This is a genomic window from Chryseosolibacter histidinae, from assembly GCF_018598225.1.
In the GTDB taxonomy this organism is placed as follows: domain Bacteria; phylum Bacteroidota; class Bacteroidia; order Cytophagales; family Cyclobacteriaceae; genus Chryseosolibacter; species Chryseosolibacter histidini.
Genome location: NZ_JAHESF010000013.1, coordinates 1 through 222,580, shown reverse-complemented (window position 1 = coordinate 222,580; position 222,580 = coordinate 1). Strand labels below are relative to the sequence as shown.

General features: G+C 50.4%; 170 protein-coding genes, 2 tRNA genes and 1 pseudogene. 118 read left to right on the top strand and 55 right to left on the bottom strand.

Going from position 1 to position 222,580, the window contains the following annotated elements; all coding sequences use genetic code 11:
• The 3 genes from KK083_RS15205 to KK083_RS15195 form a co-directional block, all read left to right on the top strand.
• Positions 1–764, top strand: a 764-nt coding sequence (locus tag KK083_RS15205) for a PorV/PorQ family protein (RefSeq protein ID WP_254164197.1), incomplete at its 5' end; no start/stop codon positions are given.
• Positions 765–769: 5 nt separating this feature from the next.
• Positions 770–2,164, top strand: a complete 1,395-nt coding sequence (gene hslU / locus KK083_RS15200; RefSeq protein ID WP_254164195.1) for an ATP-dependent protease ATPase subunit HslU — start codon at positions 770–772, stop codon at positions 2,162–2,164.
• A complete protein-coding gene (locus KK083_RS15195; protein WP_254164193.1) occupies positions 2,164–3,210 on the top strand; it encodes a DUF4421 family protein in 1,047 nt (348 codons plus the stop codon). The genes hslU and KK083_RS15195 overlap by 1 nt, the downstream gene beginning before the upstream one ends.
• Positions 3,211–3,456: 246 nt before the next feature.
• Here the strand turns inward: KK083_RS15195 and KK083_RS15190 are convergent, their stop codons facing one another.
• Positions 3,457–3,957 carry a SixA phosphatase family protein gene (locus KK083_RS15190; protein ID WP_254164191.1) on the bottom strand — a complete coding sequence of 167 codons (501 nt, stop codon included), beginning with the start codon at positions 3,955–3,957 and terminating at the stop codon, positions 3,457–3,459.
• Between the two features lie 77 nt (positions 3,958–4,034).
• Here KK083_RS15190 and KK083_RS15185 point away from each other — a divergent pair, with 77 nt between their 5' ends.
• The 3 genes from KK083_RS15185 (at position 4,035) to KK083_RS15175 (ending at position 5,744) form a co-directional block, all read left to right on the top strand.
• The gene (locus KK083_RS15185; protein WP_254164189.1) at positions 4,035–4,949 is read left to right on the top strand and encodes a lysophospholipid acyltransferase family protein; all 915 of its coding nucleotides are present in this window, start codon (positions 4,035–4,037) and stop codon (positions 4,947–4,949) included.
• A 116-nt stretch (positions 4,950–5,065) separates the two neighbouring features.
• Complete coding sequence (locus KK083_RS15180) at positions 5,066–5,467, top strand: type II toxin-antitoxin system RelE/ParE family toxin (protein ID WP_254164187.1); 402 nt, start codon at positions 5,066–5,068, stop codon at positions 5,465–5,467.
• Entirely contained in the window at positions 5,433–5,744 is a 312-nt protein-coding gene (locus tag KK083_RS15175) for a helix-turn-helix transcriptional regulator (protein WP_254164185.1), read from the top strand. The genes KK083_RS15180 and KK083_RS15175 overlap by 35 nt, the downstream gene beginning before the upstream one ends.
• Here the strand turns inward: KK083_RS15175 and KK083_RS15170 are convergent, their stop codons facing one another.
• Together KK083_RS15170 and ettA are read right to left on the bottom strand one after the other, a co-directional pair.
• The gene (locus KK083_RS15170) at positions 5,745–6,113 is read right to left on the bottom strand and encodes a DMT family protein (protein WP_254164183.1); all 369 of its coding nucleotides are present in this window, start codon (positions 6,111–6,113) and stop codon (positions 5,745–5,747) included.
• Between the two features lie 152 nt (positions 6,114–6,265).
• Positions 6,266–7,948: an energy-dependent translational throttle protein EttA gene (gene ettA, locus KK083_RS15165; RefSeq protein WP_254164181.1), complete on the bottom strand. Its 1,683-nt coding sequence runs from the start codon at positions 7,946–7,948 to the stop codon at positions 6,266–6,268.
• A 274-nt stretch (positions 7,949–8,222) separates the two neighbouring features.
• Here ettA and KK083_RS15160 point away from each other — a divergent pair, with 274 nt between their 5' ends.
• Complete coding sequence (locus tag KK083_RS15160) at positions 8,223–8,444, top strand: DUF2795 domain-containing protein (RefSeq protein WP_039751840.1); 222 nt, start codon at positions 8,223–8,225, stop codon at positions 8,442–8,444.
• 87 nt (positions 8,445–8,531) lie between these two features.
• Here KK083_RS15160 and ppsA read toward each other — a convergent pair whose 3' ends face one another.
• From ppsA to KK083_RS15140, 4 genes are all read right to left on the bottom strand, one after another.
• The gene (gene ppsA, locus KK083_RS15155) at positions 8,532–10,964 is read right to left on the bottom strand and encodes a phosphoenolpyruvate synthase (protein WP_254164179.1); all 2,433 of its coding nucleotides are present in this window, start codon (positions 10,962–10,964) and stop codon (positions 8,532–8,534) included.
• Positions 10,965–11,095: 131 nt separating this feature from the next.
• Positions 11,096–11,779, bottom strand: a complete 684-nt coding sequence (locus KK083_RS15150) for a 2-C-methyl-D-erythritol 4-phosphate cytidylyltransferase (protein ID WP_254164176.1) — start codon at positions 11,777–11,779, stop codon at positions 11,096–11,098.
• Entirely contained in the window at positions 11,776–12,117 is a 342-nt protein-coding gene (locus KK083_RS15145; protein ID WP_254164174.1) for a HepT-like ribonuclease domain-containing protein, read from the bottom strand. The genes KK083_RS15150 and KK083_RS15145 overlap by 4 nt, the downstream gene beginning before the upstream one ends.
• A complete protein-coding gene (locus KK083_RS15140) occupies positions 12,110–12,400 on the bottom strand; it encodes a nucleotidyltransferase family protein (protein ID WP_254164172.1) in 291 nt (96 codons plus the stop codon). The genes KK083_RS15145 and KK083_RS15140 overlap by 8 nt, the downstream gene beginning before the upstream one ends.
• A 75-nt stretch (positions 12,401–12,475) precedes the next feature.
• Here KK083_RS15140 and KK083_RS15135 point away from each other — a divergent pair, with 75 nt between their 5' ends.
• Complete coding sequence (locus KK083_RS15135; RefSeq protein ID WP_254164170.1) at positions 12,476–12,718, top strand: hypothetical protein; 243 nt, start codon at positions 12,476–12,478, stop codon at positions 12,716–12,718.
• A 107-nt stretch (positions 12,719–12,825) separates the two neighbouring features.
• Here the strand turns inward: KK083_RS15135 and queA are convergent, their stop codons facing one another.
• Positions 12,826–13,872, bottom strand: coding sequence for a tRNA preQ1(34) S-adenosylmethionine ribosyltransferase-isomerase QueA (gene queA, locus KK083_RS15130; protein WP_254164168.1), 1,047 nt, complete (start codon positions 13,870–13,872; stop codon positions 12,826–12,828).
• Between the two features lie 199 nt (positions 13,873–14,071).
• Here queA and KK083_RS15125 point away from each other — a divergent pair, with 199 nt between their 5' ends.
• The gene (locus tag KK083_RS15125) at positions 14,072–15,337 is read left to right on the top strand and encodes an ABC transporter permease (RefSeq protein WP_254164166.1); all 1,266 of its coding nucleotides are present in this window, start codon (positions 14,072–14,074) and stop codon (positions 15,335–15,337) included.
• 141 nt (positions 15,338–15,478) lie between these two features.
• Here the strand turns inward: KK083_RS15125 and recA are convergent, their stop codons facing one another.
• Positions 15,479–16,507 (bottom strand): recombinase RecA, encoded by a 1,029-nt coding sequence (gene recA / locus KK083_RS15120; RefSeq protein WP_254164164.1) that lies wholly within the window; start codon positions 16,505–16,507, stop codon positions 15,479–15,481.
• 332 nt (positions 16,508–16,839) lie between these two features.
• Here recA and KK083_RS15115 point away from each other — a divergent pair, with 332 nt between their 5' ends.
• The 10 genes from KK083_RS15115 (at position 16,840) to KK083_RS15070 (ending at position 25,804) form a co-directional block, all read left to right on the top strand.
• Complete coding sequence (locus KK083_RS15115) at positions 16,840–17,889, top strand: aminopeptidase (protein ID WP_254164162.1); 1,050 nt, start codon at positions 16,840–16,842, stop codon at positions 17,887–17,889.
• 133 nt (positions 17,890–18,022) lie between these two features.
• A complete protein-coding gene (locus KK083_RS15110) occupies positions 18,023–18,712 on the top strand; it encodes a response regulator transcription factor (RefSeq protein ID WP_254164160.1) in 690 nt (229 codons plus the stop codon).
• Between the two features lie 162 nt (positions 18,713–18,874).
• Positions 18,875–19,933, top strand: coding sequence for a sensor histidine kinase (locus KK083_RS15105; protein WP_254164158.1), 1,059 nt, complete (start codon positions 18,875–18,877; stop codon positions 19,931–19,933).
• Between the two features lie 33 nt (positions 19,934–19,966).
• The gene (locus tag KK083_RS15100) at positions 19,967–20,710 is read left to right on the top strand and encodes an RluA family pseudouridine synthase (RefSeq protein WP_254164156.1); all 744 of its coding nucleotides are present in this window, start codon (positions 19,967–19,969) and stop codon (positions 20,708–20,710) included.
• A gap of 125 nt (positions 20,711–20,835) precedes the next feature.
• The gene (gene rplM, locus KK083_RS15095; RefSeq protein ID WP_254164154.1) at positions 20,836–21,279 is read left to right on the top strand and encodes a 50S ribosomal protein L13; all 444 of its coding nucleotides are present in this window, start codon (positions 20,836–20,838) and stop codon (positions 21,277–21,279) included.
• A gap of 3 nt (positions 21,280–21,282) precedes the next feature.
• The gene (gene rpsI, locus KK083_RS15090; protein ID WP_254164152.1) at positions 21,283–21,669 is read left to right on the top strand and encodes a 30S ribosomal protein S9; all 387 of its coding nucleotides are present in this window, start codon (positions 21,283–21,285) and stop codon (positions 21,667–21,669) included.
• A gap of 10 nt (positions 21,670–21,679) precedes the next feature.
• Positions 21,680–22,450 (top strand): 30S ribosomal protein S2, encoded by a 771-nt coding sequence (gene rpsB / locus KK083_RS15085; RefSeq protein WP_254164150.1) that lies wholly within the window; start codon positions 21,680–21,682, stop codon positions 22,448–22,450.
• A 130-nt stretch (positions 22,451–22,580) separates the two neighbouring features.
• On the top strand, positions 22,581–23,414 hold the full coding sequence (gene tsf, locus KK083_RS15080; protein WP_254164148.1) for a translation elongation factor Ts: 834 nt from the start codon (positions 22,581–22,583) through the stop codon (positions 23,412–23,414).
• 150 nt (positions 23,415–23,564) lie between these two features.
• Positions 23,565–24,284, top strand: a complete 720-nt coding sequence (locus KK083_RS15075) for a head GIN domain-containing protein (RefSeq protein ID WP_254164146.1) — start codon at positions 23,565–23,567, stop codon at positions 24,282–24,284.
• A gap of 167 nt (positions 24,285–24,451) precedes the next feature.
• On the top strand, positions 24,452–25,804 hold the full coding sequence (locus KK083_RS15070) for an NAD-dependent succinate-semialdehyde dehydrogenase (RefSeq protein ID WP_254164144.1): 1,353 nt from the start codon (positions 24,452–24,454) through the stop codon (positions 25,802–25,804).
• Between the two features lie 227 nt (positions 25,805–26,031).
• Here the strand turns inward: KK083_RS15070 and KK083_RS15065 are convergent, their stop codons facing one another.
• A complete protein-coding gene (locus KK083_RS15065) occupies positions 26,032–26,301 on the bottom strand; it encodes a hypothetical protein (protein ID WP_254164142.1) in 270 nt (89 codons plus the stop codon).
• Between the two features lie 60 nt (positions 26,302–26,361).
• Here KK083_RS15065 and KK083_RS15060 point away from each other — a divergent pair, with 60 nt between their 5' ends.
• From KK083_RS15060 to KK083_RS15050, 3 genes are all read left to right on the top strand, one after another.
• A complete protein-coding gene (locus tag KK083_RS15060) occupies positions 26,362–27,048 on the top strand; it encodes a hypothetical protein (protein ID WP_254164140.1) in 687 nt (228 codons plus the stop codon).
• A gap of 184 nt (positions 27,049–27,232) precedes the next feature.
• Positions 27,233–27,916, top strand: a complete 684-nt coding sequence (cmk, locus tag KK083_RS15055; RefSeq protein WP_254164203.1) for a (d)CMP kinase — start codon at positions 27,233–27,235, stop codon at positions 27,914–27,916.
• Positions 27,917–27,926: 10 nt separating this feature from the next.
• Positions 27,927–28,490, top strand: a complete 564-nt coding sequence (locus tag KK083_RS15050; protein WP_254164138.1) for a DUF502 domain-containing protein — start codon at positions 27,927–27,929, stop codon at positions 28,488–28,490.
• Positions 28,491–28,615: 125 nt separating this feature from the next.
• On the opposite strand, the gene mnmA is transcribed toward KK083_RS15050, so the two are convergent.
• Positions 28,616–29,788, bottom strand: coding sequence for a tRNA 2-thiouridine(34) synthase MnmA (gene mnmA / locus KK083_RS15045; RefSeq protein WP_254164136.1), 1,173 nt, complete (start codon positions 29,786–29,788; stop codon positions 28,616–28,618).
• 42 nt (positions 29,789–29,830) lie between these two features.
• The gene (locus tag KK083_RS15040; protein WP_254164134.1) at positions 29,831–31,078 is read right to left on the bottom strand and encodes a peroxiredoxin family protein; all 1,248 of its coding nucleotides are present in this window, start codon (positions 31,076–31,078) and stop codon (positions 29,831–29,833) included.
• A 95-nt stretch (positions 31,079–31,173) separates the two neighbouring features.
• On the opposite strand from KK083_RS15040, the gene KK083_RS15035 reads away from it, so the two are divergent.
• From KK083_RS15035 to KK083_RS14960, 16 genes are all read left to right on the top strand, one after another.
• Positions 31,174–32,310, top strand: coding sequence for a CaiB/BaiF CoA transferase family protein (locus tag KK083_RS15035; protein ID WP_254164132.1), 1,137 nt, complete (start codon positions 31,174–31,176; stop codon positions 32,308–32,310).
• Between the two features lie 283 nt (positions 32,311–32,593).
• On the top strand, positions 32,594–33,037 hold the full coding sequence (mraZ, locus tag KK083_RS15030) for a division/cell wall cluster transcriptional repressor MraZ (protein WP_254164130.1): 444 nt from the start codon (positions 32,594–32,596) through the stop codon (positions 33,035–33,037).
• Positions 33,038–33,079: 42 nt separating this feature from the next.
• Positions 33,080–33,436 carry a four helix bundle protein gene (locus KK083_RS15025; RefSeq protein WP_254164128.1) on the top strand — a complete coding sequence of 119 codons (357 nt, stop codon included), beginning with the start codon at positions 33,080–33,082 and terminating at the stop codon, positions 33,434–33,436.
• The gene (rsmH, locus tag KK083_RS15020; RefSeq protein ID WP_262899531.1) at positions 33,433–34,371 is read left to right on the top strand and encodes a 16S rRNA (cytosine(1402)-N(4))-methyltransferase RsmH; all 939 of its coding nucleotides are present in this window, start codon (positions 33,433–33,435) and stop codon (positions 34,369–34,371) included. Before KK083_RS15025 ends, rsmH begins: the two co-directional genes overlap by 4 nt.
• 57 nt (positions 34,372–34,428) lie before the next feature.
• A complete protein-coding gene (locus KK083_RS15015) occupies positions 34,429–34,824 on the top strand; it encodes an FtsL-like putative cell division protein (RefSeq protein WP_254164124.1) in 396 nt (131 codons plus the stop codon).
• Positions 34,814–36,904: a PASTA domain-containing penicillin-binding protein gene (locus tag KK083_RS15010; RefSeq protein WP_254164122.1), complete on the top strand. Its 2,091-nt coding sequence runs from the start codon at positions 34,814–34,816 to the stop codon at positions 36,902–36,904. The genes KK083_RS15015 and KK083_RS15010 overlap by 11 nt, the downstream gene beginning before the upstream one ends.
• A 10-nt stretch (positions 36,905–36,914) precedes the next feature.
• On the top strand, positions 36,915–38,378 hold the full coding sequence (locus tag KK083_RS15005) for a UDP-N-acetylmuramoyl-L-alanyl-D-glutamate--2,6-diaminopimelate ligase (RefSeq protein ID WP_254164120.1): 1,464 nt from the start codon (positions 36,915–36,917) through the stop codon (positions 38,376–38,378).
• A gap of 33 nt (positions 38,379–38,411) precedes the next feature.
• Positions 38,412–39,641 (top strand): phospho-N-acetylmuramoyl-pentapeptide-transferase, encoded by a 1,230-nt coding sequence (gene mraY, locus KK083_RS15000; protein WP_254164118.1) that lies wholly within the window; start codon positions 38,412–38,414, stop codon positions 39,639–39,641.
• Positions 39,638–40,999, top strand: a complete 1,362-nt coding sequence (gene murD / locus KK083_RS14995; protein ID WP_254164116.1) for a UDP-N-acetylmuramoyl-L-alanine--D-glutamate ligase — start codon at positions 39,638–39,640, stop codon at positions 40,997–40,999. The genes mraY and murD overlap by 4 nt, the downstream gene beginning before the upstream one ends.
• Positions 41,000–41,060: 61 nt before the next feature.
• Complete coding sequence (locus tag KK083_RS14990) at positions 41,061–42,275, top strand: FtsW/RodA/SpoVE family cell cycle protein (protein ID WP_254164114.1); 1,215 nt, start codon at positions 41,061–41,063, stop codon at positions 42,273–42,275.
• A complete protein-coding gene (gene murG / locus KK083_RS14985) occupies positions 42,272–43,393 on the top strand; it encodes an undecaprenyldiphospho-muramoylpentapeptide beta-N-acetylglucosaminyltransferase (protein WP_254164112.1) in 1,122 nt (373 codons plus the stop codon). Before KK083_RS14990 ends, murG begins: the two co-directional genes overlap by 4 nt.
• A gap of 3 nt (positions 43,394–43,396) precedes the next feature.
• Positions 43,397–44,791 carry a UDP-N-acetylmuramate--L-alanine ligase gene (gene murC / locus KK083_RS14980; protein ID WP_254164110.1) on the top strand — a complete coding sequence of 465 codons (1,395 nt, stop codon included), beginning with the start codon at positions 43,397–43,399 and terminating at the stop codon, positions 44,789–44,791.
• A complete protein-coding gene (locus tag KK083_RS14975; RefSeq protein WP_254164108.1) occupies positions 44,781–45,545 on the top strand; it encodes a cell division protein FtsQ/DivIB in 765 nt (254 codons plus the stop codon). Before murC ends, KK083_RS14975 begins: the two co-directional genes overlap by 11 nt.
• 147 nt (positions 45,546–45,692) lie before the next feature.
• Entirely contained in the window at positions 45,693–47,000 is a 1,308-nt protein-coding gene (gene ftsA, locus KK083_RS14970; RefSeq protein WP_254164106.1) for a cell division protein FtsA, read from the top strand.
• 23 nt (positions 47,001–47,023) lie between these two features.
• Positions 47,024–48,580 carry a cell division protein FtsZ gene (gene ftsZ / locus KK083_RS14965; protein ID WP_254164104.1) on the top strand — a complete coding sequence of 519 codons (1,557 nt, stop codon included), beginning with the start codon at positions 47,024–47,026 and terminating at the stop codon, positions 48,578–48,580.
• 302 nt (positions 48,581–48,882) lie between these two features.
• Complete coding sequence (locus KK083_RS14960; protein WP_254164102.1) at positions 48,883–49,287, top strand: hypothetical protein; 405 nt, start codon at positions 48,883–48,885, stop codon at positions 49,285–49,287.
• Between the two features lie 96 nt (positions 49,288–49,383).
• On the opposite strand, the gene KK083_RS14955 is transcribed toward KK083_RS14960, so the two are convergent.
• Positions 49,384–50,733, bottom strand: coding sequence for a sensor histidine kinase (locus KK083_RS14955; protein ID WP_254164100.1), 1,350 nt, complete (start codon positions 50,731–50,733; stop codon positions 49,384–49,386).
• Positions 50,734–51,188: 455 nt separating this feature from the next.
• On the opposite strand from KK083_RS14955, the gene KK083_RS14950 reads away from it, so the two are divergent.
• Positions 51,189–51,659 (top strand): nuclear transport factor 2 family protein, encoded by a 471-nt coding sequence (locus KK083_RS14950; protein ID WP_254164098.1) that lies wholly within the window; start codon positions 51,189–51,191, stop codon positions 51,657–51,659.
• A 732-nt stretch (positions 51,660–52,391) separates the two neighbouring features.
• Here the strand turns inward: KK083_RS14950 and KK083_RS14945 are convergent.
• Positions 52,392–53,399, bottom strand: a complete 1,008-nt coding sequence (locus tag KK083_RS14945; protein WP_254164096.1) for a helix-turn-helix transcriptional regulator — start codon at positions 53,397–53,399, stop codon at positions 52,392–52,394.
• A 614-nt stretch (positions 53,400–54,013) separates the two neighbouring features.
• On the opposite strand from KK083_RS14945, the gene KK083_RS14940 reads away from it, so the two are divergent.
• Positions 54,014–55,402 carry a TPR end-of-group domain-containing protein gene (locus KK083_RS14940; protein ID WP_254164094.1) on the top strand — a complete coding sequence of 463 codons (1,389 nt, stop codon included), beginning with the start codon at positions 54,014–54,016 and terminating at the stop codon, positions 55,400–55,402.
• A gap of 39 nt (positions 55,403–55,441) precedes the next feature.
• Here KK083_RS14940 and KK083_RS14935 read toward each other — a convergent pair whose 3' ends face one another.
• From KK083_RS14935 to rsfS, 8 genes are all read right to left on the bottom strand, one after another.
• Complete coding sequence (locus KK083_RS14935) at positions 55,442–55,828, bottom strand: hypothetical protein (protein WP_254164092.1); 387 nt, start codon at positions 55,826–55,828, stop codon at positions 55,442–55,444.
• Between the two features lie 118 nt (positions 55,829–55,946).
• Complete coding sequence (locus tag KK083_RS14930) at positions 55,947–56,396, bottom strand: lipocalin-like domain-containing protein (protein ID WP_254164090.1); 450 nt, start codon at positions 56,394–56,396, stop codon at positions 55,947–55,949.
• A gap of 19 nt (positions 56,397–56,415) precedes the next feature.
• Entirely contained in the window at positions 56,416–62,625 is a 6,210-nt protein-coding gene (locus KK083_RS14925; protein ID WP_254164088.1) for a type I polyketide synthase, read from the bottom strand.
• A 707-nt stretch (positions 62,626–63,332) separates the two neighbouring features.
• Positions 63,333–64,676, bottom strand: a complete 1,344-nt coding sequence (locus tag KK083_RS14920) for a sigma-54-dependent transcriptional regulator (protein ID WP_254164086.1) — start codon at positions 64,674–64,676, stop codon at positions 63,333–63,335.
• 178 nt (positions 64,677–64,854) lie between these two features.
• Positions 64,855–65,640 carry a hypothetical protein gene (locus tag KK083_RS14915; RefSeq protein WP_254164084.1) on the bottom strand — a complete coding sequence of 262 codons (786 nt, stop codon included), beginning with the start codon at positions 65,638–65,640 and terminating at the stop codon, positions 64,855–64,857.
• Positions 65,637–66,416, bottom strand: coding sequence for a UDP-2,3-diacylglucosamine diphosphatase (locus KK083_RS14910; protein WP_254164082.1), 780 nt, complete (start codon positions 66,414–66,416; stop codon positions 65,637–65,639). The genes KK083_RS14915 and KK083_RS14910 overlap by 4 nt, the downstream gene beginning before the upstream one ends.
• 156 nt (positions 66,417–66,572) lie before the next feature.
• Positions 66,573–68,624, bottom strand: coding sequence for an ATP-dependent zinc metalloprotease FtsH (gene ftsH, locus KK083_RS14905; protein WP_254164080.1), 2,052 nt, complete (start codon positions 68,622–68,624; stop codon positions 66,573–66,575).
• Between the two features lie 59 nt (positions 68,625–68,683).
• Positions 68,684–69,061, bottom strand: a complete 378-nt coding sequence (gene rsfS / locus KK083_RS14900; protein ID WP_254164078.1) for a ribosome silencing factor — start codon at positions 69,059–69,061, stop codon at positions 68,684–68,686.
• Between the two features lie 60 nt (positions 69,062–69,121).
• On the opposite strand from rsfS, the gene KK083_RS14895 reads away from it, so the two are divergent.
• Positions 69,122–69,880, top strand: a complete 759-nt coding sequence (locus KK083_RS14895; protein ID WP_254164076.1) for a biotin--[acetyl-CoA-carboxylase] ligase — start codon at positions 69,122–69,124, stop codon at positions 69,878–69,880.
• Between the two features lie 40 nt (positions 69,881–69,920).
• Entirely contained in the window at positions 69,921–71,117 is a 1,197-nt protein-coding gene (locus KK083_RS14890; protein ID WP_254164074.1) for a THUMP domain-containing class I SAM-dependent RNA methyltransferase, read from the top strand.
• A 78-nt stretch (positions 71,118–71,195) separates the two neighbouring features.
• Here KK083_RS14890 and KK083_RS14885 read toward each other — a convergent pair whose 3' ends face one another.
• On the bottom strand, positions 71,196–71,705 hold the full coding sequence (locus KK083_RS14885) for a superoxide dismutase family protein (protein WP_254164072.1): 510 nt from the start codon (positions 71,703–71,705) through the stop codon (positions 71,196–71,198).
• Positions 71,706–71,851: 146 nt separating this feature from the next.
• Here KK083_RS14885 and KK083_RS14880 point away from each other — a divergent pair, with 146 nt between their 5' ends.
• Both KK083_RS14880 and KK083_RS14875 read left to right on the top strand, forming a co-directional pair.
• Positions 71,852–73,216, top strand: a complete 1,365-nt coding sequence (locus tag KK083_RS14880; protein ID WP_254164070.1) for an LPP20 family lipoprotein — start codon at positions 71,852–71,854, stop codon at positions 73,214–73,216.
• 108 nt (positions 73,217–73,324) lie between these two features.
• A complete protein-coding gene (locus tag KK083_RS14875; protein WP_254164067.1) occupies positions 73,325–73,897 on the top strand; it encodes an LPP20 family lipoprotein in 573 nt (190 codons plus the stop codon).
• Positions 73,898–73,959: 62 nt separating this feature from the next.
• Here the strand turns inward: KK083_RS14875 and KK083_RS14870 are convergent, their stop codons facing one another.
• Entirely contained in the window at positions 73,960–74,655 is a 696-nt protein-coding gene (locus KK083_RS14870) for a hypothetical protein (protein WP_254164065.1), read from the bottom strand.
• A gap of 88 nt (positions 74,656–74,743) precedes the next feature.
• Between KK083_RS14870 and KK083_RS14865 the strand changes: the two genes are divergently transcribed.
• Positions 74,744–75,646 (top strand): helix-turn-helix transcriptional regulator, encoded by a 903-nt coding sequence (locus KK083_RS14865; protein WP_254164063.1) that lies wholly within the window; start codon positions 74,744–74,746, stop codon positions 75,644–75,646.
• A 66-nt stretch (positions 75,647–75,712) separates the two neighbouring features.
• On the top strand, positions 75,713–76,120 hold the full coding sequence (locus KK083_RS14860) for a DUF3052 domain-containing protein (protein ID WP_254164061.1): 408 nt from the start codon (positions 75,713–75,715) through the stop codon (positions 76,118–76,120).
• 169 nt (positions 76,121–76,289) lie between these two features.
• Here the strand turns inward: KK083_RS14860 and KK083_RS14855 are convergent, their stop codons facing one another.
• Positions 76,290–77,087, bottom strand: coding sequence for an outer membrane beta-barrel protein (locus tag KK083_RS14855; protein ID WP_254164059.1), 798 nt, complete (start codon positions 77,085–77,087; stop codon positions 76,290–76,292).
• 173 nt (positions 77,088–77,260) lie between these two features.
• Between KK083_RS14855 and KK083_RS14850 the strand changes: the two genes are divergently transcribed.
• Positions 77,261–77,334, top strand: a tRNA-Arg gene (locus tag KK083_RS14850).
• An 865-nt stretch (positions 77,335–78,199) separates the two neighbouring features.
• Here the strand turns inward: KK083_RS14850 and KK083_RS14845 are convergent.
• Positions 78,200–78,568, bottom strand: coding sequence for a recombinase family protein (locus KK083_RS14845; RefSeq protein ID WP_254164057.1), 369 nt, complete (start codon positions 78,566–78,568; stop codon positions 78,200–78,202).
• Positions 78,569–78,839: 271 nt separating this feature from the next.
• Positions 78,840–79,154 carry a hypothetical protein gene (locus tag KK083_RS14840; RefSeq protein WP_254164055.1) on the bottom strand — a complete coding sequence of 105 codons (315 nt, stop codon included), beginning with the start codon at positions 79,152–79,154 and terminating at the stop codon, positions 78,840–78,842.
• A 307-nt stretch (positions 79,155–79,461) separates the two neighbouring features.
• On the opposite strand from KK083_RS14840, the gene KK083_RS14835 reads away from it, so the two are divergent.
• The 8 genes and pseudogenes from KK083_RS14835 to KK083_RS14805 all read left to right on the top strand — a co-directional run bounded on the left by KK083_RS14835 (position 79,462) and on the right by KK083_RS14805 (position 90,352).
• Positions 79,462–81,774, top strand: coding sequence for a hypothetical protein (locus KK083_RS14835; protein ID WP_254164053.1), 2,313 nt, complete (start codon positions 79,462–79,464; stop codon positions 81,772–81,774).
• Between the two features lie 56 nt (positions 81,775–81,830).
• Entirely contained in the window at positions 81,831–82,877 is a 1,047-nt protein-coding gene (locus KK083_RS14830; RefSeq protein WP_254164051.1) for a Clp protease/crotonase-like domain-containing protein, read from the top strand.
• Between the two features lie 99 nt (positions 82,878–82,976).
• Positions 82,977–86,384, top strand: a complete 3,408-nt coding sequence (locus KK083_RS14825; RefSeq protein ID WP_254164049.1) for a hypothetical protein — start codon at positions 82,977–82,979, stop codon at positions 86,382–86,384.
• A 134-nt stretch (positions 86,385–86,518) separates the two neighbouring features.
• Entirely contained in the window at positions 86,519–86,890 is a 372-nt protein-coding gene (locus tag KK083_RS14820; RefSeq protein ID WP_254164047.1) for a hypothetical protein, read from the top strand.
• A gap of 447 nt (positions 86,891–87,337) precedes the next feature.
• Positions 87,338–88,444: a nickel-binding protein gene (locus KK083_RS14815; RefSeq protein WP_254164045.1), complete on the top strand. Its 1,107-nt coding sequence runs from the start codon at positions 87,338–87,340 to the stop codon at positions 88,442–88,444.
• Between the two features lie 166 nt (positions 88,445–88,610).
• Positions 88,611–89,204: pseudogene (locus KK083_RS32830) on the top strand (acyl-CoA dehydrogenase family protein); the annotation flags it as partial.
• A gap of 105 nt (positions 89,205–89,309) precedes the next feature.
• Positions 89,310–89,729 (top strand): acyl-CoA dehydrogenase family protein, encoded by a 420-nt coding sequence (locus KK083_RS32825; RefSeq protein WP_438834724.1) that lies wholly within the window; start codon positions 89,310–89,312, stop codon positions 89,727–89,729.
• Between the two features lie 272 nt (positions 89,730–90,001).
• Entirely contained in the window at positions 90,002–90,352 is a 351-nt protein-coding gene (locus KK083_RS14805) for a hypothetical protein (protein ID WP_254164041.1), read from the top strand.
• 62 nt (positions 90,353–90,414) lie between these two features.
• Here the strand turns inward: KK083_RS14805 and KK083_RS14800 are convergent, their stop codons facing one another.
• Complete coding sequence (locus tag KK083_RS14800; protein WP_254164039.1) at positions 90,415–90,963, bottom strand: dihydrofolate reductase family protein; 549 nt, start codon at positions 90,961–90,963, stop codon at positions 90,415–90,417.
• 271 nt (positions 90,964–91,234) lie between these two features.
• Between KK083_RS14800 and KK083_RS14795 the strand changes: the two genes are divergently transcribed.
• From KK083_RS14795 to KK083_RS14785, 3 genes are all read left to right on the top strand, one after another.
• Complete coding sequence (locus KK083_RS14795; protein ID WP_254164037.1) at positions 91,235–92,320, top strand: serine hydrolase domain-containing protein; 1,086 nt, start codon at positions 91,235–91,237, stop codon at positions 92,318–92,320.
• A gap of 97 nt (positions 92,321–92,417) precedes the next feature.
• A complete protein-coding gene (locus KK083_RS14790; protein ID WP_254164035.1) occupies positions 92,418–92,786 on the top strand; it encodes a hypothetical protein in 369 nt (122 codons plus the stop codon).
• Between the two features lie 193 nt (positions 92,787–92,979).
• Entirely contained in the window at positions 92,980–94,992 is a 2,013-nt protein-coding gene (locus KK083_RS14785; RefSeq protein WP_254164033.1) for a M13 family metallopeptidase, read from the top strand.
• Here the strand turns inward: KK083_RS14785 and KK083_RS14780 are convergent, their stop codons facing one another.
• Positions 94,993–95,217: a DUF6576 domain-containing protein gene (locus KK083_RS14780; protein WP_254164031.1), complete on the bottom strand. Its 225-nt coding sequence runs from the start codon at positions 95,215–95,217 to the stop codon at positions 94,993–94,995.
• 99 nt (positions 95,218–95,316) lie between these two features.
• Positions 95,317–97,023 (bottom strand): OmpL47-type beta-barrel domain-containing protein, encoded by a 1,707-nt coding sequence (locus tag KK083_RS14775; protein WP_254164029.1) that lies wholly within the window; start codon positions 97,021–97,023, stop codon positions 95,317–95,319.
• 391 nt (positions 97,024–97,414) lie between these two features.
• On the opposite strand from KK083_RS14775, the gene KK083_RS14770 reads away from it, so the two are divergent.
• Positions 97,415–98,266, top strand: a complete 852-nt coding sequence (locus tag KK083_RS14770; protein ID WP_254164027.1) for a nuclear transport factor 2 family protein — start codon at positions 97,415–97,417, stop codon at positions 98,264–98,266.
• A gap of 161 nt (positions 98,267–98,427) precedes the next feature.
• The gene (locus KK083_RS14765) at positions 98,428–98,808 is read left to right on the top strand and encodes a SnoaL-like domain-containing protein (protein ID WP_254164025.1); all 381 of its coding nucleotides are present in this window, start codon (positions 98,428–98,430) and stop codon (positions 98,806–98,808) included.
• A gap of 148 nt (positions 98,809–98,956) precedes the next feature.
• Here KK083_RS14765 and KK083_RS14760 read toward each other — a convergent pair whose 3' ends face one another.
• The gene (locus KK083_RS14760) at positions 98,957–99,580 is read right to left on the bottom strand and encodes a hypothetical protein (RefSeq protein WP_254164023.1); all 624 of its coding nucleotides are present in this window, start codon (positions 99,578–99,580) and stop codon (positions 98,957–98,959) included.
• Between the two features lie 12 nt (positions 99,581–99,592).
• Positions 99,593–100,207, bottom strand: a complete 615-nt coding sequence (locus KK083_RS14755) for a hypothetical protein (RefSeq protein ID WP_254164021.1) — start codon at positions 100,205–100,207, stop codon at positions 99,593–99,595.
• Positions 100,208–100,654: 447 nt separating this feature from the next.
• Between KK083_RS14755 and KK083_RS14750 the strand changes: the two genes are divergently transcribed.
• A complete protein-coding gene (locus KK083_RS14750; RefSeq protein ID WP_254164020.1) occupies positions 100,655–103,900 on the top strand; it encodes an AsmA-like C-terminal region-containing protein in 3,246 nt (1,081 codons plus the stop codon).
• Positions 103,901–103,999: 99 nt separating this feature from the next.
• Here the strand turns inward: KK083_RS14750 and KK083_RS14745 are convergent, their stop codons facing one another.
• On the bottom strand, positions 104,000–104,776 hold the full coding sequence (locus KK083_RS14745; RefSeq protein ID WP_254164019.1) for a DoxX-related protein: 777 nt from the start codon (positions 104,774–104,776) through the stop codon (positions 104,000–104,002).
• A gap of 237 nt (positions 104,777–105,013) precedes the next feature.
• On the opposite strand from KK083_RS14745, the gene KK083_RS14740 reads away from it, so the two are divergent.
• A complete protein-coding gene (locus tag KK083_RS14740) occupies positions 105,014–106,435 on the top strand; it encodes an LA_2272 family surface repeat-containing protein (protein WP_254164018.1) in 1,422 nt (473 codons plus the stop codon).
• Positions 106,436–106,466: 31 nt separating this feature from the next.
• Here KK083_RS14740 and KK083_RS14735 read toward each other — a convergent pair whose 3' ends face one another.
• Together KK083_RS14735 and KK083_RS14730 are read right to left on the bottom strand one after the other, a co-directional pair.
• Positions 106,467–107,531, bottom strand: coding sequence for a hypothetical protein (locus KK083_RS14735; protein WP_254164017.1), 1,065 nt, complete (start codon positions 107,529–107,531; stop codon positions 106,467–106,469).
• A gap of 226 nt (positions 107,532–107,757) precedes the next feature.
• Positions 107,758–107,831: transfer RNA gene (locus KK083_RS14730), tRNA-Asp, on the bottom strand.
• Positions 107,832–107,913: 82 nt separating this feature from the next.
• On the opposite strand from KK083_RS14730, the gene KK083_RS14725 reads away from it, so the two are divergent.
• Positions 107,914–108,813 (top strand): glutamate--tRNA ligase family protein, encoded by a 900-nt coding sequence (locus KK083_RS14725; protein ID WP_254164016.1) that lies wholly within the window; start codon positions 107,914–107,916, stop codon positions 108,811–108,813.
• Here KK083_RS14725 and KK083_RS14720 read toward each other — a convergent pair.
• Both KK083_RS14720 and KK083_RS14715 read right to left on the bottom strand, forming a co-directional pair.
• Positions 108,759–110,546, bottom strand: a complete 1,788-nt coding sequence (locus KK083_RS14720; RefSeq protein WP_254164015.1) for a Gfo/Idh/MocA family protein — start codon at positions 110,544–110,546, stop codon at positions 108,759–108,761. The genes KK083_RS14725 and KK083_RS14720 overlap by 55 nt on opposite strands.
• Positions 110,547–110,705: 159 nt before the next feature.
• Positions 110,706–111,350: an ankyrin repeat domain-containing protein gene (locus KK083_RS14715; RefSeq protein WP_254164014.1), complete on the bottom strand. Its 645-nt coding sequence runs from the start codon at positions 111,348–111,350 to the stop codon at positions 110,706–110,708.
• A gap of 317 nt (positions 111,351–111,667) precedes the next feature.
• On the opposite strand from KK083_RS14715, the gene KK083_RS14710 reads away from it, so the two are divergent.
• The 5 genes from KK083_RS14710 (at position 111,668) to KK083_RS14690 (ending at position 116,592) form a co-directional block, all read left to right on the top strand.
• On the top strand, positions 111,668–113,572 hold the full coding sequence (locus KK083_RS14710) for a sialate O-acetylesterase (protein WP_254164013.1): 1,905 nt from the start codon (positions 111,668–111,670) through the stop codon (positions 113,570–113,572).
• Between the two features lie 188 nt (positions 113,573–113,760).
• Positions 113,761–114,300 (top strand): RNA polymerase sigma factor, encoded by a 540-nt coding sequence (locus tag KK083_RS14705; RefSeq protein ID WP_254164012.1) that lies wholly within the window; start codon positions 113,761–113,763, stop codon positions 114,298–114,300.
• A gap of 3 nt (positions 114,301–114,303) precedes the next feature.
• Positions 114,304–114,903, top strand: coding sequence for a hypothetical protein (locus KK083_RS14700; RefSeq protein WP_254164011.1), 600 nt, complete (start codon positions 114,304–114,306; stop codon positions 114,901–114,903).
• A 37-nt stretch (positions 114,904–114,940) separates the two neighbouring features.
• Positions 114,941–115,837, top strand: a complete 897-nt coding sequence (locus KK083_RS14695; RefSeq protein ID WP_254164010.1) for a DUF4097 family beta strand repeat-containing protein — start codon at positions 114,941–114,943, stop codon at positions 115,835–115,837.
• An 8-nt stretch (positions 115,838–115,845) separates the two neighbouring features.
• Complete coding sequence (locus KK083_RS14690; protein WP_254164009.1) at positions 115,846–116,592, top strand: hypothetical protein; 747 nt, start codon at positions 115,846–115,848, stop codon at positions 116,590–116,592.
• Positions 116,593–116,912: 320 nt separating this feature from the next.
• Here KK083_RS14690 and KK083_RS14685 read toward each other — a convergent pair whose 3' ends face one another.
• Both KK083_RS14685 and KK083_RS14680 read right to left on the bottom strand, forming a co-directional pair.
• Positions 116,913–118,040: a M48 family metallopeptidase gene (locus tag KK083_RS14685; RefSeq protein ID WP_254164008.1), complete on the bottom strand. Its 1,128-nt coding sequence runs from the start codon at positions 118,038–118,040 to the stop codon at positions 116,913–116,915.
• 58 nt (positions 118,041–118,098) lie between these two features.
• Entirely contained in the window at positions 118,099–120,618 is a 2,520-nt protein-coding gene (locus tag KK083_RS14680) for a Kelch repeat-containing protein (protein ID WP_254164007.1), read from the bottom strand.
• A gap of 211 nt (positions 120,619–120,829) precedes the next feature.
• Here KK083_RS14680 and KK083_RS14675 point away from each other — a divergent pair, with 211 nt between their 5' ends.
• Positions 120,830–123,100: a GH92 family glycosyl hydrolase gene (locus tag KK083_RS14675; protein ID WP_254164006.1), complete on the top strand. Its 2,271-nt coding sequence runs from the start codon at positions 120,830–120,832 to the stop codon at positions 123,098–123,100.
• 97 nt (positions 123,101–123,197) lie between these two features.
• On the opposite strand, the gene KK083_RS14670 is transcribed toward KK083_RS14675, so the two are convergent.
• Positions 123,198–124,337, bottom strand: coding sequence for a hypothetical protein (locus KK083_RS14670; RefSeq protein WP_254164005.1), 1,140 nt, complete (start codon positions 124,335–124,337; stop codon positions 123,198–123,200).
• A gap of 636 nt (positions 124,338–124,973) precedes the next feature.
• On the opposite strand from KK083_RS14670, the gene KK083_RS14665 reads away from it, so the two are divergent.
• The 5 genes from KK083_RS14665 to KK083_RS14645 all read left to right on the top strand — a co-directional run bounded on the left by KK083_RS14665 (position 124,974) and on the right by KK083_RS14645 (position 136,827).
• A complete protein-coding gene (locus KK083_RS14665) occupies positions 124,974–128,177 on the top strand; it encodes a SusC/RagA family TonB-linked outer membrane protein (protein ID WP_254164004.1) in 3,204 nt (1,067 codons plus the stop codon).
• A 13-nt stretch (positions 128,178–128,190) separates the two neighbouring features.
• The gene (locus KK083_RS14660) at positions 128,191–130,131 is read left to right on the top strand and encodes a RagB/SusD family nutrient uptake outer membrane protein (protein ID WP_254164003.1); all 1,941 of its coding nucleotides are present in this window, start codon (positions 128,191–128,193) and stop codon (positions 130,129–130,131) included.
• Between the two features lie 24 nt (positions 130,132–130,155).
• On the top strand, positions 130,156–131,445 hold the full coding sequence (locus KK083_RS14655) for a DUF5013 domain-containing protein (RefSeq protein ID WP_254164002.1): 1,290 nt from the start codon (positions 130,156–130,158) through the stop codon (positions 131,443–131,445).
• Between the two features lie 147 nt (positions 131,446–131,592).
• A complete protein-coding gene (locus tag KK083_RS14650) occupies positions 131,593–135,159 on the top strand; it encodes a glycosyl hydrolase family 28-related protein (protein WP_254164001.1) in 3,567 nt (1,188 codons plus the stop codon).
• 3 nt (positions 135,160–135,162) lie between these two features.
• Positions 135,163–136,827, top strand: a complete 1,665-nt coding sequence (locus tag KK083_RS14645) for a family 43 glycosylhydrolase (protein WP_254164000.1) — start codon at positions 135,163–135,165, stop codon at positions 136,825–136,827.
• A 35-nt stretch (positions 136,828–136,862) separates the two neighbouring features.
• Here the strand turns inward: KK083_RS14645 and KK083_RS14640 are convergent, their stop codons facing one another.
• On the bottom strand, positions 136,863–137,750 hold the full coding sequence (locus tag KK083_RS14640; RefSeq protein WP_254163999.1) for an AraC family transcriptional regulator: 888 nt from the start codon (positions 137,748–137,750) through the stop codon (positions 136,863–136,865).
• Between the two features lie 167 nt (positions 137,751–137,917).
• Here KK083_RS14640 and KK083_RS14635 point away from each other — a divergent pair, with 167 nt between their 5' ends.
• The gene (locus KK083_RS14635) at positions 137,918–140,305 is read left to right on the top strand and encodes an ABC transporter permease (protein WP_254163998.1); all 2,388 of its coding nucleotides are present in this window, start codon (positions 137,918–137,920) and stop codon (positions 140,303–140,305) included.
• 98 nt (positions 140,306–140,403) lie between these two features.
• Here KK083_RS14635 and KK083_RS14630 read toward each other — a convergent pair whose 3' ends face one another.
• Positions 140,404–141,876 carry a sulfatase gene (locus KK083_RS14630; protein ID WP_254163997.1) on the bottom strand — a complete coding sequence of 491 codons (1,473 nt, stop codon included), beginning with the start codon at positions 141,874–141,876 and terminating at the stop codon, positions 140,404–140,406.
• A gap of 243 nt (positions 141,877–142,119) precedes the next feature.
• Here KK083_RS14630 and KK083_RS14625 point away from each other — a divergent pair, with 243 nt between their 5' ends.
• The 9 genes from KK083_RS14625 to KK083_RS14585 all read left to right on the top strand — a co-directional run bounded on the left by KK083_RS14625 (position 142,120) and on the right by KK083_RS14585 (position 157,524).
• Positions 142,120–142,815 carry a FadR/GntR family transcriptional regulator gene (locus tag KK083_RS14625; protein WP_254163996.1) on the top strand — a complete coding sequence of 232 codons (696 nt, stop codon included), beginning with the start codon at positions 142,120–142,122 and terminating at the stop codon, positions 142,813–142,815.
• A 466-nt stretch (positions 142,816–143,281) separates the two neighbouring features.
• Positions 143,282–146,554 carry a SusC/RagA family TonB-linked outer membrane protein gene (locus KK083_RS14620; protein WP_254163995.1) on the top strand — a complete coding sequence of 1,091 codons (3,273 nt, stop codon included), beginning with the start codon at positions 143,282–143,284 and terminating at the stop codon, positions 146,552–146,554.
• Between the two features lie 12 nt (positions 146,555–146,566).
• On the top strand, positions 146,567–148,003 hold the full coding sequence (locus KK083_RS14615; RefSeq protein ID WP_254163994.1) for a RagB/SusD family nutrient uptake outer membrane protein: 1,437 nt from the start codon (positions 146,567–146,569) through the stop codon (positions 148,001–148,003).
• A 40-nt stretch (positions 148,004–148,043) separates the two neighbouring features.
• A complete protein-coding gene (locus KK083_RS14610; protein ID WP_254163993.1) occupies positions 148,044–149,234 on the top strand; it encodes a sialidase family protein in 1,191 nt (396 codons plus the stop codon).
• A gap of 20 nt (positions 149,235–149,254) precedes the next feature.
• A complete protein-coding gene (locus KK083_RS14605; RefSeq protein WP_254163992.1) occupies positions 149,255–150,760 on the top strand; it encodes a PKD domain-containing protein in 1,506 nt (501 codons plus the stop codon).
• A 38-nt stretch (positions 150,761–150,798) separates the two neighbouring features.
• Entirely contained in the window at positions 150,799–152,484 is a 1,686-nt protein-coding gene (locus KK083_RS14600) for a sialidase family protein (protein WP_254163991.1), read from the top strand.
• A 268-nt stretch (positions 152,485–152,752) separates the two neighbouring features.
• Positions 152,753–153,700, top strand: coding sequence for a dihydrodipicolinate synthase family protein (locus KK083_RS14595; RefSeq protein ID WP_254163990.1), 948 nt, complete (start codon positions 152,753–152,755; stop codon positions 153,698–153,700).
• 110 nt (positions 153,701–153,810) lie between these two features.
• Positions 153,811–156,306, top strand: coding sequence for a sodium:solute symporter family protein (locus KK083_RS14590; protein WP_254163989.1), 2,496 nt, complete (start codon positions 153,811–153,813; stop codon positions 156,304–156,306).
• A 174-nt stretch (positions 156,307–156,480) separates the two neighbouring features.
• Positions 156,481–157,524, top strand: a complete 1,044-nt coding sequence (locus KK083_RS14585; protein WP_254163988.1) for a YbhB/YbcL family Raf kinase inhibitor-like protein — start codon at positions 156,481–156,483, stop codon at positions 157,522–157,524.
• 134 nt (positions 157,525–157,658) lie between these two features.
• Here KK083_RS14585 and KK083_RS14580 read toward each other — a convergent pair whose 3' ends face one another.
• Positions 157,659–158,288: an endonuclease III domain-containing protein gene (locus KK083_RS14580; RefSeq protein WP_254163987.1), complete on the bottom strand. Its 630-nt coding sequence runs from the start codon at positions 158,286–158,288 to the stop codon at positions 157,659–157,661.
• Positions 158,289–158,594: 306 nt separating this feature from the next.
• On the opposite strand from KK083_RS14580, the gene KK083_RS14575 reads away from it, so the two are divergent.
• The 10 genes from KK083_RS14575 (at position 158,595) to KK083_RS14530 (ending at position 177,976) form a co-directional block, all read left to right on the top strand.
• Positions 158,595–158,924 carry a hypothetical protein gene (locus KK083_RS14575; protein ID WP_254163986.1) on the top strand — a complete coding sequence of 110 codons (330 nt, stop codon included), beginning with the start codon at positions 158,595–158,597 and terminating at the stop codon, positions 158,922–158,924.
• A gap of 10 nt (positions 158,925–158,934) precedes the next feature.
• A complete protein-coding gene (locus KK083_RS14570) occupies positions 158,935–159,576 on the top strand; it encodes a hypothetical protein (protein WP_254163985.1) in 642 nt (213 codons plus the stop codon).
• A gap of 148 nt (positions 159,577–159,724) precedes the next feature.
• Positions 159,725–160,738, top strand: a complete 1,014-nt coding sequence (locus KK083_RS14565; RefSeq protein WP_254163984.1) for a zinc-binding alcohol dehydrogenase family protein — start codon at positions 159,725–159,727, stop codon at positions 160,736–160,738.
• 292 nt (positions 160,739–161,030) lie between these two features.
• The gene (locus tag KK083_RS14560; protein ID WP_254163983.1) at positions 161,031–161,813 is read left to right on the top strand and encodes a phytanoyl-CoA dioxygenase family protein; all 783 of its coding nucleotides are present in this window, start codon (positions 161,031–161,033) and stop codon (positions 161,811–161,813) included.
• A 201-nt stretch (positions 161,814–162,014) separates the two neighbouring features.
• On the top strand, positions 162,015–162,518 hold the full coding sequence (locus tag KK083_RS14555; protein ID WP_254163982.1) for a heavy-metal-associated domain-containing protein: 504 nt from the start codon (positions 162,015–162,017) through the stop codon (positions 162,516–162,518).
• Positions 162,502–163,488 carry a hypothetical protein gene (locus KK083_RS14550; RefSeq protein WP_254163981.1) on the top strand — a complete coding sequence of 329 codons (987 nt, stop codon included), beginning with the start codon at positions 162,502–162,504 and terminating at the stop codon, positions 163,486–163,488. The genes KK083_RS14555 and KK083_RS14550 overlap by 17 nt, the downstream gene beginning before the upstream one ends.
• A 500-nt stretch (positions 163,489–163,988) precedes the next feature.
• Entirely contained in the window at positions 163,989–173,291 is a 9,303-nt protein-coding gene (locus tag KK083_RS14545; protein ID WP_254163980.1) for an HYR domain-containing protein, read from the top strand.
• 1 nt (position 173,292) lies between these two features.
• On the top strand, positions 173,293–174,225 hold the full coding sequence (locus KK083_RS14540; RefSeq protein ID WP_254163979.1) for a PorP/SprF family type IX secretion system membrane protein: 933 nt from the start codon (positions 173,293–173,295) through the stop codon (positions 174,223–174,225).
• The gene (locus KK083_RS14535) at positions 174,222–175,865 is read left to right on the top strand and encodes a tetratricopeptide repeat protein (RefSeq protein WP_254163978.1); all 1,644 of its coding nucleotides are present in this window, start codon (positions 174,222–174,224) and stop codon (positions 175,863–175,865) included. The genes KK083_RS14540 and KK083_RS14535 overlap by 4 nt, the downstream gene beginning before the upstream one ends.
• Positions 175,862–177,976 (top strand): ATP-binding protein, encoded by a 2,115-nt coding sequence (locus KK083_RS14530; RefSeq protein ID WP_254163977.1) that lies wholly within the window; start codon positions 175,862–175,864, stop codon positions 177,974–177,976. Before KK083_RS14535 ends, KK083_RS14530 begins: the two co-directional genes overlap by 4 nt.
• A gap of 90 nt (positions 177,977–178,066) precedes the next feature.
• Here the strand turns inward: KK083_RS14530 and KK083_RS14525 are convergent, their stop codons facing one another.
• The 4 genes from KK083_RS14525 to KK083_RS14510 form a co-directional block, all read right to left on the bottom strand.
• A complete protein-coding gene (locus KK083_RS14525; RefSeq protein ID WP_254163976.1) occupies positions 178,067–178,819 on the bottom strand; it encodes an SDR family oxidoreductase in 753 nt (250 codons plus the stop codon).
• An 88-nt stretch (positions 178,820–178,907) separates the two neighbouring features.
• Positions 178,908–179,648 (bottom strand): SDR family oxidoreductase, encoded by a 741-nt coding sequence (locus KK083_RS14520; protein ID WP_254163975.1) that lies wholly within the window; start codon positions 179,646–179,648, stop codon positions 178,908–178,910.
• 224 nt (positions 179,649–179,872) lie between these two features.
• Positions 179,873–180,793: a helix-turn-helix domain-containing protein gene (locus KK083_RS14515; RefSeq protein ID WP_254163974.1), complete on the bottom strand. Its 921-nt coding sequence runs from the start codon at positions 180,791–180,793 to the stop codon at positions 179,873–179,875.
• A gap of 120 nt (positions 180,794–180,913) precedes the next feature.
• On the bottom strand, positions 180,914–181,786 hold the full coding sequence (locus tag KK083_RS14510; RefSeq protein WP_254163973.1) for a hypothetical protein: 873 nt from the start codon (positions 181,784–181,786) through the stop codon (positions 180,914–180,916).
• A 332-nt stretch (positions 181,787–182,118) separates the two neighbouring features.
• Here KK083_RS14510 and KK083_RS14505 point away from each other — a divergent pair, with 332 nt between their 5' ends.
• The 4 genes from KK083_RS14505 to KK083_RS14490 are packed head-to-tail and all read left to right on the top strand — an operon-like array spanning position 182,119 to position 186,583.
• The gene (locus KK083_RS14505; RefSeq protein WP_254164201.1) at positions 182,119–183,414 is read left to right on the top strand and encodes a glucarate dehydratase family protein; all 1,296 of its coding nucleotides are present in this window, start codon (positions 182,119–182,121) and stop codon (positions 183,412–183,414) included.
• A gap of 22 nt (positions 183,415–183,436) precedes the next feature.
• A complete protein-coding gene (locus tag KK083_RS14500) occupies positions 183,437–184,222 on the top strand; it encodes an HpcH/HpaI aldolase family protein (protein WP_254163972.1) in 786 nt (261 codons plus the stop codon).
• A complete protein-coding gene (locus KK083_RS14495) occupies positions 184,219–185,664 on the top strand; it encodes a GntP family permease (RefSeq protein ID WP_254163971.1) in 1,446 nt (481 codons plus the stop codon). Before KK083_RS14500 ends, KK083_RS14495 begins: the two co-directional genes overlap by 4 nt.
• Positions 185,665–185,713: 49 nt before the next feature.
• A complete protein-coding gene (locus KK083_RS14490; RefSeq protein ID WP_254163970.1) occupies positions 185,714–186,583 on the top strand; it encodes a 2-hydroxy-3-oxopropionate reductase in 870 nt (289 codons plus the stop codon).
• A 149-nt stretch (positions 186,584–186,732) separates the two neighbouring features.
• On the opposite strand, the gene KK083_RS14485 is transcribed toward KK083_RS14490, so the two are convergent.
• On the bottom strand, positions 186,733–187,107 hold the full coding sequence (locus tag KK083_RS14485; RefSeq protein WP_254163969.1) for a VOC family protein: 375 nt from the start codon (positions 187,105–187,107) through the stop codon (positions 186,733–186,735).
• Positions 187,108–187,585: 478 nt separating this feature from the next.
• On the opposite strand from KK083_RS14485, the gene KK083_RS14480 reads away from it, so the two are divergent.
• Positions 187,586–193,936: a S8 family serine peptidase gene (locus tag KK083_RS14480; RefSeq protein WP_254163968.1), complete on the top strand. Its 6,351-nt coding sequence runs from the start codon at positions 187,586–187,588 to the stop codon at positions 193,934–193,936.
• A 222-nt stretch (positions 193,937–194,158) separates the two neighbouring features.
• Positions 194,159–196,078 (top strand): ATP-binding protein, encoded by a 1,920-nt coding sequence (locus KK083_RS14475; RefSeq protein ID WP_254163967.1) that lies wholly within the window; start codon positions 194,159–194,161, stop codon positions 196,076–196,078.
• Here KK083_RS14475 and KK083_RS14470 read toward each other — a convergent pair.
• Positions 196,053–196,442, bottom strand: coding sequence for a response regulator (locus tag KK083_RS14470; protein ID WP_254163966.1), 390 nt, complete (start codon positions 196,440–196,442; stop codon positions 196,053–196,055). The genes KK083_RS14475 and KK083_RS14470 overlap by 26 nt on opposite strands.
• Positions 196,443–196,691: 249 nt before the next feature.
• Between KK083_RS14470 and KK083_RS14465 the strand changes: the two genes are divergently transcribed.
• A complete protein-coding gene (locus KK083_RS14465) occupies positions 196,692–197,369 on the top strand; it encodes a LuxR C-terminal-related transcriptional regulator (protein ID WP_254163965.1) in 678 nt (225 codons plus the stop codon).
• Between the two features lie 37 nt (positions 197,370–197,406).
• A complete protein-coding gene (locus KK083_RS14460; protein WP_254163964.1) occupies positions 197,407–198,546 on the top strand; it encodes a PAS domain-containing sensor histidine kinase in 1,140 nt (379 codons plus the stop codon).
• Between the two features lie 5 nt (positions 198,547–198,551).
• Here the strand turns inward: KK083_RS14460 and KK083_RS14455 are convergent, their stop codons facing one another.
• The 4 genes from KK083_RS14455 to KK083_RS14440 are packed head-to-tail and all read right to left on the bottom strand — an operon-like array spanning position 198,552 to position 202,643.
• Positions 198,552–199,487 carry a DUF4340 domain-containing protein gene (locus KK083_RS14455; protein WP_254163963.1) on the bottom strand — a complete coding sequence of 312 codons (936 nt, stop codon included), beginning with the start codon at positions 199,485–199,487 and terminating at the stop codon, positions 198,552–198,554.
• The gene (locus KK083_RS14450) at positions 199,474–200,973 is read right to left on the bottom strand and encodes a GldG family protein (RefSeq protein WP_254163962.1); all 1,500 of its coding nucleotides are present in this window, start codon (positions 200,971–200,973) and stop codon (positions 199,474–199,476) included. Before KK083_RS14450 ends, KK083_RS14455 begins: the two co-directional genes overlap by 14 nt.
• 15 nt (positions 200,974–200,988) lie before the next feature.
• Positions 200,989–201,711 (bottom strand): ABC transporter permease subunit, encoded by a 723-nt coding sequence (locus KK083_RS14445; RefSeq protein WP_254163961.1) that lies wholly within the window; start codon positions 201,709–201,711, stop codon positions 200,989–200,991.
• 2 nt (positions 201,712–201,713) lie between these two features.
• A complete protein-coding gene (locus tag KK083_RS14440; RefSeq protein WP_254163960.1) occupies positions 201,714–202,643 on the bottom strand; it encodes an ATP-binding cassette domain-containing protein in 930 nt (309 codons plus the stop codon).
• A 260-nt stretch (positions 202,644–202,903) separates the two neighbouring features.
• Here KK083_RS14440 and KK083_RS14435 point away from each other — a divergent pair, with 260 nt between their 5' ends.
• Entirely contained in the window at positions 202,904–203,722 is an 819-nt protein-coding gene (locus tag KK083_RS14435) for an alpha/beta hydrolase (RefSeq protein WP_254163959.1), read from the top strand.
• A gap of 177 nt (positions 203,723–203,899) precedes the next feature.
• Here the strand turns inward: KK083_RS14435 and KK083_RS14430 are convergent, their stop codons facing one another.
• Positions 203,900–205,255 (bottom strand): histidine kinase, encoded by a 1,356-nt coding sequence (locus tag KK083_RS14430; RefSeq protein WP_254163958.1) that lies wholly within the window; start codon positions 205,253–205,255, stop codon positions 203,900–203,902.
• Positions 205,256–205,690: 435 nt separating this feature from the next.
• Between KK083_RS14430 and KK083_RS14425 the strand changes: the two genes are divergently transcribed.
• From KK083_RS14425 to KK083_RS14390, 8 genes are all read left to right on the top strand, one after another.
• Positions 205,691–206,443, top strand: a complete 753-nt coding sequence (locus tag KK083_RS14425; RefSeq protein WP_254163957.1) for a LytR/AlgR family response regulator transcription factor — start codon at positions 205,691–205,693, stop codon at positions 206,441–206,443.
• Between the two features lie 231 nt (positions 206,444–206,674).
• Entirely contained in the window at positions 206,675–207,031 is a 357-nt protein-coding gene (locus KK083_RS14420) for a hypothetical protein (protein WP_254163956.1), read from the top strand.
• 411 nt (positions 207,032–207,442) lie between these two features.
• A complete protein-coding gene (locus KK083_RS14415) occupies positions 207,443–207,583 on the top strand; it encodes a hypothetical protein (RefSeq protein WP_254163955.1) in 141 nt (46 codons plus the stop codon).
• Positions 207,584–207,947: 364 nt separating this feature from the next.
• Positions 207,948–208,514, top strand: coding sequence for a Crp/Fnr family transcriptional regulator (locus KK083_RS14410; RefSeq protein WP_254163954.1), 567 nt, complete (start codon positions 207,948–207,950; stop codon positions 208,512–208,514).
• A gap of 218 nt (positions 208,515–208,732) precedes the next feature.
• Positions 208,733–209,059 carry a DMT family transporter gene (locus tag KK083_RS14405; RefSeq protein WP_254163953.1) on the top strand — a complete coding sequence of 109 codons (327 nt, stop codon included), beginning with the start codon at positions 208,733–208,735 and terminating at the stop codon, positions 209,057–209,059.
• 293 nt (positions 209,060–209,352) lie between these two features.
• Positions 209,353–212,805 carry a response regulator gene (locus tag KK083_RS14400; protein ID WP_254163952.1) on the top strand — a complete coding sequence of 1,151 codons (3,453 nt, stop codon included), beginning with the start codon at positions 209,353–209,355 and terminating at the stop codon, positions 212,803–212,805.
• Between the two features lie 8 nt (positions 212,806–212,813).
• Positions 212,814–213,635 carry a CheR family methyltransferase gene (locus KK083_RS14395; RefSeq protein ID WP_254163951.1) on the top strand — a complete coding sequence of 274 codons (822 nt, stop codon included), beginning with the start codon at positions 212,814–212,816 and terminating at the stop codon, positions 213,633–213,635.
• Between the two features lie 9 nt (positions 213,636–213,644).
• Positions 213,645–214,814 (top strand): sensor histidine kinase, encoded by a 1,170-nt coding sequence (locus KK083_RS14390; RefSeq protein WP_254163950.1) that lies wholly within the window; start codon positions 213,645–213,647, stop codon positions 214,812–214,814.
• A 74-nt stretch (positions 214,815–214,888) separates the two neighbouring features.
• On the opposite strand, the gene KK083_RS14385 is transcribed toward KK083_RS14390, so the two are convergent.
• Positions 214,889–215,788: an SMP-30/gluconolactonase/LRE family protein gene (locus tag KK083_RS14385; protein WP_317195229.1), complete on the bottom strand. Its 900-nt coding sequence runs from the start codon at positions 215,786–215,788 to the stop codon at positions 214,889–214,891.
• Between the two features lie 126 nt (positions 215,789–215,914).
• Here KK083_RS14385 and KK083_RS14380 point away from each other — a divergent pair, with 126 nt between their 5' ends.
• The 7 genes from KK083_RS14380 (at position 215,915) to KK083_RS14355 (ending at position 222,458) form a co-directional block, all read left to right on the top strand.
• Positions 215,915–216,163, top strand: a complete 249-nt coding sequence (locus KK083_RS14380; RefSeq protein WP_254163949.1) for a hypothetical protein — start codon at positions 215,915–215,917, stop codon at positions 216,161–216,163.
• A gap of 405 nt (positions 216,164–216,568) precedes the next feature.
• Positions 216,569–217,132: an RNA polymerase sigma-70 factor gene (locus KK083_RS14375; RefSeq protein WP_254163948.1), complete on the top strand. Its 564-nt coding sequence runs from the start codon at positions 216,569–216,571 to the stop codon at positions 217,130–217,132.
• 90 nt (positions 217,133–217,222) lie between these two features.
• Positions 217,223–217,345: a hypothetical protein gene (locus tag KK083_RS32530; protein WP_262899530.1), complete on the top strand. Its 123-nt coding sequence runs from the start codon at positions 217,223–217,225 to the stop codon at positions 217,343–217,345.
• 12 nt (positions 217,346–217,357) lie between these two features.
• On the top strand, positions 217,358–218,464 hold the full coding sequence (locus tag KK083_RS14370) for a FecR family protein (RefSeq protein WP_254163947.1): 1,107 nt from the start codon (positions 217,358–217,360) through the stop codon (positions 218,462–218,464).
• A gap of 9 nt (positions 218,465–218,473) precedes the next feature.
• Complete coding sequence (locus KK083_RS14365) at positions 218,474–218,767, top strand: hypothetical protein (protein WP_254163946.1); 294 nt, start codon at positions 218,474–218,476, stop codon at positions 218,765–218,767.
• 226 nt (positions 218,768–218,993) lie between these two features.
• Positions 218,994–220,166 (top strand): MFS transporter, encoded by a 1,173-nt coding sequence (locus KK083_RS14360; protein ID WP_254163945.1) that lies wholly within the window; start codon positions 218,994–218,996, stop codon positions 220,164–220,166.
• Positions 220,167–220,673: 507 nt separating this feature from the next.
• Complete coding sequence (locus tag KK083_RS14355) at positions 220,674–222,458, top strand: purple acid phosphatase family protein (RefSeq protein WP_254163944.1); 1,785 nt, start codon at positions 220,674–220,676, stop codon at positions 222,456–222,458.
• Positions 222,459–222,580: the final 122 nt, after the last annotated feature.

Genomic DNA, 222,580 nt, shown 5'->3' with positions numbered 1-222,580 from the left:
ATATAGGGCAGGCTTTTTTAGCATACGCACATGACTTCGGTAAAGCAGGAATGGTTATGTTGGGCGTTCAGCACATGAGTTATGGCACCATCCAGGGATACGACCTGAACGGCGTAGAGACCGGCGAGTTTAGCTCCGGAGAGACCGCCCTCATCATAGGAAAAAGTCACCGGCAGGGAAATTTCAGGTTTGGTATTAATCTCAAAGGTGTTTTTTCAAACATTGCCGGATACCGGGCCAGCGCGCTGATGTTCGATCTGGGAGGTGTCTTCATTCATCCCCACAAACCGTTCACGGCAGGACTTGTGATCCGGAATGCGGGTTTTGTGTTGAGTGATTATACGTCGACTTCGGGCAGCAGCGTACCTTTGGATGTGCGGGCGGGCATCACCTTTAAACCGGAGCACATGCCCTTGCGTTTTTCGCTGACGGCCTTTAACCTCACACAGGCAGACGTAAGCTATGATGACCCTGATGATGACGAAGAAAAACCAGGAGCATTGAAAAAAGTGCTCAGTCATCTGAGCCTGGGAACGGAGATCCTGATCCATAAAAATGTGACTCTGATGGCTGGCTACAATTACCTGGCGCACCAGGCCCTCAAACTGCCGGCTGGTGGGGGAGGAGCAGGTGTTTCACTCGGGGCAGCCGTTCATGTCAAAGCTTTTGAATTTGTTTTCAGCAGAAGCGCCTATGTAGCCGGAAGTGCCGGTTATTCCTTTACTTTGTCAGCCGATCTTAATAAATTATTAAAGAGACGATAAGTGTTATGATGGATCCAAAATACCTAACGCCACGACAGATAGTTGAAGAACTTGATAAATATATCATCGGGCAATATGAAGCCAAGCGGAATGTGGCGATAGCCCTCCGTAACCGCTGGCGGAGGATGAACGTGAAATCCGAGATCAGGAGCGAGATCATCCCCAACAATATTTTAATGATCGGCGCCACCGGCGTGGGAAAGACTGAGATCGCCCGCAGGCTGGCCAAGATCGCGGATGCACCTTTTGTGAAAGTAGAAGCTTCAAAGTTTACCGAAGTGGGTTACGTGGGCAGAGACGTTGAAAGTATGGTGCGCGACCTGGTTGAACAATCTGTAAACCTGGTGAAGGCGCGTAAAAAAGAAGAAGTGAAAGAGAAGGCAGCTGTGATCGTTGAAGATATCATTCTCGATGCGCTGATCCCTCCGCTCAAAGTGCAGGGCTCGAAGCCCACGGGATTCTCCACAGAATCGCAGGGCATGCCAACGTCAGATGAGGAGCTGAACGAGCGCACCCGTAACCTCTTCAGGGAAAAGATCAGGAACGGAGAGCTGGAAGAACGGAAGATCGACATCAGCATCAAGGGAAGCAGCGGACCCAATGTGGGCATGGTAGGCGCAGGCATGATGGATGAAGTTTCCATGATGAACCTGCAGGAGATGCTCAACGGCATGCTGCCGAAAAAAACACGGAAAAGAAAAGTGACGGTTGCCGAAGCCCGGCGTATCCTGCTGGAAGAAGAAGCTGCGAAGCTCATCGATATGGATGAAGTGAAGGAAGAAGCTATCCACAGGGCGGAAGATGCCGGCATCATCTTCATTGATGAGATCGATAAGATCGCTTCAGGCTCTAAAAAAGGAGGCGGTGGCCCTGATGTGAGTCGTGAAGGTGTGCAGCGCGACCTGCTGCCGATCGTGGAAGGAAGCACCGTGAATACAAAACACGGCGTGATCAAGACCGACCATATCCTGTTCGTTGCGGCCGGTGCTTTCCATATTTCGAAACCGTCTGACCTGATCCCCGAGCTGCAGGGACGTTTTCCTATTCGTGTAGAGCTGAACAACCTTACCAGGGAAGATTTTATCCGCATTCTGAAAGAGCCCAAGAACGCGCTCACCAAGCAGTACCAGGCGCTTTTCCAGGCCGAAGGTGTTGAAGTCACTTTCACTGACGGCGCCATGGACGAGATCGCCAACATGGCATTCACCATCAATGCAGAGGTGGAGAACATCGGTGCACGAAGGCTGCACACGGTTATGAGCAAGCTGCTCAACGAGCTGTTGTTTGATGTGCCTGATAAAATTGCTCCTGATTCTTCTATTGCCGTAGATGCTGACCTGGTGAAGGAAAAGCTCACTGGTTTTGTGAAGAACAAGGACCTAAGCGAATACATTCTCTGATGCGCCCGGCACTTGCCCTTTGTTGCCTGTGCCTTGCCTTGAGTGCGTTTGCGCAGGACGATGTTACCGTGGCACCTGCTGCCAGCAAGGACTCGATCAGGGATACTTTTATCAAACGGTTTCCCGATCATTTCTTCCTGTACCCGGTATTGAAGCAGCGCAGCCTCAGCTTTGAGCTGGAAAGAGAAGATCGCAGCGACCTGCTTACGTTTAAGCCCAATACCTCGTACAACTTTGGTGTGGGCATGTACCTGTTTGAGCTGGGTTTTGAGCTGACTTTCGCTTTGCCCGTGGACGAGCGGCGAAAATCGCTTTACGGAGAATCAGATGCGCGGGATATTCAGCTCAATGTGATGGGTAAAAAATTCGGAGTAGATGCCTTCTATCAAAAGTATAATGGCTTCTACATTACCGATAATGACAATGAACCTCCGGCAGACAGTCCATTTCCACAGCGGCCGGATATCGATTCGCGAAATCTCGGCGTCACAGCAAATTATGTGTTCAACAACCAGAAGTTCTCCTTCAGATCGGTATACAACTTCGCCGAACGGCAATTGTATAGCAAGGGCTCTTTCCTGTTGTTTGCCAGCCTGAGCAACTTTAAACTTTCGGCAGATTCTTCGATCCTGAACACACAACAGCGCGTTACCTTCGGCGATCAGGTATCATTTGAGAAACTGCATTACACCACGTTCAGTATAGCACCCGGCTATACGTACAGTGTCATCTTCAAGAACTTTTTCCTGAACGGAACACTGTCCATTGGCCCTGCCCATCACTGGATCGGTTATGAGCTTGAAGGCGGCCCTGATCGCAATGAGATCGCCATTAACTCTTTTGTTGCAGCCCGCATCGGCATCGGCTACAATGGAGACAGACTGTTTGGTGGCGTTTCTTTCCTGACCCAGGGAAGCAATGTGAAATTTGAAGACGTGCGGTTCTCCAACAACAACGGCTCATTCAAGATCCTGGTAGGCTACCGCTTCGGTGAGGTTGGTGTGCTGAAGAAACGTGTCTGGGACTTAATTCCTTTCAAAATATAGACGAGGCCAGCGATTGCACTTCATCTCTGAATGTTGCCGGTTGCCAGTTACCGGTTGCCAGTTTCGTGCCGTGTTAACTTCACCTGTGAATTTCAATCTCATGACCGTTAACTCAGTCAGTAATTTTGCACCGTTCAAAACCGGCAACTGGCAACCGGCAACCAAACTCATATCCCCCATACCCGACTCTGCACTCCTCCCTTACTCCTTAATTCTCACTCCTTACTCCTCCTGACTCCTGGCTTCTTATTCATTCTTCGGATAATCATAGAAAACCAGCTCCCCTTTTCCAAAGTCGATCTCCTGCCATGAGGTGATGTTGAAATGGAAAGCGGCAATACCACAGGTGGGCATATCGTCTATGGTAGCTGAGCTGATCCTGTTCATGCGGTGTACAAAATCCGTGAGACCGGGATTGTGGCCAAAGATCATGACCACGTTGTGCTTGTCATTAATGCCCCTTACTGCAGATAAGATCTCGTCTTCGTCAGCATGATAGAGCGAGCGGTCGGTTTTGATCCTGTCAGCGGCGTATCCAAGGGCTTCTGCGATACGCTTGCAGGTTGATAACGCACGTTTTGCCGGGCTCGAGAGCATGAGGTCAGGGTGAACGTTTCGGTCTTTCAGGCGCTTTCCCATGCGTGGTGCATCACGTTTGCCACGTTCGTTCAGGGGGCGGTCAAAGTCGGAGAGGCCCGGCTCATCCCAGCTTGATTTGGCGTGACGGACAACATACAGGGTTTTCATACAGGGAAGTTAAGGAGATACCGGCTCTGTGCCGCAGCAGGCGTAAAGAAAAGTCAAATTATTATATCTTCGCAGCCATGGCAGATCTTAAAAGTATCCGCAGGACTATTCAGTACACCACTGTTTACTGGCTCGTGCGGTTCATGATATGGGTGTCGATCAGCATTTCACGCAGCACATGGCTTTCCATCTGCGGCTGGCTTGGGGGCATGGGGTATTATTTCGCAGGTGAAACACGCCGGTTGGCATTGAAGCACCTCCGCCTGGCGTTTCCCACCAAAACACACCAGGAGATCAGAAAACTTGCCAGGAACAATTTCAGAATGCTTGGTAAAAATGCCGGCGATATTCTACGAAGTACCCGTACAGTGAAGTCGCTGGCCGATCTTGAAAAGATCCTGATCACTTACGGTCTTGAAAATTATGAAGCGGCACATGCCAAGCGCAAGGGCGTGATCTTCCTCACCTGTCACCTGGGCGCATTCGACCTGCAGGTGACCAACATGGCCATGCGGGGCCTCAATCCCAACATCATCGGAACACCACTCAAAGACAAAAGGCTGAACGACTTGCTTTGGGAATATCGTAACGCGCACGGCGCCATTGCGATCGAACGGGGTAAAGAAACCTTCCGGATGATCAAGGTTCTGAAGTCGGCGGGTTCAGTTGCGCTGCTTATCGATCAGGATACCAAAGTGAAAACTGTTTTTGTCGACTTCTTCGGCATGCCCGCCGCCACACCCGTAGGCGCAACGGTACTGGCATTGAAAACCGGCGCATCGGTTGTGCCCACCTATATCTATTTAGGCGATGACGGTATGCAACATATGCACATCCTGCCCGAGATCCCTATGCGCGTAACCGGCGACGAGGAGAGCGACCTTGTCTTTAATACGCAGATCCTTACCAACTTCATCGAAGAGCAGATCCGTAAGCATCCCGACCAATGGGTGTGGATGCATGAAAGGTGGAAAACCAAACCCTCGATTTAACACAGCTTCTGTAACGAATTACGGCTGATTGTCGAAAAAATGTATGTGTTTTGATTGTTTCCTTTTTAGGAAACATGTATTTTTGGTATGTAATAATAACGTAAGCCCTCTCTAAGGTGATACAAAAATTCAGAGTACTGTTTCTGGAAGAAGCAGCTGAGTTTCTTGATCAGGTAGATCAAAAAGCTCGCGAGAAGATCATTTACAACATTCGAAAGTCTCAGGTTGTGAATGATGACGAACTATTTAAAAAGCTCAATGCTGAGATCTGGGAATTTCGAACATTGTATAAAAAATTAAAGTACAGGCTTTTTGCTTTCTGGGATAAGTCTGATAACACCGATACAGTTGTTGTTGCAGCCCATGGATTGATCAAGAAGACAGACAAAACCCCGCAAACTGATTTAGGGAAGGCAGAAGCGCTGCGGAGAGAATATTTTGAAAATAAAAAGATCGAAGAATATGAATACAGGAAAGAAGAAGTTGAGAACATACTCTCTGGACGAAATTACCGATAAGTACATCGGTAAACCCGGCACCAAAAAGAGAGATGCATTCGAATACGAATTAAGACTTGATCTGCTGGGAGAAGCGATCAAGGAAGCGAGGCAGAAACGTAACCTTACACAGGAAGAGCTTGGGAAATTGGTAGGTGTTCAGCGTGCGCAGATCTCCAAGATCGAGAATAGCCTGACCGATGCGCGTTTCGAAACGATCATCAAAGTGTTCAAAGCACTGAATGCAAAGGTGAGTTTCAGCATCGAGTTGCTGAATCAGAAAGTAAATATAGCCTAGTTACTTCTTAAAGATAAAATACACTGCCAGCACCAGGAACACGAAGCCAATGAGGTGATTGATCCTGAACGTTTCGTTTTTAAAGAACAGCAGCGAGAACACTACGAAGACGGTAAGGGTGATCACTTCCTGGATCACCTTCAGTTGTACCAGTGAAAAAGGTCCGCCATATTCTTTAAATCCAATGCGGTTGGCCGGCACTTGCAACAGGTATTCGAACAGTGCAATACCCCAGCTGATCAGGATAATGCTGATCAATCCCAGGCTTTGGCTCCACTTCATCTCTTTGAACTTGAGATGGCCATACCACGCCAGGGTCATGAATGCGTTGGAGAGAATGAGGAGCCCGATGGTGATGAGGGATTTCATGATGCAAGTTCGTTTCTTAAGGAGGGTGGTCAGTCCACGGTCCAGAGTCGACAGGTGCTCAGTCGTCGGACCACTGACCAGTGCGTTTACCTGCGCGCAGTGGTCTGACGACTAAACCTCACTGCTATTGACTATGGACCATGGTCTACGGACTACTTTACCAATTTCTTATACTTAATCCTATGCGGCTGATCGTCGCCCAGGCGTTTCTTCTTGTTCTCTTCGTATTCACTGAAGCTTCCTTCGAACCAGAATACCTGTGAGTCGCCCTCGAAGGCGAGGATATGTGTACATACGCGATCGAGGAACCAGCGGTCGTGAGAGATGATCACAGCGCAGCCACCGAAGTTTTCCAGTGCTTCTTCCAGTGCACGCAGTGTGTTCACGTCAAGATCGTTGGTAGGTTCGTCGAGCAGCAGCAGGTTGCCGCCTTGTTTCAAAGCAATGGCAAGGTGTGCACGGTTGCGCATACCACCGGAGAGCTCTTTTACTTTCTTCTGTTGATCGTTGCCGTTGAAATTGAATTTGCCAACGTAAGCACGGGAATTGGTCTGCTTACCGCCGAGTTCTATGAGCTCGTTGCCGCCGGTGATCGCCTGCCACACGGTGTCTTCGGGCTTCAGGTCGTCGTGCTCCTGGTCAACGTAGGCGATCTGTACCGTTTCGCCAACCTCAAAGCTTCCGGCGTCCGGTTTCTCTTTACCCGTGATCATTTTAAACAACGTGGTCTTACCAGCCCCGTTAGGCCCAACAATACCCACAATGCCAGCGGGAGGCAGGCTGAAGGTAAGGTTTTCGTACAGCAGGCGGTCGCCATATCCTTTGGATACACCTTTGGCTTCGATCACCTTATTACCCAGGCGCGGCCCTGGCGGAATGAACAGCTCAAGTTTTTCTTCCTTCTCACGGGTCTCCTGGCTCATCAGCTTTTCGTAGGCGCTCAAACGTGCCTTGCCTTTAGCCTGGCGTCCTTTAGGATTCATGCGTACCCATTCAAGCTCGCGTTCCAGAGCCTTCTGGCGTTTCGACTCTGATTTCTCTTCCTGGGCCAGGCGTTTCTGCTTCTGATCCAGCCACGATGAATAATTGCCTTTCCAGGGAATGCCTTCGCCGCGATCAAGCTCGAGGATCCATCCGGCTACGTTATCGAGAAAATAACGGTCGTGCGTTACCGCAATCACTGTTCCTTTGTATTGCTTCAGGTGCTGTTCAAGCCAATGCACCGATTCGGCATCAAGGTGGTTGGTAGGTTCGTCCAACAGCAGCACGTCCGGTTCCTGCAGCAGCAGGCGGCAGAGTGCTACGCGTCTTTTTTCACCACCGGAGAGGTGCTCGATTTTGGCATCGGGCGGAGGGCAGCGGAGGGCATCCATAGCCCTTTCAAGTTTATGGTCAAGCTCCCAGGCACCGGCTGCATCCAGTTTCTCCTGGATCTCACCTTGCTTGGTGATCAGCTTATCCATGGCGTCAGGGTCATCCATCACGGCCGGATCGGCGAATTTTTCATTGATCGCTTCAAATTCCTTCAGCAGCGAAGAGATCTCCTGCACCCCTTCTTCCACTATTTCTTTTACGGTTTTGGTTTTATCGAGCTTGGGCTCCTGTTCCAGCAATCCTACGCTGAAGCTCAGGTCCGATACCACTTCACCCTGAAATTCCTTGTCAACACCGGCAATAATGCGAAGCAACGAAGATTTACCGGAGCCGTTAAGACCTAGTACGCCGATCTTTGCTCCGTAAAAAAAGGACAGATATATATTCTTGAGAACCTGTTTTTGTGGCGGATAAATTTTATTGACGCCCGCCATCGAGAAAATGATCTTTTCGTCGGCCATAGAAAATTTTAAGGTTGATTTAATGGAACAGAAGCATAAACCACAAAAACAATTTGTCGGTTCAACCGGCGTTTACACTTCAATTTCGAATTTGAGGCGCAATATGGCGAATAAGTTTGGTGGAGCTTAAAAGCATGGGTTACATTTTCAATGGAAATCGATATAAAATGAACTTTTTTGCCTGTTTTTTGCTCTTAGGAAATAAAGAAATACGGCTATTTGATTTATTCAATTAAAGTTTATTTTTGCGGAAAATTAAAGGAGGACTAAAACTATGTATTGGACCCTTGAACTAGCCTCATATCTGGAAGATGCCCCATGGCCAGCTACGAAAGATGAGTTAATAGATTATTCAATTCGTTCGGGTGCTCCTTTAGAAGTGGTCGAAAACCTTCAGGAACTTGAAGATGATGGTCAGCCCTATGAAAGCATTGAAGAAATATGGCCTGACTACCCCACCAAAGAGGATTTCTTCTTCAATGAAGATGAATATTGATGATTTTTAGACGGACAACGTTCCGGGCTACGGATATAAAAACGGACATTGAGATATCTCAATGTCCGTTGTTTTTTAGGGCTTCGCTCAGCTTAACAATGCTTCTTCTTTGACGGTTGACAGTGTACGGATGGTCTTCAGCACCGAATCAGGTGTAACCGAAATGCTGTCAATTCCTTCCGCCACCAGGAACTCCGCAAAGTCCGGAAGGTCAGACGGCCCCTGTCCGCAAATGCCAACCTTAACGCCATGGGCCTTGGCCGTTTTAATAAGGCTGGAAATAAATCGTTTTACGGCTGCGTTGCGCTCGTCATAAAGCTCGGCCACCAGCGCCGAATCGCGGTCCAGTCCCAGCGTAAGCTGTGTAAGGTCGTTCGAACCGATGGAGAACCCGTCGATGTGCCGGCAGAATTCATCCGCCAGCAGGATGTTGGAAGGGATCTCGGCCATCAGGTAAACCTCCAGGCCATTCTCTCCGCGTTCGAGCCCGTACATTTTCATAACCTCATAAACACGCTCAAGCTCTTTCACCGTACGGCAGAAAGGGATCATTACCACAACATTGGTCAGTCCCATCTTTTCGCGCACACGTTTTATGGCCAGGCACTCCAGCCCGAAAGCATGACGATATTTTTCGGAGTAGTAACGCGAGGCGCCGCGCCAGCCGATCATGGGATTCTCTTCTTTCGGCTCAAAGTACGATCCACCGAGCAGGTTCTCATACTCGTTGGTCTTGAAATCGGAGAACCTCACGATCACTTTGTTCGGATAGAACGCTGCAGCGATCTTGCCAATGCCGAAAGACAATTTCTGAATGAAGAACGATTCCTCCGTTTCATAACCGGTCATCAGCTTCTCTATTTTTTCAGTGAGTACCTTGTCGCCGATCTCGCGGTGGTGCAGCAACGCCAGGGGATGCGCCTGAATATAGTTGTTGATGATAAACTCTTCACGGGCCAGGCCTACACCCGAATTGGGAATGTGTGAGAATTTGAAAGCCAGCTCAGGCGAAGCAACATTGAGCATAATCGGTGTAGCTACTTCCGGAAGGCTGTTGAGGTCGGTCTCCGTTTTCTCAAAAGGTATCGAACCTTTATAAACAAAACCCACATCACCTTCACAGCAGGAGACTGTAACGGTTTCACCATCTTTCATCACATCCGTGCCCTGCCCGGTGCCCACAATAGCCGGAACACCCAGCTCGCGGGCTACGATGGCGGCATGGCAGGTGCGGCCTCCCTTGTTGGTAATGATGGCCGATGCTTTTTTCATGATCGGTTCCCAATCGGGGTCTGTCATTTCAGTGACAAGCACATCACCTTCGTGGAAGTCGATACCATCGTGAGAGCCATCACGGCCGTCCAGTGAATACATGATCACCACCTTGCCGGAAGCGATCTTGTTGCCCACGGCGATGCCACTGAGGATCCGCTTTTCAACGCTTGTTTCCTTGATGCTGTACTCTACGAGCTTTGTTTCATCCTTGCGGGAATGTATGGTCTCTGGCCGGGCCTGCACAATGAACAGTTGATTGGTAAGCCCGTCTACAGCCCACTCAATGTCCATCGGGCACCAGTGGCCTTTTTTGCCTGAATAGTATTTTTCGATGGCGCACACCCATTGCGCAAGCTCCAGCACCTGGGCATCTTCAAGGCAGAATTTTTTCTGGTGCTCGCGCTGAACGTTGACGACCTTGGTGAGCTGACCGGGATCATCGCCATAGATCATCTTGCGGTCTTTTTTGCCGAGGTTCTTTTCGATGATGGATTCGAAACCTTTCTCCAGCGTAGGTTTGAAAACGATGAACTCGTCGGGAGACACGGCTCCTTGCACGATCATTTCACCCAGGCCATAGGAGCCATTGATGATCACGGCATTCCTGAACCCGGACTCGGTATCGAGCGAGAACGCAACACCGGAGGAGGCGAGATCGGAGCGCACCATTTTCTGGATGCAGACTGAAAGCGCTACATCGAAGTGATCGAACTTGAAGTGCTCACGGTAGGAGATAGCCCTGTCTGTGAACAGGGAGGCGAAGCAGTTCCGCACGGCTTCCAGAATGCCTTCCGTGCCCCGAACGTTCAGGTACGTTTCCTGCTGACCGGCAAAAGAAGTGTCGGGAAGATCTTCTGCTGTGGCGCTCGACCTTACGGCCACATCGGTAGCATCCTGGTTATACCGGTTCGATAACGTTGTATAACTTTTGACGATCTCCTCTTGAAGCGCTTCCGGGAATTTTCCATTGCGGATCAGTTGCCGTACCTGCATGCCACCTTTGCGAAGGGAGATAAGGTTCCCCATGTCAATAGCGCCGATGATCTTCCGGATGGAGCCTTCGAGCTTATTGTACTTCAGGAATTCCCAATAGGCATCTACTGTAATGGCGAAGCCCAAAGGAATGCTGATGCCGAGTGCGGAAAGATTTCGCAGCATTTCCCCCAGGGAAGCATTTTTACCACCAACAAGGTTCAGATTCTCAAGCGTGACATTGTGAAGTTCAAGGGTGTACCGTGTATTCATAGGATAATGGGTTAAGGGTTAAAGTGTAGGGCAAATTAGTTGAAAAAACCGTTCCTAGACACCTTTTCAAACGTTTGCGGAAACGGATGGCGGTATTGACCCTTTTATTTGGTAAGAAGGTAGAAGTTTTTCTACAACCGGCTGTTGGCTTGTAGCATTGCCCCTGCAATCACCAGATCTTCTTCTGTGGTGATCTTGATATTTCGGTAGCTGCCTTCGAAAAGTGTGATGGCATGTCCTGCGCGTTCGGCTACGCTGGCATCATCCGTAAGGCTTGCGTCTTCCGGGATCTCATATGCCTTTTTGATCAGTTGCACCTCGAAGGTTTGGGGTGTCTGGATGAGACGGTATTGTGAGCGGTCAAGGGCACGGGTGCTGTTCCCTTCCTCAATACGGATAGATTCTTTTAACGGCACGGCAGCCACCGCTGATCTGCTTTGCGCCGCGAGCCGGAAAGATTCAGCAATGATGGCTTCGCTCACCAGGGGACGTACGCCGTCGTGAATGGCTACCAGTCCGTTGCCTGCAATTTTTTCAAGTCCTTTTTTCACGGATTGAAATCGGCTATCCCCGCCTTGCTGCAGTGTAATGGGATGGGTGAAGTTGTACTTTTTTACGATGGCGTGCCAGGTTTCAAAGTCCTGTTGCGGCAGCACAAGTACCACAGCGATATCGGACTTATAACGAAAGAAAGCATTGATGGTGTGCAGCAGCACAGGCAGGCCCTGCAGCTCAATGAACTGTTTAGGGATCTTGCTTTTCATGCGGGTTCCTTTTCCGCCGGCAACGATCAGGGCGTATTCTGGTCGATTCAAAGTGTTTGAAGTATTTTTTCCAACGATGATTTTAATGAAGGAATATGAACTGTGATGATCTTCCAGATAATAGAATGGTCAATGTCATCATATTCATGCGTAATGATGTGTCTCGAACGAATGATCTTGCTCCATTCAATCTCGGGGTTTTCACTTCTAAATGAATCTGGAACTCTGTTGGCAGCTTCTCCCAACACCTGAATATTGCGGATGACGGCGTCCTGCGTTTTGGAATCGGTTAAAAACGATTCATATGTCATTCCTGCTGTGTAGTCCAGTATTTTTTCCAAGCACTCCAGCATATCGATCACGAGGAGTTTGGGGACGCGCTTAGACATAGATGGCATCGTCTTCTATATAGGGCAGGTAATGGGATTTAACCCCCTTTTTGCTCACCAGATCGATTTTATGGTTGAAAAGCCTTTCAAGTTCTTCTATCAGATCAATGAACTCAAAACCTACCGGCTCGCTGAATTCCACCAAAACATCTATATCGCTGGTGTCGGTTTGTTCGTTCCGGGCATATGAACCAAACAGGGCGAGGCTCTTGAGGGGAAATTTCCGCTGAAGCTCGGTTTTATGCTCGCGCAGGCGTTTCAATATTTCCTCTTTGGTTAACATATCCTAAAAATAAGAAATTACGGGGAGACCTCCCATTAGTCTATAAACTCATAACTTTAAATAAAAGTTGAACCTATGCTGCGCTTTTTCCTGATCGCCTTCAATGTCGCCGTGATCGGCTTCCTCGTATATAAAATGGTGGATGTCTTCAACGCGCCCATAGAAAGATCAAAGAAAGTTGTGTTCTTCACCGGCGGCGTTCTACTGCTGCTCGCGCCGCTCGGCATCTTCCTGCGTTTCTTCGGCGCTTCACCTCAGTACTTTGTTATCTATCCAGTAGCGATCTTTCTGTTCCTGTATCTGACTAAGCAGTTGTAAAGTCCCAGGTATTAAGAATAGGTACGAGGTACGAAATACGAAGTACGGAAATACAGGAACTGGGTACGGTATTCACTTCGTACCTCGTACCTCTAACCTCGTACCTTCTAAATGATGAGCATGGCGTCGCCGTAGGTAAGGAACTTGTATTTTTCCTTCTTGGCAACTTTGTACGCTTCCATTACGATGTCATAACCTCCGAAAGCAGCGGCCATCATCAACAGCGTTGACTCAGGCATGTGGAAGTTAGTGACCATGGCGTTGCAGATCTTGAAATCGTATGGAGGAAAAATGAATTTATCGGTCCAGCCTTCGCGGGGTTTCAGCCTGTTGGTAGCCGATACCGCTGACTCCAGGGCACGCATGGTGGTGGTACCCACGGCGCATACACGGTTCTTGTTATCAAGGGCTTTGTTCACCGCTTCAACGGCTTCGTTGCCTACGATGAAGTTCTCTGAATCCATCTTGTGCTTGGTCAGGTCTTCTACATCAACCGGGCGGAATGTTCCCAGGCCGATGTGCAGGGTTACGTAGGTCATGTCCACACCTTTGATCTGCAGGCGTTTCAGCAGTTGCCTTGTGAAGTGCAAACCTGCTGTGGGAGCCGATACCGCACCTTTGTTCTTGGCGTAGATGGTCTGAAACCGGTCTTTGTCTTCGGGCTCTACCTTGCGCTTGATGTATTTGGGGAGAGGTGTTTCTCCCAGGGTTTCGATCACTTTGTCGAAGGCTACGGAGTCACCATCAAAAAGAAAACGGATGGTCCTTCCGCGCGAAGTGGTGTTATCGATGACTTCCGCCACGAGGTCGCCGTTGCCGAAGTAAAGTTTATTGCCTACACGGATCTTCCTGGCGGGATCAACCAGCACATCCCACAGGTGCATATCAGCATTGAGCTCACGCAGCAGGAACACTTCTATCTTGGCACCGGTCTTTTCCTTGCGGCCATACAGGCGGGCTGGAAAAACCATGGTATCGTTACCCACAAGAACATCCCCTTCGTTGAAGTACCCTACAATATCTTTGAAGATCTTGTGCTCGATTTTGCCGCTGTCTTTATGAACAACCATGAGGCGGGATTCGTCACGGTTCTCAGCCGGTCTGTTGGCTATCAGGTTATTGGGAAGGTCAAACTTAAATTCGGATAACTTCATAATTTTGTAAGCGGAATGAGCCCAATCAAGGGTATTTTAAATAAGGTTGCAAAAATAAAGCATTATTTAGGATTTACGAATATAGGGCCTGGATTTTCGCAACTGTAACAAAAAACGCTTTTTTTCAGTCTAAACCAGTAATTCGGGACGTTAAACCCCGACAAACCAGCATTACCTGTCTCCCGTATAAAACCTTGAAATGAAAACTTTAGGTCAGATCTTCGAAAGCTTCCGGTTCGCCTGGCGGGCATTAAAGTCAAACCTGCTGAGGACCATCCTCTCGCTACTGGGAGTTACCGTCGGGATCTTCGCCATTATTGCCGTACTTACCTTTGTCGATTCCCTGGAAAAAAACATTAAAGACAGCCTTAACTTTCTCGGAACAGGTGTGATCTATGTTGAAAAATGGCCTTTTCTGGCCGATAACAGCGGGGAATACAAGTGGTGGGAGTTCTGGAGACGTCCCAATGCCTCTTATAACGAGTTCAAATTCCTGCAGACCAATCTCAAGCACCAGAACGGTATTTCAATCTTTGCCAGCAAGGGCAACTTTACCCTGAAACGCAACAGCAACAGCATCGGCCAGGTGAGGCTGGTAGGCGGTGCACAGGGTTACAATATCATCTTTGAGGTGAATGTTGACCAGGGACGTTACTTTACCCCCGAAGAAGTAGAAGCGGGGCGTAATGTGGTGGTCATCGGCAGTGAGATCGCCCGCGTGCTGTTTCCGGATGGACAGAACGCAATCGGGGAGACCATCAAGATCAAAGGCCTTAAATATGTGGTGATCGGCGTGATCAAAAAAGAAGGCCAGAGCTTTATGGGTACACCCAGCAATGATTACGCGGCCATTATTCCCTACCAGGCATTCCGCAAGCTTTACCAGACCGGTACCGGAGCCTGGTTCGAGGTCACCTCGCGGATAGGCATCAAAGGGCACGACTATGACGTAGGCCTCGTGGAGCTGGAAAATGAGCTTCGTGGAATGTTGCGTGTGAGAAGAGGGTTGCGTCCTGCGGAGAAAGACAATTTTGCCATGAACCGCCCGGAGGCGCTCGCCAATGCCATCAGCGGGATCTTTGATATCATCGGATTGGCCGGCTGGATCATCGGTGGCTTCTCGATCCTGGTGGGCGGGTTCGGTATTGCCAACATCATGTTCGTTTCCGTGAAGGAGCGAACCAGCATCATCGGCCTGCAAAAATCGCTGGGGGCAAAGAATTACTTCATCCTGTTTCAATTCCTTTTCGAAGCCATCTTCCTCAGCCTGATCGGAGGATTGGCAGGATTGATGCTGGTATACCTGTTCACGTTCATTCCTTTTGGCGATCTGATCGTAACGCTCACCATTAAGAATATCGTTTTAGGATTGGGAGTTTCGTCAGTGATCGGATTGGTTTCTGGCATCGTGCCGGCGGCCATGGCTGCGAGACTTGATCCCGTGGTTGCCATTAGAGCCAACTAGAATTGTCGATGGTCAATTGATCAATGTGCCAATGGAATGTACTGCATGCTTTGCGGGAATACGTTGCACGAAAAAATAAAACGGTCAATGTGAAAATGCACGCCTTGGCACATCTGCACATTGACCGTTGAATATTAATATTTACTCTTTTTCTTCCAGCGCTTTTTTCGCTTCTACGGCGCCGAGCTTTTCCTTGATCTTCTTTTCGAGTTCGTCCATCAGCTCAGGGTTGTCTTCGATCAGTTGTTTTACGGCATCGCGGCCCTGACCGAGCTTGTTGCCGGAGTAAGAGAACCATGATCCGGATTTCTGGATCACTTCTACTTCCACGCCCAGATCAACGATCTCGCCTGACTTGGAGATCCCTTTTCCGTACATGATATCGAATTCCACCACTTTGAAAGGAGGCGCTACTTTGTTTTTCACAACCTTTACCTTGACGCGGTTTCCGGTGATGTCATCCGCGCCTTCTTTGATCTGGCCGATCCTGCGGATATCGAGACGAACCGAAGCGTAGAATTTCAAGGCATTACCACCTGTTGTGGTCTCAGGGTTACCGAACATAACGCCGATCTTTTCACGCAGCTGGTTGATGAAGATACAGGAGCAACCGGTTTTGCTGATGGTACCGGTAAGCTTCCTTAAGGCTTGCGACATGAGGCGGGCCTGGAGACCCATTTTGCTTTCACCCATTTCGCCTTCAAGTTCGCCCTTGGGAACCAGCGCCGCCACCGAGTCGATGACAATGATATCGATAGCGCCGGAGCGGATCAGGTGATCGGCGATCTCAAGTGCCTGCTCGCCGTTATCGGGTTGTGAGATCAGCAGGTTTTCAGTGTCTATTCCAAGCTTCTCTGCATAGTTCTTATCAAAAGCGTGTTCTGCATCAATGAACGCCGCAAGGCCGCCCCGCCGCTGTGCTTCGGCAATGCAGTGCATGGTGAGCGTTGTTTTACCGGAAGATTCAGGACCATAGATCTCGATCACCCGGCCGCGTGGAATTCCACCAATGCCCAAGGCAATGTCCAGACCCAATGACCCTGTAGGAATAGCCGGTATATCCTGTACTTTTTCATCACTCAGCTTCATCACGGTACCCTTTCCATAGGTCTTTTCCAGCTTATCGAGGGTCGACTGAAGAGCCTTCAGTTTTTCTTTTGCATCACTCATGGGATTTGTTCGTTATAGGTTATTGTTATTTTTTCTTTTTTGATTCTTGGCGTTTGTTTTTTGCCTACTGCAAATTGCCTACTGCCTACTGTTCAAGGCCTACTACTCAAAGAGGCTGAAAATTACCATTTCACGGCGAATTTAAAACGAAGTATTGTCAATTGCTGTCAGAGCCAGTCGAACCGGTTGCTTTTTTTGCTTTAACCGTTGCGAGGTAACAGAATTAGCCTCAAACAGTTGAAGCATGTCATAAATTTTTTAATGACCTCAAACCTTTATATTGCAGATCGTAAAGTGTTGATACTGGTGGCAAGATCGGTTCATTAATTCGGATGGCGATAAAAACTCGAAAGATCTTCAAGCGGATACTGCTGGCGCTGCTCATCATTGTCGGCGTACTCATCGTGGTCTACTGGGACCTGGTGATTTATGGCGTTCGCCAGGCAAGGGGCCAGATGAACATCATCTATAATGCCAGGCCGGTGGAGGAATTCCTCCATGACCCTGACTTCCCGGATTCGCTGCGGAGAAAGCTGGTGCTGATCAACGAAGTGAGACGGTATGCCATCGATTCACTGGGGTTGAAAGATACCCGCAACTACAAGACCTTATACGATCAGAAGGGAGAGGAGATCATGTGGGTGGTCACGGCCAGCGAACCGTTCAGACTTAAAGCGAAGGAGTGGACGTTCCCCGTGCTCGGATCAGTTCCCTACAAGGGCTTCTTCAACAAGGACCTTGCCGTGGCCTTGAGAGATGAGCTGAAAAAAGAAGGCTGGGACGTGAGCATCCGCAACCCCGGCGGCTGGTCTACGCTCGGATGGTTCACCGATCCGATACTGAGCAAGATGCTGGAAAGAAATGAAGGAGACCTCGCCAACCTTATCATCCACGAGATGTCGCATGCAACCATCTTTGTAAAAGACAGCATCGACTTCAATGAGAACCTCGCTACGTTCATCGGTGACCGTGGCGCCGAAAAATTTCTGATCCATAAATACGGCATTCACTCCGCGGAATATCAAACCTATCTTAATGAGGATACCGATTATCTGAAATTTTCAGACCACATGCTGCGCGGCACAGAGAAGCTCGATAGCTTGTACAAGACGATGTCAGAAAACGATCCGAAAGAAAAGAAGGCTGAACTGAAAAAAGAGATGATCGAAAAGATCGTGGCGTCGCTGGATACCCTCACGTTAAGCGAAGACAACAACCCATCTGAACGATACAGCAAGAACCTGCCTAACAACGCCTATTTTATGAACTTCAGAAGATACCAGGCCCGGCAGGAGATCTTCTGGGATGAGTACCGCAATCAATTTCGGAGCAACCTCAAGGCCTATGTCGAATATTTGAGTGAAAAATATCCGTTTTTATAACTCCCCCAACCCCCTCTACAGCGTAGAGGGGGCAAGGGGGAGTTACCGGCCGTTCATTAAGGAATTGTTAAGAAACATAATCTGTTTTTAATCCATGGATTTACGAGGTAATTTTGAGCAAAATGCGAACGCTATGGGAAACAAGCCAATGCACAAAGTGCTTGTCGTAGACGATGAGGAGCCGATCCTGGAACTGCTGAAGTATAATCTTGAAAAAGATGGTTATGAGGTGAAAACTGCTGCCGACGGCATGCGGGCCATCGAGATCGCCAGGAAATTCATTCCTGACCTGGTGCTGCTCGATATCATGATGCCGAAAATGGATGGCGTTGAAACCTGCAGGCTGATCCGCGAGATCCCGGAGATGCAAAAAGCCTTTGTGGTTTTTCTCACCGCACGCTCTGAAGAATACTCGGAGGTGGCGGCGTTCGATGTGGGTGCCGATGACTACATCACCAAGCCCATCAAACCCCGCGCGCTCATGAGCCGCATCACGGCCCTCTTCAGAAGAGAGACCAAAAAAGTATCTCCCGCAAGCCTGATCTCAATCGGAGACCTCACCATCGACAGGGTGAGCTACACCATCAAGGTCAGGAACAAAGAGATCAACCTTCCTAAAAAAGAATTCGAGCTGCTATACTTCCTGGCGCAGAACCCCAACAAGGTTTTCAGCCGTGAAGACCTCTTGCAGAATATCTGGGGCACCGATGTTTATGTTCTTGCCCGCACGGTAGACGTTCACATCCGTAAGGTGCGTGAAAAGATCGGGGAGGATTACATCACCACCGTGAAAGGAGTGGGGTACAAGTTCAGCTTGTCCTAGTCCATAGTCGATAGTCCATTGTCCATGGTTAATCGATGTGTTGGAATATGATATCACCGGATTCTAAATTCTCGGAGGCGGCGGTGGAATTTTTTATGCTGCTGTCACGTCCATGGACTATGGACCATCGACCATGGACAGCATTATTCCCTATCTTCGTGCATGGTTTATAGTTCACGGGTGTTGGCCCTGCTGCTGGCCTTATGCATCGCCATCATTACCACATTATTCCTTTCACTCTTTGAAAGCGTGGGCACGAGCGCCCTGGTGGTAGCGTTCTTCATTGGTTTCTCTGTTTCTTACCTGCTGATCTTCGTGGTGCTTGAGTTCCTGATCTTCCGCGAGATCAACAAGATCTACAAGCTCATCAGCAAACTGAAAAAGAAAGAGCTGCAGCACATCGACAAGCAGCAATCAGCCGCCCTCAATCCGCTGAAGACCATCAACGAAGAGATCTTTTCATTTGCTGACCTGAAGCAGAAAGAGATCGACGAGCTCAAGAAGCTCGAAGCTTTCCGGAAGGAGTTCATTGCCGATATCTCTCACGAGCTGAAAACGCCCATCTTCGCAGCACAGGGTTTTGTGCACACGTTGCTGGATGGGGCTGTCAATGATAAAACGGTACGCACCAAGTTCCTGAAAAAGGCAGCAAAAAGCCTCGACGGCCTCGACATGCTCGTGCAGGATCTGCTCACCCTTTCGCACATCGAGACGGGTCAGATCAAGATGCATTTCGAGAACATCGACCTGTACAAGCTGACCGAAGAGGTCTTTGAACAATTTGAGAATAAGGCCGATAAAAAAGATGTGCACCTGCGCATTGAAAGCCAGAACAGGCAGGTGATGGTCTGGGCAGACTGGCAGCGGATCAGCCAGGTGATGACCAACCTCATCTCAAACGCCATCAAACATTCTTTTGACGGAAGCGAAGTGGTTGTTGAATTCACCCAGGGCAAGAAGAATGTGACCACCCACGTTAGAGACTTTGGCGAAGGTATTGCGCCGGAACATATCCACCGCATCTTCGAACGCTTCTACCGGGTAGATAAAAGCCGCAGCCGCGAAAAAGGAGGGACCGGACTGGGATTAGCCATTGTCAAGCACATTCTCGAAAGTCATAATACAAAAACCACGGTTGACAGCACACAGGGGAAAGGTTCGGTTTTTAGTTTTAAATTGCCCCGCATGAAACAGTCCGGCACCGAAGCCGAGGCTGAATAAACACTAACCGGCAACGGGAAAGAATCAGCGGGCATGGAAGAATTCAATCAGCAACGGGTCAAGCGGCCCAAGGTCAGGTTTGAAGATATCATACGCTTTGAAGACCACGACTATGTGGTGGTGAGCAAGCCTGCGTTCCTTTCAACCCTGGAAGACCGGCACGAAAGGGTCAATCTGCTGGCCCTGGCCCGTGAATACACGCCCGATGCCCAGGCCTGTCACCGCCTGGACAAGGATACTTCAGGGGTGCTGGCCATTGCCAAACATCCGGAGGCGTACCGCCACCTGAGCATCCAGTTTGAAAAGCGGCAGGTGGAGAAGGTCTATCATGCGGTGGTAGACGGCATCCATAACTTTTCGAACCTGCTGGTGGATGCGCCCATTCTTAAACAGAACGATGGGGTGGTAAAGATCAGCCGGAGGGAGGGTAAAGACGCCCAGACCTATTTTACGTCCTTAAGGTCGTACCGGCTGCATACACTCATGGAATGCCGGCCAGTGACGGGCAGAATGCACCAGATCCGGATCCATTTGGCCTCGCAGGGGGCTTCTATTACAGGGGATGACACCTACGGGGGCAAACCTTTCTTGCTTTCTGAGCTAAAAAGAGGGTTTAATCTGAAGAAAGGCACTGAGGAGGAAACCTTTATGAAGCGGATGGCGTTACATGCTTTTTCGCTGGAATTTGAGGATTTGTCGGGAAAACGCCTGAAGATCGAAGCTCCTTATCCAAAAGACATGCAGGCGTTGATCCGGCAGCTGGAAATGAATTCCTGAAGCATTTTTGGCTCTTCGGTTAAGCAAATTATCGGCCGGACTTGCATTTCAGCCATAAGCCAGTTACCTTTGTGTCCCTTTTTAAATGAGAGGGGTGCGTTTTATTTGAATTTTTAAGTAAAAAAATGGATCATAATAGTTATAAGACCACTTACGCTACCAAGGCTACAGTCGAAAAAGGCTGGGTTATTGTGGACGCAAACGCCCAGGTATTGGGCCGTGTGGCAAGTCAGGTTGCGAAAGTTATTCGTGGCAAGCATAAGACAAGCTATTCGCCACATGTGGATTGCGGCGATCATGTGATTGTCATCAATGCTGAAAAAGTGAGAATGACAGGTAAAAAATGGACTGACAGGGTGATCTTTACGCACTCAGGCTATCCGGGAGGTCAGCGCGAGCATACCCCTACCTTGATCCGTTCCAAGCACCCTGAACGTCTGATCGAACATGCTGTACGCGGCATGCTTCCTAAGAACAGACTGGGACGCGAATTGTTCAGAAGCCTGCACGTATATGCCGGTGCTGAGCATCCTCACCAAGCGCAACAACCTAAAGAATTAAAGTTCTGATAAATGCAGATCATCAACACAATCGGTAGAAGAAAAACCTCCATCGCCAGGATATACCTGACGCCTGGTAAAGGTGATATTAAAGTGAACGATCGCGAACTGAAGGAATACTTTCTTTCCGAGATCCACCAAACCACTGTAAAGCAAGCCTTTGCTTCTGTAAAAGCAGAGAATCAATACGATGTAATGGTAAACGTTGAAGGCGGTGGCGTGAAAGGACAAGCCGAAGCTGTACGTCTGGCCATTGCCCGCGCACTGGTGGAAGTTAATGCCGAACACAAGCCTGTTCTGAAGAAGGACGGCCTGCTGACCCGTGATTCACGCATGGTTGAGCGTAAAAAGCCCGGTAGAAGAAAAGCAAGAAGAAGATTCCAGTTTAGCAAGCGTTAATCGAAATAGAATGGCTGAAAAATTAACATATCAGGATTTGCTGGACGCAGGTGTTCACTTTGGTCACCTTACCCGCAAATGGAACCCGAAGATGGCCGAGTACATCTTCATGGAGAACAACGGTATTCACATTATCGATCTTAACAAAACGCTGGCGCGCCTTGAAGAAGCATCTTTCGCCCTGAAGAACATCGTTCGCTCGGGCCGCAAGATCATGTTCGTGGCAACCAAGAAACAAGCTAAAGATATTGTGACTGAAGAAGCAAAACGCCTCAACATGCCGTTCGTAACAGAACGCTGGTTGGGTGGTATGCTTACCAACTTCGCTACGATCCGCAAATCACTGAAGAAATTGTCTCAGATCGAGAAGCTGATGAAAGACGAAGCCTTCAACAACCTGGCCAAGCGTGAGCGCCTCATGATCACGCGTGAAAAAGCCAAGCTTGAAAAACTGTTGGGCGGTATCGCTGATCTGAACAGGCTGCCTGCCGCACTTTTCGTGATTGACGTAAAACGCGAGCACATTGCGGTAACAGAAGCTCAAAAACTCAATATCCCCGTGTTTGCACTGGTAGATACCAACTCTGATCCTTCAGGTGTTGATTTCCCGATCCCTGCCAACGACGACGCTTTCAAATCGATCTCTATCCTGACCAAAAATATCGGTAAAGTGATCGAAGAAGGCCTGATGGAGCGTAAGAAAGACAAGGAAGACGCAGCTCAGCGCAAAGAAGAGGACGAGAAGAGAAAAGTTGACGAGCCGGTAGAAGAGGCAAATTAATTCTTCCCGATACGCCAGCATCGTGCATGGCGACCATCCAGAAGTAAAATATGTACTGAACATCGGCCGTAAGCCGGTGTTTAGTTTTTTAAGCACCCTATTAAATCGTAATTCTAAATCGTAATTAAGTATGTCAGCCATTTCAGCACAGGATGTAAACAAACTCCGCAGCATGACAGGTGCCGGTATGATGGATTGTAAAAAAGCCCTTACCGAAGCCGACGGTGATTTTGAAAAAGCAATCGAGATATTGAGGAAGAAAGGCCAGAAGGTTTCCGCTTCCCGCTCCGACAGGGAGACAAAAGAAGGTTCTGTTTTTGTAAAAGTTAACGACGACAAAAAAGAAGCCGTGCTCATTGCTTTAAACTGTGAGACTGACTTCGTAGCCAAGAACGAGGAATTCCAGAACCTTGGCAAGCTGATCGCTGAAACAGCCTCTGCAAACAAACCCGCCTCAAAAGACGCGTTGCTTGCTTTGAAAGCCGGTAACCTCACCATCAGTGAGAAGATCGTTGAGCTGGTGGGCAAGATCGGCGAGAAGATCGATGTGAGCGAATACATTCACATGAAAGGTGAAGTTGTTGTGCCCTACATCCACGCAGGTTCCAAGCTTGGTGTGCTGGTGTCACTGAAAGGTATCAATGGCAAAGATGTTACTGATGCCGGCAAGGACGTTGGTATGCAGATCGCCGCCATGAACCCTGTAGCAGTAGATGAAAAGTCTGTAGATAAGACTACCATCGAAAAAGAGCTCGAGATCGCCAAAGCACAGATCCTCGCTGAAGGCAAACCCGAGAACATGGTTGAGAAGATCGCTCAGGGCAAGCTTCAAAAGTTCTTCAAGGAAAGCACTTTGCTGCACCAGCCGTTCGTGAAAGACAATTCTAAAACTGTTGCGCAGTATCTAGACAGCGTAACCAAAGGATTAACTGTAGCAGAATTCAAACGTGTAGCGATTGGATAATTTGCTGATGATAATATAAGAGGAAGGGGCCAGGCGCCCCTTTTTTTATGCCCCATACCCCCAAGGATCGGGATATTGAGTTGAAAACAAATTTGACAGGTACTAGGGGTATTCTGAAACCGAGTTGTCATAACATCAAACCCATTGATTATGACACCGACAATAAACCGTCTCTTTACCTATGCGCTGATGCTGATGTCAGCAGCCGTAGCCTCTTCGTGTTTTCAATCAGAAGACCCGGGACCTATCCAGGAGATCGAAAAGGAATATTCACTCACTGATTTCGACAGGCTTGAAATGGGCGATGCTTTCAACATCGATGTGGAGCAGGGCAACTACTTCGAGATCTCGGTAAGGGGAGACAGGCGTAACCTTGACGACCTGATCGTGCGAAAAGAAGGAAGCACCCTGGTGATCCGTTATGAAGACAACCGGAAACGCCGTCACGATACCCATGTCAACATCACCATGCCTGTGATCGCGTCCGCTAATTTTTCAGGCGCCAGTGATTCTAGGGTCTCTGGTTTTCATGACCTTGAAGCATTCGATTTTTACCTCTCCGGGGCTTCTGTATCGCAGCTCGACCTCAATGCTACAAAGCTCAATGTGGTGCTTTCCGGCGCATCTTATCTTAATCTCCGGGGCATCGGCGAAAACCTCCGGGCAGAGTTGTCTGGTGCGTCAGTGCTCAAGGGATACTATTTTCCGGTGACGGATGCTGACATCCGTGCTTCCGGTGCAAGCGATGGCCATGTTACTGTCAGCAACAGCCTGAAGGCAACCGCCAGTGGTGCCAGCGTGATCCTGTATCGCGGTAATCCGACGGTGATTGCAGATGTCTCAGGTTCCAGCAGTGTACGCCGCGACTGAAGAAATACCTTGACAATCCTTGTTCTGCGGTATTCTCGTACCTCGTACCTCTAACTTCGTACCTTCTAAAGCATAGTCGATTAGTTTTAGTACCAGCTTTTTACCGGGCTGGTACTTTATTTTTTAAAGGGATTGCATGAACTTGCTTACATTAAATACAACAGGCCATGCTAAGATCCATCAATCCGTTCGATCAGTCTCCCGTAGGTGAATTCGAGATCCATAATGCCGGCACCATTGATAAAAAGCTGGCAGCTGCTTCAAAAGCTTTTACGTCGTGGAAGAGGCAGGACTATTCACATCGTGCGGCGCTGATGAAACGTGCAGGGGAGTTGCTGCGTCAGCGTAAGACGGAGTATGCCCGCATCGTTTCCACTGAGATGGGAAAGATCCTCGCTGAATCGACAGCGGAGATTGAAAAATGCGCGAACGGGTGCGACTACTTTGCGGATCACGCTGCTGTGTTTTTGAAAGATCAAACCATCGCCACAGAGGCCTCTAAAAGCCTGGTGGCCTTTCAACCGCTAGGCCCTGTGCTCGCCATTATGCCGTGGAATTTTCCCTTGTGGCAGGTCTTTCGTTTTGCTGCACCTGCTTTGATGGCCGGAAACGTGGGCTTGCTCAAGCACGCTGCCAACGTTACACAATGCGCGCTGCTCATAGAAAAGGTTTTTGGTGATGCCGGTTTCCCGGAAGGTACTTTTCAATCGTTGCTCATTGAATCAAAAGATGTTGCAGGCATCATTGCCCGTGATGAGATCATGGCTGTTGCCCTCACGGGAAGTGAATACGCCGGTACACAGGTGGCCGCGGCTGCAGGAAAGAACCTTAAGAAAACCGTGCTCGAGTTAGGTGGCAGTGACCCATTTGTTGTGCTCGACGATGCGGACCTCGATCTCGCGGCGCAGGTGGCCACGCAATCGCGTATGCAAAATGCAGGGCAATCGTGCATCGCAGCCAAGCGGTTCATTGTTGCTGAAAAGATCAGTAAAGAGTTCACGGAACGATTCGCCGATAAGATCAAACAACTGAAACAGGGCAATCAGCTCGACCCACAAACAACGACAGGGCCACTGGCACGGCTCGATCTTGCTGAACAACTGGAGAAGCAGGTTCAGGCTTCTGTGAAACAAGGAGCACGATTGATTACCGGAGGCGAACGCCAGGGATGCAATTTTCAGCCTGCGCTGCTTGACAATGTGAAACCCGGCATGGTTGCGTTTGATGAAGAGATGTTCGGTCCGGTAGCAGCGATGATCACCGTTAAAGACGAGCAGGAAGCTATCGCCATGGCCAACGCCAGTCGGTATGGTCTCGGCGCTTCTGTCTGGACCACCGATCTTCAGAGAGGTGAACGTGTAGCCAGGGAGATAGAATCAGGATCGGTATTCGTCAATTCCCTGATGCGGTCAGACCAACGGCTTCCCTTCGGTGGTGTAAAAAAATCCGGCTATGGAAGAGAGCTGGCTGAGCAGGGCATTAAGGAATTTGTAAATACAAAGACGATCTATATTCGTTAGTAAAGTTCATTACATCCACCAGTAGGGAAGGCGTTGTTTTGGTAGATGTCAAGTATGCCTGGCGTAAGATAAAGGAGCTAATCATTGACTCAAAATATGTTGAATCCAAGGGCCGCTTTATAGGGAGCGGCCTTTTTTTTCAAGTCGTTAAGTCACACCACACCCTTCTGACTCCTGGCTCCTGACTTCTAACTTCTGGCCCAGGCTCCTTACTCCTCAATTCTTACTTACTCCTTCTTATTCGTAAACGCCGCTTTAAAAGCCTTGCCCAATTCATCACCGGCTTTTTTAAGGCTTGCTTCAACTTCTTTCCAGCGCTCTTTGTTCTCGGCTTCCTTTTTAAGCTTCTCGGCGGAAACTTTCAGCTCGTCGTAACGCTGCTGAAACTCTTTCTGAAGTTTTTCACCCGCTTCGTTAAGCTCATCCAGGAACTGGTCTACTTTTTTGCCGAAGCCTGCAAATTTTTTTTCGTTGTTATTGCCTTCTTTCGTTTCCATAACCTGTTTTTGACTGGGTATGAAATTAGACATGGATTTCGAGATAACAAAAGCCGGGATATGAATTCAGACCAGGATCCGATTGATTGTATCAAAAAATTACTGGAGAGCAAATCCACCGCAAAACAGGCTACTTACAGGCATATTCTCGATGCCTTCTCCGTGTTCTCGAATGAGGCAAAACGTGTTGCCGATGAGCTGGTCAGGAGGGCCCACCCGGAAGATAAGGATGTGACCGTTGAATTTGTCGTGATCAGTGAGCATGAATTTCACGTAAAGCTCGCCGGCGACATGCTGATCTTTGTGATGCACACCAACATCGTAACGTTTGAAGATACGCATCCCATCATGAAGGAGGAATATATCCTGCAGAATGAAGTGAACCGTTATTTTGGCCAGATCATGATCTATAATTTTATGGCCGATTCGCTGAAGTTCAACAGGACAAACGACCCCGGCTATCTGCTGGCCAGGGTGATGATCAACCACGACAACCGTTTTTTTGTGGAAGGCGAAAAAGAGCTGGCTGAATTCAATAAGATCTCGGAAGGGCCGGTTACGGAGGAATTCCTGCGGAAAATTGTCAAGATCGTATTGCGCATGGCCATCGAAAATGACCTTATTGCGCCTCCTTTTACAGAGGTAAAATCCATCACCCTGTACCAAAAAAGAGCCCACACGCCAGAGCTGGGCGGCGGGCAGAAGATCGGCTTCCGGATGAGTTATGAAAATAAAACGGAAGGTTGATTTCTTTTTTTTATTTTTACCCGGAATAACTCCCGGATACATTGAAATTCAGGTCTCTTATATTGCTTCTCATGGCGGTCATCATTGTGATCGCTGAGGGGTGCGCATCATCGCATTCGGCCAAAAAGAAAAAACTCAAACCAGGAAGACCGATCCCCTGTCCTTTAAAAGATTGCTGATGAACCTGAAGAAAATCGTCATTGCAATCGATGGTTATTCAGCCTGCGGCAAAAGTACCACTGCGAAGCTGGTTGCCGGTATCCTGGGATACCGCTACATTGACACAGGGGCGATGTACAGGGCTGTTACGTTGTTTTTTTTAGATCATCACGTTTCGCTTACCAATCCCAAAGAAATTGCCAGGGCTCTGGCCCAGATCAATATCTCGTTCAAGGTGAATTCCAAGAATGTTACGGAGACCTATCTCAATGGCCTTAATGTTGAAGGCGAGATCAGAAAGATGCGGATCTCGGAACATGTGAGCAATGTGAGCACCATCAAGGAAGTAAGGGCCGCGATGGTTGAGCAACAACGGAGGCTGGGTAAAGAAAAAGCCGTGGTGATGGATGGCCGTGACATCGGTACGGTAGTATTCCCCCATGCCGAGCTGAAAATGTTCATGACGGCCGACGTGCTGGTGCGGGCTATCAGAAGGCAGCGTGAATTGATGGAGCGCAAGCAGCTGGTAGACCTCGATGAAGTGATCGACAATATTCTTCAGCGGGACAAGATCGATACAACACGGGCCGAAAGCCCGTTGCAGCAGGCGGATGACGCGCTGGTGATGGATACTACACACATCACCATCGACGAGCAGGTGGATGAAGTGATACGACTGGCCCTGGCAAGATCCATTCAGACTTCCTAACTTTCTGGGCATGAAAGCAATTGCGGGTAGATTTCTCCGGTACTTTTTCAGTGGAACATTATTCATTGTTCCCCTGGTGGCGACCGCCTATTTTATCTTCGTGTCATTTCAGTGGCTCGACAATCGCCTCAACCTGCCTTACCCCGGCCTCGGCTTCGCCATCATTGTGGCCGTGATCACGCTGATCGGTTATCTCTCCACCAACTACGTCTTCAAAACCATTGGCGAATGGTTCGACCGCGGCATGAACCGCATCCCCCTGGTGAAGCTGATCTATTCTACCGTCAAGGACCTGCTGAGTGCGTTCGTGGGAGATAAAAAGAAATTCAACAAACCGGTGCTCGTGCGCATTAACAAAGACAATAGCCTGTACCAGATCGGGTTCATCACACAGTCTGACCTCACTGACCTCGGTTTGAACGATATGGTGGTAGTATACTTCCCACACTCATACGCGTTTTCGGGATATCACTATTTCGTTCCCAAAGAAAATGTAAAGCCACTCAATGTGCCGGCTACGGCAGCCATGAAGTTCATTGTGTCAGGTGGTGTGAGTGGATTCAAAGACCACTGATAATCAGTAATCGGTAATCAGTAATCAGTGATCGGTAATCCGTGACCGGTGATCAGTAATCAGTAATCAGTCAGATTACAAGCACTCACCACCGATTACCGAATACCGCTTACCGTTTACCTATATCAGTTGATAACACCAGAGCCCACCAGCTCCTCATCCTTGTACCAGGCTGCGAATTGGCCGGGGGTGATGCTCTTCTGAGGCTTATCGAAGATAATGTAAAGCCCTTCTGCCTTTTTGTGCAGTGTGCATGCTTCGAGCTTCTGGCGATACCTGATCCTGGCCTCGTATTGCGCGGTCTCGTTCACATTGAGCCTGAGATCGGGTCTCACCCAGTGCTCATCGGCATTGGGAATGAACAATCCTCTTCTATAGAGACCGGGATGGTCGTCGCCCATGCCGGTATAAATGACATTCTCGTCAGTGTCCGTGCCGATGACGAACAGCGGTTTAGCGTGGCCGCCGATATTGAGACCTTTGCGCTGCCCGATGGTGTAGTAGTGTGCGCCGTTGTGCTCACCCACAACTTTTCCGAGGGTGGTCTCCAGCGTGTATGGCGTAGACAATCCAACAAGGTCATCAGCCGCGTAACCGTTGCTGAACGCAGTCGACTCAGCAGGCACTTCGATCACCTTTCCTTTTTTCGATTGCAGCTTTTGTTGCAAGAAGTCAGGCAGGTGCACTTTTCCGACGAAGCACAATCCCTGCGAGTCTTTTTTATCTGCCGTGACAAGGTTTATTTTTTTGGCGATGGCCCTTACTTCGGGCTTCAGCAGCTCACCGATAGGGAACAGGGAACGTGAGAGCTGCTCTTGCGTAAGCTGGCAGAGAAAGTAGCTCTGGTCTTTGTTCGGATCTTTACCGGCGAGTAGCCTGTAGGTTGTTTTTCCGTTTTGCTGGATCTCCGCTTTGCGTGCATAGTGGCCTGTTGCCACGAAGTCGGCGCCGAGTTTCAAGGCAGCATTCAGGAAGATATCGAATTTGATCTCGCGGTTGCAGAGCACATCGGGATTCGGTGTACGGCCGCGCTGGTATTCTGCGAACATGTAGTCGACAATACGTTTCTTGTATTCCGCGCTGAGGTCGATAGCCTGGAAAGGGATGCCGAGATGCTGTGCCACGATCATGGCATCGTTGCTGTCGTCCAGCCAGGGGCATTCGTTGCTGATGGTCACAGAGTCATCGTGCCAGTTCTTCATGAACATACCGATCACCTCGTAACCCTGCTGCTGCAACAGGTATGCTGTTACGCTTGAATCTACACCCCCGGATAATCCTACTACTACACGTTTCATTTCTTTAGCTTGAAGTTCCAGCTTCGTGCTGCGAGGGAACCTCTAATTTTTAGAAGTCAGATCCTCACTTAAAAGTTCATTCACAGTCTCGTTAAAGTGCTGCACAAACTGGTCGTAATACACGCCAGTGCCCGGGCCAGAAAAGCCTGTATGGATCTTTTTCACCTTGCCGTCTTTACCGATAAAGATGGTGGTGGGAAACGCCACTACGCGGTTGAGCTGCGGCAGTGTTTCGGAGGCCTTCGCTTTATCGTTCGTTCCGGCAATGACAAAATCATACTGCACGCCGAACTTGCCGGTCATTTTTTTTACGCGGTTGCTGGCATACTCAAAATCAGGTTTCCTTTCATAGGCAAGCCCGATGATCTCCACGCCGCGTTGTTTGTTCTGGTCATACCAGGGTGACAGGAATTTTGTTTCGTCCATACAGTTCGGGCACCATGTTCCGAAAAGCTGAAGGATCACCACTTTGTTCTTGTATTTCTCATCATTCAGCGTCACCGGTTTTCCATTCACATCCGGAAAGCTGAACTCGATCTTCTCGTATCCTTTCTTCAGATAGGTGAGCGACTCAGGGTCGGCCAGCGCAGCCTGATCATTCTTTTCGCCTGTCCAGAACTCCATATGATTCTTGCCGCTGTAGAATTCACCCATCAGCTTTCCATCGGCTTGTTTGGAAGCTGTGAAGATGTAGGCGTGGTTGCCATCGAAGGTGCTGAGCTGCAGCATGCCGTTGGCCACGTTGCCCTGCAGGTAGCGGTAATCTCCTGTTTCGGTGAGGAACGTTCCTGTTACGCTATCGCGGTGTTGTGTGAAGATCCCGATGGCAGGCGTGGTATCGTTCTCGCTGATGAAGTTCACGCTGTATTTTCCATTGAAGTCAGGAATGTTCGTGGTGTCTTTGGAGGGCTCGAAACGATAGCCCTGTCCATACACCGCAAGGAACGGGATGTTGTAATCCTTCTCGTAATTTTTGATGAACTCGCCCTGAAGCGTATCGCCCTTGATCACGGCTTTGATGTTGGCGTCGAAGATATGCAGGCCAATGTCTACCGAATCGCCGGAAACGGCAACCTCATCCAGCAGCAGCTTTTCGCCTGCGTTACGGATGTAGAGATCGTAGCCACCCTGTGCATCGTTCACCAGCTCGAAATTAAAAGGGAGTTGCTGGCCCTGGATCTCGATGGTTGCTCTCCAGGTTCCTTGTTTAAGAATGTTCGCAGTTTCCCTTTCTGACTTGCACGAAGCAAGGATCAATAAAACGGCACCGGTAGCCAAAAATCTGTTCATGGGCGAATTGATATGGTGACAAAACACAAAAATGCGAGAAATGATTTTACAATTCGGCCCCGGCAGTGGATTTTGCCTTAAAAATCAGTGAAAAAGTGAGCCAATTAAAAGGTTATAAGGTGCTGGAACTGGCCTCCGTGCTGGCAGGCCCTGCGGTAGGGCAGTTTTTTGCAGAGCTTGGCGCGGAAGTGATCAAGGTAGAGAACCTGACCGCGGGTGGTGATGTGACGCGAAGCTGGAAGTCTGCAGGAGAAAAAACCGATGACCGGTCCGCTTACTTTTGTGCTGTGAACTGGGGTAAACGTTCAATTGCAATCGATTTAAATACGATTGAAGGTAAAAATATCGTTCAGAAACTTGCCCGCAGGTCAGACATTGTGATCGCCAGCTACAAACCCGGTGATGCTGAAAAGCTCGGCGTCGACTACAAAACCTTATCGCAGGATCATCCGGACCTGATCTATGGGCAGATCTCAGGGTATGGGGCCGGTAATCCGCGCGTTGGCTATGACGCCATCATCCAGGCTGAAACGGGATTTATGTTCATGAATGGAGAACCGGGAGGGCCATCGCTCAAAATGCCGGTGGCGCTGGTGGATGTGCTTGCCGGTCACCAGTTGAAAGAAGGGTTATTGCTGGCCATGCTCGAACGGGTAAAAACCGGGAGAGGAAAACTGGTGGAGGTATCGCTGATCCAGGCTGCGGCTGCATCGCTGGTCAACCAGGCTAGCAACTGGCTCGTGGCTCACAAATTACCTCAAAAACAGGGCTCTGCGCATCCCAACATAGCACCTTACGGTGAAGTGTTCACAACGGCAGACGGCAAAGAGCTGATCATGGCCGTGGGCAGCGATCAGCAGTTCAGGGCGTTATGTAAATTGCTTGATCTCAATGAAGTGGCTGGCGATCACCGGTATAGTACCAACGCTTTAAGGGTAGAGAACAGAAAAGCCTTGGCGGCATCCCTAACAGCAAGGATCAGTACATTGTCATCGCAGGAGCTGATGCCGAAGATCCACGCGGCTAAGATCCCGGCGGGAATTATCCAGGACATGAGCCAGGTCTTTCAAATGGAGGAGGTTAAACAATTGGTGCTGCGCGGCAGCGGATTGCAGGGTGTAAGAACCTACGTTGCCCATGCTTCCCCAGATGATCCGGTCCAATTATCAGCACCTCCAAAGTTGGGCGAACATACCGACGAGATCATCCGGTTGTTGGACTCTGGTCTTTGATCAACGTAACTCCTTCCCACTTTATACCACTTTCCACATTTTCGGGGAACACAACCCTGGCAGCACCGTATTTTCCTCAGTTTTTAGCCTGAAAAGGCGGAAAAAAATCACGCTGAGATAAAAATCTGAAAAAAATTATCACACTTCCCAAGGCGAAAAAGCGGCTTTTTACGGCTTTTTGTGCGCTGTACTGGTAAAAAATGCAAAAAAGTGGGCGAAAGTGGTTGGAAGTGGCACGAAAATACTTATGTTTGCTTAGGAGGAAAAGACAACCACTACGTCTATGACTTTCTTCACCAGTGAATATGAGAGCAAGCTAGATTCCAAAGGAAGGCTGGTACTTCCTGCGCGGATCAAAGCTCAGCTTCCCGATGAGGGAGGTCAGGAGCTTGTGATCCGTAGGGGATTTGAGCAATGCCTCATACTCTACCCCATGGTGGAGTTCAAGAAAGTCTTCTCAAAAATTTCAGGTCTGAACGAATTCAACGAAGAGTACCGGAAGCTTCAGCGCAATTTTTTATCGGGAGTAGTAACCGTGGAGTTGGACAACAACGGCCGGTTCCTGATCCCCAAGAATATGCTGACGTATGCACAGATCGACAAGGATGCGATCCTGGTAGGTATGGGGAACAAAGTTGAGCTCTGGAATCCATCCATCTATGAGAAGCACTTGATTCAAGACCCCGGTGAGTTGTCTAAGCTAGCAGAGAAATACTTAAATGAATAAGCTGTGAGCTTTTAGCTGTGAGCTTCTAGTAAATGCACAGAGATGAAGAACTTTAAAAAGTTAAAGATCTGGCAAAAAGGAATGGAGATAGTGTTTAGGACGTATCAACTGGCTAAGCAGCTACCTTCAGTAGAAAAGTATGGACTGACTATACAGATCACGAAAGCAGCTGTATCCATTCCTTCGAACATTGCAGAAGGCAGTGCAAAAACGAGTAAAAAGGATTATAAAAATTACTTGGAGACGTCATTAGGATCTGCCTATGAGCTAGAAACGCAGGTGCTTATTATTGAGATGCTGGGATATGGTGACAAGGATATTGTAAGTAATCTTCTCAAGGATGTTGATGAAGAGCAAAAGATGATACATAGCTTCATTAAGACAGTGGGGGATTCATGACTCACGGCTCGCAGCTCGGATCTGGCAGCTCCTATCACCGCCCAGTGATGTTGGAGCAATGTGTGGAAGCTCTGAATATAAAACCGGATGGCGTCTATGTAGATGTGACATTCGGTGGTGGAGGGCACAGTCTGAGAATCCTTGAGCAGCTGAGAGAGGGAAGACTGATCGCTTTTGATCAGGATGATGACGCAAGGAAGGAAGCAGAGAAGATAAAGAGCCGTTCTTTTACATTTTGTCAGGCAAACTTCATGTACCTCAAAAAGTACCTGAAGCTGAATGGAGTAACCGAAGTAGACGGAATACTCGCAGACCTGGGGATCTCGTCACACCAGATCGATTCTCCGGAACGCGGGTTCTCAACACGGTTTGATGGTCCGCTCGACATGCGGATGGATAAGAACATTACGCAGACCGCTGCCGGTGTATTGAATGAATACCCGGAGGAGGAGCTGCACAAGATCTTCGGCATGTATGGCGAATTGAAAAATGCCAGAACTGCCGCCAGGCTGGTGGCACAGCAAAGGGTGAATAAACCCTTCGCGCGAACCGAAGATCTGAAAAGTGCGCTGCGGGAAATTGCTCCAAGAGGGAAAGAAAATAAATACTTCGCCCAGGTGTTTCAGGCGTTACGCATCGAAGTCAATGACGAGATGAAGGCGCTCGAAAATTTTTTGCACCAATCTGGCGAAGTGTTGACAACGGGAGGGAGGCTGGTGATCATGTCGTACCACTCCCTCGAAGACAGGATGGTGAAGAACTATATGAACAAAGGAAAGGTGTTCGGTGATGTGGAGAAGGACTTTTATGGAAACGAGATCAAACCTTTTGAGACCGTAACGCGAAAGCCGATCGAAGCTTCGGAAGAGGAGATCAGTGAGAATAGCAGGGCCAGGAGTGCCAAGCTGAGGGTGGCGGAGAAGATCGAGAAATAGTAGGCAGTAGGCAAAAGAGCAGTAGGCAATCAGGAGATCAACAATTGAAAATAGAAAATGGCGGAGAACAAATTTAAAATAAGCGCAAAACCGGAAAGCAAGAGAGCGGCGGGGTCGTCTGGCACAAGCGTCTTTTCCGGGTTGGAGAAGCGGCTCAAGCTGGAAGCTTATTTCGAAGAAGGTTTCCCTGTTCAGTATGTGCCCAAGATCCTTTTTGTAATGGCGCTCGGGTTGTTATACATCGGCAATACACACCATGCTGAAAAGACGGTACGCCAGATCAACAACATTCAGGCTGAAGTAGAAGACCTGCGGGCCGATTACACCACGCTGAAGGCTGACTTGATGTTTTCCAGCAAGCAGTCAGAAGTAGCGAGAAAAGTAAATGCTTACGGATTAAAAGAAAGTTTAAGACCTCCGCATAAAATTGTAGTGAAAGAGAGTGAATATTAAGAAGTCCATATTATTACGTGTCAGGGTGGCATTTCTTGCGGTGATGCTTTTTGCCATTGCCGTGATTGCCAAGATCGGCCATATCCAGTTTGCAGAAGGAGAGAAGTGGGCAGCCATGGGCGAGCGCATCTCTTTCGACTACAAGCGGGTAAAGGCAACCCGCGGAAATATATATTCAGACAACGGAAGTCTGCTGGCAACCTCTCTGCCCTTTTATAAAATTGCGTTCGATGCAACGCTTCCGAAAGATGACGTTTTCAAAAAAGGTGTTGATTCGCTCGCGTGGCATCTGGCAACGTTTTTTAAGGACAAATCGAAGAAAGAATACAAAGAGATGCTGATCGATGCCCGTGAAACCGGCAAGCAGTACATTGTTCTTAACCGCAAGCAGATCGACTACCAGGATAAAAAGACGATGATGACCTGGCCGATCTTCCGCCAGGGTCGGTTGAGAGGCGGAGCTATTTTTGAAAAAGTGGACGTGCGTTACAGGCCGTTTTCGAACCTGAGCCGCAGAACCATCGGTTACGTGAACGAGAATGATAAAGGGGTGGGTTTGGAATACAGCTTCAATCAGCATTTAGGTGGGCAGGATGGCTACGCTTATTATCAGAAGATAGCGGGTGGCATCTGGAAGCCGATCTTCGATGCCAACAACGTTAAAGCCGTTGACGGACTCGATCTTCAGACAACGCTCGATGTCAACCTTCAGGACGTGGCCGAAACAGCGCTTCACAAAGCCATGCTGCAGCACGATGCAGATGACGGCCTCGTAGCCGTGATGGAAGTGAAGACCGGTGAGATCAAAGCCGTTTCCAATCTCAGCAGCGACGGAAAAGGAAACTTCTATGAGAAATTCCAGTTTGCAGCAGCCATGAATTTTGAACCTGGTTCAACGTTCAAGCTCGTGACCATGATGGCATTGCTGGAAGACACCAACATCGAGCTTACCGACAGCATCGACACCGGCAACGGTGAGCACATGTTTTATAATAAGACGGTGCGCGACCATGAAGAAGGAGGCCTTGGCAGGGTAACCATTGCAGAAGCCTTTGAGCATTCATCCAACGTGGCCATGGCGAAGCTGGTCGACAAACATTTTGGCGTGAAGCCTCAGAAATTTGTGGAGTACTTAGACAGGCTGAAGCTTTCGAAACCGCTGGGCGTTCAGCTGGTGGGAGAGCCCATGCCGAAGATCACACGCCCCGGAGAAAAAGGATGGAGCGGGATCAGCCTTCCGTGGATGGCGTATGGTTATGGCTTCGAGTTCACGCCGCTGCATACACTGGCGCTTTACAACGCGGTGGCCAACGACGGTGTGATGATCAGGCCCGTATTTGTAAAGTCAGTGAAAAAGGCTGACAGCGAAGAAGAAAGTTATGAAACCGACGTGCTCAACAGCAAGATCTGTTCACGTGAGACCCTGAACAAGCTCAAGCTGCTGCTGGAAGGTGTTGTGGAAAAAGGTACAGCCAAGAATATCAGAGGTACGCATTACAGGATCGCTGGTAAAACAGGCACGGCCCAGATCCTTCAGAACGGACATTACACCAAGCGGTATATCACATCTTTCGCAGGATATTTCCCGGCACATGCGCCACGGTACAGCGCCATTGTGATGATCAAAAATCCGCGCGGATGGCAGCAGTACGGCAGCAGTGTGGCAGCTCCTGTGTTCAAGGAAATAGCGGATAACATTTATGCGAGGGACATCAACCTGCATGAGCCCATGGCGCTGAAGAAGTTCGCCACTTCAGATGTGCTTCCCGTGATCAAGGCTGGTAACCAGCAGGAGCTGACAATGTTATGCAATGAGCTGGGCATATCCACACACACCAATACCGAGGAGGAATGGGTGCGCTCCAGCAGAACAGGAAACGGTGTTAACTGGAAGAAGAATATTATCGGAAAGAATATCGTGCCCGATGTGAAAGGAATGACTTTCCGCGACGCCATTTATTTGCTTGAAAAATCAGGACTGAAAGTTTTTTATGATGGCAGAGGCAGGGTTGTGAAGCAATCACTGGATGCAGGCAGCAGGGTTTCGAAAGGTGACAGGATCTTTATACAACTGGGTTAAATGAGAGCACATGCGTGAATTGAAAGATATATTGTACAAGGTGTCCCTTACTTCATCGTTCGGAAACATGAACGTTGAGGTGAAAGGTATTTGCTTCGATTCACGCAAAGTGCAGTCCGGCTTTTTATTCGTAGCGGTGAAAGGCACATTATCTGACGGACATCAGTTCATGGACAAAGCTGCGGACCTCGGCGCGCAGGTGATTGTGTGCGAGAGGCTGCCGGACACGGTGAACGAGAGCATCACCTATGTTACCGTCAAAGACAGCGCACAGGCGTTGGGCATCATTGCGGCGAACTGGTTCGGCAACCCTTCTGAAAAACTGAAACTGGTGGGCGTTACAGGCACCAATGGTAAAACCACCACGGTAACCCTGCTGTACCAGCTCTTCAGCCGGTTGGGTTACAAGGCTGGCATGATCTCAACGGTTGAGAACAGGATCGGCGACCAGGTGATTCCTTCAACACATACAACACCGGATCCTATCCAGCTGAATGAGCTGCTGCGGAAGATGGTTGACGTTGCATGCGCCTACGCGTTTATGGAGGTGAGCTCACATGCGGTGGACCAGGAGCGTATTGCGGGGCTGAAGTTTGCGGGCGCGTTGTTTACGAACATCACACACGATCACCTCGATTATCACAAGACCTTTGAGAACTACATCAAGGCCAAGAAAAAATATTTCGATGAATTGAACAGCGATGCTTTCGCCCTGGTGAATGCCGACGATAAACGTGGTATGGTCATGATCCAGAATACGAAGGCGAAGAAATATTCTTTTGGGCTGAAGAAGATGGTTGACTATAAAGGAAAGATCATCACCAACTCCATCGAGGGATTGGAGCTGGAAGTTGCCGGCAAGAGCGTTTGGTTCAAGATGATCGGCGACTTCAATGCCTACAACCTGCTGGGCGTGTATGGCGCCGCGGTGTTGCTGGGTGAAGATTCAGATGAAGTGCTTACGCAGCTGTCGTCTTTGCGTGGCGCGCCGGGCAGGTTCGAGCTGGTTGCTCCGGGGTCGAAGTTCACAGCCATTGTTGACTACGCCCATACGCCTGATGCGCTGAAGAACGTGCTCGAGACCATCGCGCAGTTCCGCACGGGGCAGGAGCAGGTGATCACCGTAGTGGGATGTGGCGGCAACCGTGATAAAACAAAACGTCCGCTGATGGCTTCCATCGCGTGCAGGCTGAGCGATAAGGTTGTGCTCACCTCTGATAACCCGAGGGATGAGGACCCGATGGACATCATCCGCGATATGCAGACCGGTATTCTGCCCACTGAAGCGCGCAAAACGCTGGTGATCGCAGACCGTGAAGAAGCTATCAAGACCGCCTGTATGATGGCCAAGGGAAAAGATATTGTGCTGATCGCCGGCAAAGGCCATGAGACCTACCAGGAGATCAAGGGCGTGAAGCATCCCTTCGATGACAGAGAGGTTGTTGACCGGATGTTAAAACTGTTTAGTAATTAATGATGGGATTGATAATTGACAATTAAGAAATAGATGCTGTATTATTTATTCGAATATCTTGATCAATTAGACATACCGGGAGCGGGTGTATTTCAATACATCTCCTTCCGTGCGGGAATGGCGGCATTTTTCTCTTTGCTGATCACCATTACCTATGGAAAGACCCTGATCAATTTTTTGAGAAAGAAACAGATCGGTGAAGATATCCGCGACCTCGGCCTCGAAGGCCAGCTGTCGAAGAAGGGAACCCCGACCATGGGCGGGTTGATCATTATTGCCGCGATCCTGGTGCCCACCCTGTTGTTTGCCAAGGTCGACAACATTTACATCATCCTGCTGCTGATCACAACGGTATGGCTGGGTTTGATCGGATTCCTGGATGACTACATTAAGGTTTTCAAAAAAGATAAAAAAGGACTCGCCGGTCGTTTTAAGATCGTAGGGCAGGTGGGGTTGGGCCTGATCGTTGGCCTGACACTGTATTTCAGTCAGGATGTGGTAGTGCGTGAAGTAAGTCCTTCCGAGATCTCTACGGTGCAGATGAATGAGCTTCAGCGGAACGAAGAAGGTAACGTAGGATTTAAGGACGTCAAGTCTACCAAGACCACAGTTCCTTTCCTGAAGAACAATGAGCTTGATTACAATGACCTGGTACCCTTTGTTCCGGACGAGTACACCTGGGTGATCTATACGCTGGTGGTGATCCTGGTGATCACGGCCATCTCTAATGGTGCGAATATCACAGACGGTATCGATGGACTGGCAGCGGGCACTTCGGGCATCATCGGGATCACGATCGCTATCCTGGCCTATCTGTCGGGTCGTATCGACTTCAGTAATTATCTGAACATTATGTACATCCCGAACCTGGCCGAGCTTGTGATCTTCTGTACGGCGTTTGTCGGTGCGTGTCTGGGATTTCTCTGGTACAACGCTTTTCCCGCGCAGGTGTTCATGGGCGATACCGGTAGCCTCACGTTGGGTGGTGTGATCGCCGTGCTTGCCCTGGCGGTAAGGAAAGAGCTTTTGATCCCGGTATTGTGCGGGATCTTTATCGTGGAGAACCTGTCGGTAGTGATCCAGGTGGCGTACTTCAAATACACGAAGAAAAAATACGGTGAAGGCCGCAGGGTATTCCTGATGTCGCCGCTGCATCACCATTATCAGAAGCTGAACATACCCGAAGCCAAGATCGTAACGCGGTTTTGGATCATCGGAATATTGCTGGCGATTTTAACACTTGCAACCCTGAAACTGAGATGAAAGAGCGGATAGTAATTTTAGGTGCGGGAGAAAGCGGAACGGGCGCAGCCTTGCTCGCGAAAGCGAAAGGTTATGACGTTTTTGTTTCAGATCAGGGGCAGATCAAGGAAAAATACAAGGCTGAGCTGAAGCAGCATGGCATTGCGTTCGAAGAAGGGCTTCATACAGAAGATCAGATCCTCAATGCGTCGCTGATCATTAAAAGCCCGGGAATTCCTGAGAAAGCGGAGATCATTAAAAAAGTGAAGTACGCGCATATCTCGATCATCGATGAGATCGAGTTTGCGTACCGGTATATCGGCGACAGCAAAATTGCGGCGATCACTGGCACCAACGGAAAGACCACTACCACATTGCTCACGTATCACCTGATGAAAAGTGCAGGCATGAGCGTGGCGTTGGCGGGCAATGTGGGCTTCAGCATGGCGCGCCAGGTAGCGCAGCAGAAGTTCGACTGGTATGTGCTGGAGATGAGCAGCTTTCAGCTTGACGGAACAGAGACGTTCAAACCAGACATCGGGATATTGCTCAACATTACGCCTGATCATTTGGATCGCTACGAGTATAACATGCAGAACTATGTGAACTCCAAATTCCAGCTCATCGAGAACATGGAGCCACAGCAACACTTCATCTATTATGCAGATGATGCAGTGATCGCCACCGACCTGAAAACACGGGCCGTGGTTCCGCAAGAGGTTGCTGTTTCACTAAACCCGGCATCCGGTGTTCCTGTACGGTTCGATGGAGAGAAGATGACCTTTGATATTGCTGGCAAACGTTTCAGCATCGCCCAAAGTGAAACCACGCTGAAAGGGCCACACAACCTGATCAATACCATGGCTTCGGTATCGGCAGCGGTACTGGCAGGTGTGGAAGTGGAGGCGATCAAGGAAGGACTGAAAACGTTCAAGAACGCTCCTCACCGCCTCGAGCCGGTGGGAACGATCAAAGGCATTGAGTTCGTCAATGACTCCAAAGCTACCAATGTGGACTCCGTTGTCTACGCGCTGGGTAGCTATGACAAGCCACTGGTGTGGATTGCGGGAGGTATTGACAAAGGCAATGATTACAACCTCATCAAAGAGGATGTAAAGAAGAAAGTGAAAGTGCTGATCTGCCTCGGCAAGGATAATGAAAAACTGAAAAAAGCATTCGGTGGTGTAGTGCCCGAGATCCAGGAAACGCAGAGTGTTCCGGAGCTGGTGCGTATGGCGCTGAAGGCTGGCAGGGAAGGAGATGTGGTGCTGCTATCTCCGGCCTGCGCAAGTTTCGACCTGTTCAGGAATTATGAAGACAGGGGCGATCAGTTCAGAAAAGCAGTAGCGGAGCTGAAGAAGGAGATCGAAGGAAAATGAGTGAAGGAAAGAATTTAGAATATAGAATTTAGGGGTTAGAAGTAGTGTAATATTCACAGCTATGAAAAAAGTGAAGGAATGGGCCGACAACAATCTCCAGGGTGACAGGGTCATCTGGGCGGTGGTGTTTGCGCTGTCGATGATCAGCATACTCGTGGTGTACAGCTCCATCGGTACACTGGCTTTCAAGAAGACAGTGAGTCCCGAGTTCTTCCTTTTCAAACATACGCTGCACGTGGTCATTGGCCTTACGGCGATGTGGTTCGCGCATAAAGTGGATTATCGTTACTACTCCAGGCTTTCAAGGCTCGCGTTGTGGGTAAGCATCCCGTTGCTGATCTACACCTTCGTGAATGGTACCACCGTTAATAATGCGGCGCGCTGGATCGAAGTGCCATTGGTAGGATCATTCCAGCCTTCCGATTTTGCCAGCTTGGCATTGATCGTGAACCTGGCAAGCATGTTATCCAAACGCCAGCAGAATATCGATGACATCAAAGAATCGCTGATCCCCATTCTGTTCTGGTGTGGCGTGATCTGCGGATTGATCGCCCTTACGAATATGTCGACGGCCATCCTGTTGCTGATCACCTGTATGCTGATCATGTTCATCGGACGGGTGCCGACCAAGTATCTAGCCATGCTGCTTTTTGTTGGCGTGTTGTTCGGAGCGTTGGCATTCAAATTCGGTGTACGCGGCGGAACGATGGTTTCGCGTATCAAGGATTTTGCTGCATTCGTGCAGGGAGAAAAGGAACCTCAGTTCCAGGCCAAGCACGGCTACATCGCCATCGCCACGGGTGGGGTGACAGGAAAAGGCCCTGGCAACAGCGATCAACGGAACATCCTGCCGAACCCTTTTGCGGATTTTATCTTCGCCATCCTCATTGAGGAATATGGAATGATAGGAGGCATCGTAGTAGTGGCATTGTATCTCCTGCTGTTGCATCGCGGCATGAAGGCGGCCTATAACAGTGAGCGCGCTTTCGGAGGACTGCTTTCGGCAGGTTTGTGTTTCGATCTGGTCTGCCAGGCGATGGTGAACATGGGTGTTGTTGTAGGCCTGGGACCGATCACCGGTCAGCCACTGCCCCTGATCTCCATGGGAGGAACGTCGATGGTGTTCACGGGGCTTGCGTTGGGCATTGTGCTGAGTGTAAGCAGGGGCGAGCAGGATCAGCCCTGGCAGAAGCAACCGGTGAATGGCGAAGCGAAAGAGAACACGAAGGAGAATACAAAAGAAAATAAGAACGTATCAACAGCGCAGGCAGCGTGAGTAAAGAACAACCATATCGCCTGATCATCAGCGGAGGCGGAACCGGAGGCCACATTTTTCCGGCCATCGCCATTGCCAACGCATTCCGCGAACGGTATCCGGATGCCCAGATCCTTTTTGTGGGAGCCAAGGGAAGAATGGAGATGACACGGGTTCCGGAGGCCGGTTACAAGATCATGGGATTGTGGATCAGCGGGCTTCAGCGAAAGCTGACCTTTTCTAACCTGTTGTTCCCAGTGAAGCTGGTGGTGAGCTACGTGCGCGCAGCAATGATCATTAAACGATACCAGCCTCACGTGGTGGTGGGCACTGGCGGATATGCGAGTGGCCCCATCATGATGGCTGCGACGCGTTTCGGTATACCTGCCCTGATCCAGGAGCAGAACTCTTTCGCAGGCCTTGCCAACAAGCAGGTGGCGGAGAAGGCCAGTAAGGTGTGCGTTGCCTATGAAGGCATGGAAAAATATTTCCCGAAAGATAAGCTCGTACTCACAGGCAACCCGGTGAGAAAAGACATTATCGCGGTAGCGCAGAAAAGAGAGAAGGGAAGAACACATTTCGGTTTCGAGAGCAACCGCAAGACCCTGCTGGTGATCGGCGGAAGCCTCGGTGCCCGAACCATCAACGAGAGCCTGCTGGCCGGTATCGAGAAACTTATTGACGCTCAGGTGCAGGTGATCTGGCAGACCGGCAAAGGATACTACGAAGCCTACAGGGCACAGCTGACGAAGTACGATATGAGAAGGCTCAGGGTGCATGACTTTGTAAAAGAGATGGACCTTGCCTACGCCGCTGCCGATGTTGTGATCTCGCGTTCCGGTGCCCTCGCAGTGTCAGAGCTTTGTATCGCCGGCAAGCCCACCATCCTGGTGCCGTCGCCGAATGTGGCAGAAGACCATCAGACTAAAAATGCCATGGCGTTGGTGGAAAAAGATGCCGCCCTGCTGGTGGCTGATAAGGATGCGAGAGAGAACCTGGTAGATGAAGCGCTGAAGCTGTTGTTCGATGAGCAGCTGGCCCTGAAGCTGGGTGTGAACATCAAAAAGCTGGCGCGCCCCAATGCTACGGAAGACATTGTTAATGAAATTGAAAAAATTATAAAACCTGCGAAGGTATAAGCAGTGAAGTTAGAACAGTACGATAACATTTATTTCCTCGGCATCGGCGGTATCGGTATGAGTGCGCTGGCACGCTGGTTCATGAAGAAGGGACTGAGGGTTTCGGGTTACGATAAAACCGCTACTGCGCTCACGTCTTCGCTGCAGCAGGAAGGTATGGTCATACACTTTGACGACAACGTGCAGTCCATGCCCAAAGAAGTGATCGACGGTAAAGACAGAACGCTGGTGATCTTCACACCGGCTATCCCGAAAGATCACAAGGAACATGCTTACCTGAAAGAGAATGGTTATACCATCATGAAGCGCTCGGAAGTGCTGGGCCTCATCTCGAAGGATTATGTCACCATCGGTGTTGCCGGCACCCACGGCAAAACCACAACCTCGTCTATGGTGGCACACATTTTGAAAACAGCGGGCAAAAATATGGTGGCATTCCTGGGGGGTATCACCACCAACTACAACTCCAACCTGGTGATGCAGGGTGAGGTTACAAAAGATACCATCGCTGTGGCGGAAGCCGATGAGTTCGATCGTTCTTTCCTGCGTTTGTTCCCGCAGATCGCGATCGTTACCTCAGCCGATGCCGATCACCTCGATATCTATGGAGATCACGAGAGTGTTATCACGTCGTTCAAAGACTATATCAAACAGATCAATAAAGGCGGTTATCTCGTTATCCACGAGTCAGTAGCTGAAAAGCTCGCGGCAGACGTTAACCACGTTACTAAAAATATCTACAGCATGAGCCGGGGACAGTTTTTTGCCGGCAACATTACCGCGAGTAGCGGATTTTTTGAATTCGACATCCATGGATTGGGAAAGGTCGAACGAATCAGGCTCGGTGTCCCCGGTTTTCATAACATTGAAAATGCTATCGCAGCCTCTGTTGCTGCCAGCCATTGTGGCGTCGACCTTCAGACCATTAAAAAGGCGCTGGAGTCGTTCACCGGTGTGAAGCGCAGGTTCGAGTTTGTGGTGAAAGGCAAAAAGGTGATCTACGTTGACGATTACGCCCATCACCCGGCAGAGATCGAAGCTTTTCTCAGGTCGATGAAGTCTATGTACCCTAACAGAAAGCTGACGGTGATCTTTCAGCCGCACCTGTTTACGCGTACGCGCGACTTTGCAGAAGGGTTCTCACAAAGCCTTAGCCTGGCGGACGAGCTCCTGCTGATGGACATCTATCCTGCACGTGAGCTGCCGATCCCCGGCGTGGATGCGAACATGATCTTCAAAGACGTGACCAGTGCCGTGAAGATCCGCTGCAACAAAGGCGACCTCATGCAAAAACTTGAGAATATGGACATCGATGTGCTCGCCACGGTAGGGGCAGGCGATATAGATACCTTTATTGAACCGATTCGCAATATGCTGAACAAAAAATATGAAGTATAAGCTCAACATCAAGCGCGAGCTGAAGATTGGTGCGGTGTTGGTAGCGGTGTTTGGATTGATAGCTTTCACAGAAAGGATGAAGGGTGAGGTTGCTGTGCGCGATATTCAGATCAGGATCGATAACATCCATGAGAACCACTATGTGGAGGAGCAGGATGTTATAAACCTGATGCAGGTGAACCAGGAAAACATACGCGGTGCAAGCATCGAGAAGCTCAACTTCAAGGCCATTGAAAAGAAGATCAAGGTAGATCCGTACATCCAGGATGCCGAATTGTACAGCGACCTGAAGGGGAATCTTACCGTGAATGTAAAACTGCGCCGGCCCATCGCCAGGATCGTGCGCAACGATGGCCCTGATGGCTATGTGGCGGAAGACGGAACCATTATGCCCGTGTCAGAGAAGTTCACTTCACGGGTGATCCTGCTCAGCGGACCGTTTGTGAGACAGTTGTTGCGGCAACAGAACATGCATGAGACGGAAGAAGGCAAGCAGATCATGGAGATGCTGGCTACGATCAATGACGATGATTTCTGGAAAGCCCAGATCACCGAGCTTGACATTGATAACAAGGCAAGGATCGTGCTCTTTCCCCAGGTAGGAGATGAGAAGATAGAATTCGGAAGACCCGATAACCTGGAAGTGAAGTTCAGGAAGCTTCGGATCTTTTATAAGGAAGTGCTTCCGCGGGTGGGATGGAATAAATACAGCAGGGTAAACCTTGAATACGAAGGGCAGATCGTAGCAGAATAGTCGACAGTCCACAGTCGACGTCCACGGCAGCTGTGGACTGTGGTCGGTGGACTCGGAGAAGGTAAAGTAGAAAGTAGATAAGAGAAGAAAGAATTGAATTAAACCAAAGAGCGACAACAACAACCACATATAAAAAGATTTACAACCATGGAACAGGAAAAAATCGTAGTCGGTCTCGATATAGGCACAACGAAAATTTGTGCGATCGTAGGCCGTAAGAATGAGTTCGGCAAGCTGGAGGTGCTCGGGATGGGGAAGGCTGAGTCCGAAGGTGTAGTAAAGGGTATTGTGTTCAACATCGATAAAACTGTACATGCCATCGAAAAAGCGATCAAGGAAGCCGGAGATCAGTCTGGCATTGATATAGGTGTTGTCAACGTAGGTATTGCGGGCCAGCACATCCGCAGCTTTATCCAGCATGGAGGCATCACCCGTACTTCGCGTGAAGACGAGATCACCATCGACGATGTTGAGCGCCTTACGCAGGATATGTACCGGATGGTGGTTCCTCCGGGCAGCCAGATCATTCACGTGATGCCGCAGGATTACATGGTTGACTACGAGGAAGGCATCAAGGAACCGGTAGGGATGTCGGGCGTTCGCCTCGAAGCGGACTTTCACATCATCACCGCCCAAACCAACGCTATCAATAACATCAACAAGTGCGTGCGCAGAAAAGGACTGGAGATCGATGACCTGATCCTCGAGCCACTCGCCTCTAGCCTTGCCGTGCTCAGCGACGAAGAGAAGGAAGCGGGTGTCTGCCTCATCGACATTGGCGGCGGCACCACCGACATCGCTATCTTCTACGACAACATCATCCGCCACACAGCCGTGATCCCGTTCGGGGGCAACATTGTCACCAACGATATCAAACAAGGGCTGATGGTGCTGCCGCAGCAGGCTGAGCAGCTGAAGACACGTTTCGGCAAAGCCATCGCAGAAGAAGCAAGCCCGAACGAGATCGTTTCAATCCCCGGCATCCGCAACCGGGCGGCGAAAGAGATCTCTGTGAAGAACCTTTCGAACATCATCCAGGCGCGTATGGAAGAGATCATCGAAATGGCTCACGCCGAGATCATCAGCTCGGGATATGAGAATAGATTGGCTGGCGGAATTGTGATCACCGGTGGCGGCGCGCAGCTGAGCAGCCTTAAACAACTGGTTGAATACATGACCGGCATGGATACACGCATAGGCTATCCGAACGAACACCTGGGCAAAAGCAAGATCGAAGCCGTAAAAAGCCCGATGTATGCCACGGCCGTGGGATTGGTGCTCTCAGGCTTCCGTTCACTGGACGAGCGTGTGGATCGCTACAAGGAGGCACGTGAAGTGGTGAAGGCCGCGCGCGTGAAAAAACCGATGGTATCGTCAAAGAACTTTTTCAACGACATCCTGAACAAGACCAAAAGTTTGCTGATCGATGACCTGGATGGAAAGAACGAATATTGACACAACCACTAATTTAATCATATATGTCTGAAACAGGATCATATAAATTCGAGATACCCAAACATAGCATGCACCGCTCCATCATCAAGGTGATCGGTGTTGGCGGAGGAGGAAGCAATGCGGTGAACCACATGTACAAACAAGGCATCAAAGATGTTGAGTTTGTTGTTTGTAATACGGATAACCAGGCGCTCAACGCGAGCCCGGTGCCGAATAAGCTTCAGATAGGAGCCAACCTTACGGAAGGTCTCGGCTGCGGAGCCAACCCTGAAGTAGGGAAGAACGCGGCGCTGGAAAGCAAAGACCAGATCCGCGAGATGCTCACCGGCACCAAGATGGTGTTTATCACGGCCGGGATGGGTGGCGGAACCGGCACAGGTGCTGCCCCGGTGATCGCCAAGATCGCCAAAGATATGGATATCCTCACGGTAGGTATCGTTACGGCGCCGTTCTCTTTTGAAGGAAAGAAAAAAGGCTCGCAGGCAGAGCTCGGCATTGAAGGCTTGCGCCAGACCTGCGACACGGTGCTGGTCATTCTCAACGACAAGCTTCGCGAGATCTACGGCAATCTTTCCATCGGGCAGGCTTTTGCTCAGGCGGATAATATTTTGACCACCGCAGCGAAGAGCATTGCAGAGATCATCACGCTGGCAGGTTATGTGAACGTAGACTTCCAGGATGTGCGCACCGTGATGCTCAATGCAGGTGCAGCCGTGATGGGATCTGCCGAAACAAGAGGAGATGATCGGGCCAAGAAAGCTGCCGAAGGTGCACTGGCCTCTCCGTTGCTCGACAACCGCGATATCATGGGTGCCAAGAAGATCCTGCTTTCCATCATTTCAGGCGTGGAAGCCGAGCTTCAGATGGACGAGCTCACCGAGATCACAGAATATATTCAGGAACAGGCAGGCGACGATGGCGAGATGATCTTCGGCCACGGTGTTGACCCTGATCTGGGTGACCGCATCCGCGTAACGGTGATCGCTACTGGTTTCGCTGTAGACCACAAGCTTCCCGTGAACAGGAAAGAAGAAAAAAAAGTGATCGAGCTTGACCGCTCACAGGGATGGCTGTTCAATCCTGATAACTCCGTAAACGAAGGTAAAAAAGACCTCGAGGTAAGAACCAAACCTCAGCAACCTCAGCAGCCGCGGAAAGATCAGGCCAATGACAGGCCCCAGGAGCGCGAGATGATCTTTACAGGGCCGTTCAACAAGATCGAACCGGTGAACCATCACGAGGAAGATGACGACAGCCTTCTGAAAGACGATGACTATGATCCTATTTCAGAAAAGTATGGCGACCAGGTGATCAACGAAGACGGCATGATGGACCTTCGCACAACGAGAGACAGGCTTCAGCAGCAGGCCCGGGAGCGCAAAGAACATTTGAAGCAAAGAAAACAGGAAATGACGAAGGAAGAATTTAATGAAAAATGGTCATTACCTGCGTATCTTCGCAGAGGCGTGAAGATGCAGGATGTGCCGCATTCTTCAGAGCCCTACATTTCGAAGTATAACCTGAATGACGATAACTCGTTGCTGGGTAACAATAAGTTCCTGCACGACAACGTCGATTAAAAGCTTGCATTTCCGGCACGACTGGTCTTTACTCCATTCGTAGTGGTTGTTGGTTGTAAATATTTTTTGCCGGTGCCGGAATGCTTTTTAAAAAACCAGGTACGCCTGTCAGACGGGCGGGATAAACGGCCTGCAATTTTTTAATCTAAACCTCGCACCCGCGAGGTTTTTGGTTTTTATAAGGGATGACATCCTTTAAAGGGTGTCATCCCTTCACCGTGTACGCACAAGATGCGCACGAACGCCACCCCTGAAACTGGCCTCAAACTTGTATTTATGGTATTAACCTCATCAATACACGTATGAAGACGTTCGTTACACTTTGCTTGATTGCCCTCTCGTTATCTGCCTGTACCATCGAAACTGTTGAGCCCCGCTTCGACCCGCGCGACAGGGTTGTGGGGCGTTATGAAGCGGAGGAATACAGCGAGACATACCGCGACTTCACATACTACTCGATACATATCACCAAGTCGGGCTATAGCCACGAGATCCGCCTCGATAACTTTTACGCTGCCGACATCAGTGTTTACGCCGTGCTCGACCAGGACAGGATCACCATCCCGTTCCAGGTGAAAGATGGTTATGAAATTGAAGGTGTAGGCACCGTCTCCGGCAACGAGATCGACCTGCACTACAGCGTCAGAGATCGTTATAACGGCTCGCGAACAGATTTTTGTGAGACGAAATTGTGGCTGGAGTACTAGTATAACCAAGCAACATCCTCAAAGGGTTTCAAACCCTTTGAGGGTTATTTCGAAGATTGGAAGATGTCGCTTTGAACGATCGGAGGTTCGGAAATTTCAGAACCTCATAAAGAACTCCGTTCCCTTTCCCACAGTAGACTTCACGGTAAGCGTACCCTGATGCTGGCGCATGATCTGGCGTGACAGGCTGAGGCCAATGCCGGAGCCGGTTTTTTTGGTGGTGAAGAAGGGAATGAAGATCTTTTCCATGGCCTCCGGATCAATACCCGTTCCGTTGTCTTTGATGGAGATGACCGGTCTCGATTTTTCATTGAGGGCCGCCTTGAGCTCGATCGACTTATGTTCCTGCTCTTCGAATGCCTGGATTGCATTCTTGATGAGGTTGATGACCACCTGCTCGATCATGTTCTTATCAGCCGAGATAGTAAGGTCTTCCGGATATACGGAGATCTTCAGTTGAATACTCTTTTCCGATAGCTCTTTCCGGTGAAGCATGCTCAGCTCTTCCAGCAGGTTCTTCACGTCGATCTGTACTGGTCGTGGTTTGGGTATGTTGGTGAGGCTTCTGAACTCTTTTACAAAGTGGATCAGTCCCTCGCTTCTTTTGCTGATGGTCTGCAGCGAAAGGTGGATATCGTTCAGCTGGTCTTTGGAGAGCGGCTCCGACTGCTGCGCTTCCATGTGCTGCTTGAGCTCTTCTTCAACAATACCTGCGAGCGAAGAGATAGGCGTCACTGAATTCATGATCTCGTGGGTGAGCACACGCACCAGGTTTTGCCAGGCTTCCATTTCTTTCTCTTCGAGCTCGCTCTGGATGTTCTGGATGGAGATCAGTTTCACATTTTCCCCGCGCAGGGTAAGCTCGATGGCATAGATGGAAAGCTGCACAAGGTCGTCGCCGATCTTCAGGCGCACCAGCTCACGGCCGCCGGTCTTCAGCTTCATAAACACGTTCACGAGTGTTTCGCTCACTTCCTTCAGGTCGTGGATATTCTCCACCCGGTTAATCTTAAGCAGTCTTCTGGCAGCACTGTTGAAGATCTCGATCTTGCCATCTTCTTTAAAAATGATCAGCCCGATACCAACGTGCATCACAATATTCTTGAAGAACAGGAATTCCGAATCCTTTTCCCGGCGCGAGTTCCTGAGCTTCATCATGGCCTCGTTCAGCTCTTTGTGGAGCCGCTGCACCACGGGGTCGTCGCTTTCGGTTTTGAAGGAGTATGACAGGTCATCGAAGCGGATTGAATCGAGGAACGAGGCAATGTTCTCGTGTGAGCGGTCAAGGTACTCGATCAGCAGCTTGATCTGGTAAAGGCTTACACCCAGGAACAGCAGCGAATAGAACCAGTCGCCCCGGGAGAAAGCGAAAAAGCAGAATAAAAATATGGTAGCCGATAAGATGGCCACACGCGGCATGACGGGCGATCGCCAGTTAAATTGCATATCCCGTGAAGAAGTAAAAAGCTGAGCCATATAAATAGAAGCGCCCTTTCAGGTGAAGCTTTGCATCATGTTTTTCCGGACGTTCGATCATTTTTTATACCTGAAATTGCACCGATCCGGCAAATCATGAGCCTGGTAGGCATGCCATGGCAGATCAGCGTCAAGTTAAGTACTTATCCACGAAAGTGAAAAATGAAATAACTTCCCATTTTACTAACGCAAATAATAAATGCGGGTTCGAACGTACGGAATTGAACACTCTTCGCCCGGAGGTGTACGGGGAATCAGGAGTAAGGAGCCAGGAGTCAGGAGTCAGAATTGGTAGGAGTAAGGAATAAGAAGGAGTAAGAATTAAGAATTAAGGAGTAAGGAGTAAGGAGGGGCTGCCGGGAGTGGATGGGGGGAGGTTGGGATGCGGGAGGTGACCGTTATCTTTATGGGGTTAAGAATTAAGTATGAAAGTGAAAAACGCTGCTTACGGTGCGGTTCTTTTATTGATGGTTTGTTGTGGTCGTGAAATGTCTTCGGGAATCGATGAGGAAGGTTTTATGCATGTGGCTGACGGCATTGCGAAAGGGTGGAACGAAGGAAATGCGGCGCTGGCGGCGGAATATTTTGCAGAGCATGCGGTGTACGAGGAGCCTCCGAAAAAACAATTTTATAAAGGACAGAAAAGTATCTATGAGTTTTTTGGCGGTGAAAAAGGTCTTGACAAACCAATGCACATGAAATGGCATAACCTGGCTTTCAACCGTGAGCAACAGCTCGGCTTTGGTGAATATACTTTTTCCATGAACAACCAGTATCATGGCATTGTGATCATGAAATTTGAAGATGGAAAGATCGTGAAGTGGCGCGAGTATCAGTATAAATCAGACCTGGACTGGAAAACCTTCGCCGGTGAAAGCGGGTTCGGAGTAGAGTAATGGATAGTGGCGACTGGAATTTAGTAGATTCGATGCCTGGATATGGGGCTGCCGATAAAAAATTCGCCAGCAGAGTGGCCAGGTTACGCTGATCGTAAGTTCAGCGACAGGGATTTAACCTCATGGCCTCTCAGCCGGCAAATTAAACTAATAAAACCGAATTGTTCACGTCTGAAGCGGAAAGTAAGGGTAAGGGTCGCCCGCCCTTCCCGACCGGCGAGCGCCCTTAAATTAACGCATAGGTTAATGTTCCCGTCCGCGATATAAATATCGCACAAGCCCCCGCCTTTCACTTACGTTATCCGGATAAAGACTTATGCGAAACGGATTATTTTCATTGTGCAATAGAGATTTTTCAAATCAGGTCGTGCCTGTGTCCCGCAGGTCACGCTGTCCCGATAGCTATCGGGAGACGCTGATATTATTGAATTATTCTCTTCTTGCGCCGTGTTGGTGTTCGAACGGGCCGATGTTGGTGTTCCTCTTGGGCCGATGTTGGTGTTCTTAACCAACATCCCCACTGCCCGTGTTAGTATTCTTCACCACCATGCTAATGTTCACTTGATTTACCATCCATTGCGTGGGGTGCTTGCCGGTGAAGAACACCGGCAAGGGCGGATTCAATTAAGGGTGCTTGCCAGCAAAGAACATCAGCAAAGCCGGAGGAATCTGCGCTCATCTGCGCAATCTGCGGGACACTTCTCGTGCTCGACTGTGGACGGCGGACTATCTCTACTTCAGAGAACTTGGCGGGAACCCGAATTTGCGCTTGAAAGCGGCGGTGAAGTTAGACAGATTCTTATAACCGGTAAGCAACGAAATGTCCTGAACAGTCATTTGTGTTTCCTGGAGCAGCATCCGCGCTTTTTGTAAACGCTCATCCTGCAGCAGTCCGAATACAGTGTTCTTGTAGAGTTGTTTGAAGCCCAGTTTGATCTTGTATTCGTTAAGGCCTACGAGGTGTGCCAGGTCGCTGATGGAGCATGGATTTTCAAGATTGGCCAGCAGGTGTTCCTTGGCCTGGTGCACGAGCTCGATATCAGATGGATGCAGCGTTACCTGCACTTCGTCGATGTTGGGAATATTGCGAAGCGAGAGCAGGAGGAGTTCAGATACTTTTGAATCGAGATACATTTTCTTCAGCATGCCGATGTAGTCGCAGTGAAGAATGTTCTGGATCACTTCCATCATGCGCGGCGTTGCCAGCACGTGATTTTCGTTGACGGTGGTAGGGATCTTGAGGTTTACACGTTTGAGGAACTGCGGCAGGAATGCAAATGCCTCATTACATCGCTGCAGGTAGTCAGTAGTGAACACAACGCCGAAGTTCATGTACTGCTGCTCTTTCCTGAAAAGATATTCACACTCGTAAGAAGGAAGGTAGAACATGTTGTACTGCTTTCTTCTCAACATCTTTTCGCGGCAGCCGCTGATATTCCACTGGAAGCTGGACCTCAGGTTGTAGTGTAATCCCAGTGTTTGGGTATCGGCCCGTGCCTGCAGGGTTGTATCCTGAAGCAAGCTGTACTGGTCGTGGGTGATGCAGTAATTCTCGTTCTTGAGCTCATGAAGTTGTAACGATCCGAAATGACCCGATGCCTGAAGCGAGATCGTGTCTGTGTCATCGGTGAATAAAGAAGGCGTATGGATTCCTCGTTTTTCGAGTGGCGTACAGACAATATCACCATGCTCCTTCGAAGCCAGCGTCATCTGATCCAGCATGTGGTTAATTACTTTCATAACCAGCGGACGAATTGGGTCGTCACGTTACCTTTTAAGAATTGCAGATCGCATCAGTAACTCAAAATCCTCAGAAAACGGACTACAAAAAGTGGGGTTTACTCTTTGTCAGGATCAACAGCACGACTAAGGTATAGAATCGCAGTGAAGTTACCAACCATGAGCCTATTTGTTAACAGATAAAATCGCTGAACAGCTGTTGGGAAAAACAAGTTGACCGCCGATTTTTCATGCAAAAGCCGGCGGGCACCAGCACCACCGTTGTGCGCATTGCGTTCACCGTCCTGGGATTATCAGCTCCCCCTTTGTCATCGTTAAGACCAAATGTGGTAGCATTCTTTTTTTGGGAAAGGTAGCCAGCCCGTGGACGCTTTCCTGCAAATGTGATGAGGTTGTGAAGCGTTTTTATTTTCGAACACCGCAACCGCTGTGGGAGATTGGTTACGTATGGCTGCTTCCGCATAGAAAGCGCTTATGCAAGCTTTTGCCGTAAATCGCGTATTTTAATTTTTTGTTTATGGCTATTTTGATGTAAAAATGGACAAGGGACGGACATTTTTTTATATTCACACTAGGTACTTTTGTGTTGTCATACAGTTTGCGGCAGGAAAGTTATGAAGAAGCGTTTCACAAATTACAGATCGGACCGGTTCTGGCAGATTGAAGTAACCGGAAATTCTCTGGTAACAACTTACTGGAGAAGGGAAACGCTGGGCAAAACCGCCGTCAGCAATTTCGACACTGAGCGCAGCTGTCTCAAAGAGGCGGAGGTGCTGATGGTTGATAAGAAGCGCAATGGCTACATCGAAACAGTGGAGGATTTCATCAAGAGGTCAGAGCTGCCCGAAGAGCTGAGGGATGCCCGCGCGCGAAAGCGTACCAATACTGTGCGCGACCACAAATTTGTGCTCTATCCACTTCAGGATATCATACTCACCAGTGTTATCGTTCATCCTGTCAAGCATAGCCGCAATGGTTACAAGCGGGAGGAAAACGGAAAAGAGAACGGTTTCTATTGTCATACGGCCTATGCGTTGGGTTCCGATGTACGCGGTGAAGAGCAACCTTCGTATTTCCTGGTCTGGCTTCCCGATCTCGATCTGTATGGCCTCTGGCACCGCAAGCACTATGCGTTATATGTGTTCCCGGGAATGAACTGGCCTGATATCGACAAACACCTGGCCAAATACCTCGACTATGAATTTACATCGCAGTCGTTCCCTGCCGTTCAGGATCACCTCAGCATGGAAGATGATTTTGTCTTCATACCCTCTGACCTCGATAAGCAGGTAGAGAATATCCTGTCGTTCCCGGATCACATGCGGCATAAGAAAGTAGAGGAGTTCCTCATCCAGTATGAATACCGGTTGTTGAGCCTCTCGTATTGCGATGAGCTGGAGCAACCTTTCCGCGCGCTTGTTACCATGTATTACAACATCGGGCAATGGTTGGAGGGTGACACGGAATATGCCAAGGCCATCAAGTGGTTTGAGCGCAGCCTGCTGATCCTGAACCAGGCGCCTTCATTCCGTACGCTTTTCTCCGACATTTTTTTGCAGCTCAGCTTCTGTTATCTCGAGACCTCGAAGTTCGACCTCGCTTTATTGTACATCGATATCTTCGCCCTGTTCGATCCGTCATCGCGCAATGCCTGCTATAAGATCAAGGAATCTATCCGGAGAACGCAGCAGTTGTATAAGGACACCATGAGCGTGTACCTCAAGAACATAGAGCAGGAATCGCAGAATGGTTATGAAGAAGCCAGCAGTGTGATCAAACGCGCTATCGAGTCGGCCCCGAACGACCCTGTGCTGCACTTTAACCTGGCGTGTTTCTACGCCTCTTCGCATCGCCCCAATGAGGCGTTCTATCACCTGGAAGAGGCATTTAAAAAAGGATACAAAGATTACGAAAAGATCCTCACCGAGCGCGATCTCGAAAGCATCCGATACACCAGCGAATTTGAGGATATGCGGCTCCGGTATCTATTCATTACGCGTTGACACTGAGCATTCATTACGCGCTGACGCTCAGGCTCTGCGTTATTGCTGCCCGACCAACCACTGAAAAGCTTCGTCATAAGAACTGAACGATTTCACCACATTCGATGCAGGCATGGCTTTCTGTGCCGAGAGCTCAGCATAAATATCGGGAGAAAAGATCCATGCAAAATGTTTCAGGCCTGCAGCGATCATATCCGGAAACCACACAGACGATGTCCAGCTCGCGGCCTCCTGCCAGGGACCTGTAACCTTTGTATTGTCGTTCAACACCTTGCTGTACTTTCCCTCTCGGAATAATGCGAGGATCACAGCGCCAGACTTCATGATGATCTCCTTGTTCTGGAAACCGATCCAGTTAAGGTACACGAAATCGTGCTCGGGGTCGTAGCTTATCTCGAGATTCTTGGCAATATGTAACGATTCCATGGCTATCGGGGGTTATCGGCTTTACATGGATCAAAGGATACAACCAGAGGGGTACTTTCTTTTCTCCTATAAAGTTAGGAGACCTTGCGATCTTCCATAGCTTTTTCGCGCTTTGTTTTTATTCTGCGACGAAAACACGTTCCCAGGTGATATAAAACACGATATCGTTACCCGCAACATGCATCGGTGGCGTTTGCAACAATAAAAGATCATTTTCGATCCTGCCATAACGTACCTGCTTGTTGCCCATCCAATTTGGGAAGAGACTACCTTCTACAAAATGTGTGATCTCTCCCGGGCGCTCCTCTCGATATCGACCATAATATGCAATATAACTGTTAAACGCTGAAAATGCTTCCTGAGGTGTGCTACCGTCGAAAGATGGCGACGCGAAAGATGCCCTGCCGGACCTCATGAGCTGTGCGTTCATATACCCGTTTTCATCATACATAAGGATTCCGGATGCATTTTTACCGAAGTAGTGAATGTCTTCACCCTGCTGTCCTTTGTAAATCCAGGATACGAGCCTCCATGTTCCGATGATGTTTTTTCCAATAAAAGTTGTCATTGATCTGCAAGTTTAAAGTTTATACAGAGGTAGCCTCCGTCTCAAAATGCAACGAAAAGGTGTCATTTTTCACAGCATCCATTTCTTTCCGGATGAGGTCCGTCAGGAATTTGCTATCGTGCTCGATGTACCGGTGGCCTCCCGGTCTTGCGATCACCTCGATGTCTGCATTGGTCTCCATTTCCCACCGCTCGGCTTGGGTTTGTGATACACGTGGATCGTCGCTGCCGTGCACCACCACCAGCGGTACCGTCAACGGCGCTTCCGGTACATAGCGGTAATGTTTCAGCAGGCGCAGGTCGTCTTTCAATAACTTCTGAAGTGATTGCTTCAGGTGTGAATCCGCTGCTTTGCTTCTGAACAGATCTTTTTCAAGCGAGTCATAATCGATATCATGGCGCGAGTAAGTACTCAATGCCGGTGCCGATGAGATAAAGATCCGTGAAGGCTGATCCATGCCGCTTCTGCGGATGGAACGGGCCATTTCAAAGGCGATCAGCGCACCCATGCTGTGACCGAAGAATGCATAAGGTTTGTCAAGCAAAGGAGCCAGGGCGGGCTTCAGGTCTGCGATCAGGTGATCGAGGTTCTCATAAGCATTCTTGTTGATGCGTTTGCCGCGGCCTGGTAATTCTACGGCAATTACCTCCGCTTCGGCGCCGAGCAGTTTATCCCACCCGTTGTACAGGCAGGTGTCGCCACCCGCATCATGGAACAGGAAGATCCGGAAAGAAGCATTCGGGTTCGGATGGGCGATCACAAACCAATCTGATGTGCTGACCTGACGGCGATCTAACGGCATGGCTGAAGCCTGATCGGCAAGGCCTTGTTGCAGAAACGCCGCATAGGCCCTGATCGAAGGATGCGTCCAGAACATACCCACCGGCAGTTTCAGGTTGAGGATCTTTTCAAACACGTTCCGGAGCTGTACCGCCATGATCGAGTCAACGCCCAACGATTTGAACGTCATGGCAGCATTGATGCGTGCGGCAGGTGTTTTAATGACCGCGGCCAGCTCATGGATCACCAGCACCTCCAGCATCGTGATCTGTTCCTGCGGATTGAGCGATACAAGCTGATCCATGAAAGTTGTATCTGCCAGTGTATTTTCCCGCTCACGCTCCAGCAAGCCCCTGAAGTAATTCCGTTCCTTCAGCATAGCGTAATACCCAGCCATGATGTTGGCATTCAGCTTCGCCACGCCGACCTGAGCATAGCCACCCCGGTAAATGGCATCGAACGCCTCCAGGGCCCTGGCCATAGGCACGGGCTCAAATCCTTCAGCCCTGGCGTAACGTTCCAGCGCACTGTCATGGGCCACCATACCTGCATCGCTGATCACACCCCAGTTCACAGCCATGGCAGGCAAATCCATTGACCTTCTGTAATGTGCCAGCGTATCGAGAAAACGATTGGCGGCTACGTAGCTTCCCTGACCGCTGAGACCGATCAGTGTGGAAGCCGAAGAGAACAGGATGAAACAATCCAGCGTCAGATGGCGGGTGAGCAGGTGGAGGTTCCAGGCGCCCTTCATCTTCGGACTAAGAATACCCGACAGTTCCGCTGGTGTCAGGTTAGCTAACGTATTGGCATGGATCACACCCGCTGCATGAACCACACCCGCCAACGGAGGCATGAGGTCTTCAATGTGGTGGAGCACATTTTTCAGCGCATCATAGCTGGCAACATCTGCTGCGAACACTTCAATGTTGCATCCGATGTGTCTTAACCTGGCAAGTTTTATGTCGGCTGCATCGCCGGCCTTTCCGCTGCGATTTACCAGTGCAAAATGACGTGCACCGCGTGCTGCCATCCAGGTTATAAAGTCCAGTCCTATTCCTCCGAAACCGGTAACGAGGTAGGTGCCCCAGGAAGAGAACTGTTTTGAAGAAGGTGTGAGCTCTGCGTCAACACCTTTGTGCAGACGAGATGTGTATAGCTCGCTGCCGCGGAAGGCAAGCTCATCCTCGCCTTCCGGTGGCGCTTGTATGACGTCCACCACGAGATCAAGCTCCGCTTCGCCCGGACAGGTGCTGAGATCGAAACAACGCACGCCATACTGGGTGGCTTCGTTGCCCAGCACTTTTGCCATACCCCGCAACGGACTGTGCAGGGGATGAGGCACATCCTGATCGCGTACAGCCTCCACGCCATTGGTGATCACGATCAGCTTCGGCGCCCGGGCAATGGTCAGCGCGGCGAGCTGCCGGTACATACAGAGAAGGCTCATGCTGCCGTCAACCTGCGATGACTCCAGAACGTCAGCAGTGATGTCGTCTCGCTGCCATTCATTATTGATACTGGTGCAGTGAATAATGCCTTCAATAACGGGTTCGCGTCGGAAGACATCAACAAGCAGTGCCCTGTGATCTGCTTCGTTGCCGAAGTCTGCGGTATAGCTAACAGGGGAGTGTTTTGTGAAAGCGGTACCCGGTGTTGCATGGATGCAATGGAAACCGCGCTTGTTCATTTTATTCACCAGTATGTTGCTTGTTCCGAGCGCGTCTCCCAGCACGAGCCAGGTGCCCCGTGTCTCAACCGGAGATGTTGTGCCCGGTGTGTGTGACAATTTTTTCCAGTTTACCTGATAAAGCCAGTCCTTTAATTTTTTCTTGTTCGTTTTCAGTGCGCCGCTTTCGAGCACTTTTCCCTGGACACCGCTTAATATCAGCAATGGATCGCCGGCAGAAGTGTAAACCGTAATGTCAGCTTCAACCTGCGTGGTGCCATGACCGTGATCCCGTTTCAGGTTGTGGAGCCTCACCGTTCCGGTAACTTTTTCAGAGGGGTCGAACGCTTTCAGTAGTCGCAGCTCCCGGATGCCGGTAAGGAACGTGGAGCGGCTTTGATCTGCTGAAATGCCTTCGAGCACTTTAAAGAACAAAGGTTGAAGACAGGTATCGAGCAGCGTAGGGTGGATCTTATAACGCTCCGCTGATCGTTGCACGTGGGCATGCGCCGCAAGGCTGAAGCTCACGGTTGATGGATGTGATCCTGTGCGCAATTCTTTCAGCCCCTGGAAATAAGGGCCGTACGCGAGGCCCAGCGACCTCAGCAGGTCATAGTAGGTTTGTCCGCTCATGGCAAGGTCGTGGGTTTCCGCACCGGTATCAGCCATATCATCATGGCCCAAACCCGATACGATCTTCAGCTCACCTTCGGCCAGTAGCTGCCAGGTTATGCGTGCTGCGTCGTCTGCTGTTTTCTGAAAACATTGGCAGGAGAACGATCCGTTGTTGCGAACCATTTTCAGCTGAACAGTGGCTGCTTCTTCGGATGCAAGTATCAATGGTTTCACAAACCTCAGGTTCGACAGAACGGAGATCCCGCCTTCCTGTATCTCGCCTGCAGCTTCCAGCATCATTTCTGCGTAAACAGCGCCGGGCACTACAATGTCGTTGTTTACCAGGTGGTCGGCAAGGTAAGGATAGGTCTCCAGGCTCAGCACCGTTTCCTTGAAATAGGTATTCGCTTGTGTTGCCACCCAGATCGACTTCCCGAGCAGCGGGTATCTGCGACCGGTCTTAGCATCGGTTACCTGCTTCCCGGCGCGGCCCTTGAGCTCGAAACGTTCGCGCTGAAAAGGGTAGGCGGGTAGTTGCAGGTGGGGCGCGTTGTCTGTGTTGTAGAACGTTGACCAGGGAATATTGAAGCCGTGCCTGAAGAGCTCACCCAGGTTTTTGTACATCGAATCCTGCTCCGGCTTGTCGCGAAACAGTGTGGCAACGGAAAAAATATTTCGTCCCTCATGGGCGGCGCATTCGTTCAGCGAGACCACCAACAGCGGGTGCGGGCTCACTTCGATAAAGATCGTATGCTCATCCTGCATCAGTTGTTTGACCACGCTTGAGAAATGCACCGGGTTCCTGAGGTTGTCTACCCAGTAGCCGGCATTCAGCGCTTTGCCTTCCACTTTGCGGTTTCTCACCGTTGAATAAAAAGGAATAGCCGTAGCGTTGGGTTTGATACCCGTCAGGGCTTTGCGGAGATCTTTTTTCAACGGATCCATTTGTCTGCTGTGGGAGGCAACATCAACATTCACCTGGCGGCAGAAAAGGCTCTGGCGTTCCAGCGTTTGCAATATTTCACTGATGGACTGTTGATCACCTGCCAGCACGGTTGATTTCGGGCTGTTGCTGGCCGCGATAGACAATCCTGGAAAATGGATGAGCAATGCTTCCGCCCTTTCATACGAAAGCTCCGTAACCGCCATGGTGCCACCTTTTCCGCTGACGGTTTTCATCAGCCTGCTGCGCGTGCAGATGATGAGGGCTGCCTGGTGAAGATCAATGGCTCCTGAAATGCAGGCGGCGGCCACCTCACCCATGCTGTGCCCCACGAGCGCCTGTGGTTGTATGCCCCACGACATCCACAGCCTGGCCAGCGCCACCTGGATGGCACACAATGCTGGTTGTATTACATCGATCTCGCTCAGGCGGCTTTCCTCTGACGTCGTTGTGAGCAGCCTCACTAACGACCAGCCTGTATGCGGTTTGAAGGCGTTGTCACAAGCTTCGATCGCTTGCCTGAAAACAGGCTCTTTGGCGAGCAGGTCCCTTCCCATACCGATCCATTGGGCACCCTGTCCGGGAAATACCATCACCACCCTGTGATGCTGTAACGGTATGCTGTTCACTGTCGAACTGTCAGCATCGGGTACAAAACCCTCCAGTGCATTCAGCAGTTCTTCTTTTGTTTTTGCTGAAAAAAATGCCCGGTGACTCAGCGAGGGTTTTCTTAATGCTGCGGCTACGCAAAAGTCGTTTACGGCTTGTTCCGGGATGGCGCGGAGCATGTCTGCATATCGTTTCACATATGCCTTCAGCGCACCTTCCGTTTGGGCGGAAACAGGCAGGCAGTACATTCCCGTTTGATGCTTGGCAGCAGGTGTATACGATGGTTGCCTGTATTCTTCCACCACGGTGTGGGCATTGGTGCCGCCCCATCCAAAGGAGTTGATGCCCGCCTTGAGCGTCTCGCCTTTCTTTGCTGGCCAGGGGCCGGGTGTATGTTGCACCTGTAGCCTGAGTGCTTCGAAGTCGATGCCCGGATTATATTCGTCACAGTTGAGGCTTGGTGGCAACGTTCTGTGCTGCATGGCAAGCACTACTTTGATGAGCCCGGCAATGCCAGCGGCGGCTTCGAGGTGACCTATATTGGTTTTTACAGATCCGATGTGAAGCGCCTGCTTGCGTTTTCCTTTGCAGAAGAATTCTCCCAACGCAGTTGCCTCTGTGGGGTCACCCAGCCTTGTGCCCGTGCCGTGCGCTTCCACATAGTGAACATCTTTCGGTGCGATGCTGCTGAAACGGTAAGCATCCGCCAGCACGCTTTTCTGACCCTCCACGCTGGTTGCCGGAAGATTGACGTTGTAGCCGTTGTTGTTCATGGCGGTACCCCTCACCAATGCCCAGATCTTCTCACCTTTTTTTTCAGCATCCGGGAGCCTCTTCAGCAACACCACGCCCCCGCCTTCGCCGCGCACAAAACCATCGGCATGGCGACTGAAGGTGTGACACTTGCCAGTGGAAGACAACCCACCAAATTTCGAAAGCAGAATGTACTGATCGGGATCGAGAATGTGGTTGACGCCGCCCACCACGGCCATATCGATGCTTCCGTCGCGCAGCGCCTGACACGCCAGGTGAAGCGCTACAAGCGAAGCGGAACAACCCGTGTCCACCACGAGGCTGGGCCCGGTAAAACCATATTTGAAGGAAACCCTGTTGGCGATGATGTTCGCCGATTGCCCCAGTGCCGAGTGCGATGTGGCCGCAGCGTTTTTCATTTTCCGGTAGCGCTCGAAGTCCGTCCAGATGTTGCCAATGTAAACACCTGTTCTTCCTCCTTTCGCCTGGTCGATGCCGATGGAGGCATTTTCAAGCGCTTCCCATACGAGCTCGAGCATCAGTTTTTGTGAAGGACTCATTTCATACGCTTCGGCAGGAGAGATGCCGAAGAAGAGCGGATCAAAGTCGTGGATGTTGTCGAGCAGCGATGCATGGCGTTGTTGTGTCTTATCGGCAACCGTGGCATCCGGATGATAATAAGCGTCATGATCCCACCGCTGATCTTTTATTTCGGTGATGGTATCCCTACCGTTGCGCAGCAGCTCCCAGAATTCGGCAAGGGTGTGGCCCTGGGGGAAACGGCACGAGAGGCCAACAATGGCAATGGCATCGCGGCCAGGACATGACTCAAGGTCAGAAATTCTTTTTTTGCTTTTCATAAAATAAGGTTAGCGGTGGACGAAAAGAAGAGCCCTATGAATTAGGAGAGGACAAGGTCTTCGGGACACCATTGTCAGGAGATGTTCACCTGATGGAACACCGCGGGCTGTGATTTTGCTGGTGCAGCGTGATAGAGAGACTTTTATTTAACAGGGAGAATTGCCGGGTTGCGGACCTGCCATACCTCAACTGTTTATGCGAGATCAGCATTGAAGACCTTGTAGCCACAAAGCGCTTAAGGAGGTATCGAGAATATGTAACAACGAACGGGCATAATTCTTTCTTTGCACAAACCAACAGTCCCGGGTTAATGATGGCCCGGATTGCCATGTATATAGCTGGAGGTTAAAAGAATCGCTGAAACGCTGCTTGCTCGTCTGTGTTGGAAAAAATGGCAAGGTTACAGGGATTCCTCAGGTGAAGTTCCTGTAAATGTGCAGGACCTGACTTACGTTTTCGGGATAATGATTTATGAAATCGGGAGTATTTTGTCCCGGGAACGGCGTTTTTGGTCGTTTTAAGCCTATCAGGTATTATGGCCTTGCGGGCCGCCCGTTTTCCAACCTGGTTTTGTACATGTACAGATTCTACTTTGAAAAAACCATGTACAAATCTCAAGTGAATTTTTTCGGCGCGCGAAGTTGTACATGAAAAGTGCACGCCTTAAAAAAGCATGTACAGTTCAAGCCGGGTATGTCGGGCAATCTCAGAGGCCGTATTTCTCCATCCGGCGGTAAAGCGATGCCCGGGTGAGGCCAAGCTCATCGGCAGCTTTTGAAATGTTGCCGTTGTGCATCTGAAGCGCTTTTGCAATGGCTGCCTTTTCAACTTCATCCAGGTTCAGCGTGTTGGCCGATGCGCTGGAAGAAAGGGACCGGCTCAGCAGGAAATCGGTTTCCTGCAGTGACGATGAATCGGTCATGATCACAGCCCGCTCGATAGAATGCTGCAGCTCACGGATGTTTCCGGGCCATGCATAACGCTTAAGCTTGTCCATGGCTTCAGGAGCGATGGTGTTCACCAGCTTGTGATATTTTTTTGCGTAGTATTGAAGATAGTGTTGCGCCAGCATGGGGATGTCTTCAACGCGCTCGCTCAATGGCGGCACATGGATCTCAACCGTATTGATCCGGTAAAGCAGATCCTGCCTGAAGGTTCCTTCCTGCACCATTTTATGAAGGGGCATGTTGGTGGCGCAGATGAGCCTGATGTCAACGGGCAGGGGCTGGTTGGCGCCCACCCTCGTTACCTGTCTCGACTGCAATGCACTCAGCAGCTTGCTCTGCAGGCTCATGCTCAGGTTGCCGATCTCGTCCAGGAAGAGGGTTCCTCCCGAGGCGAGCTCGAAACGTCCCGGCCTGTCTTCGCGGGCATCTGTAAAAGCGCCCTTTTTATGACCAAAGAGCTCGCTTTCAAAAAGTGTTTCGGTGATGGCGCCCATGTCTACAGACACGAAGCTGTTATCTTTTCGCAGTGAGCGCTGGTGAATAGCCCTGGCGATGAGCTCTTTTCCCGTACCGTTCTCACCCAGGATGAGCACGTTCGCTTCTGTCTTGGCTACTTTATCGATCAGTGAAAAAACTTCCTTGATGGCGGTACTTTGGCCGATGATCTCACCGAAGGGTTTACTGATCTGTTCCTCCAGCATCTCCTTCGCTTTCTTCAGCTTGTCTACCTGGTTATAAGATTGCTTCAGGCGGATCGCAGTAGAGATTGTGGCCACCAGCTTTTCGTTTTGCCATGGCTTCAGAATGAAATCGGTTGCTCCCTGCTTCAGGGCTTTCACGGCCATCTCCACATCGCCAAAAGCAGTGATGAGGATCACAACAGCGTTCGGATCTTTTTCCAGGATCTGCCCGAGCCAATGAAAACCTTCTTTACCACTTGTGATATCCTTGCTGAAGTTCATGTCCAGCAGGATCACATCGTAGGTATCATTGTTCAGTAAAAAAGGGATCTTGTTGGGATTCTTTTCGATGATCACATGATGACTTTGTTTTTTGAGAAGCATTTTTGCTGCGAGCAGCACATCTTCATCATCATCGATCATTAAGATTTTTCCGCCTTCCTGGGTCACGTAGCTGTTTAGATTTAAGGTGAACGCTTTCTCAGGGAAAATACTGTGCCAAATGCGTTTTCAGCCTCTGGAAGGCGATTGAGCGAACACCATTGTCCTTGAGTGCACAAATATGTTCAAAATTGAACAGATTTTCAGGGTTTTAGAACGATTATGGCCTGAATTCGAAAATATCCAGCTTCCGGGGCCCTGCTACGAACATCCGCTCATCCGTCAGCACCACCATGTTTGCGTTACCTTCGAGGGGTACCCTGCGATTTTCAGCTGAAAACAGGTTGAAGAAGAGGAGTTCATCGCCACGCAGAAAATAAAGCTCTTCTCCAAGAAAATTGAAGTGTTGGATGCCTTTTTCAGGGATGGTTCTGATGTGCTTGCCGAGGCTGTTAAAGATATAGATGCCCTTTTCGGGATGCAGGAGGAACACGAATCCCTGGTAATCGCGCATGGTGGTAAAAGCCGTGGCATCGCCGATCAGTGTTGAATCGATGGAGATCTCCACTTCCACTTCAGTGTGACGGGCGTTGAGCTTTTTCAGGCTGTGGTCGGCGGCATCCAGCAACCAGAGCTTATGATCGCCTGACGGGCAGATGAGCCAGGGATCGATGGCGAAAGCCGGGTCGATGCGGAAAGAGGCCGTGGTTTCAAAAGACGGGTTGTAATAGTCGTATTGCTGGGGCTTGCGGTAGTAGGCAAAAAGCCTTGCGCCGTCACGCGGATCGAAGAGCGTGGGTATCTCTTCACGTTTGGTGGCAACGAGCAGCTTTCCGTTTTTATCGAACTTCTGGATCTGGCCATTCTTCAGCACCAGGTACACATCTCCGGGCCTGTCTACCGTAGCGTAAACAATGTTGTCTACCGTTTCAATGGTGTTGATCTTTTGCTGTGCCAGCGATGGCAGGGCAATCAATAATATAAGCCAGAGGACTGATCCTTTCATGCTTTTGCAGGGTTGAATGTTTTAAGTTCAACATTCGTGCCGTCGTAAACGGCGTAGGTCTTGAAGTGCACCCATTCGCCCAGGTTGATGTACCGGCTCTTGTCATTCACCTTGAGATCGAGGGGCAGGGGGCGGTGCCCGAAGATGTAAAAATCATGGTGTTGTATTTTTTCCAGGTCGCGACAGTAGCACCAGAGAAACTCTCCTTCTTCACCCTGAAAATTCTCTTCGCGTTTGATGTTGGTGATCCTGCTTTTGCGCGACCACGTGTTGGCGATGAAGATGCCGAGGTTCGGATGCAGGCGTGCGAAGAGCCACTGGCAGATGCGGCTGTTGAAGAATTTTTTGAGGATCTTGTACGTGTGATCTCCCGGGCCCAGACCATCGCCATGGCCGATCAGGAGCTTCTGCCCGCCAACCTGCAGGAGCTGCGGATCGCGATAGATCGGAATGTCAAGCTCCGTTGTAAAATAATCGAACATCCACATGTCGTGGTTGCCGGTGAAGAAGATGATGGGAATGCCCGCGTCTCTCAGCTCGGCAAGCTTGCCCAGCAGTCGGATATAACCTTTGGGAACGGTGTATTTGTATTCGAACCAGAAATCGAAGATGTCGCCCAGCAGGTAAATAGAATGCGCGTCTCCGCGAACTGACTCCAGCCAGGCAACGATCAGCTTCTCCCGTTCGGCGCTCGTGGCATGATCAGGAACACCCAAATGAAAATCGGAAGCGAAGTATATCTTTTTGTTGTTCAGGGAAGATATTTCTGTTGTCATAGAGGCCTGGGTTTCCCGCTGATTTCGCGGATTGCGCTGATTGATCTGCGGTCATCTGCGTGATCTGCGGGAACAAGGGATTATGCGGTTATAAAAAAAAGAAGCTCAGCGTTTTAAACTGAGCTTCAAAAATAAGATTATAAATCAGAAGTATAACTATCGGCCGACTTTGTCGGGTTTTTCACCTTCCAGGGTTGGAGGGGTGTCTACACCGGGTTGTTCAGCCTCATGTTGTTTCTTTTCATATTTGCCCTGGCCATTGGTGAACTGCTGATAAGTTGTGGGCTTATCGAACGGGCGTTTGCCGATGAGGCGCTCGAGGTCAGACTGGAAGAGGATCTCCTTCTCCAGCAATTCCTTCGCGATCACATCCAGGTGCTGACGGTGCTGGGTGAGCAGCTTCACTGTACGCTGATATGATTCATCGATGATACCACGAACTTCCTTGTCGATCTTTTCTGCAGTAGCGTCAGAGTACGGCTTCTGGAACGAGTAGTCCGATTGTTTTGAGTCGTAGTACGACATATTACCGATCTCCTTGTTCATACCGTATATCGTCACCATGCCATAAGCCATTTTGGTGATGCGCTCCAGGTCGCTGAGGGCGCCGGTAGAGATCTTGCCGAAGACGATCTCTTCTGCAGCACGGCCACCGAAGGCCATACACATCTCGTCGAGCATCTGCTCGGTCTGATAGAGGAACTGCTCTTTCGGGAGATATTGTGCATATCCCAACGCAGCCACACCACGGGGTACAATGCTCACTTTTACCAACGGATCGGCGTGCTCCAGGAACCAGCCTGCTACTGCATGGCCCGCTTCGTGGAAGGCCACGATCTTTTTCTCTTCGGGAGAGATGATCTTGTTTTTCTTCTCCAATCCACCGATCACGCGGTCGATGGCATCCTGGAAGTCTTGCATGTCAACAGCTTTCTTGTCGCGACGTGCGGCGATGAGCGCTGCTTCGTTGCAGACGTTGGCGATCTCTGCGCCTGCGAAGCCTGGTGTTTGAGCCGACAGTTTTTTCACATCCACTGTGGGATCAAGCTTGATGGGCTTGAGGTGCACTTTGAAGATATGTTCACGGCCAACGATGTCGGGTTTGTCAATGCTGATCTGGCGATCGAAGCGGCCGGGTCGCAGCAGCGCTGAATCCAGTACGTCGGGCCGGTTGGTGGCGGCCAGGATGATCACGCCGGAGTCAGTGGCAAAGCCGTCCATTTCTACCAGCAGTGAGTTCAGTGTATTTTCACGTTCATCGTTCGCACCGGGAAGTTGTCCGCGTCCGCGTGAACGGCCAATGGCGTCGATCTCGTCAATGAATACGATACAAGGGGCTTTTTCTTTTGCCTGTTTGAACAGGTCGCGTACACGGGCGGCACCCACACCCACGAACATTTCTACGAAGTCAGAACCTGAGAGCGAGAAGAACGGTACGGCCGCTTCTCCGGCAACAGCCTTCGCCAGCAACGTTTTACCTGTGCCGGGAGGGCCTACGAGCAATGCACCTTTCGGGATCTTGCCACCCAGCTTGGTGAACTTGCCCGGGTTCTTGAGGAAGTCCACGATCTCTTTCACTTCTTCCTTGGCCTCATCGAGACCGGCTACATCTTCGAAGGTGATCTTTACTTTATTCTCGGCATCGAACAGCGCGGCCTTCGATTTTCCGATGTTGAAGATCTGTCCGCCGGGGCCACCGCCGCCGGTCATGCGGCGCATCAGCATCCAGAAACCGAACAGCAACAGGAAGAGGAATCCCCACTGTATGAATACGCTGAAATAATCTTCTCTCTTTTCAGAGATGTATTCGGGCCGGTTTGAGTCCGGCAGTTTTTTTACGAGCTCTTCGAATTTTTCATCGAAACGATCGATGGAAGTGATCCTGAGTTTGTAGTGCGGCCCGCTGGTATTCTGGCCGAGTGGTCCTTCCGTTATATCCTGACGGTATTTGGCATTTTGAAGTGCTTCGGATTTGAGTGTGATCTCCACCAGTTCCTGGTTCTTGATCAGGGCAACTTTGCGTACGTCTCCATTCCTGACCATCTGTTCAAAGTCATATTGGGTGACTTCTTTCAGGTCGCTGGAATTATTTATATACATCACCCCGAGGATCACGGCTATCGTTGCCAGGATAACCCAGATCTGATAATTGCCACGGGGAGGTTTACCGGGCAAAAGGGGTTTATTATTCTCTTTCTTGTCAGCCATTTCAGTTTAGTAAATCAGATTAAATATCAATGAATAACGTGTTGTTTCTGTATAATGTTCTAGTGGTTGTTCTCGATCTCCACAATATCGGCATCGCCCCAGAGGCGTTCCAGAGAGTAGAACTCCCTCCGGTCTTTTCTGAACACATGGGCCACTACGTCTATGTAGTCGAGTAGCATCCACTCTTTATTGTTTTTTCCTTCGGTATGCCAGGGGTTTTCTTTTAATGTTTTATAGACTTCCTCATCAACGGAATCAGCAATCGCATCCAGCTGCTTGTCGGAATTACCGGAACAAATTACAAAAAAATCGGCTACGGCATTTTTAACTTTTCGAAGGTCCATCACCACTATGTCAGTTGCCTTTTTCTCCTGCATTCCCTTAACAATGACTTCAGAGAGTTTCTCGGAACTGACCCCCTTCCTTTTTTTGCTCATTAAGCTTATTTGGTTTGTTGTGTTTGTTATATTAATAACTTGCAAAATTAACTAATTCCTTTGTATAAAATTCCTGCCAATACGCTTTTCCTGGGAAAACAAGTCGTTTTTGTGCCAGAATGTCATTCTACCAACACCCTGGCCTTACAATTAAGCCATAAACCTTCCACAACCGAAGGAACAGTGGTGATCACCAACCACCAGACTGCCGGGAGAGGGCAGCGTGGAAATACCTGGGAGGCAGCGCCTGGAATGAACCTTACTTTTTCAACGATCCTGCGACCTGCGTTTCTGCCGGTGGAAGACCAGTTTTACCTTACCATCGCAGTTTCCCTCGCCCTTCACGATTACCTGGGCACCAAAACGGGGAAACCTATTGCTATAAAGTGGCCCAACGATATTTTAGTTCACGAAAAAAAGATTTGTGGCATCCTGATCGAAAATCAGGTTCAAGGTTCCCGTTTAACGACTGCCGTTGCGGGCATTGGACTGAATGTGAACCAGCAGCACTTCGATACACCCACGGCAATGTCGCTGATCCAGGTTACCCAAAAGGAAGATAACCTTGAGGCGGTGCTTCACGGCCTTCTTGAATGCCTGGAGGCCAGGTACCTGCAACTGCGGCGGCAGGATCACGACTCTCTGAAGGAAGCATACCTCTCGCGCCTCTATGCCCGCCATGAACAGCGCAGATTTTCATCGCCCCAGGAGACCTTTGAAGGGTCTATCCGTGGTGTGGATGAGAGCGGAAGACTGGCCGTGGAAACCGCTGACGGCCTGAAATATTTCGGGATCAAGGAGGTCTCGTTGCTGCGGTAAGTCCTGGCAGCCAGTTTTATTTTTGATGACGAAATTCACCATGAACGTTTTTACAACTCCCAGCCGCATCGTAGTGACCTGTAACAAACGCCTTGCACCGTATCTTGAAAGCGAGATCAGGGAGCTTGGATTCAAGCCTACCCGTGTGTTCGCCACCGGCGTTGAGCTGCGCGGCACCGTGAATGACTGCATACGCCTGAACCTGCAACTGCGCTGTGCCAGCCAGGTACACTATTCCCTGAAGGAGTTCACGGCCGACAACCCCGAGCATGTTTATCGTAACATCCACTCATTTCCGTGGGAGAAGCTGCTGGATGAAAAAGGATATTTCTCTGTTACCAGCAACGTTGATCACCCCACGGTGAACAATTCGCTTTTTATCAATGTAAAGGTGAAGGATGCCGTGGTGGACCGCATGCGCAAGCAAACAGGAGAACGGCCCGATTCAGGACCGCTGGCCGATAGGGTTGTGATCCACCTGTACTGGCGCGACAACAAGGCCGAGCTTTTTCTCGACACCTCGGGAGAGACGCTGGCCAAACACGGCTACCGGAAGATACCCGGCAAGGCGCCGATGCTCGAAGCCCTGGCCGCGGCAACGATCATGGCTACACGTTGGGACAGGCGTTCTGCCTTTGTCAACCCCATGTGCGGCTCATCCACACTGGCCATCGAGGCCCTGCTGCTGGCCACCAACCGGAGACCGGGACTTTATCGCAGCAACTATTCTTTCATGCACGTGAAGGGCTTCGACGAAGCATTTTATGCGAATGAATACAGGAGAATGGAAGACCAGGTGAAGGAAGTGCCCGGCCTGCAGGTGATCGCAACGGATATCAGCGAAGATGCCATTCACGTATCACGGGTGAATGCCGGTATCGCGGGCGTTGAGAAGATGATCAGCTTCAGGGTCTGTGATTTTGAGCTGACGGATGTGCCCGAAGGAGGAGGTGTGGTATACTTCAACCCCGAGTATGGCGAAAGGCTGGGGGAGGTCACGGCACTGGAAGCAACGTATGCACGCGTTGGCGACTTCCTGAAGAAAAAATGCAAAGGTTACACCGGTTATATTTTCACTGGCAATCTTGACCTGGCCAAGAAGATCGGGCTGAGGGCGTCGCGGAGAATAGAGTTTTACACCGCCAAGCTGGACTGCCGGCTGCTTGAGTATGAGCTGTATGAGGGGAGTAAAAGGAGTAAGGAGCCAGTAGTAAGGAGTAAGGAGGGAGACGTGTGAAGCTCAGGCTGTGAGTGCTGATCGCAACCATTCTAATCCCGATAGCTATCGGGACTAACTCCTAAATTCTAAATTCTGTTATTCGCTTTTACAGGTTCGCATGCCCAGCCTTCCGGTGGAAGAGTCGTCTGTGACAGCCGCGCCGATGTTTCCGCCGGCGAGGATGATGTTCTTGTCGGGTCCTGATTCTGCGAGGTGTATTTTGATGCAGGCGTTGAGCTGAACCAGTTGTTGATAGGTGATGGAGGATTCATCGGCGAGCTGCTTCAGGCTTGTTTCGCTGATGCCTGTCTGGCCGAGCACAGGATTTAACAACGCTGCCACGTCAGCGTCGGGGGTGGTAATGTTGCCAAGGTGCAGGTGCACGGGGTGTTTGATATTGCCTTCGGTGCCTGATAGCGCTACGGTGATCCTGGTGCTGCCGTCCTTCACTTCTTTAAAAGTAACGGTTCCGTTCACGGGATAGTCAGAACCTGAATGAAGCGCATACGTGGTCTCATTACCGGTGAGGTCACTCTGAACAGGCTCATTTTCCTGGCAGGCGTTGAGAAAAACCACCAAAGAGAGCAGCAAACCCAATCTTTTCATATCCGCAGCTTTTTTGTTTAAAGTTAAAAAATTTAATACACCCTTGTTATTCTGGGCATCCCAGGCTGTAGATTTGTTTTACCGTTTGGTATATTAGTTTGGCACGGGATGTGGATGTTAGAACGACGAACCTCAAAAATTATTCTGTGAAGCGCATTTTAACGCTCTTTTTGCTGATCGCAGCTTGTAGCCCCAAGGTACAGCCCCCCGATCCGGAAGCTTTGAAACCGTCGTGGCTGAAGAACGAACCTTACCAGGAGGGTTATTATACCGGTATTGGGCATAGTACCAAAGATGGCTCGAACAATTACGTGCAGTCCGCCAAAAAGAGCGCGCTCGATGACCTGGTATCCCAGATCAAGGTGAACGTCTCCAGCACTTCGGTGCTCAGCTTCATGGAAACAGACCAAAAGCTCAAAGAGCAATACGAACAGATCATTCAGACCACGGCAGCCGACGAGATTGAAGAATTCGAGCTGGTAGATGCCTGGGAAGATGCCACCAATTACTGGGTATATTACCGGTTGTCTATTGCCCGCTACAGGCAGATCAAAGAAGAGCAGAAGCGCAATGCCACGCTGCTGGCCACCGATTTTCTGAAGAAAGCCAGGCAGGCTGACAAAGACGGCGAGCGGTTGCAGGCCATAAGCTTTTATTTCCAGTCGTTCAGGGCCATTGAAAAGTACCTGGGCGAAGCCATTCGTGTCACCATCGATAACCAGGACCTGTTGCTGGTGAACGAAATCTATGCATCGATCCAGTCCATCCTCGATAAGATCAACGTGCAGGTGAATCCTGCAGAGATCATGCTGAACAGGCGCGTCAACCAGAGCCAGCAGACCGTGATCGCGAAAGCATCCTATAAAGACCTGGGCAAAACAGCGGTGAACCTTCCCCTGAATGCTGCCTTCGAAAAAGGCGCGGGTGATGTTTTCCCGGACTACAAGACTGATGAGGCGGGCCAGGCAAAGATCCTGCTGAACCGCATCGGATCGAGAGACCTTGAGCAGACCCTGGCTATCAAAGTGAACATCGACGCGTTGAGTGGCACCAGTGGCTCTCCTGTCTACAACCTGATCGCTAAAACGCTGAATGTTCCGCGCGCGCAGGTGAACATGAAAGTGCAGCGCCCCGTGGTATACCTTACCTCAGAGGAGAAGAGCCTGGGATCGACGAAAGCCAACTACCAGATCAGCAACAAGCTGAAGAATTTGCTGGCCAACAACGGCTTCGAATTTACCAATGATAAAGGCACGGCTGACCTGTGGTTCGATGTGAAAGCAGACTCTGAAAAAGGATCTGTTTCTGGCAGCATCTACATCACCTACCTCACCAGCGTGATCAAGGTCACGGCCATGAAAGAACAAAAAGAGATCTACGCCACCACCCTCGACCGTGTGAAAGGTTATGGGTTGGACTATGATAAGTCGAGCGTGGATGCCTACAATAAAGCCCTCGAAACACTGGAGAACGAAAGAATGAAAGAATTGCTGATCACAGTATTGCAGTGACATGTGATCGCTGAACAGCATTCCCCCTTTGTGACGTGAAAACCCTCTCTTGACGTGAAAAATTGGTCTTTAAATTGTACTATATATAACCAAACTCTGAAACTAGATATGAAAAAGTTGACGTATTCTACATTTGTATTGCTTGCCGTAGCTGTATTCGCCATCGGCTGTAAAGGCAAGAAAGAGACAGCGAAGGTTAAAGGCGAGGTCGAAGTGGTAGTACCCTGCTCAGGCCCCGACTATTTCACCACCAACAAATTCTTCCGTGCGAACTCCATCGGCGAAAGCCAGGACCAGGTGACGTCGAAGAAAAAAGCTTTGACCAACGCCCGCAACGAGCTGGCACAAGCTATCCAGACCACTGTAAAAACAGTAACGGATAACTATGTGAACTCACGCGAGATGAACAACAAGGAAGAAGTTGAAGAGCGCTTCGAAAGCCTGAACCGTGAAGTGGTAGACCAAACCATCTCCGGTGTTCGTACCCTGTGCGAGAAGCTGATGAAGACCGAAGCAGGCACTTACAAGACCTACGTCGCCATCGAGCTTTCTGCCGATGAACTCGTTGCCAAATACAATGAGCGTTTATCAAAAGACGAGCGCCTGAAGATCGACTATGACTACGAGAAGTTCAAAGAGACCTTCGAGAAAGAAATGGACAAGCTGAAGAACGGCAACTAAGTCATCGTAAGCTTTGCAAAAAAAAAGAATGCTGCCGTAAATGGCAGCATTCTTTTTTTTGATCAGGAAATCACTGCCTGCGCTGACTTACGCTGCGCCAGGAGCCACCAGGCTTTGAGACCAAACATGAGATAAACCATCGGCAGGTATAATGTGCCGTAGATCGGGTCAGGGAACAGTTCTACGCCCAGGTATCCGGTGATGGTTCTCAACAGCAACCGGATGCCGTTGAAATAAAGCACAGCCTTGATCACGTAGTTCCGTTGGGGTGTTGCAGGGAAAACGAGGGCCAGTATAAAGCTTCCCAGCATTTGAGAAAATCCGAGCGGAAAATACAACGCCCCCTGAATCTTCTGAAACTGGATCACGTATGAAAGGATTATCTCCTGTTGTGCTGTGGAGGCGGCGAGATATTCACCCGGTAACTGGATCTGCGTGTAAAACAATTCGATCGACCGGAGTATGACCTCCAGCAGGCAGAACACGGAAAATCCGCAAAAGGCGATAAAATTCCATGCTTTATTTTTACCGGGCTGATCGAAGCACAACACAAAGAAGATAAAGAACAAGGCAAACATGCTCAGCAACATCAGCCACGAACGCACAACGCTTATGGGCTCGGCGCTAAACAGAAAGTCTTTGATGCCTGAGCTTTCTGGCAACGGTGCTTTGGAGAACACCCACCACTGGAAACTTTGTACGGCCATGTATGTGATGCAAAGGATACCGGCCCCCTTTCTCATTCCTGATGTGATCATAGATTTTTTGATCGCTAAAATACCGGGGTTCCAAGTGCCTCACAAACGCCGCGTATCAATTCCCCAAAATGGATAACGGTTGACCTGCATGCAGCGAAAAGATACTTTACAGCACCATACGCGGGTATTGAGCAGGGTGGATGAATACCTGGCAGGAGATCTTTCAACGCCATTCGGCATTGGTGAAGTGGCGGCGTACGCACACGCATCGTATCACCACCTTGCCGAGATCTTTCAAACGCTTCGGGGCGAATCGCTGGGCAATTACATAACGCGAAGAAGACTGGAACGTGCCGCGATCCTGAGCAGCTACACTGAATTGAACCTGAGCGAGATTGCCGATAAAACAGGCTTTGCTACAAAACACTCTTTATCGAAAGCCTTCTCCCAAACCTTTGGTATGCCACCAGGCCGACGCAGGAATAAAACGTTATACCGGAAAGAATCTCCGAATATATTGCTCGACGGTATTACCAGTGAAGCGCAATATGAGTCATTGCTGGCCATGGAGTTTGCTTTTACCTGCCGCCGCACGAGGATCGAAGCCGGCTTCCTGGCAGGTCAGATCTGGCGGCTCGGCAACAACTGGAACATAACACCTCAAAGTTATGAGCAATCGCTCCGGTCACTGCGTTTTTCTTTCGGAAAACCAGCGCACCGCTTTTGCCTTCAGGCTTATGACTCGGTAAACTTCACAGCGCTCCGGGACTTTAAAGCCTTCTATGGTGTCTTCGTGGAAGAAAGCGATCCAGCGACATTTCAGCGGTTAAACCCGGAATGTATGATCATGCCTGTGAAAAAGGGCGACTACCTGGTGTTCGATGTGCCGAAGGGCAAGCAGGATGAGGTCAAGCAATACATTACGTTGTTCAGGGAAAACCTGGTGTGGCATAAGAAAATATTCACCCTGCACGACTTTTACGACTTCTTTGTTTTTTCAGACGATCACGAGGCAAAGACAGGTGAATATTTTATTTACTGCGGAATGTGATGTTGACGCGGGCTATTGAAGCGGATGCGTTATATTGAGTGAGCATTCGTTAAATGATGCTGATGTATGGCAGGTTATTCAGGTACACCCCTCGTTAAAAAGCTTGGCCTGAAAGAAGGCTACACCGTATTTGTGCATCAACCTCCCAATGCCTATTTCGAATGGCTGACTCCCTTACCTGAAGATGTTGTGGTGAAAACAAAGCTGCAGGGAGAGATCGACTTCATACACCTTTTTACAAAAGACCAGAAAACATTTCAACAGGCGTTTGTAAAGGCCCGCAAGTGCCTGAAGAAAGATGGCATGCTCTGGGTATCGTGGCCCAAAAAGTCTTCGAAAGTACCCACCGACCTGGATGAGAACGTGATCCGCGACTTCGGATTGAAAGAAGGACTCGTGGACGTGAAGGTCTGCGCCGTAGACGACGTGTGGTCAGGATTGAAGTTTGTGGTACGGGTGAAAGACAGGGGTTAGATATCAGATATGAGTATTGAGATGTGAGTATTGAGACTATGCCGCGTAACGACCTTCATGTCATGGCGCAACAACATCAGCCAACTTCTTTAATCGTTGTTGCTTAAGAGAAAACAGCGAGGTGTTGCCTGTCAAAGCAACGCAATTTAACTTATACTAACAGGCATGATTAGAAGCTGGCCAGTGAAATACCTATCGTATACGATGCTGCTTTAGTCTGCATCGGTCCTTTACCGCTTTCGAACAGCGGGTTCAGGTTGTAGTAACCGAAGAGGGCAAAGTTGCCGAGGTACACTTTCATGTACACGCTGTAGCGCAGGTGGTTGAGGTTGAAATCCTGCACGTTCTTCAGTTTTTTCAGCTCGCCGTTTTCTTTGTATTTGATCTTGGTATGGGCGTTCAGCAAGTAGCCTACCCGACCACCCACGGCCAGTTTAAAGCTGCGCGCCGGATCGTCAGGATTGGTGCTGAACCGGAACTCTACCGGAATATCCACGTAGTTCAGTACCAGCATGGACTTGCGGGTGGCGTATGTTTCCACCCAGTTAACCTGCCCGAGGCTGTCGGCATCATAAATGTAGTTCAAGGAGTTGACAAATACGGTGTTGCCAACATTGTCGAACATTAAAGTAGGGTTCTGGTAGGTGATGGTGTCAGTGGCCGTATAATGCTCGGAGCGCATGAGTTTGAAACGCTCCATGCCGAAACCTATGCCGGGGTGAAAGCTGAACTTCGACTGGGCGATGCGCATGTCATATAAATAGTAGAGGTTCAGGGTCCTGGAACCCCAGAAGCCGTACTTCAGCTGGTTCGGTTTTTCGGTCAGCCGGTTGACGCCCAACTCAAGCGCAAAGGTGCCTGGAATGTCCGGGCGGCTTTTCTTGGGAGCCTGAGTGGATTGGGCTATCGCATTAAAGGTGAGTATGAGGGTAAGGACTATGGCGATAGAGGCGGCTTTTCTCATCATACGATTGTTTTTCTTAAAAATAAAGGCTCAAAAATAGCTTTTTTGTCGGCAGAGCCAAACCGTTTTGTTTGGTTGAGTGAATTTATTCTTTACATTTGCAGTCCAAAATTCAGTAGGCAACAGGCAAATCTACAGTAGGCAACGCCCAACTTCAGATAGCCCGGCCCTGATAAGCACTCGTAGCTCAACTGAATAGAGCATCTGACTACGGATCAGAAGGTTCGGGGTTTGAATCCCTGCGAGTGCACGAGTGAAAGAATGCAAAGCCCCGGCGATAGCCGGGGTTTTTGCTTTTTGGCGGGTCGCCAAGCGGCTTCGCTTGAGTGACACGACAGAAAGCAAAAACAAGCGCAGCGTGGCTTTGCATTCTTTTGGACCTCTGCTTAGCGGGGATCGCCACCGGCAATCCTGCGAGTGCACTCCTTGGGACAGATTCAACAAGTAGTTGGGTCTGTCCCTTTTTCTTTTGGTAACTTCCTGTTATCCAGCATAAAGAGACAGCAATTCGTTCATTCAGGTGGTTTGAATTGTTTCATCCGAAAAACCAACTTTTCAGGAAAGTTCAAACCAATGAGTTAATGTTTTAGCTCAACGCTTGCATCTTTGTAATCTTCCGTGTCCCTCAGGAGGTTCAACGTGTCGCTGACCCTTTTCATTGTAGTTCTCACCCATTATCTGTAATGATGCACGCTCTCCAACTAAAGTTGAGTTCTCTTCGTCAAGTTGAGATTTTATTTGATAGTACTCTGATTGCTCAATCCACCGTCCAATCTCATTTTCAACGAAGTGGATAGACGCGCTTTATTCGATTCGATAGCCGATAACAGCTTTTTTGACTCCACCTCGCGGTCCTTGCCTGATCGTGCGTACAATCGCTTAAATATCTCTTCATATAGGTCAAGGGCTTCTTTTTTAGCGACGATCTCTTGCAGCAACCTGTCGAATGAAGCATGAACTTTCGTTATGGAGTGAATTTCCTTAAAGCCCTTTGTACAGTGATAGTAGTAATAAGGTCGCTTTGTCTGCTTAAAGCCGAACTTCCTGTAAGAGTTTTTCCACACTTGGGACACTGAAGAAAACCCCTCAAAGGGAATTCTTCCCGACACAATTGTTTAGTTGTGCTTGCTGGCCTCCTTCCAGAAAAGAACATCTTGAACCTGGAAGAAGACCGCCTCGCTAACAATTGCCTCGTGGCGGCCATCGACATAATAATCCGGTTGTCCTTCACCAGAAACCCAAACCTTGCCGATGTAAGTCCTATTGGAAAAGATCCTGCTGAAAGAACTCTTGCTACATTCGAAACCTTTCATTCTTAACTTAAACCTTATCTCGTCTTGCATATAATTTCCGGTTGCAACCAACTCGAACGCTTCCCGTATAAATTCAGCTTCGTCGCTGGCCGAGATGCCCGGTGGTGATGACGCCAACAAACGGCTTTCGGACAAATGGCGGGAGAGGATAGAGTTTGTTGACTTAGTCAAAGGCGCGACCTGAAGAAAAGGCGGCTGACGTTGGTGTGAAAGGTAGTGATTTTGATATGAAGGAGGTCGATTTTAAAAAATTGATAAACACATCTCCCGCTATTGTTATCTCAAGGGATGCGGAGGTCGAAAATAGGAGGTCCGAAATGAATATGGGCGGGACCGAGGATGACGACGATGATAGCCTAATTTTTCAACGCGAGAAAGCACCGCGAGAGCACACGCCACGGGTGAGACCAAGGCAATCGGGGCCTCCCCCCCAACCGGCCAATTAAAGGCGGTCCAAGTCGTTAATAGAGTTATCGCGAGCCTCATAAAAAGCGTCGTCTGTTCCATCGTCAATATAAAAGCAAGCTCTACAGTCCGCCATCTTGGCGAAGATACGGGAAGCGCCATCTCCGGTCACTCCTTTGAAATCTTCTGTTCCTTCGTTTGGATCGCCGTAAATCGTGTACAGGCTTGATCTTGGACAGTCCAGTAAGGAATAACTGTCAAACGAAGTCCTGTGACTTTGCAACAAACTGAACGTCGCCTCCACGCCGTTCGCCAGAATCAATTTCTTTTCAATTTTCTTGAAACGTTCCATAGTGCTATAACCGGGATAGATTCAATACTTCTCCAATTACCAAGTAAGAAAAAAAATATCCTGAGATTTTTTAAAACCGGTGTGGGAAGACAATTTTCTTTTGCATCAAAGATTTCAAAAAGGCAGTCCCCAAAATCGTTAACTAAAAAATAATTTGGTAAACGTGACTTGCGCACTCTGGTAAAGTTTATAAATTACACTGCTAACGGGAGCTTTTCAATAATCTTAAGCCCAGAGATTATGAGCTCGCTGGTATTTTCTACCACCTTCTTTCTCTACTGAGTCAACCCCATTTAATGGACTAGTTATGCCAACTACGATTTTTAAAACCCTTTCATTCAGGTCGGCAAGACAAGCTTTTGTATCTGCTCCGACCACAGACACACCACTGCCGGATGCTGAAATAGCCTCGGTCCGGGAAGAGTTGAGTAAATTCGGCAAGCCAGATTGGAAGCGCCCGAGCCACGACCACCTGCTGGGGTACATCGCTCAACGATTCGGCGGGAACAAAAGCTTCGTTGCCAGCAAGATCGACGCTATCGCGATTGCACTCCTACGTCTGTCAGACGTTTCTGTAAGAGGCCCTATTCAGGGGGAAGCGCGTAAACTTCAAGGTGCAACTATCGTCGCCTCAGACAGACAAGGCGACGTCGTTACGGACCTTCTCAGTTACATGAACTCACGGCGAGTACAGGGGATTAACGGCTCAGAGTACATTGCGAAAATCAGGAAGGCTGCAATACTTTGGCTGGCGCAGAGACCGGCGAGCAAGAAAGGCGTCTCGAATGAACTCCGTAGCCTCATTGGTGATGCCTTACTGATCCGGCGTCCTGTGGAGAAAGGGGATGCAAAGCTCGAGTTTGACGGTATTCGGTTTCCCGAAGAGTTCTGGTTTAAAGAGGAGAAATCCGATGGCCCGTGTATAACAGCCGGCTTACTCAAGAAATTGTTTGCCGACAGTGTGGGCCCAGAGCGGGCAATAGCCATGCTGATAAGGGCACTTCAGGAGCTGACAGAAATTCTGAAGGAAGAAAGCAATCGCTACAGAATGACGGAGAGTACGTCGGACGATGTCGGACCGAAAAACTCAATATTCAACCGCAGCGAAAGTTCCGGGAAATTTGCCGTGAGAAGAATGGAACCAGTGGAACGTGAGTTTGCCGTGTTGATCGATGAAGTGGCGAGACGCTGGAGGGAAGAAGCACCTCCGGGCAGTGAGGAACTACTGCAGGTCATTCTTGCTGCGAGTGGCAGGACCGTTGGCCAATTGCTGAGTACTATAGCTGCTGAAGTCAAATGCCTTTCCAGTTCAAAGGAAAAGGATAAGAGCAAAGACAAAGGCAAACCTTGGCCACCGAAGCTTGAATGGCCGTGCGTGGCGTCAATAGGCATCGGTGACCTTTATGTTGTAGACGAAGAGTGGCTTTGTAATGTGGCGCGTGAGATATCGTATATCGAGAACGCCCGGGGCGGAGAAAGCCGTGTTCGAATTCATGAGCGTGAGACCGAGGAGATCGTTGTGGAAGAATCCGAACGGCTCACTGAAGAGTCGCGTTCCGAGAACCACCAGACGTCAGAGCGTTTTGAGCTCCAGAGTACCGTTGCATCGCAGAACTCGATGGAAATCGGTATCAACGCGAATGTGTCCATGTCAGCCAACTATGGTGTAACATCAATACAAGCTTCACTCGGTGCAACGTTTGGAATGTCACGGTCTGAGTCGGCAGCATCGACCGTGACCAGTGCGCGCGAGACTGTGTCGAAGGCGGCGTCAGAGATACGCAACAGTGTTCGCGATAAACTTACGAAAACATTTCGGGAAAGAACGTTCGACCGAAATGAACATCGATTCGAGTCGGTTGCTGACAACAGCTCCGTCTATCGCTTTGTCGAAAAGAAATTTAGGGTGCAAGTCAGGCAGTATGGAGCGCGGCTATTCCTTGAGTTTATTGTGCCAGAGCCAGGCCGAACATTGCTGTCCCGCAAGGCGGCTACGCATGGTTTGAGCGCGTTTACATTGACACCAGATCAGATCACCTTCGAACGTGATCTCGCCTCTTCCGAAGCGAGCTCAGTCGCAGGTACTCACTATATGATGCTCCAGTCGCAATACGATGCACGTGGAATCGTGCCACCTCCGCGCCCTACCAGCTTCGATGTTGGACTTGCACTCGATATATCAGATTTCTACGGATCCGCCCAGCAGATCGTGAAAGTACCAGAGGGCTACCGCGCCTACGACTACATGTCATCGGTCTGGTTTCCATCAGGTGGGCAAGTGTATGTTTCAGCCAATGGACGAACCTTGTATAGCAGTACTTCTGGTACATGGAACAATCTTTGGGAGCCTGGGGCGCAGGTTTCAGAAACAGGTATTGTGGTTAACGCGACGATGAAGACTGCCAATAACTCCACTGGAAAATTCAAGGGGGCGGTTAACCTGTCAATACTCGCGCGCCCCACGAATGATGCAATTCGCAAATGGAGGATGGAGACCTGGCTTAAACTTCGCGAAGGCTATCTAACCAGCTATCGGAAGCCGAGGCTCGTCTCGAGGAGAAGATGTCTGGCATTTCCCCTGAAGAACCACCTTCACGCCTTCGCGACAAGGAACGTGTAGAGTTGCAACGTGCAATCATAAAAATGCTTACCGGCCGTGCGCCAAACTTTTCCCTTGTGGAAGAAGTCGGTATTGATGACGACGTTTACACGTTCTACCAACCGGGTCGCTGCAGCCGGAGGAGCCAGACGAAGATCGCGTTCTTCGATGGGGCTTTCGAGTGGCACGACATGCTTACATTCTATGCAGGATATGAGTTCGCTGAACAAGAAACCTGGTCTCCGCGCATGGAGCTTCGAACAATAGATGAGAAACACCGCCAATTCCTTTCTGCAGGAGTAGCGCGAGTTATGCTTCCCGTGACTCCGGGAAGCGAGGCGAAGGTCCTTCAGTTGCTTGATACGCCACTCGCGAACCAGGAGACATTCTTTGCAAAACTGGAGGCAGATGCTGATGAGGCAAATTTTGCGGGGGAACTCCCAGATATTTCTGCTAATCTCCTTCGAGAAATATTGTGCGAACGCAATGACCAGTACCGGCTTGGTGCCGGAAGTCTTCGGCTCAACGACGCTGACTTTACCATCATACCAGAGATTGCGTTTGAACGACTCACCTGGGTACTGGACGAAAAGCTTGACGTTGGTCGTGAGGTCATGATTGAGGGGACGCAGTACATCGTCAAGAGCATAAGCAGCCCCACCCAGGGAACGTTTACGACGGGCACCGGTCGGGTTGGTGTGGAAGTTGACTACTATCTGGGAGCCGTACCAATCGGCGATTCCTGGATCGAGTATGTACCCACGCCGCTTGTGATCCTTGGCGGGCAAGAATACAAACTGGGTGGGCTATCTGCTTCAGAGTGCTCATCGTCTACTGTGGCACCTGACGCCGGCCTGGAGGCGTCGGTGGCGCAAATTGCGCGGACGTTGACCGCTGGCCCTGCCGTTGCCGAAAATGTGGTGGCTCACGTGGCCACACTTAGCGAGATAAAACGACTCGAGGGCGAGCATCAAGCAAGGATAGAACAAAATTTAAAAGACAACCATGACAGTCAACTGAAGGTACTCGATCGATCAGCGAGCCGACTGAAGGTCGTTGATGACCTTTTGGCTAAACAGCGGCAGCTGCTTGAAGAGAATAGCAAACGAAAGAAGGATAAGTAGACCGGAAATCCACTAATCATGCTGCCACGCACACGAAGTTCCGATCGCAGGTCTGCGCTACTGGTGGAAGCCCCGCCCGGATGGCTCCAAGCTCCTACAATGCTACGTCCAGTACCGCCATCCGGCCCGCCGCTCGATATGGCTCTAACCTTTGTCCACGGATACACGTGGCTTAAAGATGATCCTGGTCCTTCGGATCTTCATCGTCAAATGTCAGTCGCCGCATACAAACGGAATCTAGCCCTCTTCAAAGCGATTATCTCAAGCGAGGATCCCAAAACTCCGTTCGTCGACGTTGGGGCTAGCGTGCTGCTGAAACTAGTAAACGGATCTTCAAGCAGCCCGAAATTCCTTTCAGGATCGCCTAGCGAGAAATACGTTACACTACTACGTGAGTTTCTTGCCCCTGAGAAATGGAACGCGCCCGTTCCGACGAAAGACTTTCTACTTACCGGGTATCCAAGCCTCGAAGCATCCTACAAATTCGAGCTAGGACGGGAACCAGAAACGTGGACATGGTTGGACAAATGGAACCGAGCTCTTCGAATTGATCCAATCGTTCGCGCCTTGTCAGCTCCCCAGAATACACCTACACAGAAACGCGCACGCGGATTGTTGGCTCCAAACTCGAAAGAACTGACTGGGAATGGGCCGGTCGATTCATTCCTAAAAGCGTATCGTGAAATCAATCAGCTACGATCTTTATATGTGACTGATGTGGGCAGCGCTGCGCAAAAGGCACATGAGCGCCGCAAGTTGCTTGCACTCGACCTACTGGTGCTGGGACTCAACGACCCGGTCCGGGAAGTTTTCGACAACGTCGGTCTTTGGCCCGTATTTCAATACTGTGCCTATGTTGAGGTGTGGTGGCTGTATATCGAGCATCTCGTTGTAAGATGCTCACTGCCTCTCGACGAAGTTCACTATTCGCTTAGTAGTGTGGTTGCCGTTGCGATCTTTGAGGCTATCACGGGGATGACAATTCCTGCTCCCAACCATTCGTCCTATCTGAATGCTCCACGGCACGCGAAACAGAAACAGGATGAAAGTGGGTCGTTGCGGATCGAATTGATGCCAATATGGGGAGCCCTTACGGTGGATGAAGCTTGGGCGCAACTTTGGACGCTTGCAATGGAGGGCGTAAAGACGCCATTTATTTTACGAAACAGTCTGTCTTCACTTGAATCGCCAGCGAGGAAGGGGGAAACAGGGACGTCAGTGCGGCGCGCCGACGTTGCGATCACTGCCGGCGAGCTCGTGCTACATTGGCCAAGGTATCCCGAAACCCATAAATTGCCATCGATTACCAACGATGCTTGGGACGAGAATGGTGACAAGTTTTCGATTTCTAAACATTCGCGATATACCGCCCAGCTCAAACTTTTTGTTGCCGCATCAATCTCAAAACTGGCTGTTACAGACCTGGGACTGCCTGCTCCTCTGCTCAAACTGGTCGACGACACTTATAACAAAACTCAAGCAAAGGAAATCAAAATCCACTGGGACCAGTCAGATGATCCGGCTCGGTCGCGAGCAACCCTTACTGAACGGGTGCCACTGCTACAGACCTCTACATTGGAGATAGCTAAGAAAGAAACGTTGACGGAGGCCGAAGTGATGGGATTAAACTTAGATCGATCCCGTTACTCGGACGCAATCAACGCCCGCACAAACTCGGGTCTTGTCTCACCGCTTCGTTTGGTCGCAGGGTGTTTTCCGTGGGGAGGGCGAAAACTTCCCCACATCACTCATCGCGATGGACTCACTTTTGATCTCCAAATGGGCGCCGACAGCCAGAGGTGGCCACCGATCGATGAAAATGTAACGAGGCATCTTGAGGGAGCCATAAGTATAAACTGGCCTGGCCTCCTCCGCATTCTTGCACGCTCAAATAGGGCCGATTCACTTTCCGCGTCCACAATAACTCATGCACCTGGCGAGGGCAGGAAGGCTATGAGAATGACATTGCAGGAGGTGCAGTCGGGGTATCGCGACGCCGTAGTCAAATATCAACGCGTCATGAAAGAGTTGAAGGACAAGCCATTTCCGCTACCTCTTTCGGTCGCCGGGCGCACCGCAGTCACCCGGCTTGCAGTACAGCTACATCGAGACGGTGACTCAGCAAAAGCCCGCGTGCTTTACAACCTGGTGGTGATTACAACACTTGGAGAAAAGATGGCGCGTCGGGTTGTAGCAAATCCTCTTATTCTTCGGCATTCATCAATGGAAACAGGTGCCTTTAAGGGGGAAAATAGGCAGCTCATCTTTCGTGGCCTTATCACGGACGTACTCGTACAGCCGACAATCGCTCGCGTTGAAGCAATAGTTCGGCACGTACTTGTGAAGAACATTGATAATAAAGGCTTCGCAGGAACTGGTAGCCGCGACGCACTAATGAAAGGGTACGAGCCCGAGCTTAATGCAACGGGCGAATGGGAAAGCATCGAGCGCCGTATTCAGGATCTTCCGCTTGCGCACACTGAAGCGGGGGTGCAAAGAGGTCTCATTGCCACAATATCGCTACTTCTATCCGGTATGAGAATGTTAATTTTCGGTGCACCGGCGTTATATACACGCGCACTTCGAGTATTGACAGAAGCCGCGAAAGACGATGTCGCTGTTGCGAACGCCTTACTGACATGCGCCGGCCGTCTCACGAAGGAGCGCTTCATGATTACTGAGTTTGCCTTTATGCCACACAACCACAGTGATCATCATCATGTTCAGTTCGGCGCCCAAGGCTATGGCGAAATGTATGACCGCAGGTCGGCAGACTGGGGTCTACGTGCAGAATTGGATGACCTCGAACCAATGCTTGCGGTGTGGCTCGACCTTGGCATCGATCTCAAACCGTTTATGAAGTACTTGGAATCGCAGAAGGCGTCAACGGCTGGAATGCCTAAAGCCATGTCGGAGGAACGGGATGCCATCATGACGCTTGTGTCAATCTATATCTCAGACTTCGATAAGCGCTTTTTGCCAAATCGTGCGCCGAACCCCTTTGATGGCGATAATGCGAAGGGTTACGCCAGGTTTGCCGTTGCGCGTGGAAGATTAAACTCGCTTCTTATGCGAGCGAATGATTCTTTGTTGATCGCAGCCAAGCCTCCGCAGGCGCGTGGCACCGAGGTTAACGATCTCAGTAACGCGTCGATCGAAATAATGAACGCACTGAAGGCAGCTATTGATTTTCGCGCAACGAAAGAGTATTTGGAAGAGACAAGAAAACGCGGACTCGCTGTGACAGTTGACCCGCTTGAAATCTGGGAAGACGAATGTCTCACGGAGGTTGCCAAGTCCCTTCAGGGACCGGACCGCTTTCGTCAACGGCTACAACAAGTGCTCAATTTCACGGTTGCGTCGTCCCCCGAAGGCCCCGATGGTGAAACTGACTTCGCGCCGGAGGAGCGAGAGTGCGATATATCTTCAGAGTTTGAAGAGGAAGAAGAGTTTCGAAGAGCAGTCATCCAGGAACTCCTTGAACGCCGTGTTCCTGCAACTGAGTGATTTATTCTATCAAGTGTAGTAATGTAATCTTGGAACCAATCTGACACTTAGTTTGGCGGCTTTGGGCCAAAAAGAAGAGAGGGTAGCTTGCAGCTGATGATCTGGTTTGCTAGTCCGTAATCTTGCCAGGTGGGATGTTTAAGATGTTAGCTGGGCCGTTGAAGCTGGTTTCTGTTGATATATGGCACCGCCGAAATCCAGATAAATTAGTCCAAATTTTGTTTGGCGGCTCCTCGATCTCTTACGTTTGCCCTGTTGCCACCCAGGTGGCTCATAACTTATCAAATAATATGGTGACTGGTATGGGAGGAATGGAAGCGTTGAAAAGGTCGCTTAAGGACCGGGAAACCCTGACTTATTATGGAGTCAGGGGGCCTGAGAAAATGGCAGTAGATCACCTCATTTATAGAGGGTATTTTTTCGTAAGTAGCTGCACTTTAGGCAAAAATCCAAAAGCTTTTTATACTGAGGTCTGTCAAAGTTCTTTGTTGAATGATCTTCAGTGAAGATTGCAACAATCTCAATCCCCATGATACTACAAATCTTTTCGTAAAGATTCTTCCTGTCAAAATAAGCTCACGCACGCCTTTATTGTGGGATCTCCTCTTTCATCGCAAAACAGTGAAACAATGCTTCGAGAGCTATCACGGTTCAATGCACAAGCAGATCAAAACCTTTATCGACGCCTATAGCACCTACATTGAACCGCAGCTATTAACCTCCTCCTCGATTTCCTGGAAGGTCAGTATTTTCGATGCATGCACCAGATTGATGAATAACGAAATGACGCCCTTCCTATCAGCTTGTCAGCCCGACCCCCGGCAATTTTTATTCCTCAATACTAAATGACACTTCTACGTCTTTCAGGTCCGTGAAAAACACCCGCGATTCTTCCCCTTGAATAAAATGGGTAAAACCATTAGATTGTAGGTACTAAGAAACCCACCCGCTCTATGCCAATCTACATGGATCGCCACAACATACCTGAAGAAGTCAGCGCAGAACACGTGGCAAGAATGCACCAGGAAGATGTGAAAATCGAACACTTGTATGGTTGTAAAGGAATAACCTATTGGTGTGACGAAAAAAGGAACACCGCTTTCTGTCTGATCCACGCACCGAATAAAAAAGCCCTTGAAGACATGCATGCACATGCTCACGGAGACCTGCCTCACGAGATTATAGAAGTAGACCCGGCCATCGTTGAATCGTTTTTGGGAAGGATCGAGGATCCGAAGAACACAAAGAATACGCCGATCAACATTATTGACGAATCTGCCTTCAGAACGCTCATGGCGATCAAAATCGAAAAAGGCGTGTCAAAAAATACCGATCGGGAAGAATTGAGTAAAGAGATCAAACGAATTTATCAATCGTTAGGCGATATCATTACGAAGCACAAAGGCAGACCGGTAAAGCAGAAAGACGATAGCATACTGGCATCGTTCGATTCTGTTACCAACGCAATCGTGTGCACCCGGGAAAGTCAATCCGTGTTGGATAGCGGCTCAAATGCGTTCAATCTTAAAATCAAAATCGGCTTAAGTGCAGGTGATCCGGTAAATACAAAATCGAGCTTGTTTGAAGACACGGTCAAGATGTCGAAATACCTGAGTGAGATTAGCCATGGCCATATCACGGTAACATCGGAAGTGAAAGAACTCTTTGAGAGTGAAAATTTCAATACCACAATTGACAAATCAATTGGTGTGATCGATCCGAACACAGAGAAGTTTCTAAAAGCGTTAATGGATTATTTTGAAAAAGAATGGAATAATCCGGAGTTGAATGTAGAAAAGCTGAGTGCCGGATTGGGCCTGAGTAAATCACAGACCAATCGGAAATTAAGATCGCTGACCGACAAGTCTCCGAATCAGTTTATTCAGGAGGTCAGGCTTCAAAATTCGCTCGCCTCGATCAAGTCGAATACCAAAACGGTCTCCGAAATCGCATACGAGTCGGGTTTTGCAAGTCCAACGTATTTCTCGCGGGCGTTTAAAAAGCGCTTCGGCATATCGCCAAAAAAATTTGCCATAGACTATACTGAGGTGTTTCGCTAGCATCCCCTGATGCCGGCTCATTTATGCAACATTTTGACCCAAAAGTGCATATCCGTTGGCGTTGTTTGCAGTAGGTTTGTCTCTGTCTAACAAAGGTTGGATTTGCTGCCACACGATGATGCCGCGTGACAGTTAGGTTTATTTCTTATCTATTAATTCCATCAAAATGAATTTACAAAAGATCCTGAATGAACTTGGGCCCGAAATCGAAAAGCACGGTATAGCCTGCGATGCAGAAAATAAGTTTGCCGAAAAGAACTTCAAGGCGCTAAAGGAAAAAGGTGTATACAAAGCGTTGATTCCGGCTGACCTTGGAGGCGCAGGCGTTTCCTATTCGGACGTTTGCTATTTTCTAAAAGATTTAGCGCACTATTGTCCGTCAACTTCACTTGCATTGTCCATGCACATGCACCTGGCCGCTGTTTTGGTTTTCAGACACACGAACGGAGATGCCGGAGCAACGAAAACATTAAAGGCAGTGGTTGAGAAAGATCTGATCTTGTTGAGTACAGGAGGGGGCGACTGGGTATCGTCAAACGGATCAGCAAAAAAAGTAGACGGTGGTTATATTGTCAACTGCAGGAAATCGTTCTGCAGCGGAGCACCGATAGCGAATATCGCTGTCATGAGTTGCGCCTTCGATGACGGCACGAAAGAACAGGTGATCCATTTTTCAGCCCCGTTGAATTCGGATGGTATTGAAATACTTTCCGACTGGAATGCGATGGGAATGCGTGGCACTGGATCGCACTCCATCAACTTCAAAGATGTTTTTGTTCCTGACGAAAAAATCACGCTCACGCGCGAACGAGGCAAATGGCATCCGGTGTGGGATGTGATCACCACGTTCGCATTTCCTGTTTTCATTTCACCCTACGCGGGCATTGTCGAAGCCATCGCGAACAAGACGATCGCGCTGTTCTCGAAGAAAGGAAGCAATGAATCTCACGCCCTGTCGAACCTGGGCGACATGCATAACCAATATCAGATCGTGAAGCTGGCGCATCAAAAATTGGTAGATAATGCTAATAATCTAATGCTCAAGCCAAGCAGTGATTCGGCTGCCGTAGCTTTGCAAGCTAAAGCGATCATTACACAACACGGCAGGATGTCGGCGCAAGCTGCCATGGAGGCGCTAGGTGGTTCATCATACTTTTACAACGTTGGCATCGAGCGTCTGTACAGGGATTTGCTCGCCGGTGAATTTCACCCGATGCATTCAAGCAAGCAAAGAGAAATGTTGGGGAATTACCTGACTGGAAAAACGCTGGCGGGCGTAAACTAAAATACCTCATTTTTGCGATATTACACCAATACCCACCGCCAAAGCAAAAACAAATTCCGGTTCCTTTTCAAGAATATTAAAAGGGTTAGTAAGGAAAGCTAGAAGTTGAATTCTGACTCCTCCTGGTGATAGACAATAGTTGCGCAAAAATCTCAAAATAGATAGATGTAATGCAGCCCTCGCCGGGAGATCGCGATGGGGGAGGAGCCTATAATGGCCTGATTGTTGTAATTACCCTTGCTATAAGTTACTAGCTATCCAAACAACGATTTATGAAAAGACTACTATTCACCATTGTACTCACAGCCCCTGTGCTGGTCTATGCGCAAAACCAGAAGAGCGTAAACCTGAAAGGCAAAAACGAACCAAAGCAGCAATATTCCTGCCGCGAGCTGGAAGTGGCACCTGACGGCAGGGTGTTGATCCTTAGAAAGAATGTAAAAATTGAAACAGAGGACCTGACGCTGCGTGCAGATAGCGCTGTTTTCAGCAAAGAAAATCAAACCTGGATGGCGTACGGAACAAAAGAGCTAGTCTTCCGGGGCGGTGAAACTGTTATCCGAGAAAAGCCCACGAATACTGTTCGGTATAAGTTGAGGGATAAAACTATTTACCTCGAATAGAATTAGTCGATAGTTTACCCACACCTGTTCTCCGCTGACATAGGTGAAGACCCCCTCGCATCTTAATTTGTAATCCTCTCATAATACTGCACCAACGCACCGGACTCAAACGGTTTCGTTTTCAAGTATTTAAGCGCAACCTGGTCGGTGATATTTTTAAATAATGGTAAACCGCTTCCAGCGATAACCGGGTGAACACACAACTGGTATTCGTCAATCATCTTTAGCTCCGTGAGTTGCACAATTAAGCTTGGGCTGCAGGCATAGATATCTTTCGTTGCTTGTCGTTTTAGATTTGAAACTTCCTCTTCAAGACTCTTTGTTGCCAATCGTGCGGAGTGCCAATCCAGATTTTTCAGTGTACGGGAAAACACAACTTTAGGAACGTTGTCCATTGCTACTGCGAAGTCGTCCATCTCTTTGTTACCAGTGGGGTTTTTTAAAACGGTTGGCCAGAATTCCATGAGCTGGTAAGTTGTTCGGCCATATAAAGCGGCACCTGCGCCACGCAGCATGTCTGCATAGTGCTGATGGAGCTCGGGAGTAGCGTTGCCATACGTGTGATCGCAAAATCCATCGAGTGTCATGTTCATTGCTGCAATTACTTTCATAGGTTTTTTTTAGAGATGGTTGCCTGACACAAACCTACAAACTTGTGCAGAGACTAATGGTGTGTGAATGCGACAAATGAAGGGTGGATTGCGAAATTCGATGGGTAAAATAGTCAAAGGACACCTTTGTTTGAGCAAAGGGGAATGACTATAAGTTGCGTTCCCCGGCTGTCTAATGATGGCCTTTTTTTTTGATTTTTTTATTGCACATTTTGCAACTGTCGATTAAAAATCGTGTCCTTAGGTATTAAAACTAAAAAAGCCCCGCACCATGATCCGTATCCGATCTCTCCTGTTTTCTCTTTTGATCACAACTTCCTGTTGTGTAGCGCAAAATCGTCCTGATCCGCTTCAGCCACCAATCCCTGATCTGCCGCAGGCCCAGCTTTCTTCTGTTGGCATGAAGAAGGATACGATCGCCAGACTAATAGACCTGATCAGGTCCACGCCGCCGCGCGATTTCAGGGCACTCGTGGTTATCAAAGACAACAAACTGGTTGTTGAAGAATATTTCAACACTTACTGGCGTGAAACAATACACGATATTCGTTCGGCGGGTAAGGGCATCACAGCTCTGCTACTGGGTATAGCAATCGACAAAGGATTGGTAAAAAGTACAGAGCAGAGCATCTATGATTTTTTTCCAGGAAAAAAGTTCGAGGTTCCGGATGCAGCGCACAAAAGTATCAAAATCAAACACCTGCTGAATATGTCATCGGGTCTGTATGTGAACGATGATGATGACAACGCCCCCGGTAACACGGCCAACTGGTTATTGAAAGACAACTGGGTGAATTTCGCAACGTCAGTTCCGATGACTTCTTCTCCTGGAGAGAAATATGTTTATGCCGATATCTGTCCGATGCTCATTGGTGCAATCATTGAACAAACATCCGGGAAGAAACTTTCAGCGTTTGCAAAAGAGAACCTGTTCGACCCACTTGGTATCAGAGAATTCTATTGGTATACAGCGCCAAACGGCAGCACGGGACCCATGGGCAACTTGTACCTTTCTGCCGTTGACTTTGCAAAGATCGGACAGGTAGTAGCTGGCCATGGCAAATGGCAGGGAAAGAAAATTGTGAGCGAGTCGTGGATCAAAGAGATCTCTGCTGTGAACTTTGATATATCCAACGAAGGTCCATTTGCACAAGGCTACGGCACCTTCTGGTTCAAGTCGACAAAAAATGTTGATGGAAAACTATACGAATGTCTCTTTGCATCCGGTAACGGCGGTAATTTACTTTTCGTAGTACCGGGCAAAAACCTGGTTGTAAGCCTCCTCTCCAGCGCCTACGGAGGCGGCCATAAACGATCGCATAATATTTTTGAAGCCGTTCTCCGGTCGTTGGAATAGCCATCCGGAATTGAATAAGAAGGGCTCCCGTGAACGGAACTCCAAATTACACTATATTGCGGATTGTACGACAGTAAATTATAATCCCGGTAGAGACATGGAACCTGTGATGGCACAAAAAACTTTGGTAATACTTGCTTTGCTGTTGGTGACTTTTTCCGGCGGAACAGGGCTCACGTTAGCGATCTCGATTCTTTCTAAAAAGAAAACATCTTCCGTCAGCGTGTTCATGCACGGGGTGTTATCCGCCACGGGCCTTATATTGATTGTTATCTATTTTGTCAGGCATATCGAAGATTTTCCAGGGCGGATAGTTTTACTTTTTGTGGTCACTGCCCTGCTCGGCTTTTTCCTGTTTTGGAAGGATATCCGTGAGAAACCGGTAAGGCCGATCGCTGTTGTTTTTACGCATATACTCTTCGCCCTTTTGTCAATACTGGCACTGGTTGACTGGTGCTTTTTTTAGTGAACTGTTCTTCGAGATCGGTGGTCAATCGCCTGTCTCCAGTCATAACCACTGGCCATGTGAATGGGGATCGAGGTCAGATAGAAATAATTTTTGACCGCTCAAACCAATTAAGATTTATTCGGATAGATGCTTTTCCTTATTTTAAGGATATAATTATTTCCTATACCCTGAGACAGCCTCACCAGAACCCATGAAAAAACTCGTATATCTTTCGCTCGCATTGTTGCTTGCTGCAGCCTGTAAACAAACTCCTGATACAAAACGTGTAGTCATCACGGGAATAGATCATTCTAAAAAGCCTGGCGATGATTTTTTTACGTACGTCAACGGTATCTGGTATGACTCGGCTACGATACCGGCCAGTCAAACCGGTGTAGGTTCTTATTCTTTTCTGAACTTTCCGCAGCGCATCCGCCTGCAGGGAATTCTTGACAGCGTTTCGAGAAGCAATAACCCCGCGGGAAGCATCGAGCAGAAAGTCGGTGATTTTTATGCTTCAGGGATGGACACTGCAGCCATCAACAAACGCGGCTATGAACCCATCAAACCTTTGCTGGAACGGATCGATGCGCTGACCGACATACCTTCATTGCTGAAGCTTGTGGCCGAAGAACAGAAAGTGGGCGATGGTTCCATTATTGGTTTTTACGTTGGCCCCGACGACAAACAAAGCACCATCAACATCGTGCATTTGGGGCAAACCGGGATCGGCTTACCTGAAAGAGATTATTATTTCAAGACAGATTCGTCAACGCTCAAAATTCAGAAGGCTTACAAAAAGTATCTTGCTACCCTGTTTCAATCCACCGGAAGCGACGCTGCATCCGCTGAGAAGAGTGCATCTGTTGCCTATGAAGTTGAAAAGGAATTGGCTGCCGCGCACAGAACGAACATTGAGCTCAGGGATGTGAAAGCCAATTACAATAAACTGGCCGTTACCTCCATTTCGAAAAAACATGCCAACCTCAACTGGCCAACGTTGCTCAACGACCTGGGCGTGAAGGTCGATTCAGTCGATATGGGCCAGCCTGCTTACTATGACAAGCTGAATGCCATGTTGAAGTCGGTGCCTCTCAGCAATTGGAAAGTTTACATAAAAGCCAACGCCCTTACCACGTATGCAAATTTCCTGAGCCGCCCTTTTACCGATGCGTCTTTTGAGTATACAAAAATACTGACCGGGCAGGCTGTTAAAAAAACACGCGCCGAAGAAATGACCCAGGCGGTTGATCGTTCGCTCGGACATGCCCTTGCACAGTTATATGTGAAGAAATACTTTCCGGAAGATGCCAAGAAACGTATGGCCGTATTGGTTGATAACCTGAAAAAAGCTTTTGAGGCACGCATCAATAAGCTGGATTGGATGAGCGACTCTACCAAAACAAAGGCAAAAGAGAAGTTGTACGCCTTCACGGAGAAGATCGGGTATCCGGATAAATGGAGAGATTACTCGAACGTGGAGGTGAAAAGAGACGCCTACTTTGAGAACCGGTTATCGGCTAATAAAAATGACTTCGTTTACCGCCTCACCAGGGTAGGGCAGCCGGTAGACAAAACGGAATGGTTTACCACGCCACCAACGGTCACTGCCTATAACAACCCTTCTGGAAATGAGATCGTTTTCCCCGCCGGCATCCTGCAGGCGCCTTATTTCGATTTGAGCGCAGACGATGCGCTTAACTACGGAGGTATTGGTATGGTGATCGGTCATGAGATCACACACTCGTTCGACGATCAGGGAGCACAGTATGATAAAGACGGCAATGTGACCAACTGGTGGAACAAGGCCGACTATGAAAAGTTCAAGGCAAAAACACAGCAGGTGATCGATCAGTATAATTCATTTACTGTGCTCGATTCTGTTCCTGTAAAAGGCGCGCTGACAGTAGGGGAGAATACCGCAGACATTGCCGGTGTAGCCATTGCGTATGACGCCTTTAAACTGACGGCGCAGGGAAAAGATACTACGAAACTGGATGGCTTTACACCCGATCAGCGTTTCTTTATTTCGATAGCAAGAATATGGCGTGTGAAAACCAGGGACGAGTTTTTGCGCATGTATGTCAACACAAATTCGCACTCGCCGGCCAAGTGGCGTGTCAACGGACCGCTGATGAACTTCACACCGTTTTACAACGCATTCAATGTGCAGCCGGGAGATAAGATGTACAAACCTGAAAATGAAAGGATCACCGTCTGGTAACTAGCTTTTTCCCGACAGCTCATTCAGGCGGCGGCGTTCATATTCGCTGAGGCTGTCCATTCCCCTTCTGGATATTTTGTCGAGCAGCGCATCGAGTTCCTGCTGGCGTTTGTTGCGTTCGGCGTTGTAACGCTCATCTTTGGTTTCGTAGCCGGGAGTGTAGAAATAGGTTCTGTAGAGATAGGCGCCGATGCCGATCAGGATCAAAAAGCCGAAGATGCCCATGGGGAATGCTGCAGGTTAGTAGGACCAAGATACAAATTCTGCCTGCAGTTTATTCCCGGTGGTGAAAAAATGAAGTGGATTTATAAAGTCGCGAGGGCTTTATTGAACCACAAAATCTACCGGCTCCAGCGTACGCACGTTCCCCAGGTAATCCACGGCCCTGATCTTAAGCGTATGAACGCCTTTTTTGACAAGCTTTACAGGCTGTGTATAGAGAACTTCTGCCTGATTGTTGAGCGAATAATAAATGGCTTTCGTGCCCACAGACTTGTCGGTAGCAGCCATGTAAAAGCTCGTTCCCGATGCGTAGACCGGAATCTCCTGTTCTTTGGCTACCAGTTTTTGTGCTCCTATTTTTTCAAGGCTCGTGTGTATAAAAATCTCCGGCGCTGAATTGTCCACCACAAAGAAAGTCGTCTTCACAGCCGAATTATTAACAAGGTCGGTGCCACTATAAGAGATCGAATGTTTGCCTTCACCCGATACGCTAAATGGTTTCTCATAAGTTATCTCATTGCCGTTGTCGAGCTTGTAGTCAACAATGGCGCCTCCGGATTCTGCATCAAAACTTTTAATGGTGAAGATTGCCTTGTCGGTAACAAAAAGTGTATCGCGGGTAAAGACCTTCGGCGCGCTTACAGTGTGCGTTACAACGGGCGGAGTATCATCAACATAAATGGTGGCGATCTGTGTGTTGGTGAAAGTAGCGCCCACGTTGCCGAGCTGATCTATGGCCCGGTAGCGGATCGAATAACTGCCTTGTTTGGCGGGTAACGCAAAAGGAGCGGTATAGACCTGTTCTGCCGATCCGTTGATGCTATAGAAAAGTTGCTTCACACCCGATTTGTTATCGGTAGCCTCCAGCGAGATCAGGGTGCCCGTGCTGGCGTAAGATCTCCCTTCGGAAACTGCAAAGTCGGCATCGAATGAAGATGTTACCTGCGGACCTTTCGAATCCAGGTAAAAGGTAAATTGTTTTGGCGATTCAATATTGCCTACATGATCCGTTGCATAATAAGTAAGTGTATGTTCTCCATCGGCCAGGTTAGCCAGTGAAATTCTGGCGCTGTACGGAGCAGGCTTCTGTCCATCAAAATAGTATTCCATCTTTTTGATACCCGATGCCTCATCATGGCCGGCAATAGAAATGAATGCGCGTGGAGAAAGTATTTGTCCGTCAAGATGGATTCCACTTACCTCGTGGGCTGAGGTGGGTGGTGTGAGGTCTACCGAGAAGGATGCTGATTTGGGTTGCTCGGCATTTCCCACTTTATCCACAGCGAAGTACCGCACCTGGTATTCTTTCTCGTCAGTCAACGCGAGGGGAGATGACTGCCTGGTGAAAGGTGCCTGGTTAATGGAAAGGTACACACCTTCCAGCCCTGACATTTCATCTGTCGCTTTCGCAAAAAGTGTAAGACTTTTTCCAAAGTAAACTTTAGCAGCTGCATAACGGGGTGCACCTGTCAGTTCCAGCGCAGATACCGGAGCGATCCCATCTACATTGACAGGAAAGGCAACGGCGGTTACACCATCCTTTGGATTTTTGATGTCTTCATGTTTGATAAAATGTTTGCCGTGACCATCCCAGGTCATGGGATAGGTGGTCTGCTTCGCGTCGGCGAGCATCATCCCATCCGTTGAATTGGGAGACGTAGACAATTGAACGTAAACCGGTAAGGCCAGGGGCCAAAAGAGATTTCCTTCCGGATCTTTAAAAGGTTTCTTTTCGAAAGCAGGCTGATCTTGAGAGAGCGCAGGAATGACGAGACATAGCCCCATCATTGCAGAAAGAAGTACACGCATATAGATTTAAAGGTTATGTGTCAGGCGATTTCAAAAAAAAATATAACCTAATTGGTTTTATTACCCCAACAACACCCGCCGGCTCGCATCCATGACAAACGCTGTACCAGGGTATAAAATCGGCGCTTGCTTTAGCAAAATAGCGCTTTTTATTGCTAAATGGCGACAATATTTGATCATGCTTGTCCCAAATTGGTTATGGGTTATTCCTATTTGGCTTTGTATAGTACGCAAGTGATTGACTTGATTCCTGTATGCGAAGAGGAATGCGTACCAGCCGACAGTTGTTCGATGTGTACAAGGGTTTGTTCGTCCATGCGTGTTGAAATGGATCATCCGATGGATTAAATTACCCTGTATGTAGATTCCGTAAAGGAAATATTTGACCCTTATGAAATCAGTTTTCCTGTTGATCATGACCGGCTTTTGTTTCATTGCCTACGGACAGAAACAAAAGAGCACCATTCCCCGGAATTTTGTTAACAACTATTACCAGGCTTACAGCGATGTGCCCACGGCAGAACGGCTCTTACACTTTTATGCCGATTCTGTTGTGATTGACGACCCGACCTATGACTGGGTAGGACGATCGAAGGAAGGCATCTTCAGAAATTTTACGCAGAACAATGTCAATAATCATTATACCTGGCGCGTCGATCAGCAAATTGCATGTGGCGATACGTTGGTGACAGAAGGTTTGTTACAAGCCCTTTATGCCGGCGCGCCTTACACCATGCGGTTCGTGAATATCTTCCATTTTAAAGATGGTAAGATCATCAGGCAGTACGATTACTATGATAACAGGGAGTGGTATAGCGTGGTGGAAGCACACAACAGGAAACGGACCCGCGAAAAGGATGAAGCCACGCTGCGGCATCTGAAGCAGGTGGAGTGGCCGAAGGCGTACCGCGAACAGGATACCGTACTGCTCGACCGCATCCTGGCCGATGAGTTTCAAATGATCGGCTCAGATGGCGAATCATCCAACAAGCGTGATCAACTGGAATATATCAAAGCTCACAAACCCACATACATCTCTTTTGAATTCAAGATCGAAAGGCTGGACATCTTCGACAACAATACGGCGGTTGTCTCCGGCACCGGTACCATACGGAACAAAGACAAGCAGGGAGTATACAACCTGGTCTATCAATCGTCCAACATCCTGATCAAAAGAAACGGCCAATGGAAGGCCATCTCATCTCATACTTCCGGAGATAAAGTAGTGCGTGTGAAGCAATAGGGGGCAAGTCCAAATCTCCCCCTTATAAGGTCCATTTTACACCGCATAAGTCACCTTTTCAGACATTTACTTTGCTAATGTAATTACCACGCGGCATAAAAACTTTGCTGCGGAGCGGTAGTACTTTTCAATAATCGATGGTCCATTAAAAAAATAAACCAATGACAAACGTAACAAGCAGAGACATGACAACACAGGAAGTTGCAGCCCGATTCAATGAACTTGCTCAGCAGGAAAAATGGTTCGAGATCCAGGACGAACTTTTTGCCGACAATGTCAGGAGTATAGATCCTGAAAATTCACCGTATTTCGGTTATGCGGAAGGCAAGCTTCCGGTTCGCAAAAAAGGAATGGACTTTGTGGAGCGGATCGAGCAATTTCATGGCGCTTATACAACCCAGCCCGTTGTTGCCGGTAATCATTTTGCGGTAGGAAGAGGCGTTGAAGTTACTACCAAAGATCATGGAAGAATCAAGATCGAGGAGATCATGTTATATGAGGTAAAAGACGGCCAGATCGTATTGGAGCAGTTCTTTTATTGAAACAGCTGTAACAGGAAACAATCGCCATCATGTTTATCGAGGGACAGTTACGCCAGCGCGTGGCTACGAAGGGTAATATCGATGTGAGCTAACAGATATTGATAGTAAGCCGTAACTAATAGGTCCTGACAGCAGTGGTTGCCAGGATCTATTTGCTCATATGCATCACCCAATTCCATTCTTTCCATGTTTGCCCGTTGTCTTCCGAGTAGGTTTGGCTCCAGACCGGTTTACCGGCATCGCGGGCATCCCACCGGTACACTGTGATGATACTGGCGCCTTCGTAAATGTCCTGCGAGAAGAAGTACCCCACCTTGTTTTCGAAAGAGCCCACCACGGGAGGCATGCCCAATACGCCATCGTTGGAGCTGGCCCAGTAGATGCTCCATAGTTTTTTCTTCGGATCGAACAACCGAAGTGTCATGCCTTCAATGGGTTTGCCCTCGATGTCCGCAGCAAAATAATCGATGTTGCCAAGCCCCCTGAGCATTTTGTTCATCGTTGACGTTGCTTCAAATTCTATCCAGGTGATCTTTCCATCGTTCGTTTTCTTTTGCCGGAGGTTGTGAACCTTCCATGCGCCGACATAGAAATCGAAATCATTCGGCGAGGAGGTGGGTGACGGCATTATTTCAAGCTCGCCTGCCGCGTTGAATTTTACTTTCGGGATGGCACGCACGTCGGCACCGGACTTTTCTTCCTGGCAGAACCCTTTGATGCCCATTATCAACAGGCAAGCTATTATGCCGGAGCTAACGATTCTTCTTTTCATGCGTAATTATCATTACTTTTTAGTGAAGTACATATACCAGTTCCACTCCCATGTTTCCCCGTTGTCAGTAGAAAATGCCTGGCTCCACACCGGTTTGCCCGGGTTGCTGGCATCCCATTTAAACTGGATGAGCACCGGTTTGTTGTTGAACACGTCTTTGGCATAAAAGTACCCGATGCCATTTTCGAAAGAGCCGACCACGGGCACATCCATGGTCACCGTTCTGCTGTCTGCCCAATAGATGCTCCAGAGTCTGGTAACGGGGTTGAACAACCGGAAGGCTACACCTTCAACCGGGTTGCCTTTGGGATCGGTCATCTGATGCTGCTCTAAATTACCCTTACCGCCCAGCAGGGGCTGCATCTGGTGGGTTCCGTCAAATTCAGCCCAGGTTTTGGTGCCCTCCAGGCGTGCCGTTAAGAATTTGTGATGCACGTTGTGGTTTCCCATAAGGAAATCAAAATCACGCGAAGACGAAGTGCCGGAGGGCGTGATAACCAGGTTCCCATTTTTGTCGAGTGAAGCGTTTGTCATTTTGTTGTTGGATATACTTGTTGGTTGGGCCGCGATCTGACCGGATTCAATCAGTATGACGACCAGGATCATAATGCCGGATATCTTTTTCATGGTGCTTCTTTGGATTGGATCTGAGTTGAAGTTTGGAAATTCTAAATGCATCTCCCGCAGATTGCGCAGATGTTCGCAGACTCACTCAAAAATTTCCGCGTAAACCTGCGTGATCGTGCGGGACACGAACGTCAGACAATGATAGCATACGATTGCATCTTTCATTGGAAGCAGTTTTTGACTTTTTTAGGGGTGCAGAAGAGTCCACAGTGAGCGCGGAGTAATGATCTTCTGCGTTTTACTGATCGGATTTGACCTTTGGTGTTGGAGGCAACACTGAACTGCCGTGGACCGTGGTCTGTGGACCGTGGACTTAACGAACTGACTTCGAAAAAAACACTTCGGTTTCCCTTCAAATTTCTCTTCGGAACTCGATATTTGTAAGCTGTTTTCAGCGTTTAGGACTAATAATTGCTAAAAGGTCCTGTTGACATCGAATAAGCTCTCATGAATCCCACTGTCAGGAAATGGATTGTAAGGCCACTCCTTATTATCATCATCGCTATTGGCGCGTTTGCCGGTATCAGTTTTTTGGTGCTGTCGACCCAGCAGGAACGACTGGTGACCCTGGCCATCGGCGAAGTGAATAAACAACTGAAAGGTGAGCTTTCGGTTGAAAAGAGCAGGATCTCCCTTTTCCGGAATTTCCCGTACATCTCCATCGCGCTTCACAACGGGCGTTTTTTCGCAGATAAAGAAAAAACGGGAACGCCTATTTATCAGTTTGACCGCCTCTATGTCGGCTTCAGCCTGCCCGATCTCCTGGAGGAAAATTACAAAGTGAAAAAACTGTTTCTCAAAGGGGGCTACCTTGCGCTTGTGCGGGAAAAAGATGGTAAGATCAACCTCGTGGAAGCCAATAGTGCCAGCGCGGATTCTACAACCGCTCAACCGGCAGCAAAGGATTCCGCTTCTTCACTCACCATCGACCTGGAGAAAGCCGTGCTCAGTGACCTGAACATCTCTTTCCTGGATAAGACCAGTGGCAGAAAATACAGCAGCCGTGTCGACAAGCTCACCTCGTCTTTCAAGATGGACAGCAGTGTTCTTACAGCGGTACTAACCAGCGAAATGGTCCTCGACATTACCACTGAAACCGATACCGCGCTGTTTCACAATAAAAGATTTCAGCTCGACATCGCCGCAGGTTATAAACGGCATGCAAACCGCCTGGACATTTTACACTGTAATTTCAAAGTTGAGGAGGCCGGCTTCAACGTGAAAGGATATGTCGATCTTTCGGATACCCTCGATCTTAACCTGAAGATCAAAGGCGATCGGCAGGATTTCAATCTGCTCACGGCTTTTCTTCCGCATCATGTAAAAGAAGACCTGCAACCATTTCAGTATGACGGGCGCCTCTACTTCGATGCGGTAGTGCAAGGCAAGGTAACGGAAGAACAGCTTCCGCTGATCCAGGTCACGTTTGGCTGCGAAGAGGCGTGGTTCCTGAACACGGGCGCAAACAAAAAACTCGACCAGCTTGGCTTCAAGGGATACTATACCAATGGCAGTGAACATTCGTTAAAGACCTCCGAGCTGCGCATGCTCAACATCAGCGCGCGACCGGAAAAAGGAATCTTTAAAGGACACTTCGTGGTGCGTGACTTCACCCGGCCCCAGGCGCTGATACTCGTGAGCTCCGAGCTCGAGCTGAAGTTCCTGGGAGAGTTCCTGGGCATCCCCGATCTGAAGCAGATGACGGGCAAGATCAAGCTCGATATGAATTTCAGGGAGGTTCATGATATCAACCTGCCGGAAGAATCGCTGAACAAATTGAAGGAAGGTATTGAAAGCCGCCTCACGGTGGAGAACCTTTCGTTTCATATTCCGGGGTATCCGCATCCCGTAAGGGACATGAACATCTCGGCCGAAATGAAAAACGGTAGGGTAACTGTGAGTGGCGCTTCATTAAAGATCGGGCAATCAGACCTCACGCTCAATGGCTCTATCAGCGATGTGCGGGGCTTTTTGCGCGACCGTCACAAAACGATCAAGCTGGCGCTGAACGCGGGCAGCAATCAACTGGTGCTGTCAGACCTCTTGTCGTATGACACCGCCCTGGCACGCCGGTGGAACGAAGAAGTTCACGGGTTCAACATCGGTCTTGCGTTCGAGACCACCGTTGAGGAGCTGCTGGATCCTGCGCCGCTGCCCAAAGGAACATTCGAGATGAAGAACCTGCAGGGCTCGTTCAAAAAATATGCGCATACCGTTAAAAACCTGAACGCAACAGTTCAAATTAATGACACCCTTTTGCGGCTTCGCGACCTCACGGGCATGATCGACAGCTCTGACATCAACTTCAAAGGACGGGTCGTCAACTACAACCTCTGGTTCGATGACCTGAAGAAGGGGAAAACGCAGATCGCCTTTGATTTCAAATCGAACCGTTTTGCGCTGCGCGATGTCTTCGGCAGGGAGATCCGCAGATATCTTCCCAGGGGCTACCGGCGTGAAGCGCTCAGCAACGTGTGGCTCAGGGCAAAGGTCGATCTGCGGTACGACACTATCTTCAGGTTCGCCAAAGCCAAGATCGCGAACGTCACTGCCGACCTGAAGCAACACAACCTGAAATTGCACAGCATCAGCGGCGGTGTGAAGTACGGCAGCAAGATCCTCAGCCTCGATACCATGCGGGGAAAGATCGGCAACACTGATTTCGACATCAACCTGAAATACTACTTCAAGGGCACGGACCGGTATAACAACAAGGTCGCGAACTCACTGCAGTTCAAATCTCAATTGCTGGATGCCGACGAGATCAGCAAGTACGATCTTGCTCCAAGCCAGGCGCGAACCAGGAGAGGTTCCAGGAATACGGCGGTTGTTGCCAAGGTGGATTCAACCCCGCACAAGGAGGCCTTCAATATTTTTATGATCCCGTTCTCGGATTTTAATGCGCAGGTCAACATCGGCAAACTGAAATACAACAGACTCTGGCTGAAAGACGTGAATGCCAAGATCACGATGATGCAGGACCAGACGATCACCGTCGATACCATCAGCATGAAAGTAGCCGGTGGCACAGTGGGTGTGCGCGGAAAATTCAACGGCAGCAATCCAGACAAGATCTATTTCCGGAGCCGGATCAAACTTGACCAGGTAGACCTTGAAAAAATGCTGCTCAAGTTCGACCACTTCGGCCAGGATGTGGTGGTGAACAAAAACCTGAAAGGGCGTGTCAGCGGGCAGATCAGAAGTTATGTGCAGGTGCACCCTGACCTGGTGCCGATCGTGAGCAACACCAAAGCGGAGATGAACCTCACCATCTACAACGGAAGCCTGGTGGACTTTGCGCCGATGCAGGCTATGGCCAGCTACTTCAAAGACAAGAACCTACGGCTGATCCGCTTCGATACGCTGCACAACAAACTGACCTTCACCAATGGCGTGCTCGATATCCCTGCAATGGAGATCAACTCATCGCTCGGATACATACAGATGTCGGGCAAGCAATCGCTCGATCTCAGCATGGAATACTACCTGCGTGTCCCGATGAAAATGGTGACCAGGGTTGGGTTCAGCGCGTTGTTCAATCGCAAACAAGAGGAGGTAGACATCAACCAGGTTGACGAAATCGAGTACATCGACAAAGACAAAAAGATCGCCTTCATGAACCTGAAGGTCACCGGTAAACCCGACAACTTCCAGGTAGGGCTTGGAAAGGATAAAAAAGGGAGGAAGTCCTAAAATGCAAACCGCGGAGATCGCAGAGAAAGCGCAAAGAACCTTTAGAGGAAATGCATAGAAACTTTGCGGCCCTCCGCGGCCTCTCCGCGATCTCTGCGGTTATGTATTTAAAGCACCTCGCTTCGTTACCATCCCCGCCACAAAAAAGAAGATCCCTGAAAAGGCAGTGGCTTCGAAAATTTCTAACCGGATGTCGGGATCGGTGGGATTGTATATTAACCGGGGAAGGTGTAACAGGAGCACCCATCCCATGATCATCACGCCGGAGAGAATAGCCGCGAGCTTCCTGGTGGGTGGCAGGAGCAGACCGATGCCTCCCGCGAATAAGCACACGCCGGCGAAATAGGTCCAGAAGAGTCGCCATGGAATGTATTCCGGAATGAGGTACTGCACGCCATCGGCCCACTTGAAATGTGCCCGTCCGCCAATAATAAAGAACGCCGCCAGCAACACGCATCCGGAAATAAAAATCCACCTGGAAAAATTCCTATCGCTGAGCAGACGGTTTTTAAAACCTGCATCGTCCGGTAACGAAGCAGCAAAGACGATCAGCGCCGCTCCGAAATAAGCCAGGGCTTTGTAAGCGCCCACGGCATCAGGACCAAAATTCGGGAAGTTCTTAAACACGGAGAAGATGAGGATCACCGCGCCCATGACCAGCGCTGCAATGCCAGCCTTTTTATTAAAGAGTATCAAAACAGAAGCGATGACCAGCAGCGAGCCAGAGGTGTACGCTACCAGCATGCTCACAGGAACTTTCCAGCCCGGGGGGCGCGCCACGATAAAATTTTGAAAGACGAGACAATAGATACCCAGGCCCATCATGCCGATGGCAAAAATGATCCGGCCCGACTTTAATAAATACGCATTGTTCATAGTACGATCGCAGGGTTAGCTGTAAATGATAGTGATCAGATCTTCCTTCGGCACAAAATCAATTGAATATACAATAGGGCGCACAGCGTTGCCCAGGTTGTTTCATGCGATCTGAAAAGAACAGCAATATTATGCAAGACCGGCTTGTGGGTATCGATCATTTCGGGAGATCAGAACTTGATTCTTTGCATCTCCGGCAATAATTCAGCGGGCCACCCGTTGTTTGTTTACTAAAAGATGCCCCTTAAGACCTACCTGAACAGCCTTGTCTGCCTGACGATGGTGCCCTTGATGGCATTTGGTCAGGAGGAAGAAGCGAAAAAGAAGATCCGCCTCTATGAGAGAACGTTTCAGCTATCGCTATTTCCGGGCATCAGCACCAATGGCATCAGCAGCGGATCGTATATAAACAAGTATTCTTTGAACCTGTTCGGCGGGCTTTCGGCCAGCAACCGAACTTTCGAAGCAGGACTGATCACCAACTCACACTTCCGAAGCTCCTCCGGTATTCAGCTCGCCGGGTTTGCCAACATCATCGGCGCCAACGCTTTCGTCAACCTCACGTTATGGGAAGAGCGTGCCCTGATCCACGACAACTATGAAGTAAATCACATGGGCTTTCAGGTCGCAGGTTTTCTCAACTATGTGCTCAATCATACCAGGGGTGCGCAGATCTCCGCGGGACTGAATCACACCGGCAACAATTTTACCGGCCTGCAGATCGCCGGCATCGGTAACAGCACGGGTGGTTTTTCTTTGGGTGTTCACCTTGCGGGATTCTACAACGCTGCGAAAGGATCCGTAGCCGGACTTCAGGTTGCGGGCTTCTTCAACTATACTGACAGCTACCTCTCAGGTACACAGATCGCCCTCATCAACAAGGCGCGTTCCATGCAGGGGAAAAATTCAACGCCTCCCACAAAAGCCAGATCGCTTCAGATCGGGTTGTTCAACTTCAGCAAGGAGATGCACGGCACGCAGATCGGGCTCATCAACTTTGGCGGAGAAGCGAGAGGCACACAGATCGGGTTGATCAACTTTTACCAAAAACTGAAGTCGAAGGAGTTCGCTGACGCCGGTACACCCATCGGCTTGCTCAACCTCGGGTCTACCGGATCTGTTTTCAAAGTTCACTTCAACGAGCTCTTTCCGGCCAATCTTGAATACACCACAGGTAATTGCCAGAACTGTACCTGGACCGTTGCAGGGCCTATCGGGATGCCGTATCTCGAAGACAACAAGAAGCTTAACCAGAACGCGCTCATTCTCGGCTACGATCCGAACGAAAAGCACTGGGGCTTTGGCTGGGGATTTCAGAAAATATTGTTAAACAAAGCTTCGATCCGTCCTTTCGACAAGCGGAACGAGCTGCGCGTGATGACCTATGGCATCCGGTTCCTTCACCTGAACCGTGAGTGGATGGAAGTGGATAAGAGATTTAACCTGGTATCGCGGCTTCATTTTGAGTGGGGCAGAAAAGGATCTAAGATCCTGAGATCTGTATACCGGTATGGTGGTGTTGCCGTCAATTATTTTCTTTACGATCCGGCGATTGGCGAATCGGCCTTTGAGATCAGAAGCAAAACCTTCGAAGCCGGAAAGTTGCGTCAGTATCACGCCCTGCTCTGGCCTGGATATTCGGTAGGGGTGATGTTGTAATAGGTTGTTCCTGCACGGGCTGGTACCAATATTATCGCAATATGTCCATACGCCATAATTCTTCGTCTGTTGACGGGAATTGAAACACATACGTGGGCATGCCATCGCTACTTTCAATTTTTGTCAGCTGATCGCGATGGATCCAGTACCTTCGTCCTTTCGACATACTGATCTCAAGATCGTGCAATTCAAAATCCTTACGAACGTCTCTTAAATATTGATCGTGTTCTTCATTTCCGGAGTCCATGATGCCTGGCAGGTGGAGAATCAACTGGCATCCTAACAAGTCCGGGATGCTCAACACCCTGCCATTGTTTAACCAGTATTGCGGATCAGATCTTAAATTTCTAGCTTTCAACGCGATGGTATTTTGAGGGAAGTCTACTGTTATTGTATGTTCACCTGAAAGACCTTGAGGAATAAGCCCGCTGGTAAGGCTCATGCTAAGATCTCCCGACGAATAAGCGGAAAAACGAATCTTCCTTAAGCTGTCGATCGGAAGGGGGTTGCGGAAGAATACGAGATCAACATCGGAATATGCCAGGATGGTATGCGTGAATTCGTTCCGGTGTGGAAGCAACCAACATTGCCTTGATAGCTCAACTTCTTCTATTGTTGGAATGTGTTCCATTCCGGCTACCCTTGATGCAAGTATACCATGTCTCCAAAGCCGGCTTTGAAGGGAAGCATTGTACTTCATCGTATCCAAAAGCTCATGGAGGTTTTTGAACAAACTTGAAGTGTAAGATTTGAGACGGGTATGGTTGGATGGAATTATCACATCATAAGAAACAGTGAGGTCTTCGATCGGATTCAGTGTACGGTCAAGCCCATTAAGCACTTTGGTGTTTTGATCAAGCTGTGCCAATATTCTCTGGCCATCACTGATCGACTTCTGATTATCTATATAAAGCTCGATGGATTGAGTTACCAATGCAATCACTCCGGAAATAATAATTACATAGAGCGCAAACCTGCCCGCCTTTGTGATCTTGCCATCTTTGTCTTTGAAGTCGAGCAAGAGGCCATAGACACCGAAGAAGCCACTAAGCAACGTGGCTGCATATTTCAAGACTACCAGAATGAAGTCAACCATACAGTCAATATAGCAAATCCATGTTATCCGGAAAAAGCCAGGGTTGAGTGATAAATCCTAAAAAACAAAAAGCTCCACATTTCTGTGAAGCTTTCTGCGGACGGGACTCGAACCCGTCCCTGCTGAGCCGGGACCGTGACAGGGCGGCATTCTAATCACGCTTCACAATGTGTGTCGACTGACAAATCTTAAAACAAAAAGCTCCACATCTCTGTGAAGCTTTTTGCGGACCGGACGGGACTCGAACCCGCGACCTCCGCCGTGACAGGGCGGCATTCTAACCAGCTGAACTACCGGTCCAAAATTCATGTTCGGGGTCGCAAATGTAAAAATTACTTCCTAAATACAATCCACGATTCCGTATTTTTGAATTTTATTTTTCATGGACACCAATCCCGGCCACGCACTTGTGCGCAAGACCAGAATAGCACCCACGCCCAGTGGCTACCTGCACCTGGGCAATGCTTTCTCCTTCGCACTCACGGCAGCACTGGCCGACAGGTACAAGGCCGGCATTTTACTGAGGATCGATGACCTCGACCGGCAACGAGCACAACCCGCTTACATACAGGATATTTTTGATACGCTCAATTTTCTTGGTATTCCATGGCACGAAGGTCCCCGGAACGCGCATGAGTTTGAACGCGACTATTCGCAGGTGCACCGTTTGGGTTTGTATAACGAGGCATTGAACGCGCTGAGGGACGGTGGGGCGCTCTTTGTATGCGATTGCTCCAGAACCGATATTCTGAAGGCCGATCCTACCGGTGCCTATACTGGCCGGTGCCGCCAAAGAGGGCTGCCTTTTGATGCGAAGGAAGTGAGCTGGCGTCTGCACACAACGGATGACCTACCACTTACTGTAAAGACACTGGCATACCCCGTTAATGCTTTCCTGCCACGCGAACAGCAGGATTTTATCGTGCGTAAAAAAGACGGTTTCCCCGCTTACCACCTGGCCTCACTGGTGGATGACCAATACTTTGGCATCGATCTCATTGTGCGGGGAATGGATCTGTGGCCCTCGACCCTGGCGCAGCATTATCTGGCCGGCGTACTGGGAATAGATAGTTTTACCAATAGCACTTTCCATCACCATGCGTTGTTCACGGGACCTGGTGGAAGAAAACTCTCAAAATCTGCTGGTGACACTTCGATCCAATACCTGCGAAAGCAAGGCAAAACACCCGGCGATATCTATACGCTCATCGCTCGCAGTGCCGGCATTCAAGAAGACGTCAGGGACTGGAAGGCGTTAGGTGATTGGGTGTTATCCTTATAGATATCCAGTATCAGTGACAGCGATCCTATACACGATTCAGCGGTCACATTCAAAGACTCTTTTCCCTGGATGGCATTGATGAAATTCATGATCTGTTTGTCGAATACAGTAAGGCCATTTGGTTTTAGCTCCGGTTCAGGCACTGCACATTGCCAGCATTTAAAAACATCGTTGAAGTCGAAGGTGATCCTTCCTGCTGTTCCGATGATATCCACTTCCGGCGTCAGGTTATCGGCGTTTACGATGGTGGCATTCAGGGTTGCAATACCTTCCGGGAATTGAATGAGAACACTGGCGCTGTCTTCTGTTTCGCGGTGGCCCACGGTGTTCGATACAAAGGCATGATGGGAAACCGGGGCGCCGAACAGGTAAAGGAGCAGGTCGATGCAATGGATCGCTTGTTTCATGAGCACGCCACCACCGTCATTTTTCCAGGTACCCCGGCCGTTAACGAAATAATCCGCGTCACGCTTCCACAACAGGTTGCAATTGACAAAAATGATGTTCCCCAGGGCACGGGTGCGCAAGAGCTCTTTTACAAATTTAACCGTATGCATGAACCGCCATTGAAAGACGCCGCCCACCACCAGGTTCTTTTCGCGGCCCAGCCTGATCAACGTATCGCATTCTTCCAGCGAAAGCGACAACGGTTTTTCAATGAGCACGTGCTTTTCTGCCTCCAACGCCCTGACTGCTGTTTCATAGTGAAGCCCGTTGGCATTAGCGATGAATACAAAATCCAATGTTGGATCAGTCAACACTTTGGAATAGTTGTCAGAAACCTTCAGCCGTCCGATCTTTTTAGACGGTTGGGTTGAGGCTACTGTATGGGAAACAAGCCATTCCACCTTTGCGTATTTTTCAAGGTACGGATAGAACATCTGTGCACTGGAGCTTGCACCTATGATCGCGCCCCTGGGAAGATTGGAGCTTTGTGCCAGTTTCGGAAGTATGTCGTAACGCTCCAGGTAATTGCCCGATGCCCGCATGTTGCATTTGCGGCAGAGTTCGTTCGGTGTGCGGTCGGCGTTGTCGAGGTGGCTTCTCAGTTTTGTGAAGGGCGCTCCGTACCAGATATCCACGATGTTTTCGGTGTTGGCGTCCCCCATCACGTTCTTGTTGAAAAAATCGCCGAAGCAGGATACCACCGTTCCATCGGGTTTGATGTACAGGACGTTGTTCACCCGGCTGCAGCTTTCCTTCAAAGGCTCTTGCACGGAGGCGATGTGCGGAAGATTTCCTGCCCTGTTGTCTGCCGCGAAATCGGGGTTGAAATGATCAGTGTGGATAACGCGCAACCGGACCTCGCTGGGCAGAGCGCTTTTTAATGTTTTGATCTTGCGGTAGCTCGCGTAAGAATATGAGTTGATGGTAAGGTAGTCGAGTCCCGCATCGATCATCTCGACGGTTTTTTCTACTGTTAACAGGTCGCCGTTCGTACTGATGTACTGCCAGCTTTTGGGCACCCTTTGTTTTACGTAGCGGATCTTCTCCACAAGGTTTTCGTCCATCAAAGGTTCATTGATCTCGAACAGGCTGACGCGCCCTGCGTAGTCAATATCAGCCAGTTCCTGAACGATCTTCCTGAACAGTGCGTCTGACATATCCACATTTTCAACTTGCACATCCTTCATCCCATACAGGCAAAACGAGCACTGAAGTGTACATTTTACATTTGTCTGGATCAGCACATGTTTAAAAAGGCCGGGCCTGGATAACGTTTCTGTTTTCATTTCAGCTAAGGCAGGTGAAATTTTTCCAGATGGATCTGTCACGAGATCAATGCTGGATAGTTATAATTTAGAAAGAAAAAATGGAATTTTCCCGGGGCGATGCCATGAACGTTTTAGGCCAAACCGATGGCAGAAATGGAATATGTTGGCAGGTCGAGTTTATTGCAGAAGGGCGGCTTTCATTGCCTCATCTTCACCGTTGAGGAAACCCAGGAGGGGAGTGCCTTCGTTGTTTGTAACAGTTTTGTCAGCGCCGGCTTCCAGCAGCAGCTGCACGCAATCGATCTGGTGGTGTCTGTTCTTGCCACCACCGAATTTATAACCGTGCACCGCCCACAGCAGGGGAGTGCCGCCGAAGTCGATGCATTTTTTATGGATGTCAGCGCCCGCAGCGATCAATTTTCTTACGAGGTTTTCCCGGCCCGTCCAGGCTGCCCAGTGCAGGGCTGTTCCGCCATGGCATCCGGGGTGGTGGAGATTTGCACCACGGTCTGCATAGAGCATGCCCACCTTTTCGGCATGAAGACTGGCGGCAGCGATCAGGGGTGTATCCTTTTTTTGTACCAGGCTGAAGCCATCGATATGGGCTCCGTGCTCCAGGAAGATCCGGGCGATCTCTGTGGCTTGCTCATCTGAATAGATTCCACAAAAAACACCGTCACAGATCCTGTGCAGGGGATGCGCCTCGGCGGGATTTTTTTCATCGAACGCTATGCCTTTATTGGCCAGTGCGGGATTTGCCGAGAGCAGCCGGCGCAGCCCGTCATAGTCCAATGTTTCGATCAGTTTTTTTATCTGCGCCATGCAGTGAAGGTATCACTAGTTTGGCCAGTTGTCAAACCGGTTGCAGATTTTGTGACCTACCGTTCGTCAAAAGTTCGGTCATTGTTGTACCGGAGTTTTAGTTTTTAATGCCGCCGGTGTATTTTTATTGGAGCTAAAGTCGGTGATCGGTAACAGTGATCAGTAATCGGTGGCAGCTACCGGATTACCGGCTCAGAGAATAATTTTCCGCTTCATCTATGCTTACAAACACTCCTGTTAAAATACCCTCCTATCCCTCTTGCCAAAGAAGGACACGCATTTCCGCAGGAAAAGCGAGGGAGTTACTGTTGATCCTCATGATGATCAGCGGTCATTCGCTTTTCGGCCAGGTCACATTGCCACGGCTGGTAAGCGACAGCATGGTGTTGCAGCGCGATGCCGAGCTCAGGATCTGGGGATGGGCCGCGAAAGGAGAACAGGTGAGCATCAGCTTCAACGGGAAAAACTATAAGACACGCACAGATGCTGCCGGAAAGTGGCTGGTGAAATTGTCGCCGATGAAGGCAGGTGGACCTTATTCGATGCGCATCAAGGCGAGCAACCAGATCACCCTGAACAATATTCTCGTGGGCGACGTGTGGCTTTGCGCGGGGCAGTCGAACATGGTTCACTACCTGGACCTGCACAAGGAACGTTATGCAAAAGAGATCGCGGCGGCGAACTTTCCGGAGATCAGACAATTCTTAGTGCCCACGCTGCACAACCTTCAGGCACCGGCCAGCGACTTTCCAAACGTTCACTGGAAGACAGCCACGCCTGGCAACATCAACCGGTTTTCGGTGGTGGCGTATTTTTTTGCAAAGAAGCTTTATGAACAATATCACGTTCCCATCGGACTGATCAACACCAGCGTGGGCGGAACGCCAATCGAAGCATGGACCAGTGAAGCGGGGTTGAAGGAGTTTCCTGACATGCTGAAAATCATTCAGAAAAATAAGGATAGCGCCTACGTTAACAGCACCAACCGTGCAGCGGCCCTGGCCAATCGTGAACGCGAGCGGAGGAAGCCAGGTGATGCAGGCCTGACGGGTTCGAAGCCGTGGCATGACGTCAGCTACGTTCCGAAGAACTGGCATACCATCAACATTCCGGGGTACTGGGAAGACCAGGGCGTTAAAGGTCTGGATGGCGTGGTGTGGTACAGAAGGGAGATCGAGGTGCCGGCCTCCATGGCGGGTATTCCGGCAAAAGTTGCGCTGGGCCGGATCGTGGATGCGGATTTTTTATACATCAACGGTAAGCTTATTGGCAACACAACCTACCAGTATCCGCAGCGGAGGTACCAGGTGCCGGCAGGTGTGCTGAAAGCGGGCAAGAATATATTTGTTGTGCGTGTTATCAACAATGGCGGCAAAGGAGGTTTTGTTCCTGATAAGCCCTATTATCTGGCAGCCGGCGGAGATACGATCGACCTCAAGGGCTACTGGCAGTATAAGGTAGCTGCAGTGTATTCACCTGACATGAATCCCACGGGAGGCATCTCAGGACCTCATCAGCCCTCGGCGTTGTTCAATGCCATGGTGGCGCCCGTCACGAACTTTGCCATCAAAGGAGTTTTGTGGTACCAGGGTGAAAGCAATGCTGACAGGGCTGATCAGTATAAAAAATTGCTGCCCGCGTTGATCGCCGATTGGAGAAGTCAATGGAAGCAGGGCGACCTTCCTTTCCTGTATGTGCAGCTGCCCAATTTTATGGATGCCAGTTATTCACCTTCGGAGAGTCAGTGGGCAATCTTGCGCGAAGCCCAGCTTCAGGCGCTACGTGTACCAAATACGGGTATGGCTGTGGCGATCGATCTTGGTGAATGGAATGATATCCACCCCGGCAATAAGAAACCCATCGGAGAGAGGCTGGCGCTGGCGGCAGAGGCACTGGCATACGGAGAGAAAAATGTAGTTTACTCCGGGCCGATCTATCGCGCGCATAAGGTCGAAGGCAACAAGATCATCATCAGCTTCGATCATATCGGCGGCGGATTGATCTCTTCCGATGGAGAAGCGTTGGGCCAGTTTGCCATCGCGGGCGCAGATAAAAAATTTGTGTGGGCCAATGCCATCATCAAAGATGATCATGTTGAGGTATGGCACGACAGCATTTCGCAACCGGTTGCTGTACGTTATGCCTGGGCCGACAATCCCGTTGGTGCCAATCTTTATAATAAAGAAGGACTTCCGGCGTCACCGTTTCGTACTGACGAATAAGATTTGAATAACAAGTATTGATCAAGGAGCACCGAATTTCCAACGTAGCGCTTCGAAATTCGACATTCAATATTCGCGATTCGATATGAAACGATGAAACCCGGTAGTTATTGTTAAAATTATTTTTCCTACCGTACAACCTTTTTCCTTCCTTTCACCACTTTACTCCAAACTGAATTACTTCGTCCTTGGCTTATTTACTGGATCCTTTCGAGGCTGACCTTGTGCAACGATGCATGAATCGTGAGCAGCATGCCCAGCGCTTGTTGTACGACAGGTATAAGGATGCCATGTATACGATCTTGTTCCGCATGCTTGATGATGAGGATGATGCCGCCGATGCTTTACAGGAGGCATTTGTAGAGGTGTTCAGATCGTTGGAGAAATACAGACGATTGTCGTCGCTCGGGGCCTGGATCAAGGTTATTGTGATCCGTGCAGGACTGGCGCAGCAGAGAACGAAGAAGCTCGACTTTGAACCGATCACCGACCGTCTTCCGGAAGAACAATCGCTGGTTTGGGATGAGAACATGACGGGAGAATACCTGCATGCGGCGATCCGTCAGTTGTCTCCGGGATATCGCAATGTTTTTCTCCTGATCGAGGTGGAGGGATACTCGCATAAAGAAGCTGCCGGGCTCCTGCAGATCACGGAAGGAACATCCAAGTCGCAGTTGTTTAATGCGAAAAAGATCTTGCAGCAAAAACTGAAAAAACTGATGTACTGAAATATGGACCATGAAAATGTACAGATCCTGAAAAAGGCCATCAACGAGTTGCCAACACATGTTGCCCCGGAAAGGGTATGGGCAGGCATCCAATCTGAAATTGTGCCGGAGCAAAACCGGGGAGCGTTTGAAAAAGCTTTGCGTGACTATAAGGAGCCGGTGAAGTCACCTGTTTCCTGGGAGAAGCTTGCACTGCGTACCGCGGAAGCTGGTAGTTCCAGGAAGAAGATCTTTTCATTATCAAATACTGGCTACTGGTTGTCCGGTGTTGCCGCTGCCCTGGTCATTGGTGTTTGTGTAGGCGTGTACCTGAGTACAAAGAACGGTACAAAGTATGAAACGCAAGATATGGCAATGTCGCCCGAGGCCAGCGAAGAGGAGGCCATGAGGTTCATTGAAAGGTTTTGCAAAGGGGGGAATGTCATTTGTACCTCGACGGCATTTTTAGAGCTGAAGGCGGAGCTGGATGAGTCCACCGAGGAGCTGAAGGAGATCAGTAAACAGCTTTCGGTATTTCAAAACGATCCAACGCTGCTCCAGGCAAAATCAACCATTGAAAAGTACCGGGCCACGGTGCTGAAAGAAATAACCCTGATGATCTAGAGACGATCATCGGATCATAAGCTTAACAGTCGAAACAATGATGACTAAACGATTCCTGGTATGGGTCTGTACAACATACCTCCTGTCGATCGCTTCTCCTGGCTTCTCTCAACAGTTGCAGGCGGTGAATAAGCAGGTGACCAAGAACATTCCGCTCGCGGTAAAAGAGCTGTTCAGGATTGCCGGCGAAAAGGCTGACATTTCTGTCACGGGCTGGGAGAAGGATTTTGTACAGGTGAGGCTAACCATGACTGCCGAGAACGCCAGCAAAAGCGTTGCGCAAAAAGAGCTCGACTACATTCAATATGCCATTGCCCGCGGTGACGACGGAACCGTAACCCTGCAGAACGCTTTTATGTTGCCCTTCGATGTGGACCAGATCAACAGCAGGCTCACGGTTTCAATGGAGATCATGTTCCCGGAAAAGCAAAAACTGTTCATCGAGAACAAGTACGGTTCTGTCAATCTCAGAAATTTGTCGGGCAATGTTCAAACGTCTGTACGATTCAATAATGTTTCACTTGAACAATTAAGCGGGCAGTTGCACATTGCGGCGGCCTACAGCGAGATCAGGGGTGACGCGCTTCGGCTGACTGATTTCTTCTGCGATGCAGAGAAAACAACGGTAGAGCTCGTGCTCACAACAGGCCGGTACGTGCTGAAAGGAAACCTGTGCGACATGGACCTGACGGTTCAGGAGATCGGCTCGCTCGATATCGACGTTCTGCGTACACCCATCACATTGCGGCTCGCGAATGGTGAACGTTACTCGTACAACCTCCAGGCAAGATCAGGTACTATTCATGCACCGGACCCTTACCGCGCACACCTCCGCACAGAGAACAAACAAACCCTGTTGCGATATGATCAGCCGGCATCATCGCAGAAAATGATCAGGGCCACCACAACTTATAATTCCATCACGATCAAATAAACCATATTATGAACAGGATATTTTTTTTGACCATCATTTTTACTTCGGCATTGTCAGGCGCATTTGCGCAGGATAGCCTGATCACCCGATCGTTTAACCAATACATTCATACAGATTTTGGATTCGGGTACCGGCGCAATGATCTTGGCGCGTTGAACACTGCCCTGAAGGATTTTGGATACAAACCGCTGAATGAGAACTTCTCCACGTTTTCCTTATCGGTGGGCGTTTCCATGAAAAGATTTGTATTTCATTCAGAGGCATCCATCTTTAGCGCTTCCGATGCCAGTATCGGCAATAACCTGAAGGCAACGGTTGAAGGTCATTCCTTCGGTTGGGCGATAGGATATTCCGTTGTTGAAAAACCTAAAGTGCGTTTTTATCCCTATGTTGGTTTTCAATCGGCGTTCAGCCACCTGAAAGTGAAGGACCAGACCCAGGTAAGTGGATGGAATGATCTGCTCGACACACCGCAACGGAACTTTACTTTGGATTTCGTGAGCAATTCACTCGACCTCGGTTTTCAGCTCGAACGCATCATTCCCATTGTGAACGGCCGGAACGACTGTCCGCAGAACGCAAGCTTTGCCACTGTAGGCATACGGGCAGGCTATTTGTTAGGCCTCAGCAAAGGAAAAGGCGAATACAACGATCAGCAGATCAACGGCGCACCCCGGTATGCTGTGCAGGGACCCTACATGACGCTCTTCATCGGGTACGGTACAAAACTGAGGAGGATGAACTGGAAAAAATAACGTCAGGGTGTGTTTCAGCCCTGAAAGGGCTGAATGTCAATATCCGTGGGTGCAGCCCATGGATATTGCGGTTTTGCATTTCACCTGCCACAGGTAATCCGGATCGGGGTACGCTTTCTCTGGCACGTAAAGCACACGCCAGATCCGGGATCGCGATCGATGCGCCATAAACAGACAGCGCCAGATCGCTATTGTGCTTGGCGCATTTACGCATCACACTGAATAACCCGCGCTTCACCGCGGGTTATTCACATTAAGCCCCCGTTGGGGCTTGAATGCAATTATAGACTGCCAAACAGAGGAGCACCTCGAATCTTATATTATTTTCCAATGCTGTATTCTTTTATCTCAGCAAGCCTTTTGTACAGGTGCGGATGTGTCAGGAATTTTTCGCTGAGCCAGGTCCAGAACCCTTCATTTTCCAGTGAGTGTTTAATATGTTTCTCCACATTGAATTTGGAATGGATCTCTTTGCCCGTGGTCATGATGAGGATGCCCTCGATTGAACCTTGTGGCGAAAAATCATAGCCGGCCCTGTCGCAGGTATACTCACAGCCGCGCGAGTGGGCGAGGCTGAGGAAAGGGACGATCTTGGAAGGCAGAAGATATTTCTCTATTGTAAGGTGCTTTCGTTTGATGTGACATAGTTCGTGTGCTGTCACATATTTCAGTACATCATAATTTCCTTTGAGCGTTGTTTCGATCACCTCGGAATAGATCATCAGGATGTGTGCCCTCGAGAATTTTGTAACAAATGCGTTAAAGTGTCCTGAGGTGATGTAGATCTCCGGGATGGTTGTGTTGATGGCCTTCGCCTGCGCTTCAATGATGCTGTAAACCTCCGGGAACTGGTCTTTGGTTACCCTGATGGAATTTCCGCGGATCATACCGATAAAGATCCCGTGGAGCACCCTGGCGGTCAGCAGGACAACCAGCACAAAAGGAACGCCGATCATCAGTAAGAGTAGTGAACCACCGATGTCAGTAATAAAGGTATACGCCAATATCCCGCCCACGGCCAGGTAGAAGAGTGCGCTGATGGTCAGCCTGATGTTGTAATAAATGCTTTCTTTCGGGTGCTGCCTGACAACATATTTTTCATCCGGGGCGTGACCACGGGCGCCCGATGCAACATACCCGTGGTTGACAGCACGTTCTCCAGCCTGGCTTTTTTCCAGCATGGCACTATCAACATCGTCTGTCTGGAAATAGTAATCGATCAGGTACTTTATAAAGGCCTGGCGCTGGTCGTCGGTGATCTCCAGTGAGTCGCTGATGCCTTCTGCAGACAACGTATAGGTATTTCCGGCAACGGTAACGGTCACCGTTTTAAAGCTGTCGCCTGCCTTCAGCGCCTTGAGTAAGTTGTAGTGGGTTTCGAAATTCTGATTGTCGAAGCTGTAGAGCAACCACTTCTTGTAGTCGCCAATCGTTAAGGACTTGTTCATGGAGTGTCTTATTATTGTTGCGGGCCTTGAATCGGCCGCAGCTAAAAATAGCAAATAATCACGAGATCACCTCGTCAAAAGTTTTGGGATAACTTTCAGCGTAGAGTGATTTATACTCCTTGGCAAAATGATCGTACCAGGTTTTTGCAAGGGAGTATTTTCCTTTTTTGTTCAGCACTGAACATTTGATGACCAGCGCTTCCTGGTTGATGCTGTCGTAGTTGAAGATGGTGTCGGCGATCTCGAGCAGGATCCGGTCGTCACGGTTCACATCGAGCTTTTCTGAGTACTCCAGCAGCATGTCGATGATCCTGTTGGAGATGTCTGATTTGAAATTGTCGAGCCAGGCGCTCTGGATGTCGGGCAGCAGGTTGCCGCGTTTCACGTGCTTCAGCAGCGCTTCGATCATGGTGTTGTCTACGGCGTTACCGCTTGCCAGGATGCGTGACACCACGTGGTAATCGCATACAACGTTATCGCTGATCACCAGGCGCAGGTATGCATTGTTGTTTTCGATGGTCACGTCGCCAACCTCTTCGAGAAGACCCCTGAGCTTTTTGAGGTTTACGTTCCGGTTGTTGCGCGCGCTCATGTCGTCTTTGTCGGGCCAGAGCTGCTCCTGCAGTGTTGTTGTTGAAATGCCGTGCTCCGTTTTAGCGGAGTGGAGCAGGATCAGCAGGAAGAGCTCTTTCACCGTCATCGAAAATTTGCCGGTGATGTCGTTGCCATCCTTGTCCAGCACCTGGAACCCTCCGAATAAATGAATCGCCGATGCGGCTTTTTCAGTTTCAGGGAAGTTGATCGGTGTGGCACTGCCTGCAACAGAAGGGATGACGGATCTTTCCTCCTGTACGCTGGGGACTTCAGGTTGTTTTCTTTTCTTCCGGATCCATACAAATGTTGCTGCACTACCTGCGATAAGGACGATTGCCAGGATCATATACACAGCAGCGGTTGAAGTTTTTTCAACTTCCTGAAAAACATCCTGTGTGCTTACGGGTGGGTAGTTGATGGCGTAGGTATTGATCCGGTAATGATCTTTTTCTTTGTGCGAGGTAACAGCCACCAGCTGCCGCGTTGCCTGGGAGAGGAACAGGTCGCAGAAAGAATGCTCGTCATGGAACTGGAACGGGATGGTGTCGGCCAGCGCCTGCCACTCGGGTTTGTTCAGCGAATACCGCCGCAGGGTGATGAAGCTGTCGTGCCTGTTCTTGGGGAAGCTCAGCACATAAAAACAGCTGTCCTCCTCGTTGATCACCAGCGAATTTGAAAAAACAATATCCTCGTCACTGTGGCCGGACTTGAACTCCCAGATCTTTTTGATGTCATGCTTGCGAAGGTCAAATGAATAGAGGTCGTAAAAACTTTGCGGGAAGAGCTCCTGTTTTCCACTTTCACTGCCGTATCCGCCAAAGATCAACGCTTTGTCTTTTTTAGCTGTGAGACCCAGCGCACCCAGGTACCGGGGAGGAATGGCGCCTGTTGTCTGCACTTCCATCCATTTGCGGGCGGCGCTGTCGTACCGCATGAACTTGTTCTTGTAGGTGAAATGACCATAGCCTCCGAACGTGTAGACTGACCGGTCAAACGGATTGTAGAACTTGTTGTTGTGCCAGTAGTTGGGCAGGTTGTAAGTAGTGTCGGTATTCTCCCAGGCGTTCCGCTCAAAATCGAAACGGGACAGGCGCCCGCTGAAGAGATCGTAGTTCACCAGGGTGTTGCCGGCCCCGACGTACAGCAGTTGGTTGGCGTCGCTGTAGATGGGTTTGCCGTGTTGTATTTTCCGGCGATCGATCTTTCCATCGGCATTATAAATATAGACGTTGTTCTTGTCGATCGCGTAAAGCGCACCTGAAATGCTGTTGAACGCTACCGATGGGTACTTCTCAAGTTGAAAATCCCTGGCATGGACCCATCGGATGTGCCGGTCTGCAAGCCACGTAGGGTTGCGCGTGGTGGCGGCGAGGGTGAGGGTGTTGTCATATACTTCACCGATACCGTGTTTCCGCAGGTCCCACCGGATTGTTTCACCAACATTCCTGACGAGTTCCACATTACGGATGATCATCGGGGGCACGTCTGAGGTATTGAATTTTCCAAATTCGTTGGCACCAAAATAAAAACGGAAGCTGGAAAGGTCTGCGGTAGTGGCGAGCTCGTGTGTTTTCTCCTGGCCGGCCCACGTCATGGATATGCGGTGTTCGCGCAGGTTGAACCGGATAGCTACAGTCGTCCATGCCATTGCCTGCAGTCCAATATCCGCATGGTTGAAATGGATGCCCGTCTGGCGGTTGTTGATGATCAGGTTCAGGTCATCGAAGTCTTCATGTTCGGGGCTCGACACCAGGTCGATGTTGAGCGAGTCGTTGGCGATGATGCGGAGCACGTACCCATAGGCGTCTGTGAGCCGCCTGAGGCTGAGGTCGAATTTGATCTCGAAACCATCTTTCATGATGAACGGCGCCTCCGGTGTGAGGGCCAGCGAGGTTCTCTGGTCTTTGGTCACTTCGTGAGAAGAAAAGACCAGCCCATAGTCCAGCTCCGGCGTAACATTTTGTCCCCGGAGTCCTTGAATCAAAAACAGGATCAGGAGTATAAGAACCAAATTCCTTTTGAGCAGCATCGCAACTAAGATTTCTCCTTCACATGGTTATCACAGGATTACAATTTATTCAAAAAAAAGTAGAATTCGAATTCAAAATTCGCCTGCGGCATCTCCTTTAATAGGATATTAATTCCTTTTTAAGCGTGGCGCGATACTTTCACGGCTTTCCAATCAAAAAATAAAGATGAAGACCGTGTCAATTGTTATCGCGCTCATGCTCGCAATCCCAGCCATGGCGCAGCCACTGAAAAGATCCTTCGCCGGAGAAAGCAAAATGGAGCTTGTCAACCCATTTATCGGAACGGGCGGGCATGGCCATACTTTTCCCGGCGCCACTGTACCGTATGGCATGGTTCAGCTCAGTCCTGATACACGGCTGAACGGGTGGGATGCGTGCTCGGGTTACCACAGCTCCGACCGGGCCATTCTGGGTTTTTCGCACACGCACCTGAGCGGAACGGGGATCGGTGATTATGGCGACATCCTGTTCATGCCCACCACCGGCAAGCAGGAGCTCGTGCAGGGAACCGCCGAAGATCCGGATGCGGGATATTGCTCACGTAAAACGCCGGGAACAGAATCAGCTTCGCCCGGCTATTATACCGTGACTCTTCAGGACTACGGAGTGAAGGCAGAGCTCACCGCCACCGCGCGGGCAGGCATGCACCGGTACACGTATCCCGCCGGCAGCCAGGCAGGTGTGATCATCGATGTAGGGCACACGCTGCAGAGCCACCACAACGAGGTCAACGAGATAGAGGTGATCAGCGAATATGAGATCCGCGGTTACAAGCTCACCAAAGGATGGGCCAGGGACCACCGTGTTTTCTTTCACGCCATTTTTTCGAAACCTTTCACTTACAGCCTTGCTGTGAAAGACCGGCTGACCGATGCGAAGGAGCGGTCTGTTCGTGAGGCCGGGGCCAAGGCGTTGCTGAATTTCGCGAATGCGGGTGAAGTGATGGTGAAGGTCGGGATCTCCGGTGTCGATTATGAAGGTGCCAAAAACAACGTTGTGCGTGAGATCGCCGGCTGGGACTTCAATGCTGTAAAAAACACAGCCTCCGGTCTTTGGAAAAACTGGCTCGACAAGATCGAGGTGAAAGGCGGAACCCCCGACCAGCGCAAGATTTTTTACACGGCCTTGTATCACACCGCCATCAGCCCCAATGTTTTTACGGATGCTGACGGACGTTACCGCGGCATGGATAAAAAGATCCACCAGGCCAACGGATCGCAGAATTATACGGTGTTCTCCCTGTGGGATACCTTCCGCGCCTTCCACCCGCTGATGACCATCATCAACCCGTTTATGAATGAGGAGTGGGTGAGGGCGCTGGTGAAAAAATATGAAGAAGGTGCCGTGCTGCCGATGTGGGAGCTGTCGTCGAACGAAACGGGCACCATGATCGGCTATCACGCCGTGCCGGTGATTGTGGATGCCTATTTTAAAGGATACAGGAATTTCAATGTGGAAAAAGCGTATGAGGCCATCGTTCATTCATCCACATACGACACCACTTCGATTTCTTTCCCGGATGACGAAGTGAAGCGCAACCTGATGCCACGCGCGAAATATTATAACCAGGAATTGGGCTTCATTCCCTGCGACCGTGAGAACGAGTCTGTATCCAAGGCGCTGGAATATGCTTACAACGACTGGTGCATCGCACAGATGGCGAAGGCGCTGGGTAAGAAGGCTGACTACGAGCGATTCATGGCACGTTCGAAACGTTACGCGTTGTACTTCGATACAAGTACCGGTTTTATGCGTGGTAAAAATTCAGATGGTACCTGGAAAAAGCCATTCAATCCACGTTTCTCCAATCACCGTGAAGACGAGTATGTGGAAGGCAATGCCTGGCAGTGGTCGTGGTTTGTTCCACACGATGTGGAGGGCCTGGTTGCGCTGCACGGCGGAAAACAAAACTTCATTCACAAGCTCGATAGCCTGTTCGCCACCAATTCTGCGATCGACGGCACAAATTCATCCGCCGATATTTCAGGACTCATCGGCCAGTATGCGCATGGCAACGAGCCGAGTCACCACATCGCCTATCTCTATAATTATGCAGGCGAGCCCTGGAAAACACAGGAGCTTGTGGACCGCATCCTCACCAGTTTGTACTTCAACGATCAGAATGGCCTGTCAGGAAATGAGGACTGTGGACAAATGTCGGCCTGGTATATTTTGAGCAGCCTCGGATTTTATCAGGTGAGCCCCGGAAATCCTGTTTATACCATCGGCCGTCCGCTGTTTGAAGAAGTGACGTTGCAGCTCGGCAATGGAAAACAGTTTGTGATCAGGGCGCCGGGTAACAACGCCGCCACAAAGTATGTGAAACAGGTGAAGCTCAACGGCAAAGTCTTGCGTACACCTTTCTTTTCACATGCAGACCTCATGAAAGGTGGCACTTTGGAATTCACTATGAGTGATCAACCCGTTAGACCGTAAGTACGAGATACGGTATCGTCACGAAAGCTATTACCTGAAAAAGAAAAGGCCTCACTCGTGAAGCCTTTCTTTTTTAATAGAGTGTCCTCAATAGTTTCTACTTTCTGTGGTAGTCAGGACTTTCAATGGTTGTTTCGTATTCTTTTTCATGCTTATCCACGCAGGCAACCGCCTGGATCACGGCTTGTTTGTTTTCGATGGTGAACGGCTGATCCGAGACGTAATTGCGCATTCGGCTGCCGAACAAACTGATCGTCAATTTTTGCTCACCTCTCACCAGCATATAATCCCATGATTGATTTTCCGGCACGGTGGTCAAAGCCCCATTACCACCGGAAAAGGCTTCCACGTTGGTGATCGATGTATGTCCCTGGCCCTCGATGATGATCGGGTGAACATCGCGCACGCTGTTTCCGCAGTTGGCAATAATTGAGCCCTGGGCTATCTGCCAGTTCCTGTTTTTTGTATTCGATCCCTTTTTATGAATGCCAACAGCAACGCAATCAAAATTGAAGTTGGTCAATTGCCCATAGCTTTCATCATCCAACAAGATCCCACCATAAGTGCCAAAAGTAAACAGGTCCATCAGCTGTGCATTGTCCGTATGATTGATCGCGTAGGCAAAAGTTTTCTTCGCGATAACGGCATCCACCACCTTGCGGCTGAATCCGCCCCGTATAAAACGTTGAACGGAGGGATTGATGTGACAATGGAGGATCCTGGGCACATCATAGCAGTAGTCGATGCGGATGAACTGACCGCTCAGCGGATAACCGTAACAATGTTCAAAGATCATCAGCTCGCAGGGAAATCGTTTCGGGGCGTTGAAATCCATCGCCAGGTACTCGCCGTAAAACGTGAGGCACGAAAGATAGACACCCTGTGTGTGGCTTGTTTGTGATACTTGAATGGTTGGCGGATACGGAATAATGGAGTCAGGATTATCAAGGGTCTGCTCAGGGTACCAAAACTGGATCCCTTTTATTTGTGTGCTGGACTCGACCGTGATAAATGCGCGCGCCTGGTCGGTGATCTTTATGACGCTGCCCACAGGTTGTTTTTTTGAAGGATGAATTGTGCCCCTCGGTGTCGGTCCGTTGACACCCACCAGCGATGTGTTCTTCTTTAAAATGATCCCCCCGGCGATCGGGTAAGGCTCATCCGTAGGCTCAATAAAAATGGCCGCGCCCACCGTCGATGCCCAGTCAATCGCTTTCTGCAAATTGACCTTATTCACCTCCGCCGAATTAGCCGGCGTCACGCCAAAGCTCTTCACACTCACAAGGTTCTGAGCGTATCCAAAATTTATCCCCAGCAGAAGACAGACTATAAGCCCTATAAAAATCCTGTTCGTTGATCCTGTTAATCGTGTAAATCCTGCTAATCCTGATCTTAATCCTGAAAATCCTGTTAATCCTGTTCCTGATGTCATGGCTGTATACGTTTGTTCTGCGTTCGAAATAAGCCCGACCCTATTAAAGCAGAATTAATTTTGACTTAAAATGACTGGCCGAATGGTTTTTATTGAAATTATACCACGGTTCGAAAAAGCGGGTGATGATCATTGAAATTGAGTCGATGACCGATCACTTTTTATGTATTCCGGATTCAGACAAAACCACTCCGGGCGCTTGATCCCGCCTATTTTAATACAATCAGGTTCATATTTAAATGACGATGCTGTCGATGCTCAGTGGCCGGACGACCCGGTCTCTCAACGTGTTATTTTGAAGTTTTTTCTAAAAAATCTCGCATTAATAGGGATTTAATAGAAAATTAATTGATCCCGCCTAGGTTTGACTAACCGATAACGATTGAAACCCAAATCGCAAACGGTGACAGAATTCCAAATCAAACCTTAAAATTCATTCTTATGAGTAAAATCTACATGTTTTTGCTTATTTCTCTAGTCTGGTCCTCCATGGCTCCAGCGCAGGCGGCGCCGGTCTGGGGAATCACGGCTACTGCGCCATCAGAGATCAGGCAGCCTGCCGAGATCCGTCAGCAGGGCCGGGAAATTACCGGTAAAGTTACCGAGGAAGGTGGCTCAGGGCTCCCTGGTGTAAGCGTATTGATCGAGGGGACGTCAGACGGGACGGTGACTGACAATGACGGACATTTTAAAATTGTGGTCCCCTCCAACGAATCGGTGCTGATCTTCAGCTTTATAGGTTATGTGACTCAGAAGGTCACCGTTGCAAACCTTTCAGTAGTCGATGTTTCACTGGTAGCCGATGTCACAAACCTCGGCGAAGTGGTTGTCACAGGTTACAGCACACAGAAAAGAGCAACCTTGACCGGATCTGTATCGGTGATCGAGAACAAGGACATTGTTCGTACCAAAAACGAAAACGTGCTGAACGCGATGACCGGCAAATTGCCAGGTGTCCGCATCGTACAAAAGAGTGCCGCACCGGGCGCCTACGATACACAGATCGACATTCGCGGCATGGGCGATCCGTTGTTTGTGATCGACGGCATTGTTCGCGATAAGGATTTTTTCGCGCGCATGAGCTCCGAAGAAATAGAAAGTGTATCCGTATTGAAAGATGGCAGCGCAGCCGTCTATGGTTTACGCTCCGCCAACGGTGTGGTGGTGGTTACTACTAAAAAAGGTGTGGTAAACCCGGGAGGAAAAGTTGATGTCACTTTAAATTCCAGCGTATCCTGGCAACAATTTCTGTACGTGCCGAAAAGTGTCGGCGCCGTCGATTACATGACGTTGCGAAATGAACAGAACTGGCAGGACTTCGGGAAGAACTACGTCGTGCGCACAAACCCCATGTTTACCGATGCCCAGATCGAGGAATACCGTAACGGTACTAAAAAATCCTATGATTGGTTTGACCAGGTGTTTAAGAAGACCACGCCACAAAATCAGACCGATCTGACGGTCAATGGCGGAAATGAAAAAATCCGGTATTTCTTCAACCTCGGTTATTCCAAGCAGGATGGCTCCTATAAAAGCGGCGATTATTATTCCTCACGCTGGAACATGCGTACCAATATCGACGCTCAAATTAACAAACGGCTGAGTGCGCGGATCTCTTTGGGCGCCATCATGGTCGATACCCACCAGCCGAATGGAACGGGCTGGACAACTTACAAGCTCACCTGGTTAACCCGTCCTGATGCTCCTTTTTATGCCAACGATAACCCGGAGTACCCCAATGGCGACTCTCAATTGTTGAATGAAGGTGCCAACATGATCGTGCAGACCGATGCCGATTATGTGGGCTATAACATCACCAAGGATAGAAAGTACAACGGAACGCTTACGCTCGAGTATGAGATCCCCGGCGTGGAAGGATTGTCGGCCAAAGGAGTTTATGATTATTCTCCGAGCTTACCGGATTTCACCAGTTACAAACGCGCCTACGAGCTGTATCGTTATAACCCGGACGCCGATACTTATTCACCGATTGCAAGGAACACACCTTCAGACATTACAAGGTCGATCAATCTTCAGTACAGCACCAACATGCAGTTGGGATTGCATTACAACCACAGCTTTGGTGACCACAATGTCAGCAGCTTTTTGATCTACGAAGAAAGATACAATAGCTGGGATGGGTTCAATGCCTATCGCCGGTTGCTGGTGGATTCGGAATACCTGTCTGCCGGTGAATCGGAAGGTCAGCAGGCTACTTCCGGAGATCTGTATGACCGGGCCACCAGGTCGCTCATCGGTTCGGTGAACTATGATTTCAAGGGTAAGTACTTGCTGGATTTCAAATTCCGTCGTGATGGATCTTCGCGTTTCCCTGCCGCCAACCGTTATGGTTTCTTCCCCTCCATTTCAGCAGGATGGCGCCTGAGTGAAGAAGGTTTCATCAAAAACAATTTTGCATTCCTGAGCAACCTGAAATTAAGAGCTTCTTATGGAGAGATGGCTGATGATAGCGAGTTTTCCAATTATCCTCCTGCACGCGGTTTCAACCTGAATGGCAATGAATATGGATGGATCTATGGCTCCGTATTGACCGGTGGTGTATCACCTTCTCCCATCACCAATCCTGACCTGACCTGGTACGCAGCAAAGACCTATAACGCTGGTATCGACTTTGGACTTCTCGACCAGAAACTGAGCGGTAGCATAGACGTTTATAAGCGCGACCGCACGGGTTTGAAAGCAGTCAGCAACGTTGTGATCCCCGGAACGGTAGGCGCTACGTTGCCCGAGATCAACTACAACAGCGATCGGAACTTCGGATATGAAATAGCTTTGAGGTACGATAACACGTTCAAGGATATTAAGTACTATGTAGGTGGACAACTTTCTGCCACGAAGAGCATGCGGACCAGATGGCTTGAAACGCCGGCGGGTAATTCGTATGACCGGTGGAGAAACCGCACCAGCGGACGTTACAATGATATCTGGTGGGGTAACGAGTCTCAAACACAGCTCACCAGCTACGACCAGATCCAGAACTATGGACTTCCGCTGGGGCAGAATACATTGCCCGGAGACTGGGTGCTGAATGACTGGAACGGTGATGGCGTGATCAATGATTCCGATCAGCATCCTATTGCTTCCATTGGCCGCCCGGTGTTCAACTACGGTATCTCTCTTGGAGGAGCGTGGAAAGGACTTGACCTCGCACTGGATTTTCAAGGCGCGTGGGGTGTTTACGTGCAATATGCTGAAGTGCTCACCGAGGCATTGCCTTTCGGCGGCCAAAATACCCTGGACTATTTTATGGACCGGTGGCATCCGGTAGATCCCAACGCGGATTACTTTAACCCCAGCACACAGTGGGTGAGTGGCTACTACCCGGTTACAGGCCATGACGGCCGCCGCACCGGTACCAACGGCGTGCAGAATGCATCGTACATGCGTTTAAAAACCGCACAGCTCGGTTATTCACTTCCCGATGCATGGCTCTCCAGAATCGGGATGAAGAATCTGAGGTTCTACGTGAGCGGATACAATTTGCTGACGTTTACCGGACTTAAGAACACAGACCCTGAACGTCCCGCGTCAGCGATGCCAGGCGTGACCGGTGCCGCAACCGTTGAATTCTACAATTACCCTGTGAACAAGAGTTATACGATCGGAGCAACTGTCAAATTCTGAAAAGAACTTAGCTATGAAAAAACAATTTTTAATATACATAACACTTTTGGGCATCGGGATCTTTTCCTGCCAGGATCTGAACCTGGAACCCAAAGGTATCCTGGGTGAACCCGAGCTCTTCGGCAATGAGTATGGTGTGAAGAAGTACTTCGCGGCTATTTATAACAATCTTCCCATCGAAGATTTTCTTTACTACGGAACCAATTCAGGTAGCGCATCGGCATACCGTCCGGATAACTACTGGGAGCAGGGTAAGAACAGCCAGGGAAATATGAGTGGCGAATTTTATAACACGTGGGTGCTGGTTGATAACGATGGTTTTGCTTACTGGCCTTACGATCGGATACGTGACATCAACACCTTTATCGAGAACTTCCCCAAGTATCAGAAGAACTACACCGATAAAGTATTTGCCAACCTGCAGGGTGAAGCGCATTTTTTACGGGCGTTCTATTACTTCGGTCTTGCGAAACGTTACGGTGGTGTTCCCCTCATTAAAACGGTACAGAATCCCCTGGCTGATAAGGCAACGTTGGAAGTACCCCGGAATACAGAATACGATACCTGGAAATTTATCTATGAAGATCTGACCTTTGCCATCCAAAACATGGATGCGACGAGTGAAGCCGGCCGCGCAAACAAATATGTTGCTGCAGCGTTGTTGTCGCGCACCATGCTCTATGCAGGCTCTATTGCAAAATACAGTCAGTATCTGGGCTTTCAGGGTGAAGCAGCAACGAGCGCCGGTATGGCTGGCATGGATGCTTCGAAGGCAAATGAATTTTTTCAGTACTGCGTCGATGCCGGAAAAGTTGTGGAAGCAGGTCCTTATTCATTGTACACCAGGGGTTATCCGGACAAGGCAAAAAACTTTGCCGATCTTTTCCTGGATGCCACATCTTCCGAAAGCATTTTTATTAAGAGCTACGATATAACGTCTCCCGGCAATAACCGTTTGCGTCACAGCTATGATGCGTTGATGTCTCCTTCTCCGGATATGTCGTCATTTGTTGGCGCAGAAAGTTATCCGCCGCTGGACTTTATAGAGCTATATGATATGCCGGCCGTTGTAAACCCCGATGGAACACCGGTTCGTTTCAACAACCGTGGCGACATCAGAAATGAGATGGAGCCCCGTGCGTTGGGTACTATGTTTTTTGATGGTGACGAGCTGCGTGGCAAGACCTTCAACATCCAAAGAGGCATTTACAAAAAATTCAATGTGCTGGCTGCCGATGCACAACAGGGTAGCAGCGCAGCACCGATCAATGCTGGTGACAACCGTATTTTAGGAGGAAGAGGGTGGACCACGGCCATCAACGGTGTGACGTATACCATCGCCGGCACCCATGGAAATTTCGAGGACCAGGGTGGCGAGAACAATGGATGGGGTTCGGCGTTCATTCGTAAATATGTGAATCCCGCGCAGGCAACAAGCGATGTACGCGAATATCGCAGCGATCAGCATTGGGTTGTATTCCGACTGGGAGAGATCTACCTGAACTCAGCTGAGGCCCTGTACGAATTGGGTAACCGCAACGAAGCTTTCAATTACATAGAAAAGATCCGGATCCGCGCCGGTTCCAAAGTGGCTCGCCCTGCCATTGATATGACCACATCCAATATCGGCACCATCAACAAGGCGAACTATCCTTATTCTATCGAGAAGTCATTGCAGTTCATTCGGGATGAACGCATACGCGAGCTGTATGGAGAAAATCACTGGTGGTGGGATCTGCGCCGCTGGAGAACTGCCGACCAGGTGTTGAACCAGTTCCGTCACCGGATGCTGAGCTGTTACTTCGTGGCCAATGAAGGAAAATACATTTACCTGGATGAGATCAACCGGTGGAACAGGAGCTGGACAGCCTCCAAGCAATGCTACTATGAACCGATTCCCTGGGGTGAGATTGGTAAGAACAGAAACCTCCTGCCGCAAAATCCATTGTATTAATTGTTAAATATTGAGATCAATACTATGAAAAAGATAATATATACAGTGCTCAGCATACTTCTGGTGGCGGCTACTTCCTGCATGGAGGTAGACAACTGGGGCGAGCCCGATGTAACGGTGCGCGGTCGCATCATCGATTCATACACCGGCGAAAATTTACTGACGACACAGGGAGACTGGGGTATTCGCATCTGGGAAAGAACCTGGACGGCATCGGCCCCCACGCCTCAAACACTGAACGTGAAACAGGATGGCACCTATACCAACACGAAGCTCTTTGCAGGCCGGTATGATATGCTTCCGTACGGTGGTCCTTTCTGGCCGGTTGATACATTGAAAGATGTGGTCTTTAACGGAAATACAGAACAGAATTTCACCGTTATCCCGTACTTGCAGCTGCAGGGTTTTGAAGCCACATTGAATGGTTTGAAACTGACCTTGAGCTGTCAGCTGAAAGCACCTATCCGCAATGGGCTTCCCAACCTTGTTGAGATCAAACCTTTCTTGAGTCTCAACTCATTTTCAGGTGCATCGAATTTTATTGATATACCCGAGTATAACAACCAACGGAAGCAGATCAACAAGTCGTGGATGGAAGAGGTTGGTGATGTTGAAACGAGCAAAATTTATCGTGTAGGACCGCTTCCGGTAAAACCTGGTTATACCTATTACGTGCGTCTGGGCGCCAACGTCAACGATGCAAACAGGAAATATAACTACACAGAGATCATCAAGGTAGTAGTACCGGCAGATGCCAAGAACGATCCCACGGAGGTACCTGATAACTTCTTCAATAATGCACAATGGCCCTTCAGCCGTTCTGAGTGGGATGGCAACCGTTGGGGAAATTTGTCGGGCTGGACCACGAATGCAGCCATGCGCACCAGGAACGGAATGGGTGGTTATGATGGTGGATGGGAAGGAGCGGCCAATGATAAAAAGAGTCTTGGGTTTGAACGTTGGGGCGCTGGTGAAACGCCGATCGTTAACGGTAAACTGTATCAGACGTTCGATCTTCCTGCCGGAGCCTACAAGCTCACGATGAGTCTTGCCGGAGATAATCCCATCATCAGTAACAACGGCAACGATCCAAGGTACATTGCCGCGACAGAGGGTGAAACGTTGCCGGATATTGAAAACCTGTCTACTGCGCTAGCCTCTACCAACTTTGCGGGGCTTGCAAATAGCGGATCAACAAGTATTGAGTTCTTCCTGAGTGCTCCTAAAAAAGTATCGGCTGGTTTTGTTGTAAGCTTCACCGGTACGGAACAAAATGTAAGGCCATCCTGGCTGAAACTGGAAAAAGTGGATTAAGGGTAATTGGGTAAATAGTTGTCCGTCGCTCCGGTGATGGACAACTTTTTCCAGATCTGTTGCTACATTCTTCCCCCAATAATAAAAATGGCTGTCTCCCCGTAGCTTGTATCGAGCAACGGCGCTGAGCGAAAACGCATTGATAAAATGAAGCCAATACCAAAACATAAGACACGATCATTCGCAACGCTTTGGCTAAGCATTATTCTTCTCTTTTCATTTTCTACACTACTTGCACAGAACTGGAGACTGGTCGATACAAAATATCCAACCATTGACAATGTTGTGATCGCCTATTCCGTGGCAGACTTCGGCGTTACCGGAGATGGTGTTACCGATGTTACGCAACAATTTCAGAATGCGCTCAATCAGTTGGGAGCTTTGGGTGGCGGGACCTTGTTTGTGCCCGAGGGACAATACGTGATAAAAGGCAACCTGATGCTTCCCAAAGGAATTACGCTGAGAGGCGAATGGAAGAAACCCGAAAGAGGCGCGCCTGTCGCAGGAACAATTTTAATGGCGTACGCAGGCAGGGGTGACGAGCAGGCAACGCCTTTTATTACCATGGAACCTTCATCGGCAGTGATGGATCTTGTGATCTGGTATCCCGAACAAACACCATCCAACATCACCCCTTATCCTCCCACGGTCGAGTTCGGTAAACCAAACTATTTTGGCAATGAGAACTGTAACGCCAAAAATATCACGCTGATAAATTCGTATGCCGGTATTGTTTTCTCAAGAAAGAATGGCGGGACGTGTCCTACCATCAATGGTGTTTACGGAACACCTTTGTCAAGAGGTATCGAAATAGACAATATCGTGGACGTTGGACGCATCGAATGGATCGATTTTTCTCCCGACTACTGGGCAGGTTCAGGATTGCCCAATTCTCCCTCCATCGGCGGAAACCATAAAGCATGGATCTATGAAAACGGGACGGGAATTGTGATGCGGAGGAATGACTGGTCGTATACCTGTTTTGTAAATATTGAAGGTTACAATAAAGGTTTTCACGCCGTCGAGTCCATTACCAGTCCTGGCACGCAGCCGAACGGACACAATTATTCGATGACCTTTACCAACTGTAAAACGGGCCTCGATATCAGCGCGGCAAATTCTGTTGGGTTAATGTGTACGGGAATTAAAACCGTGAAATGTGAAACAGGCATTGCCGTTCAGAACTCGGCATCGGGCGTAGTGCAGCTTCATACCTGTTCGCTTGACGCTACAAAGAATGCCATATTGGTGGATGAGTCTGCCAGCACTCGTTTGATGATGCTGCAGTCGGATATCAATAGCGGCGCCGTGAATGTAAGTGGCGGTACTTTTACGGTAACAGACTCTGATTTTAAAAACGCTGCTCCTCAGATCAACATCACCCGAAACGCACGTGCGATCATCACCGGCAACCGGTTTGCGCAACCCGTGCAGATCATACAGCGTTCGATCTTCAAAAACATTGTCGACCACACACCGGTTAGCACCAAATCACTACCTGAGATAATGGAGGTGAGGGCGGAGACACACAAGCCCACCCGTATCAAATTATATGTGGCAACTGATGCTCCCTACAATGCTGTGGCCAATGGCACCACTGATAATACCCTCGCTATTCAGTCAGCGCTTGATCAGGCTGCTGCCGATGGCGGTGGTGTGGTGTTCCTCCCTCCCGGGAAATATAAGGTTTTGGGGCATCTGGTTGTTCCTTCAAACGTTGAGTTAAAAGGCTCTGTTGATGTAAGCACCACGCCCACTGGCCCGGGGAGTATCCTGGAAGTTTATGCCGATAAAAATAATCCCGACGGTGAGCCCTTTCTCAAGTTATCGGCTGGTAGCGGCATCCGTGGCATTGTGTTCAATTACCCCGAACAGTTGATCAGCCAGTTACCCGCGATTGCAAAATATCCATACTGCATACAGGCAACGGGCAGCAACACTTACATGATCAACATCGGCATGCGTGCTGTTCACAAAGGAGTGGACCTGTTTAGTTATCGCTGCGACAACCATTATATCGATTACATGGCCGGTCACGCATTTGATGTGGGCATCCGGGTGGGTGGCGGCACAACCAATGGAAAAATATACAACACACAGTTCAACGTGATAGCCTATGCGGCGGGTGACGAATCGAAATACGGAAGCTGGCCGAATTCTGTTGGCGATGGAGGCCCCGCCTATGATTATGGGTTTGCCTATTTCAATTTTATGATCCTGGGCAATTGTAAAAATCAGCTGCTGTACAACGACTTTCACTATGGCTCCAACAACGGCGTGGTCCTGAGCGATCTCGATGGAACAGGCCCTTCAGGCTTGAGTATCGGCAGTGGAATTGACGGCTCGCGAAACGCGCTTGTGATTAAAGCGTCTGGCCCCGATGGTTTCGATTTTGTGAACTCACAGATCGTTTCTATTGGCAATCAGAACACCAAGTACATCGAAACAGGTGGTGCGTATACGTCAGGCGTTACGTTGTTTAATGCCGATTTTTGGGGAAATCCATCCAATGGTATTTACATGGATAAAGGTGTGCTTACGCTGCAGCAAGTAAATATCAATCAGCCGGGTCAGCAACGAATGGCCTTGCTTAATGGCGATACGTTGCATATAGAGGCTTCCAGTATTTATCCCATCAACCAGTTATTGGCAACCGGTACGGAGCCGCGCCTTTCCATTCATTCTTCCATCGTTGATCCTTCGGGGATTGATAAGACCAAATGTGATTTGTGGCTGAACAATATGGGAAACGCCCCGGAAGTTTCAACCGGGTCTGCCCTGAGCCGGAGCGCGTGGAAAGTTTCAGCATCCGTTAATTCAGGTAACGCTGTCCAGGCAATTGACGGAAACCCGGCAACCCGATGGTATACCGGTGGTCCACAAGCCGCAGGGCAGTGGTTCACCATCAACTTTGGCAAGCCGGAAAAAATAGAGCAGATACTGTTAGATGTTAAAGGAAGCCCGTCTGACTCGCCTCAAAAGTATCAATTGTTTGTGTCAGATAATGGCACCGATTGGTATGGACCCGGTGTGTCGGGCGCCGGTGCCGATATGATGACCGTTGTAAGTTTTCCTTCCACAACGGTGCAATATATACGGATCGTTCAGACCGGATCGAAAGGCAATTGGTGGTCGGTTCACGAAGCGTATGCCTTCGGCAGTGAATTACCGGTCAGTGTCACGGGCATCAGCCTGAAAGAAGCAGAAACAACTTTGCCGGTCGGTGGTGCTTACGAGACTCAGGCTGCACTTAATCCGGAGGACGCTGCCAACAAGATCGTATTCTGGAAATCAAGTAAAACAAATATCGCAACCGTTGACAACAATGGTAAAGTAACGGGGATTGCATCCGGTGTTGCCACCATTACCGCGGTCACGATGGACGGGATCAGGAAAGCAAACCTTAACGTGATTGTAGGTGATGGAGCCGTAACCGGTACCGATGCGCCTGTCGATCCGGATGATGATGCGCTGCGGTTATTTCCGAACCCTGCTTCAGGCAGTGTTACAATAAGCTACAGGCTGAACAAACCTCAGGAAGTTCATGCAGAGGTTTTTAATATGCATGGGCTTGCAGTGAGAACAACAACGTTTCCATCAAACGCAGGTGAGAACCAGGTGTCGATGCCGTTAGAAGGTTTTTCACCAGGTGTTTATTTGTTCCGGTTTCGTTCGGCGGAAGGAGTACAGACAAAAAAACTGGTTAAACGATAAGGAATGAAAGCAGCTTCAATAGTGCTCGTTTTGTTTTTGTGCTGGATGCCTATTATGGCGCAGACTCAGAATCCGTTCATCCGGAGTATCTACACGGCGGATCCATCGGCTCACGTCTGGGCTGATGGCCGGTTATATGTATATCCTTCGCACGACATCGACCCACCCAGAGGCTGCGATCTGATGGATAAGTACCACGTCTTTTCCACGGACGACATGGTTCACTGGACCGATCATGGAGAAATTTTAGGTGCTGCTGATGTTGACTGGGGCAGACCGGAAGGTGGCTTTATGTGGGCGCCGGATTGTGCCTATAAAAACGGAACGTACTATTTTTATTTCCCACATCCCACGGGCAGCGGCGATCAATGGAATTCTACCTGGAAGATCGGCGTGGCAACCAGTTCTCAACCGGCAGCCAATTTTAAAGTGCAGGGATACATCGAAGGGTTGAAATCAATGATCGATCCCTGCGTCTTTGTTGATGACGACGGACAGGCATACCTGTATTACGGTGGAGGTGGTCAATGCGAAGGGGGCAAGCTGAAAGACAATATGATGGAAATTGATGGGGGCATGAAACCCATGCAGGGCCTGCAGGATTTTCATGAAGGCACATGGGTACACAAGTATAATGGTAAGTACTATCTCTCGTATGCGGATAATAATCCATCCGGCGGAAATCAACTGCGGTATGCCGTGAGCAACAGTCCGCTTGGTCCATGGACTTACAAAGGTGTTTATATCAAACCGACAGGAAGCCCGACCAATCATGGCTCCATCATCGAGTACAAAGGCCAGTCGTATGCATTTTATCACAACAGTATCCTGTCAGGAAATCCGTGGCTGCGTTCCATTTGTGTCGACCCGCTGTTCTATAATGAAGATGGTACCATACAACTGATCAGGCAAACACGTGCGCACGGAACACCCTATCCGGAGCATGCGTCGCCGATCCCGGGAACCATTGAAGCAGAAGATTATGACCTGGGAGGCCAGGGCAAAGCGTATAGCGACTCGGAGGTCGCGAACAACGGTAATGCCTATCGCAAGGATGAAGGCGTAGATGTTGAGATGAACAGCCCTGGAAATTATAATGTTGGATGGACCAATGGGGGAGAATGGATGGAGTACACGGTGAATGTTGCAGAGAATTCCACTTACACCATCAAGACCGTGGCGGCCTCACCCAATAACAACAGCAGTGTTCGTTACAAGCTGGATGGAAATGATATCACTGGTTCGGTGATGATCCCTAATACAGGCGGATGGCAGAATTACCGTACGATCCCGACGAAAGGAATCAGCCTGGATGCCGGGACACATATTCTTCAATTGTTTGAGGAAACCGGTGGCTTCAATATCGACAAGATCACAATCGAGAAAGAAGCCGTAATTACTTCCGTCTTTGAGACGCACATTACACACCAGGTCTATCCAAATCCGGCTTCCACGGAAGTGACTATTGAGAGCCCCGAACAAGATCCTTTTATTTTGCGTACAGCGATCTTCGACATGAGGGGGCGGGTAATTGAAATATTGGACAACAGGACAAATAAAGACAGGATTTTATTGGACGTTAGTAGATTCAACCCAGGTTGTTATCTATTGAAGATCTATTCTGAAAACACTGTTCAGGTCAGGAAATTGATCATCACCAGAAACTAACTAACTTTTAACTTCTAACTTTCAACTTTGAACTTTCAACTCCTTACTCCTTCCCTAAACTCCTCCGGCGTAACGCCGCTATGTTTCCTGAAAAAACGTGTAAAGTAAGAAGGATCAGCAAAGTTCAGCCTGCCGGCTACCTGGGTCACATTCAGATCGGAATATGAGAACAATCTTTTCGCTTCCAGGATCAGCCTTTCTGAGATCAGGTCTGTGAGTGTTTTGCCCAGCGCGTCCTTGCAGATGGTGTTGAGGTAGGAGGGGGAGAGGTTCATCATATCCGCATAGTCACGGGGTTGTTTCTTCTTGATGTAGTGCTTTTCGATAAGCTGCTCGAGCTGCCTGATCTTGTAGGTGTTTTTGCCTGGCTGGTCGTCTTTTATCTCCGCCGGGTAGTTCCTGCCCAGGGTCAGCAGCACGATCTCCAGGTAACTTCTGACGATGCGCAGATCGATCGGAGTTTCAGCTTTGAACTCATCGTACATGCGGTCTATCATAAAGCTGATCACCTTTTGCTGTTCGCCTTCAAGCTGTACCAGCGGGTTGGCGTTGAGCGAGTGGAAGAAAGGGAAGGCCACCAGGTTGTTTTCCACGGCCTGCATCTTGTAAAAGGCAGGCAGAAAGAAAATGATGAAGCCATCGGTTCCCGCTGTGAGGTTCCATGAATGCACCTGGCCCGGGGTCATCAGGAAAAAGCTGCCGGGTGATACCGGGTATGTTTTGAAATCGATGTTATGGGTGCCGCCGCCGCGGGTGATATAGAGCAGCAGATAAAAATCGTGCTTGTGTGGTTTGCTGATGAATTTGTGATCGTGCAGGTGCGTCTCCATTTTTTCAATGTAGAAAGCGCTGTCATGCGCCTTTTTACTAAAAGCGTCGAGCGCATATACCGGCGCTTCGTTGTTCTTGTAAGATCTTGCCATACTTCGAAGCAAAGGTATCGTTCTTTTTAATAATGCCCGCATTCGCACAAAGTGATCTCGCTTATGAACACGGAAACGCCCGCCAGGCTTTGATTCTGCGCTTGCGGGTGAATCTTATACTGGCATGTAACTTGAATACGCTGGTGTGCCTTTAACCCATCTTTGTTATGATCAGCAACTACATCAAGATCGCTTTGCGTAACCTTACCAGGAGCAGAGGCTACTCGCTTATCAATATCAGTGGCCTTGCCGTGGGCATCAGCGTAACGATGCTGATCGGCCTGTGGCTATACGATGAGCTGTCATACAACCGGCATCACAAGAACTATGAGCACATTGCCCAGGTATACCAGCACCAGACCTTCAATGATGTGGTCAGCACTTCCATGACCATGCCCATGCCGCTGGGTACCGAGCTCAAGGCGAATTATAAGAGCGACTTCAAACATGTGGTAATGGCGTGGTGGCCGATGAATCACATCCTTTCCATCGATGATCACAAGACCTCACAGAGCGGTACTTTCATGGACGGCGAAGGACTGGAGATGTTCTCCTTCAATATGCTGAAGGGTACGCTGACCAGCCTGAAAGATCCCGCTTCTATTGTACTTTCGGAAAGTTGTGCCCGTGCCATCTTCGGAGACCAGGACCCGATCGACAAAATGCTGAAGATCGACAATACGCTGGATGTACGCGTGACCGGCGTGTATCAGGAGTTTCCTTCCAACTCAAAGCTGAACAACATTCACTTTGTTTCCACCTGGGATTTTTGGGTAACGTCCAACCCGTGGATGAAAGTGCAGGAGCACAACTGGAATAACAACGGTTATAGTATCTTCGTCGAGATTCAGCCCACCACAACCTTTGAGGCGGTTTCGGAGAAGATCAAAGACATCAAGGTGAGCAAGATCAGCAAAGAGCAGGCTGCGAGGGAAAAGCCACAGGTGTTCCTCAATCCCATGAGCCGGTGGCATTTGTATTCGGTATGGAAGGACGGGCAGGCCGCAGGTGGACGGATCGAGCTTGTATGGTTGTTCGGCATCATCGGCACCTTTGTGCTGCTGCTGGCGTGTATCAATTTTATGAATTTGAGCACCGCCCGTTCAGAGAAGCGCGCCAAGGAAGTGGGCATCCGCAAATCAGTCGGCTCCGTGAGGACGCAGCTCATCTCGCAGTTCCTGGGTGAGTCGCTCGTGGTGGTGGTAATTTCTTTTATCATAGCGCTGGCCATCGTTACCGGAGTGCTGCCGTGGTTTAATACGATCTCTGAGAAGCGTATAGATATGCCGTGGACCAACCTGTATTTCTGGCTGGTGAGCGTCGCCTTTATCCTGATCACCGGACTGCTGTCGGGAAGTTACCCCGCGCTGTACCTGTCTTCTTTTCAGCCTGTGAAAGTATTGAAGGGTACTTTCAAAGCAGGACGTTTCGCTTCGGTGCCCCGCAAGATCCTGGTGGTGACTCAATTCACCATCTCCATCGCGCTCATTCTCGGAACGATCATCGTATACCAGCAGGTGCAGCACGCCAAGAACAGGCCCATCGGATATGATCGCCAGGGCCTCATCATGATCCGGAAAACGGCGCCGGAGTTCTGGGGTAAATTTGAGGTGATCCGGAACGAGCTCAAGGCCAGCGGTGCCATTGTTGACATGGCAGAATCATCAAGCCCGGCAACCGAGATCTGGTTCAACTTTACCGGCTTTAACTGGAAAGGTAAAGATCCCAACTTGCAGGACGACTTCGCAACCATGGCCGTCACGCACGATTTCGGGAAGACCATGGGCTGGACCTTCATCAGGGGCCGTGATTTTTCGCGTGAATTCTCCACAGATTCGGCAGGCATCGTGCTCAATGAAGCTGCGGCCGAGTATATGGGACTTGAGGATCCCGTCGATGAAGAGATCACCTGGAATGGCCGCAAATACACGGTCATCGGCGTGATCAAAAACATGATCATGGATTCTCCTTATTCACCGGTGAAGCAAACGGTCTTTTACCTCAGCTACAACGATACGGTCTGGATCAACATCAGGATCAATCCCGAAATGAGCGCTCACGATGCGCTGGCCAAAATCGAAAAAGTGTTTCAGAACCTGCTGCCCGCTGTTCCGTTCGAATTCAAATTTACCGACCAGGAGTATGCCCTGAAATTTGCTGCCGAAGAACGCATCGGCGCGCTGGCCGGCATCTTCGCCACACTCGCCATTTTCATTAGCTGCATGGGATTGTTCGGCATGGCTTCGTTCGTTGCGGAACAACGCAGGAAAGAGATCGGCATCCGCAAGATCATGGGCGCCTCGGTACTCAACTTGTGGAAAATGTTGTCCGCAGAATTCCTGGTGCTGGTCGGCGTCTCATGCCTGATCGGACTTCCCATTGCCGCGCACCTGCTGGATCAGTGGTTGCAGCAGTTCGAGTACCGTACAACGATATCGTTATTGGCACTGATCGGAGCTGTAGGTGGAGCGTTGCTCATCACCCTGCTCACCGTGAGCTTCCAGACCGTAAAAGCTTCGATGGCCAATCCGGTAAAGTCATTGCGATCTGAATAAGGGGAGCCGGACTGCGGGCTTCTTCTTAATTACTCCTTTGCCCTGTGCCGTTGTTGATGTGTGCCGTTTTGCCGTTGTTGGTGTTCTTCACCAACAACCTACTTCTGACTCCTTTCTTCTAACACCCCTTCAAGTGTGTTTTTAAATCTCCGCAGCTTCGTTTTGCTTACGCTGCCGGCAATATTCACTGTTTCTTCCGGGTCATTCCTGTGATCATATAATTCTGTTGCGATCACTGTATCGGTGCCAAACTTACGCCACTCGGTATAACGATAGTCTTCCGTGCGCAAGGAATAACCCATCGCTTTGATATCGGCATCGTTGAACAAAGCATCGTAGGGCCGAACGAATTGACTCAGGGCGAAAGATTTTACGGAGGCAGCCGGACTCTCCAGCACAGGCTTCAGGCTTTTTCCATCCAGGTTGCCGGGAACAGGGAAGCCACAAAGATCGACCAGCGTTGGATAAACATCAACAAGCTCTACCAGCGATTGCGTGTGGGTTCCTTTCGTTTTCATGCCGGGCGCGGAAATGATCAACGGTACACGTACCGCATTTTCAAAGTTGGTAGACTTACACCACAATCCCTGCTCACCCAGGTGAAAGCCATGGTCTGACCACAGTACCACAATGGTGTTGTCTTTGAGGTTGAGCCGCTCGAGCTCTTGCAGCAGACGGCCTACCTGGAAGTCGATATAGCTCACCGCGGCATAGTAGCCATGCTGGAGCTTGCGAACGGTTTCGGGAGGCAGCGGTCCACTGTTGGGGATGTCGTTGTAGCCCCTGAGCTCCTGCGAATTGTGAAATGCAATAGCAGGTGCGTTGGTCGGCGGCCCGGAATTGATCGGTGGTTTGAATCTCACAGTATCATACATGCGCCAGTAGCGGTCCGGTGCCGTGAAGGGCAGGTGAGGCCGGCGGAATCCCACAGCCAGGAAGAAAGGTGTGTCTTTTACTTTGTGAAGAAGCTGTAGTGCGGCGTCTGTTACCTTGCCGTCGATGTAAGCGCTGTCGGCAACAGGTTGGCGTTCCGTGGAAGCACCTTTTTTCGAAGAGAGATTCTCAGGCAGCACGTATTTGTTGCCTGCGCCGTTTTGTGTGATGGTGAGCACCGTCTTTCCCGACCACGATGCCGGATCCTGGTGTGACTTGGGATCATGATAGATCTTTCCCACAGCATCGGTGTGATATCCCTGCGCTTTGAAGAACTGCGGAAGCGTGATCACTTCAGGCATGGTATTACGGAACAGTGTGTTCAGTCCCCATACTTTCGTCTTGTCAGGACGCAGCCCTGTCATCAGCGAGGTGCGCGAGGGTGCGCAGACGGCTTGCTGGCAATAGGCTTTGTCGAACACCATACCTTCGGCGGCGAGCTGATCGATGTGCGGTGTGATGGCCACCTTGTCGCCGTAACATCCCAGCGCTGGCCGGAGATCGTCAACGGCAATGAAGAGCACATTTTTGCGCGCCGTGCTTTGTGCTCCACACACAGCCGCTGTCACACAAAGCACAAAGGTGAATGTGATGGTGGTCAAGGCCTTCACGGGTCTGCAAGTACGGATTCCACTCATTATATTAAGGGGTTTATCGTGCATTGGTGGTCCACCTTCGCTGCGGACATTGAATTTGCGGGTAATTTAACTTAAATTGGTTATGTTATACATAATGGTGGTCCAACGGGCAAGTTGGTGGTTTTAGCGGGTGATTTTTTAAATATTTAATGAATCCCTTGCCGGAGAGTTGCCGCCAGACTATCATTATGCGCTGTTTATGTATTACATAAATTTTACGGCAACAAAATAATATAGAGACCCATGAAAGGTGACCAGGATTTGTATACCCTTCAGCCGATCGCATCACTGACGATGGCCGACCAGGTAGAGGCGCAGCTGCACGAATACATCATTAAGAGAGCGATCCGCCCTGGCGATGCCATTCCCAAGGAGCAGGAGCTGGCCGATGCGCTGGGGGTGAGTCGCAATGTGGTGAGGGAGGCGCTCAGCCGGTTACGGATGCTGGGACTGATCGATTCTAAAAAGAAACGCGGCATGATCCTCACACGCCCGGACGTAATGAAGGGCCTGGAGCGGATCCTTCACCCTGCGATCCTGGATGAGCAGGTAAGAAAGCAGCTGTTCGAGCTCCGCCTGGTGCTGGAAGTAGGCCTGGGCGATCTGATCTTTGCCCGTAAAACCGAAGTCCATCTGAAGAAGCTCGATGCCATTGTTGAACGCGAGCGGAAGGCCACCACCCAGATCGAAAAGATCCGTTGTGAGCTCGATTTCCACTCCACCCTCTATGAAATGGCCGGTAACGATACGCTGAAACGTTTCCAGACGATCCTGCTTCCTGTCTTTGAATATGTAGTAGAATACGAATCAAAGCTTCAGCATACGTCCGTAGGATCGGTGACCCACGCCGACCTGGTCAAGATCCTGTACAGCAACAATGCCGAAGAGTTTCCCAATGCCATGCGGAAACACCTTTCGCCGCATTTTCAACACCTGTGAGAATCAATTGGCAGTTGACAAATCCCCGATTGGCATCGGGGGCAGTTGACAATAGTGCTCCTTACATTCAGATTTCGTTGTGCTGGATCGTGTTATATCCGTCATTCTGAATGAGGCATGCGCGGTTGGCTGAGGGAGTGAAGAATCCCCTTGAAACGAAATGCTTACAACAAGGCAGATGCACGAACTAAGTACGCAGTAAACGACAGGAGGGTCCTTCGCTCCCACAGTCCATCCACACTCATCGCTCAGGACAACGGTCTCCGTAGGATATAGCGGACAAAATCCCTTAAATCCCCTTAATTTCTGCATTTCTGCGTTCCAAAGCCGCCCCTCCACTTCACCGCAATCGTTTTAAATTTTTCCGGAATCGTTTGGATTTATGAACAGGGGCTTCTATCATTACATTAAATATTATGTACTACATAAGTACCATAGAACAATATAACCGTCAACCTTTACCCTTATGATGAGAAGTTTTTACCAAAAAGCCATTTTAGCAGCCCTGTTGCTGCTGCAGTGCTATGCGGGCTATGGCCAGGCCACGGATCTGGTGGTGCAAGGCCGGGTGACCGATTCGGAGACGAACGAATCGTTGCCTGGTGTGAGCATCCTGCTGAAAGGAACCTCGCAGGGAACGATCACCGACGCCGAAGGACGTTATTCACTCAAAGTGCAGGACCCGAACGGCGTGCTGATCTTTTCTTTTATCGGATTCACCGACACGGAAGTATCGATCGACAACCGCACTACCGTGGATGTTGTTCTGTCACCCAACATCACTTCACTCGACGAAGTGGTGGTGATCGGTTACGGTGAGCAATCGCGCGCCACCATGACCACCGCGGTATCGAAAGTTGATGAGAAGGAGTTCCGGAATGCGCCGAGCGCCAACCCCCTCGTACAGTTACAGGGCAAGGTTGCCGGTGTGTCACTGCAGATCTCTGACGGACAACCCGGCGCCAACCCGCAGATCTTCATTCGCGGCGGTGCTTCCACGTCACCCGAAGGCGACAGCCCCCTTATCATCGTGAACGGTGTGGTGGGTGTTATGCGCAACATCAGCGATCTCAACCCCGATGACATCGAATCGATCCAGGTATTGAAAGACGCTGCTTCAACAGCTATCTATGGAGCAAGGGCGGCAAACGGTGTTATCATCGTCAAGACAAAATCAGGCAAGATCAGCACCAGGCCGGTGATCACTTTCAAACACACGTCAGGCATCGAAAAGCAGGGCAAGACCTACGATTTTACCAGCGCGCGTGAATACATCGAAGTGAGCCGCCGGAACATCATGAACTACAACACCACCAACCCCAACCTGTACCTGACGGGTGGAACCTACGGTATGTCTACGGGTAATCCGCGCAACAGCCGCAATACACTCGAATTCCTCGATACCTATATTCAGAACTACGGCCAGGAATATGTTACCGACCTCATCGATAACCAGGGATGGGAGACCATGACCGACCCCGTCACCGGCAAGAAGCTGATCTTCAAGGAAACCAATTACCAGGATGTCACCTTCCAGACCGCGCACCGCCAGGAATACGACCTGAGCATCAGCGGTGGCACGGAGAAAGCTACTTACTATGCCAGCTTGGGTCACCTTAACCAGGACGGCATCGTGGCCGGTACCTGGTATAAGAACTACAGCTTCCTGCTGAACACTACGTACAGGCTAAGCGACAAAGTGAAGGTCAATGCAGACGCAAGCTTCCAGTACAGGAACTCCAATGGACTCAGCAATTATCAGAACGTGCTGAGCCGGTCTGTGACCATGCCCTTTACCTACCGCCTCACCTATGAAGATGGCACACCGGCGCCGGGTGAAGGCGTGACCTCTTTCCGCAACCGGAACCATGAGATCTACTACCGTGACAAATACAACGACAACAGGGTGTTCCGCAATACTTTGAACGCCGGACTCACCTGGGACATTCTGCCCGAGCTCAGCTTCAAACCCGCTGTTTACTGGTTCACCACGGAAGGAATTCAGAACCGTTTTGAAGCCTACAACGAAGTGAACATCAACCGGAATGCTTCTGCCGAACATGAGTACATCCGCCAGGGCCAGGCAGATGCCGTGCTGAACTACGACAAAAATTTCAATGCGCATGGCATCAATGCAGTACTGGGTTTCAGTTACATCAACAACTACACCTATAACCTGAACGGCAGCGGATACGGAGCAGCGACGGATAACGTTCCCACACTGAACGCCACGGCAGCCGCTACGCAGAAGATCTCGTCTACGGAAAGCTCGGATGCCATCATGAGCTTTTTCGGACGCGTCAATTACGACTACGACAAGAAGTACCTGCTTTCGGCAAGCTTGCGCCGTGACGGATCATCGAAGTTCACGCCCTCGCATAAATGGGGAACATTTCCCGGCGTATCTGCCGGCTGGAACATTCACAGCGAGGACTTCTGGGAGCCTATGAGTCGCCGCGTTTCAACCTTCAAGCTGCGCACCAGCTGGGGACAGACCGGTAACAACGAGCTGTCGATCTACGATACACAAGGTCGTTACAGCAGTGTGCTCAACGTAGGGGGTACGGATTTTCCGCTGAACTACATGGGTCAGATCGGTATCCTGAATACCACCATGGCCAACAGCAACCTCGTATGGGAGACCACAACATCGTTTGACGCAGGTGTTGACATCGGCTTGTTCGATAATAAGGTCACACTGTTGCTGGACTACTATAACAAGCTGACCAGTGACAGGATCTTTGACCTGCCGGTCGATGCCACATCAGGTTTCAATTCCATCAAGAGCAATTATGGAACCTTGAGGAGCAGGGGCTTCGAAGTTGAGCTCGCGGCCAACGTTATTGAGCGCACTGACTTTTCATGGGACGTAAACTTTACGTTTGCCTTCAACCGGTCTACCGTGGTAAAACTGCCAACCAACGGCGAAGATAAGAACCGGATCGGTGGCAACACGATATATGACCCTGCAACACAATCTTATAAGAAAGTAGGAGGGTTGGCAGAAGGTGAACGTTATGGCGGACGCTGGGCCTTCAATATGATCGGTGTTTATGCTACGGATGCCGATGCGGCAGATGCTCCTTACGACGTATACGCCAATGGCCGGGTAAAAAAAGGCGGAGATGCCATTTGGCAGGATGTAGATGGCAATGGCAGGATCGACGTGGAGGACATGGTGTTCATGGGATATATCCGTCCTGATAAAACAGGCGGTATTGTGAACACTTTCCGGTACAAGGGGCTTTCGCTGCGGGTGGTGGCGGACTACGCCATCGGCCACGTGATCGATAACTCGTTCCGCGGCCGTTCACTGGCCAGCGCGCGTAACAACAACATGACGTTGAAAGATGTACTGAGCGACAAAGTGTGGAAAGAGCAGGGAGACATTGCCAGCATTCCCAAGTACACGGTGCAGAGCGATGCCGACTACGGATACCGCAACCACTTGCGCGCAACCAACGGCCTGGGCACCAGCAGCGGATATTCCACCAACAATTCACTCTACTTCTCAAAAGGTGATTTCCTCGCCTTCCGCGAAGTCTCGCTGAACTACACTTTGCCGCGTTCGCTGACACAAAAGGCCAGGCTGCAGGCAGTGGATGTTTACGGCGGTGTGTATAACATCGGCTACATCACAAAATACGATGGCCTGATGCCGGAGGTCTACACCGGTGCCGACCAGGGCTCTTATCCCCGTCCACGACAATTCAACTTTGGTTTCAAAATCACCCTTTAATTAGAACAACACATGAAGAAGGTCATAACAATATGTACGCTCATCGGTTGTCTGATGCTGCCCTTCGGGTGCAAAGACACGCTTGAGATCGCGCCGGTGTCAGACATCACGAACGCCAGCTATTGGAAGGGAGAGGGCGATGTGACAGGATACGTCACGGGTATCTACTTCGTATTCCGGAACCTCATGAATCAAACGTACTTCCTCGAAGACCGTGGTGACGCCTTCGTTGCAGGGCTCGAAGGATCTGTATCCGTAGCCTGGGCGCAGAATTTGACTGAATCGAATGCGCCTGACTGGCAGGACTTCTACTACATCGTGCACCATTGCAACCTCGTGATCAAATACGCGCCGGGCATCGGCAACAGCGAGAAGATCAGGAGGTCTATCGCGCAGGCTTACTTCCTGCGGGCTTACACATACTTCCTCATGGTGCGCATCTGGGGTGATGTGCCGATCGTGCTGGAACCTACCGAAAGCGGTGACCGAAAACTACCGTCGCGTGCGCCTGCAACAGAAGTGATGAACCTGATCCTTAACGATATCGAGCAATCGCTTGCATCCTTCCCTGAATCAGGATTTGTGAATAAGAACCAGGCTTCGGTGCCCACAGCGCTGAGCCTCAAGGCAGATGCGCTGTTGTGGAAGTACAAAGTGCTGCAAGGTTCGAATGAGGACCTGCAGGCAGTCATCGCGGCTGTAGACCAGGCGTTGGCATCGGGTGTTTCGCTCCTGCAGAACTTTGCCGAGATCCATGCCACTGACAAGAAGAAAAATGCCGAGATTATTTTCTCCCTTTATTTCCTCCGCAACGAGAAGTCTGACCAGTATGGCAGCCGGTTGAAAGCCCGGGATATCTTCGTGAACAATGCGAGCAACAAAGCTTCCGTGCCGTATTCCAAGAACGGTGCCCGGAGCGTGTATTCTCCGAGCCCGAAAGCGCTGGGCATGTTTGCCGCCAACGATGTGCGGAAAGCAGCTTCCATGATCACAGCCGTGGATGCCAGCAACAATGTGATCGGCGTCTTCGACAACAAGTTCAGGGGGACGGTTTATACAGATGACCGTTACTGGGAAGACGACATTGTGATCTACCGAGCGGCGGAGCTGATCCTGTTCCGTGCCGAAGCCCTTGCAGCGCTGAACCGCCCTACCGAAGCCGTGACGGAGCTTGACAAAGTGCGGGTCAGGGCAGGCACCGGCAACTATACAGGCGCAACGGACAAACAGTCTGTAGAGAAGGCGATCCTGGATGAACGTTTCAGGGAGCTGTGGTTCGAGCTGAAACGCTGGCCCGACCTGGTGAGGTTCCACTATGGCGGCACCATCAACGCTTACAACGAGGTGCCTAACCTGAACGGAAAGAACATCCCGCTGTTCTTCCCGATCCCGAAAACCCAGATCGCCATCAACGGTAACCTTGAACAAACAACGGGTTATCAGCAATAACCTCAGAAAAGAACCGGACGCTGTTAACCGAAAAGTGCGTATGAAAAGAATAGCTGCTACGTTGTACAGAAATTTATTACTGCTGCCGGCGGTCATCTTCCTGCTTTCCTGTGGCGGAGATGATGATCCCGTAAATCCCAAGCCTGACCCGGATGAAACAGAAGAGCCTCCATCCAATACAGCGTTCACGCACATCTATGCCGTGAACTCGGAAGGATATAGCTGTTTCCGTATCCCGGCCATTATCAAGACCAGGGCAGGAACGTTGCTGGCTTTTGCCGAAGGACGCAAGACCAACTGCTCGGACGAAGACGACATCGACCTGGTGGTAAAACGTTCTTCTGACGACGGCAAAACGTGGAGCAAGCTGAGCGTGGTCTGGAGCGATGGCAAAAACACCTGCGGCAATCCTGCACCGGTTGTCGATCAGGCCACCGGCAAGATCCACCTGCTCATGACCTGGAACTTCGGTGCCGACGATATCGGAACGATCAACGCCGGAACGAGCACCGATACCCGCCGCGTATTTTATACGGGCTCCGAAGACGATGGTGTTACCTGGGCGACCCCGAAGGAGATCACATCCTCGGTGAAGCTGGCCACCTGGGGCTGGTATGCTACGGGCCCTTGCCATGGCATCCAGCTTACGAAGGGCGCACATGCAGGACGGCTTGTGATTCCCTGCGACAATATCGAGCTGAAGTCGGCCGGCGGAAGAGGTTACTCACACGTGATCTACTCCGACGATGCAGGCGTGACCTGGAAGCTCGGCGGCGTTACACCGCAGCATAGCCTCAATCCCAACGAAAGCACCGTGGCGGAGCTCTCTGACGGAAAGCTCATGCTGAACATGCGCGTCAGTGGAAACAATAACCTGCGCCTGGTATCGCGGAGCACGGATGCCGGCATCACCTGGGCGCCTGTGGCTACGGCCTACGGACTTGTGGATCCGGTCTGCCAGGCAAGCCTGCTGTCGGCCATCATCGACAACAAGCACACCCTGTTCTTCTCCAACGCTGCGGCTACTACACGCACGAACATGACCATCAAAATGAGCCAGGATGACGGCGCGTCGTGGACGAAACAGTACAGCGTGTATACCGGGCTTTCCGGTTACTCAGACATCGTGATGTTGTCCAATACCCAGGTCGGTATCCTGTATGAGGCCGGCACCAGCAAGTATTGGGATGGCATCGCTTACCGAATAGTGAACATTTCAGATTTTATGTAAGAAATTAGAATAACTGTGTTATGAAAAATATCAAACCAACACTTCTCTCCCTTTTCTGGATCGCGGCGGTGTGTCTCATGTCATGCGACGATGAAGATGAAAAACCGTTGAAAGCCGATTTTGAAGCATCAGCCGAGTCGATCCGTGCGGGTCAGAGCGTGACCTTTACCGATATATCCCTCGGTCAGGCTTCATCGTGGAAATGGACATTCGAAGGTGCAGAGCCATCGACGTCGGGTCTTTCAGGGCCGACTGTAGTGTACACTGTTCCCGGAACCTATGCAGTGACACTGGAGCTCGCCAACAAGAGCGGCACTTCTGTTCAGACGAAAGAGTCGTACATTACGGTAGGATATAACGAGATCACCGCTGACTTCAGTGTTGAGAATACCGTTGTGAAACAGGGAGAGCCTGTGGTATTTACGGATAAGAGTACGGGAATACCTAAAACATGGCAGTGGGAGTTTAAGTCGGCAGCCGGAACGGTGCTGACCTCTTCGAATCAGAATCCATCCATGACCTTTACAGAATTGGGCACGTATACTGTTAAGCTCAAGGCGTCCAATCCCGAGTATTCAGGGGAGAAGACGAAGGAAAATTATATCACAGTGATCGATCCCAATGCCGTAGTGGCCGGGTTCAGAAGCGATCTTGCGGCGACGTATACAGGTGGTTCCGTTAGCTTTACGGATGAATCGATAGGCCGCGCGGAGTCATGGACGTGGACCTTCGATGGTGGCACGCCGTCTTCTTCAACAGCACAGAATCCGTCCATTACCTACAACACGCCGGGACGTTATAAAGTAAAGCTGGTGGCCTACAACCCGATCAGGTCTTCTACCATCGAGAAGGAGAGCTACGTGCTGGTGGTGCCCGGTGGAGACCTTACGGCATTCTTCCCTTTCCACGGCAGCATCAACGACGCAGGGCCGTCAAAGGTGACGACCACAACAGTAGGCACCATCGCATTCACGGATATGGACAGGAAGTCGGTAGCCAGTAACGCAGCGGTGTTCAATGCTACAGGCGGATTTTTTGTTCCAAACCACGATGCATTCAATTTTGGAAGTGGCAATTACAGTGTATCGTGCTGGGTGAAAACGAGCGTTGCCGTCAGGGCGATGGTGTGGCAGGAGAGTGGTGGCAAGGGCACTGGCGATAACCAGACCTGGATGCGGATCCTGGGCACAGCAACCAACCTCACAGCGTTTGCAACGGAAGATGTAGCCGGCGGATCAACGCTGAACCTTACTGCAGCAAGCGCCAAGATCCATGATGGTGTATGGCACCATGTGGTGTGTGTTCGCGATGGTTTGAATACCACGATATTCATCGATGGTGTGCAGGCCGGAACAAGGGCTTCCACAAACGGCTTGAAGGTGGTTTCCAACGAAGGTAACTTCAAAGTAGGCATGCAGGAAACCACTACAGGTTACAGCAACCAGTACAGTGGCCTCATCGACGACCTGATCGTCTACAAAAAAGCATTGACACCGGCAGAGATCACCGCTTTGTTCAATCTTTGATAAATTTAAATGATGGTTTCACCGGATAAAAGATCGGTATGAATATGAAACGTGGTTTTGTTCTGCTTGTGCTTCTCGCTGGCCTCTTCGCTTTCATCAGCTTCAGGCCGGTAGAAAAAAAAATAACGGTCACCGAACGGCAACTTCAGGTACCGGTATTGAAGTATAAGAAGAACAACCCGGTGTTCCAGGTTAGGGTTAATGTCAATGGGTCTTCTGACCCATTGACAGCACTGGAGTTCAGTGCCGAAGGTACCACACAGCTCAAAGACATTAAAAAGGTGCGCCTCTTCTACGCTGGCAGCGACGGTGATGAGAAGTGGCTGGACAAGTCTCCGGACACCGCGCCCCTCGCTGAATTGGACAAAGCTGAAAAGAAGATCGTTTTCCCGCTTGAGCATCAGCTTCAGCCTGGCGACAACTTTTTCTGGCTTTCGTACGAGCTGAGCGACAACGCGGGGCTTCAGAACTTTGTGGCCGCATCATGCCGGAAGATCTCGCTTCGGTCGGGAAGTGAGATCGTTTTCAAAAAGAAGAGCAACTTCAGACAGCGAATTGGCGTGGCCGTGCGGAAGCACAACGACGACGGTGTGCATACTTACCGCATCCCGGGGCTCACCACCACCAACAAGGGTACGTTGCTGGCCATTTACGATGTGCGCCGCGAAAGCGCACGTGACCTTCAGGGTAACATCGATATTGGCGTAAGCCGCAGCACCGATGGTGGCAACACCTGGGAGCCGATGCGCATCGCTATCGACATGAAACAGTGGGGTGGCCTCGGAGAAAAATTCAACGGTGTGTCGGATGCCTGCATTCTTGTTGACCGGAATTCAGGCACCATCTACATCGCTGGTTTGTGGATGTATGGCGTGATCAACGAAGACGGAAAATGGATAGAAGGGCTCAATGACGAGAGCAAGGACTGGAACCACCAGTGGCGCAACAAAGGCTCGCAGCCAGGATTCGACGTGAAGCAGACCTCGCAGTTCCTGCTGGTAAAGAGCACGGACGATGGCAAAACCTGGAGCGAACCTGTGAACCTCACCAAAATGTGTAAAAAAGAATCGTGGTGGTTGTGGGCTCCCGCACCAGGCCATGGCATCACATTGCGCGATGGAACATTGGTATTCCCGACACAGGGCCGCGATGAGAATGGTGGCTCGTTCTCCAATATTACCTACAGCAAAGACGGGGGCAAAACATGGAAGACCAGCAACCGCGCTTCCGCCGAAAGCACAACCGAGAACATGGCCGTTGAGCTGAGCGATGGCGCCATCATGCTCAACATGCGCGCCAACCGGAACCGGACCGATACGTCTGCTACCAATGGCCGTGCCGTTGCCGTGACCTACGATCTGGGTGAAACATGGACCCGCCACCCCACTTCTTTCAGCGCCTTGCGTGAGCCTACGTGTATGGGCTCGATACACCGGCACGACATCCCCGGCAAGGGTAAAAAAAGTGTGCTCGTGTTCTCTAATCCTGACTCGAAAACAGCACGCGATCACATGACCATCAAAGCAAGTCTCGATGATGGCAAAACGTGGCCTCAACAATATCAGGTGTTGCTGGACGAGTTGAAGAGCAGAGGATATTCGTGCCTCACTTCCGTGGATGAGCGGACGATTGGTATCCTCTATGAAAGTAGTCAGGCTGATATGGTGTTTCAGCGGTTACCCATAGAGGAGATTTTGGGTGCTAGGGTAAGGAGTAAGGAGTAAGGAGTAAGGAGTAAGGAGGAGAAGCCGGAAGTCAGGAGCCAGGAGTCAGAAGGGCGTCCCACGGGTTTAGTGAGATGTTGTCCGCAGGTAACCGGTATCCTGAGTGAGGTTTGTGTGTGGCTTTGCGCGAGCGAAGGATCTTCCCGGGCTTCGCCAATCCGTCATCCTGAGCGGTGTTTGTGTGGGGGCTTTGCGCGAGCGAAGGATCCCGTGAAAAGAAAACAGTATAGTATAAACAGAAAACTAACTACATTTTTAATTACATAATATGAATCATTTTACAGGCTTAATGGCAGCTCCCTTCACACCTTTTGATGCGAAAGGCGAATTGCGTCTAGAGACCATCCCTGCGTATGTTGAAAAAATGATCGCGGATGGGTTGAAAGGCATATTCGTGTGCGGCAGCAATGGTGAGGGACCCAATATGATGATGGAAGAAAGGATGGAGGTGGCCAAGGCCTTTAAGGATGCGGTGGGCTCGCGCATCAAGGTATATGTTCACGTAGGGCATACCAGCATCCGCGAGTCGCAGAAGCTGGCGGCACACGCTGCGGAGATCGGCGCCGATGCCATCTCATCGGTAGCGGCATTTTACTTCAAGCCGGGATCCGTTAAGAATCTTGTTGACGCGCTGGCAGAGATCGCCAGTGCTGCGCCTCAGCTCCCGTTTTATTATTACAACATACCTCACCTCACCGGCATGAACATGGACATGACGGAAGTGCTGAAGCTTGGTGAGAAAAGTATTCCGAACCTCAAGGGTATCAAGTATACGGCCGCTACCATCTGGGAATATCAGCTGTGCCTGAACTATGCGCAAGGCAAGTACGATATCCTCTTTGGGTTTGATGAGATGCTGCTGCCGGCGCTCACCGTTGGAGCGAAGGGAGCGATCGGAAGCACCTACACGTTTGCTGCACCGTTGTACCTGCAGGTGATGAAGAGCTTTGAAAAAGGTGACATGGAAGACGCACGCAGTAAAATGTTCTACCTTGTGGAGATGGTGAAGATCCTGCTGAAGTTTCCGCCCATTCCCGCGCAGAAGGCCATTGTGAAACGACTGGGTATTGACCTCGGACCTTGCCGCCTGCCGTTGAGCAACCTCACCAAAGAAGACGAGCAATCGCTGATCAAACAGCTCGACGATCTCGGATTCTTCAAAAAACTTGAGACCCTCCCGCATGCTGTCAATGACAAACAAAAAGTAGCGCTGTAACAATGTCTGTACACTTGAATGATAGACCAGGTACAATGGATACAACGGTTCCGGCTCAGCTGGGATCGTTCTGTCTCTTCTTTTTATTATTACTCCTTCCGGTTTTAAGTATGGCTCAGAATGATTTTTTTGTCTGGAAGCAATACCCTTCCATTCCTGATAGTGTGGGTTTTGCCGGTTCCTATGCCGGGGTTTCGCAGGGAGTTTTACTCGTAGGTGGTGGTGCTAATTTTCCTGATGGCATCGGCCCCTGGGGTAATACGAAAAAGACCTGGTACGATCAGGTGTTTGTGCTTGACGATCCTGCCGGTCAGTGGCGCGAGGCCGGGAAGCTTTCGCGTCGGATGGGTTACGGTATATCAGTGACCTGGAATGATCGCGTGGTGTGCGCAGGCGGCGCAGATGGAGACAGGCACTATACCGATGTGTGGACCTGGCAGTGGAGCAATGGCAAACTCGTCACCGATACGCTGCCATCATTGCCCCATCCATTGGCCAACACCACGGGCGCGATCCTGAACAATACACTCTATGTTATAGGAGGACTGGCAAACCCCGCTGATACCGCTTCTCAGAACATTGTCTGGAGCCTGGACCTGAGCATGGGAAAAAATGCGAAGTGGCAGGAGCTCGACCCATTGCCCGGCCCTGCACGGATGCTGGCAGTAGCCGGTGTTCAGGATGGTTATCTCTACGTGTTCAGCGGCGTGGAATTGTATTTTGACAAGACAACTGAAAAAGCACAACGCAGGTACCTGAAGGATGCATACCGCTTTCATCCGCCGGGTGGTGGATGGGAGGCCGTCACGGATCTGCCGCACCCTGTTGTGGCAGCACCTTCACCTGCGCTCACTTCGGGCCAGTCGCACCTGCTGATCTTCGGTGGCGACGACGGGCAGCTGGCATCGCGTGTGATGGAGCTCAAAGGCGATCATCCAGGTTTTCGGCGCGACATCCTGGCTTATCACACCATCACCGGTACATGGTCAGTGATGGGGCAGGTACCCGAAAGCATTGACGAAAAAGTGAAAGCACCCGTTACTACGCCGCTGGTGGTGTGGAATGGCAGTGTTGTGCTGCCCGGCGGCGAGGCGAAGCCCGGTGTACGGACAACGCACGTGCTGAGCGCAACACCCCAGTCGCCCAGCGGTACCTTCAAAGCTTTGGACTGGACGGTGGTGGGCATTTATTTCCTGGTGGTGATCGGCATCAGCGTGTATGTGTCGTCGCGCATGAATCACTCCACCGGCGATTTTTTCCTGGGCGGTCAGAAGATCCCGTGGTGGGCAGCGGGCCTGAGCATTTTTGGGTCGAAGCTCAGCGCGCTCACGTTTATCGCCATCCCTGCGAAGACGTATGCCACCGACTGGGTTTATATCTTTTCCAATTTTATGATCGTAGCCGTGGTGCCCGTGGTAGTGCTGTTCTTCCTGCCTTATTTCAGAAAGATCAACATCACAAGCGTGTACGAGTACCTGGCGATCCGTTTCAACAAGAACGTAAAACTGGTGGGCAGCCTCACGTTCCTGCTGTTTCAGGCAGGGCGTCTGGGTATTGTCATCTACATTCCCGCCCTCGTGCTGAGCACCGTTACCGGCGTGAACCTGATCACCTGCATTGTGCTCATCACCATCATCACCACAGCCTACACCATCTCCGGTGGCATTGAAGCCGTGATCTGGACAGAGGTGATGCAGGTAACGGTACTGCTGGGCGGCGCGTTCCTTTGTTTTTACTTCATCTCCGATTCTGTGGGCGGCATGGACGTGATCTTCTCCGAGGCTGCTGCCAGTGATAAGCTCACCATGGCCAACTGGGGCTGGTCCATTACGGAACCTGTGCTGTGGGTAGTGATCATCGGCAACTTCCTCACACAACTCACGGTGTATACGTCAGACCAGGTGGTGGTGCAGCGTTACCTGACCACACCTACCCTTCAGGAGGCAAAACGTTCTGTCTATACCAACGCGCTGCTGGTAGTGCCAGCCACGCTGATCTTCTTTGCCGTTGGCACCGCGCTGTGGGTTTACTTCAGGCACAACCCCGCGTTGCTCGATCCGCACGGACGTACCGATAACATTTTTCCGTGGTACATTTCCCGTCAGTTGCCCGCCGGTCTCTCCGGCCTCGTGATCGCAGGGTTGTTTGCCGCCACCATGTCTACCATCAGCTCGAGCATGAACTCCATCGCCACCGTTGCCACAACAGATTTTTATAAACACTTCAGGCCGCAGAGTACAGACATCCAGCGTTTCCGTTTTGCACGCTGGACCACCCTGGCACTCGGCGCGCTGGGTATACTCATCGCCGTATGGCTCGTGTTCCTGAAGAACAGCTCCATCTGGGATCAATACCTGAAGCTCATGGGCATGTTCGGCGGTTGCCTGGCGGGAATGTTCATCGGCGGCATCTTTGTGAAGTCCATCAACAGCATTGGCATCCTGATCGGGTTCTTTCTCAGCGTCATCATCCTGTACTTTGTGCAGGCCGGCAACTGGATCCACTTTTTCCTCTATCCCGGCATCGGCATCTTCGGCTGTGTGATCTTTGGGTGGGTGTTTAGCAGAATTTTTCCGGGGCGGTCTGAAATGACAAAGGCTGGGTAGAGTCTACGGTCCACAGACCACGGTCCACAGACCACGGTCCACGGCCGCGACCCTATGAAAACCGGTCGTTGTTCCGATAGCTATCGGTACCTCCGTACTCCGTAAATCGTACCTCGTACCTTTCTCTGGACTTCCTGGTGATTATGTTGTATCTTAGGATATACTCGATCACCTATGTTACGTGCCGCCTTGTTCGTTTTCCTACTTGCGACCGCGCAGGTCGTTACGGCCCAGCATACCGTACGTGAAAATCACCTGGCTAAATCCGGGACGGAGGAGGTTCTTTGGATGCAGAAGGTGGTGGACAACTGGACGTATGCGTGCCGGGATGAGCTGAACATTGAAACAAAGGCACTGCCGTGGATCATTTTTTATGACAGTACCACGGCCTGGCATGTGAACGCTGACGAAAGCGCGCTTCCACCTTTTGAGAGAACCAATCATCATATTGACTTTGCCGGAAAGAATTATCAACTGATCAGGATTGGTCACAAAAAAAATGTCTGGGTGCCGGACATGGAACCTATTCCGTTGGCTTCCTTACCGGCAAGTGCTATGCCGCATGCTGCCAATAAAAAAGCTTACTTTGTTGCTCCACTGCCATCGTTGTTCCACAAGCTGCGAACCCCTGATCAATGGTCTTACCTGGATTTTTTATTTTTGGGCGTCAATATTCATGAGCTGACTCATACACGCCAGCTGCCTTTTGTGCTTCCACAGCTCCTGGAGATAAGCAAGGCCGGCAACCGGGAAAGCCTCGATGACAATACCGTCGAAAACGAGTTCTCAAAGAACGAGCGGTTCACTAAACTTTACACTGAAGAAGTTGCCCATTTGTGGAAGGCTGTGTTTGCCACGAACGACGACAGTTGTAAAGCTGAGATCGCGCAGGCGCTTCAATTGACGGAGACCCGCAAGCGTGAATTTTTTACCGGTGAGAATGAGGGATTAGGACGAGCGGATGAAATTTTCCTTTCTCTTGAAGGCTCAGCTATGTGGGCACAGTTCCGGGTCATGCTTAAAAATGTTCCCAAGCCCAGCGAGCCCAACGAGCGTGAGCTTCTTTCATGGATGATAGAACAAATGCCTGCGTGGTCGCAGGAGCGTGGGTTACTCGTGTTCGTTTTGATCAACAGGTTTGCGCCTGGCTGGAAGGCTCATTTTTTTGGAACACAATTGCCATTGGCTACAGACTATCTCCGCGATGTGCTAAAGTGAGTCCACTGTCCACAGACCACGAGGGAACAACCCTTTGAGGGTTATGCATGTGGTGAATAAAATTTAGTAAGCACTGCTCTTGAAAAGCCCTCAAAGGGTTGGCTGTGGACTGTCGACCGTGGACTGTGGACCTTTCATTTCTGCAGCTCCTTATAATACGCGCAAACCTTATTCATCACACATTCCGCATGTTTCGGGTTGCTGGGCCTGCAGGTTTCCCTGCCCAGGAATGAGATCGCCATGCCGGCTTCGCCCCAGTCTTTTTGGTCCAGCACCTCCATCATTTGTTTTTCAATTTTCTTTGGGTCGGTGCCGGTTGCTAAACCCAGGCGTGGTGCAACACGCACAACGTGAAGGTCAACAATGATGCCCTCCGCTGGTAGCCCGAGCTCGCGCATAATAACGTTGGCTGATTTTCTGCCGATGCCGGGAAGTGCGGTCAGCTCTTCGAGTGTTGTTGGGATATTTTTGTCCTGTTTTACCGTGGTGGCGATCTCCAGCAGCCACTTGACCTTATTCCGGAAGTTCCTCACTTTCGATACAAAAGGATACAGGGAGTCTGCGTCTGCCTTTGAAAGCGCTTTCATGTCGGGAAATGCCGCGAAAAGTTCAGGAGCGATCTTGTTGATGTTCCGGTCTGAATCCTGGGCAGACAACACAACCATGACCATAAGCTCATAGGCGTTGTTGTAGTCCAGGGGATGCTTCTTGCCCTTGTATTTTTTAATCAGGGGTTGGATCTCTTTTTGCCAGTTAACGGCCATTGTTGGTATTGTTAAGATGCGTAGTCGTTTATGACTCTAAAATGAGAAAAAAAGGAGGAAGTTGAAAGTCACGCAACCCGTCCACAGTCCACAGACGCGACCCAAGAATAGGATACCGTATGCCGTGGACCGTCGACCGTGGACTGTGGACTCCCCATTACATGGTCCAACACCAATTTTTAGCCCGTCACCAATATCGTGCAGCCTCAGAAAGTGGTACATTTCTACCATGGGTTGTTAGTATTTTTATACCAGCAGTTAAATTTACTTTTCAGACAAAGGGAATACCTTTAGCGCAAAAAATCAATGAGCGATTTCAATAAACAGGTAGGCAAGATCATCAGCAAAGCCAGGGAGAGACAGCTAACAGAGAACTGGAAGAAAACAAGCATCGTAACGCAGAGCAGCTTCGTTGGCGCGGACATTCTTCTCAAGCTGCTGCGGAAGCCGGGTGCTGTTGGCCTGCGCATCCAGTACGGTATCGACGACGACGGCAATATGCACCCTGTGTTCTTCGCCTGCGACGCTACCGGTAAGATCATCAGAACAGTGGCGGAAAAGGTGATCTCCACTTTCGATCCCGATGATTCAGACGGCGCAGATGCTTCATTGCCGTGTCCTCCGTATTGTCCTTAAACCCCGTGTGATGTTCGGTTATCAGATCGCGATCCTGCTGGCAGCAACCATTCTCATCCCCTGTTTGGTGGGATTTATTCGTTTCAACACGCTTGCGTTGCATTACAAGCTTGTAGCGATACTGGCAGGTATCGGCTTTTTAACAGAGCTGCTGATGTTCAGCCTTCCGTATTTTGGTACCAACAACCTCATTGGCATGCACTTCTATGCGCTGGCCGAGATCATCCTGCTGAGCATGTTCTTCATTCACCAGCTGAAGGAGCCTGTAGAAAAACGGATCATCTGGATCGCCACCATCGCCATCGCCGCCATATCGCTGGTGTATTCAAGCGTTGGCAACAACATCAAGGAATTCAACAGCCTGCCCCGGGCCATCGAGTGTATCTATTTTGGCGGGTTGTGCAGCTACGTTTTTTATGAGGTGTCCATCGATAAGTCGCGGATGGAGGGTGGGCTTTGTTTCATCAACGGCGCTATCCTCTTTTACTTTTCGTCGTGTTTCATCGTCTTTGCTTTTTCCAAATACAAGGCGCCTGACAAAGACGACCTGCTGATGATGTACAATGTTCACTCCATCATCAACGCTATTTGCAACCTGGCCTTTGCCGCAGGCCTGTGGGTGGCACCGCGAACTTCTTACCGGGCTGTCTGAGTTTTAAAAGGATTTCTTTCCGTGTATTTATTTACCAGCTCCGCCTTCCGGAACTTAAATAATTCTATAACCGTAAAATTTACACTTAATATAAAGGAAATCCGGTGCTATATTCGCTCTTAACAAAACAAGTAATACACGTCATCTCATGAAAAGTTTGGTATGCCTCAATCCGGGGAAATTTGAATACAGTGATAGGGAAATGCCCGTGCTATCGAAAGGGAACGCCATCATCCGGATCAGGCGCATCGGTATCTGTGGCACAGACCTTCATGCCTTCGAGGGCACACAGCCCTTTTTCAGCTATCCGCGGATCCTCGGTCATGAGCTGGCCGGCGAGCTCGTGGAGGCGGATGGCGCTAACGGTTTTAGTAAAGGGGAGGCCGTCACCTTTATCCCATACTTTCACTGCGGTACCTGTGTGGCCTGTCGCGCGGGCAAGACCAACTGCTGTGCAAGCCTCCAGGTATGTGGCGTGCATGTGGATGGTGGTATGGCAGAATACCTGTCTGTTCCATCGCACCTGCTCGTGCACAGCAACGGATTAACGTTCGACGAGCTCGCCCTTGTTGAGCCACTGGCTATCGGTGCTCATGGTGTGAAGCGGGCAGGCGTAAGGCCCGGAGAATTTGTGCTGGTGGTGGGAGCGGGCCCCATTGGACTGGGGGTGATGGAATTTGCGCGCATCGCCGGTGGAAAAGTGATCGCCCTCGACATCAATGACATGCGGCTCGCTTTCTGCAAAGACCGCCTGAAGGTTGCCCATACCATCAACGGCCGCACGGGTGATGTTACTGAGCAGCTGAAGGCCATCACGTCTGGCGACATGCCCACCGTGGTGATCGATGCTACCGGCAGCCTCAACGCTATCAACAATGCATTTCAATACATGGCTCACGGCGCGCGCTACGTGCTGGTGGGCCTGCAGCGGGGCGAAATAATTTTCAGCCATCCCGAGTTTCACAAACGCGAAGGCACCCTCATGAGCAGCCGCAATGCCACCCGTGAAGATTTTGAGCATGTAACGCAATCTATGAAAGCAGGAAAGGTAGACCCGAAAACCTACATCACGCATCGTGTCACCTTCGGCCAGGTGAAAGACGAATTTGAAAAATGGCTCGATCCCAAAACAGGGGTGATCAAAGCGATGGTGGAGGTTTGAGAGTCGACAGTCAACCTGGTTCCTCCGCATGTTAGAATGGCGGATTTTCATGTCAGGGAAAAACTGCTAGCTTTGCAATATGGTGATGACTTTGATCCGATAACCGCCTTCCAAAAGATGACCCTCTATGGGCCATCATGGGCGGAAGTTTCTTCCGGCCATTCTTTATAAAAACCAAATCGAAGCCTGGTCTCGATACGGAAGTTACTTCCGTAGCTCAACACGAGTAGGATGTGAGATGCTGCCAACGCAGTTCAGGCATTACATTTTTTTACTTTCAACATATTGACTCATGGAAGGCATTTTAAATAATCAACAGATCGAACAATTTATTACAGATGGTTTTGTACGTCTCAACGGCGCATTCGATAGCACCCTGGCATCACAGGCAAGGGAAATTCTCTGGAAAGATCTTCCTGCAGATCCCTGCGATCCCGGTACCTGGACAAAACCCGTGATCCGTCTCGGCATGTATTCGCAGCAACCTTTTGTGCAGGCAGCCAATACGGAGAGGCTGCACGCTGCATTCAATCAGCTTGTGGGCAAAACACGGTGGATCCCTTGTATGAGCATGGGCACCTTCCCCGTTCGTTTTCCATCACCTGACGATCCAGGCGACACAGGTTGGCATGTCGATTCAGGTTTTCCCGGGACCGATCCTGGAAATTTTTTTGACTGGCGTATCAATGTGAGGTCGCGGGGAAGAGCATTGCTGATGTTGTTCCTTTTTTCCGATGTGGAGGAGGCAGATGCGCCCACCAGGATCAGCGTGGGGTCCCACCTCGATGTGGCCCGCGTATTGTCCAGGTGGGGGGATGATGGGCTTTCCTTCATGGAGCTTGCCGCGAAGCTTACAGACCTTCCGCACCGTGACGAGGTGCTGGCAACCGGCGAAGCTGGTACAGTTTATCTCTGTCACCCATTTATCGTTCACGCTGCGCAACCTCACCGTGGCAAAACACCAAGGTTCCTGGCACAACCACCGCTGCAGTTAAAAGAACCGCTTGACCTTGAACGCGCCGACGGTGTCTACACACCCCTGGAGCAAAGCATCCGCATAGCGCTGGATCTTTGAGGGCATGGGAAGCGGGCCGCTGTTGGTCCGCTTCTTTTTTATAAATTCAGGCATACCGCTCAAATAAAACCGGGTATTTTTCGCGTTTGTCCGGACAAAAAATGGGGATGTAGAAGTAACGCTTTCCAGCGGGGCTGCCATTAAAATCTTTACATTTGATACTGAGACACCTATGTGTGTCGTTGGTGATGCAGAGAAATTATGCTGAAGAGATTTTTGATATTATTATGTTTCATTGCCAGTTCGGTTCCGCTCTTCGCCGGCCTGAAATGGGTGGATGTTGGTGTGAACGGACTAACCTGCTCCATGTGTACCCGCAGCGTTGAGATGAGCCTGAAGAGACTTGACTTTGTTGAAAGCGTGAAGATGGATCTCGAGACCACCGAAGGCAGGATTTTTTTTAAGGAAGGAGTTCCGGTCGATCTTAATGCCCTGGCCAAAGCCGTTGTCAATGCCGGCTTCTCTGTACGTTTCCTGAAACTGCAACTGAGCTTTGATGATATTCCCCTGAAGGATGATGGATCGTTCATTTTTCAGGGACAATCTTACCAATGGCTCGATTTTCAGAACAAGGTGGAGGGACCTGTTGCACTCAAACTCGTCGATGAAAATTTTCTGCCGAAGAAAGAGCGGGCTGAGCTCATAAAGAAGTTCGTTGCATTGAAAGGTGGTGACCAAAAGATTCTTCATGTCGTGCAAGGCTAGCGTCATCTTACTGCTGTTGGCACTTGTATTTTCCGTTCAGGCCCATGGTCAGGAATTGTACATTCTTAATGAGCCTGCGAGCTCCGTTCCCAAAGGTGTTTGGGGACTCCGCGTGTTTTCACAGAACTATAAAGAATACAGCACCACAAGATCGCTTCATGCCTTGCGGGTGATGTATGGCGCCACACCGAAGTTATCGCTCATGGCCACGGCTTCGATATCAAACCACCATGACCGCAAGCTGCCGAAAGACCTGATCAACCACACGCATGTCGGTAACCAAACGAACTATTACACGGCGGCGATCAAACGTGGCGTTCATTATCCTTACCAGTTCAACGGCATCTATCTTTTTGCCAAGTATCGCTTCATCACAAGAGATGATAAGAACAAACACTTCCGGATGGCGGCGTATGCGGACTGGTCGAATGTTGGCGTTGCCCATGATGAGGCCGAGCCCAACCTCATGGATGATACCGGTGGTTATGGCTTTGGCATTATTTCCACCTGGCTCAAAAACAGGTTTGCCGCATCCCTCACAACCGGTTTTATCAAGCCGGGGTCCTATTCAGAAATGCAGCGCGATATCACCGGTGGCCCCGACCTGCCAACAAAAATTCAGTATGGCAACGCCATCAAATACAATCTTTCATTCGGGTATCGCCTCTATCCTAAAAAGTATGAAGGTTATGAGCAGGTGAACTGGAACCTGTACATCGAGCTGATCGGCAAAACCTATGACGCGGCAACCGTAGTCCAGAACGGTACCGAGATCACCGCCAGGACCTCTGCCTTGAAAAAGGGTAGCTACATGGAAATATATCCCGGAATTCAGCGCATCATTAACTCGAATACCCGTATTGAGTTCTGCTATGGATTTGAGCTGATCGGATACTCCTATGTGCACTTTACGCCCCTGTGGACGATCGGCATCCAACGGTATTTTTATCAGGTACGAGGTACGAAATAAGAGGTACGATAAATAGAGATCGAGCTATCGTACTTCGTCCCTCGTACTTTTACCGGTTTACCACTTATAAAAAACCAGTAAATTTTCCGCTGGATCACGCCTTCCCAAATCGCGAAAATTACCTTCAGTCAAGGCCAAAAATGACCTAAACAGGCTGTTTGGCCCATAATTGCAAGGTTGTATTCTTAACAGGAGTTTAGCTTGTTAGTTTTTGGTAAAAAGCTTAACTTTTAAAACTACACACAACCCATTTACCCGTATTTTTGCTGCCTTTGTCAGCTGATTTTGGAGCCCATAGAACGTAGCCCGACTACGTTGGTCGGATTTTAATGAGAAGGAAAATCACCTGCTTCTTGGATAGGAGGAGTTCTATCCTCTGTGGTTTATTATTGATAATAAGCCAGTTACCAGCCTTTGGTCAGAGCTGCAGCTGTCCTCCTGTAAACGATTGCGGCCCCTGCACGGGAGGGCTTACCAAACTTACTGTACAGTACACGGGATTGCTAAGCGTATTGATCACCGCATCGGATGGTGGCGGTGTGATATATTCGGCAACTTTATTATCCGGCACTACCTTCGAAATTCAGAGCTCTGCCGGGGCGGGCCAGCCTTTTGTGGGTGGGAGCGTAACGTTAAACGCAACCTTGCTCGATAACCAGGTGGTGAACACGACCTGCAGCGCGCCCATGTATGCAGGAAGTGTCTTTGGAAATTTTAAGATACTCGGCGGTGTGAGCATGAGCGGAAAACAGCTCTGTTGCCAGGTAATGGAAACCACGTTGCCTGTGATCTCCAACTGTCCCGGCAACATCAACGTTACGGCTGCAGGAACATGCCCGGTCAATGTTACCTGGACAGCGCCCACGGTCTCTGATAATTGCGGCGTTGCCAGCTTTGCGAGCACGCATGCTCCCGGCAGTGCTTTTGGCGTTGGTACCACGCCGGTTACTTACACTGCTATTGACAATTACGGCAATACCGCCACCTGTACCTTCAATGTGGTGGTGAACGATAACACACCACCGGTGTTCTCAGGCTGCCCGACAGACATGACCGCTTCGGCGAATGCGTCGTGCCAGGCCGTTGTAACGTGGACGCCGCCCACCGCTACAGACGTTTGTCCCGGCGCCGTGAACATCACCAGCACCCACAGCCCCGGCGCCACCTTTCCTTTGGGGCAAACCACGGTCACGTACACGGCTACAGATCTCAAAGGCAATAGCTCGACCTGCAGTTTCAAAGTAACAGTAGTGGATAATACTGCTCCGGTATTCGCGGGTTGTCCCACGGATATAACCGTGTCAGCGGATGCCTCATGCCAGGCGGTGGCAACATGGACGGCCCCGACGGCTACAGACAATTGCCCGGGAACAGTGAACATCACCAGTACACATACTTCGGGAAACACCTTTCCGCTGGGCCAGACCACGGTGACTTACACGGCAACGGATTTCAAAGGCAATAGCTCGACCTGCAGTTTCAAAGTCACTGTTGTTGATAATACCGCTCCGGTGTTCGCAGGTTGTCCTACAGATATCACTGTATCGGCGAATGCCTCGTGTCAGGCGGTGGTAACATGGACAGCACCTACTGCAACAGACAATTGTCCTGGCACAGTAAACATTACGAGCACGCATACTTCGGGGAATACATTTTCGCTGGGGGAGACTACGGTGACCTACACGGCAACAGATGTTAAAGGCAATAGTTCTACGTGCAGCTTCAAGGTAACGGTTGTCGATAACACGGCTCCGGTGTTTGCGGGTTGCCCTACCGATCTGACCGTGTCAGCGGATGCTTCGTGCCAGGCAATGGTAACATGGACGGCTCCGACTGCGACGGACAATTGCCCTGGAACGGTGAACATTACCAGCACGCACACTTCGGGAAATACATTTCCGTTGGGCGAGACTACGGTGACTTACACGGCAACAGATGTTAAAGGCAATAGTGCTACGTGCAGCTTCAAAGTAACGGTTGTCGACAATACGGCTCCGGTGTTCGCAGGTTGTCCCACGGATCTGACCGTTTCAGCAGATGCCTCTTGTCAGGCAGTGGTGACGTGGACATCTCCGACGGCTACAGACAATTGCCCGGGAACCGTGAATATCACCAGCACGCATACTTCGGGAAATACATTTCCGCTGGGCGAGACCACGGTGACTTACACGGCTACTGATGTTAAAGGCAATAGTTCTACGTGCAGCTTCAAGGTAACCGTTGTTGACAATACGGTTCCCGTGTTCGCAGGTTGCCCTACCGATATCACGGTGTCAGCGGATGCCTCGTGTCAGGCCGTGGTAACTTGGACGGCACCTACGGCAACAGATAATTGTCCTGGCACAGTAAACATCACCAGCAGTCATAGTTCCGGAGCAACGTTCGCGCTGGGGGAGACCACAGTGACGTACACAGCTACCGATGTGAAAGGCAATAATGCCACGTGCAGCTTCAAAGTAACGGTTGTGGATGATACGGCTCCGGTATTCGCAGGTTGTCCCACTGATATGACCGTCTCAGCGGATGCCTCGTGTCAGGCAATGGTGACTTGGACGGCTCCGACGGCAACAGATCATTGCCCGGGAACGGTGAACGTTACCACCACGCATAACTCCGGGAACACATTCCCGTTGGGTGAGACAACCGTGACTTACACTGCCGTGGATGCGAAAGGCAATACATCCACCTGTAGCTTCAAAGTAACCGTTGTGGATGATACGGCTCCGGTATTCGCGGGTTGTCCCACCGATATCACTGTGTCAGCGGATGCCTCGTGTCAGGCGGTGGTAACATGGACGGCTCCGACAGCAAGTGACAACTGCCCTGGAACGGTGAACATTACCAGCACGCATACTTCGGGAAATACCTTCGCGCTTGGCGAGACCACGGTTACGTATACCGCTACCGATGTAAAAGGCAATAGTGCTACGTGCAGCTTCAAAGTAACGGTTGTGGATGATACGGCTCCTGTGTTTTCAGGTTGCCCCACAGACATGACAGTATCGGCAGATGCCGCGTGCCAGGCGGTGGTGACGTGGACAGCGCCGACTGCAACGGATAACTGTCCCGGAACGGTGAATGTTACGAGCACGCACAGTTCCGGAGCAACGTTCGCGCTGGGTGAAACTATGGTGATTTACACTGCTGTGGATGCGAAAGGCAATACATCGACGTGCAGCTTCAAAGTAACGGTTGTTGACAATACCGCTCCGGTGTTGAGTGGCTGCCCTGCCGATATGACGGTGTCAGCGGATGCCGGGTGTCAGGCGGTGGTGACGTGGACAGCGCCGACTGCAACGGATAACTGTCCCGGAACTGTGAACGTCACCAGCACGCATGCTTCCGGAGCTACATTCCCGTCAGGCGAGACTACGGTGACTTACACTGCCGTGGATGTAAAAGGTAATACGTCGACCTGCAGCTTTAAGGTAACGGTTGTAGATAACACTGCTCCAGTGTTTGCCGGTTGTCCTACCGATATGACTGTATCGGCGAATGCCTCGTGTCAGGCGGTGGTGATGTGGACGGCTCCGATGGCAACAGATAATTGCCCGGGAACGGTGAATGTTACGAGCACGCACAGTCCCGGAGCAACGTTCGCGCTGGGCGAGACTACGGTGACTTACACTGCTGCGGATGCGAAAGGCAATACGTCGACGTGCAGCTTTAAGGTAACAGTTGTCGATAACACCGCTCCGGTGTTGAGTGGCTGCCTTACCGATATGACTGTATCGGCGAATGCCTCGTGTCAGGCGGTAGTGACATGGACGGCTCCAACTGCAACGGATAACTGCCCTGGAACGGTCAACATCACCAGCACGCATAACTCAGGAGACACGTTTGCGTTGGGCGAGGCTACGGTGACTTACACGGCTGTGGATGCGAAAGGCAATACATCGACGTGCAGCTTCAAAGTAACGGTTGTGGATGATACGGCTCCGGTGTTCGCAGGTTGCCCCACGGATATGACCGTATCAGCGGATGCTTCGTGCCAGGCGGTGGTGACATGGACTCCTCCGACAGCGACAGATAACTGTCCCGGAACGGTGAATGTTACCAGTACCCATACTTCCGGAAATACTTTCGCGTTAGGCGAGACGACCGTGACGTACACAGCGACGGATGCGAAAGGGAACATCGCTACGTGTAGTTTCAAAGTGACCGTTGTTGATAATACTGCCCCGGTGTTTGCGGGTTGCCCCACAGACATGACCGTATCGGCAAATGCCTTGTGTCAGGCCGTGGTGACGTGGACGGCTCCGACAGCAACCGATAACTGTCCCGGAACGGTGAACGTCATCAGTAGCCATGCCTCAGGAAATACTTTCGCATTGGGTGAGACGACCGTGACCTACACAGCGACGGATGCAAAAGGGAATACCGCCACGTGTAGTTTCAAAGTGACAGTTGTGGATAATACCGCTCCGGTATTCGCCGGCTGTCCTACGGATGTTACCGTCTCAGCGAATGCCTCGTGTCAGGCGGTGGTAACGTGGACCGCTCCGACGGCGACGGATAATTGCCCGGGCACAGTGAATGTGGGCAGTACCCACACTTCGGGAAATACTTTCGCATTAGGGGAGACTACGGTGACTTACACGGCTGTGGATGCGAAAGGCAATACATCGACGTGCAGCTTCAAAGTAACGGTTGTTGACAATACCGCTCCGGTGTTGAGTGGTTGCCCTACCGATATGACTGTATCGGCGGATGCCTCGTGTCAGGCGGTGGTAACGTGGACCGCTCCGACAGCAACGGATAATTGTCCTGGAACGGTGAACGTCACGAGCACGCATAGTTCCGGAAATACATTCGCGTTAGGGGAGACTACGGTGACTTACACAGCAACAGATGCGAAAGGCAATACGTCTACCTGTAGTTTCAAAGTAACTGTTGTTGATAATACAGCTCCTGTGTTCGCAGGTTGCCCCACGGATCTGACCGTATCGGCGAATGCCTCGTGCCAGGCGGTGGTGACATGGACTCCTCCGATGGCAACCGATAATTGTCCCGGAACGGTGAACGTCACGAGCACGCATAGTTCCGGAAATACATTCGCGTTAGGGGAGACTACGGTGACCTACACAGCAACGGATGCAAAAGGAAACACCGCTACTTGTAGTTTTAAAGTAACTGTTGTTGATAATACTGCTCCGGTATTCTCTGGCTGCCCCACAGACATGACCGTGTCGGCGAATGCTTCGTGTCAGGCGGTGGTGACGTGGACAGCTCCAACAGCAACCGATAATTGCCCCGGAACGGTGAACGTTACCAGTTCTCACAGTCCCGGCGCCACATTCCCGTTAGGGGAGACTACGGTAACTTACACGGCGACGGATGCGAAAGGGAACACTGCTACGTGTAGCTTCGAAGTAAAAGTTGTAGACAATACTGCTCCTGTGTTCGCAGGTTGTCTTGCGGATATGACCGTATCGGCGAATGCCTCGTGCCAGGCGGTGGTTACGTGGACGGCTCCAACAGCAACCGATAATTGTCCCGGAACGGTGAACGTTACCAGTTCTCACAGTCCCGGCGCCACATTCCCGCTGGGTGAAACAACAGTGACCTACACAGCAACGGATGCGAAAGGCAATACTTCCACCTGCAGCTTTAAGGTAAAAGTTGTAGACGATACAGCTCCGGTGTTCGCAGGTTGCCCTGCTGATATCACTATTTCAGCAAACACTTCGTGTCAGGCTGCAGTAACGTGGACGGCTCCGACAGCAACGGATAACTGTCCGGGAACTGTGAATGTCACCAGCACTCATAATTCTGGAAATACATTCCCGTTAGGTGAGACCACCGTGACTTACACGGCAACGGATGCCAAGGGAAATTCAGCAACCTGCAGCTTTAAAGTGACTGTTGTCGATAATACCGCCCCTGTGTTTACAGGTTGCCCTACCGATATGACCGTATCGGCGAATGCCTCATGTCAGGCAGAGGTAACGTGGACGGCTCCTTCGGCAATGGATAACTGTCCCGGAACGGTGAACGTCACAAGCACGCACACTTCGGGAAATACCTTTCCGCCAGGGGAAACAATTGTGACTTACACGGCAATGGATGCGAAAGGCAATACTTCTACCTGCAGCTTTAAAGTTACAGTTGTGGATGATACCGCTCCCGTATTCACAGGCTGTCCCACAGACATGACCGTATCGGCTGACGCGTCTTGCCAGGCCGTTGTAACGTGGTCGGCTCCGACGGCAACGGATAATTGTCCTGGAACTGTGAACGTCACCAGCACCCATGCGTCTGGAAATACCTTCCCGCTGGGAGAAACAACAGTGACTTACACGGCAACGGATGCCAAAGGGAATTCATCAACCTGCAGCTTCAAAGTAACTGTTGTTGATAACGCTGTTCCGGTGTTCGCAGGTTGCCCTGCTGATATCACTGTTTCAGCAAACACTTCGTGTCAGGCTGCAGTAACGTGGACCGCTCCGACAGCAACGGACAATTGTCCTGGAACCGTGAACATCACCAGCACGCACACTTCCGGAGCTACGTTCTCACTAGGCGAGACAACCGTGACCTACACAGCAACGGACGCCAAAGGCAACACCTCAACCTGCAGTTTTAAAGTAACCGTTGTAGACAATACAGCCCCGGTGTTTGCCGGCTGCCCCACAGACATGACCGTATCAGCGAATGCCTCGTGTCAGGCCGTGGTAACGTGGACAGCTCCAACGGCAACCGATAATTGCCCCGGAACGGTCAACGTTACCAGTACCCATAGTTCAGGGGCTACATTCCCGTTAGGGGCGACTACCGTGACTTACACGGCGACGGATGCAAAAGGCAATACTTCCACCTGCAGTTTCAAAGTGACTGTTGCAGACAATACTGCCCCGGTATTTACGGGTTGTCCCACAGACATGACCGTGTCAGCGAATGCCTCATGTCAGGCCGTTGTAACTTGGACGGCTCCGGCAGTGACAGACAATTGTCCGGGAACGGTGAATGTTACCAGTGCCCACACTTCGGGCGCTACGTTCCCGTTGGGCGAGACAACTGTGATTTACACGGCGACGGATACCAAAGGCAATACTTCCACCTGTAGTTTCAAAGTGACGGTAGTAGACGATACCGCTCCCGTGTTCGCAGGTTGCCCCGCAGACATGACCGTATCGGCGGATGCGTCTTGCCAGGCCGTTGTGACGTGGACGGCCCCCACGGCAGCGGACAATTGCCCGGGAGCAGTGAATGTTACGAGCACTCACACTTCCGGAGCTACGTTTGCGTTAGGGGAGACAACAGTGACCTACACGGCAACGGATGCGAAGGGCAATACTTCAACCTGCAGCTTCAAAGTGACTGTTAATGACAATACGGCCCCGGTATTCTCAGGTTGTCCTGCAGATATAACTGTCTCAGCAGATGCCTCATGTCAGGCGGTAGCAACGTGGACCGCTCCAACGGCTACGGATAATTGCGCGGGCACTGTGAATGTCACCAGCACCCACACTTCCGGGGCTACGTTCTCATTGGGCGAGACAACGGTAACTTACACAGCAACGGATGCGAAAGGCAACACTGCTACGTGTAGCTTCAAAGTGACCGTTGTTGATAATACTGCCCCGGTGTTTGCAGGCTATCCCACAGACATAACCGTATCAGCAGATGCATCGTGTCAGGCGGTGGTGACATGGACGGCGCCTACTGCGACAGATAATTGCCCGGCAACAGTGAATGTCACGAGCACGCACACTTCGGGAGATAGCTTCCCGCCGGGAGAGACTACCGTGACGTACACGGCGACGGATGCGAAAGGAAATACTTCCACCTGCAGCTTCAAAGTGACTGTGGTCGATAACACTGCTCCGGTGTTCACGGGTTGCCCGGCAGATATCACCGTATCGGCAAGTGCATCCTGCCAGGCCGTTGTAACGTGGGCGGCTCCTTCGGCAACGGATAATTGCCCGGGAACGGTGAATGTTACCAGCACCCACACTTCGGGCGCTACGTTCCCGTTGGGCGAGACTACCGTGACCTACACAGCAACGGATGTAAAAGGCAATACTTCAACCTGCAGCTTCAAAGTAACGGTTGCAGACAATACGGCTCCGGTGTTCGCTGGCTGTCCTGCGGATATTACGGTATCAGCGGTTGCCTCCTGCCAGGCGGTGGTGACATGGACCGCCCCGACGGCAACGGATAATTGCCCCGGAACAGTAAACGTCACCAGCTCGCATAGCCCGGGTGCCACTTTCTCATCCGGAGAGACCACCGTGACTTACACTGCCGCGGATGCGCAGGGCAATACTTCAACGTGCAGCTTCAAAGTGATTGTGGCAGACGATGTGGCTCCTGTGTTTGCAGGTTGCCCTGCTGACGTGACCGTATCAGCCAATGCATCGTGTCAAACAGCAGTAACGTGGACGGCCCCGACGGCGACAGACAATTGCACAGGAACTGTAAATATTACGAGCACCCACAATCCGGGAGGTACATTCGCACCCGGCGAAACCACGGTGACTTATACTGCCACGGATGCGGCGGGCAATACCACTACCTGCAGCTTCAAGGTCACGGTTGTGGATAATGTGGCTCCCGTGTTCGCCAATTGCCCTTCCAACATCACGGCATCTGCGGAAGCGTCATGCCTGGCGATTGTTAACTGGACGGAGCCCACGGTAACAGACAATTGTGGCACGGTGAATATAACCAGGAACCGTAATCCGGGCGCTGCATTTGCCATCGGCACTACAACAGTCACTTATACGGCTACCGATGGCGCAGGCAACACTGCTACCTGTTCATTTACCGTTACGGTGAGGGACGCTACGGCTCCTGTGTTCACGATGTGTCCTTCGAGCCTGACGGTGTCGGCCACTGCATCGTGTGAGGCGGTCGTGACGTGGCCAACACCCGTGGCCACCGACAACTGCACAGGCACTGTAAACATCACCGGCGATCACAGCTCGGGTGACTCATTCCCGATAGGCACAACCGTCATCACTTATACGGCCAGGGACGGCGCAGGCAATACGGCTACGTGTGCATTCACCGTTACCGTGGGTGATGACACAGCACCCGCGATCACAGGCTGTCCTGCGGATATTGTCGCCACCGTCAGCACCTCGTGTGAAACTGCAGTGACATGGACATCACCCACCGTTACCGACAACTGCACGTTGGCAAGCTTCACCGCCGATCACAATTCAGGCGATGTGTTTCCCATCGGGACCACAACCGTTACCTACACGGCCACCGATCAGAGCGGAAAAACTTCTTCCTGCTCATTCAGGGTGATCGTTGTAGATGAGACCTCGCCGGTGATCTCAGGTTGCCCGGGAGATATTTCAGCCATCACCGATGAGACAGGGCAGGCCACGGTAGACTGGATCCCGCCAACAGCGGCTGCGCCCTGCGGTGCTGTAGCGCTCAAGGGGTCTCACCGCCCCGGCGATGTATTTTACCTGGGCGAAACCGAGGTTGAATACACGGCCACTGATGGCGCCGGAAACACCTATGCCGGATGCGTGTTCAAAGTGACCGTTGCGTATAGTGACATCGTGTTTGATATCGCCAAAGTGATCACGCCGGATGGTGATGGCATCAACGATCAGTGGGTGTTGAAGAATATTGAGAAGTTTAAAAACAATAAGGTGGTGGTGGTAGACAGATGGGGAGGCGTGGTCTACAGCGCTACCGGTTACAACAATGAGAATGTGGTCTGGAACGGAACCAATACCGGCGGTGGTGTTGTTCCTACCGGAACATATTTCTATACTATTTCCGTGAAGCTGGGGGCCACCGTGGTAGAGCAGCGCGGATTTATCGAATTGTTACGATGATATGAGGAAAGAACTGGGTGCTGTGCTGGTAAAAGTTGCCGTGGTATTGCTGATGGTGATACCGGCATGGCGTAGCGCTGCCCAGCAGAAAGTTCAGTTCAGCCAGTACATGTTCAACAGCGTAGTGATCAATCCCGCCTACACCGGGGCGGATGAAGCGCTGAGCCTCACCTTTATCAACCGCACCCAGTGGACAGGTGTTGACAAAGCACCTTCCACGCAGTCATTATCGGCGCATACGCTGTTCGGTAAAAAGCACATGGGCCTGGGATTGACGCTGATCAATGACCAGATCGGTGTTCACAAGAACCTGGATGCCATGGCAAACTATGCCTACCACCTGAAGACCGGCGACAGGTCGTATCTCTCCATGGGATTGCAGGCCGGTGTTCATAACAGGAGGTCTGACTACGCTTCGCTGGCAGGCACCATCAGCAACGACCCGAAGCTGTACAATCCGTTGATCACCCACACTTTCATCGATTTCGGCATGGGCGTGTACTTCAGAAGTCCCCGGTTCCATTGGGGTGTTTCCGCTCCTGAATTGATCCCGCAGCGCATCGAGCTGAATGATACGTTATCGGTGCAGATGAGCAAAGTTAATTTTTTCATCTTCTCCAAATACCGCCTCCCGCTCAACGAGACCACGGAGGTTGAGCCCAGTGTGCTGATCAAATATTTTGCGGGCGTGCCTGTTTCTTTCGATATCAATATGAACTTTGTATTCCGGAAAGTGTTAACGCTGGGGCTATCTTACCGGAATCAGGAATCGATCGATTTTCTGCTCAAGGCCCAGCTCACGCCACAGCTTCAGTTCGGCTATTCGTATGATTACCCGATCGGTGAAATTTCGAGGCTGAGCAGTGGATCGCATGAGATCATGGTGAATTACCTGTTCCGGTATGTTCGGTCAAATGTAACGTCACCCCGATGATGGACCAGAAGAGAACCGAAGTCTTATTGTTCTTCTTGCTCCTGTGGGCGGCAGCGTCCACGCAAGGCCGGTGCCAGGAGACCGTTTTTGCATTGATGAGGAGTGACCTGAAGATGGCGGATCAACGTTTTCAGAAGAAGAACTTCAAAGCTGCTTTGGCACTGTACGAGAATGTTGCCAGGAAAAGACCTTCGCGGGAAGTTACCCTGAAAATTGGCCGTTGTTATTATTTTCTCAGGCGCTACCAGGATGCGATCGCCGTGTATGACGAGCACCAGAAGTCTGGCAACAATCTTACCGCCATCGATAAGTTTTACTACGCCGAAGCACAAGCCGGCCTTAAAAATTACAAGGAGGCCATTGACAGTTACCGGCGTTATCTCGCCCAGGTGCCGGATGATGAGCTCGTGCTGAAGAAGGTCTGGCAACTTTCGAATATCAAATACCTCTACGAAGACTCACTTCACTATGCGGTGAGGCCGGTGCCACTGAACTCGGAATATGGTGACCTTGCTGCTGTTCCATCCGGGAAAGGACTGGTGTTCATGTCCAACCGCAAGGAGGTGCAGGTGGTGAGCAAGATCGACGCAGCTTCCAACGCGCCGTTTTACAGGATCTACTATTCGCCTGTTCATAAGGATACATCCGCGCAAAGCAATGGAACACGCCGGTATGGTAAGCCCGTCATCTTCAGCAAAGAGCTTAGCGCAAAGTTCCACGCCGGCCCCGTAGCCTTTTACGACCGCTCACATAAAATGGTGTTCGTAGCGACGGGAAATAGCACGGGTGCCAATGGAGAAAGGACTTTACAGCTGTATTTTGCGGCAGAACAATCGGGTGTCTGGAAAGTTACCCAGGCATTTCCGTACAACAGTTCAAGTTATTCTATCAGCGATCCCACCATCACGGAAGATGGCAAGGTCCTGTACTTCACTTCCGATATGAAAGGAGGTTTTGGCGGAAAAGATCTTTACTGGTCTGCGTACAAAAATGGTCAATGGACAAAACCTATGAACCTCGGAGAGTTTGTTAACACGCCTTACGATGAGGTATTCCCCTATTTTCATCATTCCGGCGTGCTTTATTTTTCATCTAACGGACACGCCGGTTTCGGTGGACTGGACATCTTCAGGTCCGACAGCACGACAACAGGTTTCAGCGAACCCAGGAACGCAGGCTACCCGCTAAATACAAACTTCGATGAGTTCGGATTGGTGATCGACTCGCTGAGCACACATGGCTACTTCTCTTCAAACCGCGGCAGCAAAGGCGTTGATGACGATATTTACGAATTTGACGTAGACCTTCAATCCTATCCGCTCGAGATCACAGGCCTGGTGAAGTACAGGGAGCATAGCTGGAGCGATTCGTCGGCACTGGAAAGTATGCCCAATGCAAAAGTTTATCTCATCGACAACCTGCGGGGCGTCACCGTATACGAAACAGTTTCTGATTCCGTGGGGAATTTCACCATCACCATTCCGTATTTCAGCATGTATAAGCTGAAGGTCAGGAATGAAGCCAACGACGAAAATATCGTGAGCCTTGAAATACCGAGGCAGCGTAAACAACATACCATACATGAAATTGTGCTTATCAAGGACACTTTCAAGGAACCAGAAAATGAGACAGTAAAATGAAACGAACCGTACAGCAGCGCTTAATGGCCGTCGTTACGCGCTATTCAATATTTTTCTTCACGGGCGCTTTGCTTTGCATGGCAACGACCGTGCACGCCCAGGACAAGCACATGGTGCAGGTCAAAACCTTCGATCAGCAACTGCAGCCCATGAAGAATGTGGAGGTATCCATCAATGGCCGCGAGTTCGTCAGCGTTGGCAGCAAAGGTTCTGCTTTCATCGAATTGTCCGACAGCGACCTTCCCGTAAAATCAGTACGCCTCAGCAACGACCAGTTGGAAGCAGCCTCCTGGAATTACAGCAAGGGCACACTGGAGGTGATTGTGCGGAAGAAGAGCTACCAGGTCACACCATGGTTCGTAAGAGACAAGAGCAACGCAGCTGTTGCCAATGCGAAGATCACCTACGCCGGCAAAAAGACAGTAACAGTTTCCAGCAATGCGTCGGGCAAATTCGAGCTGCCCCTGGCGTTAGATGAACAGGTAGGCGCCGCAACCCAGTTCAGCATTCCCGGCTATCGCATCATCAGCCTCAAAACATCTGAAACAGAGAATGTGTTAATAGCGGAGCGGATTGATCCCTCTCCACGCAGTGGAGAGGGTGGCGAGCGCAGCAAGCCGGGTGAGGCGGGTGAGGCGGCGTCGAAGCCCGCAGCCAAAGAGTACTTTAAAAACTTCGATCTTTCCATGCTCGATTCCATTCAGTCGATCACCGTCTTCTACGCTGTGTTCAAGAACTACCAGATGAGAGACCTGAGTCCTGAAATGAAAGCGAAGCTCGACGCGAAGTTCAACTCGCTGGTGAAGCAGCTCGAGGATTCAGTGATCCGGGTGGAAAGGACCAATTTCATCGGCCGGATCTCCGACTCGTCGCTGGTGGCCGAAGACATCAAGAATTTGCTGGAACAGGTGCGGCTGGAAGGAAAGATGCTGGAAGATCAGCGCACGGAATTCGATCAGAAGATCAAGCTCATCCAGGACAAGCTTGTGGGAGGTGTTGAGAACATGGACGCCGCCACCAGGGCCCGGCTCTTGTCTGACCTTACTTTGCTGGAGCTGCTGCTGCGGCAGAACGAAAGCCTGTTCTTCAAAAACCAGAACGACTACCGTCAGATCATCGACGGAATAAAGGAGAAGTTCTTCAACCTGGAACATCTTGAAAATAAACTTTCCGAAAGTGAAGCACAGCGACTCGAGGAGCAACGCGTCTTCCGAAGGCAGCTGATGATCATCCTCGGTGTTGCCGGTGTTTTTGCCATCCTGATCGTTCTCCTCGTCAGGTTCAGCATCAGGCTCAGGAAGCAGAAGAAGGAGCTGGTGGAAGCCAATGCGGAGATCAAACGTATCAACGAAAACCTCGAAGGACTTGTGGCCGAACGCACAAAGCTGCTGGCCGAAGCACACCGTGAGCTCGACACGTTCCTGTATCGTGCCTCGCACGACCTGCGTTCACCGGTGTGTTCGATCATCGGTCTTTGTAATATCGCTTATCATCTTTCCAGCGGAGAGTCCAGGGACCTGATCGACCGTGTGGTACAGACCACCATCGGTATGGACAAGCTCCTGAAAAAGCTGAGCATCATCAGCGAGATCAACCAGCCCAGCAATTTCTCGTCCATCACGCTGCTCGAGGTTGTGGAGAATACCTGGTACAACTACAGCAAGACCGTAAAAGACAACCGGGTTAAATTTGTGATCGACTGCCCCGGGGACCTGATGATCAATTCCTATCCGAACCTGATCGAAGCGATCCTCGCCAACCTCATCGAGAACGCCATCTACTACAGCATGATGAAGGGCGCTGAAAACGCGCGCATCGAGTTCACCGCGTCCATCAAAGGCGATCAGGTAGAGTTCAGCCTGCTCGACAATGGTATCGGCGTTGACAATGCCATTCACAACAGGCTCTTTGATATGTTCTTCAAGGGACATGAGCAATCGAAAGGTAACGGGCTGGGCCTTTATATCGTTCGTAAATCAGTGCAAGCATTGGAGGGAACCATCGCCGTTGAATCCGTACCCGATAAGTTCGCGAGGTTTGTGGTGCGGCTTCCGTTGAAAGAGGCTCCGGTAGTAGAAGTAGCGGTAGCTACGGAACTCCAGCTTAGTTAGAGGGGTCCGCAGTCCACGGTCGACAGTCCACAGCAGGAAGTCCACACCTCAAGGCTGTGGTCCGTGGACGGTGGACTGTCGACCGGTATTTTAATAAATCGACCCCCCATTCACCAGCAGGTGCTGGCCTGAAACGAATCCTGACAGGTCGCCGGCGAAGAACTCGGCGATGTCGGCAACGTCGTTTACTGTGGTGAGTCTTCCCATCGGTGATCCTTTGAGCAGCTCGAGGTAAAAAGGGTCTTCTTTTCCCATCTCCGTAAACACGCCTGTGTTCTCCACCGGACCCGGAATGATCGAGTTCACGGTTACTCCGCGGTGCCCGATCTCTTTGGCGAGGATCTCCACCAGGTATTTGGGTGTGGTTTTGCTTCCGCCATAAACGGCCATGCCGGGAACAGGGGAGGTGGTAGTGCTCGAAGAGATGTAGATGATCCTGCCATTGTCGGCGATCTCCCTGGCAGCCTGTTGCAGCGTGAAGTACGCGCCCTTAACGTTGATGCTGAAGACCCTGTCGAACTGTTCTTCTGTAAAATCAGTCACCGGCAGTTGGATCAGCTCGATGCCTGCATTGGCCACCACAATATCGATCCTGCCAAAAGCCCTCTTAGCTTCCGCGAACAACCGCTCCACATCTTTCACCTTCGTGACATCCGCCTGCACAGCGATCACCTTCGCGCCCATCGCCGTAATATTGCTTACCACTTCCTCGGCCGAAGCCTTATCTCTTGAGTAGTTCACAACGATACTCGCTCCCAAAGCAGCATACCGTTCAGCAATAGCCTTACCCAATCCACGTGCAGATCCCGTAATAACTGCAACCTTATTATGTAATGTATTCATATTATTAGTGTTTAAAAGTTGATTCGTCGACCTCACCCTACCCTCTCCACACCGTGGAGAGGGTGGCAGCGAAGCGAGCCGGGTGAGGCTACGCCATCGCTCCATTCACTCCTATGTTCTGTGCGCTGATCCATTTTGCTTCATCGCTGGCGAGGAACAGCACTACTTCGGCAATGTCCTGAGGGTCGCCGATGCGGTTGAAGGCCGAGAGTGATGCGAGACGGCTGATGGTTTCGTCAGATTTCCCAGCGGTAAACAACTCGGTGTTGGTGGGGCCGGGTGAAACGGAGTTCACGTTGATGTTGCGTTTGCCGGCTTCTTTTGCAAATACGCGAGTGAGCTGTTCAACGGCTGCTTTTGTGGCCACGTAAGTTCCATAGGTGGGCAGCATGATGCGGTTCACCGAGGTGGAAAAGTTGATCACAGTTCCGTTGTCGGCCAGCTGGGTAGCGGCTTCGCGCAGGGTGTTGAACACACCTCTTACGTTGATGTCGAATTGCCTGGTGAAATCGTCGTCGGTGGTATCGGCGATCAGTTTGGTGATCATGATGCCGGCGTTGTTCACCAGCACGTCTACGCGGCCGAAGGTAAGAATGGTTTCGCGGAACAGATCTTTTACTTCATCGGCTTTGCTCACATCGGCTTTGACGGCGATGGCGATACCTCCGTTTGATTCGATCTCTTTTACCACCTGTTCAGCAGCTTCTTTGCTGCCCGCATAGTTCACCACTACTTTGGCACCTTCGCGGGCCAGGGTTTTGGCTACCGCTGCACCTATACCTTTTGATGATCCTGTTACAATGGCGACTTTGTCCTTTACTTTGCTCATATGCTTTTGTGTTTGATTGATGAATCAAAGGTCGGGCAAAGGCCTTCCAAAAAAGTACAGATTTCACAGGAGGAGGTGTAAATATCAAAGGTGGTGGGGAGTTTAAAGTTTAAAGTTCAAAGTTTAAAGTTGGTGGAGGAGTGCGTTTCGAGGGCGGTTGCTTTGATACCTGGAGCAATGAGATCCGGCGCAACTTGAAACCTTAAACTTGAAACTTCAAACTTCTAACCCTTTCTAAAAGCATTCGGCGTGAGGTTCGTATGTTTTTTAAAATAGTTGCTGAAGTGGTTCGATTCTGAAAAACCGAGCTGGAAGGCCACCTGTTTAATGGAGATCGCAGAATTTTTGAGCAGTGATTTAGCTTCCGCGATCGTTTTGTCGGCGATCCATGCGCTGATGGATTTACCGGTTTTACTTTTGATCACGTTGCTGAGGTAGTTGGCGTTGAGGCTCTGCAGCCGTGCGTAGTCCTGTACCTGGAATAAGGACTGTTCCCGTCCATCGGCGAGGTCGCGGAAATGTTTCTCCAGGTTTTCCTTGAAGGTCTTGACGATCTGTGAGCTCCTGTTCCCTTCATAGATGGGATTGTAATCCGACCAGAAGTACGCTTTGATCTTGAGCAGGATCACAACAAAGAGGTTGCCGATGATCCTGGTCCTGTAAGGCGAGGTGCCCTGGTATTCTTTGTCGATCTGCAGGTAGAGCTTTTCAAATTCGGCGAAGGTGTCCGGGTCCAGCGTTCTGGGCCTCACGGTCTCCGCCAGCAGGAACGGGAATTCTTCAAAGATCTCAGGGTGCACATTTTCTTTCAGGAATGATTCACTCAACGTGATGAGGTAAAGCTCCTTCATATCAAACCACTCGAACGCTTTATGGTGGCCCGGATTGGTGAAGTAAATGGTGCCGGGAACCGTATCGAAAGTAAGGTCGTCTGTGGTGTATTTTCCGTGCGCATTTTTTACAAAGACAAAAGAAAAGTAGCTGGGCCTGAACACCGACGACCGGAAGGGAAACTCACGATGGATCCTGGCGAGGTCATTAATGGTAAAATCCTTCGATTCGCTGATCGTGTCAACCGGCAGTCCCAGGTTCTTGTACGTGCTGTACAGGTTTTCGTAGATCACGATGCCTTCTTTCTGCTTCATACAACGAATATCGGTTGAATCCTTTGTTAAAAATAGCAGCCCCGGTTACTTTCTTCTAACTGGGATTTTTCCTCCTTACTCCTTAATTCTTACTCCTTCTCCCTCTCCTGACTTCTGATTTCAACTACAAGCCCTCGCCAACACCGACAACAGCAGTATCGCCAATCCTACAAAACGCCAGGGCGATGCATTTTCTTTTTCGTTTTTGTAACGGACGAAGATCTCCAGGTTGTGTGTTATAATTTCCCGTGTGTCCGGATCACACTTCACTTTTTTCAGGATTAGGTAGAGATCATAGCAGAATTGAGGTTCCTTGTGCTGGATCTTGACCGAGAGATTGATGAGGCTGGTTACGATGGTCTTGCGGTCACTTGAAAGTTGTTCGGGCAACGCATTCAGAAAGTCGATGAAAGCACGTTTGATGTACTCGAAATGTAAACGCTGAAGCGATGTGCTGCCTGGCTCGCATGCTTTGATCTCTTTCGCGAGTGTATTCAGCGAACGATTGAGCCTGCCAAAAGTTTCGTCAAAATAGAAATCCGAGATCAGGTAGTGCTCCGCCATGATCAGCTCAGCCTCTTTGAGCTTTCTCGCCCGGAAGGCCCGGTCAATGGCTTTTGCGAGTGGTTGTGCCAGGTAGGGAGACACGAATTCCCTGAACGCATCAAAGTCACGGTGATAACGCCATGAGCTGTCAAAAAAGATACCCTTCTTTCCGGCGTCCACTTCACCATCGCGGATCAGCTTTAGCAGCCTGGGGCTATTATGGATCCATTGATGAAACTGCAGCACCTGCTGATCCTTCACGTCATCAAAAATGGATATGATATCGTCTTTGGTCAGTTCATCACCGTCAACGAGCAGGCTTTTGTTTTCAGATATGTCCAGCTCGGTCAGGAGCGCTTTCTTCGCCTTGTTAAGCTGTGCAACATCGATGTTCCTGATGTCTATTCCCGCGTACCGCAGCAGTGGGATCGGTGACTTGTACTGCATAGAATGAACCTTAAAAATATGCGCCGGCGGACGATAAATCAAACCTTCCGTCCTTTCTTGGTTAGTTTCAGAAATAACCTTACATTTTATGAGCTTCCTTTGTCAGGAAGTCTGCGCCGCCGCACGTCAAATTCTTGTAGGATCTTTACAATACAGGTAATATGTGGTTCAAAAGAACAACGCAGACCGTGCCTGGTAAACCGGAACAGGCAGGAGACTCTTTTTCAGACGAGAGACGTACTTTTCTTCAAAAGACCAGCGCCGGCAGCATGGCCCTGAGCACCATGATGCTTTCACCGCTCCAGACGCGCATCAGCAACATCACTTCCGGTATGAAGACTCCCATTATCAAAGAGATCAATGTAACACCCATCGCCACAGTAGATCCTCCGTTGCTCAATGCCGCGGGACTGCATGCACCTTACGCACTCAGGATCGTAGTGGAGATCGTTACGGCTGACAACATCACGGGCATCAGCGAGATCCCCGGCAACGTAAGTACCCTCGAAGCGCTGGCCTCGGCTGTTAAGCTGATCGGAGGAATGGACCCTTTTCAACTGAACAGCATCCGGCAAAAGCTCATGGATGCCTTCGGAAAAGAGACCGCCGCAGAACGTGGCAACACACCCTGGGATCAGCGAAAGCTTGTGCACATTTACAGTGCCCTCGAAGTAGCCTGCCTCGACATCATGGGCAAAGTAACAGGGCGGCCCGTGGTTGACCTGCTGGGTGGAAAGATGAGAGACCGCGTTCCCTTCGCCGCTTATCTCTTTTACAAATATGAAGGTGCCGGCGGAAAGCTCGGATTCAAAACAGATCCAAAGGCCCAAGGATGGGACGCAGCTCGCCAGTCGAAAGCACTCGATCCTGCAGGCATCGTAGCACAGGCGAAAGCCATGCAAAAAGAATTTGGATTCAAATCGCTCAAGCTCAAGGGAGGTGTGTTCGAACCGCAGCAAGAGGTCGATGCGATGTACGCGCTTCGGGAAGCTTTCGGACCAGGTGTGCCGCTGCGCATCGATCCCAACGCCGTATGGAAAATGGAGACAGGCATTACGTACGGCAAAAAGCTCGAAGGAATCATCGAATACCTTGAAGATCCGGTGCGGGGCCAGGAGAACATGGCCAGGGTGCGAAAGCAGGTGAACATTCCCTTTGCCACCAACATGTGCACCACGTCGTTCGAAGATCTTCCCGCGGCCATCCGGCTCGGCTCGGAAGATATCATTCTCACCGATCACCATTTCTGGGGTGGCTTGCGTGCCTGCATGGACCTGGGGCGCATCTGTCAAACTTTCGGGAGAGGTATTTCCATGCACTCCAACAGTCATCTCGGTATTTCGCTCGCCGCCATGGTGCACCTTGGAGCCGCTTTGCCATACCTTACTTCTGCGCTCGATACACATTATCCATGGCAGTCTGATGAGATCATCACACGGGGCCGTTTCAGGTTTGAAGATGGTGCAGTGCAGGTGCCGGATGGACCGGGCCTCGGTGTTGAGCTGGATAAGAAAGCGCTCGCTGTGCTGCATAAGAATTATCTCGATAGCGGACTCACCAAAAGAGACGATGAAATAGAAATGCAGAAAGTGCAGCCGGGATGGAAGTTCATGGCCGAGCGCTGGTAAACAACGAACGAAAAATACCTTCATGAAGAACCTGAAGAAACGATTGAAACAGGGCGAGACCCTTCATGGCTGCTGGCTGAACCTGGGCAGCGCCGTAACCGCCGAGATCGTGGGACGTGCCGGGTTCGACTGGGTGCTCATAGACCTGGAGCACGGTGCCGGCGAAGAAAAGGATGTGATGTCGCAGCTGCAGGCCCTCGAGCACAGCAACACCGCCGCCCTTGTCAGGGTAGAAAGTGCTGCCGGCCAGCGCATCCACCGTGTGCTGGATATGGGCGCGGAGGGCATCATGTGTCCGCACATCAACAATGGACGCGAGGCAGCCATGGTAGCCAAAGGCTTACACTATCCACCTGCGGGTACCCGTGGCGTTGCAAAAATGGTGCGGGCCACCGGCTTTGGGCAGCACTTTGCGGAGTACTATGCGTCAGCAACGGAGAACATCTTGGGCATCGTGCAGATCGAGACCGCGCAAGCCCTCGATCACCTCGACGAGATCGCAGCCGTTCCCAATATCGATGTGCTGTTCATCGGTCCGGCTGATCTGAGCATGGACCTCGGTATCTTCGGACAGTTCGATCATCCAAGATTCAAAGACGCCCTGCGCGCCACCGTGAACGCAGCACAGAAAGCCGGAAAAGCCACCGGCATCCTCTTCTTCAATCCTGACGACTACACAACCTATCATCAGCTGGGCATCAGGTTCATCGGCTGCGGTGCAGATGCAACATTCGTGGCTGACGGCTCCCGTGCCATGGCGGCCAGGATGCAGGCGATGCGTTCAACCCATAACGCCGGCAAACCATGAGCACATTTACGATCGACCCTATCTTTATTTTGCTGACAGGTGTGGTCATTGTGGTGGGAGGTATCATCGGATTGAAACTGCATCCGTTCCTCGCGCTTTTGCTGGGCGCCTTTGTGGTGGCCCTGCTGACGCCTGCATCGGCCATCGAGCAGTTTTTTCTGGCGAAAGCGCTGGCACCCGCTGCCGCAAAGCAGATGGCACATAAAACCATTGGCGAGCGCATCGCTTCGGAGTTCGGAAGCACGTGCACCAAGATCGGCATCCTCATTGCCATGGCGGCCATTATCGGCAAGTGTATGCTGGAGAGTGGCGCGGCAGAGCGCATCGTGAGGTCATTGCTGAACGCCATCGGCATCAACAAGGCACCTGTGGCGTTCCTGGCCAGCAGTTTTTTTCTCGGCGTTCCGGTATTTTTCGATACCGTCATTTTCCTGATGATGCCCCTGGCCAAAGCCATGGCGCTGCGTACGGGCAGATACCTGTTGCTGGTGCTTTCCATTCTTGCGGGCGCTGTAATGGCCAACTCGCTGGTGCCGCCCGCGCCCGGTCCGCTGTTCCTCGTAGGCGAGATGCAGATCCCGATCGGTATGATGATGATCGCCGGCACCATACTGGGTGTGATCACCGCCACGTCAGGATATTTCTTCGCACTGTGGGTGAGCCGTAAGACCAGCGTGCCTGTGCGCGATTCCGCGGAAGCAAAACTGGAGGACCTCAAGAATATTGCAGCCAAAGACGATTCACAACTTCCGGCGCTGTGGTTCTCGCTGCTGCCCGTGCTGATACCCCTGATCTTTATTTGTGCCGATACCTTTCTGAACTCGTTTTACAAAGTGGGGTCGGCAGAGACATCAACCGTGAGCGCACTGATCGGCTTCGTCCATTTTTTTGGCGACAAGAATATCGCGTTGATCACAGGGGCGGCCGTGGCGCTGGTGCTGCTGGTGAGGCAAAAGAAGATCAGCCGTGAAGGGGTCAGCAGCTTTGTGCAGTCGGCATTGAGCACAGGAGGAGGCATCATCCTGATCACGGCTGCCGGCGGTGCCTTCGGTGGCATGCTGCAGCAAACCGGTATCAGCGCACGCATTGAAGAGCTCACCCGCAACTACCAGATGGCACTTATACCACTGGCGTTTATCATTGCCGCCGTTGTGCGTACGGCTCAGGGCTCAGCCACCGTGGCACTGATCACCGCTTCCGGGATCTTGGCAGGCATGGCCAGCGGCAACCTGGAGTATCACCACCTATACCTCGGGCTGGCCATCGGCTGCGGATCGAAGCTGGTGCCGTGGATGAATGACGCGGGCTTCTGGATCGTGTGTAAAATGAGCAACCTCACAGAACGCGAGGCGCTCAAAACATTTTCACCTATGAATTTTGTAATGGGATGTACCGGGCTGATCGTGATCATGATCGCCGCCAGGTTTATTCCCCTGATCTGATTTTTATACAGGGAGCGACAAAATTTGAACCAATCGTTATTTTATAAAAATGGAAAAAGTAGGATTCATTGGATTAGGCATCATGGGTAAGCCCATGGCGAAGCACCTGATCAAGGCAGGATATCAATTGTCAGTGCTTGAAACGAACAAGGCCGCGAAAGAGCTTGCTGACGAGGGTGCCAGGTCATTCAGGACCAGCAGGGAAGTGGCGGAGAATTCAGATGTGGTCATTACCATGCTTCCTGACTCGCCGCAGGTGGAGCAGGTGGTGCTGGGTCCGCAAGGTGTGTTGGAAGGAATTCGTAAGGGCTCGTTGTTCATCGATATGTCTACCATTGCGCCTTCTGCCGCGCGGAACCTGTTCACAACGTTGCAACAGAAAGGTGTGGAGGCGCTTGATGCCCCGGTGTCCGGTGGACAGGTAGGGGCCGAATCAGCGTCGCTCTCCATTATGGCAGGAGGGAGCGCGAAAGCTTTTGAACGTGCGTTGCCATTATTCCAGGCCATGGGAAAGAACATAGTTCACATCGGCGAGCCGGGTGCAGGCCAGACCACAAAAGCCTGTAACCAGATGATCGTGGGCATGACCATCCAGGCTGTTGCCGAAGCATTCACATTGGCACGCAAGGCAGGCGTGAACCTGGAGAAAATGCGCGAGGCCCTGCTGGGAGGTTTTGCGCAGAGTCGTATCCTCGACCTCCACGGCAAAAGGATCATCGAACGTAATTTCAAACCTGGCTTCAAGGTAAAGCTTCACCGCAAAGATATGAACATCGCCCTGCAAACCGGAAGGGAATTCTCCGTGCCACTCTACGGCTGTGCGCAGGTAGCCGCCCACATGGACGCCCTGCTTGCGCAAGGAAACGGCGATCTCGATCACAGTGCCATTGCGTTACTGATGGAAAAATTATCGGAATAGGTCGCCCTTGTCGGTGCTCCCTGCCCTTGTTGGTGTTCTTCACCAACAAGCCTGTTGGTGTGCCGTTGTTGGAGTCTTCACGGTGTGCCCTTGGTGTTCTTCAACAACAAGCCCGCCAAGGCCACCAACCTTGCGAGGTCAGGTATTGCTCATTCTCCCGCTGCAAAAGTGATCACATACCCGTTTGTATCCCTGATGGTGAACTCCGGTGTGCCATCGGCATTTTCACTGATGCCTTTCAAAACAGTCACCTTGTTGTGGATGGAATAGAAGAACCTTTCGAGATCCTGCATTTCGATGTAGAGCAGAAAGGGCTCTTGTAAAGACTGACCGGTTTCCCGCATTTCTGCTTCAAAACTTGAGGATGTCTGAAGCATAAGCGTTACGTTGCCGCACGACATCATCACCCAATGGTATGCGCCTTGCTCAGGAAATGTACCGATCACCTCAAACCCCAGTTCCCGGTAAAAGCTGATCGAATCGTCGATGTCTTCCACGAAAAGATTAGGTGTCAGGTGTTTCATGCTTCGTCAGGAGTTAGGTGCTGGTCTCATGACGGTGCGAAGTATCGCTTTGGTTTTAGAGGGATTGTAAAAAGTTGTAAAAAGAGGTCACCAGGAAAAACGCCTTACGGTTGTGACCGACCAGCCATAAATCATCTCTACTTACTTACTATTTCTCTTTCTTCTCCTTCGGCTCCTGACTTCTCCTACTCACTCCATTCAACGACAATAGTCAAGCAGTCAGGCAGACATTCCGGCTCCTATTGGAATTACGGCGGCTTCGAGGACATTTCTCCGATAAGCTGTAGAATTTTCAGATGCACACGAAACATTTGAGGATAAAATAACGCACATCATTACGGCATCATTTCTTTCATACGCGAAATCGCGTATGCTGTGCAGCCGCTCTTTCGTATAGCAGCCGTGGCATTCTTTTTTCCTGCAGCGATCCACAGGCTTACCCTGAGCTGTAAAAGACCGGACAATAATCCCTTGCTATATGACAAAACTCTACAAGCTACACGTGCAGCGCTTTATTCTTGTATCTGCAATTTTATTTTTCGCCATTACCACTGCCTGGAGTCAGAACGGTCAGGCAGTACACGAAGGGTTGGTGCGCATCAAAGTATCGGAGACGCTGGCGACCACGCTGGAGCGTTCGGCTATGGTGCGTACAGCCGAGGGCGTTGTGCTCACCGGCGTTCCTTCTCTCGATGATTTTAACCGGCGGTTCAAGGTGACTCAATTCAGACGCCTTTTCCGGGGCGCAGGAAAATTTGAAGCACGTCATCGCAGGCATGCGCTGCATCGCTGGTATGAGATCCGCATCGAATCACCCATTCCTGTCTTGCAGGCTGTTTCCGCTTACCAAACACTCATCCAGGTTGAAGAAGCGGAGCCTGTTCACAAAAAAGTCATTGTGGGTTCGGAGCATGAGAACTTCGGACCGGTGGTGGTCACGGAATCCCTCTCTTCCGCGGCCGCCCTCAATGGCCCTTCTAACGATCCCATGCTGGCGGAGCAGTGGCATTACAACAACACGGGGCAGACCGGTGGAACCCCCGGCGCAGACATCCGGCTCTTCGATGCGTGGCAGAGCACCACAGGTAAAAAGGAGGTGATCGTAGCCGTTACCGATGGAGGCATCCAACTCGATCACCCCGACCTGAAAGCCAACCTCTGGGTAAATCCGGGTGAAGTGGCAGCAAACAACATCGATGATGACAATAACGGCTTCATTGACGACGTGCACGGCTACAGTTTTGTAGATGACACGGGTGCTATCAATGCCGATGATCACGGAACACACGTGGCAGGTACCATCGCGGCCGTAACACATAACGGCATCGGCGTGGCAGGTGTGGCGGGAGGTTCCGGAACTGGCGACGGTGTGAGGCTGATGTCATGCGCCGTGTTCGGTTATTTCAAAGCTGATGGATTTCCGGAATCATACGTTTATGCTGCCGACAATGGCGCCGTGATCTCCCAGAACAGCTGGGGGTACATCAGCCCCGGTGTGTATGAGCAGGCGGTGCTCGACGCCATTGATTATTTTGTTGCTGAGGCTGGGCAGGATGAAACAGGAGCTCAGACCGGTCCCATGAAAGGAGGGCTGGTGGTTTTTTCGGCAGGCAACTCAGACTCTCAGGACAAATACTATCCCGGTTACTACGCATCCACTTTTGCCGTGGCAGCCACAACGCATAAGAACGGCAAGGCGTGGTATTCCAACTACGCCACGTGGGTTGATATTGCAGCGCCGGGAGGCGAAACAGATAACATTGAATCCGAAGGTGTGTTGAGCACCCTGGCCGGGGGCCTCTACGGTTTTTTTCAGGGCACGTCCATGGCTTGTCCGCATGTGACGGGTGCTGCTGCGCTGGTGGTCTCGAAGTATGGCAAAAAAGGATTTTCTCCCGAAGCAGTGAGGGAGCGGCTGCGTTCCACTGCTTCGTCACTGGATACGGGCAACCCTGCCTACAACGGAAAGATGGGCAGCGGTCTGCTCAATGCCGGCGCAGCGTTGCGCGACACCGATCACACCGCGCCTGCCGCCATTACAAATCTCTCCATCACGGACAGCGACATCGGTACAGAGACGTTGTCATGGACCGTGCCAGCAGACCAGGGAGGTTTTGTTGCTTCTTATGACATCCGTTATTCGAAGACGCCCATCACGGCATCTAACTTCAGCTCGGCTTCGGCCGTCAGCGATCCCCCGGCATCCGCGCCCGCGGGAAGCAAGCAGGAGTTTACAGTAACAGGCTTGTCTGGCGGCACCTTGTATTATTTCGCCGTGAAGGCAATTGATTTTGAAGGCAACCGCTCCGCGATCTCCAATGTTATCTCGAAGACCACAGTGCAGGCGCCAGTGATTCAGATAACCCCTTCATTGCTGACCGTTGATCTGCAAACCGCACAAAAGTCGACCCGTACATTTACAGTGCGGAACACGGGACCCGGCCCGCTCAAGTTCCGCCTGGCCAACGCTGTAGTTGAAAATGACTTCGCTGCCTGTAGCCCGGAACAGGGCAACCTCGCGCCCGGCAGTAGCCAGGTGATCACCGTTACCTTCGATGCTGCCAACCTGCTGGCCGGCACTTACCGGAAAGAGCTCCGCGTGGAGTCGAACGACCCGGAAAGAAGCCTGCTCATAATACCACTGACCCTGAGAGTCACCAACAACAATGCGCCCATTGCCTCGGTGCGCCCGGACAGCATCCACTTCAACAGCGTGCAGATCGGAACCTCGGCCTCAAAGAAGATCACGCTCCACAACGCAGGCTCCGATCCGCTCGTTATCAGCAGGGCAGAGACAGGCAGCACAGAGTTTACCACGGGTCTTTCCCGAGACCTCAGCATCCCTGCCTTCCATGACACCACGATCACGATCACTTTTTCACCCGCTTCTCCCGGACTAAAAAGCAAAAGGGTAACGCTCTATACCAACGATGCCGCGCATCCCACGCTGACAATCGCGGTAGCAGGTGAGGGGTTGAACGAAGCTCCCGTGGCCGTTACGCCCGCCTCCATTGAAGAAACAATTGCACAGGGTACTGTTTCGCAGCGCACCCTCGTGCTCAAAAATAATGGATCGTTCGATAGAAATTTCAGGATTGAAGTAGTCAACAAAGGACTTGGGTCTACCACCATCCAAAAGGAGAAACAGCGATCTTCCACGAACGCAAGGGCGAAGGCTTCCGAGGATTATCAGGCCCGTCCGGCTCCCGATCCCACGAAAGTGGATGCGCTCCTGCTATCACAACCAGGACTAGCAAAGACCAATACACAGCAGACCGATGCAGCCCGGCAAAGAACTGGTGTGAGCACGGCTGCCGTTCAGATAGACCAGTATGCAACAGGTTTTGAAAATTTTGAGGCGCGCGCCGTGAACGACCAGGAGGGCTGGTATGCCAACGAAGGATGGGAAGTGAAAACCGCTCGCCCGGATCACGGACAAAAACACCTGCGGGGCACCGCGGTTGTTGGCGGGCAGACCACGCTGGCCATCTCACCCACGCTGATGCCAGACTATATGCCCGATGAATATCCGCAGATCACAACGGTATCGATGCGGGTCAATTTTGATGACATCGAAGGTGCCGCATGGCAGATCGTGCCGCAGGATCATTGGACGTATGTGGTCACCCGTATCCAGATCAATGCAGACCGCACCATCGATGTAATGTCTACAGATGAGAATTACGATATTCTCTGGAACCGGATCGACGCAGAGATCCCTGAGGGGTATTTCGACCTGGCCGTAGAACACAACAGTTATGGCGATGGCAGCTCAGGTTTTCCTACTTTCGATCTTTACGTGAACAATAAAAAAGTTTTCACAGGTTACAACATCGGGCCTTCCATCAATGAAGTGGCTTTCATCTGCACGGCAGCCAGCGCAGGTCCAATGCTCGACATCGATGAGCTTGACATGCATGTTGGTGAGCACGTTCCCGGACACATTAACCCTTCGCCGGTTTCAGGTGTGCTCCCGGCAGGCGGCTCCACGGCCATTGCGCTCGGCATTGATGGCACCGCGATGAGGTTTGGCACCTATCACTCCGATATCGTTGCGCACATTGATGAGGCCAGCGAGGTGACGGTGCCTGCAACGGTTACCGTGACGGGTGAAGGATCGTTGACGGTTTCCACAAGCCAGCTTAACGCCACCGGTTATCGCGACGAGCGTATTACCATGGAGCTGGACGTGAAGAATACAGGAGGTATTCCATTCAACTACAAGGTTATTTCCGACCTGCCAGGATTGAGCGCCACGCCGGGAGGAGGCAACATATCTGTGCGCAGCTCCGAAAGTATTGTTTTGGAATATGACGCGTCTGCCGGCGGCCCGGGCTTTTTTTACGATACGTTAAAGATCGTTACCGACCTCGACGGAGATCTTACGCTCGAGGTGCCTGTTTTTATCAGGGTGTGGGAGGAGCTTAGCATTTTCACCGCGCCCGGGCGTATCGACATGCAGGTGCAGCAGGGTGAAATAACCACGCAAACTTTTGAGGTAAGCAATACAGGGCGGAACAAGGTGCAATTTGCGTTCTATATGTACGACGATGATGACGCGGTGACCATCGAAACGCAGCAGGGCACTCTCACGGCAGGCGAGACTCGGGAAATTATTGTAACGCTCGACGCTACGCAGCTCCGGGAGGGTTTTGGACGCCGCCATGGATATTTCCTGACCAACGACCCTGCGCATGGTTATAGTTTCCTGGATATAACGTTCAATGTGCTGCCCTCTACGAACAACGGCTCCGGAAGCATCACGCGCGAGGAGTGGACCAATGTTACCGGTAGAACCGTAGCGAGCATTCCCGTGAATACGCCACCGACCTCGGTGATAGAAATGACGAGCCTGGAGGCGCCCTATGGATATGGTGACAACTACGGCGCGAGGCTCCGCGGATATATTCAACCTCCTTATAGTGGTGAGTACACTTTCTGGATTGCCAGCGACGACAACAGCGAACTCTGGCTGAGCACGGACCTGAATCCCGCTAACAAGGCGAAGATCGCTTACCTCAATAATTACGTTGACCGGGGGCAATACGAAAAATACCCTTCACAAAAATCGGCGCTGATTTATATGGAGGCTGGCCGCAAGTATTATATCGAGGTCTTGCACAAGGAAGGTACGGGCCGCGATCACCTCACCGTAGGTTGGGAGATCCCGGGTGGACGCCAGGAGTTTCCCATTCCCGGTGTGCGCCTTTTCCCGCTGAACTTTACCACACCTCAGAACAGCAAACCTGTGGTGACCATTACTTCACCCGCCGAAGGAGCAGACTTCACAGCGCCCGCATCCGTTGAGATCGCAGCAGAAGTTTCTGACGATGGCGGTGTGGTGAAGGTGGAGTTTTACAATGGCAACGTGAAGCTCGGCACCGATGTCACCGCTCCATATTTCTTCCGATGGAACAACGTCGCTGCCGGCAACTATGATCTCAAGGTAAAGGCTACCGATAATTTCGGTGCAGTGGATTCGGCAACCGTTAACATTGTGGTGGATGGCCAGCACTGCGCAGGAACGGGCACCATCCGGCGTGAGGTATGGACAGGCATCACCGGTACAACGGTCTCCGTCATTCCGTTGAAGGATCCGCCGTCTTCCGTAAGCCAACTCTCCCTGTTCGAATCACCCAGCAATGCGGGTGACAATTATGGAAGCAGGATCAGGGGATATCTTTGTGTGCCTACAACCGGTGCTTACACCTTCTGGATCGCCAGTGATGACCAGAGTGAATTGTGGCTCAGCACAGATGATTCTCCTTCCAACAAGGTAAAGATCGCTTCCGTAACGGGCCACACGCAACGAAGGCAGTGGGATAAGTACACAACACAAAAATCTGCTGCCATCACCTTACAGGCCGGGTACAGGTATTACATTGAAGCACTGCATAAGGAAGCCACGGGCACAGATCACCTCGCCGTTGGCTGGCAGCTTCCTGGTGGAGCACTCGAGCGCCCCATTGCCGGCAACAGGCTCATGCCCTTCGAAGAGATCGTCGCTCCTGCCTGCGCTGGCACCGGTACCCTGATGTGGGATTTCTGGCCTGCCATACCCGGCACGTCCGTGTCTTCCATCCCGGTAGACAATCCGCCGGCACTGATCACCGAGATCACGAGCTTCGAAACACCGCAATATTTCGAGAACAACTACGGAGCCCGCCTCCGGGGTTATATATGTGTTCCCCAGACAGGCACCTATACTTTCTGGATCGCCAGCGACGACAACAGCGAGCTCTGGCTGAGCACCGATACAGACCGCGCCAAGCGGGTAAAGATCGCGAGTGTTTCCGCCAGCACCCGTCCGCGGCAGTGGGATAAGTACCCTTCACAAAAATCGGTGGCGATAAACCTGGTGGCAGGTTCACGATACTATATCGAAGCACTTCACAAGGAGGCAAATGGCAACGATCACGTGGCGGTGGCCTGGCAGCTTCCCGATGGCACGTTTGAAGGGCCGATCCCTGGCAGCAGGTTGTCGCCAGGGCTTGACGGCGTGGCAGCCCGCAGCGCGAAAGGCGATCTTGTTATGGGAGCATCGGAAGGAAGCGGAACGATCGGTGAAATAGGTCTTTATCCTAATCCCGCCGAAAGAGGATCCGTCACCCTGTCATTCTCCACGGATGCCGATCAGTGGTCTGCCGGCGCATGGCAGGTCGAGATCACTTCCATGACCGGAACAGTAGTGCATTCTGAGATCACCCGGTGTGATGCCGGCTGCAGCGCCGTCACCATCGCCCTCAACGAAAGATTCACCCCGGGCGTCTACATGGTAAACGTCATCATCGACCGCAAACGGTTCTCTAAAAAATTAGTGGTTCGCTAATCTCCACCCCAGTGTCCTACACCCAGGTCCAGGTGTAGGACACTTTCTTCTCGAAGAGCCCCATTCTTACTCCTTAATTCTTACTCCTTACTCCTTACTCCTTCTCCTGACTCCTGACTTCCAGTCCCCTGACTCCGGATGAAGTGAAAAAATCTAACCACCCACCCCCAGAAAAACACGCTCATGTTCGTTCATTTTTGAGAGTTTTGTTATATTGTCTACATGCCCGATTTCTGCAAGGTCCGGAGCTCTCTTTTTTTCATCGTAGTGCTGCTCATGAATTTCATTACGATCGCGGGTATGTCACAATCCACCAACGACTACATTGAAAAGCTGGAGCAGGGTGATACGCGGGAGGATTTCGAACGGGCCTTCCGGGAAATGATCACGGCCTTCAAATCCGGTAAACTTTCTTTCAGCAATGATGAGGTGATGCACATCCTGGACATTGCACGTCAGAAGCCTTATGCCGAACATCTGCTGCCCGATGTTTATGGCTGGGCAGGTACGATGTTCGCCGATGGGCGGATGGATGAGGCGATCAAGTACTTTATGGAGAGCGCCGATCTGTACGGAAAGCAAAACAAAAAACTCGCCCAGGCGTTGAGCTGCTTCGAGGTGGCGCTGGTCCAGCACAAAGCCGAAAATTACGAGGAGGCCGCGGAGTATTATGAAAAAACGCTGGCGCTCGCAGGCGACTCGCTCGATCACAGAACCCGCATCAATTGCTACAACGGTTTTGCCCTCATCCGGCGCCACCAGAAACAATACGCCGCCGCCATCCGCGACTTCAGGAATGCTTACCGGATCGCTGAAGAAAATAATGATACGGCCTGGATGGGCATCCTGGCAGGGAACATCGGCAGCATCCATGCGCGCATGGAGAAATATGACAGCGCGTTGCATTTTTATTTCCGGAACCTTGCCTTCATCCGGAAGACCCCCGAGTTTGAAAATGAGATCGAGACCTACGCGCACCTGGGAAGGATCTACGTTCTCAAAAAGAATTATGCGATGGGAAAGATCTACCTCGACAGTGCTGTGAGCATTATCCGCGACCGGAAGATCATGTTCAACGACTTCTTCAATCCCATGGATTACATCAATGAAAGCTATGCGCTTCTGTATGCATCCACCGGCGACTACCGGAGGGCCTTCGAATACCACAAGAAGTTTCACCAGATAGCGCAGGACAAGCAGGCGAATGTGAATGGAAGAAGTCTGAGGCAGCTGCAGTCAACCTACACGTTTAACCAGAAGCAGCAGGAGCTGGAGCTGCTGAAAAAGATCAACGAGGCAAACCTGCTGGTGATCCGGCAGCAAAAATACATCGGTATCGCTTTCGCTTTTATCATCCTGTTGCTGGCGTCTCTTGCCTTTATCGGTTTCAGAACAGGCATGCACCGGAAGCGGGTCAACCAGAAACTATACACCTCCAACACCGAGCTGGAGCGCCTCAATACCATCAAAGACAAATTGTTTTCTGTGATCAGCCACGACCTCCGCGGGCCGGTGAAAAATCTCAGCTCGGTACTGGCCCTTTTCCGGGAAGGGCACCTGAGCCAGGAAGAGTTTGTGCAGCTTTCAGCGAAGCTGGGCCATCAGCTCGAGGTGTCGGGCAATGCGCTCGAAAACCTGCTGCACTGGGCGAAAGCGCAGCTCAGCAATCACAAGACAGAACCGGAGAAGATCGTGGTGGCCGATATTGCCGGCAAGGTTGCCCAGCAGCTGAAGGAAAGTATTGAAACGAAGAAGCTGCAGTTCAGCAATGAGCTGGAGCCACAGCTGGTGGCCTGGGCAGACAAGAACCAGGTGGAGATCATCCTCCGAAACCTGGTGGCCAACGCCGTTAAATTTACCCGCGAAGGAGGCGCTATCAAAATCACCGGCAAAGATGTCGACGATCACGTGGAGGTCAGCGTTGAAGATAGTGGTATCGGTATGACTGCCCCTGCCATCCAGAACCTTTTTCAGCCGGGCCGGCATTTTACAACCAGCGGGACAAACCAGGAGAAGGGTACAGGCATAGGCCTGCTCATCACAAAAGAAATGGTTGCCAACAATGGCGGCAGTATTCAGGTGGACAGCTCACGGAACCGGGGCACACGGTTTACGTTCACCTTGCCGTTGAAGGAGCGCTGACGATCACAGAATGTATCTCGCGGCTGAGCTGTGCAATGCCCCAGATCTTTTTGATCACCTTAAAGGCACCTTTTGCCTGCAACATATACCTGTCTTTGGTATCGGCCGTGCTTGAGTAGATGATCACCGGAACATCTTTCAGGCGTGCGTTGTTCTTGATGCTTACCAGGCAGCCTTCGCCGTCGATCCCGGGCATATTCAGGTCTAGGAAAATAACACCGGGTGTCCCGATGGTCTCGAGCAGCTGTAACGCTTCCCGCCCATTGGAAGCAGTCACGCATTCAATGGAAGGATCGATCAATTTCAGGGCTTCACGAAAGAAGTCGAGCTCGTCTTGATCATCGTCAGCGTAAAATATTGTCATGTTGTTAGTTTCAGCGAGGTATTGCTGCTTCGGAAAAATACGTCATAACCTCACTTGTTTTCGGAATGGTATGAACTGCAGTCAGCAGGTCTCCGTTTCATAACGTGGAACAAATGTAGGCAGGATCGTAAAGAGTTATCATCCGGATAAACCCGGATTTTTATCTGTTTTTAAGGTGAATCTTATGATGTTATGGATCTTGCTCTTTTATTCGCGCACTTGAATTACACAACCATACCTCCACTGGAAATGCCACGACGCATCAATGTATTCCACCTTGAAGACTATAAGATCATACGGGACGGCATCAGGTTCCTTTTGTCGCAGGATCCTAAGATCAACATCGTAGGTGATGCGCAGCAGGGAGACCAGCTGATGAAAGCCATCGAAACCGTAGAGATCGACGTTCTTTTACTCGATATCTACCTCGACTCGATGGAGCACCTGCAAACACCCGATGGATTTGAGATCTGCAAAAAGCTTCAGAAGACCGCGCCACGGATCAAAGTGCTCGCCCATTCGGTTTATGACGATGCAGACAGGGTGGCCAGGATCATGAAAGCCGGGGCCATGGGCTTCGTATCGAAAAAAGCGGGCTACGAAGAGCTTATCCACGCCATCAAGGTTGTGCATACCGGCAATAAGTACATCTGCAAAGAGACCTCCAAGAAGCTCAAGAACCTGAACAAGTTCCTGGCGGGGATTGAAGACACCCTGCGAAGCACAGACGAGTTCTTTTCGAAAAGAGAGAAGGAGGTTCTACAATTGCTGGCGGGCGGATATTCATCGCGTGATATCTCTGAAAAGCTCTTTATTACTGAAAAAACGGTGGAGACACACCGGAAGAACCTTGTGCAGAAAGCCCAGGTCAAAAACACCGTGGAGCTCATTGCTTACGCTTCCATGAGAGGGCTGATCGAAAAGTAGGCATGGTTTCTTTCCGCTTTTGCGTATTCGCAAGGCGATGACAAAAAATAACCTTCTTTCTGTGCTTGGGGCGATCGGAGACCTGTCTAACGACGGGATCTTCATGATCAGCCGCCGTCGTAACCACCTGGAATACGTCAACGACGCTACCGTCCGGTTATTCGACATCAGCCATTCGGCGTTCAAACATCAACCGGCCTTTTTTATCAATCACATCATCCAGGAGGACCTCGATTACCTTCAAACTGAATTTGACCGGCTTCTGACAGAGGGCAGGATCGAGAACGTTGAATTTATGGTGCGGTCTCACAACGGCAGTATCAGGAACGTATCTTCCAACTGTTACATGATCGAGAACGGAAAGTACATCGTTGGTATCCTTAAAGATATTACCAACATCCGCGAGCACGAGAACTACATCATTAACTATGGCGCCAAAAAGAACACGCTGCTGGATATGATCACGCACAACCTGAGCGGTCCGCTGGTCGTCACCATGAACATCATCGGATCGCTGGAAGGTATGGTCAAAACCCACAACCTGGAAGATATGACCGCGCACATCAGGCTGATCAGGGAAAACGTCCAGCATTGTACCGATATCGTTGAGGAGTTCCTACAGGAAGAGCACCTCGTATCGGAGCATATTTATACCAAAAAGAACCGGTTTGAGTTGGTGGGGAAGATCGATACGGTGCTGGAACGGTTCCGCAAGGCTTATCCCGATTTTCAATTCGTGCTCATCAAAACTTTCGATGCGTTGTATTTCAGCACCGACGACGTCAAATTCCTGCAGGTGGTCAACAACCTGCTCTCGAATGCCGTCAAGTGGTCGCCGTCCGGGAGCACCATCGAGATCATCCTCCATGATGAGGACGATCACTGCTCCATCACGGTAAGGGATTACGGCGTTGGCATTCCCAATCATCTGAAAAGCCTGGTGTTCCAACGGAACAGTCCGGCAGGGCGGCCTGGCCTCCGGGGCGAACGTTCTGTAGGCATGGGGTTGTATATTGTCAGCAAGCTCGTGGCGCTGATGGATGGAGCGATCTCGTTCGAAAGCGTCGAGAACGAAGGAACCTCTTTTACGCTTCGGCTTCCGAAAATTGACACCGCGGGCGTACCCCTGGCTCACCAGCACAAAGCAGAAGAGAGGGAGAGGGGCCACTCCCTCTGAGCCTATTATTTTTTATGCGCGGGTGTTCTTTTCTCCAGCAATTTCTCTTTGCCTGCAAACAGTTCTTTCGCCACTAGAGGGCCTTCATCCAGAAAATATACGTCCGGCTGGAGGCTCGAGGCGAGCACCCACTGGTAGAAAGATCGTCGCCATCCTTTGATGGTGGCCAGGGTCATGGCATTGCCTTCTATTGTAACAGTAACATCCGGATCGGTGGAGGCCGAAAAATCGTCTGCAAAAGTGGAAAGGTCCCTGGATCGGAGTTTGCCCAGGTAGTCGCCAATGACAACCGAGTCGGCGCGTTCGTTGCCGATCATCCATACTTTGTTCTTTTTCTCTGCTACGAAGCCGCTATCAGCGGGATAGTGGAAGCTGATCTTCGTCACCTGGCCGGTGTTCAACCTGAGAAAGGATCCATCGCGCCAGTTGCTGAAAGGTTTGTTGAATACCTCGCTTAAATATCCGTTGGTTGCATACACTTCGTCTTCACCATTGCGGCGCAGATAAGTGTGCCCACCGCTTTCTTTTCCGATCACCAGGCTGCGTTCTTCATTGCCTCCGCGGAAGATCGTCACGTTGGTTCCCGTGGTATCGCCAGTTTTATAGGTGTCCCATTTTTCTTTTTTTCGCGATACCATACGCTCGGGTCTGAGCGAAGCCAGGGTGCGGAGCAGGTTGGTTACAGCATTGATGTCAGCGGCACCAGACACCTGCTGCTGCACAGCCTTCCAGCTTTTTCCGTCCTTTACCAATTTGATCTCTTTTCGTTTGTCGCTGACTGGATACAGCCTTACTTCCGTGATGCCGGTGGTATCGATTCTCAGCAGATCTTCGTCCAGGTTCCGTTCCCGCGCCGGTGAGCGGAAAAGTTTTGTTAATACAAAGACTGCCACCAGCACCAGCAGCGTTGCGATCAGGACTTTGTTGTTAAGCCATTTCATAGTTCTCGTTCATTCGTTTAGATCTCTTCATCCGGTTCTGTTGTGCCCTGACGATGCCATAACCGATCACCAGCAGGATGGGCAACAGGAAATTGGTGTATTTGAGGATCGTTTTAGTGGTGTCGTCAAGCTCTTTGATGGGGCGGGAGACAGCTCCCTTGGTGCGCAGGTCGATGAGGCCCGTGTCGTCTGAGAGCCAGTCTACCGCGTTGGAAAGCAGGTTCACGTTGTCGGGCTGAAGCCTGCGCTGCTGCTGATAAGCTCCGTTAACTGCGAAATCGCCGTCGCCGATCACCACCATCCTGAAGTTGCCTTCCACGGCAGCGGCCACAGGGATATTCTTCTGCTGAAAATCATCTTCACTCCATTCTTTATTGATGTCGAAGAACTGCGGCGCGGGCGACGTGGTTGACAACGCTGAAGAAAAGGCGATGGGTGTGACCTTAACGGTCGAGTCGGCCGTCGGGCGAACCTCACTGGCAAACTCGAGCATGACACTTTCCAGGCCTGAAGTAACGGGATGTTCAGCGAAGGTGCCGATCACAGGCACATACGGAAAGGAGACACTGGCCTGAATGGTAAAGGCGCCGAACTGCTGGGGTACCGAGACGGACCCGCATTGTGCGTCGGCAATGAAGTTGTGCTTTACGTCAACACCTTTCTTTTGCAGCCATGCGCTCAAACCAGTGTGCGACGCCACGCCATACATGGAACGGAAGTCGGCCTGCACATTATTCAGGGCTACGAGCAGGCTTCCGCCTTTCTCCAGGAAGGCATCGAGCTTTTGCAGTTGTGATGCCGGAATGCTATCGGTAGGGCGAATGAGCGCCAGGGTCCGGATGCTGTCTGGCAGATCCGTTGAATCGGTAAGCGCGATCTCCCGAATATTATAAAGTACGCTGAGCTGTTGGCTGGCCTCCGGCATCTCGGCCAGGGGGGCTTCGCCATGCCCCTGGATGAAACCGATCACCGGTTTGTTATCGATCGAGATCTTTTTGAGCGCGGTTGACAGCGCGTATTCCATGGCCGCCCCCGGCTGGATCAGAGGGATCACTTCCGTCTTGTCACCAAGCTGCACCGAAGCGCCGAGAAACGCTTTCTGTTGTTTCATCTGATCTTTCTCCCGCACGTTGATCAGCACTGGCCGCACGCCTTTTTCAGAGGCTTCGCGTTCATAGGCTTCTTTTTCGTTGGGGTTGATAAATTCATACAGGATCTGCCCGTCTGACCGGTTGGCATATTCCACCAGCAGGTCCTGAAAGTCCTGACGTGTTTTCGCGATATTGGGTGGAAGGTCTTTCGAAAAATACGCCTTCACCGTAACAGGTTCCTCGAGGCTTTCGATGATATCTTTCGTGGCCTGGCTGAGGGTGTATTGCCTGTCTTCTGTCAGGTCGAGCCGGAGGTGGTATTCGTTGGCCAGCAGGTTGATCACGATAACGATGCCGATGATCAATGCGGTGGTTGTATAAAATTTCGATTTCATGGCTTTGCGATCCGGTTATTCTGTGTTTCTTCTGGTCAGGGAAAGCTCGGCCAGCAGCAGGCCGATGATGATGATGGATAAAAAGTAAAGTACGTCCCGCGTATCGACCACGCCACGTGAGATGCTGTCGAAGTGACTGGTGAGGCTCAGGGTCTCGAATACCAGCCCGGGCCAGCCGGTGAGTTGCTGGGCCAGCATGCCGAAGATGACGTGGAAGAAAATGCCGATCAGCAACGCCGCGAGAAATGCCACGATCTGGTTACTGGTGATGCTGCTGGCATAGAGCCCGATGCTCGTGTACATGGCGCTCATCAGGAGCAGGCCCAGGTACCCACACAGCACCTGGCCGAGATCCAGGTTACCGATGCTGGAGATGGTGATCACATAGGGCAGCGTGAAGGCAAGCCCGATGGCCACCAGCAGCAGCGTGGAAAGGAATTTGCCGACCACCACCTGGCGGTCTGTGACAGCTTTGGTCAGCAGGAGCTCGATGGTGCCGGTCTTCTTTTCTTCGGCCAGCAAACGCATGGTCAATGCCGGGATAAAAAAGAAAAGGGTCCAGAAGGCCACGTTAAAAAATGATTCGAGGCTGGCCTGTCCGGTTAAAAAAATATCGGCTCCCAGGAGCCACGTAAAAAATCCGCTGAAGCCCAGGAAGAGCGTAAGCATGATGTACGCGATGAGGGAGTCGAAAAAAGAACCCAGTTCGCGTTTTGTTATGATCCAGGTTGCGTGCATGGTCAGTTCATGGTTAGGTTTCTGAAAATATCTTCCAGTCGCGTCTCGACGGGGATCAGCTCGCTGAGCACCCATCCTTTTTCAACGCAGAGCCTGAATATCTCGCGGCTCGACGATTGCCCGGGTTTGCTTTCTACCTCGAAGCGGTTTGTTGTCGCGTCCGTAGCGATGGCCCTGTCAGCGGAGGGAAGTGCAAGCAGGGCGGCGATGATCTCCTGCGGAGCGCCATCTTCGATCCGGACGCGGAGCAGCTCACTTCCCGTTGCCTGCCTGCGCAGCGTATCTGCTGTGCCATTGGCCACGATCTTTCCTTTGTTGATGATCAGGATGCGGTCACATGTGGCTTCCACTTCCGGCAGGATGTGCGTGCTGAGGATCACCGTTTTTTCCTTGCCGAGCTCGCGGATCAGCTTGCGGATCTCCACGATCTGGTTCGGGTCCAGCCCCGTGGTTGGCTCGTCCAGGATCAGAATCTCAGGATCGTGGATCATGGCCTGCGCCAGGCCCACCCGCTGCCGGTAGCCCTTCGAAAGCTCGCCGATCTTTTTGTGCTTCTCGGCATTGAGACCGCACAGACGTACCATGGTCCGGATCCGCTCCGGTATGGAACTGCTTTCAACCCCCTGCAGCGCCGCGCAAAAATGCAGATAGTCCATCACGGCCATATCAAGGTAAAGCGGGTTGTTTTCTGGGAGATAACCGATGTGTCTTTTCAGCGCATCGCCGTGCTGGCGTACGGAGCGTCCGCCGATCAGGATGTCGCCTTCACCGATGCCCAGGTAGCCGGTGATCATTTTCATGGAGGTGCTTTTACCCGCACCGTTGGGTCCTAAAAATCCCAGGATCTCTCCCGTCTTAACCTCGAACGAGATGTTATCCACGGCGGTCTGCGATCCGTACCGTTTCGATAAATTTTCGATCTGAATGTTCATAGCTCAAGCTTTAGTCGTGTTCACCACTGACTATTGATCTATAATAAAAGTTTAATTTTTTGCAGCCCGGCAATGAATATGCCAGCTGGTTTTTTTGATGCCGGCAAAATAAAAAGTTTTTCAAAAAAAATAAAAATCATCGCGGCAGCGCCTTTCTGTCACAGCGCCCCGACCCGGTCCGGATAATTATTGTCAGCGTAAATTGAATTTTTGTCAGTTCGCATTTTTTTATTTTATCTTGATCGGAAATCAAAACGTCCATGTATAGAAAACTGTGCTTGCTGATCGTTGCCCAGCTCATCATCATCACCGCATCATACGCGAAGATCGATACCGTAAGGGTCACCAGCGCGGCCATGAATAAAACGTTGCCCAACCTGGTAGTAACACCAACCAACTATGATCAGCGCACCGAAAGACTGCCCGTGTTGTACATGCTTCATGGCGCGTATGGAAGCTTCAAACAATGGCTGGACATAGAGCCGGCCCTGCAGCGATACGCCGACCAGTTTGATATGGTCCTCGTTTGCCCCGACGGTGGCAACACAAGCTGGTACTTCGATAGCCCCGTTGACAAATCGATGCAATATGAAACGTATGTGGCAAAGGAGTTGGTGAGCGTGATCGGCCAACGTTACCGCGTCATCAACGATAAACGTGGCCGCGCCATCATGGGCCTGAGCATGGGTGGGCATGGTGCCTTGTACCTCGCCATCCGGAACCCTGAAGTATGGGGCGCCGCCGGTAGCACGAGCGGTGGTGTGGATATCAGGCCTTTCCCCAATAACTGGGACCTCGCCAAAAGATTGGGACCTTACACGTCGCAGCGGGAGAACTGGGAGAAGAACACGGTGATCAATATGGTGGAAGCGTTGAAGGGAAGGTCAATGAAGATCATCTTCGATTGTGGCCTCGATGATTTTTTCCTGGAAGTGAATCGCAATATGCGCCAGAAGCTTTTGTCGAACAGCATACCTCACGTTTATATCGAAATGCCCGGCGGTCATAACGCCCAGTACTGGAACAGCTCCCTGAAGTATCACCTGGTATTTTTTCAAAGCTTCTTCGCCGGCAAGTAGGTATCGGGACTCACGTCTCACATCTATCCATAAACAAATAATCCCCGGACGTCTTCCGGGGATTAATCAACCCAATTCATAAAAAGGATTTAGGCGGCTGCCTTTAACCTTGTGGAATAGCAAGTTATGGCGATTTGCCCGTTGTCTCGATCCCGGATATACATTTAAAGCCACCAGTTAAATATTGGTCTGAAGCCAGATCTTAACAGTGGTACCGGCGGGCCTTCCATCATTCTCTTTATCGATGATCTCGAAGGAAACGTCATCAAGTGTGGTGATCAGCTTCAGGCGCTCCTGCGTTAGTGCAATGCCCAGTGATTTGTGTTTCTTGACGTGCAGGTCCTGGAAATTCATAGACGCTTCCCTGCCGATGCCGTCGTCGTCGATCTCGAACAGGATTTTTCCATCGGTATGCTTCACGGAGATCTTCAGCGTTCCCCGCTCGGTTTTATTGGCCAGTCCGTGGATAATGGCGTTCTCTACAAAAGGCTGGATGAGCATGGAAGGGATCTCGATACAGTCGGCATCGAGGCTCTTGTCGAACTCCAGTATAAAATCGAATTTGTTTTCGAATCGCATCAGCTCGAGGCTTACGTACAGCTTCAGCATCTCAAGCTCGTCGGAAAGCAGCACCTTGTTTTGTACGGCGTTGTTGAGGATGCCGCGGATGAGCTTCGAAAAAGCCGAGAGATAGTTCACCGCGTTGATACGATCGTTCTCGACGATGTAATACTGGATGGAGTTCAGCGTGCTGAAGATAAAGTGTGGGTTCATGACAGAACGGAGCGCCATCATTTTCAGGTCTTCGATCTGCTTGTTGGCTTCGGCCAGCTCGCGCTCCCGGGCCTTGCTTTCCGCGGCGTTATAACAGAATACGCTGACACCCGTGATCTTATGGCCTTCTGTAATGGGGGTGAGCAGGCATTGATAATCATTGCCGAACCGCTCTAAGCTCACGGTAAGCGTTTCTCCGGAAAGTGCCCGCGTAAGGCTGTCGTTCCAGGGGGCGAGCAGCATTAATGTTTCTTCTTTCAGCAGCTGCTCAAAAAGATTGATGCCTTCCCTGACCTGGATCTTATACCACTTCCTCACATATCGCTCGAAAGCTTTGTTGAATGTTATCAGCCTGAACTCGCGGTCGATCGCCCAGACAAATACTTCCGTGTGATCTACGGCTGCCCGGAGGCCGGTATGAGCCTGTCTCAACTTTTTTTCTGCGGTCTTTTTCTCCGTGGTCTCGTTTCCGTAGACAGCCAGTCCGCCGGGAGATGGATAAATGAAGTTCTCGAACCAGCCGCCCAGCTGAGGATAATATTCCTCAACGAATGTGAACTGCTGCCGGGTGTAGGCTTCGCTGTACGCTTCGTGAAACCGGGTGGTTACTGCTTCGGGAAATTCGGTCCAGATGTGTTTGCCGATCAGCTTCAGCGGGTCACGTTTCATGACCCTGCCGGCCTTGATGCTGACAAAAGTAAAACACCAGTTCCTGTCCAGCGCGAAAAAATAAGCATCAGTTCTGTTCGGAGTATCCATGATTGATCACATTCCTCAAAGGTTTATAAGGTGCAGGGTAGCACGCCCAAGACAAAAGCCGAACAACCCGCAAGATTAAAAAATGTTTCCATTGGCCGTATCCGGTGGCTGGTTTTTTTGATTATCATAAAAGATAACAGCGCAGCGATTGTAAATATTATACTTTACTTGTGTTAAAATTGATCTTCGCTCCTCAGGCTCTTCGGTGGGGGCAAAAAGCTGCCTGAACACTGTGCGTAAATGAATGTATGTTGAAACTTCTTATTCCTTTTTGACCCACCGCATTCGTTATCAGAGATAATATCGGTTGATCATAAAAAATACTATACATCAAGTGTAAGATTAAATTATATGTTTAACAAACCCGGGCTGGAGATTTGTCGCAATTTCAGCCGTATATTATTAAATTCAGGCCAAAATTATCCCGGGAGTCTGATGCTCAAAAGCATAATTATCGACGATGAACTCAAAAGCAGGGAGAGCCTCAAGAAGCTACTGCTCACTTATTGCCCCGAGGCAACTGAAGTAAATGCAACCTGTCAGAACATCACGGAAGGTATGGAGGCCATTTACAGGTTCAGACCCGATATCGTGTTCCTCGATGTACAGATGCAGGGAGAGACCGGCTTTGACCTGCTCACCAAATTCAAGCGGGTAGATTTCGAAGTGATCTTTACAACGGCGCACGCCGAATATGCGCTGCAGGCGATCAAGTTCTCCGCGATCGACTACCTGCTGAAACCGGTTGACATCGAAGATCTCAGGAACGCCATCGCCAAAGTAGAGCGGAAACAAAATGCCAACATCGCCTTCCGGATGCAGCACCTGCTCCAGAACCTGAAGGTTTCCAATAAAGAAAGTTACAAGCTTGCGTTGCCGACAGCGGAGGGACTCACGTTTATCAGCGTGTCGCAGATCACATACTGCAAGGCATCGGGCAACTATACAGAGATCTTCATGACCGGTGGCACCAAATACCTGGTGTGCCGGCAGCTGAAGGAATATGATGACCTGTTGTTTGAGCACGATTTTTTCCGGATCCACCATTCCTACCTGATCAACCTCAACCATGTCAAGAACTACGTCAAGGGTGATGGCGGATACGTTGTAATGACAGACGATGCCACCATCGATGTGTCGCGCCGGAAAAAAGAATCGTTCCTTGACCGCATCGGATACCGGTCGTGAAAGACATCGCGTACATACCTTCATGGCCCGGTTATACAGCAATGACCTCCTCTTACATGACGAATTTTTCTTCTGGCGAACTTGCAGTAGCAACTGACCGATGAGAACGCTAAACTTAACAAATCACGGATCGTTTTAGTACTACAGGACAATGCAAGTATTCTTTTCCCTTCGGGGGACCTTATCGACAACGGCTATTCTATTTATTCTATATATCATAGCGATTAGATAATGGAGAAACTGATCCTGACTTTGCTGCTCGACATCAAGTCTTTCTTTTACGAGCATTTTCCAGGAACTGTGCAGTTCGAAACAGGCTTCAGAGGCCTGTCTGATGACGAATTTGTTGAATTCGAGATCAGGATCAGCGGCCTGGCGATCAGTGACGAGCAAAAAGAAACGATTGATGCTATCAATTACAACGACCCCGGGCCTGCGCGCATGGGTGAATTTGTGATGCTGCAAAAAGTGAAGGAAACTGTATCGAAGCTGAAGGGAAAACTGCATTTCTCCGTGCTCAGCAAAGGAGAGATCATGGTGCACGTGCTCATCCCGCAACAAGCAAGCTCCCTGAAAACCGGTCTCTGATCACCGGAATCAGTTCCCCCATTTCACGTCCTGAATTTGTGCGTATATCCCCCGGCATCGCAAAAAAGGAGTAGCGACAAGGTGGTAGCGGCCATACCAGTTATTAAACCATGCTCCCCACTTATACACTATTGGCCGTGCAGTGTGATCTTTTTTATATCTTAGCTGGCCCGTCGGTTTATTCACGCAACAAATGAGAACCCTCACCGCCTTACTGACGTTATTTGTTATTGCGCTTGCGACAGGCGCTCCCCGGGCCGGTAAACCCTTAGTGGTAAGTGAAGCGACACTGGAAGGAGTTGTATTTCTGATAATCCTGGGAGGAGTTTTAGGCGTTATTAAAATTATAATAACAGGAAAGAGAATGCGTTAAGGAATCACTGAAGTTCAAGCTATAATTGGTAGACCCCTATGAACAAAGTAGAGAATGAAGTGTATGACGATGAGGAGGAGGCAACGCATGAGGAAATGCGGGGCGTTGTATGGACAGTAGTCTCGATCGTTGTGGTCTTTGGTATCCTCGTTTCCCTTACGGTAATAATTGTTCTTTGAACCTTTTTATTGAAAAAGGTTATAGTAGTTTTTTACTATAATCGATAGTACTTATATACTATAAAAAAATGGTAAAAATTTACTAAGCAAGAGCGACAAAACATGCTTATTTTTGTAGAGATCTTTCCTGTTTTCAAAAATGGGTAAGTTCAACAATAGCCAAAGCAATTGTGTTAGACGGACACAGTTGCTTTTTTTATTTCCGGTCTTTCTCATGGCTCCGAACAAAGCTCCAATACCCTTCCGGTTGCGCGCACGGAATAGCGTTGTTGCCGCAACCCCGCCTTTTTACCAAATTGGGCATTGCTGGCAATTTTTATCCTTTAGAGCACCGCGGAGCTGCCTGTTGTAACTGTCCGATACGATGGAGAACATACAAAAGAGAATAAGAGACCTTTACCCGCTTTCGGAGGCTTCATTCAATAAAATTGCCGGCCGGTTAACCAAGGTGGAGCTGCCCCGGGGCCACGTGCTTTTTCAGGCTAACAGGATCGAGACCAGCATTTATTTTTTGGAGAAAGGCATTGCGCGGGCTTACTGTTACGATGCCGAAAAAGAGATCACATTCTGGTTCGGCTTCGAAGGCGATGTGATCTTCTCGTATAACAGCTACGTTAACAACGAACCCGGGTATGAGAATGTAGCGCTGCTCGAAGATGCGGTGTTGTATAGCATCGATAATACAGTATTGCAGGCCTTGTTTCGCTCAGACCTCGAGATCGCCAACTGGGGGAGAAAGCTTGCCGAACGCGAGCTGATCCGCACCGAAAAACTCTTCATCTCCAGGCAGTTCAGAACGGCGTCCGAGCGGTACCACGAGCTGCTCAAAGCGCATCCGCAGCTGGTTCAACGTGTTCAGCTGGGGCACATTGCTTCCTACCTGGGCATCACGCAAGTCACGTTAAGCAGGATCAGATCAGAGAATAACTGAGCCCGGGATCCGGCAATAGCTGGGGCTCAGGTCAGAGAACCCCTGAGTTTTTTTAACATATGTTAAAGGTTTGCTTCCGTTTATTGCGAAACTTGCAGTTGCAGATTCCGCAGCTCCGGAAGTTATCGGGATCGCAGGTAAACAAAGACTCAATTATGCCTTATCTGCGTACAGCAGCGTGATCTGCAGGAACATCAACTTAGAAAACACAACACGACATGGACTGGATCATGCTCATCATTGCAGGACTTTTTGAAGTAGGTTTTGCCACCTGCCTGGGTAAGGCGAGAGAAACAGCGGGCACAACGGCCACGCTGTGGTTTACTGGATTTTTCTTATGCCTCGTGGCGAGCATGTACCTGCTATATAAGGCCACACAAACACTGCCCATCGGAACAGCCTATGCGGTGTGGACGGGCATCGGCGCGGCGGGCACCGTACTGGTAGGGGTTTTTTTCTTTAAAGAACCCGTCTCTTTTTTAAGGGTGCTTTTCCTGGTGACCCTGATCAGCTCGGTGATCGGCCTCAAAGCTGTCTCACACTAAATTAGATATGAGATATTAGTTCCGATAGCTATCGGGATGAGATTTGAGATTATACCGGCCCAGTCTCAAGTGTCATCCCCATGGCTACCGGGTCTCAAATCTCACGTCTCACATCTCAAATCTCATATCTTTATAATTGGAGAATAAGCCGCCTTTGGTTAACTTTAAAAAAAGCCTATTCAAAGTCGCGCCCCGGTTTCGCAGGGTTGTAAAGTATTGAATTTGATGATATATTCATCAGCAATTCAGATGTAGCCATAACGTTAACGCTGCAGCGCATAAATAAAAACCTTATGAAGTTTACGCTTGATAAAAAAATATTATCAGGTTTTATCCTCTGTTCTTTCGTGCTGTTGTTTGTGGCCATCATTTCATTCCAGAACAGCGAGCGGTTCCTGAATAACAACAACATGGTGAATCATACACAGGAAGTGTTGTATGAGCTGGAGCAGATCATGGTGTATGCGGTGGAGGCGGAAACAGGAGCGAGGGGCTTCGTGATCACCGGCCAGGAAGACTACCTGGCGCCGTACAGCAATTCGCGTTTGAATCTCACCGATCATCTCGATAAAGCAAAAAGACTGACGAGCGACAATGCAGCCCAGCAAAAGATCCTGCATGCGCTTGAAGACCTGATCAAAAACCATGTTGAGCACCTGAACCTTTGTATTGCTTACAGAAGACAGGATCTTGCCAAGGCCGTCGCGCTGATCGCAACAGGAGAGAGCCGAAGGATGCTGAACGACATCAGAGCAACCATTGGCAACTCAAAGCAGATCGAGCAAGGTCTGCTGCTTACGCGAAAACAAGTGGCCGATGAAGACGCCAGGCGTTTTACACTACTCTTCGTTGTGCTGCTGCTGATCATTGTGGGTGTGCTGGTGATCGTTTACGCCATCATCCGCACCAACCTCCGGGCACTGCGCAGGGCTGAATCGGAAGCCCTTGCCAGGAACCAGAGCCTGGCGGCCAGCAGTGACCTGGTGAAAAGCATGCAGGGAAACAAGGAGCTTCCCGAGCTGGGCAGGGCCATCATCAACCACCTCGTTACACACCTCGATATCCCGATCGGCGCTGTTTACAGCGCAGAGAAAAACGGCATGAGCCTGAAGCTCATCGGCTCGCACGCCATGGGCAAAAAAGAACTTACAACGGTCCAGTTCGGTGAAGGAACCGTGGGCCAGGCGGCAGCGGAAAGACAGGTGATCCTGCTGCATGATATCAAGCCACATTATTTTAATGTGAGCACAACGTTCGGCCAGGTGCGGCCACGGCAGATCTTAACGGTGCCGTTCATCTTCGAAGACAGGGTGGTGGGTGTGGCAGAGCTGGGCAGCCTGGGCGATTTTTCAGCGCGTGATAAAGAATATGTGAACCTTGTATCCGACAGCATCGCGATAGCCATCGTATCGTCGCAGGTACGTGAAGAGGCCAAAGCGCTGCTGGAAGAAACACAACGCCAGGCCGAAGAGATGGAAGCACAACAATATGAGCTTCGGCAGGTGAACGAAGAGCTGCATGGCAAGACCGAGCTGCTCGAAAAATCGGAAGCCGAGCTCATTGTGCAGCAGGAAGAGCTTCAGCAGCAAAACATCGAGCTCGAGGAAAAGGCCAACCTGCTGGAGGAGCAGAAAGAGAAGCTCGAAAGCGCGAAAAACGAGATCGAGCTAAAGGCCAGGGAGATCGAGATCACCAGCAAATACAAATCGGAGTTCCTCGCCAATATGTCGCACGAGCTTCGTACGCCCCTCAACAGCATCCTCATTCTGGCGCAATTGCTTTCCGAAAACAAAAACGATACACTGGGTGAGAAGGAGATCGAATATGCGCGTAACATCCATAACTCCGGTAATGACCTGCTGAACCTGATCAACGAGATCCTCGACCTCTCCAAGGTTGAATCCGGAAAAATGCAGCTGGAGATCGAAGAAGTGGAGACCGCGCAGATCGCCGAAGGGCTCGCGTCCATGTTCACTGAAGTGGCCAGGAACAAATCCATCGGCTTCAACATCCAATTCAATTCCAGTGATGTTCCTGCTGTGATGGCCACAGACCGGCAGCGGGTTGACCAGATCCTCCGGAACCTGCTGTCGAACGCTTTCAAGTTCACACCGAAAGGCGGCGCCATTACCGTACGTGTGGACAGGCCGTTGTCAGATGTGGTTTTCAGGAACAAGAGCCTCAATACGGCCGCAAGTGTGATCTCTTTTTCAGTATCCGATACGGGCATCGGCATCCCGAAAGACAAAAGGGAGATCATCTTCGAGGCGTTTCAGCAGGCCGACGGCTCTACCAAAAGACAATATGGCGGCACAGGACTCGGGTTGTCCATCAGCCGTGAGCTGGCCTATGCGCTGGGCGGCGAGATCCACCTGTCAAGCGAAGAAGGAAAAGGCAGCACCTTCACGCTGTACCTTCCGGTGAAATTTGACCCGGGCACGGTAAGCCTGTCCGAGAAGCAGGTGGAAGTGAAGAAAAAAGAAGTCCATGCCGAGCCGCCCAGGGCCCATGTGAAATCGTATGACGTCAACGTGATCGATGACCGCAGCAATATCCAGGAGAACGACAGGGTGATCCTGATCATCGAAGACGACGAGACCTTTGCCAAGGTGCTGCTCAGCCTGGTGAGAGAGCGGAGATATAAAGGCGTGATCGCGTCACAAGGCAATACCGGCATCAGCTTTGCCCGCCACTATAAACCCGATGCCATCCTGCTGGACATGAAGCTTCCCGTGATGGATGGATCGCAGGTGCTGAGTCAAATAAAGAACGACCCTGAGTTGCGCCATATTCCCGTGCAGATCATCTCGGCTCACGACCGAAAAAAAGAAACGCTGGCCCTGGGCGCATTCGACTACATGAAGAAACCTGTATCGTCCGTAGACCTGCAGAAAGCCTTTGACAAGATCGAAGCGTTCAAGAGCAAGAAGTTGAAGAAGCTGCTGATCGTGGAGGATGACAGGCAGCAGAACAAGGCCATTCGTGAGCTGATCGGCAACGGTGACGTTAAATCCTTTTCAGCTTACTCGGGCAATGAAGCGCAGGAGATCCTGGTGTCGGAATCATTCGATTGTATCATTGTCGATCTGGGATTGCCGGATATGTCGGGCTTCGAGCTGCTGGAGAAGATCAGGGCAAACGAAAAGCTCAACAAAATTCCTATCATCGTCTACACAGGCAAGGACCTGGAGAAGGAAGATAACACAAGACTGGGCAAGCTGGCCGACACCGTGGTGCTGAAGACCGTGAACTCGCATGAGCGCCTGCTGGACGAAACCATCCTGTTCTTACATCGTGTGGAGTCGAAGCTGCCCAAAGAAAAGCAGACCATTATCCGCAAGCTGCACCGGTCAGACGAAGTTTTAAAAGATAAGACCATTTTGCTGGTGGACGACGACATCAGAAATATCTATTCGCTGACCAATGCGCTGGAGGAGGAGGGCATCCGTTGCCTAACGGCGGAGAACGGAAAGACCGCCATCGAGATGTTGAACAAAAATCCGTCGGTAGACCTGGTGCTGATGGATATCATGATGCCGGTGATGGATGGATTTGAAACAACGGTGGAGATCCGCAAGATCGAAGCGTTCAGGAAGCTCCCCATCATTGCGCTCACGGCAAAGGCGATGAAAGGCGATAAGGAAAAATGCCTGTCGGTGGGGATGTCTGATTACGTCTCCAAACCTGTGAACATGGCGCAGCTGCTTTCTTTGATGCGTGTTTGGCTTTATTCGAATAATAGTTGATCAGTTAGATGAAGGGCGATATCGGTAACGACGATTACAGGAAACTGCTCGATTCGATCTACCATCAGTATGGGTACGACTTCACGGAGTATGCAGAATCTTCAGTGAAAAGAAGGATCACCCATTTCATGAATGGCAGGCGGATCGGTAGCTGCGATGAGCTTCAGGCCGTGATCCTTGACGATGAAGGTATCTTCGAGGAGTTCGTGCAGGAGATGTCGGTAACAGTGACCGAGATGTTCCGAGACCCGGCTTTTTATAAAGAGATCCGTGAAAAGGTGACGGCCCGTCTTGCCACCTACCCGGTGATCAGGCTCTGGATAGCGGGATGCGCCACAGGACAGGAGATCTACTCCATGGCCATATTGCTGAAAGAGGAAGGACTGCTGGACCGCACCATCATTTACGCCACAGACATCAACCAGAAATCGCTGATGGCAGCGAAAGAGGGAATGTACAGCCTGGAGCACATGCGCGTATACACCAATAACTACCAGCTCGCCGGTGGCAAAGGATCTTTTTCAGACTATTACACCGCCAAATACAACGCCGCGTTGTTCGATAAAACCCTTCGCAACAACGTTGTTTTTTCACCTCACAACCTGGTGACAGACCAGTCATTCAATGAGTTTCAGTTCATCATCTGCAGAAATGTATTGATGTACTTCAATCAGCAGCTTCAGAGCAAGGTGATCAATCTTTTCGACGAGAGCTTGTGCACGTTCGGGTTCCTGGGCCTGGGCGATAAAGAGTCGCTTCTTTTCTCCGGCAGGAAAGACCACTTCGAAAAAATAGACGGAATACAAAAGATCTACATGAAGATTAAATGAGCATAACGGATGGAGCATGAAAAGGTGACGATACTGATCATTGATGACCGGGAAGCGAATATCTACGCGCTGGAAAAATTGCTGGAGAAGCCTGGACGTACATTTTTGCAGGCTACCGATGGCAAGCTCGGTTTGAAGCTGGCGTTGGATCATGAGATAGACCTGATCCTGCTGGATGTTCAGATGCCGGAGATGGACGGATTCGAGGTGGCGCAGATCCTCCAGTCGAACAAACGCACCAAAGACATTCCCATCATCTTTGCTTCGGCCGAGAAGAAGGAGCGAAGCTCGGTGATGAAAGGTTTCGAGGAAGGTGCTGTAGATTACCTTTCTAAACCCCTTGACCCGGAGCTCACCAAGGCGAAGGTATCGGTGCTGCTGAAGATCCAGATCCAGAAGAAACAGCTCATCGAGAAAAATACCTCGCTCGAAAAAGCCGAAGCGCAGATCAAACTTCTCAACGCCAACCTGCAGCAGAATCTGCAGCAGCTCGAGGCCGCAAACAAGGAGCTTGAATCGTTCTCTTACTCGGTGTCGCACGATCTGCGCGCGCCCCTCAGGTCGATACTCGGATACGCGCAGGTGCTGGAAGAGGATCATGCCGATAAGCTGAACGAGGATGCAAAGCAGGTACTCGGCACGATCCAGCAAAATGCTGTGCGCATGAATTCACTGATCGACGACCTGCTCGAGTTCTCCCGGCTGGGAAAACAGGAGCTGCAGAAATCGGAAGTGAATACAGAAAAAATTGTGAAGAGCACACTCCAGCAGATCAGCGCTTCCACCAGGCACAGCGCGGAGGTGAAGATCAATTCGCTGATGCCCGCCTATGCCGACTATTCACTGCTCAACCAGGTGTGGGTAAACCTGATCTCGAACGCCATCAAATACTCGGCAAAAAAAGAAAGACCTGTGGTGGAGATCGGCTCGCACAAGGAAGACAATGAGATCATCTTTTATATCAAAGACAATGGCAGTGGTTTCAACATGGAATACGTGCACAAACTGTTCGGTGTCTTTCAACGCCTGCACAAGGCCGAAGATTTTGAAGGCACCGGCGTTGGCCTCGCGCTCGTACAGCGCATCGTGAACCGCCATGGCGGCCGTGTTTGGGCCGAAGGAAAAGTGAGTGAGGGTGCTACGTTCTACTTCTCCCTACCAGTGATCAGTAATCAGTAATTGGTAATTGGTAATCAGTGATCAGTAACTGGTGTTCAAAACCGATTATCGGTTACCGAATACCGCTTACCAATTTACCGGATACCTTTCACCAGCATCTCCATTACAAAAACGGATTCAGATGCTGTGATAAACAGTTTATTGAGGTGTTTGCCGCCGAAGCATACATTGGCGGTCCAGTTGGCGGGTACGTCGATATGAGCGATCTTTTTGCCGGACTTATCATAGACCGTTACACCCTTTCCCGTGAGGTAAAGATTGCCCCGTTCGTCAAGCGTCATGCCGTCAGAGCCTTGTTCGGCGAACAGCCGGCGGTTTTGCAACGTGCCGTCTTTTTTGATCTCGTACTGATAGGTTTTGTTGCCTTTGATATCGGCCACAAAAAGGTATTTGCCATCAGGTGTTCCGATGATGCCGTTGGGTTTTTCAATATCGCTGTCCACCACAATGGGTTGATGTTTTCCCTCGGGCAGGTAGTAGACGTTTTCATCTTTCACGTGTTGCAGTCCGGGTTTCCACCAGGGTCGCGGGTACAACGGGTCGGTGAAATAAATGCCGCCGCGCGGATGTGCCCACAGGTCGTTGGGGCCGTTCAGGTTTTCGCCGTTGAGATCTCTCAGCAGCACCGTGATTTTTTTGTCACGACTGATGCTCCAGAGCTGGTTCTCTTCGTCGGCACAGGAGAGCAGGTTGCCTTTCCTGTCGAAGTACATTCCGTTGGACCGGCCCGCGCCTTCCATGAAGAGCGTGAGCTTTCCTTCCGTATCGTATTTCCAGATCCTGTTGTTGGGCTGATCTGTGAAATAGATATCTCCCTTTTTGTCAGCGGCAGGGCCTTCAGTGAAGCTGAACTGGTTGGAGACCAGCTGAGGTTGGGTGCCGGGGGCAAAGAGGTCGGATTGGGCGCGAGTCATAGAAGCACCGAAGAAAAGAAAAAAAGCCGTAAAACCGGCAGAAAAGATCCTGTTTAGCATATCCCGAACTTAGAAACTTTCAACGGATAATAAAATTTCTTACATCGTTTAGGGGGTCTTTGGGGGTTGCGTGTTATTACAACGCCGGGCTTTGGTGCCAGGAGGCATCGTTTATAAAAAACAGGAATGAAAACTAAGGTTAAAGGATTGATTTATTTTGCAGGTATCCTGATCGCCTGCTACGTTACACAGCTCAGGCTTTTTTCGTTCGTGCTGGAGCTGGGCTTCAAAACACCACAGACGGATACCCTCTGGAACCTTCTCGTCTACCATGTGCCCGACTTCATTTCCATCATTTTCTGTTTTACCTACATCATCATCTTTTACAGGAAGATCAGGCAGCTACGTCAGGCCAACGTAGGAGGCGCTTCGTAAAATCTTTCGTGTTCGCGGCCCTGAAGAAGTACGAAATACGAGGTACGAAGTACGGGGCGCTCGGTTGAAGCCTTGGCGGTCGCGAAAGCACGTACCTCGTACTTCGTCCCTCGTACCCCTCACTGCATCCTTGTTGGTGTTCTTCACCAACAAGCTCACCAACAAGCTCACCGCGCCCTTGTTCTTCACCAACAAGCAAATCTCATGTTACAACATAAGTCCACAGCCGAAATCCTCTTCGCGCCCACCACTCATCGCGCATGCGTTGCTCAGAGTACCGGAACCACCGCTGCTGTGGACTGTCGCCGTCGACCGTAGTCTTGCATTTAATTCGCCTAATGGATAAAAATGACTACATTTTGACACAAAACATCCTATTTTTGGATATGATCATAATACAGATAGATGGCGGGGCCTTCTCAAGCAGATTTTGAAAAGATCTTCCGGGAGCACAATAGAAGCCTGTGTGACCTTGCCTATAACTTCGTCAGGGATAAGGATGCGGCGCAGGACATTGTGCAGGAGGTGTTTCTCCGGTTGTGGAAGAACAGGGAAGGGCTGAATTTCGGCGATAAGATCAAACACTATTTGTTCAAGGCAACGGCACATTATGCGCTGAACCACCTACGCTACAATAAAAAGATCAGTCGTGTGGGTGACGAACCGTTGCAGCACCTGGTGGCGTCTTCAGGTACGGAAGAGCTTGGGTATAAGGAGCTGGAGCTGAGGGTCAGAAGTGCCATCGACCGGTTGCCTCCCAAATGCAGGGCTATCTATCTGCTGAGCCGGCACGAGGGGCTGAAGTATTCCGAGATCGCTGACACCCTCGACCTGTCCATTAAAACGGTCGAAAACCAGATGGGCATCGCCCTTGAGAAGCTCAGGGAAGATCTCAGGCCATTCCTCACCGTAGAATTCCTCACCATCAGCATCCTGGTAGCCTTGATCATTTTTTCATTTTTTTCCTGAAAATTACGGCTGTCTTTAGGGGTACTAACTCATTTTTGGGTTATAAGGGTAAAATAGTCCCACGTAGCTTTAATCCTTACCTGAAAAACTATGAAGAACGTATTTACCGTTTTGCTGGCGATCGTTGTAACGGTAGTGCTGGCGTCATGTTCAACGTACACCTGTCCTACCTATGCCAAACAACCACCGGCACAGGCGAAAGTTAAAGTATAGATAAAACAACTGATGAGATCTGATCAAGAGCGTTTAAAACTGGTAGCGGCTTACCTTTCAGGGCAACTGGATGCAGCTGAACGGAATGACTTTGAGCTGTGGATCAACGCTTCACCGGAGCATCAAAGGATCTTTGAGGAGGCATCGAGGATCTGGGAGAATTCGGGCGCAAAGCTCAGGCTTCCCGTGGATGAGACCGACAGGCTTTGGCTCGAGCTGAAGTCGCGGATGGAGCAACCCGAAAAAGTATTCTCGCTTTGGGGAATGAGCGCCACCACGCTCAAGGTTGCGGCCAGCGTTGTGCTCGTTTCACTGATCACGTATTTCTTATGGCCAGACACGCGCCAGCAGTTGGCGTCAGACAAAACAACATCGCTCGATGACATCTCGGTATCGGCAGGAGATCACGTGGCAACGATATACCTACCCGACAGCAGCAGGGTGTGGCTCAATGTGAACAGCAGGTTAACCTATGCGAAAAATTTCGGCCAGGCGGGCAGGCGTGCAAGCCTTGAGGGTGAAGCTTTTTTCGAGGTCACACCAGACAAACATTCGCCCTTTACCGTGGCAACACAAACCACATTGGTGACCGTGGTGGGCACAGCCTTCAACCTCAGGCAGCAAGGCAGCGACGTAACACTCACGGTATCGGAAGGCGAGGTGCAGTTCTCAGGCAAGAACAATGAACAAAAGGTAGCGGTGAAGGCCGGCGAAAAAGCCGTCTCCGCCAATGGGAGCGAGCCCGCCAGATCTAAAAACGACGACACACATTTCGAAGCGTGGCGCAGGGCTTCCAATCCTGAATTTGAAAAAGAGAAGCTTGATCCCGCCGCCTATCTCACCGCGCGTTATACGTGGAGAAAAAACGCCATCAACCAGTCGGTGATAGAGGGCACGGTGACAAGCAAGGCTGCGCTGGCTGACTACAGGGATGTGGTGTTGAAGATCACGTATCTCAAGCCTAACGGCAGCCGGAATACGGTGCGGCTGAAGATCGATGAAACCGTGAAGGCCGGTGCACGGGTGAATTTCCAAAAGCGATTATTTGATATTTTTACAAATACACGTTCATTAGAGGTAGAGATTGAATCAGCAGCGGTGGCAACCTCCGTATACTAAAAAGTTTATATGGAAAAATCATCACACTTCACGCCTGCAGACCTCTCGGCAGATCCTGATCAGCTGATTCGTCTTGCCGAAAAGATCATCGAGGAGCACGTCAACAAAGGCGCCGGCAGCACCCTCAAGGCCAACCACATCGCCGACCTTAACTACAAGCTCAAGATGGCCAAAGACAAACACGAAGAAGGCCTGAAGTACAAACGATTGATGGAGAATGCCTGGATGGAGCGCGACCAGTTTCTCGGCTCCGGAGACCATGCCGGCGTATCGCAGATCATTAACCAGATGCTGAAAGTGTAAAGATCAGTCCCGCTGATCCCGCAGATTATCGCAGATTTCTATATAAAAAACTTCAGCCCTTTGAGGGTTTAAGAAGCCATATATAAATAACGATTGCCTTTCGGACGGTTAGTGCTGAATAAATGTCCCCGCCAACCCTCAAAGGGTTAAGAAAGAAACGATTTTTTTTTCGAAACGATCCGCGCATATCTGCAACATCTGCGGGAAATGCATTTAGTTTTGTGTTATGATCACGGAACAAACGCAGGCTCGCCCGGCAGCCGCATCGCCCTCGTTACGGTGGGCGAGAATATCTGTAACAGCTTTCTTCTTCATGGCCGGTCTTTGCTTTTCTTCGTGGGCCAGCCGCATCCCCAACATAAAAACACTGCTGCACCTCAATGATGCGCAGCTCGGCAATGTGCTGTTTGCCTTGCCTGTAGGGCTGATGGCCAGTCTTCCGATATCCGGATGGATGGTGACCCGCTTCGGCAGTAAGGTGATGGTGATCGCAGGGTTGATCCTCTATGCCGCCACACTCTCGATGCTCGGAATGGTGTCGACCGTGCTTCAGCTGGTGATCACACTTTTCGTTTTCGGGCTTGCTGCCAACCTGGTGAATATTTCGGTTAACACCCAGGCGGTGCTGGTCGAGAGCTCCTATGGCAGGTCTATCATGGCGTCCTTTCACGGCGCCTGGAGCCTTGCCGGTTTTACAGGTGCGGCCATCGCGCTGGGCCTTATTTCCATAGGCATAACGTTGCCGGTCCACTTTTACATCATGACCTTGCTTGTGTTCGTGCTGATAGTGCTCTTTCAGAAAAATCTTTTCGCGGCGAGTAAAGCACCGGCGTCGCAGCCGGTTTTTGTGAAGCCCGACAAGCTCCTGTTACAACTGGGGCTCATCGGTTTTTTCGGAATGGCCTCTGAAGGCGCTATGTTCGACTGGAGCGGCGTATACTTTCAGAAGATCGTTCAACCTCCCGCAGTGCTTGTTCCCCTTGGCTTCACGGCCTTCATGAGCACCATGGCCGGCGGAAGGTTCATCGGCGATTATGTGACCAACCGGATCGGCAGGAAACGTACGCTGCAGATCAGCGGCATCCTGATCGCATCGGGGTTGGGAATCGCTGTAGCATTCCCTTCACTGGTCACGGCCACCATCGGATTTTTGCTGGTGGGTTTTGGTGTCTCGTCTGTGGTGCCGCTGGTATATGCCGCGGCAGGGCGTTCCGGAAGTATGCCCGCGGGGATGGCGCTCGCCGCTGTATCGTCTGTGAGCTTCCTCGGTTTTTTGCTCGGCCCGCCCATGATCGGATGGATCGCCGAAACCGCCAACCTGAAATATTCTTTTGCATTAATTGCTGTGCTGGGATTTTGCATCACGCTGCTCACCTCGAAAGCGAAGTTGATCGGGTAGAGCGTACCTTCCGAAAGACGTTCATCCTGACAATTTATCCAACAGAATCTGTAGCGATGATAAGAATGATGTGTGCGTTTGTTTGCATTGCTTGCATTACAAAGAAACGAATTCAGGAGGCTCCTATGGAGCCGGGAGGGTAAAATTAATCCGTTTTCTATAGACAGAACACTCCTACCGGAGTGAAATGCATTTAGCTCCGGATGGAGCTCCCTGCCTATAGAAAAATGGAAAGTTGGTTCTGCATTTTGGCTCCATAGGAGCCTCCTGAGCGTACGTCATTGGGAATGTGCTGGTGTGCTCGCCTGTGCGAGTGAGAGGTTCCGATTTTCGTTTTTTCAGCACTCATAGACGCAAAAACTTCACGTGCTTCGTAGCGGGTGTTATACCTTTGATACAACGAACGGCCTGTTCGCAGGCAGTTCTCCGGATTTACCTGCAAGGGTTTGGGGTTAAATTTGGCTTAAGGGACGGCTTGAAAACACCGCCCCTTATTTTTTATATTCCATGATACAGCTCATCTACCGCCGCGCTTTTTTTGCTCTCCTTGTTCTTGCCTGTTGTTTTGCGTGTAAGCGCGATCATGAAACGCCCGGCACATCAACCGTAAAACAAGTGATGGACGAGGTGATCACACGCCTCTATGCCACCGTGCCGCCGGAGCAATACGATAGCATTGATGATGCCTTCATACTGAATTTTCTTACAGACGAAGAGAAGCAGGTGCTCGCCACACGGTACCAGCACTTTGTGGTGAACGTTCCGGTGGTGGTCTCGCTCATGCGTCATCAGGACCAGCAAACGATCCCCTTCTGGTTAAAGGATGCCGGTTTTGTAAAAACGGATCAGCTCGTCAAAAATGAAGAATACACCTACGAAGTCTGGCAAAAGCAATACGATGCAGGAATTGTCGAGCTGGGCATCAACGGCTTTGACAAACACCGCCCCGTGTATTTCATTGCCGTGGGTGCGCAGAACAATGGCGACTCACTCCACATCACAGACGTTTATCCTGAATACGATATCGTGCCCATGCGCGAAGGTGCCTTCACTTATCATGACTGGTCAGACCTCACGCTCACAGCGATCCCTCAGCGGATGACCGGGCAACATTTGTTCACCACGGTACGCGGCCGTGCCAGGGAAGCACATGTGATCAACGCTTTCCGGAAGACACCTTTCCCTTCAGGCAAAAAACCTGATCAGGTCATGCTCACGTGGAGCGACTCACCCCATACCGGCGTAGACATCCAATGGAGGGCCGATAGTGCCACACCAGCAGGAACAGTACGTTACTGGAACAAGCATACGGATACAGTAAGCATCAACGCATCGGCTATCGTACTTGAAGACCGCATGCTGATGAATGACCGTTACATCAAACGTTTCACAGCGCAGCTCAGGGGGTTAACGCCTGGAACCCAATATTTTTACCAGGCGGGATCAGCTATGGATAACGGATGGTCTGACGTCTATACTTTTCAGACCGAACCTGAGGATCAGAAAAGTTTCTCGTTTGTCTGGCTGGGCGATACACATTGTTTCCCTGATTCAGGCAGACTTGTTGCCACGGCCAGCAAAAGCCATCCCGATGCAGCCTTCTATTCCATTGCGGGTGACCTTGTGTCCACGGGCCTGAACCGTGACGACTGGGACAAGCTGTTTGCGTATGGAGCGCCGACCTTTGCCACCAAACCCTGGATGCCTGTGCCGGGTAATCACGACCGCCAGGATGGCCTGGGTGCACAAATGTACTACGACCTCTTCAGCCTGCCCCGCAACGCCCCGGCTGGTGTAGCACCGGAATCCAGTTATGCCTTCACGTACGGCGATGCTTTGTTTCTCATGATCGACGCCACCTTCGACGTGGCGGACCACACCGCCTGGATCGAAGAAAAGCTTTCCACCAGCAAGGCCACCTGGAAGTTTGTGATGTTCCATTTTCCGCCTTACAATTTTGAAGAACCTTATCCTGAGATCCAGCAGGCATGGGTACCGCTTTTTGATAAGTATCATGTTGACATTGTCATGGGAGGACATATCCATTACTACATGCGTTCGCGACCCATGTTTGCCGGCAAGCCGGTAGGTTCTTTCGCACAGGGCACTGTCTATAACATCTCCATCTCAATTCCATCCAGGCACGAGCACATCACGGAAGAGCCATACGCAGCGAAGCAGTTCGCAGAAGGGTATTTTTATCAGCATGTTCAGATCGATGGAAAAGTTTTGAAGAGCAGAACTTTCGATCATCTCGGAGTGCTGAGGGATGAGTTTGTGATAAAGAAATAGTTTTCACTCCGGCCCTTCCGTAATCCGTCATTCAGAGAATTTATACAGCAGAAGGCTGTAGCGATGATAAGAATGACGCGCGCGTTCCTTTTTACGCTGGCATTTCAAATTACGAATTTCAG

Excerpts from the sequence above, each read along its gene's own strand:
- KK083_RS14785 (WP_254164033.1), top strand. The coding sequence starts at position 92,980 with ATGAAAAAACTCGTATATCTTTCGCTCGCATTGTTGCTTGCTGCAGCC.
- recA (WP_254164164.1), bottom strand. The coding sequence starts at position 16,507 with ATGAGTGATGCAAAAGAAAAACTGAAGGCTCTTCAGTCGACCCTCGAT.
- KK083_RS14950 (WP_254164098.1), top strand. The coding sequence starts at position 51,189 with ATGAAAGTGAAAAACGCTGCTTACGGTGCGGTTCTTTTATTGATGGTT.
- KK083_RS15025 (WP_254164128.1), top strand. The coding sequence starts at position 33,080 with ATGAAGAACTTTAAAAAGTTAAAGATCTGGCAAAAAGGAATGGAGATA.
- rpsI (WP_254164152.1), top strand. The coding sequence starts at position 21,283 with ATGCAGATCATCAACACAATCGGTAGAAGAAAAACCTCCATCGCCAGG.
- KK083_RS14465 (WP_254163965.1), top strand. The coding sequence starts at position 196,692 with ATGCCACGACGCATCAATGTATTCCACCTTGAAGACTATAAGATCATA.
- KK083_RS14380 (WP_254163949.1), top strand. The coding sequence starts at position 215,915 with ATGAAAACTAAGGTTAAAGGATTGATTTATTTTGCAGGTATCCTGATC.
- KK083_RS14590 (WP_254163989.1), top strand. The coding sequence starts at position 153,811 with ATGGCTCAGAATGATTTTTTTGTCTGGAAGCAATACCCTTCCATTCCT.
- rsmH (WP_262899531.1), top strand. The coding sequence starts at position 33,433 with ATGACTCACGGCTCGCAGCTCGGATCTGGCAGCTCCTATCACCGCCCA.
- KK083_RS14860 (WP_254164061.1), top strand. The coding sequence starts at position 75,713 with ATGGCAGGTTATTCAGGTACACCCCTCGTTAAAAAGCTTGGCCTGAAA.
- KK083_RS15190 (WP_254164191.1), bottom strand. The coding sequence starts at position 3,957 with ATGAAAACCCTGTATGTTGTCCGTCACGCCAAATCAAGCTGGGATGAG.
- KK083_RS14485 (WP_254163969.1), bottom strand. The coding sequence starts at position 187,107 with ATGAAACACCTGACACCTAATCTTTTCGTGGAAGACATCGACGATTCG.
- KK083_RS14375 (WP_254163948.1), top strand. The coding sequence starts at position 216,569 with ATGGCGGGGCCTTCTCAAGCAGATTTTGAAAAGATCTTCCGGGAGCAC.
- KK083_RS14490 (WP_254163970.1), top strand. The coding sequence starts at position 185,714 with ATGGAAAAAGTAGGATTCATTGGATTAGGCATCATGGGTAAGCCCATG.
- KK083_RS14935 (WP_254164092.1), bottom strand. The coding sequence starts at position 55,828 with ATGGAATCGTTACATATTGCCAAGAATCTCGAGATAAGCTACGACCCC.
- rplM (WP_254164154.1), top strand. The coding sequence starts at position 20,836 with ATGGATCATAATAGTTATAAGACCACTTACGCTACCAAGGCTACAGTC.
- KK083_RS14690 (WP_254164009.1), top strand. The coding sequence starts at position 115,846 with ATGAACAGGATATTTTTTTTGACCATCATTTTTACTTCGGCATTGTCA.
- KK083_RS15145 (WP_254164174.1), bottom strand. The coding sequence starts at position 12,117 with ATGTCTAAGCGCGTCCCCAAACTCCTCGTGATCGATATGCTGGAGTGC.
- KK083_RS14515 (WP_254163974.1), bottom strand. The coding sequence starts at position 180,793 with ATGAAGCAGAAAGAAGGCATCGTGATCTACGAAAACCTGTACAGCACG.
- KK083_RS14475 (WP_254163967.1), top strand. The coding sequence starts at position 194,159 with ATGCCCGATTTCTGCAAGGTCCGGAGCTCTCTTTTTTTCATCGTAGTG.
- KK083_RS14630 (WP_254163997.1), bottom strand. The coding sequence starts at position 141,876 with ATGAGTGGAATCCGTACTTGCAGACCCGTGAAGGCCTTGACCACCATC.
- KK083_RS14400 (WP_254163952.1), top strand. The coding sequence starts at position 209,353 with ATGAAGTTTACGCTTGATAAAAAAATATTATCAGGTTTTATCCTCTGT.
- KK083_RS14815 (WP_254164045.1), top strand. The coding sequence starts at position 87,338 with ATGCCAATCTACATGGATCGCCACAACATACCTGAAGAAGTCAGCGCA.
- KK083_RS14520 (WP_254163975.1), bottom strand. The coding sequence starts at position 179,648 with ATGAGCAAAGTAAAGGACAAAGTCGCCATTGTAACAGGATCATCAAAA.
- KK083_RS14940 (WP_254164094.1), top strand. The coding sequence starts at position 54,014 with ATGAAGAAGCGTTTCACAAATTACAGATCGGACCGGTTCTGGCAGATT.
- KK083_RS14755 (WP_254164021.1), bottom strand. The coding sequence starts at position 100,207 with ATGAAAAAGATATCCGGCATTATGATCCTGGTCGTCATACTGATTGAA.
- tsf (WP_254164148.1), top strand. The coding sequence starts at position 22,581 with ATGTCAGCCATTTCAGCACAGGATGTAAACAAACTCCGCAGCATGACA.
- KK083_RS14460 (WP_254163964.1), top strand. The coding sequence starts at position 197,407 with ATGACAAAAAATAACCTTCTTTCTGTGCTTGGGGCGATCGGAGACCTG.
- KK083_RS14550 (WP_254163981.1), top strand. The coding sequence starts at position 162,502 with ATGTCGTGCAAGGCTAGCGTCATCTTACTGCTGTTGGCACTTGTATTT.
- KK083_RS14910 (WP_254164082.1), bottom strand. The coding sequence starts at position 66,416 with ATGACAACAGAAATATCTTCCCTGAACAACAAAAAGATATACTTCGCT.
- KK083_RS14440 (WP_254163960.1), bottom strand. The coding sequence starts at position 202,643 with ATGAACATTCAGATCGAAAATTTATCGAAACGGTACGGATCGCAGACC.
- KK083_RS14500 (WP_254163972.1), top strand. The coding sequence starts at position 183,437 with ATGAAGAACCTGAAGAAACGATTGAAACAGGGCGAGACCCTTCATGGC.
- KK083_RS14855 (WP_254164059.1), bottom strand. The coding sequence starts at position 77,087 with ATGATGAGAAAAGCCGCCTCTATCGCCATAGTCCTTACCCTCATACTC.
- KK083_RS14945 (WP_254164096.1), bottom strand. The coding sequence starts at position 53,399 with ATGAAAGTAATTAACCACATGCTGGATCAGATGACGCTGGCTTCGAAG.
- KK083_RS15070 (WP_254164144.1), top strand. The coding sequence starts at position 24,452 with ATGCTAAGATCCATCAATCCGTTCGATCAGTCTCCCGTAGGTGAATTC.
- KK083_RS14420 (WP_254163956.1), top strand. The coding sequence starts at position 206,675 with ATGGAGAAACTGATCCTGACTTTGCTGCTCGACATCAAGTCTTTCTTT.
- KK083_RS14450 (WP_254163962.1), bottom strand. The coding sequence starts at position 200,973 with ATGAAATCGAAATTTTATACAACCACCGCATTGATCATCGGCATCGTT.
- KK083_RS14415 (WP_254163955.1), top strand. The coding sequence starts at position 207,443 with ATGAACAAAGTAGAGAATGAAGTGTATGACGATGAGGAGGAGGCAACG.
- KK083_RS14430 (WP_254163958.1), bottom strand. The coding sequence starts at position 205,255 with ATGGATACTCCGAACAGAACTGATGCTTATTTTTTCGCGCTGGACAGG.
- mnmA (WP_254164136.1), bottom strand. The coding sequence starts at position 29,788 with ATGAAACGTGTAGTAGTAGGATTATCCGGGGGTGTAGATTCAAGCGTA.
- KK083_RS14600 (WP_254163991.1), top strand. The coding sequence starts at position 150,799 with ATGAATATGAAACGTGGTTTTGTTCTGCTTGTGCTTCTCGCTGGCCTC.
- KK083_RS15050 (WP_254164138.1), top strand. The coding sequence starts at position 27,927 with ATGAAAGCAATTGCGGGTAGATTTCTCCGGTACTTTTTCAGTGGAACA.
- KK083_RS14540 (WP_254163979.1), top strand. The coding sequence starts at position 173,293 with ATGAGGAAAGAACTGGGTGCTGTGCTGGTAAAAGTTGCCGTGGTATTG.
- ettA (WP_254164181.1), bottom strand. The coding sequence starts at position 7,948 with ATGGCCGACGAAAAGATCATTTTCTCGATGGCGGGCGTCAATAAAATT.
- KK083_RS15105 (WP_254164158.1), top strand. The coding sequence starts at position 18,875 with ATGGTTTATAGTTCACGGGTGTTGGCCCTGCTGCTGGCCTTATGCATC.
- queA (WP_254164168.1), bottom strand. The coding sequence starts at position 13,872 with ATGAAGTTATCCGAATTTAAGTTTGACCTTCCCAATAACCTGATAGCC.
- KK083_RS14505 (WP_254164201.1), top strand. The coding sequence starts at position 182,119 with ATGAAGACTCCCATTATCAAAGAGATCAATGTAACACCCATCGCCACA.
- KK083_RS15115 (WP_254164162.1), top strand. The coding sequence starts at position 16,840 with ATGGCGATAAAAACTCGAAAGATCTTCAAGCGGATACTGCTGGCGCTG.
- KK083_RS14890 (WP_254164074.1), top strand. The coding sequence starts at position 69,921 with ATGAACGTTTTTACAACTCCCAGCCGCATCGTAGTGACCTGTAACAAA.
- KK083_RS14365 (WP_254163946.1), top strand. The coding sequence starts at position 218,474 with ATGGAAAAATCATCACACTTCACGCCTGCAGACCTCTCGGCAGATCCT.
- rpsB (WP_254164150.1), top strand. The coding sequence starts at position 21,680 with ATGGCTGAAAAATTAACATATCAGGATTTGCTGGACGCAGGTGTTCAC.
- mraZ (WP_254164130.1), top strand. The coding sequence starts at position 32,594 with ATGACTTTCTTCACCAGTGAATATGAGAGCAAGCTAGATTCCAAAGGA.
- KK083_RS14585 (WP_254163988.1), top strand. The coding sequence starts at position 156,481 with ATGTTACGTGCCGCCTTGTTCGTTTTCCTACTTGCGACCGCGCAGGTC.
- KK083_RS14625 (WP_254163996.1), top strand. The coding sequence starts at position 142,120 with ATGAAAGGTGACCAGGATTTGTATACCCTTCAGCCGATCGCATCACTG.
- KK083_RS15005 (WP_254164120.1), top strand. The coding sequence starts at position 36,915 with ATGCGTGAATTGAAAGATATATTGTACAAGGTGTCCCTTACTTCATCG.
- KK083_RS14955 (WP_254164100.1), bottom strand. The coding sequence starts at position 50,733 with ATGCAATTTAACTGGCGATCGCCCGTCATGCCGCGTGTGGCCATCTTA.
- KK083_RS14770 (WP_254164027.1), top strand. The coding sequence starts at position 97,415 with ATGAAATCAGTTTTCCTGTTGATCATGACCGGCTTTTGTTTCATTGCC.
- KK083_RS14975 (WP_254164108.1), top strand. The coding sequence starts at position 44,781 with ATGAAGTATAAGCTCAACATCAAGCGCGAGCTGAAGATTGGTGCGGTG.
- KK083_RS14470 (WP_254163966.1), bottom strand. The coding sequence starts at position 196,442 with ATGACAATATTTTACGCTGACGATGATCAAGACGAGCTCGACTTCTTT.
- ftsZ (WP_254164104.1), top strand. The coding sequence starts at position 47,024 with ATGTCTGAAACAGGATCATATAAATTCGAGATACCCAAACATAGCATG.
- ftsH (WP_254164080.1), bottom strand. The coding sequence starts at position 68,624 with ATGGCTGACAAGAAAGAGAATAATAAACCCCTTTTGCCCGGTAAACCT.
- KK083_RS14575 (WP_254163986.1), top strand. The coding sequence starts at position 158,595 with ATGAGCGATTTCAATAAACAGGTAGGCAAGATCATCAGCAAAGCCAGG.
- KK083_RS14870 (WP_254164065.1), bottom strand. The coding sequence starts at position 74,655 with ATGATCACATCAGGAATGAGAAAGGGGGCCGGTATCCTTTGCATCACA.
- KK083_RS14960 (WP_254164102.1), top strand. The coding sequence starts at position 48,883 with ATGAAGACGTTCGTTACACTTTGCTTGATTGCCCTCTCGTTATCTGCC.
- KK083_RS14605 (WP_254163992.1), top strand. The coding sequence starts at position 149,255 with ATGAAAAATATCAAACCAACACTTCTCTCCCTTTTCTGGATCGCGGCG.
- KK083_RS14425 (WP_254163957.1), top strand. The coding sequence starts at position 205,691 with ATGCTCAAAAGCATAATTATCGACGATGAACTCAAAAGCAGGGAGAGC.
- hslU (WP_254164195.1), top strand. The coding sequence starts at position 770 with ATGATGGATCCAAAATACCTAACGCCACGACAGATAGTTGAAGAACTT.
- murD (WP_254164116.1), top strand. The coding sequence starts at position 39,638 with ATGAAAGAGCGGATAGTAATTTTAGGTGCGGGAGAAAGCGGAACGGGC.
- KK083_RS14615 (WP_254163994.1), top strand. The coding sequence starts at position 146,567 with ATGAAGAAGGTCATAACAATATGTACGCTCATCGGTTGTCTGATGCTG.
- KK083_RS14835 (WP_254164053.1), top strand. The coding sequence starts at position 79,462 with ATGCCAACTACGATTTTTAAAACCCTTTCATTCAGGTCGGCAAGACAA.
- KK083_RS14660 (WP_254164003.1), top strand. The coding sequence starts at position 128,191 with ATGAAAAAACAATTTTTAATATACATAACACTTTTGGGCATCGGGATC.
- KK083_RS14355 (WP_254163944.1), top strand. The coding sequence starts at position 220,674 with ATGATACAGCTCATCTACCGCCGCGCTTTTTTTGCTCTCCTTGTTCTT.
- KK083_RS14800 (WP_254164039.1), bottom strand. The coding sequence starts at position 90,963 with ATGAAAGTAATTGCAGCAATGAACATGACACTCGATGGATTTTGCGAT.
- KK083_RS15060 (WP_254164140.1), top strand. The coding sequence starts at position 26,362 with ATGAATTCAGACCAGGATCCGATTGATTGTATCAAAAAATTACTGGAG.
- KK083_RS14580 (WP_254163987.1), bottom strand. The coding sequence starts at position 158,288 with ATGGCCGTTAACTGGCAAAAAGAGATCCAACCCCTGATTAAAAAATAC.
- KK083_RS15160 (WP_039751840.1), top strand. The coding sequence starts at position 8,223 with ATGTATTGGACCCTTGAACTAGCCTCATATCTGGAAGATGCCCCATGG.
- KK083_RS15110 (WP_254164160.1), top strand. The coding sequence starts at position 18,023 with ATGGGAAACAAGCCAATGCACAAAGTGCTTGTCGTAGACGATGAGGAG.
- KK083_RS14480 (WP_254163968.1), top strand. The coding sequence starts at position 187,586 with ATGACAAAACTCTACAAGCTACACGTGCAGCGCTTTATTCTTGTATCT.
- KK083_RS14560 (WP_254163983.1), top strand. The coding sequence starts at position 161,031 with ATGGAAGGCATTTTAAATAATCAACAGATCGAACAATTTATTACAGAT.
- KK083_RS14915 (WP_254164084.1), bottom strand. The coding sequence starts at position 65,640 with ATGAAAGGATCAGTCCTCTGGCTTATATTATTGATTGCCCTGCCATCG.
- KK083_RS14645 (WP_254164000.1), top strand. The coding sequence starts at position 135,163 with ATGAAAGCAGCTTCAATAGTGCTCGTTTTGTTTTTGTGCTGGATGCCT.
- KK083_RS14725 (WP_254164016.1), top strand. The coding sequence starts at position 107,914 with ATGGACACCAATCCCGGCCACGCACTTGTGCGCAAGACCAGAATAGCA.
- KK083_RS14655 (WP_254164002.1), top strand. The coding sequence starts at position 130,156 with ATGAAAAAGATAATATATACAGTGCTCAGCATACTTCTGGTGGCGGCT.
- KK083_RS14695 (WP_254164010.1), top strand. The coding sequence starts at position 114,941 with ATGATGACTAAACGATTCCTGGTATGGGTCTGTACAACATACCTCCTG.
- KK083_RS14675 (WP_254164006.1), top strand. The coding sequence starts at position 120,830 with ATGAAGACCGTGTCAATTGTTATCGCGCTCATGCTCGCAATCCCAGCC.
- KK083_RS14390 (WP_254163950.1), top strand. The coding sequence starts at position 213,645 with ATGGAGCATGAAAAGGTGACGATACTGATCATTGATGACCGGGAAGCG.
- KK083_RS14735 (WP_254164017.1), bottom strand. The coding sequence starts at position 107,531 with ATGGTTGACTTCATTCTGGTAGTCTTGAAATATGCAGCCACGTTGCTT.
- KK083_RS14405 (WP_254163953.1), top strand. The coding sequence starts at position 208,733 with ATGGACTGGATCATGCTCATCATTGCAGGACTTTTTGAAGTAGGTTTT.
- KK083_RS14780 (WP_254164031.1), bottom strand. The coding sequence starts at position 95,217 with ATGGGCATCTTCGGCTTTTTGATCCTGATCGGCATCGGCGCCTATCTC.
- KK083_RS15135 (WP_254164170.1), top strand. The coding sequence starts at position 12,476 with ATGCTGCGCTTTTTCCTGATCGCCTTCAATGTCGCCGTGATCGGCTTC.
- KK083_RS15015 (WP_254164124.1), top strand. The coding sequence starts at position 34,429 with ATGGCGGAGAACAAATTTAAAATAAGCGCAAAACCGGAAAGCAAGAGA.
- KK083_RS14495 (WP_254163971.1), top strand. The coding sequence starts at position 184,219 with ATGAGCACATTTACGATCGACCCTATCTTTATTTTGCTGACAGGTGTG.
- mraY (WP_254164118.1), top strand. The coding sequence starts at position 38,412 with ATGCTGTATTATTTATTCGAATATCTTGATCAATTAGACATACCGGGA.
- ftsA (WP_254164106.1), top strand. The coding sequence starts at position 45,693 with ATGGAACAGGAAAAAATCGTAGTCGGTCTCGATATAGGCACAACGAAA.
- KK083_RS14825 (WP_254164049.1), top strand. The coding sequence starts at position 82,977 with ATGCTACGTCCAGTACCGCCATCCGGCCCGCCGCTCGATATGGCTCTA.
- KK083_RS14360 (WP_254163945.1), top strand. The coding sequence starts at position 218,994 with ATGATCACGGAACAAACGCAGGCTCGCCCGGCAGCCGCATCGCCCTCG.
- KK083_RS14710 (WP_254164013.1), top strand. The coding sequence starts at position 111,668 with ATGATGATCAGCGGTCATTCGCTTTTCGGCCAGGTCACATTGCCACGG.
- KK083_RS14595 (WP_254163990.1), top strand. The coding sequence starts at position 152,753 with ATGAATCATTTTACAGGCTTAATGGCAGCTCCCTTCACACCTTTTGAT.
- KK083_RS14620 (WP_254163995.1), top strand. The coding sequence starts at position 143,282 with ATGATGAGAAGTTTTTACCAAAAAGCCATTTTAGCAGCCCTGTTGCTG.
- rsfS (WP_254164078.1), bottom strand. The coding sequence starts at position 69,061 with ATGAGCAAAAAAAGGAAGGGGGTCAGTTCCGAGAAACTCTCTGAAGTC.
- ppsA (WP_254164179.1), bottom strand. The coding sequence starts at position 10,964 with ATGAATACACGGTACACCCTTGAACTTCACAATGTCACGCTTGAGAAT.
- KK083_RS14455 (WP_254163963.1), bottom strand. The coding sequence starts at position 199,487 with ATGAAATGGCTTAACAACAAAGTCCTGATCGCAACGCTGCTGGTGCTG.
- KK083_RS14885 (WP_254164072.1), bottom strand. The coding sequence starts at position 71,705 with ATGAAAAGATTGGGTTTGCTGCTCTCTTTGGTGGTTTTTCTCAACGCC.
- KK083_RS14395 (WP_254163951.1), top strand. The coding sequence starts at position 212,814 with ATGAAGGGCGATATCGGTAACGACGATTACAGGAAACTGCTCGATTCG.
- KK083_RS15065 (WP_254164142.1), bottom strand. The coding sequence starts at position 26,301 with ATGGAAACGAAAGAAGGCAATAACAACGAAAAAAAATTTGCAGGCTTC.
- KK083_RS15075 (WP_254164146.1), top strand. The coding sequence starts at position 23,565 with ATGACACCGACAATAAACCGTCTCTTTACCTATGCGCTGATGCTGATG.
- KK083_RS14820 (WP_254164047.1), top strand. The coding sequence starts at position 86,519 with ATGTTTAAGATGTTAGCTGGGCCGTTGAAGCTGGTTTCTGTTGATATA.
- KK083_RS32530 (WP_262899530.1), top strand. The coding sequence starts at position 217,223 with ATGAAGAACGTATTTACCGTTTTGCTGGCGATCGTTGTAACGGTAGTG.
- KK083_RS14685 (WP_254164008.1), bottom strand. The coding sequence starts at position 118,040 with ATGAACAAGTCCTTAACGATTGGCGACTACAAGAAGTGGTTGCTCTAC.
- KK083_RS14555 (WP_254163982.1), top strand. The coding sequence starts at position 162,015 with ATGCTGAAGAGATTTTTGATATTATTATGTTTCATTGCCAGTTCGGTT.
- KK083_RS14930 (WP_254164090.1), bottom strand. The coding sequence starts at position 56,396 with ATGACAACTTTTATTGGAAAAAACATCATCGGAACATGGAGGCTCGTA.
- KK083_RS14535 (WP_254163978.1), top strand. The coding sequence starts at position 174,222 with ATGATGGACCAGAAGAGAACCGAAGTCTTATTGTTCTTCTTGCTCCTG.
- KK083_RS14790 (WP_254164035.1), top strand. The coding sequence starts at position 92,418 with ATGGAACCTGTGATGGCACAAAAAACTTTGGTAATACTTGCTTTGCTG.
- KK083_RS14565 (WP_254163984.1), top strand. The coding sequence starts at position 159,725 with ATGAAAAGTTTGGTATGCCTCAATCCGGGGAAATTTGAATACAGTGAT.
- KK083_RS14435 (WP_254163959.1), top strand. The coding sequence starts at position 202,904 with ATGTATAGAAAACTGTGCTTGCTGATCGTTGCCCAGCTCATCATCATC.
- KK083_RS14510 (WP_254163973.1), bottom strand. The coding sequence starts at position 181,786 with ATGCAGTACAAGTCACCGATCCCACTGCTGCGGTACGCGGGAATAGAC.
- KK083_RS14805 (WP_254164041.1), top strand. The coding sequence starts at position 90,002 with ATGAAAAGACTACTATTCACCATTGTACTCACAGCCCCTGTGCTGGTC.
- KK083_RS14570 (WP_254163985.1), top strand. The coding sequence starts at position 158,935 with ATGTTCGGTTATCAGATCGCGATCCTGCTGGCAGCAACCATTCTCATC.
- KK083_RS15185 (WP_254164189.1), top strand. The coding sequence starts at position 4,035 with ATGGCAGATCTTAAAAGTATCCGCAGGACTATTCAGTACACCACTGTT.
- KK083_RS14740 (WP_254164018.1), top strand. The coding sequence starts at position 105,014 with ATGCCCCTTAAGACCTACCTGAACAGCCTTGTCTGCCTGACGATGGTG.
- KK083_RS14635 (WP_254163998.1), top strand. The coding sequence starts at position 137,918 with ATGATCAGCAACTACATCAAGATCGCTTTGCGTAACCTTACCAGGAGC.
- KK083_RS14865 (WP_254164063.1), top strand. The coding sequence starts at position 74,744 with ATGCAGCGAAAAGATACTTTACAGCACCATACGCGGGTATTGAGCAGG.
- KK083_RS14760 (WP_254164023.1), bottom strand. The coding sequence starts at position 99,580 with ATGAAAAGAAGAATCGTTAGCTCCGGCATAATAGCTTGCCTGTTGATA.
- KK083_RS15140 (WP_254164172.1), bottom strand. The coding sequence starts at position 12,400 with ATGTTAACCAAAGAGGAAATATTGAAACGCCTGCGCGAGCATAAAACC.
- KK083_RS14925 (WP_254164088.1), bottom strand. The coding sequence starts at position 62,625 with ATGAAAAGCAAAAAAAGAATTTCTGACCTTGAGTCATGTCCTGGCCGC.
- KK083_RS14525 (WP_254163976.1), bottom strand. The coding sequence starts at position 178,819 with ATGAATACATTACATAATAAGGTTGCAGTTATTACGGGATCTGCACGT.
- KK083_RS14700 (WP_254164011.1), top strand. The coding sequence starts at position 114,304 with ATGGACCATGAAAATGTACAGATCCTGAAAAAGGCCATCAACGAGTTG.
- KK083_RS14745 (WP_254164019.1), bottom strand. The coding sequence starts at position 104,776 with ATGAACAATGCGTATTTATTAAAGTCGGGCCGGATCATTTTTGCCATC.
- KK083_RS14650 (WP_254164001.1), top strand. The coding sequence starts at position 131,593 with ATGAAGCCAATACCAAAACATAAGACACGATCATTCGCAACGCTTTGG.
- KK083_RS15170 (WP_254164183.1), bottom strand. The coding sequence starts at position 6,113 with ATGAAATCCCTCATCACCATCGGGCTCCTCATTCTCTCCAACGCATTC.
- KK083_RS14530 (WP_254163977.1), top strand. The coding sequence starts at position 175,862 with ATGAAACGAACCGTACAGCAGCGCTTAATGGCCGTCGTTACGCGCTAT.
- KK083_RS14750 (WP_254164020.1), top strand. The coding sequence starts at position 100,655 with ATGAATCCCACTGTCAGGAAATGGATTGTAAGGCCACTCCTTATTATC.
- KK083_RS15040 (WP_254164134.1), bottom strand. The coding sequence starts at position 31,078 with ATGAACAGATTTTTGGCTACCGGTGCCGTTTTATTGATCCTTGCTTCG.
- KK083_RS14775 (WP_254164029.1), bottom strand. The coding sequence starts at position 97,023 with ATGCGTGTACTTCTTTCTGCAATGATGGGGCTATGTCTCGTCATTCCT.
- KK083_RS14765 (WP_254164025.1), top strand. The coding sequence starts at position 98,428 with ATGACAAACGTAACAAGCAGAGACATGACAACACAGGAAGTTGCAGCC.
- KK083_RS14715 (WP_254164014.1), bottom strand. The coding sequence starts at position 111,350 with ATGGCGCAGATAAAAAAACTGATCGAAACATTGGACTATGACGGGCTG.
- KK083_RS14990 (WP_254164114.1), top strand. The coding sequence starts at position 41,061 with ATGAAAAAAGTGAAGGAATGGGCCGACAACAATCTCCAGGGTGACAGG.
- KK083_RS14445 (WP_254163961.1), bottom strand. The coding sequence starts at position 201,711 with ATGCACGCAACCTGGATCATAACAAAACGCGAACTGGGTTCTTTTTTC.
- KK083_RS14610 (WP_254163993.1), top strand. The coding sequence starts at position 148,044 with ATGAAAAGAATAGCTGCTACGTTGTACAGAAATTTATTACTGCTGCCG.
- KK083_RS15195 (WP_254164193.1), top strand. The coding sequence starts at position 2,164 with ATGCGCCCGGCACTTGCCCTTTGTTGCCTGTGCCTTGCCTTGAGTGCG.
- KK083_RS14385 (WP_317195229.1), bottom strand. The coding sequence starts at position 215,788 with ATGCTAAACAGGATCTTTTCTGCCGGTTTTACGGCTTTTTTTCTTTTC.
- KK083_RS14920 (WP_254164086.1), bottom strand. The coding sequence starts at position 64,676 with ATGATCGATGATGATGAAGATGTGCTGCTCGCAGCAAAAATGCTTCTC.
- KK083_RS14665 (WP_254164004.1), top strand. The coding sequence starts at position 124,974 with ATGAGTAAAATCTACATGTTTTTGCTTATTTCTCTAGTCTGGTCCTCC.
- KK083_RS14875 (WP_254164067.1), top strand. The coding sequence starts at position 73,325 with ATGAAAAAGTTGACGTATTCTACATTTGTATTGCTTGCCGTAGCTGTA.
- KK083_RS15100 (WP_254164156.1), top strand. The coding sequence starts at position 19,967 with ATGGAAGAATTCAATCAGCAACGGGTCAAGCGGCCCAAGGTCAGGTTT.
- KK083_RS14840 (WP_254164055.1), bottom strand. The coding sequence starts at position 79,154 with ATGGAACGTTTCAAGAAAATTGAAAAGAAATTGATTCTGGCGAACGGC.
- KK083_RS14410 (WP_254163954.1), top strand. The coding sequence starts at position 207,948 with ATGGAGAACATACAAAAGAGAATAAGAGACCTTTACCCGCTTTCGGAG.
- KK083_RS14370 (WP_254163947.1), top strand. The coding sequence starts at position 217,358 with ATGAGATCTGATCAAGAGCGTTTAAAACTGGTAGCGGCTTACCTTTCA.
- KK083_RS14720 (WP_254164015.1), bottom strand. The coding sequence starts at position 110,546 with ATGAAAACAGAAACGTTATCCAGGCCCGGCCTTTTTAAACATGTGCTG.
- KK083_RS14640 (WP_254163999.1), bottom strand. The coding sequence starts at position 137,750 with ATGGCAAGATCTTACAAGAACAACGAAGCGCCGGTATATGCGCTCGAC.
- KK083_RS14795 (WP_254164037.1), top strand. The coding sequence starts at position 91,235 with ATGATCCGTATCCGATCTCTCCTGTTTTCTCTTTTGATCACAACTTCC.
- KK083_RS15125 (WP_254164166.1), top strand. The coding sequence starts at position 14,072 with ATGAAAACTTTAGGTCAGATCTTCGAAAGCTTCCGGTTCGCCTGGCGG.